We start from the raw sequence: 225,872 nt of genomic DNA, 5'->3' as shown, positions 1-225,872 counted from the left end.
CTCTTCCAGGTGGGCTTGCGACTGTTCCAGCACGCGCGACTGCTCGCCCAGCTCCTCATTGGCCGTACGCAATTCTTCCTGCTGCACTTCCAGTTCTTCATTCAATTGCTGGGTTTCTTCCAGTACATTTTGCAGGCGCTGGCGGTACAGGGCCGCTTCCAGCGAGGTGCCGACATTCGCGGCAATCAGGCTCAGCCATTCCTTGGCGCGGGCACTGACGGGATGCGTGAAGCCCAGTTCGATGACGCCGTTGACGACGCCTTCGTTATTGACGGGCGTCAAGACCAGTTCCAGCGGCGTGCCGTGGCCCAGGCTCGACGTCACGGTCAGGTAATTCTCGGGTACTTGCTGCACATGCTTGAGGCGCTTTTCGCGCGCCGTCTCGCCCACCAGGCCTTCGCCCAGCTTGAAGACGGGCTTGTCCTTGACGCCCTGGTCGCTGAAGCCGTACACGGCCGTGCGGCGCAGGCTGCCATCCTCGTCGACGACGTACAGGGTGGCGACGGCCACGTCGAGGCGGTGGGCCAGGAAGTCCAGCACGTGCCGTCCCAGTTGCGGCAGGCCCAGCTGGCCGCTCGTGTGGGCCGCCAATTCCGTCTGCCCAGTGCGCAGCCACGCCTGCTCTTGCAGCACGTCGTTATCCTTGCCGCGCTGCTCGAGCGCATCGTTGTAGATGTCGGACAGGCGCAGCAGTTCGCGCCGTCCCAGGTAGGCGAGCAAGCCCGACAATCCCAGGCTGAGGATGAGGAAGACCACCACGGCCAGCATGGTGCGGCTTTCGGCCGTATCGGCCCGTTCCTGGCGCAAGCGCTGCTCCATGGACAGGAAGGCGAGGAATTCGCGGCGGATTTCGTCAAATTCCAGCTTGCCTTCGCCCTGGCGCACGCGCGCGAGGAATTCCTGGTTGCTGCGGCGCTGGGCGATCACGCCTTCGGCATAATCGAGCCACTGGCCTTGCAGCGCGCGGATGCGGCGCAGCCGGTCGACCTGGATGGGACTGTCGGACACCAGTTCCAGCAGCGTGTTCATTTCGACGGCGATCTTTGCCTTGCCTGATTTATACGGCGCCAAAAACGTTTCGTCGCCCGTCAGCAAGTAGCCGCGCATGCCCGTTTCCAGGTCGACGGACAATTTCATGACTTCGTTCGCATTGCCGATCACCCGTTCGGAATGCTCGACCGAGCGCAGGGCCGACAGCAGGTAGGCGATCAGGGCGACAAACACGAGGGCCGTGATGACCCCGATGACCAGCGGCAAGGTGACGTTGCGGGCGAGGATGCGGCGAAAGCTGAAGGAATCGATCGGTGTCTTGGTATTCATCATGTCCGTGTAAGGCTGTCGCGAAAGAATCAATTTTAATTGAAATGCAAGTTTTCTGGTGGTCAAGTATGGCGTGCGCTAGCATAACAGTCTTGCGCCCAATTGCCGACTCGCACGCCTGTGCAAGGCGAGGCAACGCACAGATCAAAGTGGCGGGAAAATCAAGCTGGCCACGATTGAGGCAGATCAAAGAGATTGGCTGTTGTCATCCTAAGATGCAGGAGGTGGCGGCGTCCTTGCAGGCGGCCGCCGTGTGCAAGCCAGCCCATGCAGGAGGACATCATGGCCAATCATTTGATCCACCGCGATCCGCAGCACCCGCTGGGACGTTTCGACCCCTTCAGCGACATGGAAGAATTCATGCGCGACTTTTTCGCGCCCGCCTTGCATGTGCGCGACGTGGGCAATGGGCGCATGCGTGTCGACATTGCCGAAACCGAACAAGCCTATCTGTTGCAGGCGGACATTCCAGGCGTGAATAAAGACGATATCCAGGTGTCCATCGATGGCAACCGCGTCTCCATCAGCGCCGAACTCAAGAATGAAAGGGTGACGCGCGACGGCGGCGGCAAGGTCGTGCGCAGCGAACGCGAGTATGGCCAGCAATACCGCAGCTTCGTGCTGCAGCATGAGGTGGACGAGGTCGGTGCGCAGGCCCGCTATGAAAATGGCGTGCTGCTGCTGGACTTGCCGAAGAAGGAAGGCACGGGCGGGCGGCAGCTGGCGATACAGTGAGCGTGACCAGGAAGCGTGGCGTCAAGCTGGCGCGGGGATGAAAAAAACGCCGGACGGAGCCGGCGTTTTTCAGTGCTGTGCGTACTGCACACTATATATATGTCAGTCGCGGATTTCCAGTGCCCGGTTCAGGCTCAGGGCGGCCAGCGAGGCGACGGCGCCCGACAGCAGGTAGAAGCTGACGTAGGCAAGGCCGAAGTTGGCTGACAGGCCCAGCGCCACCAGCGGAGCGAAGCCGGCGCCGACCAGCCAGGCCAGGTCGGACGTCAGGGCCGCGCCCGTATAGCGGAAGCGGGCAGGGAAGTTGGCCGTCACGGCGCCGGCTGCCTGGCCATAGGACAAGCCCAGCAGGCTGAAGCCAACGAGGATGAACACGTCCTGGCCCGTATTGCCGCCACCCATCAGGGTCGGCACGAAGGCGCTGAAGATGGCGATCAGCACGGCCAGCACGCCCAGGGTGGTGCGGCGGCCCACTTTATCGGCCAGCAAGCCGGAAATCACCACGCCGACGGCGGCCAGCACGGCGCCCAGCATCTGGATTTGCAGGAAGTCCGGCGCGGAACGCGTCTGGTAGACGGAAATCCACGACAGCGGGAACACGGTCACCAGGTGGAACAGCGCGTAGCTGGCCAGCGCGGCGAGGGCGCCGATCAGCACGTTGCGGCCCTGGCCGCGGCTCATTTCAAATACGCTCACGGGCTGCAGTTCGCGTTCGTCGAGCAGGCGCGCATATTCATTCGTCGACACCAGGCGCAGACGGGCAAACAGGGCGACCACGTTGATGGCGAAGGCCACATAGAAAGGATAACGCCAGCCCCAGTCGAGGAAATCTTCATCCGTCAGGGTGGTCAGCATGAACCAGAACAGGCCGGCGGCGATCAGGAAGCCGGCGGGCGCGCCCAGCTGGCCCAGCATGGCGTACCATCCCCGCTTGTTTTCCGGCGCGTTCAGGGCCAGCAGCGACGGCAAGCCATCCCACGAACCGCCCAGCGCCACGCCCTGGCCGATGCGCAGCACGGACAGCCAGATGATGGCGGCAAAACCCAGGTGGGAATACGTGGGCAGGAAAGCGATGCCGGCCGTCGACACGCCCAGCAGGAAGAGAGCGAAGGTCAGCTTGGCGCTGCGCCCCATGCGGCGCTGGATCTCCATGAAGATCACGGTGCCGAACGGGCGGGCGATGAAGGCGAACGAGAAAATCAGGAACGCATATAAAGTCCCTTCCAGGCGCTCTTCAAACGGGAAGAAGACGCGCGGAAACACCAGCACCGAAGCGATGGCGTAGACAAAGAAGTCAAAGTATTCGGAAGCGCGGCCGATGATCACGCCGACGGCGATCTCACCGGGGTCGATATGCGATTCGACCGTGCCGGCCCCGCTTGCGTCGCGCAGGGAGTGAGGGGAAAAGTCGGCGGGTACATCCCCGCTGTGTATGCGCGTGCTGGACATGATGATCGTCTCCAATATAGTTTCGAGTTCGGCCAACGCGTAACATACCCCGGGTGTCTCACGCCCGGAGTAGGACTATTCAATAGATAGCTGTAGGAAAACTCCGCAACTACCGAGTGAAAATCCGAGCAAGGGGTAGGACAAAACGTCCAATTGCCAACGCGCTCCAGTGAGAATACAGTACCATATCTTCATCCCCTGTACTGGACTTTCCTGTATGTTTTCATTAAAAGTTCGTCGCGGACTGCTTCTTTTACCTCTCGCATTGTTGGCTGGTTGCAATACGGTGGTACTGAATCCGTCCGGAGACATCGCAGTTCAGCAAGGCAATCTGATTGTCATCTCGACATTGCTGATGCTGTTGATTATCGTTCCGGTAATCGCCCTGACCCTGCTTTTCGCATGGCGCTATAGAAAAAACAACACCGCGGCCAAATACGAGCCGGACTGGGACCACTCGACTCGCCTCGAGCTGATCATCTGGGGCGCGCCCCTGCTGATCATCATCGTGCTGGGCCTGCTGACCTGGATCAGCACCCACACCCTCGATCCTTATCGTCCGCTGAGCCGTATCGACGCCAACCGTCCGATTCCTGCCAGCCACAAGCCGATGATCGTCGAAGTCGTGGCGCTGGACTGGAAATGGCTGTTCATCTACCCGGAACAAGGCATCGCTTCCGTGAATGAACTGTACGCGCCAGTCGATCGTCCGATCCGCTTCAAGATCACCGCGTCGTCCGTCATGAACTCGTTCTTCATCCCCGCACTGGCAGGTCAGATCTACGCCATGCCTGGCATGGAAACGCAGTTGAATGCCGTCATCAACAAGCCTGGCGTCTACAAGGGCTTTTCCGCCAACTACAGCGGTGCCGGTTTCTCGGGCATGCGCTTCAAGTTCCACGGCGTGAATGATGCGGACTTCGACAAATGGGTGGAATCGGCACGTGCCGGTGGCGGCGCGCTGAACCGCGACGACTACCTGTCGCTGGCCCAGCCTAGCGAACGCGACCCGGTCCGCCGCTACAGCGCCGTACCTAGCGATCTGTACAAGGCAATTCTGAACCGCACCATCGTTTCCGACGCTCTGTGCGTGACGCCGGTCGAGCCATACAAATTGACGATGGCAAATAGCCCGGTAGCGGCCGTAACGGCAGTAGTCGCTAGCGATGCAGTAGTTGAAAAGGGCGTTCAAGCCAAGTAACGACTGCATGAATCCCGCAGCGCATTGCGCTGCAGATACTGGCGCCGCTTGCCTGGCGCCTCCCTTTTTTCTCTGAGAGTAACAATGCTAGACCATATTGATCTGACGAAGCTTATATTCGGCCGTCTGACTTGGGATGCAATTCCATTTCACGAACCTATCCTGCTGGCGACCTTTGCAATGGTCGCCCTGGGCGGTATCGCACTCGTTGCGGCACTGACGTATTTCCGCGTCTGGGGTACCCTGTGGCGCGACTGGATTACCAGTATCGACCATAAAAAAATCGGTATCATGTACATGATCCTGGGCCTGGTCATGCTGCTGCGCGGCTTTGCCGACGCGCTCATGATGCGCACCCAGCAGGCGATCGCCTTTGGCGACAATGCCGGCTTCCTGCCACCGCATCACTACGACCAGATCTTCACCGCCCACGGCGTGATCATGATCTTCTTCGTCGCGATGCCTTTCGTGACGGGTCTGATGAACTACGTGGTGCCGCTGCAAATCGGCGCGCGCGACGTGGCTTTCCCTTTCCTTAACAACTTCAGCTTCTGGATGACCACCATGGGCGCCGCCCTGGTCATGGCTTCGCTGTTCGTCGGCGAATTCGCCCGCACGGGCTGGCTGGCGTATCCACCGCTGTCGGGCATCGTCGGCAGTCCGGACGTGGGGGTAGACTATTACATATGGTCCTTGCAGATTGCCGGGGTCGGGACGCTATTGTCCGGCGTCAACCTGATCGCCACCATCGTCAAGATGCGCGCACCAGGCATGACCTGGATGAAAATGCCGGTCTTCACCTGGACCGCACTGTGCACCAACATCCTGATCGTCGCCGCCTTCCCGGTGCTGACGGCTGTATTGGCCATGCTGTCGCTGGACCGCGTTGCAGGCTTTAACTTCTTCACGACGGAACTGGGCGGCAACGCCATGATGTACGTCAACCTGATCTGGATCTGGGGTCACCCAGAGGTCTACATCCTGATCCTGCCGCTGTTCGGCGTGTTCTCGGAAGTCGTTGCCACCTTCAGCAGCAAGCGCCTGTTCGGCTACGCTTCGATGGTGTACGCCACCTGCGTCATCATGATCCTGTCGTACCTGGTATGGCTGCATCACTTCTTCACCATGGGTTCGGGCGCCAGCGTCAACTCCTTCTTCGGCATCACGACGATGATCATCTCGATCCCGACGGGCGCGAAGATCTTCAACTGGCTGTTTACCATGTACCGCGGCCGTATCCGCTTCGAACTGCCTATGCTGTGGACGATCGGCTTCATGGTCACCTTCACCATCGGCGGCATGACCGGCGTATTGCTGGCCGTACCTCCAGCGGACTTCGTGCTGCACAACAGCCTGTTCCTGATCGCCCACTTCCATAACGTGATTATCGGCGGCGTGGTCTTCGGTGTATTCGCTGCGATTAACTACTGGTATCCGAAAGCCTTCGGTTACAAGCTCGACGCGTTCTGGGGCAAGTGCTCGTTCTGGTTCTGGTTCGTCGGCTTCTACCTGGCCTTCATGCCGCTGTACGTGCTGGGCCTGATGGGCGTGACCCGTCGTGTCAACCACTTTGAAGATCCATCGCTGCAAATCTGGACCATCATCGCCTGGTTTGGCGCCGTCTCGATCGCACTGGGCATCGCGTCCATGCTGATCCAGTTCTTCGTCAGCTACCGCAACCGTCACGCCCTGCGCGACGTGACCGGCGACCCATGGGGCGGCCGTACGCTGGAATGGTCGACGTCGTCGCCACCGCCAGACTATAATTTCGCCTTCACACCACAAGTGCATGAACTCGATGCATGGACTGACATGAAGAAACACGGTTACCAGCGTCCGACGTCCGGTTTCACGAAGATCCACATGCCGAAGAACACCTGGGCTGGTTTCGTGATCGCCGCACTGTCCGCACTGGTCGGTTTTGGCCTGATCTGGCAAATGTGGCTCGTCGCCAGCGTTGGCTTCGTGATCATGATGGTCACCATCATCGTCCATACCTTTAACTACAAGCGCGATTACTACATTCCTGCGGAAGAAGTGGTCCGTACCGAAGACGCTTATACTAAATTGCTGAGCAGCCATGTCTGATACCATCGCCCATAACACCGGCGCCGCTGGCGCCGCACCAAGCACGCGCAGCTACTTTGTGCGCGAGCACCACCCGGAAAACGGCAGCTTGCTGGGTTTCTGGCTCTACCTGATGAGCGATTGCCTGATCTTCGCCTGTCTGTTCGCCACGTACGCCGTGGTCGGCCGCAGCTACGCGGACGGCCCGACGGGCGCCGCGCTGTTCGACCTGCCGCTGGTGGCCGTCAACACGGCCATGCTGCTGTTGTCGTCGATCACCTACGGCTTCGCCATGCTGACCATGCAGCGCAAGCAATTGCGCAGCACCCTGGTCTGGCTGGGTATCACGGGCCTGTTCGGCCTGGCCTTCCTGTCGCTGGAAATGTATGAATTCATTCATCTGATCCACGAAGGCGCCGGTCCGCAACGCAGCGCGTTCCTGTCGTCGTTCTTCGCCCTGGTCGGTACCCACGGCTTGCACGTGACGTTCGGCGTGATCTGGCTCGTGACTTTGATGTTCCAGTTGAACAAGCATGGTCTGACCCCGGAAAACGGCCGTCGCATGATGTGCCTGTCGCTGTTCTGGCATTTCCTGGACGTCATCTGGATCGGCGTCTTCACCTTTGTCTACCTGATGGGAGTGCTGCCATGAGCGACCACCACACACACGGCGATAGCCACCACCATGACGATCACGATCATGGCAGCCTGAAAAGCTATACCATCGGCTTCATCCTGTCGGTGATCCTGACGGCCATTCCGTTCTGGCTGGTGATGACGAAAGCCATCACCAACTCGGGCACCATGGGCCTGGTCCTGCTGGCGTTCGCGGCCGTTCAAGTCGTGGTACACATGGTGTACTTCCTGCACATGAACACCAAGTCCGAAGGCGGCTGGAACATGATGGCGCTGATCTTCACGATCATGATCGTGGGCATTGCCATGGCCGGTTCCCTGTGGGTCATGTACCACATGAACCACAACATGATGCCGGATCTGATGCCTGAGTACATGCATACGAAAACGGCTCCATGATGAGTAATACGCGCCCAAGCAACACCGGGCGCGCCCCTGGCGCCGCATCGCAAGATGCCGCGCCAGGCCCACGCGGCATGGCTGTGCATTATTCAAAAATTGCACTGGCCTTGCTGGCGGGGATCTTATTTGCCGGTTTCTGTGCCCTGGGCACCTGGCAAGTCAAGCGCCTGTTCTGGAAGCTTGACCTGATCGAGCGCGTCGAACAACGCGTACATGCGCCCGCAACGGACGCACCTGGACCCGCAGCCTGGGCCAGTGTCACGCAGCAAACGGATGAATACCGCCATGTGCGACTCTCCGGTACGTATCTCCCCATTTTCAATACCCTGGTGCAAGCAACGACGGCACTGGGCAGCGGTTACTGGCTGGTGACGCCCTTGCGCCTGGCCGATGGCAGCACCGTGCTGATCAACCGCGGCTTCGTGCCGAAACGCGAAGGCATCGCCGCCAGCACGCCGGCCGGCATTGTCGAGGTCGAGGGCTTGCTGCGCGTCAGCGAGACGGGCGGCGGTTTCCTGCGCGAAAACAGTCCTGCCACGCAGCACTGGTATTCGCGCGACGTGGCCGCCATCGGCGCCTCGCACATGCTGAGCAACGTGGCGCCATACTTCGTCGATGCGAAGGCAAAGTCGGAAACGGCTGCGGACGCCCCCGTCGGCGGGCTGACCGTGATTTCCTTCCACAACAGCCACCTCGTGTACGCCTTGACGTGGTTCACCCTGGCCTTGATGGTAGCCGGTATCAGCTGGTGGATCGTGCGCGAAGACAAACGTCGCCGCGCGCGCAAAGCAGGTCTTGATCTATCACAAGAAAGCGACCATGCCGGGCAGGATTGAGATCCTGCCCAACCGCGAGGTGCTAGAACGCGGTGCGGTGGCGGCCGAGATGGAACATCCGGCCGGCCACCAGAACATGAAGCTGCTGATCCAGCTGCGCTGGCTGGCCGTGATCGGCCAGATCAGCACGATCTTCGGCGTGGGCGTGGGACTGGGCATCGCCTTGCCCGTGCCCTACATGCTCGAAGTGCTGTCCTGCCTCATCGCTTTTAATTTAGCCAGCCTGCTGCGCTGGCACGAACGCCAGCCCGTGTCCAACACGGCCCTGTTCCTCGCTCTGCTGGTCGACGTCACCGTGCTGACGGCCCAGCTTTACCTGAGCGGCGGCATCAGCAACCCGTTTGCCTTCCTGTACTTGTTGCAAGTCATCCTCAGCGCCGTCCTGCTGGAAGTGTGGTCGACCTGGATCATGGTGGCCATCACCAGCTTGTGCCTGGCGGGCCTGGCCTTGCTGCCCGGCCCCTTGATCCTGCCGATCGACCCGGAGCGGGGCTTTTCCAGCCTGTATGTGCAAGGCTTGCTGATCTGTTTCATCCTGAACGCCGCCTTGCTGGTGGTGTTTATTACGCGCATCAACCGCAATCAGCGCGCCGGCGACGCCAAGGTGGCGGATTTGCGCCAGCGCGCGGCGGAAGAAGAGCACATCATCCGCATGGGCTTGCTGGCTTCGGGCGCCGCGCACGAGCTGGGCACGCCGCTGGCAACCCTGTCCGTGATCCTCGGCGACTGGCGCCGCATGCCGGAATTGAGCAAGAACAGCGAATTGCTGGAAGAAATCACGGAAATGCAGGCGCAGTTGCAGCGCTGCAAGAGCATCGTCAGCGGCATCTTGCTGTCTGCGGGCGAGGCGCGCGGCGAATCGTCCGTGAAAACGACGATCAACACCTTCCTCAACGACCTGGTCGACGAGTGGCGCACCAGCCGCCCGATCCAGGATTTCGAGTACGATAACCGCATCGAGCACGACGTACCCGTCGTCTTCGATTCGACCCTGAAACAAACCATCTGCAATGTGCTCGACAATGCACTGGAAGCGTCGCCCGACTGGCTGCGCTTCGAAGCGACGCGCGAAGCGGATGCCTTGCATCTGGTCATCACCGATGCGGGCCCCGGCTTCGAGCCGTCGATGCTGACGCACCTGGGCAAACCGTATCAAAGCAGCAAGGGCAAGCCCGGCGGCGGCCTCGGCCTGTTCCTGGTGGTGAATGTCGCGCGTACTTTAGGCGGTACGGTGACGGCGCGCAACAGGGTGCAGGGCGGGGCGGTGGTGCACCTGGCCTTGCCGCTGGCGGCCATCAAACTGGAAAGAGAAAGCGACCACCATGCAGGATGACCGTCTGTTACTGATCGTGGAAGACGACGCCGCGTTTGCCCGCACCCTGGGCCGCTCGTTCGAACGGCGCGGCTACCAGGTCATCCTGGCCACCAATTTCGATGAAGCGAGCGCCTTGCTGGAACAGCATTGCCCCGACTACGCCGTCGTCGATTTAAAACTCAATGGCAATACCTCCGGCCTGGCTTGCGTGCAGATGCTGCACCAGCACGACCCGGAGATGCTGATCGTCGTGCTCACCGGTTACGCCAGCATCGGCACGGCCGTGGAAGCCATCAAGCTGGGCGCCTGCCAGTACCTGGCGAAACCGTCGAACACGGACGACATCGAAGCGGCCTTCGGCCACGTGGCCGGCAACGCGGACATCGAACTGACGAACCGCGCCACCAACATCAAGACCCTGGAATGGGAACGCATCCACGAAATGCTGGCCGAGACGGATTTCAATATCTCGGAAACGGCGAGAAGGCTGGGCATGCACCGGCGTACCCTGGCGCGCAAGCTGGAAAAGCAGCGGGTGAAATAAGGGCTTTCCCGGCTGGCCGCGCCTGCCACAACGTTCAGCCTATTTCAGGCGCTTGCCCCGATACGGGAGCGCATGGATGACCAGGGCGCTGGGAATGACAGCGTCGACGTTGCCAAAAATGCGAGTACCGTTTTCTTCTTTGATCACCATGCCGGAATCGACGTCTCCGTCAAGATTGAGGGCGGCAGTCAGGCCAGTGTCCAGGGCGCCGCCGGGGCGAAGTATTTCCGCCAGGTCAAACAGTGAAGCGCTCGTCGTCTGTATCAGGTACACCCATCCCTTTTGATCGATGCCAACCAGCGAGCGCATGGCCTTGACCGATTGCTGCGACTTGCGAATGCCGTTCTCGCCATTTTTTTCAATGACTATTGGACCGGACTGAATGGCAGACAGGCAGTCGGCCGTATCGATGGCGCTGATTTCATCGATGGTGACGCGTCCATCGCGGCCAATACAGATAACGCCCCTGATTTTTGTTGAATTGTTGATGATGGTCGACGTGTGTTTGCCTTCGGACAAAATCAGGCCCGTCGGTATCGGCTTGATGAGGGAGCGCGTGTAGCCGCCGTTAATTGCCGCAACAGGGGCAATGAGGCGCATTACCTCGCGCAGGCTGAAGGCGATTTGCATGGAATTCCTGTCATGCGGATTGGACAAGAAGCGCACGTCAACGACCGATATGCGCACCAGCGCGGGATTGATGCGGATAATGTGAAGAGCCACGGAATTGACGATGTCCTTGTTTGCCGCAAAGGTGGCATCGCTGGTCTCTATGCCGGGGATAACTTTTTTGTACTGTAATGGGCTGCCTGCATTCGCCGATGGCATTGCAATGCTCGCCAGTAGCGAGATGCACAGGTAAACGAGTTGGGTTTTGAAATGGGACATTTATTGTTGCCTCATTTTTTTATTTCTCACGATAATGACGCACGTAATGATGACATCCTTTTTTTGCACATCGGTCGGGCTGATCGATAGAAGGTGCAGGTTGGGTAATCTTTTATTTTTGGAAAACTGGTCGAAATTGAGCTTTTGGGCTAGCGAGATATTCAGGACGGGGCGACTCATAGGAATGGAATGGTCAGAACCTCCATCGTCATCGATTGGTTTCTGGTCCACGGTCGCCACATAACGGAAGTCGAGTTGTTCCGTATCGACGTAGATGGTCAGTTCAACTTCCTGTTCAGGAGTCGAATAGAAAGGAATATTGTTGTCATTGAATTTTCCCCGCGCCGGCAGAATCATTACCTTGGTATAGCCGGAGTCCACATGGTCATGCAGGAAATCCAGCACATTGGTTTTCAACGCTGTCGATTCTTTGCTATTTGCATCGGCACTTAATTTCAGCAATTCTTCACGTATCACGGATGGTGGATAGATATATTTTATGAGCGGCGTGAAAATGATGTCCTTGTACCCAATACCCATGACGCCCAGCGTTCCAAGGAAAAAAGTCAATATGCCAATTTGCGCAGCAAGGAGTCTTAATTTCCGCTTGATGTACAGTTCCATCTGGACATTAAAATCCACTTCCCTCTGGCTGGAATCACGTTCGTTGCTGGATGCTTCCATGGGAGTGCTCCAGAAGTAAAATAACGACAGCAGTAAAGAAGTACGATTAATCCTTGTCAAGAAAGCCAGTTGTAGCCTTGGATGGCGCTGCGCCGAATGTTAATTCTTGCAGTTGCTGCAGCCTTGATGTTGACAAATATCTAACCAGATTCCGTTAACTGCCTGTTATTTCCGATTCCCATGCGCGGCATGCGCCGGTGTCGCATCCACTGGTGTTTGTCAGCATGTCACAAGGATTTCCGTGGAATTCTTTATCGCGGCAAGCTTGCGCCGTGCCCGGGATGGGGACACGGGCAGGCTGTGCAGAAGTGCTGCCGCGCTTTGCCTCAAGGACTCCAGCGGCAGGATCAGTGAAATACGCGGCAGGCAATGCGTCGTACCGCGGATGTCGTGCAGGCTAATTGTTTTCGAATGTTAATTCGATCATACTGTCGTCGCTCCAGTCCTGTTCCCGCAGCGGCGGCGTGAACGACGTTCCGCTGAAGGGCACGGGTGCACTCTTTCCATTAAAACTGATCGTTGCCGCCGCGATGCGCCGTGGTTCGGAAAAGCTGTAGGTGCCCTTTTGCGACACGAAATTGCAGGGCCCGCCCAATGCGCTCATCGTGGTACGCATCGCAAACGGCAAGGTTTCCTTGTCGATGGCCCAATGGACTTCGCACGCCAGCCGCAGGTCGCCCAGGCGGCGCAGCGTGTCGCTGGTGGTCGCGCTCCTGACGTAGGGTATCCACCTGACCGACCCCGCCTTGCGGTTCACGGTCAGCTCGGCCTTCTCATACAGCGGACCCTGTTCGACGGGCAGGCTGAAGATATTGCGCTCACCCAGCGGTATCGCCATACCCGCCTCGTCGCTTTCCAGCCGCAGCGCGATGGCGTGCATGTCGACATCGGCATGGCGCGGCTCCAGGATGAAGCGCAATTCGGCGCCAGGCGCCAGACCGTGTTTTTCCTCGAAGCGTTTCACCCCCTTGAGCATGGCGCTGTAGGGTTTCCAATCCGGATCCCGGATGCCTTTGACATTGACGGACGCCGCCGCAGCGGGTTCAGTTTGTTCCACGACCTGTTCCACGGCCGTCGCCACGGCTTGTTCCACATCGGCCTGGGCGTGGACGGCGGCGCCGCATGCACACAGCAGAAGTCCGGCGATTGCACGCATATTCATCCTGTTCATTTGCCTCTCACGTCATTGTTTATCAAGTCAGAGCAGTCTGTTTTTCCTGCCCATTCAAGGAAACATGAGTGTAGAAAAGAATGGCGATGAATGGGGATTTTTAGGACAGAGTGTCAATCTGGAGCAATGGAATGCTTGAATCAGCTGTTTTTTTAGCGGCATTGGGGAAAGAAAGCAACGTTGTGCCGATGCCGCGTCGATGCGCGTATCTGCCATGAATGATTTACTCGCTAAAACACTGTATTTACGTCAATGCCATCAACAGGCCGGAAGCGATGACTACCGCAGCAAACAGGGCGACGGCAAAGCGATTATGCGGCAACGCTCTCGCCGGCGGGTAGTGGCCCAGCGTGAGTAGCCGTAGTATTGCCCAGCCCGGCCAATAGAACAGCTTTTCAATGACCGTTCCTAACAGGTTATAGATCAGCAGACGAACGATCCAGACGATGCCGTCAAAAATCCAGTCAAACACGATTCATCCTCGTGGGGACGCAAGAATGGCAGCTACGCGCAGTGATCGAACTCATGCCACCGCCAGCCATTCCATTTTCTGCACGCGGATATGGGGATGGCTTTCCAGCGCTTCCCATTCCGGTAAAAAGACAAAGCCCTGTTTCCGGTAAAACGCGGCCGCGCGCGCATTTTCCGGCGCGACGTCGAGTACCAGCCGCGCGTGGCCATTGCCGACGGCGCATCGTTTCACGGCCTCGACCAGGTCTTGCGCCACGGTCAGGCCGCGATATTCGGAATGTACCCACATGGCGATCAGATGGCATTCGCCATTGCCGGCCACCACTTGCGCGGCCAGGCCGACGGGTTGTTCTGCGTCAAAGGCAAGGAAAAACGTGCGCTGCGGCGTGCTGACGGCGCGCTGTTGCCAGTCGGCGTCCGAAAAAGCGGCCGCGCTGGCGTGGCTGGCGCCAAAGGCCGTGGGGGCGTCGAGCAGGGCGGCCAGGCGCGTGGACTTCAGCGCCGGCCAATCGGCGGCGCTGGTGGGGCGGATGACGATGTGGTTCAAATCTGTGACATTTCTTCACTGGTGGGCACGGCCGTGGACGAGGAAATCTTCTTGTACGCTTCCGCCAGCATCGTGACGGTAGCCACGTCGTTCACGCTGCGCGCCTGGATGACTGTCTCGCCCGCAGCGATGGTGATGTCGCCGTTCGCATAGCTGGCGGGAAAGCGCCGTTCGACGATCTTGTTGGTGAGGACATTGCGCGCATAGCGCAGCGCCACGAGCCGCTCGCCTTCCTGCTTGATGACGACATAGTTCGGGACGGTGGTGCGTTCCAGTTTCCAGGTGCCGATAAAGTCTTCGACAGGCGCGGCGCTGGCGTTGGTGAACAGCGCGCAGCAGGCGGTGGTAATACCAAAAAATATTTTTTTCATGGTGCCGGCAATTCCATTCAAAGGTGGCCCGCATAGGCGGGAAAGACGTCCGTCATGCTTGAATGGCGTGGCGCGCATCCATGGATGGCGCCAGTCATTTAAGTATTTGGCAATATTAACAGCATCAATGCCTTGCCGGTGCCCGTGCATGCTGCAGTGTTGTATGCGCGTAAGACTTTGCCTAGCTGTTGGCCTCAAACGCGCGGTGGTAGGTCACGTTGCCTGTTGGTAAGGACCCCGCCAGATGCAGTGTCTGGAAATACTCCGCCGGCACGCCCGGCAGGGTCAAGGCAGCGTCCGCGCGGAAGCCGAAACGCCCGTAATACCGTGGATCGCCCAGCACCACGCAGCCAGCCGCGCCCAATTGGCGCAAGTCGTCCAGCAATTGCCTGATGAGCTGGGTGCCCACTCCCTGTTGCTGATGGCCAGGGGCAACGGAAACGGGACCCAGCCCATACCAGCGCGGCGTGCCGTCGCTGATACTGACGGGGGAGGCGGCCACGTGGCCGATGATGGCGCCTTCCAGTTCGGCCACCAGCGACACGCTCAGGGCGCTCGCGGCACGCAAGGCATTGACGATGAACTGTTCCGTATGGTCCGTGTGTTCCGCATGCAGAAAGGCGTCGCGCGTGAGGTGGTCGATGGCGTCGACGTCGGCCGCGGTTTCCTTGCGAATGATCAATGCTTGTGTCATGACTGGTCCCACACTTCGATGGTCAGCAGTTGCCCGGCCTGGCAGGCGGCGATGCGCTCCGGATGCACGGTGATGCTGCCGGGCCAGCCCGTCAGCGTATCTTGCGGAAATTCCCCATGCTGCGCCTCGGCAATGCCCGCCTGCAGCAGGGGCGCGATGACGTCCGCCGAAGCCGTGTAGCGGTTGGGAAAACCGTTCGACGACAGCTGGGTCGCCTTGCCTTGTGTGCACAGCTGCGCGATCCAGTCGGCGCCGAACAGGCCTGCTTCCCAGGTGGCGAGAAACGCGTCCTTGTTGATTTTCGTCATGTCGGCCAGCTGTTCCGGCGTTTCTGTCGAGATAATGGTCCACCAGCCTGACATGGGCGATCCTTGCGAAAAGTGACAATTAACGGGTCATGGCGCGGCGCAGCAGGTAGCTGAGGCCATCGACGGCGGCCACCATCAGCAGCATGGCGACGATGACGGTGGCGGCGTTCTGCATCTGGAACAGCGACAGATGGTATTTCAGCATCTGTCCCAGGCCACCCGCACCGACGACGCCGAGGATGGCGGCGGCGCGGATATTGTTTTCCCAGCGGTACAGGGTATAGGACATCATTTGCGGGCTGCATTGCGGCAAGGTCGCGTACAGGAAGGCCACGGCGGGGCGCGCGCCGTTGATGCGCAAGGTCGCCGCCGGCAAGGGCGGGCAATTCTCGAAGGCGTCGGCAAACAAGCGGCCCAGCACGCCCACCGTGTGCAGCGCCAGCGCCAGGGTGCCCGCGAACGGGCCCAGGCCGGCGGCGATCAGCAAGATCGACGCCCAGACCAGTTCCGGGATCGAGCGCAGCACATTCAACACGCCGCGCGTCGCGTTGCGCGCCACGGTGCCAAAACGCCCGCTGGCGGGGAGGGCCAGCAGCGCGCCAAATACGGCCGCGATGACCGTGCCGATGGCCGACATGGCCAGGGTCTCGAACGTGGCCACGCCGACTTTCATCAGGAAGGGGCTGGCCAGCTCGGGCGGGGCGAAGCCGTGCAGGAAGTCGGCGCTCGTGCGCACGGCGTCCGCGCTGAAGAACTCGCCCCATTTCAGGGGCAAGGTGGCGAAGCTGGCGATGACCAGCAGCAACAAACCGGCCAGCAAGGCCCAGGTGGACCAGCGCACAGGCGCAGGAGGAGGCAATGCAGGCAGCATGGACGTGTCGTTCTTCATGCCAGCCTCCGGCGCAGCATGGCGGAGACGGCGTCGGCGCCCGCCACCAGCAGCACGAAAACCATCAACATGGTGGCCAGTTCGCTGCCCGCCATCATCTTCATCGATTCATCCATGCGCTGGCCCAGGCCGCCCGCGCCGACAAAGCCCATGACGACGGAGCCGCGGATCGCGCATTCCCAGCGGTAAATCGTGTACGACACCAGTTCGGCGGCCGATTCGGGCAGGGCGCCGTACAGCAAGGCTTTCAGGCGGCCGCTGCCGTTGTGCAATAGCGCGTTGCAGGCGGACGCATCCGACGATTCGAGGATTTCCGCGTAGACCTTGCCCAGCATGCCGCAATAGGTGAGCGCGATGGCGATCACGCCCGCCGTCGGCCCCAGTCCCACGATACGCACCAACAACAAGGCCCAGACCAGTTCCGGCACGCTGCGCAGCAGCACCAGCAAGGCGCGGACCGCGTGGCGCAGGGCGGTGGCCAGGGGCGCCACCCGGCCGGAGCCGAGGCGCGAAATCGACAGGCGCTCCGTCACCAGCAAGGTCAGGGGGATGGCGCCCAGCATGGCCAGCGCCATGCCGGCCGTGGCCATGGCGATGGTTTCCCAGCTGGAAATGGCCACCAGTTGCAGGAATTCCAGCGAGTGGGCGGGCGGCACGAAGCTGGCAAGGAATTGCCAGGTGGCCGCCAGGCTTTGCGCATCCCATAAAATCCACGGCTTGAACTCGGCCTGCACCAGCATCGGCCACAGCACGAGCAGCACGATGGCGGCGCCGGTCAGGCGGCCGCGCCAGGCGGGGTCGCGCGGCATCGCGGCGTTGGCGGATTTCAGCAAAGGGGCCTCGCGGCGTCCAGCTGCGTTTCCACGGCCTCGAACTGCGGCGCCGTATCGGCCTTGTTGCGGTACAGTTCGGCGATCATGGCGTCGTTGACCTGGGCGCCGGGCAAGTCGAAGACGATCTTGCCGTCGCGCAAGGCGACGATGCGCGTAAAGCAGGCGCGGGCGATTTCCACCTGGTGCAGGCTGCAGATCAGGGTGGCGTTGCGCGCCGTCGCTTCCGCTTGCAGCACGTGGATCGTTTGCAAGGCGAGCGTGGGGTCGAGCGCGGACAGCGGTTCGTCGACGAGGAACACTTGCGCATCCGACACGAGCGCGCGGGCCATGCCGCAGCGCTGGCGTTCGCCGCCGGACAGGCGGTCGACGCGTGCATACAGCTTATCCTGCAGGTTGAATTTACCTAAAGCTTCCCACGCGGCGCGCGGGTCGACGGGCGCCAGCAGCGAACGGATGGCCGTCCACAAGCTCCATTGGGGCAAGCGGCCCGCCAGCACGGCGTTGACGACGCGCTGGCGCGGTGGCAAGGGCGGCGTTTGCGGCGCCAGGAACAGGCGCGCGCGCAAGGCGTGGCGCTCGGCGCTGCCGATTTGCCAGGGAGAAATGCCCAGGATGTCCAAGGTGCCGGATTCGGGACGCAGCGCGCACGCCAGTGTGTGCAGCAGGCTGGTCTTGCCGGCGCCGGACGGGCCGATCAGGGCGATCTGCTCACCCTGGGCCACGTCCAGGTCCAGGTCGCGCAGGGCCAGCGCATTGCCGGCGGCGCCCGCGTGGTGGACGCTGACCTTGTGAAGTTGGAATGTCATGCGAGATTTCGGTGTGGGGGAGTGCGCCGGATGCGTCCGCAGGACGCCATCCGGCAAGTTTCAGCAGTTACTTCAACAACTTCGCATCGCGCGCAGCCGCTTCGATATCCTTGTAATTCTCGGCCTTGGTCGGGATGAACTTGGTGGCGCGCTGCAGGTCGAGGATTTCCTTGCCTTCGGCCGTCGATGGGTCCAGCGCCAGGAAGGCGTCCGTCAGCTTCTTGCGCACGACGGGGTTCATGTCGGCGCGCACGCTCCAGTTGTAATCGTAGTAGCCTGGCGTCGTGTAGAACACGCGCACCTTGCTTGGATCGACCTTTTTCGCTTCGACGAGCTTTTCCCACACGGAAATGTTCAAGGTGCCAGCATCGACCTTGCCGCCGGCCACAGCCGCCACGGTGGCGTCATGCGCGCCGGAAAACGCGATGCGCTTCATGTCCGTGTCCGGGTTGATCTTGGCGGCCAGCAAGTAGTAGCGCGGCATCAAGTGACCCGAGGTCGACGATTCCGAGCCGAACGTGAAATTCTTGCCCTTCAGGTCGGACAATTGATTGATGTCCTTGCTGGTGGTAACAAATACCGAGCGGAACTTCGTGTCTTCCTCGCGCTGCACCAGGGGCACGATCTTGCCGCCGCTGCGCACGTTCGCTTGCACGAAGGTAAAACCGCCGAACCAGACCATGTCCAGCTTGTTATTGATCAAGCCTTCGACGGACGCCGCGTAATCGGTGACGGGCGTAAATTCCACCTTCATGCCCAGCTTTTTCTCCAGGTAGCTGCCCAGCGGCTTGAACTTGCGCTGCAATTCCGTCGGCGCTTCGTCGGGGATGGCGGAGACGCGCAGTACTTGCTGCGCTTGCGCCAGGCCGCTGTGGATGGCCAGGGTGGCGGCGACGGTGGCCAGGATGGCGGGGAACTTGCTAAATGAGTTCGAGAATGTGGTCATGGGACTGCCTTTGCAAAAAATATTCATTAGATTACGGAAACCCCGGTACTGCCTTCCTGCATCTCGCCGATGACGACGGCGTCGCCAAAGCCTTCGGCGCGGAAAATCGCCAGCACTTGCTCGACGGCTTCCGGCGCGCAAGCCACCAGCAGGGGGCCGGCCGTTTGCGGGTCCGTCAAAATCGCCTTGTCGATGGCGCTCAGGCTGTCGTCCAGCGCCACTTGCGCGCCATAGCCCTGCCAGTTGCGGTTCGAGGCGCCCGTGATGTTGCCGTTTTGCGCCAGTTGCTGCACTTGCGGCAGCAGCGGCACGTCGTCCATGGCGATGCGCGCCTGCAACTTGGCGCCGCGCGCCAGTTCCAGGGTGTGGCCCAGCAAGCCGAAGCCCGTCACATCCGTCAGCGCATGCACGCCGTCCAGCAGAGCCAGTTTCTTGCCCGGGGTATTCAATTTGGTGGTGTTGTCGATTAAAGAAGCGTAGCCATCCGCGTCCAGCGCGTTCTTTTTCAGCGCGGCCGACAGGATGCCCACGCCGATCGGCTTGCCCAATACCAGCTTGTCGCCGGCGCGCGCGCCCGCGTTGCGCTTCACTTGCGACGGGTGGACCAGGCCCAGCACGACCAGGCCATAGATCGGTTCGACGGAATCGATGGTGTGGCCGCCCGCGATGGGGATGCCGGCCTGGGCGCAGATGGTTTCGCCGCCTTTCAAGATGAGACCGATGGTTTCCACGGGCAGCTTGTTGATCGGCATGCCGACCAGGGCCAGCGCCATGATGGGCGTGCCGCCCATGGCGTACACGTCGGAAATGGCGTTGGTGGCGGCGATGCGGCCGAAGTCGAACGGATCGTCGACGATGGGCATGAAGAAATCCGTCGTGGCGATCAGCGCCTGTTCGTCGTTGAGCTGGTAGACGGCCGCGTCATCCGAGGTTTCTATGCCGACCAGCAATTCCTTCGGCAGGGGAAAGCCGCCGCTGCCCTTTAAAATATCGGCCAGCACGCCCGGCGCGATTTTGCAGCCGCAGCCGCCGCCATGGGCAAATTCGGTCAATCGGATGGGGGTATTGGGTGTTGCTGCGCTATTGGACATGGTCGTCATTCTGCTCAAAAAGGTCATCAAAAGCTGCGCCGGCGCTTACGCGGCGCTGGCGGCACGGTGTTCGCCGACGATAGCACATAATGCGCGCGCGGCTTGCTCAAAGGCATGTTCTGAAATGTCGGGCAAGACCAGCGGCGTCGCCTGGGCGTAGCGGCTGAAGTTGCGGGCGATCGATTGCCGGTAGACGGGGTCGTAATGCTGCACCAGCAACTCTTCCACGAGCTCGGCCATGCGGCCGGAAGTGGCCAGCTGCTGCCAGTGGGCAATTTTCTCCTTGCCATGCAGCTGCGTCAACAGGGCCAGCTGCACGTTCAGGCGCGCCGCATCGCCGACGAAATGCTCATAGTCCTGCATCAGCAATTGCACGCGCTGCTCCGTGGCCAGGCGCACGTCCGTGCAGGCGGCCGCGCGCATCTTGTCCATCAGCGCATCGGGCACGCGCAAACGGCCCACTTTCTTGCTTTCCGATTCGATGAAGACGGGGAGTTGCGGGTCGAAATGGCGCAGTTGCTGCCACAGCGCGCTTTCAAACGCTTTTTGCGCCGGCTGGTCCGCCTCGGGCAAGCCGCCCAGCACGGAGCCGCGGTGGGCCGCCAGGTCTTCCAGGTCGATCACTTGCGCGCCTTGCTTGTCGAGCACTTGCAGCAAACGGCTCTTGCCGCTGCCCGTGGGGCCGCACAGCACGTTGATGAAGTCGAAGCGTTCGGGCAGGGTGGCCAGTTCCGCATTCACGTGGCGGCGGTAATCCTTGTAGCCGCCCTCGAGCTGCGTGACGGGCCAGCCGATGCGCGCGAGGATGTGCGCCATGGCGCCGCTGCGGTTGCCGCCGCGCCAGCAGTACACGAGCGGTTTCCAGTGCTGCGGATGGCCGAGGAAACCGTCTTCGATATGCCGCGCGATATTTTTCGCCACCAGCGCCGCGCCCAGCTTCTTCGCTTCGAAGGCGCTGGTCTGCTTGTATAAAGTGCCGACGCGCACGCGTTGCTCGTCGTCCAGCACGGGCAGGTTGATGGCGCCGGGCAAGTGGTCTTCCGCGAACTCGGACGGGCTGCGCACGTCGATGATGGCATCGAATTCATTCAGGCGCGGCAGGATGTCGCTGAAGGGAAGCACTGCAGGGTATTTCATCGTGGCGCGACTGCTTGGAATGGGGAAAGACGTATTATCCCCGATAAACGCCCGTGCGGTGGTGGCTTAATACGCCTAACAAAACCGTAGCGAGCGGAAGGAAGTTGTGGCCGAGAAGCGCAACTGTACGAATGTACAGTGAGCATCGCAGACCGCAAATTACGACGCGCAGTAGGTTTTGATAGGTGTTTTTAGCCCAACAATCTGCCCAGCAGCGGCGCCAGCAATACGGTCACGACGCCCGAGAAAATCATCGTCAGGCTGGCCACGGCGCCTTCTTCCGTGCCGACCCGGCGCGCCACGGATAATCCAAAACCGTGCGCGGCCGCGCCATACGGGGCGCCACGGGCGATGCGCATGCGCAAGGGCAGCAGTTTTAAGAGCGGTTTGCCCAGCATCAAGCCGAACAAGCCCGTCATCACGACGAAGATGCCCGTCAGCTGGGCCGAGCCGCCCATGTGGCGCGACGCTTCCAGCGCGAACGGCGTGGACACGGAACGGGCCAGCAGGCTGCGCGCCATGTCGCCATGCACGCCCAGCAGCCGGTCCAGCAGCAGGGTGGCGGCCACCGAGGCAACGATGCCGGCGCAGCTGCCCAGCGACAGGGCCAGCCAGTGTTTGCGGATCAGCTTGCGTTCCTGGAAGATGGGCAGCGCAAAGGCGATGGTGGCCGGGCCCAGCAGCCACGGCAGCCAGCGCGTTTCGCCGAAATACGTGGCGAACGGCGTCGACGTCGCCTGCACGATGGCGATCAATATCGCCGAGGTGCAGATGGCGGGCGTGAGCAGGAAGTGCGGATGGCGGCGGTGCAGCGCCTTGTTGGCGTAGAACAGCACCAGGGTCAGCAGCAAAAACAGCAGCGACAACAGCAGGGTATTCATGCCGCTGTCCTCGCGGCGCGGCGGCGCAGCAGTTTCTGCAGGCGCAACTTGCGCTCATAGCGGCACACCCATTCCACCGTCAACGCCGTGGCCAGCATCACGCTGGCAAAGCCCAGGCCGATATTCACGAACAGCATCAGGCCTTGCGACTTCAATAGTTGCGTAAATTGCACCACGGACACGACCAGCGGAATGAAGAACAGCAGCATGTTGGCCAGCAGCCAGTTCGCGCCCAGTTCGATGGCGGCTGGCCGCACCCAGCCTACCAGCAGCAGGGCCACCAGCACGAACAGACCGACGACGCCGCCGGAAAATGGCAGGTGCAGCGCGGAGGCGGCCTCATCAGCCAGCCACCAGGCGGCGATCAGCACGCCCACTTGCCACACGGTCTGTGCGGGCTGGCGCCAGGCAGGGATGGCGGGCAGGGCGGCGGTGGAACAGTGCAAGGCTTTCACGGCAGGCTTTCAAACGGCAGGGGGAAGTTTTCATTGTAGAGACCCCACATCAAAAGATAAAATGACTTAAACTCATGAAAATCATTCGATATTGGAATGCATCATGGATATCCGCTCCCTGCGCTACTTCGTCGAAGTGGTGGAACAGAACAGTTTTACGCGCGCGGCCGCCAGGCTGCACGTGACGCAACCGACAGTGAGCAAGATGGTCCAACAGCTGGAACAGTCGCTGGACCTGGCCTTGCTGGACCGCGCCGGCAAGCGTTTTACCTTGACGGACGCGGGCAAGGTGGTGCTGTCGCGCGCGCATACATTGCTGGCCCTGCACGCGGAACTGAAGGTGGAGTTGCGCGACCTGCAACATCTGGAGCGGGGAGAATTACGGGTCGGCGTGTCGCCGCAAACCCATTCCACCCTGGCGCCGTGGCTGGCCGAGTACCACCAGCGCTATCCGGGCATCGAGCTGAAAATGTACGAAAGCGGCACGCAAGCGATCGAGCGCGACTTGCGCACGGGCACGGTGGAGCTGGGTACCATGCTCGACTATCCGGGCAATGCGGCCACCTGGCAGGATTTTGAAGCCTTGCCCCTCGTGCGCTCGCCGCTGTGCCTGCTGGCCGCGCCCGGCTCGCCGTGGCAGGGACGTGCTTCCGTCGCCCTGGCCGAACTGGCCGACAGCCCCTTCATTTTCTATGGCGCCGCGTTTGCCCTGAACGACATCGTGCTGGACGCCTGCCAGCGCGCAGGTTTCGCCCCGCGCATCACGGGCCGCAGCGGGCAGTGGGACTTTATTGCCTCGCTGGTCAGGCTGGGCGTGGGCATCTGCCTGCTGCCGAAGATGTATTGCGACACCCTGGAACCGTCGCAGTTTGCCGTCATTCCCTTGGACGGCCCGCCCGTAGAATGGAATCTGATGCTGGCCTGGCGCCGCGGCGGGCGGCTGTCGTTTGCCGCCCGCGCCTGGCTGGAGCTCGTCAGGGCGCGCATGACGGACGCGGCACGTTTACAATAGGCGCTCGCCAACTTCCGTCCGACCAGATGAACATCAACGCCAAGGTTACAGCCAAAATCAAACGCACGGCAGGCTCGCTGCTGCTGGGATTGCTATGCACCGTGGGCCTGATGAGCGAAATGGGCTACGCCCAGGCCGCCATTCCCGTGTATGGCTATTTCGTCAAGAATACCTATCCGCACGACCCCCAGGCGTTTACCCAGGGCTTGCTGTTCAAGGATGGCCATCTGTATGAAAGCACGGGCCAGAACGGCCAGTCGTCCTTGCGCAAGGTGGAATTGACGACGGGCAAGGTGCTGCAGAAAAGCATGCTGGACAAGAATGTGTTTGGCGAAGGCATCACGGACGTGGGCGATGAAATCCTGGGACTGACGTGGATTTCGCAAACGGGCTATGTGTTCGACCAGAAAACGTTCAAGCTGAAGCGCAAATTCAGCTACCAGGGCGAAGGCTGGGGCTTGGCCAGCGATGGTCATTTCGTCTACATGAGCGACGGCACGGCCGCCATCCGCGTGCTCAATCCGAAAACCCTGGCCGAGGTGCGCCGCTTCGAAGTGAAGGCCGAGGGCCGCCCCATCGAACGCCTGAATGAACTGGAAATGGTCGACGGGCAATTGTTTGCCAATGTGTGGGGCGCGGACGTGATCGCCCGCATCGACCCGGCCAGCGGCAAGGTCGTCGGCTGGATCGACCTGACGGGCTTGCTGCCGCCCGAGCAGCGGGGCACGGCCAATCCCGACGCCGTGCTCAACGGCATCGCCTGGGATGCGCGCGGCAAGCGTTTGTTTGTCACGGGGAAACTGTGGCCCAAGCTGTTCGAGATCGAGCTGATCGAAATCCAGCGCCACTGATGTTTCCTATCGGACAGTGTTGCTAGCGAAGAATCGTCTATGATGCTGTTCCTTCGCCCCGTGCGACTCTTGCAGGATGCCATGCTGTCCCTTCCTTTATGCCGCCTGGCGGCCGCCGCCAGCTTGCTGGCCACCGTCTTGCCCGCCGCGCAGGCGCAAACGCCATACGTGCCGGTGATGCAGCAATACGGCGACTTTGTCGTCACGCGCGACCGCCACGACCCGCTCGTCAACTTGTCTTTCCGTAAGCACGGCTATTGGCCCGGCGGCGCGCGCGAAGTGGTGGAAGTGCGGCCCCTGAAGGCCAGGCGCGAAGGCCAGCCCATGCTGCTGGCCTTTACCAAGGGCTATACGGGCCAGGGCACGATATTGATCGGCGTGCAGAACGGCGAACCGCTGATGCGCCCCGTCAGTCCTTTGCGGCGCGACGACATGGTGCGCACGGAGCGCGACCCCGAATGGGGCGTGCCGCAGCCGGGCCGCAGCGAAATACTGCTGTTTGCCCGCGACGGCCGCGCGCTCGATACGGACACGGGCGAGCTGCTGTGGTTTGACATGCCGGGCATCGTCACGGGCGATTACGCGCCCGCCATGCTGGTCTCCGTCTCGCCCGACAGCCGGCGCGGCGCCTATCTGGCCCGCAGGGCGACCAGCGTGGAGGTCGTCGTCGCCACACGCGACGACGGCGTGGCCGGCGTCCTGGCCTTGCCGCCCGACACCTATCAACGGTGGCTGAAGCCCTTGTCGCAGGCCGCTTCCGAACAGGCGGGCGCCGCCATCAAGGCACGCCAGGGCCGCACGGATTCGAACCGCATCCGGCGCGAGCTGGAACTGGCCTGGTTTGGCCAGCAATTTCAATGGAAACAGGGCAAGAACGGCTTGCAGGTGACGGGGCTGGGCCTCATTTCCGCGCCGCCCGAGGGGGAACAGCCATGAGCATACCTGGACTGATCGCCGGCTGCTTCGCCGCCACCTTGCTGGCCGGCTGCGTGCACGGGGAAATATTCGCCCAGGATTATCTGGCGCAAGACATCGACAAGCAACAAGCCTTGCTGGAACTGGACGTGGTCTTCGGGCAAGCACCCGATGACAAGCTGACGTCGCGCGTAACGGCCCGCAATACCGTGGAATACACGGGCGCGCCGCATATCGTCGTACCGTTTTACCAGAAGGGCCTCGGCTTCGACCAGGGTTTTGCCGGCACCTACATGTTTGCCGTGCCCTATCCGATCGCCAAGGTCGAAACGGCCACGGCCAGCAGCCGCGTCTTCGGCCAGAAACTTGACGGCCAGCAGCAGGGCAGCCCGCGCTACCGCTTCCGCGTGCCGGGCAAGGCGCAGTGGAACAGCAATGAAACCTTCATGCTGGGCTTTGAGCGCAAGGGCCGCCGCGAAGAAATCACTTTCCGTTTCAGCAACGAGCAAAGCTGCCCGTCCGCCTTCCTGGCCACCACGCCAAAATATGGTTTCCACATCAAGGTGGTCGCCAGTTTCAAGGATGACAAAGGCTGCCTGAAAGTGTGCGACAGCCGCGACCAGTGGCCCGGCTTTTGCGCCTTCCAGCCGCCGCCCGGCGCCTGACTATTACCATGCAAGCCACGCGCCGGCGTTTGCCGGCGCGGCGCTTATACACGCGTGCGTTTTGCCGATTCTATTCAATTGTCATCGAATGACCGCCTGAAACGCCTATTTTCACGGCGTAAGGGCGGCGATATTGACGTAGGTCAATGTCTGGATCGGCGCATAAATCTTGCCGCAAAAGTATCTTTCTCAGGCGTATGATTTCTGTGCCGTGATCGGCGCACGCAGATGGCGCGGCGCGGCCCGATATCCGAAACGCATCCTTCCTGTGGAGATACAGAATGAAAATGCCCGTTTTAGGAAGCACCCAGCCCGCCATCACCGGGCGTCCGCTCGACATGCTGGACACCGACAAGGCCGCCGTGCGCGCCATCGCCCAGGCGGCCGTCAGCGTCGAACTGTTCACCATTCCCCTGTACATGGCCACCATGTATTCGATCCAGGGCACGCACCAGATCAACTCGAAAGGCATCACGTATTACGAAGGCCGCCAGTGGCCGGGCATGGGCACCACGGCCCGCCCCGAGCTGGCGGAGCAAAAGGCCTTCAATATCATCTTCAGCGTTTTCATCCAGGAAATGTTGCACCTGCAGATGGCGGCCAACCTGGCCACGGCCATCGGCACGGCGCCATGCTTCACGGGTTCGGAGCTGCAATCGCAGGACCACGGCTGGACTTGCTATGGCAAGAGCTGCACGGTGATCCCCCACATCGTCGACTTGCAGGACACGTCCGGCTACCGTCACGTGCGCGTCAACCTGGAAGAGCTGAACGCCAACCAGTGCGACCTGTTCCTCGCCATCGAGCAGCCGGAAGAGCAGGCACGGGCCCAGCTGGCCGAGTTCGACAAGCACAACCACACCAAATATTTCCCCGAGGTACCGTTCGTGGGCTGGACGCCGGGCAAGCACGTGCAGGATCTGCCCCTGTTCGGCACCATCGGCTACATGTACGAATGCTATGCGCGCTACATCGGCATCGAATACGCGGATGGCCAGACCTTGTGGCAAAAGCTGTTCGTCAACGGCTCGGTGCAGCAAGACATGTTCAACAGCCAGGTGCAGGGCCATGCGCGGGCGGAATTTCCCAAGTTCGACACCTGTTTCGGCCCGCAAGACCAGGATGGCGGCCAGACGGGCTCGTTCAACAAGGCCATCGACATGATGGCGGCCATCACGGACCAGGGCGAGGGCAGCGCAACGGCCATCCAGCGCTACCGCCGCGACGCGGCGCAGCGCCTGATGGCCGTGCAGCCCGATTACCGCGAAGACCTGGCCGCCCTGAAGTGCGATTATCCGTCCTATGCGAACAATGGCAAGGATGCGGAATCGCGCGACGCGCAGGCGCGCCACGACAGCGCCCCGTTCGACCACTACGAGCGTTTCGGCCAGGTGAAGGCCATGCTGCCCGTAAAAACCTGGGCCGGCTGGCACCAGGACGGGGGGCGCTGGAGCGAGGCCATGCTGACCAACGAGCGCTACAACCCGGCCACCGCGCCCAGGAATATCCCGGCGCCGGCGGCCGTGGCGGGCGCCCTGAACCGCCTGAAGGATAGCAGCGGCACCTTGGGGATGCTGAGCACGGTCGCCACGGGCGCCATCTATGGCATCACTTCCGTGCTGGACAAGTACTGGCTGAACCAGGACCTGGACTTCCCGTATCCGTCGATGGTGGGCGCGGGCGACCGCATGGCCATCTGCTGGGCCGTGCTGGGCCAGGCGCCGAACCTGGCAACGGGCGTGCCGCTGGCCGAGAAAAGCGTGCTGTACCACGCCTGCCAGGGCATGCACCTGGAGGGCGAAGCGTCGTCCACCTGCGCCGCACTGGCCGTCTACCATACCTGCCGCGGTTCCAACGGCTGCCACGCCCAGGGCGGCTGCGGCTTTGCCCAGGCCGACACGGGCGGCTCGTCCTGCGGCCACTCGGTCAAGCTGGCCGCGTCGCCGGGCACGCCGTGCTACGTGCCGCCGCCTCCGCCGCAGCCCGACAAGGTCTACAGCGCGCCCAGCGACAACAAATGCGGCGGCTTCGGCGGCTGCGCCGTGCCGATTTCGGCCTCGCAACTGTATCCGAACACCTCGGGCAAGGAACCGCCCGAGCCCGCCACCATGACCCTGTACGATTTCGGTCCCGCACCCGACCACCGCAGCATTCCGCTGGGCCAGACCATGAGTTTCGCGCTGGGCGACAATGTCTACGACAAGGCCTGGGAAGCCTACGGCAAGGTGATGGCGGCGCGCGGCACGCCGGTGGGGGCGCCGCCGCCGCCCACCGACCTGCGCCTGGCCTTGCCGCCGTCGACCTGATGCGGGCCACGCACGGGGTGCCGCCACGCCTGGGCTTGCCGAACCTGGGCCTGGGCGTGGGGCTGCGCCCGCCGCATTATGAACACATCCTGCGCCACGGGCCGCAGGTGGACTGGTTCGAGATCATCAGCGAGAATTTCATCGACAACCACGGCTATGCGCGCCATGTGCTGGAGCAGGTGGCGGCGCAGGTGCCCATCGTCATGCATGGCGTGTCGCTGTCGATCGGCAGCAGCGATCCGCTCAATCTCGGCTACCTGCGCAAGCTGCGCCAGCTGGCCGGCGAGCTCCGGCCCGCGTGGATTTCCGACCACCTGTGCTGGACGGGTGCCGCCTCGCTCAACAGCCACGACTTGCTGCCGCTGCCGCTGGACGAGGCCAGCCTGCGCCACGTGGCGGGACGCGTGCGGCAAGTGCAGGAATTCCTGGGCCGTCCCCTGGTCCTGGAAAACCCCAGCACCTACGTGGAGTTTGCCCAGTCCAGCATGCCGGAATGGGAATTCCTGGGCCGCCTGGCCGAGGATACGGGGTGCGGGCTCTTGCTTGACGTCAACAATGTCCACGTCAGCGCGCATAACCACGGCTATGACGCGGCCGCCTACATCCGCCAGTTGCCGCACGCGCACATCGTGCAGATCCACCTGGCCGGGCCGACCGTGTGCGGCGCCGTGCTGATCGACACCCACGACGCACCCGTGCCGGCCGCCGTGTGGCGTCTGTACGCGCTGGCGCAGCGGCTGACGGGCGGCGTATCGGCCCTGCTGGAATGGGATGCCGGCATTCCCCCGTACCCGCAGTTGCTGGCCGAGCTCGACAAGGCGCGCGCGGCCGAACGGGGAGAATTCGCGGATGCGGCGCCCGCCACGGCTGCCGCCGCTGTCTCCGCGCCGCTGGGCTTTCACCTGGAGGCGGCCCATGCCCCGTAGCACCGCCGCAGGCGAATCTGGCGACGCCCGCGCACCGCTGGCGCAATTGCAGGCGTGGTTCCTGACGGCGATGACGGCGCCGGGCGGCGCGGCGCGCGGCGTCCAGCTGGCCAGCGAGCGCCATGGCTTGACGCAGGAGCAAGTATTGAAACGGGCCAGGGGCGGGCCGGCGCCGCTGCACATCCATGCGGACGGCTACGTGCTGCGCCTGCTCGAATGCCTGCAAGCCGACTATCCCGTCTTGCGCAAGGTCATGGGCGACGAGCTGTTCGCCTTCTTTGCGCGCGCCTATGTCTGGCGCCACCCGTCCGCCTCCGCGACCTTGTATGACCTGGGCGGCGGCTTTGCCGATTTTCTCGCCGCCACCCAGCGCGCCGCCGGCGCGCAAGGGGCGGCCTTGCGCTTTCCCGTGGAACTGGCGCAGCTGGAACGGGCACGCAGCGAGGCGGGCAGGGCGCCGGGCCTGGAAAAGCTGGCGCCGCCCATGCTGCCTTCCGGATTGGACTTGCTATTAGGAAATACACCTGCCTGGCGCCTGGCGCCGTGCACGCGGCTGCTGGCCCTGTCGTTCCCCCTGTGCGACTACTGGCAACGGGCGCAGGCCGCACCCGGCGACGCCGTGCCGGCCCAGCCGGAGGCAAGTCCCGCCTTTGTCGCCATTACGCGCATGCATTACCGGCTCGTCATGCAAGAGTTGCAGCCTTGGCAATTTTATTGGCTGCAAGCGCTGGCCGGCGGCGCGCCGCTGGCGCAGTGCGCGCGGCAGGCGGCGCAGTCCAGCGGCAGGGCGGCGGACGAGGTGCTGGCCGACGCCATGCTGTGGCTGCCCATGGCGGCCGCGGCCGGGCTGGTCGCCTGCGATGCCTGAGAGGAAAGCAGCGGACGCAAAAAAGGCCGATGAAAATCGGCCTCGATGACAGCTGAATGCGTTGCTTAGCGGTAAAACGCTTCGACTTTGCCCTTCAGTTTGATCTGCAGCGGACGGCCGCGGCGGTCCAGCGACTTGGTGGAAGCGACCTTGATCCAGCGTTCGCTGATGCAATATTCTTCCACGTCAAGACGTTCCTTGTCGTTGAAGCGGATGCCGACGTCGTTCTCGAACACGGCTGCAACGTGGTAAGGGCTGCTGGGGTCGATCGACAGGCGATCGGGCAATGGGGGTAAGGTGGTGGTATCGTTCATGGGCGTAATTATCGCCCAGAATGCCGATCCAGACAACGGGGTGCGCGTGCTTATCTGGCCGGCCGCGGCGCGGCGCTCCCGCATTTCCCTTCCCAGCGATGCCTACGCCCTACAGATGCCGTGTTTCCTGCGGCGGCACATTCCACTCGTCATGCAAGCCATCGACAAAGGTGACGGGCACCCGGGCCAGTTCGGCCGCCGAGGCATCGTCGAGGCAGTTGACGCCGATGCCGACAAACGCACCGCTGCGGGCGGAATCGCCACGGCCGAACAGGCGCACGCCGCAGTGGCGGCAAAAGTAATGGCGTTCGCGGCCGGCGCCGAAGCGGTATTCGCTCAAGTCCGCCTCGCCGGCCAGCAGGCGGAAGGCCGTGGGCGGCACTAGGCTGGCCCAGCAGCGGATTTTCAGGCAATAGGAACAGTTGCAGCGCAGGCTGGGCGCCGCCAGGTCGATCTCGGCCGCGAAGCGCACGGCGCCGCAGTGGCAACTGCCATGACAGGTTTTTTTCATCGTGACTTACTTTACAGTGTTGCCGTGCTGTCATGCAACTGCTGGAATTGCGACAGCTGCTGCTGCATCAGCCGCGCATACTGGCCGCCCGCGCGCAGCAGCTCGGCATGCGTGCCTTGCTGGCATATCCGGCCCTTGTCCATGACGATGATGCGGTCCGCTTTGACGATGGTGGAAAAGCGGTGGGCGATGATGATGGTGGTGCGTCCTTGCATCAGGGTATCGAGGGCGAGCTGCACCTGCTGTTCGCTGGCGGCGTCGAGCGCGCTGGTGGCTTCGTCCAGGATGAGGATTTTCGGCGCGCGCAGGATGGCGCGGGCGATCGCGATGCGCTGCTTCTGTCCGCCGGACAATTGCACGCCCCGTTCGCCCACCAGGGTTTCGTAGCCGTCCGGAAAGGCCGCAATGAAATCGTGGGCGTGCGCCAGGCGCGCCGCCGCCAGCATCTCGTCGCGCGTCACCTGGCGGTCCGGCACGGCAAAGCCGATATTGTCGGCGATGCTGCCGGAAAACAGGGCCGGTTCCTGCTCCACCACGGCCATCTGGCGGCGCAGCTGCGTCACGCCCAGCACGTGCGCATCGATGCCGTCGAATTGCAGGCTGCCCCCGTCAAGCCGGTAATGGCCAAGCACCAGGCTGGCGATGGTGGACTTGCCCGCGCCCGAGGCGCCCACCAGGGCGATCTTTTCGCCCGCGCGGATGGACAGGCTGACGCCGTCGAGGGCCATGACTTGCGCGCGCTCGGGATACGAAAAACGCACGTCGCGCAGCGCGATATGGCCGGCCAGCGGCGGCTGCGGCGGCGCCTCGGGCACGGCGCGGTGGCTGCGCAGGATGTCGAAGATGCGGTCGGTCGACCCCATGGTGCGCATCCACGTGTTCCAGAACTCGCTGATGGAGCCGGCCGTGTCCGTCACCATGCTGGCATAGATGACGAAGGCCGTCAGTTCGCCCACGCTCAAGCGGCCCTGGCCGATCAGGTGGGCGCCGAAGCACAAGGTAGTCAGCAGGGCCACGAAGGCCAGCAAGCCTTGCGCGCCCTGGAACACGGCCAGCAGCCGCGTGCCGGCCAGGGACACGTCCAGCAATTGCCGCATGGCTTGCGCATAGCGGGCCATGGCGCCGCCTTGCTGGTTGAACGCCTGCACCAGCCGCGCATGGGCAAAATACTCTTGCGCCACCTTGCCGCTGGCGGCCAGGCTGGTGGAAATGGCGCGCGCACGCTGGCGGTAATTACTGCCGGTTAATTTGCCAAAGTACAGGCTGATGGGAATGAACAGGGCCAGGGGCAGGCTCAGCATGGGCGACAGGTGCAGCAGCATGGCGATGCCGCCGATGAACACGGCAACCGAGCGCAAGGCATTGGCCGCGCCGATGGTCAGGCTTTCATGCAGGGCCGACACGTCGGACGTGAGCCGGCTGTTCAGCTCGCCACCATGGTGCTTGTCGAAGAAGGCGATGGGCTGGTTGATCACCACGTCGAACAGGCGCCGGCGCACGCCCATGACGATCATGTGGCCGCCCGACTGCAGCAGATAGAAGCGCGCGGTCGTGATCAGCGCATACAGCAGGCTGAAGGCCAGCATGGCGGCCACCATGCCCGGCGTGACGCCGCGCCGGGTCAGTTCCGCCACGTTGTCGATGAAATACGCGATGGCTTGCGGAAACGCCAGCTGCGCACCCACGGTGAGGGCCATGCACAGCAAGCCGGCGGCGATGCGCCAGCGCACGGGATACAGCAGGCGCAGCCGTTCGAGATGGGGACCGACATTCAGATGGCTCATGCGGCGCGCTCCTGCGACGGTTCGGCGTGCAATTGCCCGACGAGGGCCAGCCAGTCTTCGTCGCCGATCAGGCCGGCCGCTTCCACTTGTCCCTGGTAATTGACAAAGACATAAGACGGCGAGCTCATCTGGGGATTCACGCGCCGGTAGTCGCGCAGGGCAAGCCGCGCCGTGGCCGAGCGCAGGCTGTCGCCGGGCAAGAAGGCGCGCAGCCGGCGGGCCGGTTCTTCGCTGAGCAGCCACAGGGCGAGGCCCGCTTCCTGCGCCAGCGGCAGCAGCCGCTCGATGCCGGCCAGCTTTTCCCCGCATTTCGGACAGCGGCTGGCCAGGAACAGCAGCACGGCCGCCTGGCCGGCCGCGCCCGGCTGGAAACGCGGGCCGCCAGCCAGCGGACGGGCTTGCACGGCGGGCAGGGGCTGGCCCGGCTCCAGCGCCAAGGGCGCGAGGCGTTCGCGGCGGCTGGCGCGCAGCACGGCCAGGCTCAGCCAGATATTGCCCGCAACGGCAAACGCCAGGGCCGCCAGCACCCATTGCAAGGTGGTGGCATCCATCAGTCGGCCTTTGCCAGGGTGGCGATGTCGTGCAGGGAAATCGTGGCCACGCAGACGATGGCAGCCAGTCCGGCTGCCAATGCCGTGGTGGCTACGGGCAAGGTCGCTTCTTGCGCGAGCGCAAAGTAGGCGCCGTTGATGCCCACCGCCAGCACGTTGCGCAGCAAGTCGTACCGCGACACGGGCCGCGCCGCTTCGCCGAAGCAGCTGCAGCGCACCACGCTGTGCGTGAAATAGCGCCAGGCCAGGACGGCCGTGAGGGTAGTCAGCAGCAAGAGCGACAGCAGCATCGGTATGTGGGTACCGCCGGCCAGCAGCCAGCCGGCGAGCGACAATTCCGCCATCACCAGGGCCGGCGCGGCCAGGCTGGCGGCGGCGGGCGGCACGCCGAACGAGGTGGCCAGATTGCCGCGAAAGTCGCCGTAGCTGCGCAGCTTGCCCACGCTGGCCGCCAGCAGCAGCAAGGCGATGCAGTAGCGCGTCGTATCGGCCAGTAACGTGGCCAGCACGGACGTCAGCATTGTGTGCTCCACACGGGCGCAAAGCCGCCCGGACGCTGGCGCCGCAGCTGCACGCCGTCGCGCGTGGCCAGCAGGGCATCGGTCCACGGCTCGTCCGGCGCGCTGCGCAGGGCGCCGCCTATGCTGGCCTGTAATTGCGTCGAAATGGCCCAGCCCAGCCGTTCGGCATGCGCATCGCGCTCCATGCGCAAGCCCAGCCGGGCCAGCTCTTCGCGCGTCAACGCATAGTTGTGCGAGTGATAACCCGTCACCAGTTGCGCGACGATGGCGCGCCGCGCCTCGGGTGTGGCATCGGGCAATTGCCAGGCGAGCAATTCCTCGCCGATCTGCCCCAGTTCCAGCGTGGTGCGGTAAAAGGCCGTCAGGGAAGGGGGGAAGATGCTGCCGCACAGCAAAGACAGCGATTGCTGGCGCGCTTCGGCCGCATCCACGCCGAACCATTGCTGCGCCATGTCGCCGAAGACCTTGATGTCGAGGCTGGAAAAGGCGCCGCCATCCGCGCCTTCGAGCTGCGGGTCGATGGGCGAGAACAGGGCCAGGTCGCCCGCGATGATGTCATCCGCGCCCAGGGCCAGCAGGGTGGCGGCCGATTCGCAGTGGAAGGGCACGATAAAACTCAGGTGGCGCGCATGCTGGCGCAGCAGGAGGGCGATGCGGCGCGCCGCGTTGACGATGCCGCCGCGTCCGTGCAGCACGACGTCGAGGCGCGCCACGGGGCCGATACCCTGGCACAGCTCGTACAAGGCGGGCAGCAATTCCATGTCCAGGTGCGAGGCGGCCAGGACGATGGCCCGGCTGTCGCGCACTTGTTCCAGCTCGCGCAGCTGGACGGGGATCCGGTTCAGGTCGGGCTGCGGCATACGGCTCCTTCGATCAGGGTATCGGCCACGCTTTCCAGCAGGGGCAGGGCGGGCACCAGTTGTTGTACGTACAAGAATTGACCCACAGGATTGTTTTCCAGGAAAACATACTCGCCCTCGGGCGTGACGATCAGGTCCAGGGCGCCATATTCGAGGCCGTAGCTGTGCACGAAAGCGAGACAGCGCTGCTGTATTTCCGCCGGCAAGGTGCAGGCCTCATAGCGGATGGGGGCCGACATGTCGCGCGAATCGATGGCCGTGCGGGCATCGTCCTGCGAATACAGGCGCGCGGCAAACAATTGCTTGCCGATCACGGTGATCCGCAGTTCGTATTGCTTGGCGATATATTCCTGGAACTGGCAGCTCAGTTCGCCGACGGCGTCCAGGCTGTCGAGCATGGCGTCGTCGACGATGGTGGTGCCGATGCCGGCGCTGACCCTGTCAACCTCCTCGACCGTTTCGGCGGCCAGGCTGGGCGTGGACATGGACTTGAAAATGATGGGTCCCTTGACGGCTGCGCGGAAGGCGCGCACGTCGTCGGGCACGTTGGTGATGACGGTGGCGGGCACGCGAAAGCCCATGCGCGCGGCGCGCGCAAGCTGTTCGCCTTTCCATTGGGCGCCGCGCAGGGCCAGCGGATGGCTGAGCCAGTAGCAATCGAGACCGTACAGCACGCTGAAGACGGCTTGCTCCGTTTCCAGCTGCGCATAGGCGCGCTCCTGCGGCGTCAGGTCGGCGCTGGCATAGGCATAGTCGGCCGCCTTGCGCAGCCAGACGGCGCCCACGTCCTGCAAGTCGAGCCAGTCGCCGTCGGGCAGGCGGCGCAGGCGCGCGCTGGCGCGGCCGTCCTGCACGCGCTGGCACAGCTGGTACTCGCGGGGAAAGGCGTCGAGGTCGATACGGAAAGGGGCATGGCTGCGGGCGGCGAGGAGCGATCCGACCAGGTCGGCGTGCAGATCGCCGCTATGGCTGATGATCAAGACCTTTTTGTGCATGGAGGGGGCCTGCGTAAGGGAAGGAAAAAAGCCTTGCCGTGGCAAGGCTTTCAGCTGGAACGTATCAGCAGAACTCGCCGCCATCGCTGGAACCGATGCGCGAATAGCGGTATTGCTCTTCGCTGTCGACCGCCGTGCAGCCGGCCACGGCGACGCCGTCGCGCACCTTCCAGGGCGCGGGAAGGGCCGGTTTTTCCTGTTCCTTCTTTTCCGCCAGTTTGAATGCGAACAGTTTGGTTTCTTTATGCATGGGAATATCCTCTATGAATGGTTATGTTCCGGTTTTTACCGATAAATACATATTTAAAAAATGGAATCGCCAATTGAAAGGCGATCATATGGCTTTATGCATTGCGCGCAGAAAAGCCGCGCCGGAATTGGCGCCGGCGCCAGTTTGAATATGGAAGATTGAATAAAACCCCCACGCCTGGCAGGGGTTATGGCGTGCCGGGGATCAGCAATACTGGCCGCGGTCGTTCGGCTGGAAGCGCGAAGAGTCGCGGTATTGCTCAGCTTGCACCGCGGTGCAGCCGGCCACGGCGACGCCGTCGCGCACTTTCCAGGCGGTGGCGGGCACCGCCGGTTTTTGTTCCTGTTTCTCTGCCAGTTTGAATGCGAACAATTTGGTTTGATTTTGCATTGTACTATCCTCTTGTGATGGTTAAGTACTGCTTGCGTTGTATGCCATGGTATATGGCCATTCGATCTTAGCGCTGGAATAAATAAGCGTCAACTTGAATTGAATCGTATTCGCTATTATCTTTCTGAAATACTCACCAAATATCACGCAGGCCATTTATATTATTGCAGTGCGATAAATAATATCGGCCCATTTTAAATGGGTGGCAATATGCCTGATTATCGATGGAAAACGGATCGACCATGCGCGCGGGCACGCACTATAATGGCGCCTGTTGAATGGATAAGGCAGGAATCGCTCTATGGACATGGCCATCACAGACAGCTTGCGGCAGCTGGCATATGCGCAGGCCGCCGCGTTCGTGCAGACGCTCGACCGGCGCGATCCTGTTGCGCTGCAACGCGACTGGGGCCTGTCGCCCGGCGTGGCCGACGAGATCATCGAGATGCTCGACAGTTATTTTGCGGCAAACCAGGCGCTGTCCCTGGCGCCGCTGGCGCAAGCCTTTGTGCCGGGCAAGGGGGGCCGCGTGGCCGTCGATGTGTATGCCACCGATGCCGGGCCGCTGGGCCTGGAATGCCTGTTGCTGGCCGATGGCCAGCCGGGCGAGGCGACCTTGCACCTGGAAATGTCCAGCCACGACGGCGCGCTGCGCCTCCATTACCACTACATCGGATCCTGAGAACACCATGACCGCACCGATCAGCGACACACAGCAGCGCATCTGCGACAAATTCGGCTTGCCCGCGCAAGCGCCCGAGCCCATGGTGGCCCTCGCCATCGGCAGCCTGGACCAGTCGCCCATCTACGGCACGCGCATCGTGCTGCCGGAGAACGGCACCGTCAGCTGGTTCATCCACTGCGGCGAGCACGACGATGCCAGTGGCTTTTACCAGCCCCTGCATGCGGACCACCTGCACGAGCTGCTGCCGCAGGTGGTCGATTACCTGGCCTTGCCCAGCGGCGCCAAGTTCATCCTCGACCGGGAAGGGTATGAGGATGTGTGGCTGGAAGAGTAACTTTCCGACCGGCAAGATTGTCGTTGACGTTGATAAATAGGTATGGGATGCTGCTGTTCCGTTTTCAACTGTCGAAAGCCTTATCTTGAAGCCACGCCTCCCGTCTTTCCTGCTCGTCATGGCGCTCGCTGCCGTGGCGGCTCCCGTCACCGCGGCTGCCGCTGCCACCAGCCAGCCGCAAGCCTTGCGCGCGGAACAGGATATCGCCGCCTTTGTGCGCAGCGAAATGCAGGAGCGTCAGATTCCTGGCTTGCAACTGGCAGTGATTCAGCATGGCAAGGTTGTGCTGTCGCGCAATTTCGGCCTGGCCAGCCTGCAATACCAGGTGCCGGTGACGGACGCCAGCCTGTTTTCTATCAATTCGGCAACGAAAGCGTTTGCGGGCGTGGCCGTGATGCAACTGGTGCAAGAGGGCAAGATCGACCTGGCGGCACCCATCGGCCAGTACCTTACGGGCTTGCCTGCCGCCTGGCAAGCCGTGACGGTGACCCAATTGCTCAACCATACCTCGGGCTTGCCCGACGTGCTGGACCAGCGCAGCGGCAAGCTGGTGGGGCCGCAGCCGGACGATGCCAATGCGGCGTGGACTGCCGTGCAGGCGCTGCCCGTGGAAGCCCAGCCAGGCGAGCGCTACCGCTATAACCAGACCAATTACGTGTTGCTGGCGCAATTGATCGAGCTGCAAGGCGGCCAGCCGTTTACCGCTTTCATCCAGCGCCGGCAATTCGACGTGGCCGGCATGCCGCACAGCGGCTTTGGCGATGCGAAGGACGTGGTCGCCAACAAGGCCAGTTCCTACGTGCTGGACCGGGGAGGCAAGGGCTACCGCAACGTGATCGAGGATTTCCCCGTGTTCATGCGGGCCGGGGCCGGCATCAACAGCAATGCGGGCGAACTGGCCAACTGGCTCATCGCGCTGCAGTCGGGCCGCTTGCTGGCGCCCGCCAGCGTGGAACGGCTGTGGCAACCGACCAGCCTGAAGGATGGCAAGCCGGGGGCGTGGGCGCTGGGCTGGCCCGCCATCGGCCGCGATGCGCACCGCGCCGTGGCCGGCATCGGCGGCGCCCGCTCGGCTTTCTATGTGTATCCGGACGATGACCTGGCCGTCATTATCCTCAGCAACCTGGCCGGCGGCCAGCCGGAACAGCTGATCGATACCGTCGCCGGCTTCTACCTTCCCGCCCTGCGCCAGCAGCGGGGCGGCGCGTATGCTGCGCACTTGCTGCGCAAGCAGGCGGCCAGCAGCGGTTTCGACGGGCTGGAGCAGAAGCTGGTGGCCATCCGGCGCCAGCACGGCTTGTCCGCGCCCACGGAAGACGATTTGAATGCCTGGGGCTACCGCCTGCTGGGCCGGCAGCAGCCGAAACAGGCGGCCGCCGTCTTCGAGCTGGGCGTGCAACTGTACCCGCAAGGGGCGAATGGCCACGACAGCCTGGCCGAAGCGTACGAGGCGGACGGCGCGAAGGCGCAAGCCATCACGCATTACCGCCGTTCGCTGGAACTGGACCCGGGCAATACGCACGCCACCGAGCGCCTGCGCGTGCTGGGCGCCAACTAAGGTGCCGTCTTGCCGTGCTCGGCGCCGTGCATGGCCAGGTAGGCGGCCAGGTTGTCATCGGCGATGCCCAGGGCGCGCAAGACTTCCCGCGTGAAAGTGACAGGCGCCGTGCCGGGCGCCGTGATGATGCGCTGGTCGGCCACGGCCCACGGCACGTCCTGGTACAGGGCAGCGCCCGCATAGCCGGTACCGGCCAGGTTGTCGGCGGAATTGGAGGTGTGGCGCACGGTGTCGAGCACGCCGGCTTGCGCCAGCACGCGCGTGCCGTCGCAAATGCCTGCCAGCACGACATTCTTGTCGCGCGCGGCGCGCAGCAACGGGCCCAGGTCGGGCGCCTTGCCGCTTTGCCAGTGGCTGCCGCCACACACCATCAGCAAGTCGAGTTCCTCGAGATGGATTTCTTCCAGCGCCAGTTGCGGCGTGACGAGCATGCCGCCGGACGAAGTGACGGGCAAGCCGCCCGGCGTGGCGAACTGCGTGTAGAAGCCGTAGTACAGGCGCGCCGTGGAATTGATCAGGGCGGTTTCCCAATCGGCAAAGTTCTCGGTCAGAATGGTAATGGCACGTGTCATGAAAAGTCCTGTCGCAGGTGGAGATATCAATATGAATACAGGCTGGCTTGCCTGCTGGTGCCGAAAGCATAATAAAAAGCACTGACAATTTCTGTCAGGAGCCCACGCAAAATGATGGCACGAGTTGCAACAGCCTGCGCTACAATCGCAGGCCCGTTACCGCGGGCATGACTCTGTTCCATGTACGCCTGTTGATTACCTCCTACTTGCCGCCGCCATGCTGATTCTGTTTTGCCGTGTCCTGTTCAGCATTGCTGGCCTGCTGCTGTTCTTCCTCTTCGATCAGTTAAGCGCGAACGAATGCCTGAAATTGAGCGTCTTGCTGGCGGCCTTCCTGCTGGGCGTAGGCGGCGTGCTGTATGCGTGGCGCGGCAATGCCAGCGCCAGCGCGATTACCGTGCTGGTGCGCGTCGTCGTGCCCGTGTTTTACCTCGATGTCGCCATCAAGGGCTTCTTGCGTGGCTATTTTGGCATGCGGCCGAATCCCAATGCGGTTTTACAGGCGATGTTTGCGACAGATCAAGCCGAGACAGGAGAGTTTTTCCTGCACAACAGCGTCGCCCTGGCGCAAGCGGCCGGCTGGTTCGTGCTCGTGACGGCGGCAGTGCTGCTGGCTGACCGCCAGTTGCAGCGCTGGCAGGCCGGGCGCGACAGTACGCCGCCGGGCTTGCCGCAAAAGGGCTTTGCCGTCTTCATGGCCGCATTGCTCGTGTCCTTGCACGTCAATACCACCATGCGGCGCGAAAATCCTGCCCTGTTCTGGCCGCTGCGCTACCAGCAATACAGCGCGCAACTGGCGGTGATGAAGTCCATGCAGCACGCGCTGACGGCGGCCATGGCCGCGCCGCGCGACTGGAACGTGCGCTATGCGGGCGAGGATGCCCGCACCGTCATCCTGGTGATCGGCGAGAGCACCAACCGCGCCTCGATGTCGCTGTATGGCTATCCGCGCGCCACCACGCCCCAGCTCGACGCTCTGCGGTCGAAACTGCTGGTATTTAACGATGTGATTTCGCCGGCCGCCAGCACGGTGGAATCGATGATGACGATGCTCACGCCGGCCGATATCGGCAACCCCGATGCGTGGATGGCCAAGCCGAACTTGCTGATGCTGGCCGAGGCGGCCGGCTACAAGACGTTCTGGGTGTCGAACCAGACGCGCAACGATGGCTGGATCGGGCTGCTGGCGGGCGAGGCCGATGAAAGCGACTTCATCAACTACGGCACCGGTCGTGGCGAAAACAATTTTGATGGCAACCTGTTCCAGCCATTCGCCCATGCGCTGCGCGACGAGGCGCCGAAAAAGCTCATCGTCGTGCATTTGCTGGGCGCGCATCCCAGTTATGACATGCGCTACCCCAGCCGCTTTGCGCACTTCGACCGGGCGCACGACGCCGTCAGCGCGCAGATGGAACACCAGGGCAGGTCAAGCTGGATACGCAGCCAGCGCGACGAGTACGACAACGCCATCCGCTATGGCGATTATGTGCTCGGTACGCTGATCGGCATGACGGAAAAGGCCAAGACGGACCGCGCCGCGTCGCTGCTGTTCGTTTCCGACCACGGGCAGGAAGTGGGCTACAGCCGCAATCACGCGGGCCATTCGGCCTCGGACAAGAGCGGCTATGAAATTCCCATGTTGATCTGGAATAACCGGCAGGCGCCGCAATCGGCGGCCGCGCGCGCCGCGCTGGAAAGCCGGCCCTACCAGACGGACAAGCTCGATGCGACCGTGCTGGGCTTGCTGAAGATCGAGACGCGCTATTACGCGGCGCAGGACGATATCCTCAGCAGCGCCTTCTTGCCCGTACAGCGCTTCATGAATGGCTTGCGCTACCAGCGCGCCGCTGGCCCGCTGACGCGGCAATGAAAAAGGCCCCGCGCCGCCGCAGTGTGCGGCGGGACCGGGCCTCGGGTCTTGCGGATACCTTGCGGATTACTTCTCGGCGAACGCGCGCTCGACAACGAAGTCGCCAGGCGTCGAGGTATTGCCTTCCTTGAAGCCACGCGCTTCCAGCATTTCTTTCAGGTCGCGCAGCATGTCCGAGCTGCCGCAGATCATGACGCGGTCTTCGGCAGGATTGAGTGCCGGCACGCCCAGATCTTCGGCCAGCTTGCCGTTTTCGATCAGTTCGGTGATGCGGCCCATGTTGCGGAAGTCTTCGCGCGTCACGGTCGGGTAGTAGCGCAGCTTGTCGCTGACCATTTCGCCCAGGAACTCATGCTTCGGCAGGTGCTCTTCCAGCAAATCGTGGTAAGCCAGTTCATCGACCTGGCGCACGCCGTGCACGAGGATCAATTCGTCGAAGCGCTCGTAGATGTCCGGATCGCGCACGATGCTGAGGAAAGGCGCCAGGCCGGTGCCCGTCGACAGCATGTACAGGCGCTTGCCTGGCAGCAGGTAGTCGGACACCAGGGTGCCCGTCGGCTTGCGGCCGACGATGACGGTGTCGCCCACTTGCAAGTGTTGCAGACGCGACGTCAACGGACCGCCCGGTACCTTGATGCTGAAAAATTCCAGGTGGTCTTCGTAATTGGCGCTGGCGATACTGTAGGCGCGCAGCAATGGCTTGCCGTCGACGCGCAGGCCGATCATGGTGAAGTGGCCATTCGAGAAACGCAGCGACGGGTCGCGCGTGGTGGTAAAGGAGAACAGGGTATCCGTCCAGTGGTGCACGCTTAAAACGCGCTCTTCATTCATCGAACTCATAGTATTTGTTGGCTGGTCAAAAAAATGGTTAGTTGCTGGCAACTGCTGGCAAAAGTGAAACCCTGTGTAGGCCCAGACGCTATTGTACCGGCCTCCACACGAAATTGTTACCGTCTATCGCCGCCAATGCTGCCGCACACGGTGCCAACATTATAGTGCGGCTGGCAAGATCGGGCTGGAATTCGCCCGTAAACGGGCTGCGGGCATGCGGACTCTTGACCTGGCTCAGTTTTTCAGGGCGCCGCGCCAGGGCTGCCGCCAGCGCACGCCGGCGCGGCCGTGGCGGCGCCCCGGAAGCGCCGGCGCAGGGCGGCATTGGCCGGGTCGGACACGTAGCGGGCCACGAGGGCGGCCGCCAGCGCCGTCGCTGCCAGGAACAGCGCCAGCCAAGGCAGCCGTTCCGCGTAGCCCAGGCCCGCCTTGTCGACCAGATTGCGCATGCCGGCCAGCACGATGATATGGAACAAATACAGCTCATAGCTGTGCCGTCCCAGCCATTGCAGCGGGCCGGGGAGGCCCCGGCCGGCCGCCTGGCCCGCCGTGGCGCCCGCGATGAAGGCGGCGCCGGCCACGGCGACCCACGTAAAACCGAACACCTCATGGCCGCCGATGCCGCGCACATACAGGGCCGCCAGGGCCAGGCCCGCCGTCCAGCGCAAGAATCGCCCGGCCCGCGCGCCCGGTTGCCAGTGTTGCGTCAGCAGGGCCGTCAGGCAACCGATGGCGATGGCGTCGAAACAGGCAAGGTAGCCGTACATGAAGTAAATCTCGTTGCCCACATGCAGGCTGCGGTACACGGGGCCGGCGACGATGGCGGCGCCGCACAGCAGCATGATCCAGTGCCGCTGGCGCAGCACGCGGCACGACAGGGGCAGCAGCAGATAGAACATTTCTTCAACGGATAGCGACCAGTACACGTTCAGGCAGTAATTGAAATAGCCGGCGCTTTGCATCAGCACGTTGTGCCAGAAGGTCAGGACGGAAGCGATGGCGATGACGAAGTAACTGGCGGGCAAGTCCTTGCCGCCATCGGAATTGGCAAAGAAGGGCACGTCGAGCACGCCCAGCAGTACGATGATAGACAGGGCCAGCAGCAGCGCGGGCAGCAGGCGCGCGATGCGGTAGGCATAAAACGCCGCCAGGTCGATGCGCGCCAGGTCGCCCCAGCGGCGCAGCGAGGTCGAGGTGATCAGGTAGCCGGAAATGACGAAAAACACGGTCACGCCGTAATTGCCCTGGTAGGCGGCGCGCAGCAGCCAGGATGGCAGGATTTCGAGCGGACTGTTCTTCAAACCATAGGCGAGCGCAAAGTGCAGCACCAGCACGCACAGGATGGCGGCGCCGCGCAGCGCGTCGATATGGCTGTTCCGGATATTCAATATGAGTCCTTCGCAAGATGGTTGGCGACGCAAGGGGCAATTATGTGACAGGTGTCGCTTGCCGGTCAATGATTTTGAAGATAAGGACGCGCGCTGCCGTAACGGAGCAGGGGGCGGGGAAGTCTTGCGTGTATGATATTGCCGAACAGAATTGTTGGGCATCTGTCATCTCGCGGGGGCGTTTTTTGGCCTTCCAGCCCCATGAATCTGCGTGCACGATTGCGTGTTGCCACGATGCCCGGCCCACAGCGAAAGGTAATAAAGATGTATAAAACAGTGCGCGACATGTTCCTGCATTTCAAGGAAGCCGTCCCATTCCGCCTCGTCCCCGCCCTGATTTGCACGGTCTTGCTGGTGAGCATGCTATTGCTGCCGGCGCCGGATGGCTTGACGCCCAAGGCCTGGGGCCTGGTGGCGATCTTCCTCACCACGATTTTGGCGATCATCCTGAAAGTCATGCCGATCGGCGTGATGGCGATGATGGCCATCGTCATCGTGTCCTTGTCGCAAGTGACGTCGACCTCGTCCAAGGGCGCCATCACGGATGCGCTCAGCAGTTTTTCGAATCCCCTGATCTGGCTGATCGTCGTGGCGATCCTGATTTCGCGCGGCTTGAAAAAGACGGGATTGGGCAGCCGCATCGGCCTGCTGTTCATCTCGCTGCTGGGCAAGCGCACCATGGGCATCGGCTATGGCCTGGCGATTTGCGAACTGGTGCTGGCACCGTTTACGCCAAGTAATACGGCGCGTGGCGGCGGCATCGTCCACCCCGTCATGAAGTCGATCGCCAACGCCTTCGATTCGGACCCGGCCAAGGGCACGGAAAAGAAAGTCGGCACCTATCTGGCCCTCGTCAACTATCACGCCAACCCGATCACGTCGGCCATGTTCCTGACGGCCACGGCGCCGAACCCGCTGGTGGTCGACTTCGTGGCCAAGGCCAGCGGCCAGGCTTTCCACCTGACGTGGACCACCTGGGCCCTGTGCATGCTGCTGCCGGGCCTGGTCTGCCTGCTGGCGATGCCGTTGATCATCTACTGGCTGTCGCCGCCGGAACTGAAAGCCACACCGGACGCCGTCACCTATGCCAAGGCGGAACTGAAAAGCATGGGCCCGCTGTCACCGTCGGAAAAAGTCATGCTGGGCACCTTTGCCTTGCTGCTCTTGCTGTGGGCCAACGTCCCAGCCATGCTGTTCGGTCCCGCGTTTTCGCTCGATGCGACGGTCGTCGCCTTTGTCGGCTTGTTCGTGCTGATCATTACCGGCACCATCGACTGGGATGACGTGCTGTCGGAAAAGAGCGCCTGGGACACCCTCGTGTGGTTTGGCGCGCTCGTCATGATGGCCGAGCAATTGAACAAGACGGGCGTGATCGCCTGGTTCTCGGCCGGCATGAAGGCGGCGATTATCGCCAGCGGCATGGACTGGCTGCCGATCGCCGGCGTCCTCGTGCTGGTGTTTGTCTTCTCGCATTACTTCTTCGCCAGCACGACGGCCCACATCAGCGCCATGCTGCTGGCCTTCCTGACGGTGGGCCTGCACCTGATCCCGGCCGAATACCACGTGCCGTTCATGCTGATGATGACGGCCGGCTCGGCCATCATGATGACACTGACCCACTATGCGACGGGTACGTCGCCCATCATCTTCGGCAGCGGCTTCGTGACGATGGGCAACTGGTGGCGCGTCGGCTTCATCATGTGCGTGGTGGAACTGCTGATCTTTGCCGTCGTGGGCACCACCTGGTGGAAAGTGCTCGGCTACTGGTAATGCAGGCTATCACCGCCGCTACAGCTGGCGCGCCAGGCTCTGCACCGTCGCCAGGCAGTGCTTGAGCTCGCCGCCCGCGGCGCGTTTCCACAGGACGGCCGCCTGCGACCACGCCTTTTGCGCCAGCAAGTCCTTGATTTCGCTCTGCAATTCGCCCGGCAAGCCGCCGAACTGGCGCAGTTCCAGTGTGCGGGGCTGGCCGTGGCGGCCCGCCGGGTCGTTTTCTTCCAGCGCATCATGCAGGCTGCCGTAACGGTGCGTGATGCCGGCGTCGTCCACGGCCGCCAGCGCCAGATCCGGCGTTTCCTCCAGATCGTAGCCGAGGTCGCGGCAAGGTTCGTCGATCAGCTGGGCGATGTTATAGATCGTCAATACCTGCGCGGAACGCACGACGTCCGTCAGGTCGTGCACGTCAACGCCGGCGTCCAGCAGGCGCTGCAGGGCAGGGGAGTTGATGAAGGGAAAGCCTGATTCTCCCAGTTCGCGCCAGCGTTCCAGCCATTGCGGCTGCGGCATGGACTCGTCGATGACGTCGGACCACAGGCCGCGCAGCAGCAACTGCTGCAGCAAGGGACCATATTTCTTGTGTTGAATATCATGCGCGAGGGCGTCTGCCTGCGCCGCATCGATGCCGCATTCCTGCAATCGCCCGGTGATCGTTGTCATTCTCCGCCGCCAGCCTTTCCATTTCATCTTGTCCAGGCGGCATCATATACGCAAGCGGGCGGTTCCCGCATGCACGCTTGATGAGTTGTTGCAGATCAAAGCCTGTTTTGCGGCCCTGCGCTAATATCCATTAAATGGGCGCAGTCAGCACAGTTGAATATCAAACCTGATATGCGGGTATTTCAAGCGGCACCAGGAATTTACCTGAGCCGCTTGAATAATGCTGGAAATTAATAAAGAACGATTAATTCTTCAGGCTGCAAAAGGAAGCATAGTGGTCTTGCGTGTAATAGCGCTCCACCAGCTTGCGTTTGCCCGCCGGAGTCTGCACTAGCAATACCGCGCGATGCGAACCTGCTCCGCCATCGCCGCCGATACCCAGATAATATTCATAATAAATCTCGTCCTTGCCGGCGGCAGGGAGACGCTTTTCATTATTATTGAACACGGTATTGCCCGGACCGCCCGCCACCGCGCTCGTTTTCGCGTTGCGGTATGCGTCGTATTCGCTATTTTGCGGGGTGGGCAGGGTTTTGCTCGGCTCCCTTTTGCCGCAATCGGGGATTTTCGCCGCATAGGCTTGGGAAGAGAACAGGGCGCCTGCCACGATAAGACCAAGCGACCAGGTTGTTGCGCGTTGAATTTTCATCGGTAAGCTTTCGTTGGTGCTGCGTTCAATGGATGGGCTATTGCGGATGCGGCCGGAATCCGGGCGGCCGGTGTCATCACTGCAATGCTGAATATAGTAGTATTTTTTTAAAAATTACTATTCAATTGTCACTCTTCGATAAATAACCATATATTTACTTCAGGGAAACTATATGGGAGACATTGCAGAAAATAAAAGCAGGACAAGGAATGGAAAGCAGCCGCGCCGCCATTTGCATTGACGTGACAATGTTTGAGTTTTTTTGATCGGCAATTCGTTATGCTTCGAAGAAGTTACTGGCAACAAGCAAGCCAGTCCAGGCGTCGCGTTTCCCCGATATTCTGTTGTTGGGTATATTCGAGCCGGAATAAAGGATGACTTCATTGATTTAAATCATTAACCTCTGATAGGAATCTGCATGAGCCATGACCACCTCGGTTGCGCCTGCTGCAACCTGCCACACCTGCCTACGCTGACAAGCGGCCTGTTGACGGGAACCGCACTCAGCGGTGAACTGGACGCGGCGTTCCAGCAGGCATATCCCCAGCACGCCCAGAAACTGACGCCGCAAGCGATGATTTTCCATAACGGTAACATTCATACCATGGCCGCGGATGGCAGCGACCAGGTGGCGGCGCTGGGTATCGCCGGCGGCACCATCATTGCCACCGGCACGCTGCACGAAGTGCGCCAGGCCATGCAGCCGCACCAGGCAAGCGAGGTGGACCTGGGCGGCCGCACCTTGCTGCCGGGCTTTGTCGAACCCCATATGCACATCCTGCCCAGCGCGCTGTACAAGAGCTGGCTGTCGCTCACGCCGTTCCTGAGCGCACCCCGGCAGCAGGAACTGGATCCGGAATACAGTTTCAAGAGCATCAGTTGGCGAATTAGCGCGGCGCTGGGGCAGCCGGACCAGCTGCCGAAAGACAAGAAAGGCAACCCTTGGGTGCTGGGCTTCGGCGTCGATCCTTCACTGATGCAGTCGTGGGAAGACATCACCGCCAGCGAGCTCGATACGCTGAGTAGTACGGTGCCCATCCTGCTGATGAACTCGTCCGGCCACCTGGCCTATCTCAATACCGCGGCACTGAAGGCGGCGAACATCGAGGACAGCCCTTCCGGCGTGCTGACCGAAATCAGGATCGCCAAGGCGCTGCTGGTTGCGCCGCTGCCCAAGCTGCCGGAGTTTATCGCTTGCCTGAAGCAGGTGCTGGACAACGCCTCGGCCATGGGCTTTACCAGCGTCTTCGACGCTGGCCTGGGCGCCACCGATGCGCCGCTGGTGGAAATCGGCTTGCTCAAGCTGGCGGCCCATCTCGGTCCCGTGCGCATCGGCGCGGCGCTGTTCACCAAACCCGACGAAAAGGCACTGGACAATTGGCTCGATCATTACAAGCCGGACCTGGACAATCACGGCGACCAGCGTTTCAGCATCAAGGCGATCAAGCTGATCGCTGACGGCTCCAACCAGGGCTTGACCGGTTACCAGAGCCAGCCCTATGCCTGCTCGCATGACCATTCGATACCTGAGGTGCCGCCCACCGGTTTGAGCAATTACCCCGACACGTCCGTGTTTTCCCGCATGCTGGACAAGGCAGTGGGGCGCGGCTGGCCCGTGCTGGTGCACGCCAACGGCGACAAGGCGGTGGAATATGTGCTGCACAGCTACGACAAGGTATTGACGCCACGGCCAGGCGGCATCAGCGAAGAGGAAGCGAAAAAGCGGCGCCAGCTGCGCCTGCGCGTCGAGCACGCCTCGCTGCTGAATGACGAGGCCATCACGAAAATGGCGACGCTGCAGCTGAACCCCAGTTTCCTCATCGGCCACGTCGGCTATTGGGGACACACCTTCCAGCAGACCATTTTTGGCCAGGAGCGGGCCCAGTTGCTGGACCGTTGCCACTCGGCATTGAATGCGGGCATGCACATCAGCTTGCACTCGGACCATTTCGTCTCGCCGCTGGGTCCCTTGCGCATGATGGAGCAGGCGGTGTTCCGCACCATGGAAGGTGCGCCAGGGAAAGAGGTGCTGAATCCGGACGAGCGCATCAGCCGCATGGCGGGATTGCGCGCCGTCACGCTCGATGCCGCCTGGCATTGCCACATGGATCATCTGGTGGGCTCGCTGGAAGCCGGCAAGCGGGCCGACCTGGTGATCCTGGCGCAAGACCCGCTGGACGAGAACGTGCGCAAGCTGCGCGACATCGTGGTGGAGGAAACCTGGCTGGCAGGGGTGCAAGTGCACAGCGCCGCCACATCCGCAGGGGCAGTGACGCGATAAGCAGCCGTAATGTAAAAGCCCCCGATAGCTGCAGGCAGCTACCGGGGGCTTTCAGTTACTGCAGGGCGTCACAGGGTCAGGCCAGCTTGTGCTTGCCTGCCGAGAAACGGTTCCAGCCATAGCCGGCGACGATGATGGCCAGGATGGCAGCCTGCGCCAGCAAGGTTTCCAGGGTCGGCAGGATGCCCAGCAAGTCGATACGCATGAAATCGACGGGGGTGACGCCGACCCAGCCCGCTTCCTGCAGCGCGGCCACGCCTTTGCCCATCAAAATCACGGCCAGCACGGCCACGAAGGCGGACGTCCACGAGAAGAATTTGCCGATCGGCATGCGGGCGCTCGTGCGCAGCAAGGCCCAGGCGATCACCACCAGCAGCACGATGGCCACGAGGAAGCCGCCCAGCAGGGCGCCGCCATTGCCGTCCGCCGCCAGGGCGGAATAGAACAGCACGGTTTCAAAGACTTCGCGGTAGACCGCGATGAAGGCCAGCGCGAACAGGCCCCAGGCAGAGCGCCGCGACATCGCCGCCGTGAGTTTTTCGTGCAGGTATTCCTGCCAGCGGCCGGCGCTGCTCTTCTGGTGCATCCACAAACCCACGCTGAGCAAGACCAGGGCCGCAAACACGGAACCGAGGCCTTCGCTCACTTCACGGCTGGCGCCGCTGATGGTCACCAGATACGTTGCCGCCACCCACGTCAGGCCGCCTGCCACCAGTGCGCTGGCCCAGCCCGCATGCACGTAGGGCAGCACATCGTTGCGCTTGGCCTTGCGCAGGAAGGCGATGATGCCGATCACGATCAGCAGCGCTTCCACGCCTTCGCGCAGCAGGATCGTCAGGGCGCCGACAAAGGTCGTCATCGGCTCGGCCTTGGCGTCGCCCAGCTCCGCTTCCACATGGGTAAACAATTGCTGCAGCTTTTCTCCCGCCGCCTCGGCCTCGGCCACCGTGCCCTTGGCCACGGCGGAACGGTACGCCAGCATGGCGTTTTCCACGGCCAGCAGCAAGGATTTGTTGCGCGCGCCGACCATCGGCTCGATCGGCTCGAAGCCGTCCAGGTAGGCGGACAGGCCCAGGCGCGTGGCGCCCGCGCGGTCGCCCGCATGCATGGCGGCCAGGCTTTCCGCCAGGCGCAGGCGGGACAGGGCCAGGCCGGCCGGCTTGTGCGCCTCGGCCTTGTCCGGGTGGTTGCGCAGGTAGGCCGTCAGCGCCTGCGCTTCGTCCGCGCCCAGCTTGGCGGCCACGGCTTCCTGTGTCAGCGTCGTCACGGCAGCCAGGTCCGCGTACAGCTTTTTGCTGCGCGGATCGTCCTGCCACAGCTTTTCGCCGCGCGCGCTTGCCGCCGCGTCGTGCGACATGCCGCCAATATAGAACGCCAGGTCCCAGCGCTCGTTGTCGGACAACTGGCCGAAACTGGCCATCGAGGTGCCGGCCACGCCTTGCGAAATGACCTGGTACAGCGCCATCAGGCTGCGCGACTGCGCCCGCTCGGCATCCGTGAAGGCGATCGGTTTCGGTTCCAGGCTGGCCGCCAGGGGGCCGTCGCCGCCGCCGGCCACGCCGTGGCAAGATGCGCACTGGGCCGCATACAGGGCCGCGCCGCGCGCCAGGTTGGGCAGCACTTTCGGCGCCACGGGAATCGGGTAGGCGGCAATCAGCAAGCCGTTCGCGTGGTGCGCCAGGCGCTTGACTTCCACGCCGTCCGCCTTGGCGACGACAGCCGCGCGCAGGTCGGCGATGGCGGCGGCAATGGCCGCCTGCGAGGCGTGGGCGGGCAGGGCGGCGATCTGCGTCGTCGCATTGTCCGTGAAATCGAGCATTTCCGCGTATTCCGCCTCGCTGACCACTTTGCCGTACTCGACGGCGCCGCTGTAATCGACGGCAACATAATCGATCAATTGCCACAACTGCTTGGCGCCGGCGCCCTGGTCGGCCACTTGCGCTTGCGCGCCGCCTGCCAGTAAGAGGCTGAGGCTGGCGGCCACGAGCGGATAGCACACGAGCCATTTCTTGATAGAGCTGAACATGATTCTCATTCTCATTTGTCGTTAACCCGGCGACTATAGGACAGACAGTGCGGGGTGTCAACGGCGCACGGGCGTGCGCGGGCGCAAACAGCGTCGTCCTGGTCAATATGCTTGACCCGGACAAGCCGAGAGGAGAATGAAACGAGGGGGGAAGGTTATTGCTTCGATGCCGCTTTCGCGTACAGGCCCCCGGCCAGTCCGTTGTCCGCATCGTCGACCTTCAGGCCGCCCTTGACGACGCGCAAGGCCAGCTTCTGGAAGGCCTGGCCCCGCAACCACTGGGGATCGGTGACGGCGAACGCGGCGATGCGTTCCTGCGCGCGCGCGGCCGGCACGGCCAGCCATTGATAGTCGGCCTTCGATCCCTGGCGGCGCAAGCCGGTGCGCACCCAGCGTTCCGACGCCGGCATGCGGACGATGGCGTCGCCGTTCGCCACGCTGACGGCCGTGGCCGTCTTGCCGCTTTGCGCTTCGAACTTCACTTCCACGCCGGGCATCGGCCCTACTTGGGGGTAGCCGACGATGGCCACCCACAGGCCTGCTTCTGCGGGTTTCTGGATGCGCATTTCCGCTTCCTCGAACACGCGAAACTGCGGCTCCTTGCCGCCGTTGCCCGCCTCCAGGGTCACCACGTCGCCGGCAACGCGCCACTCGCCGCTGGCTTGCTCGTCGGTATTGCCATAGCTGAGCATCCATTCGAAGGTGCCGTCCTTTTTCAGCAGCAGTTCGGAGCCCGTTTCCATGACGCCTTGCAGGTAATAGTGTCCGGGCAGCGTAGCCGGGGCCGAGTCTGCCGCACTGGCCGAAAACGACCAGGCGAGGGCGGCGCAGGCCAGCAGGCGGGAGAGGGATTTCTTCATCGGTGTATCCTCGGTGTGTCTTTTAGGAAATGCCATCATAGCAACATCAATCTCATTGCCGTCGCACGACACACCGCGCAGCCTGCCGGCGGCGTGCCGCTCAGCTGCCGCTGAAATCGAGCACCACGCGCGAGGCAACCTGGCCATGTTCCAGCCGGCTGAAGATATCGTTGATGGCCGACAGCGGCAGCAATTCCACGCCGGCCTTGACCTTGCCCGTGGCGGCGAAGGCGAGCGCCTCGGCCATGTCCTGGCGCGTGCCCACAAAGGAGCCGCGTATCGTCACGCAATTGGCGACCACGTCGAACAGCGGCGTCGGGAAGTCGCCCGGCGGCAAGCCGACCAATACGCAGGTGCCGCGCTTGCGCGTCATCGCCACGCCTTGCTGGAAGGCATCGATCGACGGCGCCGTGATCAGCACGCCGTGGGCGCCGCCCCCGGTCGCTTCGCGCAAGGCCGCGACCGGATCGCCCTGGCGCGCATTGATGGTCACTTCGGCGCCCAGGGCGCGCGCGTGCTCCAGTTTGCCTTCATCGATGTCGACGGCCGCCACGCGCAAGCCCATGGCCACGGCATATTCGATGGCCAGGTGGCCCAGTCCGCCGATACCGGACACGGCCAGCCACTGGCCCGGCCGCGCGCCCGTTTCCTTGATGCCCTTGTAACTGGTCACGCCGGCGCAGATGATGGGCGCCGCCTGCACGGCGGACAAGCCGGCCGGAATGTGCGCGACGTAGCGCGGGTCGGCCAGGATGTATTCGGCGAAGCCACCATTCTTCGTATAGCCGCCGAACTGCGCCTCGGCGCACACGGTTTCCCAGGCTGCCAGGCAATGTTCGCAATGGCCGCAGGCCGAGTACAGCCAGGGCACGCCGACCCGGTCGCCCAGCTGCACTTCCGTCACGCCCGTGCCCACGGCCACCACGAGGCCGATGCCTTCGTGGCCGGGAATGAACGGCGGCGTCGGCTTGACGGGCCAGTCGCCGCGCGCCGCATGCAAGTCCGTGTGGCACACGCCGCACGCTTCCGTCTTGACGAGGATCTGGCCGGGGCCGGGCACCGGCACGGCGACGTCGCGCAGCACCAGCGGTTGACCCAGCTGTTCGACAACGGCGGCTTTCATGGTGGTGGGGATCATGTTATTCCTTATGTAGTGGCAAATGCAGGACGCAGGCGCTCTGCCATGGTCTGTTCAACAGAGGCTTGCGAATGATCATATTCTGCTGCACACAATAGGAAAATTGATTGATCTACATCAACATATACCGGGAGGGGAGGCGATAAAAAAAGCACCTGAAACGGTGCTTTTTCGCTGCTTGCTGTTTAGCCAATCACTTGCCGGCACCGAGGGTTGCCAGCGGCTGCGGGGCATACAGTGCATTCTGGAAGGCTGGCACGTATTCATAGCTCATCATCTTCCCCAGCTTCAATGATTTGATATACGTGGAAAAACTGCCGTCGCCCAGCTTCAGGTCGACCGATTTCGCGCGCGTGCTCGATGCATGGCTCAGCAGGCGAGAAACGGCATAGCCATACGTCAGCTTGCCGGCGCCATCCTTGTTGGTGAAGCTGTTGCTCACCACCTCGGCCTCGTGCGACAGGTCGCCCAGCTTTTTGCCTTCGAAAACAAAATCCAGCTTGCCCGTTGCGCTGTCCGTGACGGCAAAGGAAACGCTTGCTTCAGTTTCCTGTATGTCGATACCGGTCAGCCACTTGGGCAGGTTGTAGCCAACTACGCCACGCACCCTGGCCAGTTCCGTGTTGACGGGAAGCTTGAGCACATAGCCCCAGAAATCATGGGACAGCGATTGGCCCAGCAAGGTCAAGGGGCCAAAACTGGTGGAGCCGGGCTTGTTGGTCACAATCGCCAATGAAATTTCATTGTAGCTGTCGTTGTCGCAGTATTCGTAGGCGTAGGCCGTCAACGCCACGGCCCCCCGGCCTGGCCACACTTGCAGCGGCTGGACTGCTTTCAATATGTCTTCCGGCATCAATTCCTTCAAGCGGGCAAGGTCGGCCGTAAATACCGCCGTGATCTTGCGGTTCTTGTAATAGAAATTCGGCGAATACGAGGCAAAGCCGATGTCGACCTTTTCTTTCTGAATGCCCTTGAACCAGCTCAGGTCAAGGTCCGGCGCTTCCGACGCAATGACCGATAAGGGCGGATTCGAGCGGAAGCGCTCGTACAGGCCGCCAGCGGCCACGGGGACGGCATGGCCGGCGATATCGATGATGACGGGCGTGTTTTCGGCAGGAGTTTCGGCCCGCGCCGGGCTTGCGGCTAGACTCAGCATCAATGTCGATACTGAGGCGGCTGCTGCCGCGGCAATTTTCATATTCATGGCTTGCACCTTCAATGTTGGATGTGGAAAAATTCAGTTCAAATCCCGCTATTCATCCTGCGGCGATACTGCCGGCTCCTGATGGCGGTTTCCCATTGCTGCATCAGCAGCGCAAGGGCGGGCGCCACCTGCGGCCTGGTATGCTTGCCCTGGCTCAGGCGCCGCAGCTGATACTTGACCATCGCCATGTAGGCGATGGACGACAGCACCTTGTTTTTCCACGTGATGGCCCTGAGCAGGGGGCTCGCCGACGGATCGGCGCGCCATGCCTTGGGCAACTGCGGATCGATCGCCAGCGCCGTTCCCATGCCGGCCATGGCGATGCCGCTGTCGAGCACTTGCTCCACCACCTGGTAGCGGCGTATGCCGCCCGTCACCATGAGGGGCATGCTGGCCACCGTGGCGATCTCCTTGGCGAACTCCAGGAAATAGGCTTCGCGGGCCAGCGTGCGGCCATCGCGGGTCTGGCCATGCATGGCAGGCGCTTCATAACTGCCGCCGGACAACTCAATCAAGTCCACGCCCAAGGTGTTGAGCATGGATACGACTTCCTTCGCATCTTCCGAACTGAAGCCGCCTTTCTGGAAATCCGCCGAATTGAGCTTCACCGCGACGGCAAAGCCCTTGCCGACGACTTGCCGCACCCCGTTGACGACGTCGACCAGCAAGCGCGCCCGGTTTTCCAGCGATCCGCCCCAGCGGTCCGTGCGTTGATTGGTCAGCGGGGAGAGAAATTGGCTGATCAGGTAACCGTGCGCCGCATGGATTTGCACGCCCGTAAAACCAAACCGCTCAGCCAGCCGGGCGCTGTTGACAAAGCGCTGCTTCACGTCGGCAATATCGGCCTCCGTCATCTCGCGCGGCGCCGAAAATTGCCTGGAAAAGTTGCCCATATCCATAGGCACAGGAGAAGGCGCGATGGTTTCCTGTCCCAGGGCGGCGGGCATCTGGCGCCCTGGATGGTTGATCTGCATCCAGATCTGCGCCCCGCGTGACCGTGCGGTGCGGGACCACTGCTCGAAGCGGGCGCCAAATTGCTCGGACTCAAGCACCACGCCTCCGGGGCCCGTCATGGCGCGGCGGTCGATCATCACGTTTCCGGTGATCATCAGGCCAACGCCGCCGTCCGCCCACGACTGGTACAGGCGGATCAGTTCCATTGACGGCGCGTGGTCCTTGTCGGCCATGTTTTCTTCCATGGCTGCTTTGGCAAGGCGGTTCGGAATGACTGAGCCATTGGGCAATGTCAGTGCGGTAAAGGGTTTCATGCTGATCTCCAAGGTTGCGATAGCCTCACGATAAGCTTTAAGCTAACTTGAAGGTCAAGCCCAGAAACGAAAAAAAATCGCACTGTCGCGTTCGGGACACTGGTTTGAAGAAGGGCCGCTCCCCTTGAACCACAAAAATCCCGTGGCAGCCGATCTGCCGCTTGACATTCAAGTTGGCTTTAAGCTTATAGTTGATCACGCTGTGTTCGGCGGACATGGCCCAGACTATTCAACTATTCGGAGGACGATCCCATGTCTGTTTTCAAGAAACTGCTCCTGGCTGCCATGCCCTTGCTGTTCCTGCAGATGGTTGCTGCTGAACCGGTGTCCTCCATGCGCGATCCGGCCATGGAAAAAGTGCTGATAGTCATGACCAATCATTCCCGATATCCGAGCAGAAACGACCATACGGGGCTGTGGCTCACGGAATTGACGCATGTGTATGATGTGCTGAAGGAAGCCGGGTATGGCATCGACTTCGTCAGTCCCAGCGGCGGTGTGGTGCCGCTGGATGAACGCAGCCAGGGATGGCTGTACATGGATGAGGCAGCAAAAAGTCACCTGAGTGATCCTGCTTTCATGGCATTGCTGCAATCGACAAAAGCTGCGGCCGACATCGATCCCGCTGCCTATGGGGCTGTTTTCTACACGGGCGGCCATGGAACGATGTGGGATTTCAAGGGCAACAAGGACCTCAAACGCATTGCCGAGGCCATCTACCGCAACGGCGGCGTCGTTTCCTCCGTGTGCCATGGCGCCGCTGGCTTGCTGGATCTGGAGGACGAGAAGGGCGAGCCACTGATAAAAGGGCGCAGCGTGACAGGATTTTCCAACTTGGAAGAATCGCTTGCCGGCATTAAGGACCAGGTTCCCTACCTTTTGCAAAGCGAGGTAGAGAGCAAAGGGGCGCTGTATGCCAAAGGCTTTTTCCCGTTTGGCAGCTTCGTGCTGACGGACGGCCGCCTCGTCACCGGCCAGAACCCTGGTTCCAGCAAGGAAGTGGCGCAAGCTCTGCTCAAGGCTTTACGGAATAACAAACTACAACTTCAGCGGGGAAAATAATGAAAATTGGCGAATTGGCCAAGCGCAGCGGCTTGGCGGCGTCCACGATACGCTTCTACGAATCCAAGGGCTTGTTGAAAGCCGTGAGCCGCCAATCGAACGGCTACCGCGACTATCCGCTGGAAGCGGTGGCGGTACTGTCGATTATCAGCGACGCGCAGCAGGCGGGCTTTTCCCTGGACGAAATCAAGCAAGTCTTGCCGGAAGATAGTTCATCATGGAAACATGATGAACTGATGGCTGCGCTCAAAAAGAAGATAGCCGATATCGAATCGCTGGAAGTGCGCCTGGCGCAGAACAAGGCCCATCTTTTGTCGTTGATTCAATTGATCGATGCAAAACCGGAGGATGTGGACTGCAAGGACAATGCCGCCAGGGTCATGGAAAGCTTGGGTATTGCCAGTAAAAATTAATACAAGGCGGCTGCCTGCAAGGGCGCGTCGCCCAGGAAGTGTCCCAGTTGCTCGCCGGTCAGCTCCCCCTGTAGCTGAAATCAACATTTTTCCGCTATCCACAAACTGCACTTCTTTCTGCGCGGTCCGAACGGCGAACAGATGGGCCAAGTCCACGTGCGCGATCCGCACCGTTTCGGCTTCGGCGTGGCCGGGGCGCACAAGATCGCCAGTTACATAGCGAAATACTGCGGCAAAGAAATGCAGTGCAGGGTGCTTGACCAGAAACGCTACTTCCGCTCCAGAGGCATCGTGGTGCCGGAAGTCGATGTATGGCGGGTGCCGTTTTGTACAAACATGCTGCGCGCTGCGCAGGTCGCATTCCAGGCGCTTTCTGGCCATTGCATAGACGGCTTGCAGAGCTGGTGCAACAACAATCTCGGCGTTGTGTACCTGGCGACCGCACCGGGACTGCCACAGGTGGTGGACGATTGTGCATTCTGACAGTTACTCCACCTTATTTGATGTGGAGGAGGGACGTGATATGGCAAAATTTGACGACAATTCACTGCGGATACTTGAGCAAATTGAGGATGAGTTCCGCAATCAGTACTGGATCATCCGCAATTCCAGGCGGACCAATTGGCGGGCAGTGAACCGAACGAGGATGCTTGGCGATTTTATGTACATGCTTGGGGTGCCGAAATGGGCGGTGCAACAGGCGCGGTACTGCCTAAAACTACGGGTCTGCGAGCGCTGTTTTAAGGATGAATTTCGTTATCATGGGCTATGCGAGCGGGCAAGGCGTGGAGACTTTGATGTGTGAACATGGTATTGTGCATATGGTTCTCCTGTTAATCTAATTTTCTATTTAACCTTCCGAAATATCATATGCAATCATATTATCTTAGAAGAGTAGTTATCGATGATGCGCGAGTTGTAATTAATATTGCAGAAAAGGATTTCATTGCTTTAAGATTATCAATGGATTGTCTTGTTAATATATTATATATTGAGGAGAAATATGATTTTATTGTTAAAAATAAAATTGCTCTTGACTCAGCATTAGAGTATCCAAATGAAATTGATCGGAATATGCAATCGCACAGGTATGCAAAGAGTGAAATTAATCGACATTTTGCAAACGTCTTAACTACTACGCGTTTATATGTCGATCAGGGACTGCGGTATGGGAAAAAGCTTGATCGGCTATTCGGTGAGCCGTTAGTCAGCTTCGGGGCGTGGTTCGCTCAGGAATACGACGCTAGATTGGGGTATCGAGTAATGGAAGCCTTACGCAATTATGTACAGCATCGTGGCGATGCAATCCATCATGCATCATTTGGCACATACAAAGAGTACATTGAAGACCGAATGGTAATTGTAAGACGTATTGACACGTATCTCGATCCATCGGAGCTACGCAAGGAGAAAAAATTTAAGGCATCAGTTCTTGATGAGTTAGATGCTCAGGAAATTCGCATAACTGCTCAAAGTTTTTTGAGTGACTATCTCGAAGGGCTTCAGGAGGTTCATGAAAAGTTTCGTGCTGCGACTAAAGCAAAGTATATCGAGGCTACGGACTGTATATCCGACGCATTCATTCGCTATAGTGGAAGTGCTGAAGATGTAATTGGTTTGCAGGCTGTTGAGGAGTATGGTTCCGGACAAGTGAAACGCTCGTTCTCGGTTCTTAGAGACCCGATTTACATGCGAGATTTTTATGAGTCAAAAAATCCTACTCGGATGGCAATCGGATAGAAGAGATGATTCAGTGGGGGAAATTGGTGTTTTCTTCACTTTTTAAGATAGAGACGCCTGCCCATGTGGCGATACTAAAAGTATCGCTATCCCCCGTTCTTCATTTGACATAATATAAATACAACTAAGTCATTGGCTAAAAAATAAGCTGTTGCTACCGGGGGAGTGCAAGACTCCGAACCGATTTAGCGTGTGGCAACAGTGTTAGAAAACCCTCAAAAATCTCCTGCCAGATAGATTGCTCTGCTGGCGTCTTGGCGCGTGCGCGATGCATGTCCAGCATAACGATGCCAGGATGAATGCCAGCAGCAACAGCAACTTTTGATGCAATCTCATCATCCATTTGACCGCGACCGGCGCGATAGTTGCTGATGGTGGATGCGCGCATGCCCAGCTTCTTTGCCAGGGCGTAATCGCTCTCAATTCCCAGACGCGCTTTCGCGGCGTCAAGATATTCAATGGTATTCATGATTTAGCTTCCCAGGGCTTGGCCCGCCGGACGGCGGGTATGAGGCGAATATACGTCACAGACCGAAATAGTTCAACACCCACAACACGAAATCGTTCACGAAGCTTGACGTAGTTCACGGAACGAAATATATTGCATCGGTCGAGCGGTATTCCATCACGCTCCCCAGGCAATGCCGCTTCGCGGGCCGCTTGACTCCTTTGCCGGGGACGTAAAACAGCCTGGGGAGGCCACCATGAGCGTTACAGAATCTTACAAAACAATCACTATTTCCACTGGCGCATTCGTAGAAATCGAAATGGCCATACGCCTGGAAATCGCCGCGCAAGAGCGCCACATTGAGCGCACCCACATTGACACCATCGGCCACACTGCCGCTGTTCGCCGCCTGGCCGAACTGCGCGCCGCCCTGGTGGAATTCTCGGCATGAGAGGCGCCGACGACACGCAAACGCTGGAACTGCCCGGCATCAAACCGCCAGTGGTGACGAAAAAGCGGGGGCGTCCGGCCCTCCATGCCGACCCTGCCGCCCGCCAGCGCGCCTACATGGCGCGTAATGGCATTGTGCCCATGACTGTCCAGTTACCGGAAGCGCTTCACGCTGAGTTCATGACCTGGCTCACGTCGAAGGGCAAAAAACAAAGCACCGTCATCGCGCACCTGATCCGCACGCAATTGCTGAGGAAACGATAATGCCAGCCGCCGCCACGTCGTCAAAAAACAGCCGGAAAGAGGCGCGCATCACTATCTGGCTGCTCCTGCCGCATCCTGTCCGCCGCCTGGTGCTGGCCTTCGCTGATATGCCAGACGCCCGCGCCAATGACGAATTGACGGCCTTCACCCGCAACGAGCGCGCCAGAATCACTGCCGCGTTGCGCTCGATGATGACGCACCTGTCCGTGGCAGAGTCATGCATGAACGACAGCGACGTGACGACGCGCACCACGACGGTCTTGCACTGATGCCGACCATTCAGCAAGAAAACGGTATCCGTAGCGTCAAGGGCTTGCCCCTGCGTTGGGGTATTCCTGCCTACCGCGAATTGCATGCGGCGCAGGCGGGCACGATTGGCGCCATGCCTGAGGGCTATAAGCGCCTGTCGGCCATGCTGGATGAGGTGACGGCTTGCCCGTTGCCGCTGGACAGCACCGAGGCCCAGCTCACGATGCTGGCCGAGCGGTGCGCGAATGAGTGCATGAATGTCGCGCTGGATGCCCATGACGCGGAAACCCTGCGCGTGTGCGTCGAACTGATCGTGCGTATGTACGATATGGACGTATCCACCATCAAGGATGACCGCCAGGCCGTCAAGCGCTACACAGACCCGGCATGGTGGCTTCGCAACCTGCGCACCGTCCATGGGCGCGCCCGTGAGCATGCCGCGATGCGCCTGGGCTTCGTGTCGAGCCGCAAGGGCAAGTATTGCAGCGACGAGGCAGCGAAAAGCCGTGTCGGCCAGCGCCGCCGCAACAAGAAAGTGCTGCAAAACACCGTGCTGCGCAACATGGAAACCGGGCAAGAGTTCGCACTCGATGAACTGGCCGACAAGAGCACTGCAAACCCGAAAATACGTCATGACGAACTGATGATGCGCATGGACGGCGTGGACGAGATAGCCATTGAAAACGGTCACGTGGGCCTGTTCGTCACGCTGACCGCGCCAGCCGCCTACCATGCCGTACTGGAATCGAGCAGCATGCCGAATCCGAAGTACAACGGCGCCACGCCACGCGAAACGCAGTTGCACTTGCGCGGCCTGTGGGGCCGCACCCGCGCACAGAACGACCGCGACGGCATCGCCCCTTACGGTTTCCGCGTCGCTGAGCCGCACCACGACGGCTGCACGCACTGGCACATGATGGTTTTCATGCCTGCTGACGATATCGAGATATTCAAGCGCAACCTGCGCAAGTTCGCCCTGCAAGAGGGCGCGAACGATCCCGGCGCTGACAAGCACCGTGTGAAGTTTGAGGCGCTCGACCCAGCGAAGGGCAGTGCCGCCGCCTACATGATGAAGTACACGGCAAAGAACATTGATGCCGAAGACATCAAGGAAGACGCGAACGGGCGCGACATTATCACCAAAGAAATGCGCGTCAACGCCTGGGCGGGCGTGTGGGGCATCCGGCAGTTTCAGGCGTTCGGACAGCCGCCCGTGACGCCGTACCGCGAGGGCCGCCGCGTCGCTGAGGCCGTCGTGGAGCAGGCGCCTGAATGTGTCAAGGATATATGGCTTGCTGGCAACCGCCTTGACTTGGTGGACGAGGAAACCGGCGAGATAGCCGGGCAGAAGAAATGCTCCTGGGCGGCCTACATCAGGGCGCAGGGCGGTATCAACATGGGCAGGGGCTACCGGGTGCGCGTGGCGCAGGCGGCACGCACCGAGGCAGGGCGCTATGGCCTGTTCGGGCGCGGCCCTGTGGGCCTGTTCGTCAAGCCTGATCCTGAATTCGTCGGCCCGCCACAGATGTACGCCTCTACCCGCTTCACGTGGCGCCGCGTCGGGGTTGCCGTTGACGTGCGGGTTTGCCGTCCTTGGAGTCCTGTCAATAACTGTACGCCCGCCAGGAACGTGAAGTGGGAGAAGGACGCACCGATGCCTGACCCGGTAGAGCCGCCAGATGATTCCGCATGGTGGGGTAATGCAGATTTTGACGTATTCGACCACCCGGATTATCAGGAATTCATGACCAGCACGGAGGGGAGGGCAGCAGGTATTGAGTCTCAGGCGCGGGCGCTGAGCGCTTGCGACCGGCATGAGGTCGCATATCCACGCTTTTACATCAAAAAACCAAAGAAAAAGGATCACCAGTGACGAATATCGAACAGGGCCAGGCGCTTGAGCGCGAGGCCGTCGCGTTGTACCGGCAGTACGGGTTCATCTTGCCAGGCCCGGCGAAGTCGTTTTTTCGCAAACTGGCAATTCACCTGCAATGGCAAGAACTGATGAAAGCGACAACATGAACCGCAATCCATACGTGCCGCCCGAAGACCGGGCGGACTATCTGAAAAGCACGATCGTGAACGAGGCTCCCAAGCCTGCGACGGTCGCCCGCAAACCAGCAGCCAAACCGGCCCATAAGGCGCCGGCCAAACGCCGCAAATAACTGGGCGCGGCCTAGCGGGCCGCGTACATCATGGCAAAAAAACCAACAATCGGGCATGTGGAATGCACCGTGTGCGGATTTCCTGACGCGCACGTCAAGGAAGACAAGAACGGCCACGCGTACATCCATTGTGCCGACAACTGCCAGGCGCAGACATTCACCCGGAACGACTTCCGCAACAGCAAGTTGCGGGAGCGCATGCGGGCTGTAACGGTAACGGTAACGGACGATACCGTTACCGTTACAGCGCCTGAGCCTGCGCCAGCGACGGCGCCGCCGCCCGCCATCGACAAGGTGCCGCCCGTCAAAAAGCCGGGCGGCTGGCTTCAACCACTTTTAGCGAAAGGATAGGCCATGGCCGACTTAAACGAGAGCCAGGCCGAACCGGCCAAGCTCGACCCGAGTGACCCGCTCGACCGCATCGCCATGGAGGCCCTGGGCGAGGAGCGGGCGCAGGAACAGGCTGACGCCGACTTTATCGACCCGCCGCAACCGCCTGGCATCGACCCGGCGCAGACCTGGGGGCAAATTCCCTTCATGTTCGGCAAGGTGCTGAGCATGGCCATGCCGGAGCTGGCGGGCGTCTACACGGAAGAGAAATGCTATCAATGGGGCGTTGGCATGGCTGCTGTGTCCGAGAAGTACGGATGGGATGCCGGTGAGGTAATCGGGCGCTTCGGCCCTGAAATCGCCTTGGCGGTGGCATCGGTGCCGCTGGTGGTGCCGACTTATCAGGCGATCAAGGCGCGCCGCGAGGAAAAGGAGCGCGAGAAGGCGCCGCCACGCCAGGAAAAGGACATTACGCCGTCCACCGATCATCCAATGAGCCAGGCGCCAGGAGGCTTCGTTGACCCGGAATAAGGCGACGGCCGCCACAGCCGGCACGAAGAACAAGGCCGACATCATCGCCGTGATTGGCGCCAGCGGCACGGGCAAGTCCTCGTACATCAAGGGCGAGTTGCTGCGCAAGTATCTGCGCCTGCTGGTCTGGTCGCCGCTGGAAAAGACGGACGATTACGCTGGTTTCTGCAAGGGCGTCGTGGTCACGGGCAAGATTTCGGAGCTGGTGGCCCAGGTCAAGAGCGGCGCGCGCGCAATCGTCTACGTGCCCACCGGCAGCGATGCCGAGGTAAAAACGCAGTTCGATCGCTTCTGCCGCATCGTGTGGGAATTGAACGGCGCAACGGTGCTGGTGGAAGAGTTGAGCCGCGTCACCATGGCAAGCTGGTCGCCGCCCGCCTGGAAAAACCTGTCGACAGCAGGCCGCCATCAGGGCTTGACGATCATCGGCACGAGCCAGCGCCCGGCCACCATCGACAAGGATTTTCTGGGCAACTGCACGGAAATCCGTTGCTACCGCGTCAATTACGACAACGACGCCAAGGTGATGGCCGACTCGCTGGGCCTGCAAACGCAGTATGAGCCAGGCGCGGGCGGTAAAGCTGTGGCGGTAAAACCACTGCAACAGATACGCACGCTGCCCAATTTCCACTTTATTCACAAAAATCCTGACCTTTCGACACGGCGCGGGGTGAATAAATCGCTGTAACGGTAACGGATACCGTAACCGTTACAGCTTATTGCCGGTTTCCAGTGGGGCGGGCAGCATCGGGGCTTGTTAGTACCGAACAAATAACCCCATAGGAAACCGAATATGAACAAGGCCACCATCCATACCGCGCTGATCGCCCTGGCTGCTTTCGCCGGTGTGTATTTCATCCAAAAATCGTTCGTGAAAATCCCCGTCGTCGGCGTCTACCTGCCGGGCGGCCAGTAACCCCGGCCAGGCGGCCAGCGGTAACTTTCACCAACACCACCATCAGGACAAGAGAATATGAGTTCCAATATTGATCGCATGATCGATCTGCAAAACGTCAAGCCAGGCGCTACGGCGGTGCTGAAACTGTCGTACAACGCCACCTTCGACAAGCTGCATTTCATGCTGTCGGGCGGTCTGACGAAGGCCAACGTGGGCCGTATCGAAGGCAAGGCCAACGGCGTGACCTTCTTCGTGGACGATGGCGCCTTGCTGGGCGTGCGCGATGCCTATCAAGGCCTGTTCGTTGACGAGAACGTCATCACGCTCGACTTCACGGAGCCAAACACCCGTGGCGGCGCCGCTGCACAGTACCTGTCGGCACTGCCGCGCAACATGCTGGCCAGCCTGACGTTCGAAATCGAAATCAAGCAGGCGGCGGCAGCGGGCAGCGACATCAAGGCGGTGGCGGAATACCGCGACGGCACGCAAAACCCGTTCGTCCTGCAACGCAAGGACTTCAATGTTCCGCTGACCCTGATTGGCGAAAACGACGTGATGCTGCCGGTGATGGCCAATGGTGGCTTGATCAAGCGTATCTGGCTGCACCACACGGGCCACATCACGGTCGCGGAACTGCGCACCGATGGTACGCCGCGCATTCGCGCCAAGGTGGGCGAACTGAACTACCAACAAAAGCGCAATCGCCTGGTGCCACAAGCAAACCTGCTGGTGCTCGACTTCATCGGCGACGGCAACCTGATGAACATGCTGGACACGTCGCGTATCACCGAAGCGCTGTTGCGCATCACGACCGACGCACCGGACAGCCTGAAAGCGTACATCGACTACGTTTCCGACATCAAGCTCCTGAAATAAGGCGGCGTCATGAGCCAATTCGATAACTTCCTGGGCTTCGGATCGAGTGACTACGATTCCGACCCATATAACACGCTGGGCACGGGCGCTACCGTCCTGCCGGACGTGTCGTGGAGTTCCCCGGCGATGGAAACGAGCACGTCAACCGGCAACGGCTTTGGCGACTTCTTCGACTCCAAGGCGGGTAATTTCGTGCTGGGTAGCCTGAATACGGCGCTCAATTACGCCATGTACCGCGATCAGCGGCAATTTACGGCCGTGGCCAATGCGCCGCAACAGGCCGTGCAGCAACAAGTCGCCGTGCAGCAAGTGCGCAACAACAACCTGCTGCTGTGGGCGGCCATCGCTGCCGGCCTGATCTTCCTGGTGAAGAAATGAACCCGGCATTGCCTCCGCTGCCGCCGCTGCAAATGGCGTCCACCTCGGGCGCCAAGGGCGGCAACCAGGGCGGATTCGGCGGCGCCAGCAGTGGCGACTGGATCGTGAACAGTGGTGCCGGTGCGAGTAGTGGCATGTCCACGAAAACGTGGCTGTTGCTGGCGGTTGCGGGCGGCGCATGGTTCCTCTTGAAACGGTAGGCGTCATCCGTGCCGGCGTGCTGGATGACGCGGCGCGGGCGGCCTACGCTGCAGCGTACCGGCCAGACCGGGAAACCGGGGGCGGGCTGGGTTCGATGGATGCGGCCATGCGTGGCGCCGAACTGTTCGAAGTCGTTGTTGCTGGCGCCGTGGTGGCACGCTACGCCCTGCGGATGGATCAGCACGACAACGGGCGCGAAATCGTCGTCGTGGCGGCTTCTGGCGGCCTTCCTGGCGTCGATCTGGTCGCCTCCGTGCTGCCAAGCATTGAACGGCAGGGCGCGGGCGCGGATCGCATGACACTGCGCACGCGGCGCCCTGGCCTGGTCAGGAAATTGAAAAAACAGGGGTGGGTGCTGGACGCCTACTGCATGGGGAAGAAAATAAAATGAGTTCAAGCAAAAGTACGGCCTCGCAGTCGCAGTCCCAAGAAACAGCAGACAACCGCATTACCGGCTCGGGCGAGTCGGTCAATTTGGTGGCCAGCCGCTCCAATATCGGTGATGTATCGATCAGCCAAACCGACCACGGCGCGGTTGATGGCGCCTTCAAGTTCGGCAACGCCTTGACGGACGGCGCCCTGAAATTTGCCGATTCCACCGTCACGGGCGCGCTTAGCACGATCAAAGCCAGCGTGAAAGACAGCCTGGACACGACGCGGGCCGCGCAGGACAGTTCCTTCAAATTCGCCAACGCCGTATCCGACAGTGCATTCAAGTCGAATGATGCCGCCCTGGGCGGCGCCTTCAAATTCGCCGCGGATATTACGGCCGGCGCCGCGAACGAATTGGCCGCCGCTGGTGCGCGCTCGGACGCGGTGGCAAAAAACGCGCTGCAGTCGGTCAAAGATGCCTACGGCGACGTAAGTAGCAAAATGGAAACAGCCTACACCAACAGCAAAGCCGGTGAGCAAAAAGTACTCGTCGGCGTGGGCCTGGCCCTGGTCGCCGTCGTGGCCTTCAAAGCGATGGGGAAAGCATGAGTTACCAGTTAATCCGCCTGTCGGCGGGCTTTGAAATGCGCGTCGACATTCCGGGGCGCTTGATCTTGGTCGATTCCGTATCGACAGGGCAGGGCGTCGATATTGCCCTGGTGCGCAACGGCACGCCAGCACCATACATTCCAGGCCGCCAGGCGGGTTTCCGCCTGGTGGAAGACTTCGGCGGCGTGCTGCTGCGCTCGGCGCTCGATTGCGAGGTGGGCATCTTCCTGTCCATCAACGATGTGCAGCTCGGCGGCACGGCCGGCGGCGAGGTGGTCATTCCGACCGGCGTCGCCGTGACAAATGACCTGGCGCACTCGATCCCCGTCACGCTAACGTCAAGCAGCAACACCACGCCGATTCCCGTCTCGCTGGCCAGCATCCGCGTCAACAATACGCCGGCCCAGCCGATCCCGGTCAGCTTCGCCGGGACGGTATCGCCTGTGCTGGGCGTCGTGACGGTGGACAACACCAACGCCGAAGCCATACCCATGCTGCAAAAGCCGGGCGAGGTATTCGAGGTACACGTAAACAATGCGGTGCCGCTGCCCGTGTCAGTCAACAACACGGATGCGCAAGCTGTTTTTGTCCAGCCGAAGGCGACCGCTGTTTTCATGGTGGATGACAAAAAAAGAACGCTGATCGTTGATGCTGCTCCTGTGGCAGTGGGCCTTGCTGCGACGGCCATTTCAAGCGATGCAGCATACAAGCGCCTCGTTATTCGCAATGACAGTGCGCTTGCGGTAATCGCGCTGGGTGGCGCCGGGGTGACGATGGCCAACGCCGTCTTCGTCCTTGAGCCGGGTGATGTATTTATCGAAAACGATGCGCCAGGCGCGGCATGGTTCGGCCTGGCTGATGTGGCGGGCGGGATCGTACAAATTCAAGGGTTGAAATAATGGGCATTATCAAGAGTGGTTTCGTGCAATGGCGCGCCGCCCTGGCCGCCGGCGGTGCAGTCCTGATCGGCTTCAAAAATACCACCGTGGCCGCCAAGCTGGCCCGCATTCTTTCGCCGCTCGATGTTGGCGGCGCTGGTGATGGTGTTGCCGATGACACGGCGGCTGTTGCCGAAACGGTTGGCGCTGTCGACAAGCTGCGAAATTACAAGGTGAGTTCGTTTTCAAACCCGATGGGGGCTGAAACGCCGGATGGCGTCGCAGTGCATGCGGTAACTCATCGCGTGTTCAATCCGTCCCAGCACAAATTTATGCAGGTATTCGGCGCCGAAACGCTGCAACACTGGTTTGGCCTGTTTGCCAGGAACTCCAACACGGTGGCGTCCGGCGACGGCGCTGTGAAGCGCATGGTGTTGTCGGGCGATTCGGTCACGTACGGTTCAGGCAACACAGTAGGCGTGCCGGCAAACGTGCTGGATATTCTGGCCGGCCAGCGCGGGTATAAAAACGTTTCGGTAATCAATCACGGACAGCCAGGTGCCGCCGCCTTCCAGTGGATCGATATGTTTCTACAGGGCGATCTGGATGCAAACCCTGATTTGCTCGTCATTGGATGGGGAGATAACGATTTCGGCCTGGGGCGTACCGCTGAGCAGCTCTTGGCAGTTATGCGCACAGCCCTTACACGACTGCGTGCAGCGCGCCCGCCTGAGCAAATGTCGATCATCTTGCGCACGCCAACGACGATGACTGACCCGGCCAACAACCGGACAGGCTGGCGAATCGAGCAGGTGATCGAAGGCTATAAGCAGTTAGCCCGCGATTTCCAGTGCGCCTTTGTCGACGTCTACTCGATGTTGCAAAACTCGCATGACGCCTTGGGCGTTTGGATGGACAACAGCGCGGGCGGTGCCGTGCATCCGCTTGACGTAATGCAAGAGCATATTTGTGCTGCCGTAGCAGACCTGGCGTTGCCGCGTCACGGGGCTGATTGGGTGGGTAACGCCGTCTACAACTGGTCAGCTGGGACAAAATCGCGCACCTATGCGCAGTTGCCAAACGCCTATTTTGACGGAATTACAATGGTCACTGTCGCGCCTCCGGGTGGCAAAAACGGAGACCCGTATAACGGCACTTTCTACACATTGAAGCAAGCGGACTCGAGCGTGCTGCAATTAAATACGCCACTCTACGGTGCGACGCAAGGATATGGCATTTCGGCGCGCCTCGGATTTAACAACGCCTGGGGGCCATCACTGGGCGCATTGCGCGACTTGGTGCCGTTCCTGGTGAGCGGATGGACGGCGGCCCCTTCGGCGCTCAATGCAAGTTTCTGGCTGTCACTCGATGGCGCGGTAAATTTGCAGGGCACGATTAGCGCCGGAACACTGGTTGATGGGACGGTACTCTTCACCTTGCCGGCTGGTTTCACGCCGTCCGCCGCATGCGTCTGTATCGTCGCCACCTCTTCGGGTTTTGCCCGCCTCGCCATTGAGCCGAACGGAAGCGCAAAAATTTATGGCGCGGCCGGCGTGACTTACATCGCGCTGAACAGCGTCAAATTCAAGGGATGACAAAGCTCGTCATTGTCGGCGCCGTTGTTGCCGCTGCCCTGCTGATCCTGATGCGAAGCGTGCAGGGCGGGGCGGATGACGGCGACACGGCATATGAGGAGCCAGGTCTGCTTGACCAGGCCGATGCACTTTTTCAGGAATTTACCGATATGAATTCAAGCGTTTCACCAGAGCAGCAGGGCCGCAACCTGGCCGCGTTCATGAAAATGATCCGCGTCAGCGAGGGAACGGCAGGGCCGGACGGATACCGCACCATCGTGGGCGGTTCGCTGTTTGACGACTATTCCGACCATCCGCGCCAGAAAATCTGGATCCCAAGTATCAACGACTATTCCAGTGCGGCGGGCGCCTTCCAGATCATCCGTCGCACCTGGGATGGTGTGCAGGGCAAGCTCGGCCTGCCCGATTTCAGCCCGGCCAGCCAGGATCAAGCATGCGTCGAACTGATCCGCCAGCGCGGAGGCCTCCGCCTGGCCATGAACGGCGAGTTTGCCGCCGCCGTCGAAAAGTGCCGGAAAGAATGGGCCAGTCTGCCGGGCGCCGGCTACGGCCAGCGCGAGAACAGCCTGGCGAAGCTGCAAACCGCATATCTCAACGCAGGGGGCCAACTGGCATGAACAAGAGCGACATTCAAGATTTGGTCATGGGCGCGGCTGTCGTTGCGCTGGGCTATGTGCTGTACACACAATTCAAGCCGGGCAAGGTAGCCAGCGGCGCCGCTGGCGCGCTGGCGCCCATCCTCAACGGCCAGATCGGCGGCAGCTATGACCCGACGTACGGCGCGCCGTATGACCAGAATACAGCCCTTGGCTCGTTCGGACTGGCCGGGCTGCTGAGCGGCACAACGAACGACTGGACGTATGGCGGCAAGGATTACTTGTCCACGATCACGAGCCCGCGCCTGGGCGGCACGCAGCCGGACAGCATCGTGGTGAAAGGCTGGTGGAACTGATGTTGGGACAAGGCAAATTCATGCTGATCGGCGTGGCGGTAGCGGCCCTGGCGCTTCTGGTGCTGGTAAAAAAAAAGGGTGCGGCTGCGGATGTGGGGATCGCTGTCGGTGAGGCGGCTGCTGATCTGGCTGGCGGTGTTGTCGGTGGCGTTGCACTCGGCATTGGCGATCAAATAGGCCTGCCGCGTACCAACATGACGGAATGCGAGAAGGCACTTGCCGAGGGTCGCACCTGGGACGCCAGCTTTGCATGTCCAGCTGGAAAATTCATCGGGAGTTTCTTTTGAACCTGAAAAGCATTATCCCTACGGGGCCGCAAGTGGCGCGTGAGGCGCTGATCGTCCTGGGCGGGCTGCTGGTGGCGGCCTTCATCCTGTCCCGGTTTCCAAAGCTGCAAAAGTTCGTCACACAAAACAGCCTGACCATCAAAGATGACAAGGGCAACACCATTTATTAAGGGATGAGAATGAAACGATTTTTCGAAAGTTTTAAAGAGGCGTCCACCTGGGCGGGCGTGGCGGGCGTGGCGTTGTCCGTGTCGCCGTTCCTGCCGCCGCCGTTCCATATCTGCGCGCAGTGCCTGGCGGGCGTGGCTGGTGCGCTGGCCGGCGCCATCCGTGAAGGCGCCAAGGCATGAGCGGGCTGAGCCAGAAGCACATGCTGATCCTGGCCGCCGCCGTGGCCGCGTACTTCATGTACAAGCAGCACAAGGCGGCAAACGTGCTGAACGATCGCTATCCGATGGCGTACAGGAGCTAGGCCGTATCGGGAATTCTTGATACCATTGAATCTCATTTCTTGGGAGAAACAATGAGCGGCGCAGCAGAAACCACGTATTACACGAACGACAGGGTAACCGTCACAAATGCCCGTTTCATGGTCGATGGCGAAACGCATGCAATAAGTGGCATTACATCGGTCAAGCTTGAAGTGAAAAAGCCGAATAGGATACTGCCCGCGGCGCTCATAATTTTTGAATTATTGGCGCTCACAAGTGGCAAGAACTTAGCAACTCTGTCTATCTGGCATTGGGCCATTATCTTGCTTCCAGGGCTAATCTGGATGTGCTTTCAACGAACGCACTATACGGTAACGCTTGCCAGCGCGTCCGGGGAGCATCGGGCCTTGAAAAGCAAAGTAAAGCCGTTCGTCAGCGAGGTGGTCGAAGCAATAAATCAGGCGATTGTCCGTCGAGCATAGAAAAAGGCCCGCAGATCGCGGGCCTTTTCACATGATGGCGTGCATGGCCAGGCGGGCATGCCATGGGCGGGACGGGCGATCTTTGATGGCGTCGAACAGGTCGTGCAGTTTCGCATGGCGAACCTTGGCGGCCACATCGTAGCCGCGCACGTAGTTGGCGAAGGCCCTGGGGCTGAGGTGTAGTGGCGCGACGGAGGCCACCCAATCGTATAAATCTTCCTCAATGACGGCAATCTCTCCGAACAGGTCGATTGCTGGCTGGCGTAGCTGATAGGAAAAATAGGCTGCTGGCGGCTTCGGCTTGCGGCGTGTGGTTGTCTTTTTCATTAGGATATAATGCCCGGCGCCTTCGGGCGGCAAAACGGGGAATAGAGGGGGATTTGGCGTTTTACATAATTTCGTAAAAAGCTAGACTTTTTCGAGGAACTGAATGTACTGCTTTGATTCTGCACTCTTTTAGCCATTTGACATAATATAAATTATGCGAAGTTATGGATGAATTTGAGAAAACCTCCATTTTGCCATCTCCCCAATCGCAAATGCGATTTTCCCCCTCTGCGCGCTGCTGTCGCTGATGCTGCGCCGCCGCGCTTGAACGAGCTGCATGAAATACACGGCTTGTCCCCGTCCATGTGCGGTTTGTTCACGCCCAGATTCGCGTGCAGGTGCAAGTCTGGCGCTGCGATGATGTTGGCGATCAGGTCTGCCACGCTCCTGCGCGAGACCACGGTGCCGTTGAATGGCGCGCGGCGCATCGTCCGTTCGTCGCCGACTTCGTCTTCGTTCGTCATCCAGGCTGGACGCACGATCATGTATGCGAAGCCCGGTCCTTCGATGGCGTTGGCGGCGCGGTGGAATGGTTTTGGGTGTTGCGCCAGCGGCAGATTGGCGTGAACCAGGACATGGAATCCGGTGAGGCGTGCCGGCCAGGCGCCTTGTCTCGTGGTAAATTGCCGTCCGTGAGAAGTATCTCCAATACCTACAATATCAATGAAATCAGGCGTTTGCCGACTATTTTGCATGAGAAGTCTCAAGATCCGCATGACCCGGCAGCCTGCACGCACGGCGTTGCTTTTACCGCCTGGCCGGCACTTCCTGTCCTTTGCCGGCGCGCTGGCCATCGCGGCCGCCTTGTGCGGCTGTGCCAGCAAGCCTGGGCCCTGGCCTGTGCGCGCCCTGCCGGCGTCGGCTGCCGTGACGGTCGATGCCACGCAATTCCTGTCCAGAAAACAACTGGTGGACTGGCAAGTGGACCTGGACGAGCGCCGCCTGCGCGCCACGGGTTCGCCCCGGCATGAAGCATATATCGACGTCCTGCATGAACGCCTGGCGCGCGCCGGTGTCAAACAACTGCGCTTTGAACCGGTCAGTTTCCGGCAATGGTCGGTGCAGCCGGAAGACTGGGGCCTGGAAGTTGTCCACGACGACAGGTCTGGCGTGCTGCCCACGGCTGGCTACATTCCGTATTCGGGCGTGACGCCGCCGTCCGGCATTACGGGGCGCATCGCCTATCTGGCGCCAGAGGCCAGTCCCGATGCCAGCCTGGCCGGCAAGCTGGTGCTCGTCGACATGCCCGCCGTGGCGTGGACGGGCAAGGTTTTCCATCGGTCCGCCGTGCATGTCCACGATCCGGACCACGCCATGGGGCCGGACACGCCGTATGCGCGCCAATTTCAGATGCTGGGGCCGTTCATCACCCTGCTGGACAGCCTGCAGGCGGCCGGTGCGGCGGGCGTGATCGTCATTCTCGATACGCCGCCCATGTCGATGAACGGCTTGTATGCGCCTTACGACGGCAAAGTGCGCCAACTGCCCGGCATGTTTATCGACCGTGACCGGGGTCGGCGCCTGCGCGAGAGCGTGCTAGCGGGCGCGGCGCCTGTCTTGCGGCTGACCATGGCTGCCACTGTGCGCCAGGTGCAGACGCGCAACCTGGTCGGCATCATCTCCGGCAAGTCCGCGGAATTGATGGTGCTGGGCAGCCACACGGATGGCACGAACGCGCTGGAAGACAATGGACCGAACGCCATCGTCGACATGGCCCAGTACCTGGCGCGCCTGCCGCAGGACAGCTTGCCGCGAAGCGTCATGCTGCTGTTGACGAGCGGCCATTTCGCGGGTGGCGTGGGCATGAAGCAGTTTATGGATCGCCACCAGGACGATGGCTTGATGCAAGGTATCGCCACGATGCTCACCATCGGGAACTTGGGCGCGCTGGAAGTGCTGCCTGACAGCAATGGTTACTTGCGCCTCACGGGCAGGTTCGAGCCGGCCGCCGTGTTTTCACCGCGCACGCCTGCCCTGATGGACGCTTCCTACGCCATGCTGAAGCAGGCCGATGCGGCGCCCGCGTTCGTGCTGCCAGCCTCCAGTCCTGCGGGCGATGGCGGTCCGAAGACTGCCGCCTGGCCTGGCGCTGGCCGGTATTTATGGGAGGCGCAGCGCATTCCCACGGTGCATTACATCACGCAACCGACCTATTTGCTCTACTATGGCATCGACAGCGTGACCCGGGTGGATTACCGGCTGATGCAGCGCCAGACCGTGGCCTTGACGCAAATGCTGCTGGACCTGTCGCGCGTGCCGTATGCCGATTTGCGCAAGGAAACGGTGCCATAGACCTTGCCGGGCGTTCACCTCCCTTCCCCGCCCTGCTCCCGGCGCCATTCCGGACACCATACCAGCGCACTGGAAAACAGGCGCTGGTATGGCCCGCATCGCCCATCTCCTGGGGTAATGCCGTAACTGGTATTGTGATCTTGCGCAAAGAATAAAACCAGTTGACTACCACCTGCAATGCTTGCACTCTGAAAAATCGGACGGTGTCCAGCCGCCCGGCCATGCTAAAAAATACACAAGGAGATGCAATGAACCGGACAGTCATGAATACCCTCATCCTTACCCTCTTCGGCGGCACCCTGGCGGCCTGCGGCGGCGGCAGCGGCGACGGATCCAGCGGGGGCGCGAGCCAGCTGCTGGCCGGCGCGACCGCAGCAGTGGTCTGCTATACGCCGTGGAATAGCGGCACTGCCTACAACGGCGGCGGTCAGGCCAGTTACAACAACGTCAATTACACGGCCAACTGGTGGACACAAGGCAATAACCCATCGACCAGCAGCGGCGGCGCCGGCAGCGGCCAGCCCTGGACGGCGGTGGGAGACTGCGGCACGCCGACGCCGACTCCTACCCCAACGCCGACTCCCACCCCAACTCCGACGCCAACCCCAACGCCGACACCTACCCCGACTCCAACACCGACTCCAACACCGACGCCGACGCCCACCGGCCTGGCCAAGCACGCGCTGATCGGCTACTGGCACAACTTCACCAACCCCAGCGGCGCCACGTATCCGATCAGCCAGGTCAGCGATGACTGGGACGTGATCGTCGTCTCGTTCGGCGACAACGCGGGCGGCGGCAATGTCAGCCTGACCATCGATCCGGGTGCGGGCACGGAAGCGCAATTCATTGCCGACGTGGCGGCCAAGCGGGCCAAGGGCAAGAAAGTCATCCTGTCGCTGGGCGGACAGAACGGTTCCGTTTCCGTCGGCAACACGGCCGAAGCGACGAATTTCACCAACAGCCTGTACGCCATCATCACCAAGTATGGTTTCGACGGCATCGACCTGGACCTGGAAAACGGCGTGGCGCAAGGCGCGGCCATCCAGACCTATCTGCCGATCGCCGTGAAAAACCTGAAAACCAAGGTCGGCAGCAGCTTTTATCTGTCGATGGCGCCCGAATGGGTGTATGTGGAAGGGGGATACACGAGCTATGGCAGCATCTGGGGCGCCTATATTCCCATCATCAACGCCTTGCGCAGCGAGCTGACGGTGCTGCACCCGCAGTACTACAACAATGGCGACATTTACACGCCGTACGCGACGGGCGCCATCAAGGCGGGTTCGGCCGACCAGCTGGTGGCCACGGCGCGCATGCTGATCGAGGGGTTCAATTATGGCGGCAATACCTTCGCCGGCCTGCGTCCGGACCAGGTGGGCTTTGGCGTGCCGTCGGGGCGCAGCTCGGCCGGTTCGGGCTTCACGACGAATGCCGACGTCAGCAATGCCCTGAATTGCCTGACGCGCCTGCTCAATTGCGGCACCATCAAGCCGCTGCAGGCGTATCCGGACTTCCGCGGCGTGATGACGTGGTCGATCAACTGGGACCGCCACGACAACTATAATTTCTCCGTGCCGACGAAGAATGTGCTGAAGACCTTGCCGTAAGGGCCCCGGTCCGACTGCGCATGCGAGCTTCGCCGCTCACATGCGCAGCAGCGCCGCGCCCAGCAAGCGCATGTGCAGCGCCACGCCGTGGCGCAACGCCTCCCCTCCCCCTTGCGCATGCTTGATGCCATCCATGGTGGCCACCAGCAAGCCGGCCACCTGCGCGGCGGTCGCGTCCACCCGGCGCAGCGCAATATCGCCCGCCGCCTCGGCCTGTTCCAGCGCGCCGGCCAGCGACGCCACCAGTGTTGCCCGCGCCGTCAAGGTGATGTCGGCGGCCAGGGTCATATTGGCGTCGAACAATTCCTGTCCATGGGCGCTGGCGGAAATTTCCGCCATCAAGCCTTGCTGGAATGCCAGCAGCGCCGTTTCGATGCGCGTGAAGACGGGGCCGGGTTCGGCCAGCGCCGCTGCCACTTGCGCCATGACCGTGGCATGGGCCCGTTCGGAACCGGCGCGGAACACGTCTTCCTTGTTCTTGAAGTGCAGGTACAGCGCGGCGCGCGACATATCGGCCGCCTGTGCGATGTCGAGCATGGATGTCTTGCGGTAGCCATAGCGGCAAAACACGGCCAGGGCCGCGTCGAGTATGCGCTGGGTCTTGAGGGTGTGGGGTGACATGCTGGCATATTGACATTTTATATATATAGTGTCAACATGGCTTTTGGACAAATTACGTCAAAGTGTCAATCTCCACAGCGAAGGATGGAATCATGCAAGAACAGCACCCTGGCTCCGAGGCGGCTATGCAGGAACAATTGCGCGACATCGAACGCGGCCGCCTGCGGGCGCTGGTCGACGGCGACGTGGCGCTGGCGCGCACCCTGCACGCTGACGATTTTCAGCTGGTCACGCCTATCGGCAGCCTGCTGTCGCGGGAAGAATACCTGGGCGCCATCGCGGCGGGCCACATGCGCTATCTGAGCTGGGAACCGGGCGAGATCGCCGTGCGCGTGCATGGCGATGCTGCCGTGCTGCGCTACCAGGCCCAGCTTGAAATCCATTTCGCCGGCCAGGCCGTGCCCCGCGCGCGCTACTGGCATATCGATAGCTATGAGCGGCGCGCTGGGCGCTGGCAAGCCGTGTGGTCGCAGGCGACGGCGATACGCTGACGGCCAGGGCGGCTGCGGGAAGTGTGCGCAGCAGGGGCAATTGATATTTCTCAAACCATAGCCTCAATCTATGGGTTCGGTTGAAATATTTTACTTCCTTTTGTAAATGAGAATCGTTACTATCTAAATCAAGGATAAGCGAATTCAACAGAAAGGAGCATCCCTTGTTCACAGCCATCAAAACATTCAGCCAGGTCTGCACGCACATGTCGATCGCCTTCGGCCTCGCCTACTTGCTGACGGGGTCCCTGGCGCTCGGTGGCTTGGCCGCGATCATCGAACCGATCATCAACGTAGCCCTGTTGCCGTGGCATGAAAAAGCCTGGCACGCGATCCGCCGCCGCTACGCCGCCAGCCGCCTGGGCATTGCCGCCCTGGCCGGCGAAAAGCTCAGCCAGACGACCTTGCACATGGGCGTGGCCTTCGGCGTCATGTACTGGGCCACGGGTTCCATGGCCTTCGGCGGTTTGCTGGCCGTGGTCGAGCCGATCTGCAATGTGATCGTCCTGCCCTTCCACGACCGGCTGTGGGAAAAAGCCCGCTTTCGCCTGGAAAGCCGCGGCGCGGCCCGCCTCGCCGCCCTGTAGTCTTCCTCTTCTCCCCCTTACTAACTTCCTGCCCACACGGGCGGCCGCCGTTGCACCCACGGCGCCGCCCGCTCCAGCTGGCCCGCCAGGCGCAGCAGCACGCCATCCTTGGCGTAGCCGGCCATGAACTGCATGCCGATCGGCACGCCCTCATTTGACATACCCAGCGGCACGGACATGGCCGGCAAGCCCGCCACGTTCGCCAGCGGCGTGTACGGCGAATGCTCGAACAGGCGCGCCGTCCAACCAACACCGTCAAGCTGTTCCTCCTTTTCGCCATAGCGGCCCAGTTGCCACGGCATATCCGGCAAGGTGGGCGTCAGCAGCACGTCGTACTGGCCGAACAAGGCGCCCGCGTGGCGCGTGACCGTGTTGCGCACGTCGAGGGCCGCCACGAAATCCACCGCCGAGACCGTTTTGCCATGGCGGTAACAGGCCAGGGTCGCCGCTTCCAGGGTGTCCAGCGACACGCCGCGCCCGCTCTCCTGCGCCAGGCCATCGATCCACGGCACCAGGTTGGCGCACCAGATGCCGGCATTCGCGTGCACGAATGCTTCCCACGATACGCCCAGCGCGGGCGCCACTTCTTCCACGTGGTGGCCCAGGCTTTCCAGCAGGCGCACGGTGGCGTCCAGCGCGGCTTCGACGGCGGGCGCGGGATGGGCGCCATTGCAGGCGGCGCGCTGCACGCCGATGCGCAGCTTGCCCGGCGCCACGCCCACCTGCGACAGCCAGCTGTAGCCGGGCGGACTCGTCACATACGGTTCGCCTGCCATCACGCCCTGCACGGCGTCGAGCAAGGCGGCGCTGTCGCGCACCGTGCGGCTCACGCCCAGCTGCACGCCCAGGCCGCTGAAGATCTCGTCCATGGTGGGGCCGTTCGAGACCCGGCCACGGCTCGGTTTCAGGCCGAACAGGCCCGTCGAGGCGGCCGGCACGCGGATGGAACCGGCCGCATCCGTCGCATGGGCCAGGGGCACGATGCCGGCCGCCACGGCCGCCGCCGCGCCGCCGCTGGAGCCGCCCGCGCTCAAGGCCAGGTTCCAGGGATTGCGCGTGGCGCCGTAGAGCACGGGTTCCGTGGTGGTGGCAAACGCCATTTCCGGCGTGCTCGTGCGGCCGAACGTCGCCAGGCCGGCTGCGCGGAACTGCGTCATCAGGTGGGAGTCAAATGCGGCGACATGGCCGGCGCCCAGGCGGCTGCCCGCTTCGCTGCGGCGGCCCGCCATCGTGACGGCCACGTCCTTGATCAGGAAGGGCACGCCGGCGAACGGCGCAGTGCTGACTGTACTGTCGATGGCAGTCAAATCCGCCGGCCACAGCTCGACCACGGCATTGATCAGCGGGTTGACGGCGGCGCAGGCGCGCACGGCCGCGTCCTGCAATTCGGCGGCCGAGACGCTGCCGTCGCGCAGCAGCTGGGCCAATCCCAGGCCATCAAAGCTTGTATATTCATGGAGTTGCATCAGTTTATTCCTGTAATGGATGAAGAGTGGATGTCACAGGAACTACTCTAGGGCTTGCGCTATCATAGTGGAAATGAATAGTTGATATACGAGGTATAGTCATGAGCAATTTGCACAAGCTGGACTTGAACCTGCTGCTGACCCTGAACGCCCTGTTGATTGAACGCAACGTCACGCGGGCGGCGGCGCGGCTGCATCTGAGCCAGCCGTCCGTCAGCGTGCAGCTGGGCAAGCTGCGCGCCGCCTTCGATGATCCGCTGCTGTTGCCCGGCCCGCGCGGCATGCTGCCCACGGCGCGCGCGCTGGCCCTGTTCGCGCCGCTGCAAGCCGTGCTGGTCCAGCTGGAGCAAGTCTTGCAGCCGGAACAGGCGTTCGACCCGGCCACGGCCGAGGTACGCTGGAACCTGGCGGCGGCCGACGCCACCGAGTATGCGATTCTGCTGCCCATGCTGCCGTCCCTGCGCGCGCAGGCGCCCCTGTCGCGCATGGCCGTGTTCGAAGCCGTGCCGGCGCGCATGGCGCATGCGCTGGAAAACGGCCAGGTCGACCTGGGCTTTTTGGCGCAGGAAGAAGCGCCGCCCGGCTTGCGCCACCGCACCCTGTTCAGCGAACATTATGTGCTGGCGGGCCGCCGCGACCACCCGCTGCTGCAGGCGCCGCCCGACCTCGAGCGGTTCTGTGCGCTGGAATTCATCGTCGTCTCGCCCAACGGCGGCGGTTTCCGCAGCAACGTCGATACGGCGCTGGAAACGCTGGGCCGGACGCGCAAGGTGGTGCTGTCCGTGCCGCATTTCCTCATCGTCCCTCCCCTGCTGGCTGCGTCCGACATGGTGGCCCTGCTGCCGTCGCGCCTGCTGAAAAACGCCCTGGGCGACCTGCGCACGTGGGAGCCGCCCGTCACCCTGCCCGATTACGAGATGGCGATGGTATGGCACGAGCGCATGCACCTGGACCCGGCGCACCGCTGGCTGCGCGAACGCATCATGGCGTGGAACGAAAAGCCCGCTTGAGCCATTGACAAAGAGGGCCAGGCCGTATACTGTCTCGTTTTATTACTAACTAAGTTAGCTATTAATTAGAATGAAGATTGCTGCACTGCCTCGCTGGCCCATTTTACTGGTCATGATCGTTTCCGAAATCATGGACCTTGCCGCATCCACCATCGTCAACGTCGGCGGACCTGCCCTGATCGAGTCGCTGGGCGCCAGTTCCGCCCAGATGCAATGGGTCATCGGCGGCTATGCGCTGGCCCTGGGCGCCGGCCTGGTGCTCGGCGGCAGGCTGGGCGACCGCTACGGGCGGCGCGCCATGTTTCTATACGGCTTGGCCGCCTTTACCATCGCCTCGCTGTTGTGCGCCGTGGCGCCGACCATCGCATTGTTGATCGTCTTTCGCCTGCTGCAAGGGCTGGCCGGCGCGATGCTGTTGCCGCAAGGCTTGGGCTTGCTGCGTGAAAACTACCAGGGACCGGCCCTGGCCAAGGTGTTTGGCATCTTCGGCCCCATCCTGGGCCTGGCGGGCATACTCGGTCCCGTGCTGGGCGGGATGCTGCTCGAAGCGAACGTGTTCGGCCTGGGCTGGAGAGCCATGTTCCTGATCAATATTCCGATCGGCATCGCCTGCTTCCTGGTGGCGTACCGTTACCTGCCCCACCGTCCGGGAGACCGCTCCGTCCACATCGACGTTCCCGGCGCTAGCCTGCTGGTGCTGTCGTCCGTGTTCCTCGTCTTGCCGCTGGGCGAGGCGGGAGCGTGGCCGGCGTGGGGATGGCCGATGCTGGCGATGGCCGTGCTGGGTTTCGGCCTGTTCGGCCTGCGCCAGTCCGCGATGGTGCGCGCCGGGCAGACGCCGCTCATCATGACGTCGATCTTCCAGCGCTCCGCCTACACGGCCGGGCTGGCCGGCATTGCCCTGTTCTTTTGTTCGCTCGTCGGCATGCAGCTGGTGCTGACGCTGTTCTTGCAGATTGGACATGGATTGACGGCGGGCGAAGCAAGTATTGCCAATCTGCCATTCGCTGTGGGCACGGCGTGCGGCGCCACCCTGAGCGGCGCCGTCCTGGCGGCCCGTTTCGGGCGCAAGGTGCTGCAACTGGGCGCCGGTGTCCAGCTTGCCGGCGTGGCGCTGCTGCAATTTGAACTGGGCAATACGGCGGTATTTTCTGCGTGGCATGTCGTGCCCGGCATGCTGGTCTGCGGCATCGGGGCAGGCCTCGTGATCGCAGCCTTGTTCAGCATCATTCTGGCGTCGCTGGACAACAAGCAGATCGGCTCCGGTTCCGGCGTGCTGTCTGCCGTGCAATCGATCGCCGCATCGATCGGCGTGGCCCTATTCAGCGGCGCATTTTTTGCCGCGCATCCCGCCCTGACGCCGGACCGGGCGCTCAGCGCCGCATTGACGATCCAAACCGGCATACTCATCGCTTTCATGGGCGTGACGTTCTTCTTTCCCACTGCTGCAAAATCTGAACTTGAGGTAAATCATGCATGACCAGCCAACACACAATCAAGCATTCGCGGCCGACGATCCCCGTGGCATGCACATCGCCGGCGATGTCATCGGCCGCCAGTTGCAGGATATCGCGATCCTGACGCGCGAAACGGCGTTGCACCTGAGCAACGCGATGGGCATCAACCAGACCGATTTGGCCCTGATGGAGCAATTGATCACGCACGGTCCGCTGTCTCCGAATGAGCTGGCTGCGCGCCTTGCCGTCACGACGGCGGGCGTGACGCTCGTCATCGACCGCCTGGAACGGGCCGGCCACGTGACGCGCGTACGCCAGCAGGACGACAAGCGCCGCGTGCTCGTCCATCCCGTGCCAGCCTCGGTGGCGCAAACCTACACGCATATCGCGCCGATGCTCAACGGACTGGACGCGGTGCTGAGCGGCTTGTCCGCCGGCGAACGGACGACGATAGAACATTTTCTCCAGCAAGTGATCACGGTTTACCAGACCACTTTGCCAACCACAGCAGAAAAGAAAATCAAATGACGATCAAACGAAAAATCCTGATTACGGGGGCCAGCGTTGCCGGCCCGACCCTGGCTTACTGGCTGTCGCGCCTGGGCATGGACGTTACCGTTGTCGAGCGGGCGCCCGAGTTTCGCGATGGCGGACAAACGATCGACGTGCGCGGCGCAGGCAAGCTGGTGGCGCAGCGCATGGGGCTCGAGAGCGCCATCCGCGCCAAGACCACGCATGAGGATGGGCTCCGGTTTGTCGACGCGCAAGACCGCACGCAGGCGGAATTCGGCATCGGCGCCTTTGGCGGCAACGGCCCCGTGGCCGAGCTGGAAATTTTGCGGGGGGAACTGGCCAAGCTGCTGATCGGGCATGGCCGCGACGCGGTCGACTACCGCTTTGGCGACAGCATCGCCGCGCTGGAAGAATTGCCCCATGGCGTCAAGGTGCGCTTCGAACAGGGCGGCGAAGCAGTGTTCGATCTCGTCATCGGCGCCGAAGGCGTCGGTTCGCATACGCGCAAACTCGTGTTCGGCGATGAAGTCCGACGCCGCTCGTTCAAGCTCTACACGGCCTATTTCACCATCCCGCGCGCGCCGGGCGACGAACGCCAGATGCGCTGGTTCAACGCCCCTGGCGGCTTGAGCGTGTGCCTGCGTCCCGATAACCTGGGCACCACGCGCGCCCTGCTGTCGTTCCAGGAAGCGCCCAGCGCCTATGAAAAACTGCCGATTGCCGAGCAAAAGGCCCTGCTGAAGCAGAAATTCGGCGCCCTGAAGTGGGAAACGCCGCGCATCCTGGCGGCCCTGGATGACGCCACCGACCTGTATTTCGACCAGATTTCCCAGGTCAAAATGCCGCGCTGGTCAAAGGGACGGATTGCCCTCGTCGGCGACGCCGCCTATTGCGCCTCGCCCATCAGCGGCATGGGCACGAGCCTGGGCATGTGCGGCGCCTACGTGCTGGCGGGGGAACTGGGACGCCATGACGATCACGCGCAAGCCTTTGCCGCATATGAAGCGATCATGCGCCCGTATGTTGACCAGGCGCAAAGCGTGCCCACCTTCGCGCCGCGCCTGGCCTCGCCGCACTCGCGCGTGGGGATCGCCATCGGCCATGCGATGTTGCGCATGTCAAACGTGCCAATTATCAAGACGATACTGGCCAGGTTCCTGACGCCCAAGGCGGATGCCATCGCGCTGCCCGAGTATGCATACATGGCCTGAGGCAGGCAGGCGGCGGGCGTTGGCATACACGAATTGTTGCCGCAATGCACTAGGCAAAATTACCTAGTCGATCGAAAGAAACTCCCTAAACTGTGGTCTTTAGTCCACGGTCAAGAGGAAACGATGCGCATCGGTGAAATCACCCGCCTGACGGGCGTCAGCAAGGATACGGTGCGCTTTTACGAGCGCCAGGGCTTGCTGGAGGAAGCGCCGCAGCCGGGCGTGACGAATAACTACAAGGAATACTCGGCGCAAGCGTTGCGGCGCATCGAGCTGATCGGCCACGCCAAGGCGCTGGGCTTTACCTTGAAGGAAATCGCCGAAGTCATTGCCGTCTGGCAGGAAAACGCGCTCGATGCGCAGACCAAACGGGCCATGCTGGAAACGAAAATTGCCCAGATCGATGACAAGGCCCGTTCGATGGCCGTGCTGCGCGCCGGCCTCGTCGATGCACTGGCCAAGGTGGAGACGGGTTGCGACGATGCGGCGCCAGTGCATATGAACAAGAATAACGACAAGGAGACTCAATGAGCAACCATTACACGCAGTACCGCCACCTGGCGCTCGAGGGCGCCAAGCCTGCCCCCACGGCGCAGCAGATCGCCGCCATCGAAACCTTGCTGGAAGCGCCCTTGCCGCCCGCCTTCCTGGCGTTCTTGCGGGTCGCCAACGGCGCCTGGTTCGATTACACGTGCGATGTGCCGGACGGCAATGGCGGCGTGGAAAAAATGGGCTTCAATACCTTTTTCAGCGCCGACGAAGGCGATTTCTGCGATGAAACCCTGGTCGGCGAAATCCGCGCCGCGCGCCAGCATGCGGACATGCCGGTGCGCATCCTGCCGTTCGCCCGCGATGGCGGCAATTCCATGCTCTACCTGGACTTGACGGAAGAAGGCGGCGGCCGGGTACTGGCCTATGTGCAGGAATTGCCGGAGTGGACGGGCAAGCGCGCCCATGGCCTGATGGAGCTGGCGCCCTCGTTCGACGCCTGGCTGGACAGCCTGTATATCGACCGCGACACGGTGCTGGAGGAACTCGAACACAGCGTTTCGGAACCCTCGCACCTGGAAGCGATGGCGCAGTGGCTCGATATCGGCATGCCCGCCTGGCGCCGCGATGCGGGCATCGCCGCATTATTTGCTATTAAACAAGTCGAACTGTGCGCTAACGAACAGGACTAGTCCTACGGGCATGGCCGTGCCTGTCCTATGGGTGTGCGCAGGCTGAGGGCTTAACATTGTCATCAGCTTGCATAAAACGCCATATTCGAAAGGATTCCCCATGCCTATCTCCACCACCAGTTCCCGTACCCCCTCCCTGAAAAGCGTGGCCATCGGCGCGGCCGTGGCGCTGTTGAGCGGCATCGCCATCAACAGCATCGCCGCCGCCGCACCGGGCGCGTACGACAAGCAATTCCTCAGCAAGGCCGCCGATGCGGGCAGCACGGAAATCGCCGCCAGCAAGGTAGCGCAAAGCAAGAGCAGCAATGCAGAAGTGAAGCAATTTGCCGACGCCATGGTTGCCGCCCACACGACAGTGGCCGACGCGCTGAAACAGTTGGCCAGCAGCAAGCAGATCGAGGTCAGCGACCAGCCCGGCGCGAAACACAAGGCGCAGATCGACCGGCTGGGCCGCCTGGAAGGCCAGGCCTTCGACAGGGAATATGCGGCCACCATCGGCGTGGCGGCGCACAAGGAAGCCGTGAAACTGTTCACGGATGCCAGCCAGAAGGCGAGCGATCCCGACATCAAGGCCTTTGCCGCCAAGACCTTGCCAGCGTTGCAACATCACCTGGAAATGGCGCATGCGCTGCACGCGGCATTGGCGAAATAGACGGCCATACGCGGGGAAATACTTGCAGTACGTGCTGTACAGCAAGTATTTCTGCTCTTGACATACAATGCGGCAACTTCGTTTTCGGCCATGCCATGACCTCATGCAGCTACTCAAGAAAACCGGCTTGATCGCCGCCGCCTTCCTGCTCCTCATCCTGCTGGCAGGCTGGCTCTTCATCAAGGTGAGCGCGGCGCGCAATGCCACCGTGTATGCCCAGCAGTGGAATGACCAGGGCACGTGCGTGATCAAGACCTATGTGCCGCACTACGGCAACGGCGTGCCGAACAACATCGTGCGCGCGTTCAGCACGTCCACCTTCTTCCGCGTGTACCACAAGGATGGCACCATGCTGGAAAGCACGGAATGGGTGCTGGACATGCATGAAGACGGCATCCTCGACCACGCCCACTGGGGCCAGAACCGCGCCATCTACCCGACCGACCTGGGGTATGAAGGCTGGACCTTGCCTGAGTGCGCGTGAACGGAAAATCATCATGCAAGAACTGAAACAAAAGGGGTTGCGCGGCCCCTGGAGCGACGCCCCCTACCTTCCCACCTTGCACCATTTCCTCGGTCCCTTCGACGTGTATGACCGCGAAGAAACCCTGGGCGTGGAGCTGGATGCCTGGAACATGAACGATCCAGCCCAGCGCGCAGCGCTGATACGGCGCGACATCACGTCCCAATACAAGGAACTCAGCTATCGCCACCGCCATGCGCTGGTGGCCGTGCTGGCGCAGGCCTTGCAAGACCCTGATTACGATTTCCAGGCCATCCTCGAACATGACCCCGAAAGCACGCACGCGCTGCCGGCCCTGTGGGACGAAATGCACGACCCGCGCGCCTTCTTTGCCGATATCTACCGCCTGGTGCGGCAAGACTGGCGCGACGACCTGGCGCGCGCGGCGGCGGAAGACCCGGCCAGCTGGTAGCGCGGCGCACGCGCCACACTATCGACACGATAGGCTGCGCCCTCCTTTCCCCTATGAAATATCCATTGCGGCAATGTGCACGCGCTGTTGCAAAAACGCCCGTCTGAAAAAATATCTGTTGCACCAGCGCATGCCCACTGGCATCGCGCTACCATGAGCCGTCGGCACTTCGATAGGCGCCGCCTTACCGCGCCGGTTCCCCCGCCGGCTTCCCCCAGCCGCAATGTGAAGGAGATTCTCATGCCCAAGTTCGCCCCTGCCATGTGCTTGTCGCTCATGCTTGTCGCCGCTACCTTGCCCGGTATCGCCAGCGCTGCCGAGGGCGGCGCCACGCGCGCCGACGCCGAAGCCATGGTCAAGAAAGGCGTGGCCTACATCAAGAGCGCCGGCGACGCCAAGGCGTATGGCGAGATCACGGCCAAGTCGCCGCAATTCATCCTGCACGACCTGTACCTGGTCGTGTATAAGCTCGACGGCACGGTCGCCGCGCATGGCGCCAACCCGAAAATGGTGGGCAAGAACTTGATCGAGTTGAAAGATATCGATGGCAAGGCCTTCGTCAAGGAGCGCGTCGACCTGGCCAAGAGCAAGGGCACGTTCTGGCAGGAATACAAATTCACGAATCCGGAAACCAAGAAGATCGAGCCGAAGGTGATGTACTGCGAAAAGCTGGCCGAGACCGTCGTCTGCGGCGGCATCTACCTGTAGCCAGCCGCCGCGCCGCCGGCGCCGGGATGGTTGTCCGCTCTCTTGACGATAGGGGCTGCATGTGAAAATCGCACAGAAGATGTTGATCGTCCCGGTGGTCGCGCTGGCTTGCCTGCTGGCCATGGGGGCCTTGTCCTACTTCGCCATGCAGCAGAACGAGCAGCGCATGCGCGAACTGAAAGACGTCACCCTGACGGCCGAGCGGCTTGCGAACCAGCAAGCTATTGCCCTGGGCCAGGTGCACGCCGACGTGTATGCGAAGATCGCCATCGCGGCCAGCCTGTCGGATGAGCAGTTCAAGCAATTCGGCGCGCAAACGGATGGCCAGCTGAACGCCATTGCGCAAGGCTTGCAGCAATTGCAGACATTCTCGGGCGCCGCCACGGAAGCGGGCCAGGCGCTGCCGGGTATCGAACGCTACCGTGCCAGCGTGGCGCAGGCGCTGGACCTGGCGTCCATGGACCCGAATACGGGCGTGGCGGCGATGCAAAATGCCGCCACGCATTACCAGCAAGTGCGCGGACAGTTGCGCCAGGTGTTGCTCAATCTCGACCACCGCACTGTCGATGCCTTGCAGGATACCAAGAATGCAGGCCAGCGCGCCGGCTGGCTGTCGCTCGGTACCATGGCCATCGGCTTTGCCCTGCTGGCCCTGATCGCCACCTGGGTGGCGCGCTCCGTGGTGGGCCCCATCGACGAAGCTTGCCGCGCCGCCGAATCGCTGGCCGCCGGCGACTTGACCACGCGCATCGACGCCCGGGGCGACGACGAGGTGGGCAAGCTGGCGCGGGCCCTGGCCACCGTGCTGAAAAACTGGAACACTTTATTGGGCGACATCCGCCAGGCAGGCTCCACCATCACGGTGGAAGCGAGTGAAATCGCGCTGGGCAACGCGGACTTGTCGGCCCGCACGGAATCGCAAGCCCATTCCTTGCAGGAAACGGCGTCATCGATGCATGCCTTGACGGATACCGTGCGCGAAAACGCCAGCCATGCGCACCAGGCCAACCAGATGGTGCTGTCGACATCGAACGTGGCGCTGGAAGGCGGCCGCGTGGTGGGACAGGTGGTCGAGACGATGGGCTCGATCAAGGCCAGTTCCGGGCGCATCGTCGACATCATCGCCGTCATCGATGGCATTGCCTTCCAGACCAATATCCTCGCCTTGAACGCAGCCGTGGAAGCGGCGCGCGCGGGCGAACAGGGACGCGGCTTTGCCGTCGTCGCCACGGAAGTGCGTGGCCTGGCGCAGCGCTCGGCCACGGCGGCGCGCGAAATCAAGCAATTGATCGAGGATTCCGTGGCCAGGATAGAAACGGGCAGCGAGCTGGCCGACAGCGCCGGGCGCACCATGGGCGATATCGTCGCTTCCGTTCAGCAAGTGACGGAAATCATGAACGACATCACGGCGGCCAGCCAGCGCCAGAGCAAGGGCATCGAGGAAGTCAACAACGCCATCACGGAAATGGACGAATTGACCCAGCGCAATGCCGCCCTCGTTGAACAGTCGGCCGCCGCCGCGCAAAGCATGCAGGACCAGGCGCATGATCTATTGCGCGTGGTCGACGCCTTCCGCCTGGGCGAAGGCGGCGCGCCGTTGCTGGCGCCTTAGCGCCGGTGCGGCATGGCGGCCCGGGCGCAGGCTTGCATGGCCTTGCCTGTTCCGACCAGCGCGGGGTCCGCGTCCCGCAGCAAGACATTGCCCATGCGGTATTGCTGATGATAATCACCCAGCAGGGCTGAATACAGGAAAACCTGGTCTTGCCTGCGCCAAGCGGCATGGTAGTTGCTGCCTGGCGTAGCCGGAATGGCGGCGCTGAAGTAGCTGTACAGGCCGCCCACCTTCTTCTTGTGCAGCCATTCCATCAATTGCACGATGCGGTACTGTTCCAGCAAGCTCAATTCGCTGACATTGACGCCGGACAAGGCGTAATACAGTTCCAGGCGGGCCATCCAGTTGCCCTTCCCGCCTGCCGCCGCCAGCGCATCCCAGGGCGGGCCGGCACGCACCTTGCGCGCGTCGTCCGGCAATGCCATCCACGCTTCCACAAAGGCCTGGTCCGGCACGGGGCCGTAGTCGGCCGGTGCGCGGCAGACGAACTGGCGCGCATCGGGCCCGTCCTGCGGGACTTCGTCGGCGATGTATCTGGCGATCTTGTCGCCGATGCCCAGCAGGCGCTTGCCATACCCTTCCAGGGTCCAGCTCGCAGGCAAACGCCCCAGCCAGGCCAGCGCATCGTCGTTGGCACGGGCCTCCACCGCGTAGGCGGCGATCCTGGCCTGCATCCTGGCTTCCTTCTGCTGCTCCGCCAGCTTGAGCGCCTCTTGCTCTTCGTCATAGCGGCTCGTGGTCTTGGCCAGTTGCACGCAATCCAGGAAGGCCTCCGGCGCGCCCTGCCAGCACTTGGCCGGCACCTTCAGCTGCCAGCGCATGCTGACGGTTTTCAGCACATAGTTTTCTTCGCCCTCCTCGCCCTTGAGATAGGCGCGGCCATCGGCCTTCGTCACGCCTTTCGCCAGCTGCTTGCCGCCGACCGTGCTCCAGGTGTACGGGTCATCGTCTTGCGGCACGCCCGGCACGGCGTACAGGGTCAGGTAGTGTCCGGCTGCGGGCGGCGCATCGGCGGCATGGCTCAGCGGCGACAGCAGGGATAAGGTCAATAAAGTTTTTTTAGGCAATAGTTTCAGCATGCAGCAATCGTCAATGAAGTTCGGTGTGGCAGGCGCAGTCGTGGCCGCTGGCCGCCTCGGACAGGTTTTGCAGGATGGCGCAGTCTTGCGACGGCTGCGGTTGGTCGCACTGGTGGCGCAGAGTCACCAGTTGCTGCTGCAAGGTTTGCAGGTTCGCCATTTGTTCGGCAATGCGCAGGATATGGTGGTCGAGCAATTCATTGACGCTTTGACAGCCTTCTGCCGGGTTGTTCTTAAATTCCAGCAAGGCGCGGATATCCGTCAAGCCGATCTGCAGCGAACGGCAATGGCGGATGAATTGCAGCCGTTCCTGGTGTTCTTCCCGGTACTCGCGGTAGCCGGCGCTGTTGCGCCCTGGTTCCTGCAGCAAGCCCGCCTTTTCATAGTAACGTACGGTTTCCACGTCACAATCTGTCCGTTTGGCCAATTCTCCGATACGCATGGCATCCCCTTTTTCATTCCAACATGCAAATTCCGCTTGACCCTGTAGCCGCTACAGGGTTTCTAATGGAAGCATACACGAAACCGGAAGGACGATGCGATGCCGCACGATAGCCATAACCATACCCATGCGCACGACCACAAGCATGCGCACGAACCCAGCCCTGCGCCCAAGGCGGCCAGCTGCTGTTCCAGCCAGCATGCGTGCTCGTCCACGCCTGCCGCCGCATCCGGCCCAGCGCTGCCCAGCGCCGCCATCGCCGGCGCCAACACGGCCAAATACCGCATCGCCAACATGGATTGCCCCACGGAAGAGCGCTTGATCCGCAACAAGCTGGCCACCATGGCCGGCGTCGTGGGCCTCGATTTCAACCTGATGAACCGCGTACTCGACGTGCACCACACCCTGCCTACACTGGCCACGGTGGAAGCGGCCCTGCACGGCATCGGCATGCAAGCCATTCCCATGGAGGCGGACGCCGCCGTTTCGCATAACCCGGATGAAGGCAGCCTCAGCGGCATGCAAAAGGGCTTGCTGGTCGTCTCCGGCCTGGCGGCGGCGGGCGCCGAAGCGCTGGCGTGGACCACGCATGCGGACAGTTCGCCCCTCGTCATCGCCCTGGCCTTGCTGTCGATCGCCACGGGCGGCTGGCCGACCCTGAAAAAGGGTTGGATCGCCCTGAAAACGTTCACCCTGAACATCAATTTCCTGATGAGCCTAGCGGTTTTCGGCGCCATCGCCATCGGCCAGTGGCCGGAAGCGGCCATGGTCATCTTCCTGTTCGCCATTGCCGAGCTGATCGAAGGCTTGTCCTTGAACCGCGCGCGCAACGCCGTGCAAAGCCTGATGCAGCTGGCGCCCGATACGGCGACCGTTGCCGACGCCAGCGGCGCCTGGAGCCAGGTGAACGTTGCCACGGTAGCCATCGGCACGCTGATGCGCGTCAAGCCGGGCGAGCGCATCGCGCTGGACGGCATCGTGCAAAGCGGCGAATCGTCCGTCAACCAGGCGCCGATCACGGGTGAAAGCATGCCGGTGGATAAGGCCGTGGGCGACGTCGTGTATGCGGGCACCATCAATGAACGGGGCTTGCTCGACGTCACCGTCACGGCCAACAGCGGCAACAGCACCCTGGCGAAAATCGTCAAGGTGATCGAGGAAACCCAGGGAAAACAGGCGCCCACGCAGCGCTTTGTCGATAACTTCGCCCGCTATTACACGCCGGCCGTCGTCGTCTTCGCCATCCTCGTGGCCGTGCTGCCGCCGCTGCTTTTCGGCGCGCCCTTCATGGCCTGGATCTACAAGGCGCTGGTGATGCTGGTGATCGCCTGCCCGTGCGCGCTCGTCATTTCCACGCCCGTCACCGTGGTCAGCGGCCTGACGGCGGCCGCGCGGCGCGGCATACTGGTGAAAGGCGGCCAATTCCTGGAAACGGGTTACCGCATCAAGGCCATCGCCGTCGACAAGACGGGCACCTTGACCATGGGCAAACCGGCCGTCACGGACGTGGTGGCCCTGGAAGGCAGCGACCGCGACGCCATCCTGCTGCTGGCCGCCAGCCTGGACGCCAATTCCGCCCACCCACTGGCCGCCGCCATCGTCAAGGCGGGCCCGCCCGCGAGCAGCCACTTGTCCGTTACCCAGTTTGCCGCCCTGCATGGGCGAGGCGTGCGCGGCAGCATCGATGGACAAACGTATTACCTGGGCAATGCGCGCCTGATGACGGAATTGAACGCCCTGACGCCGGAGCTGCAAGCGATCCTGGCGCGGCTGGAACAGCAAGCCTACACGGCCATGGTGCTGGCCACCTCGGCCGGCGCGCTGGGCGTCATCGCCGTGGCCGACGTGCTGCGCCCGACGGCGGCGTCCGCCATTGCCCGCCTGAATGCGCTGGGCGTGACCACCGTGATGCTGACGGGCGACAACTTGCTGACGGCCCAGCGCATCGGCGATGAAGTCGGTGTCAGCCTGGTCAAGGCGGAATTGCTGCCAGAGAATAAACTGCATGAAATCAAGGCCTTGCAGCAGCAATTCGGCGTGGTTGCCATGCTGGGCGACGGCGTGAACGACGCTCCTGCCCTGGCGCAGGCGGACATCGGCTTTGCCATGGGCGCGGCCGGCAGCGACACGGCCATCGAAACGGCGGACGTGGCCCTGATGGACGATGAACTGGGCAAATTGCCCGAATTCATCAGCCTGAGCCAGCGCACGCGCAGCATCCTCGTGCAAAACATCAGCTTTGCCATCGGCATCAAGGCCGTGTTCTTCGGCCTGGCCCTGGCCGGCATGGCGACCCTGTGGATGGCCGTGTTCGCCGACGTGGGCGCCAGCCTGCTGGTGGTGGCGAACGGACTCAGGTTGCTGCGTGGCAGCAAGCCTAATTAAGTTCCTATAGAAATATTTCCATCTGGACAATTGCTGTAAAAAACGCTACTTTGGCGCTTGATCTCCACCTTCGCCAAAGTAGCCGATGACCGTTCTGCCCCGCCTCCCCCTGCTGGCCACCTTGCTGGCCGCTGCCTCCCTGCATGCCGAACCGATGTACTTCACCCCCTGCTCCGATACGGCCGTGCCCGGCAGTCTGTGCTCGGGTTTGAACGTGCCCGGCAGCTACGATGCCCAGGGCCGTGCCGTGGGCGAGCCGGACGCCATGCACGTCTTCGTGCGCAAGATTGCCGCCGACGTGCCTGCCGGCAAGCCCGCCAAGGGCACCCTGTGGCTGGTGGCGGGCGGCCCCGGCGAATCGGGCGCTTCGTTCTACAGCTTGCTGCCCACCTTGCGCCGCGGCTTTCCCGGCTTTGAATTCCTCATCCCCGACCACCGCGGCACGGGGCATTCGTCGCGCCTGTGCAAGGTGGAAGAGTCGGAACGGAGTCCCGGCGGCCGCGCCCTGGCGGGTGCCGAATGGGGCAGCTGCTTTGCCGGCATCAACTTGATGCCGGAATACGCGGGCCAGTTTTCCATCACCATGGCGGCGCGCGACTTGCAAGCCTTGATCGCAGGCGAACGCCAGGCCAAAGGCAAACAGCCGCCCGTATATGTATACAGTGTGTCGTACGGCACGCAACTGGTCTTGCGCACCTTGCAACTGGGACCGCTGCCCGTCAAGGGCGTCATCCTCGACTCGCTGGTGCCGCCGCAGACGGATGCGCGCTGGGACTTGAGCCAGCGCTCGCACGTGGTCAACACGGTCGGCATGCAGGTGCTCGCCCGGTGCGATGCGGATGCCGCTTGCCACGCGGCACTGGGCGAGCCGGCCGCAACCCTGTACCGCCGCGTGCTGGACAAGGCGCAAGCCGATCCCGCGCTGCTGGCGAAAATCCCCGGCAAGAACCTGAAGCACTTCCTGGGCGGCATGCTCGACGTTCCCGCCGCCCGCGCCCGCATCCCCTACCTGCTGCGCGAGCTGGACCAGGGCAAGGATGGGGAACTGGCGTCCGTGCGCGCCACGTTGACGCAGGCGGCAGCTGGCCTGGGCAGCTATCCCCAGTCGCCGCTGTCGATACCGCTGGTTAATATCATCAGCAATTCGGAAAACAATCTGCAACCGTCGCTGCGCCCCGGCTGGGCCGCCGCCGACATCGACCGCGACGAGGCGGACTTGCTGTTTACCAGTCCCCTGCCCCGCATCCTGCTGGGCGGCGGCTTGCCCACCTACCCGCGCGATGCCTATTTCGGCGCCTTGCCGGCGAAAGTGCCGCCCACTCTGGTACTGCAGGGTACCCTGGACCCGAAGACGCCCTACGCTGGTGCGCAGGCGCAAGTGCAGGCTTTGACGCAGAACAAGGCCGGCACGGTAGCCCTGTCCACCGTGCACAACGCCCCGCATTTCCTCCTGTGGACGGCGCCCGCCTGTTTTGAACAGGCCAGCACCCGCTTTATCGCCGGCAAGCCGGCGCAGGATTGCACGCTGCAGTTCCCACCAACTAACTAAGAGGACGATATGCGCATCACAGGACTGGCATTGCTGCTGTTATCTTGTTTCGGCGCGGCACAAGCGGCGCCGCCCGCTTCGCCGTCCATCTGCGCTTCGCCCGCACAGTCCGTTCGCGAACAGGGCTACGTGCCCATCAACGGCATCGAGCAATGGATCACGGTCACGGGCGCCGCTTGCGGCAATCCCGTGATCCTGTTCATCCACGGCGGCCCCGGCAATGCGCTGAGTCCCTACGCGGATGCCATCTATGCGGGCTGGGAACGCCACTACACCCTGGTGCAGTGGGACCAGCGCGGCGCGGGCATGACGTATGGCAAACAGCGCCCATCGGAAGAGCTGCCCTTGACGCTGGAACAGATGCGCGACGACGGCATCGCCGTGGCCCGCTATATCGGGCAGCATCTGGGCCAGCGGAAAGTCATTTTGATGGGCAGTTCCTGGGGCTCGATCCTCGGTGTGCACATGGCCAAGGCGCAGCCAGAGCTGTTCCACGCGTATATCGGCACGGCGCAGGTGGTCAATGCGCGGGCCAACGAAACCGGCATGTACCGGGAAGTGCTTGCGCTGGCGCAAGCGGCCGGCGATACCGCCACGGTGGAGAAGCTGACGGCGCTCGGCGCACCGCCCTGGCGCGATCCGCGCAACTTCGGCATCCTGCGCCGCTTCGACCGCAAATATGAGGGATTGGCAACGGATGCGCCGCCCAAGCACTGGTGGCAGCCGGCGCCGTTCTATGCCACGCCGCAAGCGCTGGCCGATGCCGAGGCGGCCGATGACTACTCGTACATCCAGTTCATCGGCCTGCACGGCGACGGCATGTTCGCCAAGGTCGACCTGCCCGCGATGGGCACGCGCTTCGACTTGCCCGTGTTTTTCATCATGGGCGAAGCGGACTTGCTGACCTCGCCCGCCATCGCGCGCAGCTACTTCGACAGCATCACGGCGCCGGCCAAGGATTTTACCGTAGTGAAACGGGCCGGACACGACCCCAACCAGGCCGTGCACGACGCCCAATGGACGGTCTTGCGCGACAAGGTGGCGCCGCTGCTGAAGTAAAGCGCGCGGCGCGGCGCATTCACGGCACACTTTCCTTGTCGATTTGCACCGTGAGCTGGCGCTCGAAGTCCATCAGTTCCGCCACATTCAGGTCCGAGATGAGCTGATAATGCATGCCGGAGCGGCTCCAGCGTAGCAAATGATAGCCTTGCCTGACAGCCAGGCGCGGCGGCGCATCGCGCTGTGCCCCATCGGGCCAGACATACAGGTTCAGCACATGCTGATGCCGACGGTACGCGAGAGCGGCGACGGGACGCGCGTTGATATAGTCGAGGCGCCCGCCGATCAAGGGAAAACCTTCTTGCGCCAGATCAACCACGGGTGGAGAAAAGTCGAGCTTGCCGCTGAACCATGGCTTGACCGTGTGCTGGTCGGATGACGCCACGTCGGCCAGATGATTGGGCATCAGCGAACGGAAATGACTGGCGACGATCTCCTGGTCGAGCCGTTCCGCGTCCGAGGGCACGGACAGGTACAGCGCCAGGGTGACGGCCAGGGCCGTCGTGCTGACGCTGGCCACGCCAAAATTGATCCATGCCCACGGCAATTGCGCCCATTTCCTGCCGCGCGGGGCTTTCCTTGCCTGCTTGCCCTCTTCCTGCAGCGCCTGGCGCAGGCGCTGTTGCAGGAAAGCGGGCGCAGCATGGCCGGCGGCATGCTGTTTCACCGCCGCGCGCAGGGCAAACAGCTGCTCGCAAGCCCTGGCGCAGTCCGGGCACTGGGCCAGATGCTGCGCCAGTTGCGCCATGGCCGGGGCATCGAGCTCGCCATCGGCATAGGCGGACAGCCTGTCTTGTGATTCCTTGCACTCCATGTCAGCTCTCACCATCAGATTGTTTCAGGCGCGCCAGCAGCAGCTTGCGTCCGCGCGCCAGGCGCGACATCACCGTGCCGATCGGGATGCCGACGATGTCCGCGATCTCCTTGTAGGATAAATCGTCGATCTCTTTCAGCACCAGCACTTCCCTGAATGGCTGCGGCAGCGTATCCAGGGCATGGTTGACCGCCTCCTTCGCATCGGCGCGGGCCAGGATGTCTTCCGGGTTGCCGCATCCCTCCTCATCGTGGCCATGGAGTTCCTCGTCAAAGCCGATGTCAGCGTGTTCTGCGCGACCATCGCGCAGGGCCGTGTAATACGTATTGCGCACGATCGTCAGCAGCCAGGCGCGCGCGCCGTCGCCATGGTAGCCGTCCATGTAGCGGTAAGCGCGCAGGAAAGCCGTCTGCACCAGGTCCTGGGCATTCTGGTCATTGCGCGTGAGCCAGCGCGCCAGCTTGTAGGCGGCGTCCAGGTGAGGCAAGGCCATTTTTTCAAAGAACCGGGTTTTATCGATGTCGTTCAAATCAACACCCATCCGCCTGTCTGGCGTCTCAACTCCCAAGACTCGCTTTGCCTGCCGTTTATTCCCGATATGGCGGTTTTTTTACGGCAGAAAATAAACCGGCACAGGCGGGAATATTTGCCGCGCCTTCGCAGTTATAGCATGTGCAGGCCCCGATTGCATCGGGGCTTGGCAACCGCAAAGCGAAAGGAGCTCGACATGCAACACCCCTGCTTCCTCCCTGGCCTGGCCGCGGCCACGCTGATGGCGTTCAGCGGCGTCGCCACCGCCGGCGACGCCATGCACGGCCAGGTACTGTACAAGAGCATGTGCATATCCTGCCACTCGATCGACTACAACGGCGTGGGACCCGCGCACAAGGGCGTGTTCGGCAGGAAAGCCGGCAGTGTCGCCGACTACAACTATTCGCCCGCCGTGAAGGCGTCCGCCATCGTGTGGGGCGAGAAAACGCTGGACCAATGGCTGTCGGGTCCGGAAAAACTGATTCCCGGCCAAAAAATGGGCTACCTGGTGCCGTCCGCGCAGGACCGCGCCGACCTGATCGCTTATCTGAAGCAGGAATCCGCACGGGCCAGCCCTGCCCAGGCCACCAAATAGAGACAGTTGTGCCACCGCCTGCCAGCCATTGCCAGGCATTTCAAGGAGAAACATCATGATGGACCGCAGAAGCTTCATGAAACTGGCCGCCGTCGGCGGCGGCGCAGTGTTCATGTCCGGACTCTATGGGCGTGCGCCGGCGGCGGCCGGAAAGACGGCAGCCGCTCCCTACGAGGATTTCTATTTCGTCCAGTTGTCCGACGTGCACTGGGGTTTCACGGGCGCCGCCAACCCCGATGCCCTCCACACCTTCAGGAAGGCCGTCGCCACCGTCAACGCGCTCGAGGTGCAGCCCGATTTCATCATCTTTACGGGCGACCTCACGCATACCACGGACGACCCGAAGGAGCGCCGCCAGCGCATGGCCGAATTCAAGGACATCGCGGCCGGTCTGACGGTGAAAAACGTGCGCTTCATCCCCGGCGAGCACGACGCGTCGCTCGACAACGGCGCCGCCTACAAGGAAAACTTCGGCCCGTCCAACTACGCGTTCGAGCACAAGGGCGTGCATTTCATTGCTCTCGATAACGTCTCCGACCCCGGCGCGCGCATCGGCGACACGCAGCTGGAGTGGCTGAAGAACGACCTGGACAAGCAGGCCAAGGATGCGCGCATCGTCGTCTTCACCCACCGCCCCCTGTTCGACCTCGTGCCCAAATGGGACTGGGCCACGCGCGACGGCGACAAGGCGATGGCGCTATTGATGCCGTACAGCAATGTGACCGTGTTCTATGGCCATATCCACCAGGAACATCACCACATGACGGAGCACATCGCGCACCACGCCGCCAAATCCCTGATTTTTCCCTTGCCGGCGCCAGGATCGCAGGAAAAGCGCACGCCCCTGCCCTGGGACCCGGCCGCGCCGAACAAGGGCCTGGGCTTGCGCGAGGTGGAGGCGGAAGCAAACAAGGATTACAAGCTTACGGAATTTCCCGTCACAAGGAGCTGAGCCATGGACCGTGCAAGAAGACAGCTATGTGCAAGGTTGGCCTGCGGTATCGGCGCGCTGCTGACGGTAGCCGCCATCGACGCTCAGGGCGTGAAAAAAATTACCGGAAAGGAAAGAGTCATCGCCATCCAGGCGAAGAAATTCGTCTACACGCCGAACGAAATCACCTTGAAGAAGGATGAAGCGGTCGTGCTGGCGTTCACGGCCATCGATTTCATCCATGGTTTTTTCATCCCGGACATGCGCATCCGCGCCGACCTGCTGCCGGGCCAGGTCACCGAAGTGAGGCTGACGCCCGGCAAGGCCGGTGAATACGCCTTTTTATGCGACAACTTTTGCGGCAGCGGCCACGAGGAGATGAATGGGAAGATCATTGTCACGGAGTAAGGTGGACGAACCATACAGTTTGACGCAAGCCCGCCATGAGGCGAGCGACTTCGACGCGCCGCGCGTGCAAACACTTTCGCCCTGCAACTACCGGCCGCCAAGGCTTGCTCTGCATGGCGCAGCGCTCAGCCGATGGTGGTGACGATATTGCCGTCGGCGTCGCGGATGGAAGTCTGTTGCACGATCCACGACACGGTCGGCAGCAGGTCCAACTGGTAGCGGCCGGCCTGCGGACGCATGGTGCGGGCGAAGTCCTGCGCGCATGCGGGCGTCATGGTGATCGCAACGCTACCGTCGCGCATGGTGACGCTGCACGCTTCGCCGGGCTCGAATTGCAGCTGCCAGTCGCGCCCGGCCAGCGTGAAGGGCCGCCCGAATGGAATCCGCAGCGGCAGCAGGGAGCACAGTTCGTCTACCTGGCGCGCGCCAAGCGTCACTTCGGTCAGCGGCGCGCGTAGCAGGCGCTTGTGCTGCTCAACGCGCAACACCTCCGTGTACATGAAGCCGTTCCCGGAGCCGTCTCGCTCCATCCCGGCCTTCACTTGTGCGGCCAGGGCCGGGTCGTCCATCAGCGAACCGCGCTCCAGGTCGGTAATCCACAGCGGCATGCGGGGCAGGAAGGTATCCAGCACATGCTGCGGCGACCACAGCTTCGCCGCAGACTCTTCTTCCAAAGTGAGGCCAACCACCTGGATGAACTCGAGGTGTCCGTTCGGCGTTTCCAGGGCCGGTAGCTCCGGGTCGCGCGTCATCGCTATGGAGCAAATCCTGGTGGCAGTGCCGAGAGCGATCGGGCCGTTGGCCGTCATCCATTCGCCCGGCCTGAAGACGTTTCCGGTCTTGAAGACATAGCGCGCAAGATTTTGCAGCATTGAGAACACCCACTTTGGCGCCTCGGCGGCACCCTCTATCGCCCGCAAGCGGAAAGTCAGTTCGAAACCATAGCCGCTCACCTGTTCGTCTTCCTGCACTTTTTCATACAGTTCCGACAAGCCGAATGTCACGTAATGCCAATGCGGCACCGGATGCGCGCGGTAATAGGCGCTGATACCGTCCAGCGGGTCCGGCCCGCCCAGGCGGTAGTTAATAAGCGGGCCCATATGCTGGGGCTTCTGTTCGCCATACAGCGACGCGAGGCTGGCGTCGATGGCGGACCAGCCAGCTGAGTCGTCATCGTCCAGGGAGTTAAGCGGATATTCGTTCACAGCCGCGCCACGTGGTAGCCGGAATGAAAAACAACCCTTGAACGGTCCTGGGTCGACCTCATTTCCTCATCGCCTGGTGGGCGAAAGGGAGCGTTTTCTGTAGGCATATGCTTGTTTTCTTTGTGGATTTGGGCTGTGCAACGACGAAGGATCGCTTCTCGCCGCCGGCGGCCCGTGAGCATAACGAATTACCCAGCGTGAAAAGTCACACATTGTCACGTCAACGCGAATGACTGCTTCTGACTACGGATTCAATCGGTCAACGCAACACACTGTACACATCGTTGGGCCGGTGTTTGGTAATGATGCGTCTGACTATTCTTCCAGAACCGAATCCTGCTGGCGCCGCCGCTCATGGCGACGCCAGCACCCAAGGGGCGGTCGATCAGACCGCGCGGCGCGCCCGCAGATGCAGGTGGCGGATGGTGGCTGCGGCCGCCATCAGGATGGCGGAAGCCGTGGCCAGCACGACAATGAATGCCTTGTCGAAGGCCGAACGGGCCAGTTCCGACACTTGCAAGCCCAGTTCGGCCGGCAATTGCTCGGCGGCCAGCAGCGCCGCGTCGAGCGTGTCATGGGCATTTGGCAGCAGGCCCGCGCTTTCCGGGATCACCAGGGTGGCGCTGTAGACGGCCGACAAGATGGTGCCCAGCACCGTCACGCCGATCACGGCGCCCAGTTCGTACGACACTTCCTCGATCGAGGCGGCCATGCCGGCCTGTTGCGGGGCCACGTTCAGCATCACGGCGCTGGACGCGGCCGTCATGACGGCGCCCAGGCCCAGGCCCAGGATCACCAGACTGGCCACTTGGGCCGAGACGGCGGCGTCATGCAGCAGCAGATACGACGCCATGCCGATGCCGGACACCAGCAAGGAACCCCACAAGACCTTGGCCTTGTCGGCGCGCGGCAGCATGAAACCCGTCAACGGGCCGGCAAACACGGATGCCAGCGGCAACGGCAACAGCAGCAAGCCCGCTTCCAGCGGCGACAGTTCCCGCACCAGCTGCATGTGCTGGCTTAGTGCCAGTTCCATGCCGATCAGGGCGGCGGAAGCCACCATGGCGGCGGCCACGGCGCTGGAAAACGGCAGTTCGCGGAACAGGGCGAAGTCGATCAGCGGCCTGGCTTGCCGCTTCTGGCGGCGCACGAACTTCAGCATGAAGAAGGCGCCCACGGCGAACGAGGCGGCGGCCAGCGCATACGACGGCTGCGACTTGCCCAGCTCCTTGATCGCATACACGCCACCAAGCAGGCCCATCATGACTTGCAGCGAACCCTTCAAGTCCCACGGCTTGTCGCGGTTACCGGCCCGCTTCGGCAGGACGACGGCGGCCAGCACCAGGGTCAGCAGGACGATGGGCACGTTGATCAGGAAGACTGAACCCCACCAGTAATGTTCCATCAGGAAACCACCCAGCACGGGGCCGAATGCGGCGCCGCCCGAGGCGATGGCCGCCCACACGCCGATGGCGAACGAGCGCTCGCGGTTATCCGTAAAGGTCAGGCGGATGATGGACAAGGTGGCCGGCATCATCAGCGCGGCGCCGATGGCCAGCAGCACGCGGGCAAAGATCAGCCACTCCGGCGCGGGCGAAAACGCGGCGCACAGCGAGGCGACGCCGAACACGGCCAGGCCGGCGAGGAAAACGGGTTTGTGGCTCAAGCGGTCACCGAGGGTGCCGAGGCCGGGCAATAAGCCGGAGACGACCAGCGCGTACACGTTGATGATCCACAGTTTTTGCGAGGAAGTAGCCTGCAAGTCGCGCGTCAGCGCGGGCAAGGCGGTGTAGAGCACGGTCATGTCGACCACGATGAGGAACAAGGCGCTGGAGACGATGGCCAGCGTCAGCCATTTTTTCATTGGATGCATAAACAACTCATGGATTTTAGTGTAGCTTTTAACAACTGTCGGTATGGATGAATTTGGTGCTGCGCAAATATTTACGTTCCAGGCTGCCACGGGCCTGGGCTGGTCGGGGGCGGCGGGCGTCAGCCACGATCGCCATCCTTGTCATCCACGGCGGCCGTCACTTCCGGCGCGTCGAGTTCGCGCAGCATGACGACGGACACTTGCTTGAAGCCGCGTCCCTGGAAGAAGGTCTGCGCCGTCAGGTTGTGCGCGCCGCATTCGAGGAACAAACGGGCGATGCCGTGGCTGCGCAATTCGCTCGCTACCCACTCCACCAGCTGGCTGCCGATGCCGCTGCCGCGCACGGAAGGCAGCAAGACCAGGTCGTCCAGCGCGGCGAACGATTTCGAAGCGCGCTGGCGCGTGTCGATGGAAACCAAGGCCATGCCGACGATAGCCTCGCCAGACGTGGCGACGGCCAGCAGGGTCGAATCGCCATGCGCCCAGTCGTGCGACAGGGCGGCGCGGATTTCGCCGCGTATGACCTCAGGCAAGTCCGCGCGCCAGTTGCCCGGCGCATCGGCACGCTCGCCCTGCAGCTCCGAATGGGAGATGTAGTCGGCGCTGACGTTGTCGAGGTAGAGCTGGCACAGCGCGTCTTCGGCGGTGGCGTCGTGACACCAGCTGAAGCTGATGGCGGGGGTATGGGCTTGAGCGTTTTTCATGGCGGATCTCGTGTTGTTGAAAATGTAAATGCATTTTATGTCGCCCCTGAATGGCATTCAAGTTAAAATCCATCTGTAAAACAGATAGGTGGATGCCATGCAATGGACTTTGGAACAAATGCGCTACTTCGAGGCGGCCGTCGCGGCCGGCTCTTTCTCGGGCGCGGCGCGCCGGCTGGGCCGCGCGCAATCGGTGGTCAGTACCTCGATCGGCTTGCTGGAAGCGGAATTCGGCGTGGAACTGTTCGACCGTTCGCGCCGCAGCGCCGTGCTGACGGAAGCGGGCAAGGTGATGCACCTGGAAGCGTGCGAACTGCTGCGCCAGGCCGAGCGGCTGCAGCTGCGCGCCCAGTTGCTGAGCGAGGCGCCGGAAGCGCAGCTGACCCTGGCCCTGGACGAAGCCCTGCCCTACCTGGCCATCAGCACCCTGGTGAAGGAACTGGCGGCGCGCTACCCGGCGCTGGAACTGGTGATGCTCAACGCCACGGCGTCGGAAGTGGCGCAATACGTGGAGCAGCAGCAAGCGGACGTGGCCTTCCACTTCGACCGCGGCCCCATCTCCCCCGTGCTGGAGCAGCAGCACATCGGCAGCGTGGCGCAAGGCGTGTTCGTGGCCAAAGGCCACGCGATGGCCCACGGCCAGGAAGTGAGCCGCAACGAGCTGACCCGCTACCGCCAGCTGATCATGGATTCAGAACTGAACCGCGAACACGCGTTCAGCCCCGCCGTCTGGTTTTCCGACAGTTTTTACAGCATCGCGGAAATGGTCGCGGACGAGCTGGGCTGGGCAATTCTGCCCCTGAACATCGCCAATTATGACAACTACAAGGGTTATTTGCAGGAAGTGCCCTGCCCTGCGCTGGCCCTGTCGCGCTTGCCCGTGCGGCGCTTATCGATCCACGGCAAGAAGCTCAGCGAGACGAGTTTGTGGCTGACGACCAGATTGGCGGAGTTGTTGCTGGATGGGCCGCGGGGGTGAGGTCATGTAGTTAATACAGAACATTGGAAGCGTAAGCACTCGATAGACTTGCGTCCACATCGCCACTCGCCCCAAAACATCAAAGATGCTTTGGCTGGAAAGTTGCTACGAAGTTTTTAAGCAGTCACTGAGTTTATTTGTGCAACAAAGTCACTATTGATCGACAAATTCACTGGCCTTGGTCATGACAATATAATTTGAATTTATCCCGTTTATTGAAAGAACAGTGCGCATTACAATCATTGTTAATCACGATTATAATCCGCCATGATCTTTTTATCTTTCAATTAAAAATTCCATGAATCTACTCGATTTTTTCCGAACGCGTCCCTCACCAGATTCTTTTGCCTCCCTAGTCATGCGCCAAGCGCGCGCCGACGGCCAGGTACAGAAATTGATTTACGATGCGGAGCAGTTTCGCATTCTAATGGGTGAAAACAGTCAGCATATCTTCAATCTGGATAATGCCTATCACGATTATTGCGCCGCGCCGCGCAAGATGCGTGCGCAAGTGCTGCAAAACTATCTGGCCAGCATGGTCGTGCCCGGCCTGCCTGCCAGCTTTGCCGAAGCCAAACCCTGCCTGATGCCGGTGGTACGCAGCCGGGCACAAGGCGACTACTTGCGCCTGGTGGCGCTGACCCAGCCAGAGCGCCAGCAAGTGAACGATGCCTACCGCTCACTGGACGACGATACGATCATCATGCTGGCCTACAACACAGACTCGCACATGGCAATCGTCGGCCAGGCCGTCTTGGCGCAATGGGGCGTGACGTTCGATGCAGCGCTGACGGCGGCCATGGACAATCTGCGCGAATGCACGCCGTACAGCTTTACGGATCTGGGCGATGGATTGCTGATGGGCGAATGGCAGGACGACTATGATTCATCGCGCCTGCTGCTGCCTGACTTGCTGAGTCGCGTCTGCAAAGACGCCGAACCGCTGGCGATGATTCCCTCGCGTGGACGTTTCCTGCTGGCATCGTCACATAATGTAGCGGGGCAATTGCGCATGATCTCCCTGGCCGACCAGCTGGTGCAGGACGAGGGACGCCTGGTCTCGGCCACCATGTATCGCATTGAACAGGGAAAAATCGTCGTGTTCCAGCCATCGGACGCGGCCGTGGCCGGAGCCTTGGCGCACTTTCAACAGTTAATGCGCGCACATCACTACGAGCTGCAGAAAGAGCAGTGGGATCGGGTCAACGACAGCATTGGAGAGGATATTTTCGTGGCCACTTGCATGTTGATAAAGTCAAAAGATGGCCAGCGCGTTACATCTGCGGCAAGCTGGACCCGCGGTGTCAACACGCTGCTGCCGCGCACTGATGTAGTGGCCATGGTGGAGCTTGACGATGCCGGCGGCGAAAGCACCACCAAGATGCTGGCATGGAATGATGCATTGGCCATCTGCGGTGAACTGATGCAGGAAGTCGATTGCTATCCAGTGCGCTATCGGGTACAGGCATTCCCTGCCGCGCAGCATCTTGAGTCGGCGCCAGCCTTTGAGTTGTAGCATTTTATTCAAGCCATTGATATTAGCCAAAGTTATTTAAAATTAAATTTCCAGCAGGACATGAAATAATGAAAATAGACTGCGACCATGCAAGAAAAGTTGAAATAGCGGTGGAATTTCCAATTTCAATACTATGCAAATATAATGGTCCTGACAATTTGGATGTGACGCTGGACGATAATATAACATACCTGATTAATGAAGCATTGAGAAAAGCCGGAGCATATGTAAAAAACAAGGCAATGAAAACGTATTACTCCGCGGAGAATGAGGAAATCCTAAGTTATCAACTGACATTGATCGTTCAACCACCTGGTGTTAACTTGCACTGCATTGTGGATGATCTGACTCAGGAGAATTTCCATCAAGGATTATGCATTAAAATGCAATCTCAGCATCATGGTTTTAGAATGGTCTATCCGCAATCCGCAGTCGGGTGAAGCTGAGCTGAGCATTGATGTACTTCCCAGGCCTGAATTCAAGAATTACTTTTCGACGGAGTACGCTTTGCAGTCGCAGTCATCGCAAGCCCGATTCAGCCGAGAATTTTGCTGTGAATCAGCGGGAAGCCACAACTCAGGAAGTCCCCTGGCCTTGTCGCGCTTGCCCGTGCGGCGCTTATCGATCCACGGCAAGAAGCTCAGCGAGACGAGTTTGTGGCTGACGACCAGGTTGGCAGAGTTGCTATTGGATGGGCCGAGGGGGTGAGTGCATGCAAGTCAGTGCAGGAATGTTGAGGCTTTTATGATAAATAGAAGCCAGTTCCTGAGTGCTGATCCGGCACGGCAAGGAGGCGGAGCTTCAAGGTCGAGGTGTGGCACAATCCTGAATGGTCTGAACTTGAATGATCAAAGATGGCAGCATGAAATGACGGGCGCTGGCATCTTTATTAACACTAGCGACATTTGCTAGCCAAGGGAAATGATGAGTATTGAAATAGTTGATGTGGAAAATGTATTGAAGGATTTTATTCTGGCCATGAATGGTTGGGAACTTCATTACTACCCCGAGGTGCGAGAGAAAGGGCTGATTACTCTCAAAGAAAAAATGAAGCAGGATCTTGATGCTATTTTTGATTGCTTTTGCACCAAAAAAGAAAGAAAACAAGGTCGCCAGATGTCATTGCTCTGCAGCGATCCTCCTGAATACTCACCCACCGAAATATTTTTAAATTCATGCATCTCAGGAAGTAAAGCTGTCATTTCCACGCAGCAGACTTCGGGATTCAAGAATAGATACAGATATACATTTGGTCTTAAAAACCAGCAATGGTTTATTGATAAAAAAGAATGGCTTGATGACGAGGAAGGCATGGAGCGTTGGCGACCGGCGTATCTTTAGTCGCGTTCGCTCAAGCTTGCGCCAATGCGGGCCACGCGACGACGATCAACGCAGTCCCCGCTTCCGAGAGACGCCAGCAATCACAACGAGCGCGGTATCGTCCGCACCAGGAAAAGAATGAGTATTAACACCAAACTGAAAAAACTCGAAGATAAGGCCATGGCCAAAGGCGAGTATGCAGTCGCCGCAGCTGCAGCCCATCTGTTGCACGATATTGGCTGCGTGGACAAGCAGATTAACCTGGTCGGGGCGCTGCACGAAGTCGGCTACCTGCAGAATTCATTTTCTCCATACTGGAAAGAATTCAGAACTGATGAATCGGCATGGATAGAACGCTGTTTGGCCAGGCTTGTCACTGCTGACCATGATTATTGGGCGCTTGCCGCGCTTCTGGGCTGCAATGGTCCAACGACCATCAGCATCGCCATTGGCCAGGGTTTTAAATCCGCTGCAACAAGGCTTTACGAACGTTTTGACAAACCCAAGGTCCATGTCGATACTTTATATTTGACAGCTAATGGAGAGGTGCTGCATCCCGTATTGGAAGTCGGCTATGACATCAAAGACATGAAAACTGTCGACATGGGAAGAGCACGGGCACTTAATCTGAAGAATAAACAATGGAAGCCAGGCGATCGTATGGGCGACGGCGGACTGTCACTTTCCATGCAGGCCAAACTTCCGCATGGCGCATGGCGCTCGGTATGGACGGCTTTTAAAACATGGGATGCATGACGACATGATGAATTGCAGGACAGTCAATGCATGGCTGGAAATGGCGCAAGACGATGAGGTGTTCATTGATGCCGACGACATCAACCGCGAAGCGATGGAGAACATGTGGAGCTTTTCGCCCACGGACGAGGAAACGCCGCAGATAGAAGCGGCGGATATCGTTGCATTCATCCGCCAGGTGATCGCAGCACGCCGCAGCGCGCTCGCTGGCGAGGAAATGCTGTTCTATTGCTGGCACGATGCGCAGTGCCGCCAATTGCGCTTCAGCCTTGTGTCGCGCTCGCATGGCCGGCTGCCGTTTCGCTGCGAGGTGCGCGAAACGCAGGATCTGGCGCTGATCGCCGACCAAGTGGTGAACGGGGACTGGCGCAACGAGCATTTCATGCAGGCCCCGTCGGAGGAAGGCGATGCGCAAGAGGCGCCGCCGTTCATCCTGCCCGTATTTGTCGTGCCCGTGCCGTAGGAATCGGCGCGGCACGGGGTCTTCACGTCATTTACGCCTGAAAACGCGCGGGCCGGCAAGCTTCCAGGGCTGACGCTGGCTGTCCATCGACGATTTCCCCGCTGGCTAGCTGACCCACGATGCCTGCCAGCACGACGCCCGGATGCATGGCGCACACGTACGCGCCTTCGACCTGCGGCAAGTAGCCGATGATGGGCACGCCATCGACGGGCATGGGGCGCAGGCCGATGCAGGCGAATTCCGGCGTGATGGCCTCGGCGCCCTCAAGTTCACTGCGGATCGCGCTGGCCGTGCGTTGCGCCATAGCGGCCGGCTGGTTTTCAGGCGCGTCGTCCACATAATCTTCCGCCGCCAGCATGGCGCCGTCTTCGTCTTGCCGCACTTCCATGGCATGGCTGGAAATAATGCCGCGCACCACGCCGGGCGGCGCCTGGTAGCGCAGGAAGATGGCGGGCGAGGCGTGGATGGGCAGGCTGGCGCCCAGCTGCTTCGCCAGCGCGGCGGTGGCGGTGCCGGCCGCCAGAACGATCACGTCCGCATCGATGACGCCAGCGGCCGTTTCTACGCCCCTCACCTTCCCATCCTGGACGGCAAAACCCAGCACGGGCGTGTGCGTGCGGACCGTCGCACCGAGCGCCCGGGCCGCTGCCAGCAAGGCGTGGGTCGCGGCGACGGCGTCGAGGGCGCCCTGCTCCGGTTCGTACAGCGCCTGCTCCGGCGGTTGCCGCAGCTGCGGTTCCAGCTGGGCGATGCGGGACCGGTCGATCACCATGCACGAGGGAGAAACGCGCCCATCCTGCGTGCCATACGACAAGGCGCCATGCCAGCGCACCGCCAAGCCGGGCACCTGCGTTTCCAGCCGGCGCCAGGCGGCGATGGCGCCGCCGCGCAGGGCCGCGATGGGGTCCATCCCCGCGCAGGACGCGTTAAGCCAGGCAAACGAGGTGCCCGTCACGCCGGAAGCGATGCCGCCCGCCTCGACGACGGTGACTTGCGCCCCCTTGCTGGCCAGGTGGTAGGCGAGCGATGCGCCGACGATGCCGGCGCCGATGACGACGATGCGTTTTGAGGTTTCTTGATTCATATCTGACAACTTTTCATATTTATCATAGGGCAGAGTCTACCCCAGCCGCCCGCAATTCCAGCGCAAACCGGTGGCCATCGACGACGTTGCCTTCCACGATGGCAATATCGGGCACGGCAACGCCCTGCGCGAAACCGCAGCGTTCCAGCACGCGGATCGACGCCGCATTGCCATCGATGGCGTAGGCGCACAGGCTGGCCAGCCGCCATTCGTCTTGCGCCAGGCCAATCAGGTACTGCAGCGCTGCCGTGGCCAGGCCCTTGCCCGCCTGCTGTTCCCCGATGCGGTAGCCGACTTCGGCTACGCCTTGCTCCCGGTCAATGTCCTTGAGGTTGGCGCGCCCGATCAATTGCCCGTATTCGTCCACGATGACGCAGGGGTGCATGCGCCCCTGTGCATGCTCGTCCAGGAATTGCGCGACGTGCGCGTGGATGCCGTCGATGCTGTAAAAAGCGTCCGGACGCCGGTCGATATGGCGCTCGAACCACGCCCGGTTGGCTTGTTCGAAGGCCAACAAGGGCGCGGCGTCGTCCGGGCGCAGGGTGCGTATGGCAAAGGTGCTCATGGAAACTCCTGGAAAGGCATGAGTCTAGTGACGCGTGGCCCGGCCCGTCAATCTTGATTCCATGAATCAATATAAAGTGACAAACGCTACAATGGCCGCCATGAACAACGATCTGTCCGCTCCTGACGCGGCGCGCCTGCTGGGCGTCAGCCTGCCCACCCTGTATTCCTATGTGAGCCGGGGCTTGCTCGCTTCCGTCAGCAACGGTGCGTCGCGCCGCAAGCGCTATCCGCAGGAAGACGTGCTGCGCCTGGCGGCCCGTAAAAATGACGCCAAGCGCGGCGGCCAGACGGCCGTGGCCGCCATGCACTGGGGCTTGCCCGTGCTGGAGACGCGCATTTCCCACATCCTCGATGGCCGCTTGCTGTATCGCGGCTGCGATGCGGCGGCGCTGGCGCGACACGCGACGCTGGAAATGACCGCCAGCCTGCTGTGGGACGATGGTGCGAGTGACTATTTTCAGCAAGACGCGCCTGCCCAGCCGACAGGATTGACCCGCGCGCCGGACGCGCCGCCGCTGGCGCGCGCCATGCTGGCCATGACCATGCTGACGACAGCGGACATGCCGCACTCGCTGCAATCCGGCCCCGCCGCGATGCGCATCCTGGCCGCCGCCCTGCTGCAAACGGCGCCGTCCGCCATGCCGCTGCACCAGCAACTGGCCCAGGCGTGGCAAGCGGACGCGCAGCAGTCTGAATTGCTGCGCGCCGCCCTCGTGCTGCTGGCCGATCATGAATTGAATGCGTCGACGTTTGCCGTGCGCTGCGTCGCCTCGACGGGCGCCAGCCTGCCGGCCGCGCTGGGCGCGGGCTTGGCGGCCTTGTCCGGAGACAAGCACGGCGGCGGCAGCGCGGCGGCCAGGTGCATGTTGACGCAGGCGCTGGCCGCGCCTGACGCCGGTGCTGCCATCGCTACCTTTTACACAGCCATCGCGCCGGAATTCGCCGGTTTCGGCCACCCGCTGTACCCGCACGGCGACCCGCGCGCCGCATATTTGCTGGGAAGCCTGTCCGCGATGTCGCGCGAATACCCGCAGCTGCACGCCATCCTGGCCGCGTGCGCCACGGCGGCCGAGTTGCTCGAAGTAAAACCGAACGCCGACCTGGCGCTGGCGGCCATGGAACTGGCGCTCGGCTGGCCCGAGGGCGCGGGCATGAGCGTATTTGCGCTGGCCCGCTCGGCCGGCTGGATCGCCCATGCGGCCGAGCAGGCGGCCAGTGGGGCCCTGATACGGCCCCGCGCCCGCTATGTCGGGCGCCACCAGCGCGGCTGACACGCGGCTGACAATAGACGCTTGATTTATTACGCATACGTAGTAGTATACTTCGCATGCGTACCAATACCTCCCCCACCCCAGACGTACCCGATGCCGCCGCCTGCCCGCTGGGCGAGCGTTCGCCGCGCCTGTTCAATCTGCTCAATCTGGCGCGCCAGAACCTGTTTCGCTCGGCCGATGCGGTCTTCACCAGCGAACTGGGATTTTCCGGCACGCAGGTTGTCGCCCTGTTTGCCCTGAAGGGCGAGGAAGGCTGCCAACTGAAGGATCTGGGGCGGGCGCTGCAGCTGAAAAACTCGGCCGTCACGGGCCTCGTGACGCGCATGGAAGAAAACGGCCTCATCGTGCGCGGCCAGTCGGCGCTCGACGCGCGCGCCGGCACCCTGCACATGTCGCCCAAAGGCGGCGAGGTGCTGGCCGCCGCCCTGCCCCTGCTCGACAGCCTGAATGAACAACTGAAGCAAGGTTTCAGCGAGGAAGAACTGGCCGTCGTCGCCCGCTTCCTGCTGCATGCCTCGCGCCTGCGTTTCCAGCAAGACATTTAATCGGCAAGACGTTTAACCCAACCCTCACCCCACAGGAGTTACCATGCACCCCAACGACATGACCGGCTTGCAACTGATGCAAGCTTTCGCGCAAGGCCTGTTTCCCCGGCCCGGCATTTCCAAGACCATGCCGATGGACGCCCACACGATCGAGCACGGCAGGGTCATCTTCACGGCGACGGCGAATGAAAACCACACCAATCCCATGGGCGGCGTGCACGGCGGTTTTGCCGCCACCGTGCTCGACACGGTCACGGGTTGCGCCACGCACACGGTCTTGCCGGCCGGCGAAAGCTACGGCACGACGGACCTGAACATCAAGATGTGCCGCCCCCTGCCCTTCAACGTGACGGTCTACGCGGAAGGCAAAGTCATCAATGCGGGACGCAACCTGGTCATTTCCGAAGGCACGATCCGCGACGAAGCCGGTAAAGTGTATGCGCACGCGACGGCCACCTGCATGATCATCCGCCCGGCCCAGCGGGAACAAGCGGCCGCATGATACGCACAGGCACCATTGCGGAAGCCTGGCAGGTGCTGCAGGCGATACCCGAATTCGACCAGCGGCGCAGCCTGGCGCAATTGCAGGAGCGCCTGCCCGCCGGCGCGCTGGTGCTGATCGCAGAAGCTGACGGCCAGCCCGTCGGCTGCAAGCTGGGCTATGCCGCCGAGGATGGCTCCTTGTATAGCTGGCTCGGCGGCGTGCTGCCCGCGCACCGCAAGACGGGCCTGGCGCAGCGCCTGCTGGAAGCCCAGGAAGCCTGGGCCAGCGAGCACGGCTTTGCGGCCATCACCGTAAAATCGATGAACCGCTATCCCGCCATGCTGCGCTTGCTGATCCTCAATGGCTATCAGATCCGACTGGTGGAGCACTTTGGCGATCCCGTCAGCGAGCGCATTCATTTCATCAAAGCATTGTCCAAGAACGCTTCGTAAAATCACTTTCCTGTCTTCCACTTTTCAAAAGAGCAACAATGCCATACACTGCGCCATTTTGGCTGTCCGCTATCGGCCATAAGGAGGCTTTCGATGAGCGCCAAAACTACGATACCAAGCCGTCACCAGTCTGTTTTGAAAGCTTGCTCGGTCCCCTTAGACTGGCGGGAAAAACGTGATGACTCTCTCAAGGCCTATCGGAGTGGTGAAGTTATTTTCGGTGCACATTTACTCCAAGACTTCGAAGAGTTGGCGTTTGACACGAATTAGGGTTGTCCGCAATGGAGCGGAACCTGCCGACAACGGCAACCGGCCAGCAGCGGACGTTCGCCTTCGACTCTGCCGACTCCTCTGACATATTCCAATAGGTCCTGCTAACTTTGCAGAATCTAACTTTTTAGGATTTCGAATTTCGCATGGATATCGGTGACATAGCGCGACACTGCTGGAATCAACGCCTTCGTTTGCCGTTTCACAACAAGGAAGGTTGGGTTCATGATACTTTTAAGAAAGATTGGTTCGATGCGATTCGGGCCGATCATTGGGTGAAAGGACGTGAGTGTTCGGGGTGGTATTGGTTTGAACTGGACTTAGCGCTCGACGATATACGGAGCCTTAAACGGCCGATAGACCTGCCCGGCGGGGGATGTGATTTCGGGAAGGTAGCTACAACGAATATTGAGATTTTCAGTGACTATTTGTGTCAACATAAATCTCAACTCAATGTAGTATACAACGGACATGAGAAAAACGTGTTAGCTCGAATTCGCTCCCACTTTGCGGTCGATAACCCACTTACAGGGGCCCTCGGGATTACCCGGTATCCCTTGAGCGCGAGCCAATGGCATGTCTCCGTATATGTCATGAAGCATCTGGAAAATGATTAGACCCTGAGCGCTGATGATAAAGACAAGATTCTTCGACTAAGCAGAAGCAAGACGGGCCGATCTGCGGTTGAGCAGATGTGGCGTACAATTTATGGTTGGCCTGTACTTTGCAAGGAGTAATTAGCACAGAGAGTACATTGACGTACCTTCGAATTCAGCCAAGAACAGTTTTCAGAAATGGATGGGCTCTCGAAACCGATATCGACAGGATATGGGGGATGTGACATTAATTACGGAACTGAGCAATTAGTAGGTATTGTTAGATCGAAATAATAATCGATAAAACTCACTCGAATAATCGGAAAGCTTGTATATGAATACAGACGAGTTGCTGAATGAGGTCGATACCTTGCGCGGACAAGGGATGACGGTTGTCGTGTTGATAGGGGAAAACGGGGTAGGAAAGAGTTCGTTCTTGGCAAGGTATGCGGAACATATCGCCGTTGTGGATCACAATATTAACGTAATGGCGATATCCAATACACCGCATGATAAATTTAACGTGAATCCCACGTCGGCCCAGCGTCTCGGACAACGGAATGGAAGCAGGTACGCAATGGATGCGATAAAAGATTCTTTGAAAAGGCCACGTAATGAAGTCGCGACAAGCTTGCGAAGAGTCGGAGATGTGTTGCAGGGCTTGGGATACGAGCGTACGGTTGGCTTGGCAATTTCTGGAATTAATATTGCTGAAGGATTGGAGGAATCACGGCTTTCCGAAGAAGTGCAAAGCCTGGTAAAAAAAATCAGGAATACGGTCAAGGAAGAGTTGGATGATCAATCGAAGGTCATTTGGATTGATCTCGATGACAATAACGAGTCGAGGACCGGCGCGTCGATAGTCCCTCGCCTGTTGCAGAACGAGGCAACTATCACCGCAGCAGGGGTATGTAGGCCGGTTCGTATCGTTCTACGTAAATGCATAACCCTGAATGGTGTCAAGAAAATTATCAACTTTGATCTTGATGCTGCAAGTTCAGGCGAGATCGGCTATCTTGCGTCCATGGCCTGGGCGAGTGCCAAGATCAAGGAAAATTCGGTCGTATTAATCGACGAGCCGGAAAATAGCCTTCATCCAAGGTGGCAGGTTCAATATATCGAAAACTTGTACCATTTCTTCAAGTATGAAAAGCCGTTCTTTGTAGTTGCGACTCATAGTCCAGTGTTGCTATCTGGTGACCAGAATTATCCATTCGATGTAATCACCTACAGACTTGACCCAGATGGCCAGGTACATCAAATTGACACAGCGGACGAAGGCTTGGAAGGCATATCTTGGTCGGCATTTCAAGTCATTCCCAAGAATAATCAGTACGTGGCAGGTATGTTGATCGACGCGGTCAATGCTGTTTGTGCTAGAAAAATGACTATTGAAGACGCGGGACAGTTCATGGATGAAATTGAGAAGGCTTGCATTGACCCGGAGCAGCGCAATGTGGTAAAAATCTACAAGCAAACATTAATGGGGATAATTAATGAAAAATAAGGAGAATGTCTCGTTTAAAAAACTCATTACAGAAATAAATTCTTTTGCCAATAAAATTGAATATGATGAAAAATTCTGGGATTCGGACGAATTCAAGCCGCTAAAGGAAAAAATAAAAGGTTACCTGAAAGAAAAATCTGGATATTGTTGCTCATATTGTCGAAGAGACATCAAGGGAGAGCACAATATGGTACTCGATATAGAACATGTACTCGAAAAAGATAAATTTCCTCGATTAACCTTCAACATGGAAAATCTTCTTATTTCCTGTCGTCGCTGCAATTTTAAAAAATGCAATTTCCGTGACGCATATACAACACAAACGCCAGACGAAGAGTTTTTAACTTCCTACACTTATAAATTTGTGAATCCAAATTTAGATAAATATTACGACTACATAAGCTATATAAATATTTCTATCAACGAAAAAAGAATAATAAAATATCTTCCTTGGCCACGACCTGGTGTCCCGAATTCAGAAAAAGCATGGTACACATATGAGAATTTTGATCTGCGCGAACTGGAACGTTTTGAGTTGATGAAGCAAATGAGAATAAAAAAACCGAATACAGTGCTGGCGCTTCAAAATCCTGTACTGCAGGAACGCGTGGCTGCAAGCCTCGAGGCAAGCCATGCGCTAAGCAAGGTGGCCAAGCAGGAAGCAAAAGAACAACGCCGGGCCGAGAAGGCTGCGAAAAACGCACCAGTCCCAGACTAACGACTTCGGACCTTTATAGCTGATGTCTCCTTTGGGGCGATAATCGCCGCCGACCGCAACCGACCAGAAGCGGCCCCGATGTGAGCCCCGAGCAATCGCTGAAACTTAATGCAAATGTTGAATAAGAGACTTTTTGATGCTATCGCATCTGCGGTGGACTTGGATGACCCTGCGGAACAATTTTTAGCTCAGCGATTCATGATTGAGGCGATAGGAAGAGTGACTTCACAATTGCCTGAGGCTGCTAAATCAGCCGCAGCTGTGGCGAATCGATACGTCACCGGCGCGGCAATGGCTGAGGAAGTCATTGCTGAGCGTGTACGCCTCTGGCGGGCAATTGAAGGGCGCGATCAATCGGACGAGCCCGACGTTTTGAAAATAAGAGCTGCCATCTGCGTCTTGCATCCTATGGATATTGGCGCTTCCGCCGAAACATTGGAGTATTTTTTGAGTTTTGGCGGCGAGGAGGCTTGCCGCAGGCTGAGCTTAAGGCCGCTGTTCACAACAAGTATGGCATTTGAAGTGGCTTCAGCCGGCCAGGAGCGGGCGTCCATACGTGACATGACAATAGATCATCTATTTTAAATTTATACCAGAGGTTGCATGCGCAATTGTCAAAGTGGAAGCTATTTTACGGCTTGTCTGAACATTCGGCCAACGCTGTTCTTCGAAGCAACTGTTGTCGTTCTGGCTGAGGCACTGGGTATTAGGTTCTCGCCTGACGAGGAAGGGAAATACGAGGAATATCCGGCGTATCGCGCCTTCGCGCTTGGACTGGAAATCGCGCTATTGGCGCCTCCACCGCCGGATATGGACACGCGGGAGATGCGCGACAACTGTTTTCAGCTAATTATCGATACCTGCGCGGACGTATCCGATGGCGGTGCGGACGTGGATATGAGCTCTCTCATTGCGGCGCAATTAAGCTCCGCCACCGAGCTGGAAATTGAGCGTGTCGACGTAGCCCCTGCGTAATCCCCCAGGGCGCTGCGCCCGCATGGGCATCCGCTGACCGGCCGCTGCAAGGTCTTGCCGGGCACCCTCACCCCGCCGGTTTCTTCTTCGCCTTCAATAAACTGCCCGCCGCATTTTCCTCGAAGCGGCCCGCCTCTTCTATATAGCCATGCACGGTGCCGTCGTGGCGCCAGCCGCCTTGGCGCTTGATGGCCTGGAAATCGGCGCCCGCCCGGTGCGCGCTGGTAGCCATGCCGCGGCGCAGGCTGTGGCTCGACAGTTCGGGCACGTAATCGAGTTCGGCCAGCCTGGCGCAGCCTGCCAGGATCGTGTTGATGCTGCTCGCGTGCAGCGCTTTCGCGCTGACATGGCCCCATTGATTGACGGGGCGCAACAGCGGCCCCGTGCGGATGTGCGCTGCGGCCAGCCAGGCGCGCAAGGCCGTGGCCGGGCAGCAGACGCCGTCGCCGAACGGGATCGCCTTGACGATGCCCTCCCCCAGTTGATCCGTTTTCGAGCGGGGCAAGGTGATCACCATGCCCTGCGGCTCCCAGCTCACGTCTTCCAACATCAACCCCGCCAGTTCGCTGCGCCGGAAACCGCCAAAAAATCCCAGCTGCAGCAAGGCGCTGTCGCGCAAGGCCTTGACGCTGCCCAGCGCGGCCAGTCTGGCGACGATCAGCTCCAGGTCTTCCAGCGGCAAGGCCTTGGCCTTTTTCTTCGGTTTGCCATGCAGGCGGGCGATGCCTGCCAGGGTCTTGCGCACGGTGGGCGTGGCTGCCGGGTCGGTAAAGCCCTGGTACACATGCCATTGCGACAGGGCTGTCAGGCGCAGGGCCAGGGTGCGGGCGTTCAGCCTGTCCGCATACGCCAGCAGGTAGCGGATGACGGTGGACTCGTCGGCGGGCAGCGCCCCGCCCCAGACCTGGAAGTGGCGGATGGCGGAACGGTAGGTGCGGCGCGTGTTGTCGGACGTGGCGGCGGCGAGAAACGCCTGGTGGCGCGCGGCCAGCTCGGCATCGATCAGGGCGCCGTGTAACGGCACAGGAGCCAAGGCGGCGCTTTTGGGCGCGGCGGCGCGGCGTTTGGAAAGGGGCAAATCGGGCATGGAATCGCTGAAATCGGGCTGGTGTACTGGGACATACGCAGAATACCATGCAAACCACCCCCATAACCCGCGATAAGCGACCTTATCGCGATATATATTTTTCAAAAACGATCAAAATTTATATCGTAATATTATGCGATATTACGTATCATGTAATACGTTACTAAATTTCGCTCATAGGTGATTTCATGGCCCGCACCGGCATTCTGTACTCTGATGTTATGAAAGCAGCCCAAATCGTCGCTGCCGACGGGCGCAATCCCACGGTCGACAGCGTGCGCGAAGCGCTGGGCAGCACTGGCAGCAAGAGCACCATCGCTCCCCTGCTGAAACGCTGGAAGGAAGAGTTCCAGGGCGTGGGCGCCGTGAAAACGGAATCAGGCTTGCCGGCCGAACTGATGGAAGCGATGCGCGGCGTGTACGACAAGCAGCAGCGCGACGTGGCGCAGCAGCTGGAAACGGGCATGCGGGAAAACCGCGCCGAACTCGATGCGGCTTTGGCGCAGCTGAAGAAGACGGAAACGGAACGCTTGAAACTGACGGAGGCGCGCGCCGCCCTCACCCAGGAATTGCGCGCCACCCAGCACGCGCTGGCGCAATTGAAGGAAGAACACCATTTCCGCGCCGTCACCCTGGCCACCTTGCACAGCGATAACGCGGGCTTGACGCAGCGCCTGGCCGACCGGGGCGAGGAAATCGCCGCCCTGAACCGCCAGCTGGCGCAGGTGCGTTCGCAGTTCGACCATTACCAGGAAGCGGCGGCCGCCCAGCGCAGCGAGGAACGGGCCCAGGCGCAGCAACGGATCAGTCGCCTGGAACAGGACAACGCCCAGCTGCAGCAGCGCCTGCAAGGCCAGCAAGCGACGCTGGTGCATCAAGACATGCGCCTGGCGCAGCTGCAGGCGGAGCAAACAACGCTGGCGGCCCAGGCCGCGGCAGACCGCGAAGCCCTGGCGACCGTGCGTCCCGAGCGCGACCAATTCGAATTTCAGTATCTGCAGGCGGCGGCGTCCGCCGACGCCCTGCTGGCCAAGCTCGACACGGCCCTGCTGGCGCTGAACGACGCCAAGGTGGCGCTGGCCGCGCAAGACCGCCAGCTCGACATGCTGGCGGAAAACGGGCAACTATCGCAACAGAAAATGGAAGCCTTGGCGCAGGAGCGCGACGGTTTGCTGCGCGACAATGCCGGCATGGCGGCCAGGCTGGGACTGCTAAGCGACAACAAGGAGCAACGCCGGGTTTGAGTGCTGATGGCCTGGGATAGCTACGACAGCCCCAGGACGGGCATCGCCCGCCATCAGGGCTTGCCCCGCTATTTCGTCTGCCCGATGACGGCCGACGGGGGCGAATATGCACCGCATTTCACGTTGACGCAGATCGGCGCGCCGCCCGAGCAAAACTATGACCGCGCGGCCATGGATGCCACGTTTGGCAAAGCGGACCCGGCTGGCGGCGCCCGCTTGCGCGCTTCCGACATGCCCAGCACGAACAGGACGACCCACAGCACGACGCCAAAATAATCGAGGAAATCGAGGCCGGCGAGGAACACGGCGGTATCGTTCGGGTCGCGCGGCCGGTAATGCACGCGGATGTGCGCACCGGGCGCCATGCTGGTCAGGCGCCAGGCCGTGACGGCCTGATCTCGGTGGCAGCCGGCGTTGCCTATCCGCGAGACGCCGATGCGCGAGCTGCGGTAGGCCTTGCCATCCACGCTGTAGCGGTAGCTGAGCTTGACGCACCAGTCCTGCGATTTACCCGTGCGCTGATACATGCTGCTGCGCACGATCTCGGCGCTGGTCACGGGCCAGGCTGGCGAGGCGAGCTTGTCATACGCGCGCCAGAAGGAAAAATACGCGGTGGGAAGGGCGAGCAGGATCAGGAACCAGCCCATCATTCTTGCCAGGGCGGGGTCGATGGCGCCAGGGTCTTTCATCGCCCGGGCGGTGCGGCGCGGTAGCGCACCCGTATCCACGCGCCGAGGATGTCCACGCCGCCATCGCCGGCGTCTTCGACCCAGCCCGCGCGCGCATACAAGCGCCGCGCGCCCGTATTGGCCAGCTGCGTCTTGAGGCTCAGCCGGGGACCGAAGCGCGCCGCCACGGCGGCCAGCAGCTGTGTGCCGATGCCCAGTCCGCTATGCGCCGGGTGCACATATAAATGGTGCAGGAAATGCTCGGGCGCGTCGCCCGTGTACACGGCCGCAAAGCCGGCGACGATGCCGTCACGCTCGGCAACGAGGATTTCTTCGCCCTGCGTCGCTGCCGTGAAAGCGGCGGCGCTGGCGACAGGGCCGAAGGTGTCGCGCCCCGCCAGCGCCAGGATGGCGGCGCAGGAAGGCGTGTCCGCCAGCGCGAATGGCCGAAGCGTGGCTGGCGTCATGCGGCGGCGCGCAAGCGAGGCGATGCTGTGGCGAAATGAGGACGAAGCATGGGCGCGCGTATCAGTTATCGGAATGCCATTATACGGTCACAAACGGCGGTTCAGCACGCTGTCGATATCGTGGGTTTTCAATTCCACTTCGAGCCTGCCGTCTTGCAGCCAGTAACCGTCGCCCCCCTGGCGTAGCGCATCCAGATCGAGCGTGCCCAGCGCTGGCGGGATGGCGCCGGCGAGCACAGCGGCTGCATCGTCCCAGGCCGCATACAACAGTTTCAGGTACCAGCCGTCGTCGTGGGCAAAGGCGAGGAAGCGGTTTTGCAGGGCGGCGAGCCCCGTGCGCCGCGACGCGGCGGCGTGATAGGCCAGCGCCGCGGCCACGTCCGCATCCTGGGGCGGCGGCGCCGCGCCCCGCCAGTCGGCCCAGGCATGGCTGCCGCAGGCGTGCAGGTCTTCCCGGGCCAGGGCCGGCAACTGCTGCCGCGCCAGGGTCTGGTAGCCGGCCGGCTTCCTGGCCGTCCCGGCGCTGCCCTTGCGCAGCACGATGCCGCCAGCTTCGCCGAGGCTGGGGAGAAAATCCTTGAATTCGATGCCGGAAGCGACCAGCATGCGCTCGGCCGGGTCGTGCCACAGATACAGATAATGTCTCAAGTCGGAGTCCGTTTGGGTTTCGGTGTCGTATTCAACGCCACGGCGGCGCGTATCAGCGCCTTGAACGCCGCCGTATCGAGGTGCGCGCCTTCGTGCAGGTCGATGGCCCGGCGCGTGTTGCCGTCCAGGCTGGCGTTGAACAGGCCGGCCGGATCGGGCAAGGCGGCGCCCTTGGCGAAGGTGAGTTTCACGGCCAGTTTATAGGTTTCGCCCGTGCAAATCATGCCCGCGTGCGACCAGACGGGCACGCCGCGCCATTTGACTTCCTCGACCACGTCCGGGTCCGCCTGGCGTATCAGTGCGCGCACCGTGGCCAGCGTCTTGCCGCGCCAGTCGGCCAGCGCGGCGATTTTCGCGTCGATCAGGCGAGCAGCGGACTCGGCGCTCACCGCCCCATCCTGGGACTGCGTGTCTGGTTCTGTTTTTTTCATGGCGGTGATCTCCTTTCCTGGCTTGCCTGTGCCTGTGTGCGCCTGCCTTACGGCGCGGGATCGGCCATGCAAGCGGCCAGCGAGCTGATGAACTGGTCGCGCAAGGCCCGGTACTGCGCATCCGTCGCGAATTCCCGTTTGTCCGCCGGCTGGTTGAGCAGATAGGCGGTGGCGACCGTCCCGCTGGCGGCATGCAGCAAGGTGTATAGACTGATGATGCCCGCCGATTGCGTGACATTGGGATTGTTTAATCCTAGCACTTCCACGCCCTGGCGCGTGTCCGTTTCCAGCGACACTAATTGCGGCGCCTTGCTGTTGGCGGCCATCTGCTGCATCTGCGCCACGATGGTGTCGCGGTCGGCGGCAAACCTGCCTTCGGCGCTGCGTTCGATTTTCAGGTTCACCAGGGGCAAGCTACCCTTGCGGAACAGCATCAGCCGATAGCCATCGGCCACCGATACCCGCCCCTCTCCCGTCGCCAGCTTGACGCTGCGCGTCGTCACGTGCGCGGGCAGGCGGTCCTGCTGCCGGAACTGGAACTCGCTGCGGTTGATGCATTGCGCCAACGGCCCCAGGGGATCGGCCGTGCGGTCTTGCGCCTGGGCGGCCAGGGCGGCAACGAGCATGGGAATGGCAAGCAATGGGCGGTGATTCATGAGCGGCATCAGTCCAGGAGTGAAGGTGCCGCGAGCATAACTGTCCATATTGCCAGAAGGCAAATGTTTAGTTGCCATCCTCTAAAGCCCGTGTGCATGGCATCTTAATAGGAAATTCACCTGGCCCGCGTAGCATTCAGATTGGCAAGGCTCTCATTGTGCAGCGCCTGCCCTTTTCCGGCTGAATCATGAATGACATCGCTTTACCCCTGCACCACGGCGCCGCCGTGCCGCACCCGGCCAGCGGCCACCGCCTCAAAGCGGCGCTGGGCGCCCTCTTCTTTCCCCGCCAGCGCACGCGCTGGCAAGCTTTCCTGGGCAGCATGCCCGGCCTGAACTCGCTGGCGCAGCTGCATCCTTGCTTGCGCTTCAAGATTTACCGCCCTTACGCCTCACGCCGGCTCGGTTGCACGGACAGGCTGGCCTTGCTGGAAGGCCATTACCGTTTCCTGTGGCAAGCCGGGGCGCGCGCCCTGGTCGAGCGGGCCGCGCGCCAGCCCGTGGTGCTGGCCGCGTTCGAAGGCAAGGATGGGGCGCTGTACCGCTTGCAGCTGACGGCCATCCACGACAGCTACCGCGAAGGCGAACTGTGCCTGCGCCTGACGCGCGACGGCCAGCCGTTCTACCTGGCCAGCTTCCTGTTCCTGCCGCGCGCCGATGGCGTGTCCCTGCAACTGGGCGCGCTGCAAGGCTTGCGCTCGGAAGCGGGCGCGCAAGCCGTGAAGGCGGCCACGCGGGCGCTGCACGGTTGCCGCCCGAAAAACCTGATGGTGACGGCGCTGCGCGATTTCGGCGATTTTTTTGCCTGCAATAACCTGTTTTTGATCAGCAATGACAACCGCATCGCCCTGAATGCGCGGCGCCGGCGCCATATCGCCGCCGATTACGACCTGGCATGGCAGGAATTGCATGCCTTGCGCATGCGCGACGGTAATTATCACCTGCCCTGCGCGCCCTACCGGGCGCCCGACCTGGCCGACGTGCCATCGAAGAAACGGGCCGATGCGCGCCGACGCGGTGAATTGCTGCAATGCATGTCTGCCGACATGCGCGCGCAGTTGGCGTGCCTGCTGGAAGCGCCGATGGCTGAACATTGAGCAAACGCAAGCCTTGCCATACCGGCAAGCATAAAACTCAGGCAACCTTCATGTTGGGCCCGTATCCTTCACCAGGCATGCCAGCCACCTTCCCCATGCGCCGGCGTGCCTTCGATCCACTCTGGACAAGGTTACCCATGACACCCACTTTCGCCCTCCTCCCCCTTTGCCTCGCCGGCAGCGCCGCACTGGCCGCCCCCGCGCTGGACGACGCCGTGCGCCAGCGCGCGGAAGAACTCACGCGCACGGGCTTGCACGCCAGCATCGTCATCGCCGTGATCGAAGGCAAAGACAGCGTCGTGTATGGTTTTGGCAGCAGCCAGACAGGCAAGAGCGCCAAGCCTGGCGCCGACACCGTTTACCAGATCGGTTCCGTCACCAAGACCATGACGGCCTTGCTGCTGGCCAACGCCGTCGTCGAAGGCAAGGTCAAGCTCGACGAGCCCGTGGCGGCCTTGTTGCCGGGCTATACCGTGCCTGCCTTCGATGGAAAAACGATCAGCCTGCTCGACCTGGCCACGCATTATTCCTCGCTGCCGCGCCTGCCCGACAACTTCGCGCCCAAGGACCCGGCCAACCCGTATGCCGACTACACGGAAGCGAAGCAGCGGCAGTTTCTCGTCGCCTACCACCTGCCGCGCGCGCCAGGCACGGCCTTTGACTACTCGAACATCGGCTACGCCGTGCTGGGCACGGCCCTGGCGGCACAGGCCGGCACCAGCTATGAAGCGCTGCTGCAAAAGCGTATCGCCGTGCCGCTCGGCATGCGTTCCACCTCGAACAAGCCCACGCACGGCATGCTGGCGCGCCTGGCGCCCGGCCATCTGCTGTCGGGCGAAGCCACGCCCGCCTGGGATTTGAATGTGGTGGCGCCGGCCGGCGGCGTGTATTCCAGCGCGCGCGACATGGTCGCCTACCTGCAGGCGTATATGTTCAAGCCGCTGCGCCCGTATGCGCTGGCGATCCAGCCGCAGCGTCCGGTGGCGTCCGGCGACGACACGAAAATCGGCCTGTCCTGGCTGCTGGAACAGCGGCAGGGCCAGGCCTACGCGTGGCACAGCGGCCAAACGGGCGGCTACAGCAGCTATGCAGCGTTCACGACGGACGGCAAGCGGGGCGTGGTGGTGCTGACGAATACGGCGCGCGATGTCGATGCCCTGGGCTTGTCCACCTTGCTGCCCGGCACGCCCCTGCCGCCGCTGAAAAAGCCGCAAGCGGCCATCGACGTGCCGCGCGCCGCGCTCGCCGAGTACGTTGGCGAGTATCCACTGGACAAGGATTTCACCTTGACGGTGAGCCTGGGCAAGCAAGGCCTTGAAGCGGCCGGCACGGGCATGGGCTCCGCCCCCTTGTTTGCCAGCGCGAAAGATCAATTCTTCTTCCGCGCCATCGACGCGGAACTGGCGTTTACGCGCGATGCGGCGGGCAAGATCGCCAGTGCCGTGCTCAAGCAAAGCGGGCAGGACACGGTCTTGCCGCGCAAACCGTAGCGATCAAGCTGCCAGGTCTTGCATGAATTGCTCGACCCGCGCGACAAACGCCGCCTTGCTGCGCGTGCGAAACTCGCCCAGGAAGGCGTCGCTGCCCTGCACGATCTTGCCGTCGCGGTCGTATGCCACCTTGCCCATCTCCAGCACGAATTCGCCCTGCGGGTCGTCCTCCGGCTCGAAGTGCGAATTGAAGCAGTAACCGCTGTCGCGGCAGCTGCCCCACAGCAGCAATGCGCTGCTGAACCATTCCATGGTGTCCGGCCCCGGTTCCACCTCGAACAGGGTGTTGACGGTGATGTGCCAGCCGCCCGGTACGCGCAGCGGTTGCAAGGGATAGGGAAAGCGTGGCGGTTTCATGGGGATGCTGGCGCGCGGCGCGTTTGATAAAAGGCAAGGAATTGCGCTGCCGGCAGCGCTTTGGCGAACAGCCAGCCCTGGCCGAATTCGACTTTGCGTTCCAGCAAATAATCGGCTTGCTGCTGCGTTTCGATGCCTTCGGCCACGATCAGCATGTTCAGGGTGCGGGCCATGGCGATGATGTGCGGCGTGACGCTGCTGGTGGCGGCGTCCGTGCCGATGGTGTCGACGAAGGATTTGTCGATCTTCAAGGCGTCGAGCGGCAGGTTTTGCAGGCTCGACAGGCTGGAATAGCCGGTGCCGAAGTCGTCGATGGCCACGGCATGGCCGCGCGCCCTGGCCTTTTCGATGGTGGCGCGCGCCGCTTCCACGTTGATGAAGCCCCGTTCCGTCGCTTCCAGCCAGATCTGCTGCGCCTCGATGCCCGTGCCGGCCAGCGCGCGTTCGAGCACGTCGAGCACGCGGCCCGTTTCGATATCGCTGGCGCACAGGTTGATGGCGATGTGCAGCTCGCGGTCGGCCAGCAGCGCGGCGCGCATGTCGGCGATCACGCAATCGATCACCTGGTCGGTGATGGGTAGAATCAGATCGCCTTCCTCGGCCACGGGGATGAACAGGTCGGGCCGTATCATGCTGCCATCGGGACGGCGCCAGCGTATCAGCGCCTCGGCGCCCACGCACACGCCCGTATCGAGCGCGATGATCGGTTGATAATGGACAAAGAATTCGCGCCGGTCGATGGCGATGCGCAACTCTCCCATCAGCGACAAACGACGGCGCGACAGCCACACGACGATGCCAACGAGGAAGGCAGCCATAAGCAGGCCCAGCGGCAAGAGCAGCAGCTGCTCGCGCCGCAGCCTGTCGTTCAGCTTGCTGCGCGGTTCGATCATGACGGCCGTCAAGCCATCGCGGTACAGCATGGCATGGATGCTGCCGTCCGGCACGGCGCCGGCCGCCGCCGGCTGGCCGGCCAGCAAGGCTTGCACCAGCGCCGGGTCCGGATGGTGCAAGGTGTCGAGCACGCCCCGCTTGCCGATGGCCACGGCCATCTGGATGTCGCTGTCGACGATGACGTCGGAAAAGCGCACGGGATCGATCAGCACCTTGTAGGCGCGATACGACAGCCCCACCATGCGCTTGCCGCCGCTGACGACGGGGCGCAGGTCGAAATCGAGGCCCATGCCATTGTCCAGGGTAAAGTCGGCGGGCGTGACGGCGATGCGCTCTTCCTCGATGCCCGTGGACGTGCATTTGAGCAAGCCGTTTTCCACATAGCCGATATCGTCGATGCTGCGCGTGGTGATGGTGATGCGGCGCAATTGCTGGACATGGGCTTCCGAACACGGCGCCAGCTCCAGCGCATCGGCGCTGCGCAGGGCCATGCTGGCCGAGGCGATCGAACGGTGGGCGCGCTCGAGCGCGTAACCGGCCAGCAGGCGCAGGCGTTCCTGCTCGCCCTGCTCGGCCCGCACGGACGACAGGTAAAAGGCCAGGCTCAGGGGAGCGGCCACGCCGATGACGGCCACCAGCACGCTGGTGATGATAATGCGTTTCCTGCGCATGCGATTCTCCGCACCGAACATAAGCTACTGCGCGTCGCGATTTGCGGCTTCCGATGCTCACTGTGCATTCGCACAGCTCCGCTTCTCAGCCACAACTCACTGCCGCTCGCTACGCTTCTGTTCGGCGCTCTTGATTGGTCGTGTTATATGATTGCCATGTATTTCCTGATGGCATCATATTACAAGCAGAGGCCGCGCACGCAGAACTTGCTGAACAGTTACACTTTTTCCAGCGGCCTTGCCAGCACGAAGACCAGCGCCGCCACCACGGCCGCCAGTCCGCCAGCCAGGTACAGCACGCTGGCAAAGCCGTCGATGAAGGCGTGCCGCGCCGCTTCCTGCGCCACGGATTGCAGGGCGGGCGGCAGCTGGCCGAAGGCGTCGGACGCGTTGCCGGCGACGATGCGCCCGATCATTTCCGGCGAAGCCTTCAAGCCGTGCAGCCACGCCAGTTGCTCGAACGAGGCGGCCGTGCGCATAGCCAGCACGGCGCCCAGCGCGCCCACGGCCAGCACGATGCCGACGAAGCGCGTGGTGGTGCTGATGCCGGAGCCCATGCCCGTGCGTTCGCGGGGGATGCAGGCGAGGATGGCCTTTTGCGTGGTGCCGTTGAGCAATCCCGCCCCCGCCCCCGTGACGACCATGCCCGCCGCCACCCAGCCGTACTGCAGGCTGGCGGCGGCCAGCGCCGTGGCCACGTTGCCCGCGGCGACGATCAGCAGCCCCGTCACGAGGATGCCGCGGTCGTCCAGATAATGCATGGCGCGCGGCGCCAGGCGCGACAGCACGACCATGGCGACGGCAAACGGCAGCATGGCGCAGCCGGCCAGCACGGCGGAAAAGCCGAAGGCGTTCTGCAGATACAGCGGTAAAAAGGTCATCATCACTTGCGCGGCGATGGCATAGCCGAACATGCCCAGCACGGCGCCGACGAACACGCGCCGGCCAAACAGGGATAAATCGACCATGGGCGCGCGCTGGCGCCGCTCTACCAGCACGAATACCAGCAGCAGCGCCGCGCCCGCCAGGAAGCGCAGCAGGGTGGCGCGGCTGGACCAGCCCGCCACGCTGGCGTCGATCAAGCCCCAGATGATGCAAAACAGGCCGGCGGAAAACAGCAGCGCGCCCGCCGGGTCGAAGCTGGCGTTGGACGCATCCTTCGATTCATCCACGTGCCTGCTAACCAGCCACATCAAGATGGCCACGACGGGCAGGTTCAGGTAGAAAATCCAGCGCCAGTTGATGGCGCTCGTGATCAGGCCGCCCAAGAGGGGCGCCACCGTCATGGCCACGCCCATGGCCGCGCCCCACACGGACCAGGCGCGCGCCCGCTCCTTTTCCGCATGAAACGTGTGGCCGATGACGGCCAGCGCGGATGTCAGCAGCAGCGCGGCGCCGAGTCCCTTGACGGCGCGCGCCACGTTGAGCACGAACGGCGTCCACGCCAGGCCGCACAGCAGGGACGCCAGCGCGAACACGGCCAGGCCAAACAGCATCACCCTGCGCCGTCCCAGGCGGTCGGCGATGCTGCCGGCTGGCAACAGGAACGAGGCGAACGCCAGCATGTAGGCGCTGACCACCCATTCCACGTCGACGAAGCTGGCGTTGAGCGAGCGGGCGATCGACGGCAGCGAGACGGCCACCACGTTGGTGTCGAGCATGATCAGCGCGCACACGCCCGAGCACGTATATAAGGTCCAGTTGGTATTCTTCATGCCCCGATTGTAAGCATGCTTGTATTATTTCCTGTTATAAGATGATCGCCTTATAATTCACTGATGGTGAATACAGACAAAGACATGGAATTGCGGCATTTCCGCTGCATACTGGCCGTCGCGCACAGCCTGCACTTCGCGCGGGCCGCTGCCGAGCTGGGAATTTCGCCGCCCGCGCTGACCAAGCAGGTGCAGGAAACGGAAAGCCTGCTCGGCACGCGCCTGTTCCAGCGCAGCAAGCGCGCCGTGGCCCTGACGGCGGCCGGCGAATTGTTCGTCATCGAAGCCACCCGCGCGCTGGGGCAGCTGGCGCAGGCGCAGGAAGTGGCGCGGCGCGCGGGACGGGGCGAGCTGGGACGGCTGGAAATCGGCTATGTGGCCTCGGCCGCCTACTCAGGCGTGCTGCAAGACCAGTTCGTCCGCTTTCGCGCCAGCCACCCCGGCATCCACATCGGTGCGCGCGAATACGCGATGGATGCCCTGCCCGGCTTGCTGGACCAGGGCCGGGTGGACCTGGCGTTCGTGCGTCCGCCCCTGCACTTGCCGGACGGACTCGACAGCGTGGTCTTGCTGCGCGACCGCTTCGTGCTGGCCGTGCAAGCGGACAGCCCGCTGGCCCGCCTCGGCGTGGCGGGGCCGGCCGCACTGGCGCAGCAGGCGTTCATCGTGCCGGAACAGGAATTGGGGACACTGGAAGCGAGCCGGCGCGGCGGCTTTGCGGCCCAGGTGGTGTCGCGCCCGGGCAGCCTGGTGGCCGTGCTGACGGAAGTGTCGCTGGGCGTGGGCTGCGCCATCGTGCCCCACTCGGTGATGGCCAGCGTGCAATTGCCCGGTGTGGTATTCCGCGAGCTGGAAGGGCCGCAGATCAGCTCGGAAATCGCCGTGGCCTTCCGCCGCCACGAACAGGCGCCCGCCGCGCGCGCCTTAATCGCCCAGCTGCGCGCGGCGGCGCTGACTTAAGGTCAAACGCCTTTCAATACGGCCACGGCGTAGGTGCAGGCCGTGGCCGTTTCATTCCTGAACACGCAGTCGGCCGGCGGGCCCAGTTCCAGGCAGTCGCCCTCGTCCAGCACGTGGCGGCTCTCCCCTTCGATGAAGACGAGGCTGCCGCTGAGCGACCAGATGAGTTGCCGCCGCGACGCATAGGCGGCGGCCGGCATGGCCACCACGGCGCCGGGCGGCAAGGTAATATGCACGAGGTCGAGCGGCATGTCGGACGCGGGCGACACGTGGCGCCGCACATAGCCGCTCTGCGGGTCGATCCACACGGGCTGCTCAGCCTGGCGCAGCAAGCGCCCTGCGCGCATTTCGGCGCGGGCGATCAATTCGGACATGCTCAGGTCGAAGGCGCCCGACAGGCGCGCCAGCAAGGTGGCCGTGGGGCTGCAATCGCCCCGCTCCACCTTGTGCACCATCGCGCGCGATACGCCCGAGCGGGCCGCCAGCTGCGTCAGCGACCAGCCCAGGCTTTCCCGCTCGAGGCGTACCCTGGCGCCGATGCGCTGGTTCAATTCGTCTGGTTTAGTGGACATGATCAGGATTTATTGGACAAAAGCGTGGGCGGCAATCTATGATTTGTCCATTATAGTAGACGCCTAGCAAGGAGAGCAACATGCAGATACGCGATGCCCATGCGGGCGACATCGAGGCCATCACGGCCATCTACAACGATGCCGTCAGCAATACCCTGGCCATCTGGAATGAACGGACGGTCGATGCGGCCAACCGCGCCGCCTGGCTGGCCGACCGCGAAAAGGCCGGCTATCCCGTGCTCGTCGCCATCGATGCGGAAGGAACTGTCGCTGGCTACGCCTCGTTCGGAGACTGGCGCCCGTTCGAAGGCTTTCGCCATACGGTCGAGCATTCCGTGTACGTGCGCGCCGATCGCCGCGGCGCCGGGGTCGGCAAGGCCTTGATGGGGGAATTGATCGCGCGGGCGCGCGGCCTGGGCAAGCACGTGATGGTGGCGGGCATCGAAGCGGGCAATGCCGGCTCGATCGCCCTGCACAGGCAGCTGGGTTTCGAAGAGGTGGGATTGATGCGCCAGGTGGGCACCAAGTTCGGCGCCTGGCTGGACCTGGCGTTCCTGCAGCTGCAGCTCGATACGCGCAGCGATCCGGACGGCATTGCGCCGCCCGGTTGAGGTCAAACAAATATCAAGGAGCGCGCATCAGAGATCGATCTCCGGTGGCGGACGGCGCAACGCCATATGTTCCCACACGGCCACCAATACCAGCACGCAGCTGGTGATGCAGGCCAGGGTCAGGGGCGAATACAGCCGGCCATACGCCATCGGGATCAGCGCCAGGATGATCAAGATGCCCAGCAGGTGCGACAGCGGCGGCGTGGCGCGGTCGTTGCTGACCCATTTAAACAAGGCATTACCCAGCAGATACAGGATCGGGCCGCCCAGCAAGGCGCTGATGCCAGCGAAGCTCGCCTCGTCCGGATGCACGAGGGCCAGCTCGTCGGCTACGGCGGAAACGATCACGCCGCCCACGATCAGCACGTGGATATACGTGTAAGCCTTGCGGGCGATGCGGCCCGGATCCTTCGAGTGGGCGATGCGGTGGTGGCCCGCCTCGGCGCCCGTGTCGAAATAGATCCACCACATGGCGATGCTGCCGACCAGGGCCGACAAAAAGCCCAGCCAGTTGGCGGCCGTCCATTCCAGGCCGGCGAAGGTGGCGCCCGTCACCAGCAGCGATTCGCCCAGGGCGATGATGACGAACAGCGCGCAGCGCTCGGCCATGTGGCCGCCGTCGACATCCCAGTCGGCCGTCGAGGAACGGCCCAGGCCCGGCATGCCGAACTGCATCCATGGACCGGCCAGGTCGATCAGCAGGGCCGCGCCCCACCAGAAGATGCGCTGCTCGGGCGACGCGATGCCGCCGGCGATCCAGAAGATGCCGGACAGCACGGCCCACAGGGCGATGCGCTGGAAATTGCGGCGGCGCGACAGTTCCTCATGGCGCACGGCCCACCAGGCGAACAGGGGCCGGCCCACCTGCATGGCGACGTAGGCGCCCGCAAAGCCCAGGCCCCGCGTGCCGAACGCTTCGGGAATCGAGGCCGACATGAGCAAGCCGCCCAGCATCATGGCGAACAGGCTGATGCGCACGGGGATGCGTTCGGGATCGAGCCAGTTGGTGATCCACGAGGTAAAGATCCACACCCACCAGACGGCCATCAACAGCAGGCCCGTCTGCAGCCAGCCCATGGCGCTCAAGTGCGCCAGCAAGCCGTGCGACAGTTGCGTGACGGCAAATACGAACACGAGGTCGAAGAACAGCTCGATCATGCCCACCTTGCCGCTGTCCTGCACGCCGCGCTGGCGCAGCAGGGAAATGCGATTATTCATTTTTTTCCTTGCATAAATACCGGACCGGCGCCCGCGGCGCTGGCCAAAACGGCACGATGATAGCAGATGGGGATGGCGGCCATGGCGACGCCCTGCGGTCGGCATGCGTTTGCTCTTCCGTCCGAATTTCGTTACGATGGGCCGCATGCGCGGGACACCACCTCCACCATGTATCAGCTGAATTGGCGCGGCCCCTGGCTGGCTGCCGTGCTGCTGCTATCGCTCGGTGGCGACGCCCCGGCGCTGGCGCGCCAGCTGGCCGAACCGGCCCCCGCATGCCGGGCGCCGCAAACCATGGCGCTGACGGTCAACAGCGACGCCATCGCCACGGCCACCAACGATATCAATGACAACACCCAGGTGGCGCTGCGCGCCAACGGCACCGCGTACTGGACGGTTTTATTGTCGACAGCGAATATCCTGCTGCAGCTGGGCGCCGACCGCGGCGATACCATCGTGACGTTCCAGAAAGGACTGACCCTGCGTTTCCAGGCGCTCGGTCCGCAGCAATATCAAATCCTCATCGATGGCCCCATCCTCGATGACGGCACGCAATACACGCTGACTGGCAAGGTGGTAGCCGTTTTTGAACGCTGTCCGGCCCCGCCCGCGCCGGCCGCGCAATAAAGCCGCGCAGGCCATCTATTTAAATCAATAAACCGTTTATATTCAATTGCATTTCCTATTCCGCTTGCCTGCCGCCGCGCAAAATGGCCGGCGGCGCATTCCCGCGCCGCGCCCGGAAGCCGCATTATTCTTGCCTTCGCGACAATTCGAGAGAATCGCGCAAAAAAATAGGCATAGAATCGCTACTCGTCATGCGCAAGAGCCGGCATGGTTATATTACGAATAGCCGGAAACTACTTTTTTGAATAAGCAAATACGAAATATATTAATCAATCCCGGATTGATTAATATCAAATGTCTTGTCTTTATTTGAAATTGCGTATTGTCCCGCCATATTTTTATGGCATGGTCGCAAAGCCGTCGCAATACCGTTTCCACCGACTTACCCAACTGCCCCGAACCTGTCGGCCACGGGGCGCCCACCGCAAGTGCAGGCCGATATCACCTCATGGAGAATGTCATGTCTAACTTACCTCGCGTCGAAGTCACCAACCATACGCTGGCCTCCGGCCAAAGCGTCACCACCAACACCACGCCGAACAGCATCGCGCTGTCCATCGCCAGCGGCGACAGCAACAACCAGACCGGCATCGCCTTCCAGTTCCAGGGCCGCACCACGTACTGGAATCCCAGCGTCACCACGGGTTTTACCACGGCCAAGCTGGCCAGCGACACGGGCAACGGCGTCGTCACGTGGAAAGCCGGCCTGACGGTCACCTACTCGCCGCAAAGCACGGGCCTGTATAACGTGCTGCTCTCCGGCGACATCGTCGACAGCGGCACCTTGTATAGCTACACGGGCTTCGTGCTGGCCACCTTTACCTCCAACTCGCAGTAAGCGGCGGTTCCGCGCCCGCCTGCGGGCGGGCGCTCCGGATGGCCGCCCGCCACCGCATCCAGGCAAGCCGCCTGGCCATCCGACGCCCTTCCGGGCCCACCCGTTGTAAACGATTGCGTTGCCGCGCGGCAGCCATGCCGCCGCATCGCAGCCCGAGTCGCGTCTTGAGTGGAGGTTGTCATGGGTTTCAGTTTCGTCGCCACCGATCCCGCCAGCAAGGTCAGCCTGTATGAATCGCCGCCGCAGGCGGAGCATGCCTGGGCCGGCTACCTGCTGCCGCCCGTCGCGCCGCCGGCCACGCCCCCGGACAGCATCAGCTATGCCGACAGCCTGTCGCCGCAGCGCATGGGCAGCTACGTGTTTGCCAGCGCCCGTCCGGCGGCGCTGGACGCGGCGCCCGGCCCCTTCATCGCCGCCCTCGCCGCGTATATCGACCTGCAGTCATCGGCGCCGGGACTGAACCTGAACGCACTGCTGTGGCTGCGCGACACCGATGCAGCGCCGACTGATTCCTTCAAGAACTACGGCTGCAGCTACACCTATAACCAGCTGACAAAAGGCTTTGCCACCAGCAGCAACGTCAATTTCCGGCTGGGACAGGACCTGCTGTTCAACGTGCTGTCCGGCGTCGGCCTGTCCATCGACGCGGCCAGCGGCAGTCTGCGGCTGGCCGCGCCGCTGGCTACGCCGCCGGCGCTGGCCTTCCAGCGCAATGCCAGCGATATCGGCATACGCGTCACGGGCAGCGGCAGCACGATCCGCACGTTCGTGCCTTTGGCGGGCGCGAATGCGGGCTGCCTGACGTTTACGGCCACCGTCAACCCTCCCGTCACCTTCGGCCCAAGCGGCCTGGCCGTCGGCTTCCCCATGACCGCGCGCGACACGGCCAGCGGCCAGCTGCAGCAGCTGTTCTACCCGGCGCTGAGCGCGCCCGCCAAGCTGTCGGCCAGCCTGGCCTGGGTCGGCACCGTCGACCCGCTCGATCCCTACAATCAGAAGCTGTCCGCCAAGGCGCGGCTGGAAGGCGTATTGCGCTGCGGCTTGCTGCCGGCCGACCGGCCCGCCTTGCCGTCCACCTACCGCACGGCGCTGGGCCATGCGACGACCTTGCGGCCGCTGGGCGCCGCCAGCGGGCAGCCGCCCGTGATCGGCCTGCAGTCGGGCGCCCTGGCCTTCGGCTGCGCCGCGCAGTCGCCTTCCCAGCCCGCCACCAGCAAGGCGCTGCTGACGCCGGCCGGGCGCTTTGGCCTGAGCGCCATCGGCCAGGCTGACGGGGCGCAGACAAACTTGTTATGCGGCATCTTCGGCTCGGAACAGCTGAGCATGACCACCTATGATGGCGCCGCGCCGGAGAATGACAGCCTGCTGTTCGTGCCCGCCTCGCCCGCCTACGCGTCCGTCTTCCCGTTCCAGGCCGCGACCCTGGACTTGCCCGATTCCGGTAACGTGGCCACGCCGCTGACGGCCGATTACCTCGGTTGCTGGGCCAGCGTGCTCAAGGGCGGCGCGGCCATGCCGCAATACCATGCGGAGCCGGCGGGCAGTCCCATGTACGGCCTGCCGCCGGCCGCCCGGGCCGCCGCCTTGCTGCGCACCGTGGCCGCCGATACCGTGCTCGCCTCGACCCCGCCCTCGCTGCCCGTGCCGCAGGGCGCCGCGCACGCCTTTCCCCTGCTGCCGTATGGCGGCGCCGTCAGCGGCGGCCCGCTGGATGTCAGCGCCGCCCTGCTGTCGAGCTTTGAAAGCAGCATCGTGGCCGCCACCCGCAAGGCCGTCATTTCCAGCGGCGCCAGCGCCACCTGGCAGGCGCGCGCGGCCGCCAGCCGCCGCGTGCGCGGACTGGCCGCCGGCGACGCGGTGGCGGAAGCGCCGCACTACCGCACCACGCCGCAGGGAGCGGTCGCCACCGTGTCCAGCCAGGCGCAGGACCAGGACGCCTTCCTGTCAGTGACCCTGGGTCAGACCCTGGGCGGCGGCGGCCAGGTCTTGCCGTTCGGCTTCCGCTTCCCGGACGCGACCTTGCAGGATGCCTTGCAGACCAACCAGCTGTTCCTCGTGGCCGTCAACGCGGCCCACCTGTCGGACGGCGCCGCGCACTTCGACAATACCGTGGGCATCGCGGGCTGGACCATGCAAGCGCAGGTGGGCGTCGGCGTGACGCCCACGTCCTACCGCAACGTGATGCTGCTCAAGTATTGCAGCGGCAGCGTCAGGGAACGCGTCGCCAATCCGAACGCCTGGTCGGGCGCGCCCGATTTTTCGCTGGCCGCCGACGCCGGCCCCGACGTCCAGGGCATCGCCTACACGGGGCTGTCGCAGTGGCTGCAGGATGTCATCGAAGCGGCCGAGGTGCTGGCGGCGGACAAGCCCGAATCGCCGTACCGGCATTTCCTGGAACTGGTCAGCGATCCCGCCTGGACGGGCGTGCTGGTGCTGCAGGCGGACCTGGATCCGTCCAGTCTGCCGCCCGGCCTGCAGGGCATCGCGGCCGGCCTCGACCTGACGCGCTTCGTCGCCCACCATTTCGGCTTCACGGCCAGCCGCGTGACGGTGCATGGCGACGGCAGCATCACCCTCGACGGCAATTCCAGCACCTTCGGCCTGGTCGACTACCAGGATCCGGCCTTCGCCGCCGGCCAGCGCAACGGCTTGCCGCCCGATACCCCCATCGCCCTGCCCGACACCGACAACTATGCATTCCGCGTGCTGCAATTGCAGGTGCTGTTCGACAATGCCGTCATCAAGACCTTCAAGAGCTACGTGCAGCTGGCCGTCAACGGGCTGCTCGGCTCGCGCGTGACGGCCACCACCTTCGGCGGCAATGCGATGCCGAACAACGGCGTGGTACTCGACGGCAGCTATATCGACCAGAATGGCACCGGCATCTACATCTTCGAGCAAGCCACGCCGTCGATATTCAGCCTCGACAGCAACCTGCTGCGCCACGTGGCGTTCCTGCGCATCCAGTTCAACTGCCTGGGCACCACCGACGCGGGCGCGACCGTGCTGAACCGTTTTTCCGTCTGGGGCACGCTGGACTTCGCCAGCCTGGACGACCGCACGGGCGCCGTGCTGGACCTGCTGTCGTTCGGCGCGCTGGCGCCGGACCTGCCGCCGGACGGCGCCGGACTGGCCTTTTCCAACCTGGTGATCGACATGCGCTATCCGCAGACGACGCCGTCGGCCGTGCGCTTCGACGAGGTGACGGCCAACCTGGCCTACGACCTCGACGCCAGCCAGGCCAGGCCGGACAGCCTGTTCAAGGGCTTCGGCCTGGAACTGTCGGGCTTTATCGCCGCCGCCGACGGGCAAAAGCCGGCCGATTTCGGCTTCCTGCCCGTCAGCACGGCGCTGAACCTGGGCACGCTCGACGGGCCATGGCACGGCATCGTGTACGACGTCACCATGGGCGGGCCGGGCGCGCTCGTCTCGGCCGCCGGCTTCCATTCGACCCTGCTGCTGGCCTGGTCGCCCGCCAGCACGGCCGACGACGACGAGCAAGCCGTCTTCGTCGGCCTGTCGCTGCCCGGCGCGGCGCCGGGCGCCAGGCTGATCAGCCTGCAAGGCATCTTCAAGCTGGCCATCGACAATATCGGGCTGATGCGGCAAAAAGTGCCCGACGGCGACTCCTACTATTACTGCCTGCGGCTCGACAATATCGCCATCAAGTTCCTCGGCATTGCCAAGCTGCCGCCCGACGCGAACATCCAGTTCTTCCTGTTTGGCGACCCGAAGAATACGGGCAGCCTGGGCTGGTATGCCGCGTACACCGCCGATGCGGCCGCCCGCCAGGAGCAGGCACTGGCCGCGCTGCCATTGCCGGCCATTTCATTGGGGAGCGCAGCATGACCAACGTCGTGTACTGGAATATCGAGAACTTCGGCATCAACAAGGTCAACAATCCCAGCCGCAAGCGGCCCCGCTATGGCGAAGGCGGCCGCTGCGGCGGCAACCTGCCGGCCGTGGCCGCGCTGCAGCGCCGCAACCACATCCTGACCATCCTGCGCGCCACGCAGCCCGACATCTTCGTCCTGATCGAGGTGTCGGCCAGCGCGGCCGGCGCCGGCGACCTGGCGCCCGACACGGGCGGCCTGCAGGGCGCGATCTTCCTGCTGCAACAGCTGCGCACGGACCCCGCCGACCCCAACCGCGCTGCCTGGCGCATGGTGCCGCCGCTGAAAGTGGGCACGGGCGGGCGCACGGAATCGGTCGCCGTGCTGTACCGCGGCATATCGGGTACGGTTGGCACGCCCACGGAAGTGCGGCGCTATTTCACGGGGCCGAACGTGTGGACGGGCGGCGGCGTATCGGCCGTGGCGGCCGGCGCCGTGCCCGCCGCCTACCCGGCCGGGGGCGCCGGCGCGCCCGACATCCAGGATTTGCTCAACCCGCAAGGCCAGCCGGCGCGCACCATCCCCGCCGACGCGCAATACAACGGCGGCCTGGCCGAGGGCATGGCGGCGGCGCGCATCGCCTTCGCCCCCGCGCCGGCGCCGGCCGTGCCGCCCGTCGTTGGCGGTCTGGTCAATTTCAACGGCTTGCGCCAGCCCTTCATGGTCACTTTCGTGGAAACCAACCGGACCGACGTCATCACGCGCAACCTGACCCTGTTTGCCGTGCATGCGCCGCCCAACCACGGCGGCGCCACCAATTTCATCAACATCCTGCTGCGCGGCGTGCTCGACGTGGCGGCGCCGCCCGCCGGCGCGCCGCACAATGAAGTCAAGCTGATCTGCGGCGACTTCAACCTGAACGCCATCTACGCGCAGCCGCCCGGCGCGGGCGGGCGGACGACGGCCTACGACCAGTTGCGCGCGATCAACTACATACCGCTGCTGGACCCGCCGCCCGCCATGCCGGTGGCGCCGAACCTGACGCTGGATGCGTACCAGGGTTACCTGGCCACGCATATCCGCCCCAAGCGCACCAAGCAGCAGCTGACGCAGCAATCGCGCTTCCTGTGGTCCGACAATACGGCCGGCGGCGCGCTGGTGGCGGCGCCGTATCCCGGCTACAACTATATCGGCAGCGATATGGTGAGCAACTTTTTCTCGATCGACAATATGCTCGTCAACCCGCTGGTGCCGGCGAATAACTACCAGTTCACGGTGATGAACCCCGTGTCGGGCACGCCGTTCACGGTGGCGGGCGGCATGCCCGCAGGCGTACCCATCGGCACGCGCCCGCTGCCCGCGCAATTTCCGAACGTGCCTGCCGGCATGGCCTGGCCGCAATCGCCGGCGGCCGTGTATGCCGTAGGCCAGGCGCGCACCCTGAACGGCTGGGCCAATTACGGCTACCTGCGCAGCACCAGCGACCACCTGGCGCTGTTTGCCGTGCTGTAGACAGAGCGTCCGGGCGGGTGCGAGCGTCCGCCCCGGACATCATGACTGATTCAAGGAGCAAGTTCGTATGGCCACCACCGATACCGCGCTGGAAAACCTGCAGCAAGCCATCGTCAACGCCGCCAGTAGTGGCCCGTTCGCCCTCGATGCCGCCTTCCTGGAAGCGGGCCTGGCCGACCCGGACGTCGCGCCGCCCGAAAAATTCGACGCTATCATCGGCCAGGCATTCCAGATCGACGCGGCGCAGTTCCTGATCAGCTGCGCGGCAGCCGACGTGGGCGCCGTGAGCGACGGCGTGTTTACGGTCAGCAAGGCGAGCCTGCCCTTCATCGGCGGCCTGCTGCAAACCCCGGCCACGCTGGTGTTTTCCACGCAGCCTGCCGCCGCGCGCTCGTCGGCCGAGGACGGGGATGACGGCGGGGATGACGCGGCCGTGCTGGTGGTGCAGGTGGCCGCCAGTCCCGCCGACTGGAACTGGGACAGCAGCTTTCCCTTCATGGGCGGCTGGCCGTTCAGCGAGTTGCCGCTGTCGGGCGCGCTGCTGGTGTTTTCCAGCGCCGACGGCGTCTATCCATGGGGCGGCGACAGCGCGCTGTCCGTCACGGGCGGCGCCAAGCAGAACCTCAGCGCCAGTGTGGCCATGCCCGCCTTCGTGACGCCGTTTCTGGAACTGTTTTCCGACCTGGCGGCGCCGCCGGGCAAGCTGCAGATCGGCGGCTACCTGGACATGGCGCTGTACGACGGCAAGACGTTCGAACTGGGCGGCCTGATGCCCAGCGGCGTGCTGTCGGCCACGCTCAGCGAGCTCGACTGCACGTTCGCCGGCTATTTGCGCGTGGCGGCGCCCAGCCTGACCGTGACGATCCCGCCGCCCGTCGATGCGCCGCCGCCCGACGCCCTGCTGCTCGACGGCGGCATGCAGCTGCTGCTGCGCGGCGCCGGCGAAGCGGACGACGAGGAAGCGGCCGACGGCGACCAGGCCGCCACGCTTGCCTTGACGGCCACGCTCAGCGTGGAAGGCGCCGGCGCCGCCGATTACACGCTGTCGCTGCTGCTGCAGCCATCGAACGCCGACGGCGACGGCAACTACGCGGTCAGCCTGGAAGCGGGCAGCGACGGGCCGCCCCTCAGTCCCGCCGCCGCCATCGGCCTGATCGGCGGGGGCGCCAGCTATTTCCGCGCCACCCCGGCCGTACTGCAGGAGTTCCTGACGTCGTTCGGCCTCGGCGGCATGACCATCAGCGGCAGCATCCCGCCCAAGGCGGCGCCCACGGTGGACCAGGTCACGCTGCAGCTGCGCAGCGTGCGCGATCTCAGCTGGCAGCCCATCCCGGCGCCCACGCCCGCGCTGAGCTTTACCATCACCTCGTTCTTCCTCGACTGGACGGCTTACCAGCCGCTGGCGAGCAAGGCCAGCGGAAAGTCGCGCTATGAATACCTGTTCGGCACCACCTTCACCCTGTTGCCCACGGTATTTCGCAACCTCGACGGCACGCCGGGCGGCGAATTCGACGTGCAATTCAACTCGGCGCAGCTGTTCCAGGCCAGCTTTCCCGGCAAGGCCACGCTGTCGGACTTCCTGTCCGTCGTCTCGAACGGCCTCGTCAGCCTGCCCGACACCATCCAGGCCGAGGTGTCGAATATCGCGCTGAGCATAGACGGCGCGGCCCAGTCCTTCGCGTTTTCCAGCGACTACGCCATCAGCCTGTCCTTCCTGACGGTGGGCGGCGCGCCCATCCTGAGCATTTCGGATGGCCAGATCAGCCTGTCGGGCATCAGCGCCACGGTGGCCGCGGACAAGCAGGAAGGCGCGCTGGCACTTGTCGAGGCCGGCAAGGCGGGCGCCGGCACGGCCTGGGCCGGTTCCATTTCCGGCTTGCTGGGCGTGGGCGCCAGCCTGCAGGCGGCCGTCAGCGTGGCCTACACCAGCCAGGAAACGCCGCCCCGCTGGACCCTCTCCGCCTCGCTCGCGCAGGAACTCGACGTGGGCGAGATGATCAAGCAATTCTTTGCCGCCGGCGGCATCTATGATTTCCCGGTCTTCTTGCCGGGCAACCTGAAGATTTCCGCGTTCGCCATCGACGCAGTCATTCCCAGCGGCAAGCCCAGCACGGACCTGGCCACCAGCTATACGGTCGACACCACCTTTACCTGGCTGTTCATGCTTGGCCAGCAACAGATCGGCTTGCAGAAAGCCACGCTCTCGGTGCAGTATGACGGCGCCAAGCCGGCCGCGCAGCAATTCTCGGGCAAGGCCGATGCCGTATGGATCTATACCGCCATCAATCTGAAGCTGGGCTTCGGCTATGCGTTCCAGCCGACGGACAAGGGGCCGAACCACACGCTGTACGTGAGCTGGGAAGGCTTCACGGCAACCTATACCAGCGGCAACGAGATGCTCAGCTTCACCCTGGCGGGCTGGTCCCTGGGCAGCCTGATCCAGGCGCTCGTGCGCACGCTGGGCGATCCGTATTTCGTGCTGCCGTCGCCGTGGGACTTGCTGAACCAGGTCACGCTGGACGGCCTGTCCGTCAACGTGTCGCTGAAAACCGGCGAAAAGAACCGCCTCAGCGCAACCTACACGCTCAGTTCACCCCTCAACCTGGGCTTCATCGTCATCCGCAGCATCGTCTTCAAGCGCAATACGGACGGCAAGGTGACCCTGGCGCTGGACGCCACCGTGCCGCCATTGCTCAAAGGCAGCATGGGCGACTTGCTGGACCCGGACAAGGGACAGGACGTGGAAGAGATGCCCAGCGTGCCGGGCGCCGGTTCCAGCTATTTCAAGGTCTTCCTGCTGATGCTGGGCCAGCGCGTGGCCATCAATGGCGCGTCCGACTTCAGCTCGACCAAGGCCGTCATCGACGCGCTGGCGGGCGTGCCGCCCACCACAGGCAAGAACAATCCCGTCAACCCGGGCAGCGGCGTGCACGGCCAGCCGTATTACCAGCCGGACAGCAACTGGCTGATCGCCGCGCATTTCGGCGTGCTGCAGACGGCCGGCGTGTGGGCCGTCGACGTCCAGATCGTCTTCAACGATCCCAACCTGTACGGCTTGCGCCTGACCCTGGGCAGCCCCAAGATGGGCGGCCTGGCTGGCCTGGTGGTCGATATCCTGTACAAGAAAATCAGCGACGACGTGGGCCTGTTCCAGATCGACTTCACCTTCCCCGACAGCATCCGCAACCTGAACTTCGGCGCCGTCAGCGTGGTGCTGCCGATGATAGGCATCAAGATCTATACGAATGGCGATTTCCTGATCGACATCGGTTTTCCCTACAATATGGACTTTACGCGCTCGTTCAGCTTCAGCGCCATCGTCTACGGCGTGCCGGTGCTGGGCTCGGGCGGCGTGTATTTCGGCAAGCTGTCGGGCGCGACGGCGACGCAGGTGCCGAAAACGGATCTCGGGTATTTCAATCCCGTCATCGTCTTCGGCCTGGGCCTGCAGCTGGGCCTGGGTTACAACTTCGTCAAGGGGCCGCTGAAAGCCGGCTTCGCGTTGACCGTGTTCGGCATCATCGAAGGCGTGATCGCCACCTACCATCCGTACGACCGCAGCAACGCCGTCGCGCTGGCCAACGCCGGCGCGTCCGGCAGCGTCCAGGAAAGCAGCTACTTCAAGCTGACGGGCACGTTCGGCGTGATCGGCATGCTGTACGGCGAAGTGGACTTGAAGATCATCAGCGCTTCGCTGCTCGTCAATATCACCGTGTCGGTGCAGATCGGCTACGAATCCTACCGCGCCATCCCCCTGTCCGTGACGGCCTCGGTGCGCATCAGCCTGCGCGTCAAGATCGACCTGGGCATCTTCAGCTTCACCATTTCCGTGGGCTTTTCCGCCACCGTCAGCGCGCAATTCCGCATCGGCGACGACAGCCGCGCGCCGTGGGATGGCGGCGGCGCGCTGCGCCTGGACAGCCTGGCGCGCGGCCGCGCGCGCACCTTGCCGATGGAATTGCAGGCCGCCATGCTGCGTGCCGGACCGCGCCGCCAGCCGCGACGCGTGCTGCGCACCGATGCCAAGCCGGTGCTGCAACTGGTGACGGCACCGCAATTCACGGTGCTGGCGCCGCAGGGCGCCACGGCCAGCAGCGTGCAGCAAGGCGCGTTCGTCTGCCTGTTCGCCATGGATGCGCCGGACCCGGCCGCCGGCGGCGCGGGCACCGGCACGACCTCGTTCGACCTGCTGTGCAAGGCGTATTTCCCGTGGCTGCTCGACGCCCTGCAGCCGGCGGTGCGGGCCGACGGCGCGGCGCTGGACCTGGCTGCCGCCGCAACTGCCAGCGTCACGCTGGCGCAGCTGGTGGCGGGCATCCAGGTGCTGGCCGACCCCGCCATGCAGCCATTCGGCATGGGCGACCTGCTGCACTTCCTCGCCGACAGCTTCATCGTGAACATCAGCGCGCCGGGAGCCAATATGGACGGCGCCACGCTCTTCCCGCTGTTCGACGGGCTGCGGCTGGACGTCCCCGACCCGCAAGGCGGCTCCGGCACGCAAGCGATCGACCTCGAGACCTACGCGACGGCGACGGAACAGTACCGCAGCACGGTGGCCGGCGTGCTGCGCCAGGTGGCCGCCAAGGTGGGCAAGGCGCCCGCCAAGCCCGCGCTGCTGGCGCAGGACGACACCGAGCCCGAATCGATGGCGGCCTTCATCTTCGTCGACGTCTTCAGCCTGATCGGCCGCGCGCTGCTGCAATCGGCCATCGATGCCTTCGACAATTACAGCTATGCGCTGCAGCCGGGCGACAGCATCGCCGGCATCGTCGCCGCCTTCAACCTGGCCGGCAACGCCATCGACGCGGACGACGTGTCGCTGCCGAATGCCACGTATCCGCTGAACGGCGCGCTGCCGCTGCAGGTCGGCGGCCTGTCCGCCGTGATCCAGGCCGGCGATACGCTGGCGGCCATCGCCGCCCGCTACACGGATCCGGCCGGCGCCGGCGGGCGCTGGCACACCACCGCGGCCCAGCTCATCGGCGCGAATGCCGAGCCGCGCGCGCTGCGCACGGGCGTGACGCTGGTCTTCGACTTCGGCGCCGGCGCCGTCAGCCACGTCACAGCGCCCGGCGACAGCTTCGGCGCCATCGCCGCCGCGCTGGGCGTGCCGCTGGCCACCCTGGCGCAGCAGGCATCGCTGTATGCGCGCGCCGACCTGCTGCTGCCGACGGCCATCCTCGCCGTGCCGCCGCTGGCCTATGCATCCGTCGCCGGCGATACCCTGTCCGGCATCGCCAGCCGCTTCGCCGCCACGACGGCCGCGCTGGGGCGCGACAATGCCGGCGTCGCCAATCTGTTCGCCGCGGCCCCGGGCCAGCTGGCCATCGCCCACCTCGACGCCTTGCCGCTGGAGCAGCTGTGGAGCGGCGTGCAGGCGAGCGGCGCCGTGGCCCAGGCCGCCGGTCAGGTCGCGCGCTTCATCACCTATGGCTTGCGCCTGCCGGTGGCGGCGGGCCTGAGTCTGTCGCCATCCTTCCTGTATAGCAAGACGCAGACCGACTACGCGCTGTACCAGCTGACGGGCCAGCAATTCCCCACGCCCGCCAGCGCCGCCGGCGGCTACCGCATCGGCCTGGGACGCAATGCCGTTTCGCATGGCGTCGCCCTCGATTTCATCACCTTCGCCGGCGCGCCCGGCACCAGCCTGCCCATCGACCTGGGCGCCGCGTACGGCTTGCTGTCGGGCGTGCTGGCGTACGCGCAGGCGGGCCACTTCGTGCCGTCGCCTGCGCTGCACATCCTGCCGCTGGCGTCCTTGCAGCCGCGGCAGTTCCCTGCGGCAGGCTATGCCGCCTGGATCACCGCCGACCTGGCGCGCCTGACGGCCGTGACGTCCGGCGCCGCGCCAGACGCGCGCGCCGCCGCCAGCCAGGCCGCGCCCGCGCCGTATCTGTGGCAATTGCCCGACGCCATGCTGGCCAGCATCACCCAGCGCCAGGATACGCTGCAGACGCTGTACCCCCAGGCGCCATACGCGGACATACTGGCCCTGATGCCCGCCTATCGTCCCCGCATCGGCAACACGCCGCCCAACAGCAGCAGCACGGTGTTCCAGGACTTGAGCGGCTATGCCTATGCCACGCGCGTGGATTTCCAGATCACGCGCATGCCGGCCGCCACCGTGGCCACCAACGACGCCAGCGGCACCGCGCTGGCCAGCGCCGCCACCCTGGCCCACGTATACGAGCTGGTGGGGCCGTCGGCCGCCGATGCCCAGCGCCTGGAATACTTGCTGAGCGGCATGGCCGCCGTGGGCGAAACCCTGGTGGCAGGCCTGTTCCTGCTGTACAGCGAAGGCGGAAGCGACCAGGTGGCGCTGACGGGCCAGGCCGATGCCGACTACCTGTGCTTCCTGACGCAAACCAATCTGTCCACGGAAAGCCATCCACCGGCCAGCCGCATGCTGCTGGACGCGGCGGGGACGGTCTTGCCGCGCGGCATAGCCAACAGCCCTTCGCAATTCATCAAGCTGCTGTGGGAGCAATCGGTGGTGCGCGGCGGCGGCTACTATCTGTATTTCGAGGACATGGTGTCGGGCGCCGGCTTGCCCCCATCCGTCTTCGACGCCACGGGCACGGCCACGCTGACCCTGGTGGTGCCGCTGGCGCGCCAGGCGGCGGGCGCCGCCGACACCGTGCCGAACTTCGTCAACGCCCTGCTGACGACGCAAGCGATCGATCCGCAGCAGGACGTGCTGGTGTTCGAATCGCTGAGCAAGCCGGCCAAGAGCCAGCCTTTGGCCCTGGCCGCCACGCGCACCTTGAGCGCCGTGGCCGCCACGTACGGCATGGGCGTGGGACAGCTGGCGCGGCAAAACGCCGCGCGGCCGCTGCGCGCCGGCGCCAGCGTGCCCGTGGCAGGCATCCTGCACCAGCTGAACCTGCAAGACATGGCCGCGCCCGCGCAAGCGCTGGAGCAGCTGGCCGCGTACTACTCGGCCGGCGCCACCCCGCTGAGCGCGGCGCAGATCGCTGCCTACAATCCCGGCGTGACGGTGGCGCTGGGCGCGACCATGCGCATTCCGCCGCTCGTCTACCGCGTGCCCGCCGCCTCTGGCGGTCCCGGCAATACCTTCGCCGCCCTGGCCGCCTACTACGGCTTGTCGGTGGACGCCCTGGCCTTGGGCGCGGCCGACACCGAAGGCCTGTACGCCGATGGCGCCGTGCTCGACGTCGACAGCCTGGCCCTCGATGCGCAAGCGACCTTGGCGCCGGGCAACCTGTCGTTCCAGCTCAAGCGCACCAATGACGGCGTGCCCGTGCTGCCGCCCAATCCCACGCCGCAGCAACAGCAGCAATATGCGCAAGCGACCCTGTCCGCGCTGTACAACACGCTGTCGGCCGGCCTGGGCCGCAACCCGTTCTTCCTGCCCAGTCCCTACAGCCTGCCCTTCGGACCGCAAGACCATGCGAACGACAGCGATGGCGGCGACGATGGCGAAACTCACCGCCGGCGCTATGCGGCCGCGGCCCTGGCCGATTACGACTACCGCCAGGCGCTGGGCTACCTGGGCAACAACAGCCAGGGACGGCCGTTCGCCACGCTCAATGCGGCGCCGGCCAATCCGCCGGCCGGCCTGCCGCCCGCCGCCGACAATCCCTACCTGGGCGTGGGCGGCCATGCGTCGCTGGCCCTGCGCTGGCAAGACCTGTTCGGCAACACCACCGTCACGCCGTTCGAGGCGCCGCCGGCCGGCTACACGGGTGCGCTGGACCAGGCCCCCGCCCCGCTGCGCTACACGGATCGCCTGCTGGGCCTGTCCGCCTGGCCGAAAGTCCAGGCCAGCTACCTGTATGGCACGGATGGGGGCGGCGCGCCCGCGCTGCTGCTGACCTTGCGCATGGATGGCCTGGCCTACGCCACGCCAGCCGACGCGGCACAAGACTTGCCTTTTTATCAACGTCTGTACTTCCAGCTGCACCAGGACTATACGGGCCTGGGCGTGCCTGGACTGAGCGGAAATGCGGTGAGCATTTCCCTCAGCAACTCCCTGCTGGCCACGCCGCTGCAGCCGCTGGACGAGGCCCGGTCTCGGCAGGTGCGCGACTTCGCCGCCGCCTGCGTCATCTACCTGCAAGCCCTGGCCAACGGCGGCAGCGCCACGGCGCCCGCCGCCACGCTGTCGGTGCCGGTACCGCTGGCGCAACTGGCCAGCGCCAACCGCATCGCGCTCGACGTGGCGCTGGTGCTGACGCGCCAGGCCATCCTGCTCGATCCCGCGCTGGCGGCCCTGCCGGACGGCGCCAGCGTGGTCAGCGCCGTGCTGCCGCAGGCCGACACGAACGGCGGCGCGTCCAGCTTCACCACGTTTGCCAAGGCGCTCGAAGCGTGCCTGAAGACGCCGCAATGGTCGATGCGCGCGGGCGCGGGGCTGACGCGCGTGGGCAGCGCCGGCCAGCAGACGCAGCAGTTGTTCGCCGTGCGTTTCAGCGACACGCCCGGCCAGGGCATCCATTTCCGCCTGGGCCAGCAAGCCAGCTACTACGCGCCGTTGCCCGTCGCCAATTCGCTGGAAAGCCGCACGGTCAGCATCGACGCCTATCCGACCAATACGCCGCATGCGCTGACGCTCAATAGCGTCGACCTGAACCTGTGGCTGCAAAGCTGTCTCGACGCCATCGACAAGTTCCTCTCGGCCACCTATGCGCCGCCCGCCTACATCCTCGATCGCCTCAACGGCGTCGCCGATCCGCTGCAGAGCGGCCAGCTGGGCCTCGTACTCAAGGCGAAACAGACGCTGGCCGACGTCATCAGCGCCACGGTCAGCCCCGTGCTCAGCAGCAGCGCCGCGGACGAAGCCACGCGCGTCAGCGCGGCCGCCACCATGCGGCAGCAGCTGCTGACCACCCTGGGGCCGGCCTTTGCCGCCGGCGCCGTGGTGGTGTACGGCGTGGACCAGGTCACGGGGGCGGACGACGAAGACGAGGGCGCGCCGCCAGCGCTGTACGGCCAGCCCGCCGCCGCAGGCACAGCCGACGGCGCGGTCGGCGACGGCAACCAGAACTACACCTTGTTCCCGACCCGGCTGCCTTTGCCAGGCACGGCCGCGCTGGACCAGAGCCGGCTGTCATTCAACTTCATCTCGAAGAACGTCGAAGGCCAGGCCTATGTGCCGCTGGACTTGCGCTATCAGATCACGCACATGGAATTCGACCAGCGCCCCGTGCCCGGCATCGAAAACTACCTGCAAAGCCAGTGGCTGCTGTTCATCACCGGTCCGTTCGAGGTACCGCTGGGCAATGGCACGCAATATATCCCCGTGCTGAACCGTGCCCTGCCCGTGCCGCCCACGGTCAACCGGCAGACCGCCACCGCGTCCGCCGCGCCGCAGGGCGGCCGCATGCGCCTGGCCGCCGGTGGCTTGCAGCCGGCCCAGCTGGCCCAGTGGGATTACGGCTTCAGCTACACCTATCGCCAGGCGGCGCAGGATGCCGTGCACGTCAGCGTCGTGCTCAACGTGCCGTCGCAGGTTGCCAGGCTGTCCGCGGCGACCGGTCCCGACCTGTTCACGGCGCTGGCCGCCTTCGTCAGCAACTATCCGCTGATCTCGGCTGACCTCGACGCCTTCCTCGCCCCCCTCGACGGCAAGCAGGACACGCCCGATAGTGTCGCCAAGGCAACACTGGCCACCACCGCCTTCCAGCAGCTGGTGACCCAGGTGGCGGCCAGCTATGGCCAGCATTTCGGCACGGCGCGGCTGGCGGCGGCGCAAGGCGAGACCAGCGTGGCCGTGGAATTCGACGCGCGCCTGGAAGACCATGGCGGCGACGCCTGGTATGCGCTGCTCAATGTCACCGTCGGCGGCGCGCCCGCCACCTACGACCCGCTGTCCGGCACCCTGAGCAACGGCACCGTCAGCGTGCCCGTGCCCGTGCTCGACATCGATGCGCAGCAGTACCGGGCCACGCCGGCCACGCCCACGCCGCCCGATGCGCTGCTGGCCTACCGCTACGCGGCCATCGCCGCCGACGCGCCCGACCTGTCGTTTGCCGCCGCGCTGGCCAATACCGGCCGCGAGGTGCGCATGCCGGGGCTGAATGTGATGGTGTACAAGAACGCCCAGGCTTCGCTGTACGTGCAGCGCAACCGCTACCTGTGCCCGCCCAGCCAGACGCAGGTGTCGACCATGCACGCCTTCCTGTACCAGACGCCGGTCGTCAAGTTCAGCGACCCCATCCTGCCACGCCTGAGCTGGCAAGGCTATGATTTGCGGCAAGTCGCACCGGTGGGCGGCAGCGATGTGGCGGCCTATATGCGAGGCTTCTTCAACGCCCTCTTCACGGGCGCCTCCGGCAGCGTGCGCATCGCCATGGATGGCAGCTATTCCTACAGCGTGATGCCGGCCGTGGCGGGCTTTCCCCGCACTTCGCTGCCGGTCAGCCTGCTGCCGGCCGTGCTCGCGCCCATCGATGCGGCCCAGCCTCCCGCCGCGCCCATGGCGTTGGTGGCCCAGGTGCAGCAATGGTATGACGCGCAGCAGCCGACCACGGATGGCGGCGCCGCCATGGATTTCCGCCTGAACTTCTTTACGGACGGCGCGCCCGAGCAACTGCTGCTGTCGCTCGAAGACGTGCGCTGGGTGGTGCGGCCCTGACGCGGCGGCGCGGCGTCAGGGCACGGGCGTGAGCAGCGGCAAGCCGGCAAAGTGGGCTTGCAGATTGTCCAGCACCAGCTGGCCCATGGCGTGCCGCGTTTCCACGGTCAGGCTGCCCACGTGCGGCGTGAGCACCACGTTCGGCAAGGCGCGCAAGGCGGCTGGCACGCGCGGTTCGTCCGCGAACACGTCGAGGCCGGCCGCGCCCAGGCGGCCATCCTGCAAGGCGGCGATCAGCGCATCTTCGTCGATCAGCGCGCCGCGGGCGATATTGATCAGCGTGCCTTGCGGGCCGAGCGCGTCGAGCACGCTGCGCTCGACGATCTTGCGCGTGGCCGGGGTGCCCGGCGCGCAGACGATCAGATAGTCGCTTTCCTGCGCCAGGGCCAGCAGCGATGCGGCGCGCGGCACGCTCGTGCCGGGAATGGCGCGCGGCTGGAAGTAGCGCACCTTGACGCCAAACGCGGCCAGGCGCAGGGCGATGGCTTGCCCGATCTGGCCGAAACCGAAGATGCCGGCCGTCTTGCCGCGCAGGCTGGATGCGGGGGCGATGGCCTCGCGGCGCTCCCAGCCGCCGTCGCGCACGAAACGGTCGAGCGCCACGATATGCCGCGCGCTGGCCAGCAGCAAGGCCAGCGCCACGTCGGCCACGTCATCGGTCAGCACGTTCGGCGTGGTGGTGACGGCGATGCCCCGTTCGCGCGCCACGTCCAGCGCCACGCCGTCGAGCCCCACGCCATTGACGGCGACGATTTCCAGCTTCGGCAGCAAGGCCATGTCGGCGGCATTCAAGCCCAGCGCGCCCGTCGTGACGACCCCGCGGATGGCCGAAGCGCGCTGGGCCAGCCAGGCGTGGCGCTCGTTCGCAGGCACTTGCCAGGCGTGGTGGCAGGTGTAGTGTTGCTCCAGCTGCGCGTTGACGGCGGCCGAAGGGCTGGGAGCGAGGATGAGGAGTTCGGGGAGCATGGGCGTCCAGGTTGGTGTCGACAGGATTAGCAGACGCAACTTAGCATATTTGGGAACCGGCCGGGGCTGAGCGCCCCGTATGCCGTGAAAACCGTGTACCAACCGTGTACCGCTTGGAAACTTTAGCCCGGGCAAGGCACGCGTTTGACCTTGCCGCCCGTCCTGGCCGGGTCGGCGCCCGAGCCCGGATTCTCGGCCATGCCAAAGCACGTGGCGCCGCCGGCGCTGACGACGCGCGTGGCGGGCCGGCCGTCGGCCGTCAGGTAGTCCTCCACGCGGATGACGGGGCCGCCGCGCCAGGCGGAGGCGACCAGTTTCTGGAAGGTGCTTTCGCTTTTGAGGTCGGCAGCGGCCAGCCACGGCTGGTCTTGCCTGCGTTCGCCGCGCAGGGCCTTGTCGGCGGCGCCCGCCGCCAGCCGGGCGCGCGTGAGCAAGTCGGCCGTGGCAGGCGCCGTGGCCGGCGCGGCGGGAAATTCCTCGGCCGGTACGGTGATCGCTTCGGCCGCCACGGGCGGCGGCGCGAAGAAGACGGGCGGCGCGGCGGGCGGCGCGACAGCCCGCGCGCGCGGCGCAGGAGCCGGCATGGGCATCGGCAAGGCCATCGGCGGCGTCTGCGGCAGCGCACGGGGCGGCAGCAAGGTCATGAATGCCACTTCCGTGTATTGCTTGAGTTGCCGCGCCGGCAGGAGCAGGAAATACAGGCCCAGCACGTGCATGGCCAGGATCAGCGCGACGGCCGCGCCTTTCAGGCTCAAGCCGTCCCGTATGCGCATGCGCATGGAAGCGGACGGTAAATGGCGAAGCAATGGCATGCGGTGTCCTGTGGGCGCGGGGCGCGATGGCCTATTTTAGCGAAACTTGAATATGTGCATTAATAAATCCACAAGGTATCGCCTGGCGCGCCTTTTTCCGCCAGATTCCAGCACCCTGGCCTGCCCGGTGTTGTACGAATGGCGACATTTTTGCCCGCTTTCTCACACTTTCCCACGTGCTGCGCCACGCTGGAATATAATGATAATCATTCTCATTAATATCCAGATAACTCCATGCGCACCTTCCACCTCGTCCCTACCCCGTTCGCCCTGGCCGCCTTCCTGCTGGCCAGCGCCGCCGCCCACGCCCAAGCCACCACCACCGCGCCGGCCGGCGACGCGCAAACCATGCCCACGGTAGTCGTCAATGCCTCGGCCGATGCGTCGGCGGAAGGGTTGTCGAAGGCGTATGCGGGTGGCCAGGTGGCGCGCGGCGGGCGCATGGGCATCCTCGGTGCCGTGGACATGATGGATTCGCCATTCGGCAGCACCAGTTACACGCAGCAATTCATTGCCGATCAGCAAGCGCGCAGCGTGGGCGACTTGCTGCAGAGCGATCCGGCCGTGCGCATGTCGCGCGGCTATGGCAATTTCCAGGAAGTGTATGTGATCCGCGGCTTCGCCCTCGATTCCGACGACGTGGCGTATAACGGCCTGTACGGCGTGTTGCCCCGTCAATATGTATCGCCGGAATTGCTCGAGCGCGTGGAAGTGTTCCGTGGCGCCAGCGCCTTCCTGAATGGCGCGGCGCCGGGCGGCAGCGGCATCGGCGGCGCCATCAACCTGATGCCCAAGCGCGCCGGCAATGCGCCGCTGACGGAATTGACGGTGGGCGTGGAATCGGGCGGCCACGCCTATGCAGCCATCGACGTGGCGCGCCGCTTTGGCGAGCGCCAGGAATTCGGCGTGCGCGTCAACGCCGCCAAGCGCCAGGGCGAGACCGGCATCAAGCGCGAAGACCACGACGTGGGCATGTTCTCGGTCGGCCTCGACTACCGCGGCAGCGGCTACCGCCTGTCGGCCGACGCCGGCTACCAGAATTTCGACCTGGCATCGCCGCGCCCGTCCGTCGGCATTGGCAGCGTGGCCGTGCTGCCCTCCGCACCCGATGCGTCAAAGAACTTTGCCCAGCCGTGGAGCTATTCCAAGGAACACGATGTGTTCGGCACGGCGCGCGCCGAAGTGGATCTGGCCAAGGATGTCGTGGCCTGGGCCGCATTTGGCTCCCGCTCGACCAAGGAAGCCAACAGCCTGGCCGAGCCGACGTTGACTTCGATCAATGGCGACGCCACGGTGTCACGCTTCGACAATGCCCGCAAGCAAGAAATCCGCACGGGCGAACTGGGCATTCGCGGCAAGCTCGTTACGGGCGCCGTCAAGCACACCCTGGTGGCCAGCTGGTCCGGGCACTGGAATGAAGCGAAGAACGCGTTTGCGATCGGCGACAAGTTTGCCACCAACATTTACGCCCCGGTCGACGTGACGGCGCCGCCGGCGCCCTACACGGGCGGCATCATGAGCGACCCGCGCATCACCCAGAAAACCATCCTCAACAGCTACGCCCTGGCCGACACCATGGCCTTCCTCGACGACAAGCTGCTGCTGACCGTGGGTGCGCGCCGCCAGCAGATCAAGGATGCCGCTTACGACTACAACACCTCGGCGCCGCAAGGCAAGGCCTATGACGAGAGCGCCACGACGCCCGTGGCGGGCATCGTCTTCAAGGCCAGCAAGGACGTGTCGCTGTACGCCAACTACATCGAGGCGCTGGTCAAGGGACCGACGGCCACGGGAACGTATCTGGAAAACGGCCAGCAGGTCAATGTTGAGAACATGGGCGAGGTGTTTGCGCCGTATAAATCGAAGCAGAAGGAAATCGGCGTCAAGTATGACGGCGGCAAGCTGGGCATGAGCGCGGCCCTGTTCACGACAAGCAAGCCTTTGCTGGCCGTGCTCGGCAAGCGGGCCGAACTTGATGGCGAGCAACGCAACCGCGGCCTGGAATTGTCGATTTTCGGCACGCCGATGCAGGGCGTGCGCCTGCTGGGTGGCTTGACCTGGCTCGATGCAAAGCTCAGCAATACCGGCGTGGCCGCCAACAATGGCAAGAAACCCATCGGCGCACCGGAAACGCAGATGAGTGTGGGCGGCGAATGGGACGTGCCCGGCGCGCCAGGCCTGACCCTGAACGCCCGCACCATCTACACCTCGACGCAATACGCTGACCTGGCCAACACCCGGCAACTGCCATCGTGGACCCGCCTCGACATCGGCGCGCGCTACCTGACGCAAGTGGCAGGCCGTGACGTGACCTTGCGCGCCCGCGTGGACAACGTGACGGACCGCAATTACTGGTCGTCGGCCGTGTCGTCCTTCAATATCGGCTCGCTGGTGCTGGCCGCGCCGCGCACCGTGGTCGTGTCGGCCAGCGTGGCGTTTTAAAGACCGCGCGCCTGTCGCACGATGAAAAGCTGCCTTCGGGCAGCTTTTTTTCATGTGTGCGCCTGTGCCGCAAGGCGCGCTTCGGCGACAATGCCGACATGAAACGACTCCCTGCCCTGCTGCTGTTGCTTTGCCTGTCCCTGCCGGCCGCTGCCCAAAAACAAGCCGCCTGCCCGTACGCCGCCTGGAAAAGCGGCTTCAAGGGCGATGCGCTGGCGCAAGCCACGTGCCTGCTGCGTCCCGTCAAGCTGTATGCGCGCCTGGGCGACAGCGCGCCGCTGCCGGACTTTCTGGCCGCCCGCATCGGCCAGCGCGCGGGCATCGCCCCGGCCCGCCTGCGCGCCTGGCTGGCGGAACAGGGCATCGCCGAGGCGGACGTGGGCGGCGCCGTCGATGCGCCCCTGTCGCGCGCCGTGGGCCGGCTGGCCGCGCCGATGGCGCGCTATTTCGTCATCCACGACACCAGCTACCCGAATTTCTTGTTAGAAACCATTCCCGACCACATCAACGACGCGAGCTGGGATTTCAACGACTTCAGCTTGCGCAATCCGGCGCTGGGCGGCGGTCCGAAAGGCCATGTCTACGTGAACCGCCTGGGCGGTTCCTTGCAGGTGCGCGATTTCGGCACGGCCAGCTTTGCCAGCAAGCTGGAAAAGGACAAGCCGTCGCTGACGGGCCTGTTCCTGCACGTGGAACTGGTGCAACCGCGCAACTCCGTGCCCGGCGGCGGCAAGGGCAACGATGGCCTGGCGCCCGATCCCGGCTTTACGCCTGCGCAATACGACCGCCTGGCCCTGCTGTATATCGCCGCCAGCGTGCGCAAGGGAACGTGGCTGATTCCCGCCTTCCACGCCGTGCTCGATACAGGGTTTGCGAATGGTCATGATGACCCACAGAACTTTTCGCTGACCGAGTGGTCAGCCTCGCTTTCCCGCCTGTATGCGGCCTTGCGCCAGGCCGATACTGGACAATAAAGCGTTTCCCCGCCGGCTGATTAGGCGCATACTATTGCAAGCATAGTCACTGCGGTCAGGGAGGCCAGGTGAGCATCAGCACGGATCAGCACGTGGGTCGCCAGGCCGGCGCGCACCAGCCATTGCAGCGCGCGCAGCGCATCTTCGCCATGCGCGACGCCGTCCTCGAGGCTTGGGAACAGCGCGTGCGCGCCAGCGTGCGCGGCGCAGACCAGCTGCTCACGCCCATACTCATCAATACCTTGCCGGCCTTTTTCGACAACCTGGCCGAAGCCCTCACCCCCGGCCACCCGCGCGACAACGCCGCCAGCAACAGCAACGTGCCCGCCGTGCATGGCAACGAACGGGCGCGCATGACCAATTACGGCCCGGAACAGGTGATCCAGGAGTACCAGATCTTCCGCGACTGCTTCGCCGCCACTGCGCATGAGTCCGGCATCACCCTGCGCAGCAAGGATTGGCAAGTGATCAACAAGTCGATCGACGTGGGCATCCGCGAATCGATACGCGAATTTACCAGCATGCATGAAAGCTTCCGGCGCCGCGTCGCGGCCGGCCTGTCGCACGACATGCGCAATCCCTTGGCCGTCATCAGCACGAGCGCCCAGCTGTTGTTCAGGCCAACCGACCCGGAGCGGGTAGTATTGCTGGCGCACAAGATTGTCGAGCACAGCAAGCGGCTCGACAGCATGATCGAGGAATTGCTCGATGGCCTCAGCTACCACCAGGGCCAGCAACTGCCGCTGGTGCTGAGCCAATTCGACGTGCTGCCGCTGGTACACGCCGTGGCCGGCCAGGTCAACTTGCAGCGGCCGGACAAATGCCGGGTCAGCGGGCAAGCGGTCACCGGCTGGTGGTGCGAGAACTCGCTGCGGCGGGCGCTGGAAAACCTGCTCGGCAATGCCCTCAAGTATGGCGACGACACGCCCATCAGCGTGCACGTGGAAGCGGTCCACGAACGCCTGATCGTCACCGTCCACAATGGCGGCCAGGCCATCGCGCCGGAACAGGCCGCCCGCATCTTCGACTACTTGCGCCGCGAAAACGACAACCCCGCGCCAGGCTGGGGCATCGGCCTGCCCTTCGTGCAAAGCGTGGCCGAAAGCCACGGCGGCAGCATCGCCGTCGACAGCGCGTCCGAAACGGGCACCAGCTTCATCTTCGACGTGCCCGTCGATTGCCGCCCCTTCGTCCCGTCCGCCGACGTCCCCAAGAGTGGCGCCTAGCGCACCGAGTTGGTGCAAGGAATGGCGTGACGCCACAAAAGTGGTCATATTTACACCTGTTCACGTCCGCCCTGTTGGCACGCTTCCTGCTGAGCTATACCCAGACACGGCTCAAGGGAAATCACAACATGGCAAATTTTTTCAATGAAATGACTGCAAATGAAGTGGGTACGGACAGCAAGGTACGTGAACACTATCGTGAATTCAGCAATTGGCTGGAACAGCAATCGCCCGAGACCATCGCCCGCAAGCGGGCCGAAGCCGACCTCACGTTCCGCCGGGTCGGCATCACGTTCGCCGTGTATGGCGACGATGCCGGCACGGAACGCCTGATTCCGTTCGACACCATCCCCCGCATCATCCCCGCCGCCGAATGGGCGCAGATGCAGACGGGCCTGGTGCAGCGCGTGCAAGCCTTGAACATGTTCATCCATGATATTTATCATGAACAAAACATCATCAAGGCGGGCATTATTCCCGCCGAGCAAATCTACAAGAATGCCCAGTACCGCCCGGAAATGCAGGGTATATCCGTCGCTTCCGACATCTACGCCCACATCGCGGGCGTCGATATCGTGCGCGCCGGCCAGGGCGAATTCTATGTACTGGAAGACAATTTGCGCGTGCCCTCCGGCGTGTCCTACATGCTGGAAGACCGCAAGATGATGATGCGGCTGTTCCCGGAACTGTTCGCCCGCAACCGCATCGCCCCCGTCGACCATTATCCGGACATGCTGCTCGACAACCTGCGTTCCGTCGCGCCCATGGGCGTGGACGACCCGACCGTCGTCGTCATGACGCCCGGCATGTACAACTCCGCCTACTTCGAACACGCCTTCCTGGCCCAACAAATGGGCGTGGAACTGGTCGAAGGCAAGGATTTGTTTGTCAACGATAATTCCGTGTACATGCGCACGACGCGGGGCCCGAAGAGGGTCGACGTCATCTACCGCCGCGTGGACGACGACTTCCTCGACCCGCTGGCCTTCCGCTCGGACTCGTCGCTGGGCGTGCCGGGCCTGCTGTCCGTGTACCGCGCGGGACGCGTGACCCTGGCGAACGCCATCGGCACGGGCGTGGCCGACGACAAGTCCATCTATCCTTTTGTGCCCGACATGATCAAGTTTTACTTGTCGCAGGAACCGATATTGAACAACGTGCCCACGTACCAATGCCGCAAACCGGCCGATTTGTCCTACGTGCTGGCGAATTTGCCCAAACTCGTGGTGAAGGAAGTGCATGGCGCGGGCGGCTACGGCATGCTGGTGGGGCCGGCGTCCAGCCTGGCGCAACTCGAGGATTTCCGCCAGCGCCTGCTGGCCAATCCGGGCGGCTACATTGCCCAGCCGACACTTGCCCTGTCCGCCTGCCCCACGTATGTCGAGGCCGGCATTGCGCCGCGCCACATCGATTTGCGCCCGTTCGTGCTGTCCGGCAAGACAATTTCCATGGTGCCGGGCGGCCTGACCCGCGTGGCCCTCGGCGAAGGCTCGCTGGTGGTCAATTCCTCGCAAGGGGGCGGCACCAAGGATACCTGGGTATTGGAAGCCACATCCGCTTTTGCAGGAGAAAAAACATGCTGAGCCGCACCGCCGATCATTTGTTCTGGATGGCCCGCTACACGGAGCGGGCGGAAAACACGGCGCGCATGCTGGACGTCAACATGCAGACGTCGATGCTGCCCCAGTCCGAGCAGGACGCGGAACAGGGCTGGCGCGCCACCCTGGGTATTTCCGAGCTGCAAAGCGCGTACGACCACAAATATGGCCGCTTCCACACGCGCGACGTGCTCGACTTCATGGTGCGCGACCCGAACAACCCGTCTTCCATCCTCGCCTGCCTGACGGGCGCGCGCGAAAACGCCCGCGCCGTGCGTGGCACCTTGACGACGGAAGTGTGGGAAATCCAGAACGCCACCTGGCTCGACATGCAAAAGCGCCTGAAGAGCAATCTGCTGGAAACGGACCCCAGCCAGTTCTTCGAATGGGTGAAATACCGCTCGCACCTGTCGCGCGGCGTGACCCTGGGCACCATGCTCAAGGATGAAGCCATCCACTTCATCCGCCTGGGCACCTTCCTGGAGCGGGCCGACAACACGGCGCGCATCCTCGACGTGAAGTTCCACGGCGCGCGCGACACGTCGAAAGACATCACCCAGCGCGATTTCTACTACTGGGCGGCCCTGCTGCGCTCCGTTTCCGGCTTCGAGATATACCGCAAGGTCTACCGCGACGTGATCACGCCGGCACGGGTGGCGGAATTGCTGATGCTGCGCGGCGACATGCCCAGGTCGCTCTTGGCCTGCATGGATGACGTGGTGGAAAACCTGAAACATATCCGCAACGACGTGTCCGCCGATACGGAGCGTTTCGCCGGCAAATTGCATGCGGAGCTGAAATTCGGCCATATCGACGACATCATGAAGGCGGGCTTGCACCATACATTGACGGAATTTCTGGAAAACATCTATGACCTGGGCAACCGGGTCAGCCGCGACTTCCTCGTTCCCTTGGCGGCCTGATGCAGCTCACCATCCGCCACGAAACCCATTACGCCTATAGTGCGCCGCTGGCCTACACCATCCAGCAGCTGCACCTGACGCCGCGTATCGAGCCGCAGCAGCGCGCCCTGTCCTGGCATATCTCCACGCCGGGCCAGTGCCACGCCTACACGGATGCCTACGGCAATCTGTCGCACATGCTGACGATTAACGGCAGCCATCAGTCGCTGAGCCTGGTGGCGCACGGCGTGGTGGAAACCATCTACCCGCACAAGGGACGGCTGAACCTGGTCGATACCCTGTCGCCGCTATTGTTTACCATGCCGACGCCGCTGACCCAGGCCAACCCCGCCATCCTCGAGCTGACGGCCGCCAGCCTGCCGGACCGGCGCGTGACGGCCGGCACGGGCCATCTGCTGCGCCTGGCCGAGCACATCGTCGGCAAGGTCGCGTATGAAAGCGGCGCCACCATGGTCACCACCACGGCCGGCGACGCCCTGGCCCTGGGGCGCGGCGTGTGCCAGGACCACGCCCATCTGTTCCTGGCGTGCTGCCACGCCTGGGGCATCCCGGCCCGTTACGTGTCCGGCTATATCGATCCGGGCACGACGGGCCACGCGGCCAGCCATGCCTGGGTCGACGCCTGGGCGGAAGACACGGATTTCGCGGGCTGGGTCAGCATCGACGTCACGCATGCGCGGCTGATGACGGATGCGTATTGCCGCCTGGCCATCGGACGCGACTACGATTCGGCCGCGCCCGTGCGGGGCGTGCGCCAGGGTGGCGGCACGGAAACATTACGAGTCGATGTGCAGATCGTGCCCGTGTAAACGGGCAGGAATGAGGCTGGCCGGGCCTTGCAGGCGGTAGGCCGGGCCCGGCTGGTGTAAAATGCTTCCCCTTTTGATTTGATTTACGACGATGACTTATTGCATAGGCATGCGCCTGAACGAAGGCCTGGTCTTCCTGTCCGACTCCCGCACCAACGCCGGCGTGGACCAGGTGGGCACCTTCCGCAAGATGAGCGTGTTCGAAAACCCGGGCGACCGCATGCTGGTCTTGATGACGGCCGGCAACTTGTCGATCTCGCAGGCGATCCGCCAGATCGTGTCCGAACACGTGGATGCGGACGGGCGCAGCATCTGGAACGTGGCCAGCATGTACGACGCGGCCCGCATCGTGGGTGAAGCCGTGCGCACCGTGCACCTGCGCGAAGCGAAGGCGCTGGCCGACTGCGGCATCGATTTCAATGTCAGCATCATTCTCGGGGGCCAGATAGGCGCCGAGCGCTGCCGCTTGTTCCAGGTGTATTCGGCCGGCAATTTCATCGAATCGCACGATGAAAACACGTATTTCCAGATCGGCGAAGCGAAATACGGCAAGCCCATCATCGACCGGGTCATCAACCCGTTCACGCGCCTGGACGAGGCGGCCAAGTGCGCGCTCATTTCCATGGATTCCACTTTGCGCTCGAACATTTCCGTCGGCTTGCCGCTGGACTTGCTCGTCTACGAGACGGGCAGCCTGGCCGTCACGCGCTTCGTCACCATCGATGAAAAGAACCAGTATTTCCGCATGATCCGCGATACGTGGGGCGAACAATTGAAACATGTGTTCGAAGGCATCGTCGACCCCGTGTGGAATGCGGCGCCGGAGACCACCACGAATGTGCTGTCGTCCACCAACATGCAAAGCAAGCCCGTGCGCGTGGCCATCCCCGAGCACGTGAGCCGCGGCGGCCTGACCGTGGCGCCCCTGCAATCCCTGGCGCAGCAGTTCAACGACGACAAGCAGCATTGACCGTTGACAGGCCCGCTGCGCGGGGCGCTGGACAAGTCGCTTTCCGCGTGCTTTTATGGCAATATGGGTTGACATTCAATCCAGATTGACCTGAAAGGCAGGTGGCGCATGGACTTGATCACTTCCGCCGTCGTGGCAGCCATCGGGCATGGCGCGCCCGGCCATGCTCCCGAAGCCGTCGCCAGTCACTATGGACGCCTCAAGCAAGCCATCGCCAAGTTCGACGGCGCCGCCGCCATCCTGGCCGCCATCGCCGCGCTGGAAACCGAACCTGCCGATACCCGGCTGCAACTGGCCCTGGCGGCCGCCCTGTCCGCCGCGAAAGTGCCGGACGACATGGAAACCCTGTTTGCCGCGCAAGGCTTGCTCGATGCGGTGCGGCCCCCGCTGCGTCCATTCCCCCCGTCGCCCGCCCCTGCCGACCAGGGCGCCGTCGTGTCGAACTATGCGGTGGTGAAAGTGTATTTCGCCACGGACCGCCAGCGCGACGTGGGCAAGCCGCCGGCCCAGCGCTTCAGCGGCGAACGCAACATCATGGGCGGCAATGGCCCCCTCAGCTATGGCAGCTGCGACATCAGCATCCCCCGCGACCATCGCATGGGGCAGCTGGAATCGCCGTCGCTGTGGCGCCTGGAATTTCGCGACGACCCGGCCAAGCACGTGGTGGTGCTGTCGGCCGACGTGCAAGACCGCGGCAACTTCTTTGCCGCCTTGAAGACCCAGATCCGCGCCTCGGCCGGCAGGAGCGCCTTTATCTTCGTGCATGGCTATAACGTGAGTTTCGAGGATGCGGCGCGGCGCACGGGACAGATGGCCTACGACCTGGGCTTTGACGGCGCGCCCGTGTTCTACAGCTGGCCGTCGCGCGGCGAGGTGGCAGGCTACACCATCGATGAAAACAATATCGAGTGGAGCACGCCCCACCTCGCCAGCTTCCTGACCGACTTTCTCGCCAGCACGGAAGCGGCGCAAGTGTATCTGGTCGGACACAGCATGGGTAACCGCGGCCTGGCGCGCGCCGTGGCCGACTTGCTGGCCGCGCAGCCGCAGCTGGCGCAAAAGATCACGGAAATCATCCTGTCTGCGCCCGATATCGACGCCGCCATCTTCAAGCACGATATCGCGCCGAAACTGGCTGGCGCGCGCAATCCCGTCACCCTGTATGCCTCGTCGCAAGACCTGGCCCTGGCCGCCTCGAAAGCCGTGCACGGCTACCCGCGCGCGGGCGACAGCGGCGCCGGCATGCTGATCGTGGCGGGCGTGGAAACCATCGACGCCACCGGGGTCGACACCAGCTTCATGAAGCACTCTTACTTTGCGGAAAAGCGCTCGGCCCTGTCCGACATGTTTTATCTGATACGCAACCAGGCGCGCGCCGACCAGCGCTTTCTCGACCCCGTCGATACGGTGGCCGGGCGCTATTGGACGTTCAAACCGTGACGCCGTTCCATCGAGTGCGGCACGCATGCTAAGATACGGCCCAGAGGGTGGCAAAGGCACGGCGATGACGCCGCCAGCCGATCCCCCGCAAGCAGGCCTATCATGTTGACATCATCTTCTACACCGCAAGCCGAATCGCTGATCCGCAACACCAACGCCCGCGTCACCAAGACGCGCGTGAAGGTGCTCGACTTTTTAATGGCGCAAAGCCGTTCGCTGACCCACCATGAAATCCAGCAAGCGCTGTCGCAGGACAGCGACATCGATTCCGTCACCCTGTACCGGGTGCTGGAATGGCTGACGGAAAATGAACTGGTGCACCGCATCGCGGGCGCCGACCAGGTGTGGCGCTTCAGCGCGGGCGCCGGCCACCAGGCGCACGAACACGCGCACTTCCAGTGCACGAAATGCGCGAACGTCACCTGCTTCAATGAAGTCAAGCTGCCCCCGCCCGTGCTGTTGCCGGAAGGTTTCAGCGGCGGCGAAGTCGATTACCTGATCAAGGGCCTGTGCCCGCGCTGCAAGTAAACGGTACCGGCAGCGGTACCGGCGGCATTACCTGATCAATAAAGCCAGGTGATGCTCGTCATAGAATAGCTCGCCCACGCGCATCGAACGCGGTTCCGTGCCGTACGCGATAAATCCCAGCGATTCATACAGACCCAGGGCGGCATTGTTTTCCGCATTCACGCTCAAATGCACTTGCATGACGGCAGGGTCCGCTTCGGCCTGGGCGATGCAAGCGTTCACGAGACGCCGCGCCACGCCCTTGCCCCGCTGCGCCACATCGACGAACACGCCCCACAGCAAGGCCTTGTGCGATAGTTGCCGCATGGATTCGCGCCGCAAGCCGGCAAAGCCGACCAGGCGTTCGCCATCGAAGGCGCCGAACGCCCGGTGCAGCGGGCCGCCGGCGATGCGCTGCACGTGTTCTTCGGGCGTGCGCGCCAGCTCGTCCTCGCGCGACGAGGAAAACGAGCTGGGCGAATCGAGGATGGCGCGCAGGCGCAGCGCGCAAAAGGCGGCGGTGTCGGCCGGCGTCAGCAGGCGAATGACGATTTCAGGTGCGGGCATGGTGGAATCCGGCAGTTTTTTTCCATTATACCCACGCCCCCGCCTCAGGCACGCACGCGGCGCAAACCCAGCAAGGTCCAGCCGTACAGGGCCGCCATCAGCAGCACCATGGCCGCACCGAGTGCCGCCGTCCAGCTTTCCGGCAGCGACCAGGCCGGGTCGAGCTTGCCGGCCGCCATGCAAGCGGCCATGGCCACGCAGATGGCGACGATGGGCCAGCCCAGGCGGCGCCGGAAGGCGCGCACGAGGTCAATCTGGCCGGTGCGCATGACTTTTGCCGTAACCCAGCCATCGAAGGTATCCGTCACGCCCATGCCGACGGCAAACACCAGGCCCGTGAGCAAGGCCGGCTGCATGCCGCCCAGCGCGACGGCCGCATAGCCCCAGGCGGCCGCCTGAAGGGCCGTGTCGAAGACCAGCGCGAACAGCATGCCGACGAGAATGGCGGCGAGCGGCCCGGATGCGCCCCGCAGCCAGCGCGGCAGCAGCCGGCCGCGCACCTCGGCCAGCTGGGCGCCGGCCAGCAAGCTGCGCGCATTCAGGGCCGCAATCAGCAGCAGCAAGCCGATGGGCAGCCATTCCAGCCAGCCGAACACGGTTTCCGACGGTGAAAATTGCTGTGACGCCACGGCGGCCACGGCCACGATGGCCAGCACGGTGACGCCATGGCCCAGCGCAAACAGCGCGCCCATCCACGGCGTCCAGCGGGGCGCCGCGGCCTGGCTGCGCAGGGTCAGGCCGTCGACGGCGGCCAGGTGGTCCGGTTCCAGCCCATGCCGCATGCCCAGCAAAAAGATCAGTGCCAGGGCGGGCAAGCCCGCTTCCACGCTCACGCCGCCACCTCGGCGGGGCTGTCCGCCTTGGCCATGCAGCGGTCCAGGCCACGGGTCAGCATATCCTGCGGCAAGTCGCGGCCGATGAAGATCATCTTGCTGGCGCGCGTTTCCCCGTCGTTCCACGGTGCGCCCAGTTCCGAACCCATCAGCATGTGCACGCCCTGGAAGACGGCACGGCACGGCACGTCGGCCACGTACAGGATGCCCTTGTAACGCATCAGCTGGCTGCCAAACAGCTGCACCACGGCATCGAGAAAATTTTCCACCTGCAACAGATCGAGGGGCCGGGACTGGTGATAGACGAACGATTGCACGCCGTCGCCATGGCGGTGCCCCAATTCTCCCAGGAAATCCGGCTCCAGCTCGACGATGGCGTTCAAATTGAAACCGCGGATGTTCAGGATATCGCGCAAGGGCACATTGCCAAAGCGCACTTTCTGGATGCTGGCGCGGCCATTGATGGCGACCAGGCGCTGGCGCAGCGCGGCCAGCTCGTCCTTGCCGACCAGATCCGTCTTCGACAGCAGGATGCGGTCGGCAAAGCCCACTTGCTCCTGCGCTTCCTTGTGCGCCGTCAATTGCTGCTGCGCATGACGCGCATCGACCACCGTCAAAATGGCGTCGAGCATGTAGTACTCGCTGACGGACGGTTCCGCAAAGAAGGTTTGCGCCACGGGACCGGGCGCGGCCAGCCCCGTCGTTTCGATGATCACGTGGTCGAAAACGATGGTGCCGGATTCGCGTTTGGCGTGCAGCTCGCCCAGGATGCGGATCAAGTCGCCGCGCACGCTGCAGCAGATGCAGCCATTGTTCATTTCCACGATCTGCTCGTCGCTGTCCTGCACCAGCAAGCCATGGTCGATGCTTTCGGCGGCGAATTCGTTTTCGATCACGGCGATGCGCACGCCGTGATCGCCCTGCAATATGCGCTTGAGCAAGGTGGTTTTCCCGCTGCCGAGAAAACCTGTGATGATGGTGACGGGGATCAATTCTGTCATATTTGTTTCCTATCGATGGTTAATCTTCCAGTTCTTCCATGCGCTGCCACTGCGGAAACGGATCGGGCAGCTTGCGCCAGGCGGCCATGCCCTGGCGCGTTTCCGTGTAGTTGAGTTGGCATTTCTTCAAGTCCGCCTCGATGGCGGCCTGGTCCATGTTCTGGCCGATGAAGACGAGCTCCTGGTAGCGGTCGCCATACGTTTCGCTCCAGCCCGCCTTGACTTCCGCCAGCGAGGCCGCATCCGTGGGCCAGCGCTCCTTCGGCACGGACGCCCACCACAAGCCCACGGGTTCGATATTCATCAGCTTGCCCGCGCCGGACAGGCTGGCCACCCATTCGGGCCGGCTGGCCAGCCAGAAATATCCCTTGCTGCGCACCACGCCCTTGATCGGCTGGGCGATGTAATCGTGCAGGCGCTGCGCGTGGAACGGCTCCTTCGCGCGGTAGACAAAGCTGCTGATGCCATACGTTTCCGTCTCCGGCGTGTGCACGCCGGCCAGCTCCTGGGCCCAGCCCGGCATGCCGGCCGCCTGTTCCAGGTCGAACAAGTTCGTGCCCAGGATGGCGTCCAGCGGCACGACGGACTGGTTCGTTTCGATGATGCGCGCGCCGGGATTGAGGGCTTTTAAAATGGCCAGCACGCGCAGGCGCTCGTCCGCCGCCACCATGTCGACCTTGTTGAGGACGATGACATTGGCAAATTCGATCTGTTCCGTCAGCAAATTGGCCAGCTGGCGGTCGTCGCCCTCGCCCGCGATTTCGCCCCGCTGCTCCAGGCTGTCTTCGCTGTGGAAATCGGCCAGCAAATTGGCGCAGTCGACGACGGTGACCATGCAGTCGATGCGCGCCACGTCGTTCAAGCTGTCGCCGTGCTCATCCTCGAAGTCGAAGGTGGCGGCCACGGGCATCGGCTCGCCCACGCCCGTCGATTCGATTAACAGGTAATCGAAGCGGTCTTCCGCGGCCAGGCGCCGCACTTCCAGCAACAAATCGTCGCGCAAGGTGCAGCAGATACAGCCGTTGGACATTTCCACGAGTTTTTCTTCCGTGCGCGACAGGGCCGCGCCGGCCGCCTCGGCGCCATCCCTGACGAGCGAAGCGTCGATATTGACTTCGCTCATGTCGTTGACGATGACGGCCACGCGCTTGCCTTCGCGGTTGCGCAGTATGTGGTTGAGCAAGGTGGTCTTGCCGGCGCCGAGAAAGCCGGACAGGACGGTGACGGGGAGTTTGCGCTGTGGCATGGGGATTCCTTAGGCTGGCTGAGTTGGCGAAGGTCGCACTAATGCAAATGAATTGCGTTTTCGAATTATAATGCAACTAACCTGCATTTACCTGGCGATCTTTGCCTGCCACCGTGAAAAAGAGGAATCCATGCGCTACCAGCAGGATCAGTATCCCGGCCCTCGACGTGCTAGAGTGCGAACTCGTCGGCGATGCCATCGAAGTAAGCGCATGGCGGCTGAACTGTTGTCAACAGCCCCTGGATGATGCGATGAAGACTGATTCTGCCCCCCGTGCAGACATACAGCCGTGCTTCTCAGCCGTGCGGCCGCGCGAGCATCACATCGGCTGGCTTCGATTTTATTAGCCCTTAGCAAGCCGCTCTTAAATATTTTATTCTCGCCTAGCCAATGAAAAAAATACTGATAATAAGCCTGCTCGCTCTCATCTCCATATATTCTTTTAAGAAAATGATTTACAACCCGTATATATGGAAACAAACCATTAACAGCCCTGAGCATAAATTGCAAATTGGAAGTTTTATTTTCAACAAAACAACAGGGGTTAATGGTGGAAGCCAAAGCATTCAAACGGATTATTACATTTTCAAAGTAATAGAGATCAATGGCGATCATGTTCGGCTTTCTGTGGTCAGGCAATTGTCGAAAAATAACACAATTTTACAATCCGACTTCTCGACCACAAAAGAGAATTTTGAATATTTAAAAAAACATATCAATAAAATTACAATTACAGGAATTTTGACAAAAGACTTATTCGTGGGAAATTATGAGCCATATACCGTGAATGATTATTTGCTAAAGAAGTATCCTTCATTGGAAAAATCAAGGTATTACTTCGAAGATATCCCTGAAGAGATGAAAAATTTGCCGTTACCGACAGACAATAACAAACTACAGGATTATTTTAGTACAATATATTCCAAAAAAGAAATTATTGAAAATGGCAAGCTTGCTCTCTGGGTTTTAAATAATAGCAATAATCCTGAATTGGCCAAAAGATCCGCAGAAGATATAGATTTAATACAAAATTAGATTTTGTCGCGCTTGATCAATTGTGCTTGCATGGCGCGTGAAGATACTCCATCTTGCCACAGTTCAATTTTCACAATCACCAAGGAATCGATGTTCTTGCGCAACTCCATAAGGCTTCTTGCCGTACTTGTTTTGATGATGGGCAGCGCCATTGCCGCAGACATAAAAAAGCCGATCCAGCACTATCTTTACTTTAGTCACCGTGAACTGAACGGGGAAAACATCCGCTCGGATAAAGCGTTAAACGATGCCCGCTTCCGTGGCGCGCAAATCGTCTACACCTGGCGCAGCCTGGAGCCGCAACAGGACCGGTATGATTTTTCGGCGATCTGCCACGACATCGCCTTTCTCGATTCAATCGGCAAAAAACTGTGGATACAACTGCAGGAAAAATCCTTCACGCCGCGCCATAATGTGCCGGCCTATCTGCTCAGCGATCCTCGCTACCAGGGCGGCATCATCAAGCAAAGCATGCTCTCGGCGCCGGAGCGCGACCCGCACAAACCGGTGACGGATGATGAATACGGCTGGTCGCCAAAGATGTGGGAACAACCGGTGCGCGACCGTTACCAGCGCTTGATCCGGGCGCTGGGCCAGGAATTCGACGGAAAAATCGAGGGCATTAATTTCAGCGAAAGCTCGATCGACATCGGCGTCGAAGACGGTAAAGGAAATACGATTTTTCCCGATGATTTCAAGCCGCAACAGTATGTCGATGCCATCAAGGAAAACATGCGGGTGCTGGCCGGCGCCTTTCCTCACACCAATACCATGGTGTATTTGAATTTTTTGCCAGGTGAATGGCTTCCGTGGAGCGACAAGGGTTGTATGCGCAGCGTGTTTGCGCAAGCGCAAACGCTGCAAATGGGCGTGGGCGGCCCCGACCTGATGCCGTATCGAAAAAGCCATATGGGCCAAAGCTACGGCTTCATCAAGGACTACCCGGCCGATCTGGTCAAAGGCATGGCCGTGCAAGACGGCAATCTGCGCCAGATCAATCCCCGCACCGGGAAAAAAAACTCGGTCGAGGATGTCCTCGACTTTGCCCGCAACTACCTGGGCCTGGACTATATTTTCTGGGTGGAGGATGAACCATACTTCAGCAATGAGGTGTTGATAAAGCTGCCGGCGCATTGATGCGCCGGCACGACGCCATGCGCCCTGCCACACTGTCATGGTGGCGTCATATGCCGGCGTTACAGTCGCGTCCTTTGAATCTTTCCGAGGGCGGTAATGAAAACAAATTGGGTCATGCTGGCGGCGCTGGCAAGTGCAGGTCTCGTTGCTTGCAACGGCAGTTCGAACACGGCGCCGGCCATTCCCGAAGGCACGACGGTCACCGTCGCCTTGCTGGAAACCACGGATATCCACTCGAATGTCCTCAGCTATAACTATTACGCGCTGGCCGAAGACACGAGCCTGGGCCTGGAACGTACGTCGACCCTGATCCAGGCAGCGCGCGCGGAAAATCCGAACAACGTCTTGCTCGACGATGGCGACGTCATCCAGGGCACCTTGCTGGCCGACCTGCAAGCCGTGGCCGCGCCCGTGCCTTGCAGCGGCACCCTGGCCGTGCACAAGGCCATGAACGCGCTGAAATACGATGCGGGCGGCATGGGCAACCACGAATTCAACTACGGCTTGCCTTACCTGAGCCAGATCACCAACACGGATTTTGGCATTCCCGGCGTGGCCAAGCCGACGGGCACGTGCGGCGCGCCCGCCTTCCCTTCCGTGCTGAGCAATGTCGTCGGCGTGTCCAGCGGCAAGCCGATTTTCCAGCCCTACACCCTGCTGCCCCGCGATTTCGCCGCCACGGCGCCCGATGGCAGCAAGCTGACCGTGAAAATCAATGTGGGCGTGCTGAGCTTTGTGCCGCCGCAAATCCTCGAATGGGATCAGAAAGTGCTTGCTGGCAAAGTCAGCGTGACGGGCGTGCAGGAAGCGGCGAAACAATACGTGCCGGAATTGCGCAGCAAGGGCGCCGACCTCGTCGTGGCCCTGTCGCATGGCGGTCTGGATACCAGTCCCTACAGCCCGAAGATGGAAAACGGCAGCTACCACTTGACCAGCACGGGCATCGACGCGCTGATGATCGGCCACTCGCACTTGATCTTCCCGAAAGGCAAGGAAACGGGCGCGGCCGCCCTGGATGCCTCGTTTGCCGCCTTCCCCGCCAGCGCCAAGATCGACGCCGTCAACGGCTTCGTCAATGGCGTGCCCACCGTCATGGCGCAAAGCTGGGGCCGCCGCCTGGGCATCATCAAGCTGACCATGGCCTACCAGGGCGGCAAGTGGGTGGTGCAGCCGGCCAAGACGACGGTGGAATCGCGCGGCTTCAAATACACCGATGGCAAGACCCTCGTGAACGCCGACCCGGCCATCGCCCCGCTGGTCGCCACGGAGCACGCGGCCACCATCGCCTACGCCAAGCAACCGCTGGGCATCAGCACGGATTTCGAGATGTCCGCCTACTTCGCGCTGGTGGGCGACGTGAGCGCCATCCAGCTGGTGAACCAGGCGCAGCTCGATTACGTGAAAAATTTCATCGCCACCAGCACGGATGCCACCTTGTCCAGCTACAAGAACATCCCCGTCATTTCCTGCAGCGCGCCATTCAAGGCGGGCCGCAACGGGCCGTCAGACTTCACGGACGTGGCGGCTGGCGCTTCCCCTGCCGCGCCGGTCGGCTTGCAAGTGCGCAATCCGGGCGACCTGTATTTATATAGCAACAACAACCTGCAAGCCGTGAAGATCAAGGGTGCGGACTTGAAAGCCTGGCTGGAAACGTCGGCCAAACAATTCAACCAGATCGACCCGGCCAGCGGCGCCGAGCAAGACCTGGTGCCGTCGTATGGCACGATCTATAACTATGACGTGTTCTACGCGGAAAACAATGCGCTGACGTACCAGATCGACGTGACGAAAAAGCCGGGCAGCCGCATCGTCAACCTCACCTACAAGGGTGCGGCCGTCGCCGATGGCGATGATTTCATCGTCGCCACCAACGATTACCGCGCCGGCGGCGGCGGCGCCGTGCCTGGCATCGATGGCAGCAAGACCATCATCAAGTCGCCCGATGCGAACCAGGCCGTGGTCAGCAACTACCTGGCGTCGCTGAGCACCAAGGGCGGCAAGGTGACCCTGGCCAATAATGGCAGCGCGCGCAGCTGGAGCTTTGTCAAGACGGCCACGGCAGGTCCCGTGATCCTGCGCTCGGCGCCCGGCCATCTGGCGCTGGCGCAAGGCAGTGGCATCACCAACGTGGCAGCTGAAGGCGGACTCGACGCCAGCGGCTTTGCCAAGTACCGCATCGACCTGAGCAAATAAGGTCCGAGGGCCGGAACAAGCGCAGTTCCGGCCCGTTTTGATGAAAGCTGATCACAATGAAACACGCACTCTCCCTGCCCGCCGTCGTGCTGGCCGCCGTCCTGGCCGCTTGCCAGGCGTCGCCACCGCCCACGGCGGCGGAAATCGAAGCCGTCGCCATGCATGCGCGCCAGGCGGGCGACCACCAGGCCGAGCGCAAGGTGCGCAGCTGGGCCGGCAAGGACATGCCCGTCGCCGAGCGCGAACTGGCGCTGATTTACCAGCCCCGCGCCGAACGCCGTGCCGAGGCCTTGAGCCTGTTCGAACAGGCGGCCCGCGCGGGCGACACGGAAGCGGCCTTCGAGCTGGGCCAGATGCTGCGCGCAGCCACGCCGGCCCAGGCCTGGCTGTGGTACCGCCAGGCGGCGCAGCAAGGCCACGCGAAGGCGGCCCTGATGCTGGGTTTGCTTGCCGCGAATGGCGAAGGCGTACCGAAAGACCCCGTGACCGCCGCGCACTGGCTGGACAAGTCCAGCGAGCTGGGCAATCCGCACGCCATGTTCCTGCTGTACAACGCCTACCGCGAAGGCCGCGGCGTGCCGCGCGACCTGGCGAAAGGCCGCGAATTGCTGGAAGAAGCGGCCCACCACGAATACCCGCCCGCCATCCAGGAACTGGCCATGACGGTGCAAGCGGACGACGCTCTGCGCGCCGGCCACCTGATGAAGGAAGCGACGGAGCACCGGCACAATAACTGGAACAAGTTTTAAGCCAGGTCAAGGCCGGCCCATATTGCCAAATGGAATGCTTGCCGGTGGCATAAGCTTACCTGGCACGGACAGCTGTTCGCGCACAATTTTATCGCGAGGCAGGCATGGCAGATCACCGGTTGGGCCCCATGACAAAGAGCGACTTGCAGTTCAGCTATCCGGATGGCCCGGCGGCGGGCGACGACCCGGCGCAGCGCGGCATCCCCGACAGCACCCTGCTGAACCGCCACGAATGGTATGAGGTGCTGTACAGCTGCAACAGCTGGTCCGGCGGCAGCCTGGCGACGGCGCTCAAATGCGAACGGCTGATCCAGCGCCACTTGCCCGCCGACATACGCGGCCATGCCGCCGTGCTGACGTGGCTGCGGGCGAACTGGGCCCAATATCGCTGATACCGCCAATACCTATCGCCAATACGTCGGAAATCACGCTGCGCTTTGCGCCAGGTCAATCGTGTTGGGCTGGACAAGGCCGAGAGGCTATGATGGGCAAGCCGCTTCCCCGGACGCGGCGGGGCTGTTGCCGGCTCCGAAATGGATTACACTGAATTTGCTTTTTAGAAATTTGTTACTCTGGACCAGCCTCGGTGAGCACGTCGTACACGCTCAGCCCAGCCAGTGTTTGGGTAGGCCCTGGCTCGTCCGTTGACCTCCCCTATAAAGAAAGAGTCCAATGAAAAAGCTGACCACCGCCTTTGGCGCGCCCGTAGTCGACAACCAGAACATCCAGACGGCCGGCCCGCGCGGCCCCGCCCTGCTGCAAGATGTGTGGTTCCTGGAAAAGCTGGCCCACTTCGACCGCGAAGTCATCCCCGAGCGCCGCATGCATGCCAAGGGTTCCGGCGCGCACGGCACATTTACCGTCACGCACGACATCACGCGCTACACGCGGGCGAAAATCTTTGGCGAAGTGGGCAAGCAAACGCCGATGTTCGCGCGCTTTTCCACGGTGGCGGGCGAACGGGGGGCGGCGGACGCGGAACGCGATATCCGCGGCTTCGCCCTGAAGTTTTATACGGAAGAAGGCAACTGGGACCTGGTCGGCAACAACACGCCCGTGTTTTTCATGCGCGATCCCTTGAAATTTCCCGATTTGAATCACGCCATCAAGCGCGACCCGCGCACGGGCTTGCGCAGCGCCAACAGCAACTGGGACTTCTGGACCTCGCTGCCGGAAGCCCTGCACCAGGTGACGGTGGTGATGAGCGACCGGGGCTTGCCGCGCAGCTTCCGCCACATGCACGGCTTCGGCAGCCATACCTTCAGCTTCCTGAATGCGCAAAACGAGCGTTTCTGGGTCAAGTTCACCTTTAAAACCCAGCAAGGCATCCAGAACCTGACGGATGCGGAAGCGGAGGCGCTGGTGGGCAAGGACCGCGAAAGCTCGCACCGCGACCTGTATGAAAGCATCGAAAACAAGGATTTCCCCCGCTGGACCCTGTACGTACAGATCATGCCGGAAAAAGAGGCAGGCACGTATCACCTCAACCCCTTCGACCTGTCGAAAGTGTGGCCGCACGGCGACTATCCGCTGATCGAGGTGGGCGTGCTGGAACTGAACCGCAATGCCGACAACCATTTTGCGGAAGTGGAGCAGGCGGCCTTCAATCCGGCCAACGTGGTGCCCGGCATCAGCTTTTCGCCGGACAAGATGCTGCAAGGCCGGCTGTTCTCGTATGGCGACGCGCAGCGCTACCGCCTCGGCGTCAACCACAGCCATATTCCCGTCAACGCGCCGAAATGCCCGTTCCACAGCTATCACCGCGACGGCCAGATGCGGGTCGACGGCAACCAGGGCGGAACCTTGGGCTATGAACCGAACAGCGAACAGGAATGGGCCGAGCAGCCCGATTTCCGCGAGCCGCCGCTCAGCATCGAAGGCGCGGCCGACCACTGGAACCACCGCGTCGACGAAGATTACTATTCGCAGCCGCGCGCCCTGTTCCGCTTGATGACCGCGGCGCAGCAGCAAGCCTTGTTCGACAACACGGCGCGCGCCATCTCGGGCGCCTCGGAGCAAGTCAAGCAACGCCACATCGGCAACTGCACGCTGTGCGACCCTGCCTATGGCGCGGGCGTGGCCGCAGCGATCGGTCGCCTGAGCCCAGGCTGACAGTAAACACGGAAGGCCTGGCGACAGGCCTTCCGCCACCATCCGCGGCCGGAGGCCCCCGCCGCCAGGCCCGCTTGCCTAGCGGCGCTGGATATCAATCTGGCCAGTGATGCTCGTTTCCACCGGATAACCCTCGACCTGCAACGGCACGCGCCGCTTGACGGACGAGTCGCGCAGGTACACGACGAGCGCTTCCGTGCCCACGGCCGTCTGCCCCAGGCTGACGCCTTCCACGCCGTCGATGGCCATCAGCGCCCGCTCGTTGCGCCGCCGGGCCGCTTCCAGGCGGCCGTGCGGCGCGGCCTGGGCATGCTGCCCCAGGCCCTGTCCAGGGGGGGCATCCGGCAAATACGGCATGGCGGCGTCCTCGAAGACGGCATATGGCGATTGTGCGAACTTACTGTTTGACATGACACACCCTCCTGATATGACAAACCCTCCCGATGCCTTGCATGATACACCCGGCCAACCGGCACTGCAGCACGCTTCGCCGGCCAAGACCATGCGCGGCCGCCGCCCTTGAGCAAGACTTGAGCAATACTTGACCAAGATACTCATCGTGCAAAAAACAGCGTCAGGCAAGGCGGTGCGGGGCCGCCCCGCCGGCTCTTGAAGGCGCGCTCAAGTGTACAAATTGATGTCGAGCGCCACCACCACGCGCCGCATCTGGTTGGCAAACGTGATGTTGCCGCCGCCGGCAAACAGCAGGCCGACGGGATTGCGCTGCTGGTTCCAGGTCCAGATGGACGAGCCGGAATCGCCGCCCGCGCTGAACGCCCCGCTGACGCCCGTGATGGCGATCTGGTCCTGGAACAGCGCGATCCTGCCGCCGCCGTAATTGACGTTGATGGTGGCACCCAGGCCCGTGATGCGGCCCTGCGTCAATTGCGTCGTGCGGCCGGACTTGCCGACCATCATGCCCAGTGCGGGTGCCACGAGCGCATTGCTGATGCGGAAGTACGCGGGCACGCCGCCGCTCAGGTAGACCAGTTCGGGACGCACCCTGTCTGGCCAGGCCCAGCCGGTGGCGCAATCGACAAAGTTGACGCCGCCGCTGAAATTGATGGGCACGAAACGCTCGAGCACGGCGACCTGGTCTTGCGGGCAGCGGCCGCCGTCGATGGGGCCAGGCTGCACGATGCAATCGTTGAACACGCCGCCGTTGGAATTGGCCAGCACGTGATTATTGCTAAGAATCATCAGGCGGCTGTTGCGCGGCGCGCTGCGCCCCACGGCCAGGCAGCCGATGGTGCCGGCCGTGATGCGGAAATGCCCGACCGACACGCCGCCCGGCGCGGGGCGCAGGCGGAAACGGTGGGGCTGCGCATCGATCACGCCCGTGACGACGATGTTGACGGGCACCTTGTCGCTGGCCACGGCGCGCACGCCCATGGCCCCCACGATGGCAGCCTTGGCCCGGTCGACGGAAGTGGGCTCGGCCACGTACAGGGTCAGTGCCGGCAAGCCCGGCTCGCCGGACGAGCTGTCGCTGGCGCCCTCGCCCAGGCCGATGGACACGCCCTGGATATTGCCGCTGTCGCTGAAGGCGTCGGCCGCGCGCGCGCCGCCCGCTTGCGCGATGCTTTGCCGCATGCCATCCTCGATGCTGCGCTTGATTTCCAGCAATTCCATGCTGACACCGCTCAGGGCGTCGGGCACATCCGCGACGGACGCGCTCTCGATCGTATTGTCGTCTTCGCCGGGGATGGAAAACTGGCCGACGGCCTCTTCATCATCCGCGCTCTGTCCCCTGCCGCTGCTGCCGGGCGGGGCGCTGAAACCATTCTCGTTGCCTATCATCGTGTTCTCCTCGTGGGTCGCCGCAAGCTTCCAGTGTGGACGCGCTGCGCGGGCCGGTATTGATCTGGATTGAACCGCGCGGATGCCAGGCTGCCCTGCCCCAATGGGGGCCAGCGAGTACAAAAATAGTTCCCTCGTCAAGGTTGAGCGGGATCAGGCGTGCGGGCAGAGGCGCCGCCGTATACTTGGCCGACAGGCTGGAACCGGGCCTGCTCCACGGCAGCAACGCCAGCAACAGCAAGGATGGGGAAACAATGACGAGCCCTGCAATAACGAGCCCTGGTATGACACGCCAATCCGACGACGCCCCTGCGGTAGCGGCCTCAGCCGGCGCCAATACAGCCGCCGACAATACGACGGACGCCGGTGGCGCGGCCCAGCATGCGGGTTTCGTGCACGGCATGGCGGCCTGGGCGGAAAAACACCGCATCACGCCCTGGCGCGGCAGTTTTGCCGACTTCCTCGAGCAAATCCTGCCCGGCCGCGCCGCACTGCTGACGCGCAGCGCGCACCGGTACCTGTGGGACATGATGCGCTGGAATGGCCAGACCGACGGCAACGGACGCTTCCGCTGCCGCCTGTTCGACGACGAGCTGTTCGGCATCGACGAGGCGATCGACCGGGTCGCCGCCTACTTCAAGGCGGCCGCCGCCGGCTCCGAAGTGGGCCGCCGCATGTTGCTGTTGCTTGGCCCGCCATCGGGCGGCAAGTCGACCATGGTGATCCTGCTCAAGCGGGGCCTGGAAGAGTACAGCCACAGCAGCGAAGGCGCGCTGTACGGCATCGCCGGCTGTCCCGTGCACGAATCGCCGCTGCACCTGGTGCCGCACAGCATGCGCGCCGACTTTCGCGCCAGCTATGATGCCGAGCTGCAGGGCGAACTGTGCCCACATTGCCGCGCCCGCCTGGAAGAGCAGTATGCGGGCGACTTCCTGCGCATGCCCGTCGAGCGCATCCATTTGTCCGAGGCGGGCCGCTGCGGCATCGGCACGTATGCGCCGCACGATCCCACGACGGCCGACCTGGCCGACCTGGTCGGTTCCGTCGACCTGTCGAAAGTGGCGCAATACGGCGACGAAGGCGATCCGCGCGCCTGGTCGTGGTCCGGCGCCGTGTATGCGGCCAGCCGCGGCATGCTGGAAATGATCGAAATCCTCAAGGTCAAGCGGGAATTCCTCTACTTGCTGCTGACCTTGACGCAGGAAAAGAATGTCAAGGTGTCGCGCTTCCCCCTGATCTACCTCGACGAAACCATCCTCGCGCACACGAATCTGGCCGAATTCCGCAAATTCCTGCAAGAAAGCGAAAACGAGGCGCTGCTCGACCGCATGGTCATCGTGCAAGTGCCCTATACGCTCAATTACCGCGAAGAAGCGCGCATTTACCGCAAGCTAATCCTGGCGGCCGCGCCCGCCTTCCGCGACGTTCACCTCGATCCGCACGTGCTGCATGCGGCGGCCGTGTTTGCCATCCTCAGCCGCATGCCCGAGGGCGAGGACAAGGAGGCCGAGCTGGTCAAGAAACTGCGCATCTACGCGAACGAAGATGTCGACGACTTGCAGCCGGCCGACCTGCGCCGCATGCGCGAGCGCGACAAGTCGCCCGACGAGGGCCTGTCGGGCGTGTCGCCCCGCTTCGTCATCAATGCCCTGTCGCACGCCATCATTTCCGCCCAGCGCAACAGCCTGTCCACCATGGACGTGCTGCTGGCCCTGAAAGACGGCATCGAAAACGATGCGCGCATCGAACCGCGGCGCAAGCGCAAATGGGTCGATTACCTGGTGCTCACGCGCAAGGATTTCTATAACCGCTGGGTCAAGGCCGACGTGCACAAGGCCTTGTTCGTATCATTCGAGCAAGAAGCGCAAGACTTGCTGAACAAATATCTCGATGAAGTCGAAGCCATGCTCGACAACCGCCAGATCCGCGATCCCATCACCAGCGAAGAGCGCCGTCCCGACGAGCGCTTCCTGCGCGCCGTGGAAGAGAAAATCCACATCAGCGACTCGGGCAAGCAATCTTTCCGGCAAGAAGTGGTGCGCAAGGCCATGAGCGCCTTCAAGCGGGGCGAAGCGTTTGGCCTGGCCAGCCATGCGCCATTGCACGACGCCATCCAGCAATACCTGTTCGAGCAGCGGCGCGACGTGCTGCGCCTCGTCGGCTCGGCCAAGCGGCCCGACGACGACGTGCGGGCCAGGATATCCGCCGTCGAGCAGCGCCTGGTCGACGAATACGGCTATGACGCCCATAGCGCGCGCGAAGCGCTCAACTACGTGACCACCTTGCTGGCGCAGGAATAGCCATGGCCGCCACCACGACGCCAGGCAGCGGCACACAGGATGGCCATCCGGCCTGGGGGGATTCCACGGAACCCGCAGGCACCGCGGACCCCGCCGCCACGGCCGGCTCCGCCGGTTCCTCCGGCGCGGCGGCGGCGGGTGGCGCGCCAGCCCTGGCCCGGCCCTGGTACGCGCTGTTCTCGCGCGGCGCGCGCGACTGGCTGCGCCACAACCAGAAAGTGCGCGAAGCCGTGCAGGCGCACTTGCCCGAGCTGGTCGCCACGCCCGACCTGATCGACGGACCGCAGCAGCGCACGGTGCAAGTGCCCATGCGCCTGCTCGAACATGCGCGTTTCCGCCTGGCGCCCGCGCGCAGCAGCTTGGGCGCGGGCCAGGGTGACGGCCAGCCCGGCGATATCCTGCGCCCGGCCCGGCCCGCCGCCACTGGCGGGGCCGGCACGCAAGGTGACGGCGGCGATGGCGAGGGGGCCGTGCGCCTGCTGCTGGAGTTTCCCATCGACGACATACTCGACTGGCTGTGGGACGCCTTCGAATTGCCGCACCTGACGCCACGCCACCTGGGCGCCATCGACGACGTGCGGCTCGTGCGTAGCGGCCTGGACCGGCATGGCGCCCGTTCGCGGCTGGACCGGCGGCGCACCGTCAAGGAAGCCATCAAGCGGCGCGCCCTGCAAGCGCAGCCAGTGCCCTTCACCAATGAGGACTTGCGCTACCGCCAGGTGCTGCCGCAACCCCGGCCCAGCACGAACGCCGTCGTGTTTTTCGTGCTGGATGTGTCGGCCAGCATGGCGCAGCCCGAACGCAAGCTGGCCAAATCGTTCTTTTTCTTTGCCTTGCAAGGCTTGCGCCGCAGGTATGCGCGCGTGGAGACGCGCTTTATCGCCCATACGACGCGGGCCTGGGAATTTTCCGAAGCCGAGTTCTTCCAGGTCAATGGCATGGGCGGCACCATGGCGTCCACCGCCTTTCGCCTGAGCCGCGAATTGCTGCAGGAACACTACGCGCCGGGCCGCTACAACGCCTATCTGTTCTATGCCTCCGATGGCGAAAATTTCAGCGAAGACCGGGGGCCAGCCAGCGCGGCCCTGGGCGAACTGGCCGTCTTGCTTAACTATATGGGCTATGTGGAAACCGTGCCCGGCGTGCCGCGCAGCCTGGAAACTGAAATGCACAGCTTGTTCGCCGAGCAGGAACGGCGCGGCTTACCCTTGCACAGCAGCATCCTCGGCAAGAACGACGACGTGTGGGAAGCCATCCGCACCTTTTTCCGGCACGAGGCGGCCGATACGGAGGACGCGGCATGACGCGGCATGACGCCCCGCGCCACGCCAATATGGCCAGTATGGCCGATACGGCGAACATGGCGAACACAACTGGCCTGGACGGCTACGCGGCGCGCATCGAAGCGCTGGCGCGGCAACTGGGGCTGGCGTTCGCCCCCGTCGAGTTCGAGCTGGTGCCGGACAGTTTCATGGCCGAGATCGCCATCTATGGCTTGCCCGTGCGCATGCGCCACTGGTCGTTCGGCGTGCGCTACATCCACCAGCTCGTGCATCAAAAGATGGGCAACTCGCATATGTTCGAAGTCATGTTTCCCGGCGACCCTTGCCATGCCTACATGGCCGAACACAATTCCGTGGCGGAAAACACCCTCGTCACGGCCCACGTGCTGGGCCACGCCGATTTCGCCAGCCGCAACGCCCTGTTCCTGCGTTTCGGCGTCATGGCGGGCCAGCATATCCTGGAACAGAGCGCGGCGCGGGCGCAACGTCTGGAAATGGCGCTGCAACGGCACGGGCAGGAACAGGTGGAAACCGTGCTCGACGCGGCACTGGCGCTGGAGCAGCACGTGGACATCCACGCCGAGCTGCACCGCCCGCCCTATGCCGCGCTGTCCGGACCGGCCGGTGTCGCTGGCAGGCGTGGCGGCGCCGGGGGAGACGACCCGTTTGCACGACGCTACCGGCGCCTGCCCGGCGAAGCGACCGCGCTGGCGGCGCGCGAGGCGGCACGGGCGCGCGTGACGCAGCGCCCGCTCCTGCCGCCGCAGCCCGAATACGATTTACTCTGGTTCATCGCGCAACATGGGCCGGACCTGGCCGACTGGGAACGCGATATTTTCCTGGCCGTGCGCGAAGAGTCGTTTTACTTCTATCCCGTGTACGCCTGCCAGATCATGAACGAAGGCTGGGCCTCGTACTGGCATGCGCGGCTGCTGCGCGAAGCGGATTTCCTGCCGCCGGCCCTGTACCTGGCGGCCCTCAAGTCGCACTCCGACGTGGTGCGTCCTTACGCGGGCGAGCACCAGCAGGCGCTGGCCGTCAACCCCTATCACCTGGGCTTTTGCATGTGGGAACACATCATCGAGCGCGAAGGACTGGCGCGGGCGCGCCAGATTTGCCGCGACGACGATGACTGCAGTTTTATTCGCAACTATCTGGATGCCGAACTGGCTGACCGCCTGGGCCTGTTCGTGCATGAAAGCCGCCGCGACGGCGAAACGCGGCTGGCCAGCCGCGACTTGCGGGTCATCCGCGAAGCCATCCTGGCGCCCAAATACAACTATGGCGCACCGTGCATCGCCGTCACCCTGCTCAACGACGACGGCAGCCTGGTGCTGCGCCATGACCACCTGCGCGATGGGCGCGGCCTCGACCTGGAGCGGGCGGAACAGGTGCTGGCGTATATCGCCCGCGTCTGGCGCCGTCCCGTCACCCTGCATACGGCCGACTTCCGGGGCTCGCCCCGGGTGCTGCGCAGCAAGAGCGACGGCGTACCCGAGCCGCCCTCACCGACAGCGTCAGCAACAACGTCAACAGTAACGTCAGCAACGCCGACAGCGCCGCCCACGCAACGCTGAACGCCAGGCACCAGGCACCAATCGGTCTGGCGGTCTCGCGGCCGGGCAGGCGGCCGGACGGATGGCGAGCCTGCGCATCTGGCATGGGCATCTGGTAGACATATCTGGTATGGGTATCGGGTATGTATATCTGTATCTGATATGTATGTCAGCATGCATATCTGGCAATGAAAACATGCGAATGGCCAGTGCCGGACACGGACTCCGCCGACCGCCTGCGCGCGCGCCGCAAGCGCGGCCGGCACGTGCCGGCCTGGCCGGCGTGTTTTTCAAGCCCCGTCCGCCTGCGCCACATACCAGGCGATGGTGTGCCGCAGACCTTGCGCCAGGTCGTGCGTGGGCGCATAGCCGAGCAAGCGGGCCGCCTTGGCGATGTCCGCCTGCGAATGGCGCACGTCGCCGGCGCGAAACTCGCCGTACTGCGGCGCCTGCGGCACGTGCAGCGGGCAGGCGGCAAGCAGCATCTGCTGCATGGTGGCGTGCAGCTGCGTCAGGCTGGTGCGGGCGTTGACGGCCACGTTGTAGACCTGGTTGACGGCCGCCGGGTCCGTGCCTGTGGCGGCGAGAATATTGGCTTGCACGGCATTGTGCACGAAGCAAAAGTCGCGGCTGGTGGCGCCGTCGCCGTGGATGAGCACGGCCTCGTTGTCCAGCATGGCGGCGATCCAGCGGGGAATGACGGCCGCGTAGGCGCCCAGCGGGTCCTGGCGCGGACCGAAGACATTGAAGTAGCGCAGCCCCACCGTCTGCATGGCGTAGCAGCGCGCGTACACTTGTGCATACAGTTCATTGACATATTTGCTCAGGGCGTACGGCGACAGGGGCGCGCCGATGTGTTGTTCCACTTTCGGCAAGTCCGGATGGTCGCCGTACGTGGCGCTGGAAGCGGCATACACGAAGCGCCGCACGCCCGCCTCGCGCGCGGCGGCCAGCATGTTCAGGAAGCCGCTGACATTGACGGCGTGGCAAAGCAGCGGGTCTTCCAGCGAACGGGAGACGGAACCGAGCGCCGCCTGGTGCAGCACATAATCGACGGCAACGCCGTCACCGGAACTGTCCGGACCTGCACGGCCGTCCGGAGGTTCGCTGCCGCCGCCGCTTGCACCGGCGGCATGACCCGCATGGCGCCCGGCATGAGGGGCGCCGATGCTGGCGATGGCGGCACCTGCACCGGCGACGCCGCCTGCGCCTGCCATGCCGGCCATGCTGGCAATACCTGCCATGCCGTCGCCTGCCCCGCACGCGCGCGCGCACGCTTGCGGGTCGCGGATGTCGCCTTCGATGAAGGTGAAGCGCCGCCACGCCTGCTCCCCCACGCTGGCGCGCACCTGCTCCAGGTTGTGGCGGTGGCCCGTCATGAAATTATCGAGGCCGCGCACTTCCTGCCCCAGGTTCAGCAGGGTTTCCAGCAAGTGCGAACCGATGAAGCCGGCCACGCCCGTCACCAGCCAGCGGCGCGGCGCCTGCGCCAGCTGTGCGCAGGCCAGCGCATACGCGCCGGCAGCCGGGCCGCCAGCGATAATGCCTGTGGGAGCGCCAGCGGGGGCGCCTTGCGCCGCGCCCGCCGCCCGATCGAAGGCACCGGCCGCCATCACAGCCGCCACACGTGCAAGCCGCCGTCTTCCAACGGACGGGGGTCGAAATGCGATTTGATGTCGATGAAGCAACCGTTTTCCAACACCTTGGCCTGGAAATCCGCCAGCGGCCGCGCCAACAGGGCCTGGTGCGAGACGGCGCTGATGATGGCCTCGGCCCGCGGCAGCTGTTCCCAGCTTTCCAGGGTCAGGCCGTATTCTTCCAGCGCTTCGCGGCCATCGGCCACGGGGTCGTGCACGTGCACCTGCACGCCGTACGATTGCAGTTCGTGGATCATGTCGACCACTTTCGAGTTGCGCAAGTCCGGGCAATTTTCCTTGAAGGTCAGGCCCAGCACGTTCACGTGCGCTCCCTTCAGCTTGAAACCTGCCCGCACCATTTCCTTGATGGTCTTTTCCGCAACGAACTTGGCCATGCCGTCGTTGATGCGGCGCCCGGCCAGAATCACGTGCGGGTGGTAGCCCAGCATTTCCGCCTTGTGCGTCAGATAATAGGGGTCGACGCCGATGCAGTGGCCGCCCACCAGGCCGGGACGGAACGGCAGGAAATTCCATTTCGTGCCCGCCGCCTGCAGCACTTCCAGCGTGTCGATGCCGATGCGGTCGAAGATGATGGCCAGCTCGTTCATCAGCGCGATATTCAGGTCGCGCTGCGTGTTTTCGATCACCTTGGCCGCCTCGGCCACGCGGATGCTGGAAGCCCGGTGCACGCCCGCCTCGACCACGCCTTCGTACAGGGCGGCCACCTTGTCGAGCGTGGCGGCGTCGTCGCCCGAGACCACCTTGCGGATGCTGTGCAGGGTATGGTCGCGGTCGCCGGGGTTGATGCGCTCGGGCGAAAAGCCCACATGAAAGTCTTCCTTCCAGCGCAGGCCCGAGTGCTGTTCCAGGAGGGGGATGCAGATTTCCTCGGTGGCGCCCGGATACACGGTGGACTCGTAGATGACGATGGTACCGCGCCGCATGTGCCGGCCGACGGCCGCGCTGGCGCCGGCCAGGGCCGAGAAATCGGGATTGTGCGCGCTGTCGACGGGCGTGGGCACGGCCACGACGATGAAATCGGCCAGTTGCAGCTCGGCCGGATCGCAGCCGACGCTCAGCCCTTGCGCCGCCAGCAACTGTTCATGGCTGACTTCGCCCGTCGGGTCGATGTGGCGCCGGTAGCTTTCCACCTTGCGTGCCGACAAGTCGAAGCCTATCGTGCGCTGGCGCATGCCGAATGCCACGGCCAGTTGCAAGCCCACATAACCGAGCCCCACCACCGCCACCACGCCCGCCTTGCCATCCACCTTGCTATCCGCCTTGCTGTCCATATGCATGTGCTCCGTAGGGTTGCGGCCTGAGCATCGCCGTCCGGGAAATTCTACGGTCGCCGGTCCGGCCATTCTTGAGCGGGAACAAGGAACGCGGGGCGGCGGCCGGTGGGCGCGCGGAGAATCGGCGGCTTGTTGAGCGCAATCAAGGAGAGCGGCGGCCATCTTTTTAAGCTAGGCCATGCCGATCACTCATGCACGCCGCTACCGGAGACTTCCATGGCCCGTTCCCTGCCCCGCCCTTTCCCCGGCCTGCCGGCCGCCGCGCTGTGCTGCACCCTGCTGCTGCCCCTGCTGACGGCTTGCCACGGCACGCAGAGCAGCGAGACCCTGCTGGCCGACGCGCAGCAGTACCGCCAGAAAGGCGAAGCGCGCGCCGCCATCATCCAGTTGAAGAACTTGCTGCAAAAGGAGCCGGACAACAAGGCCGCGCGCTTGCTGCTGGGCAGCATCTACATCGACACGGGCGAAGCGCTGTCGGCCGAGAAAGAATTGCGCAAGGCAAAATCACTGGGCCTGGCGACGCAGCAAGTGATGCCATTGCTGGGCAAGGCCTGGCTGATGCTGGGCCAGTTCGACAAGGTGCTGGCCGAGATTCCCGACGATGCGGCGCAGCCCGCCAGCGTGCTGGCCCTGCGCGGCGACGCCTTGCTGGCCCTGGGCCGCCAGGATGAGGCGCGCGCCGTGTACGCGCGCCTGCTGGAAGCCCATCCGGACCAGCTCGAAGCCTTGCTGGGCCTGGCGCGCCTGGCGGCGCTGCAGCAGCAGGTGCCGGCGGCCGAGCTGCTGCTGGCGCAAGCGTTGAAAGGCGCGCCCGCCAACCTCGACGCCTTGCGCCTGCAGGGCGACCTGCTGCGCCTGCAAGGCAAGAATGGCGCGGCGCGGCTCGCCTACATGCAGATCCTCAAGATAAAACCGGACAATACCCAGGCGCACATCGACCTGGCCAACCTCGACATCCTGGAAAACCGCTACCTGGAAGCGGCGGCCCAGCTGGCCACGGCGCGCAAGACGGCGCCCAACAGCCTGGGCTTGCTGCAAACCCAGGCGCTGCTCGATTTCCGCGAAGGCAAGCACAAGGCGGCCTTGCAAGGCTTGCAACTGGTGCTCAAGGCGGCGCCCGACCACATGCCGTCCATCCTGCTGGCCGGCGCCGTGCAACTGGCGCTCGGCTCGCCGCCCCAGGCGGAAAGCTACCTGCGGCGCTTCCTGGCCGTGTATCCGCGGCACCTGTATGCCGTCAAGATGATGGCGTCGATCGAATTGATGCGCAACAAGACCGACGCGGCGATCGACTTGCTGCAGCCGATGCTGGCCGCCTTCCCCGAAGACGTGGAATTGCTGTCGCTGGCCGGCGAAGCCCACTTGCGCGCGCGCCAGTACGACAAGGCGACAGCGTATTTCGAACAGGCCAGCATCCTGGCGCCGGACACGGCCAGGCTGCACGCGGCGCTGGGCATCAGCCGCCTGGGCCAGGGCGAGAACGGCCGCGCCATCAGTGAACTGGAACGGGCCAGCATGCTCGACAAGAGCACGCCGCAAGCGGGCACCATGCTGGTGATGACCTTGCTGCGCAACAAGCAGAACGACAAGGCCCTGGCCAGCGTCAAGATGATGGAGCAACAGCAGAAAGGCACGAATCCCTTGCTGCTGAACCTGAAAGGCGGCGTCTACCTGGCCTTGCACGACTTGCCGGCCGCGCGCGCCAGCTTCGAGCAAGCGCTGGGCATGGACCCGGTCTACCTGCCCGCGCTGAATAATCTGGCGCAGATCGACCTGGTCGAGAAAAAGCCGGAGCAAGCCAGGCAGCGCTTCGAGCGGGCGCTGGCGAAGGCGCCGAAAAATGCCGACCTGTGCGCGGCGCTGGCCAAGCTGGCCGCGTCGCAGGGCAAGACGGACGAGGCGCGGCGCTGGCTCGAGCGGGCCCACCGCGACAATCCCGACGCCGTCGCGCCGGCCCTGCTGCTAAGTAACTTTTACCTGAAGACGGGCGCGCCCGACAAGGCGCTGGAACTGGCGCGCACCCTGCAGACGGGCCATCCGGGCGACGCCGATGCGCTGGCCCTGCGCGCCCAGGTGGAATACAGCGCCGGCCTGGCGCCGGCCGCGCTCGACAGCTACATCAAGCTGGCCAGCATACAGAGCACGTCGGCGCCCTTGCAGATGCGCATCGCCAGCCTGCACATGGCGCTGGGCGACCATCACAATGCGCTGCAAGCCGTCAAGCGGGCGCAGGCGCTCGATCCGGCCCTGCTGGAAGCGCGCGTGGTGGAAGTGGCCATGCTGCTGACCCTGAACCGCCAGCGCGAGGCGCTGGCCGTGGCGCGCCAAGTGCAGGAACAGCAGCCGAAGCTGGCGGCCGGCTACAAGCTTGAAGGCGACGTGCTGATGGAACAAAAGCTGCCGCAGCAAGCCGTCAAGCTGTACCAGCACGCCTTCGGCATCAGTCCCATCGGCCCCTTGCAAGTGCAGCTGTACCGCGCCTTGCAGGCGTCAGGACAGGAGCGCGAAGCCGATGCGCGCATGGCCGCGTGGCTGAAAGAGCATCCGGAAGACTTGCCGACGCGCACCTACCTGGCAGGCACCCGGCTGGCAGCCAAGCAATACCGCGCCGCCATCGAACAGTTCCAGTATGTCGTCGCCAAGGATGCGGGCAACGTGGTGGCCTTGAACGACCTGGCCTGGGCGTATCAGCAGGAAAAGGATCCGCGCGCGCTGGCCACGGCCGAGCAGGCGCTGAAGCTGGCGCCCGAGAATGCCGCCGTGCTCGACACCCTGGGCTGGATCGCGCTGGAGCAAGGCGACGTCAAGCGCGCCACGACGCTGCTGCGCAAGGCGGCGGGCCTGGCGCCCGCATCGCCCGAAGTGCAGTATCACCTGGGCGCGGCCCTGGCGAAATCGGGCGACAAGGGCGGTGCACGCAAGCAACTGGAACAATTGCTGGCCGCCAACAAGGACTTTCCGCAGCGGGCCGCGGCGCAGGCCTTGCTGACCCAGTTGTAGGCCATGGCTGTGCAAGCGGCCATGCCCGGCGTGGCGGCGCGGCCGCTGGCCCTGCTGGCGGGTGCGGCCTGCGTGCTGGCCCTGCGCCATTATCCGCTGGGCCATGGCTGGCCCGGCTTGCTGTTTGCCATCCTGCTGCCCGCGTATTTCCTGCTGCTGTGCTGGCGTCCCGCCTGCTGGCTGTTCTGCGTGCCCGCCCTGCTGCCCGTGCTGGACCTGGCGCCGTGGACGGGCTGGTTCTTCCTCGAAGAGATCGACGTGCTGCTGTTGCTGACGGTGGCCTGCGGCTATTGGCGCCTGGGCGGACCCAGCCAGCCGGCAGCGGCGCGGTTGTCGCCCGCCGCCCGCCTATGTTTGCTGCTGTGCAGCCTGGCCTGGCTGGCGGCGCTGCTGCGCGGCGTCCTGCCGCTGGCGCCGCTCGAGCTGAATGCCTGGGACAATTATCTGAGCCCCTACAACAGTTTGCGGCTGGGCAAGGCCTGGGCCTGGAGCATGCTGCTGCTGCCGCTGCTGCTGCGCGACGCGCATCCGCACGCCCTGCGCCGCTACGCGCTGCCGGGCATGCTGGCCGGGCTGGCCATGGTGTCCCTGTTCGCCCTGTGGGAACGGGCCGTGTTTCCCGGACTGCTGAACCTGTCGAGCGACTACCGCATCACGGCGCCGTTTTCCGCCATGCACACGGGCGGCGCCGCGCTGGACGGCTACCTGGCCCTGAGCTTGCCCTTTGCGGGCCTGTGGCTGGCGCGCGCGCGCAGCCGCTGGCAGGCGGCGCTGGCCTTGCTGCTGCTGGCCCTGGCCCTGCACGCGGCGTTCACCACCTTTTCACGGGGCTTGTACGCGGCCCTGGCGGCGGCCATGCTGCTGGCCTTGTGGCAAGCCCTGCGGACGGCGCCCGGCGCGGGGCGGCAAGCGCGCGGCCGGCCGCCCGTGCGGGGCATCTTGCTCAAGCTGCTGCTGGCAGGCCTGGGCACCGTCCTGCTGCTGTACATGTTCAGCCTGGCCGGCTACCGGGGCTTGCTGGCCGCCGCCGTCCTGCTCGCGGCCAGCTTCGTGCTGGCGGCGCGGCCCTTGCCGTGGCGTCTGGCGCCGGCCAGCCTGCTGTGTGCGCTGTGCCTGCAGGGCTTGCTGGCCGCCTGGTGGCCGGAACCGGCCTTTCAACCAACGGCCGGCTGGCTGAAAGGCCCGTATTTCCTGTTCCTGCTGGCCGCCATGCTGCTGACGGGCACCTTGTGGCCGGGCGGCGCCGGCGCCAAGGGTCCAGCCCGGCTGGGTCTGGCGATGATGGCGTGGACCATGCTGGCATGCAATCTCGCCTGGATAGGCTGGCACTGGGCCGGCCCGCCGGCCCTGCTGCCGGCCGGCTTGGTGGTGCTGCTGGCCATGCTAATGCTGTGCAACGGACGCCTGCACCCGCCGCTGTGGCGGCTGGACCGGGCCAGCCTGAGCATCGCGGGCGCGGCCGGCATCCTGCTGTTGCTGGCCATCCCCGTGTCGGCCAGCTATTACGCCACCGAACGTTTCGCCACCACGGCCTTCGACATGCAGGGCCGCTTGCGCCACTGGCGGCAAGTGCTGGCCATGCAGCCGCCCGACTGGGGCAACCGCCTGTTCGGCATGGGCAGCGGCAGCTTTCCCGCCACCTATTATTGGCACAATCCGGGGCGCGAGGTGCCGGCCAGCATCGCGTATGCCGAGGACAGGGACGCGCCCGGCAATTATTATGTGCGCCTGGCCAGTCCCGGCTACAGCGCCGGCTATGGCGAACTGCTGCGGCTGCTGCAACGCCTGCGCGTGCAGCCGGCCACGCGCTACACCCTGGCGCTCGACGTGCGCAGAAGCGGCCCCATGCCCGTGCTGCAGGTGCGCCTGTGCCAGCGGCAATTGCTGTATGCACAAAATTGCGTGGAAATCCCCCTGCGCCTGCGCCCGCCCCCGCCCGGCAATCCACCAGCGGCCTGGCAACACTATGACGTGCCGTTCGACAGCGCCTGGCTGGGCACGGGCGCCTGGCTGCTGCGCCCGCCCGTGCAGCTGGAACTGGCGGTCAGCGGCACGGCCGCCTCGTCCGTGCTCGACGTCGACAACCTGAGCTTGCGCGCGCCCGGCGGCGAGGAACTGATCGCCAACGGCCGTTTTACGCAGGCCAACAATTACTGGTTTTTCAGCAGCGACCACCATCACTTGCCGTGGCATATCAAGAGCATGGCGCTGCATCTGCTGGTGGAAACGGGCTGGTGCGGCGCACTGACCATGCTGGCCCTGCTGGCCGTGGCCGGCCAGCGCCTGCTGCGCCGCGCCGCGCGGGGCGAGCCGGGCGCGCTGGCCTGCGCCGCCGCCCTGCTGGGTTTTCTCGTCGTCGGCCTGTTCGACAGCCTGCTCGACGTGCCGCGCCTCGCCCTGCTGTGCCATCTGATGCTGCTGTGCGCGCTGCTGCAGCCCGCGCCCTCCCCGCCACCTCCCCACCTTGAAAGCGCGCCGCCATGACACCCCTGTTTTCCGCCCTCCTATTCTGCCTGGCCCTGGCCAGCGCGCCGTGCCGCGCCGATGCGCCGCTGGCGCAAACCATCGCGCGCATCAAACCGTCCATCGTCGGCGTGGGCAGCCTGCAAAAGACGCGCACGCCGCCGATGAATTTCATCGGCACGGGTTTCGTGACGGGCGACGGCTTGAGCGTGCTGACCTGCGCCCACGTGATCCAGAAACTGCTCGACGCCAATCCGAACGAAGTCATCGGCATCCTCACGGGCCAGGGCGAGGCGGCGCAATTTCGCCCCGCCAGGGTCCAGGCGGTGGACACGGAACATGACCTGGCCTTGCTGCGCCTGGCGGGCGCGCCCCTGCCCGCCCTGGCGCTGGGCGACGCGGCCACGGTGCGCGAAGGCCAGGCCATGGCGTTTACGGGGTTTCCGCTGGGCACCTTGCTCGGGCTGCACCACGTGACGCACCGGGCCACCGTGTCATCGCTGACGCCGGTGGTCATGCCCAGCGAAAACGCGCAGCGCCTCGACATCCGGCGCCTGGCGCAGCTGCAAAAAGCGCCGTACACCGTGTTCCAGCTGGACGCGACGGCGTATCCGGGCAGCAGCGGCAGCCCCCTGTTCGATCCCGAGACCGGTCTCGTCTACGGCATCGTCAACATGGTGTACGTCAAGGGCCTCAAGGAAGCGGCCATCAGCGCCCCGAGCGGCATCACCTACGCGATTCCGGGCAGCTACATGCAGACGCTCTTGCTGAAAAACAAATGAGTGATCAGTTGCGCCCCTGCCTCAGCCGGTCCGTAATGCCAGGCTCATCCCATGTCGGAAAAAAAAAGGGGTAAAACGACCGTTCACCCCCATGCTGTTCCATCAGGCCACCGTATTTACGGATCTGGGCCCCCATGTAATCGAGGTCCAGCCGTAGCAGCACGGCCGGCGCCCCCACGCGCGTGCACTCGCGCTCGCCGCCGAAGTCCTGGAAACCCAGCATGCGCTTGTAAAACACCACGTGGCGCGGGTTGACTTCGATCACGTAATCCGTAAAGCCGTGAATATTGTGGGCATAGATATAAGAGATATGAATCAGCGCCGCGAACACGCGCTTGCTCACCCCCTTGTCGATGGCCAGGCGCGACGGTTCGCACAGGCGCCGGCCTTCTTCGCGCAGCACGTCGAGCTTGTCGCGGAAGTTTTCATCGGCGGGCAAGCCGGTCTCGTCATTGTCGAGGCACAGGGTCATGGTGCCGACGGTGGTGCCGGCCGTTTCCGCAAACAGCGTGATTTTATTCAGGGCATGCGCGATGCCGGGATCGACGGCATAGCCGCGCCAGCCGTACATCTTGCGGATCAGCAAACTGGCCGCCTCGCGCCGGCCGCGCGAATTGGCCATGCGGATATGAAAGCGCTGCAGGTCGAGCTCATGCTCCATGGCAGGGTCGATCTGCCCCTCGCCCACCACCAGGTCATTGAAAGTACCGGGCGTGTCGAAGGAAATAATGGGTTCATCTTCAAAGCTCATCTTGTCCTCACGTTCATCGGCCGCCGTCGAGACGGACTGAAGCCAATGCCTTGTGACAAGAGAAAAACTGGAGAAGTTCCCGCGCCAGGCAAAAAAAACAGAAGAAATATGCTATTTAATAGCAAAATTGCATGCTGAAATTTGCCTGCAAGTACAAAATGACAAATATAAGTGCTGTTTTGATATTGCCGAGTCCGCTATTAAAAGAAGCTCTCCGGTATCAGCAGCACGTCGCCAGGGCGCATCATGACGTTGGCGGAAATATCGCCACGCTTCAGGAGGTCGTCGAGGCGCACGCCCAGCTGCTGCTGGTTGCCTTCCCGCATGCGGATGATGCTGGCCTTGTTGCCGGCCGCAAAATCGGTGATGCCGCCCACGGCGATGAGCACGTCCATCAGCGACATGCCCAGCCGGTACGGCAGCGCCTGCGGCTTGGCCGCTTCGCCGATGACGCGGATCTGCTCGCCATACGGGCCCGAGAAATTGGTGACGATGACCGTCACGACGGGCTGCTGGATGAACTTGCCCAACGCTTGCTCGATGTCGCGCGCCAGCTGGGTCGACGTCTTGCCGCTGGCGGGCAAATCCTCGACCAGCGGCGTGGTGATCTTGCCGTCCGGCCGCACGGCCACCGTCAGCGACACTTCCGGATTGCGCCAGACGATGATGTTGACGGAGTCTCCCGGTCCGATCAGGTAGTCGTGCATGGGCGCGCTGTCGTCGGAGGGCGCCAGCGGATGGGACGTGCGGCAGGCGCCCAGCAAGCCGGCGGCCAAGCCCAGGCCCAGCGTGTTGCAGACAAATGCACGGCGAAACGGATTCATGCGGAGCCTCTTCGAGTCGATGGCGCGTCCATGGCCGGCCCCGCAGAACCAGCCTGGGCCGCGAACTTCCTATGATTATTAAAACCCGGCAAGTCAACCTTGAGGCGTATCAAGAAGCAATCATCTTGGGAAATTTTGCCTCTCAGCCGCCCTATACTTTGCTTACTCAACAGGCAAGCATTTCTTGCAAGACGCCGTCGCCAGCCCATCGACCGTGCAGCACCGTCACCTGAAGGAAGCGACATGGAAGAATTGATACAGCAATTGCTTTCCAGCCTGAAAGGCATCTGGAAGTACCGCTGGCATGCGGTGCTGGTGGCGTGGCTGGTGGCCGTCGTCGGCTTCATCAAGGTGATCACCCTGCCCGACGACTTCCAGACGTCGGCGCGCGTGTTTGTCGATACGCAAACCATCCTCAAGCCGCTGATGGCCGGCATGACCAGCGTGCCGAACACGGAGCAGCAGGTGGCCATCATGAGCCGCACCCTGCTCAGCCGCCCGAACGTGGAGCGCGTCATGCGCATGGTCGACCTCGACCTCGATTCGAAGACCGTGCGCGAACACGAGGCCCAGCTCGACGATTTGATGAGCCGCATCAAGATCACGGGCACCAACGCGTATGACATCTACACGATCAGCTACAGCGGGCGCGACCCGAAGCTGGTGCGCGATGTGGTGCAAAGCCTGCTCACCATCTTTGTCGAAGGCAGTTTCCAGGGAAAAAAGGGCGATTCGCAAAAGGCGGTGCAATTCATCGACGAGCAGATCAAGAATTACGAGGACAAGCTGAGCGCGGCGGAAAACCTCGTGAAGGAATTCAAGATCCGCAACAACCTGCTGCTGCCGCGCCAGGGCATCGACTATGGAAGCCAGCTGCTGATGTCGTCCGATAGCCTGAACAATGCCAAGCTGGAACTGGTCGAGGCGGAACAGGCCCGCAAGGCCATCCAGAGCCAGATCGAGGGCGACGAGCCCGTGCTCGACCTGGAACCGAACGCATCGGCCATCGCGAATCCCGAACTCGACGAGCGCATCGCCACGCTCAACAAGAACCTCGACAGCCTGCGCATGCAATTTACGGAACTGCACCCCGACATCATCTCTTCGAAGCGCCTCATTGCCCAGCTGGAAGAACGCAAGATCGAGGAAAGCAAGCTGAAGACGGCGGCCGGCGACCCGGGCAAGAACTACAGCCCCATGCTGCAGCAGCTGAAGGTGGCGCTGACGGATGCGGACGCCAAGGTGGCCGCCATCCGCGCCCGCGTGCAGGAATACAACGCGCGCAATGAACGCCTGCTGGCGCAGAGCAATGCCGTGCCCGAGGTGGAATCGCAGCTGGCGCAGCTGAACCGCGATTACATCATCAACAAGGAAAACTATGAAAAGCTGATCGGCCGGCGCGAGGCGGCCAAGCTGTCGGGTGAGCTCAGTTCCACCACGGAAATGATGGCCTTCAAGATCATCGACCCGCCCACGGTGCAATATGCGCCCGTCGGCCCGAACCGCCCGCTGCTGTTCAGCGCGGCGCTGGGCGCGGCCCTGGTGGCCGGCGTCGCCACGGCCTTGCTCATCAGCCAGGTGCGTCCCACCTTCCTCAGCCCCGCCGAACTGCGCGACGCCACGGGCTTGAACGTGCTGGGCACGGTATCGATGAACTGGACGGCGCTGCAGCAAGTGCGCCGCCGTCGCGCCCGCTACGGCTTTGGCGCCTGCCTGGGCAGCCTGTTCGTGCTGTACGGCGGGGTCATGACGGCCGCGCTGCTGAAATTCTAGATCCCGGGGAGCGACGATGAGCAGCAAGGACAGCGGCAAGCAGGAGCCCACCATCCTGGGCGTGGCCGAGGCCGGCGTGCCGTATGGCGCAGCGGGCGCGGCGGGGGCGGATGGCGCGGACGCGGCCAGGTCGCCCCAGTACCGCCCCCTGAACCTGGCCCGGCTGGCGGAGCAAGGCATGCTCACGCAGGAAGGCGGACGCAGCTCGGTGGCCGAGGATTTCCGCATCATCAAGCGCCCGCTGCTGCGCCAGGCGCGCGCCAGCGGCGCAGAGGCCATCCGCCACGGCAACCTGATCGTCGTCACCAGCGCCATGCCCGGCGAAGGCAAGACCTACTGCGCCGTGAACCTGGCCATGAGCATCGCCATGGAAATGGATATCACGGTGCTGCTGGTCGATGCCGATGTGGCGCGCCCGTCCGTGCTGAAAGTGCTGGGCCTGCCGCCGGAGCCGGGGCTGATGGACGTGCTGCTCGACCCGCAACTGGCGATGGGCGACGTGATCCTGAAAACCAATGTGGCCAACCTGAGCATCCTGCCCGCCGGGCGCAGCAACAAGCATGCGACGGAATTGCTGGCCAGCCGCGCCATGAGCCGCCTGCTGGCGGAAATTGCCAGCCGCTACAGCGACCGCGTCGTCATCTTCGATTCACCGCCCCTCTTGATCACCAGCGAGGCGCACGCGCTGGTCGGGCAGATGGGGCAAGTGGTGATGGTGGTCGAGGCGGAAACGACGACGCAGCACGCCGTCAAGGAAGCGCTGCGGCAGATCGAGTCGTGCGAACACATTCATTTGATCTACAACAAGACCAAATCGTTCCCCGGCAACGACTACTACGGCTATGGCTATTACGACTAGCGGCCGGGTTCCGCTGCCGCTGCTGCCGTTCCTGTCCCTGCTGCTGCCGCTGCCGGCCGGCGCCGTCGACTGGCTGGTGAAACCGTCGCTGCGCCTGCGCGAAAGCTATACGGACAATGCCTTGCGCGCGCCGTCCGGCCAGGCGCAATCGGACTTCATCACGGAAATCGCGCCCGCCATCGCCCTCATCGGCACGGGTCCCCGCCTGCGCGTGCACCTCGATTACAGCTGGCGCAAATACCTGTCGGGGCAGCGCGCCGATACGGATACCCACGAACTGCGCGCCTCGGCCGACGCCGAGCTGGTGCAGGACTGGTTCTTCATCGATGCGGACGCCAGCGTGAGCCGGCGCAACATCTCGCCATTCGGCCCGCAACTGATCGACGGCCTGCCCGACACGGACAATGCCAGCACCGTGCGCACGACGGGCATCAGCCCCTACCTGCGCCACCGTTTCCGCGGCCTGGCCTCGGCCGAGCTGCGCTACATGCGCAACACGGTCGACAGCGGCGGCGACCTGCTCTCCGTGCACAGCGATGAACTGGAGTTGCTGCTCAATGGCGAGCCGCGCGGCAACGGCTGGACCTGGAACGCCAGCCACGACGTGCGCCGCACGCAGGACAGCAAGCTGGCGCCCGTGCGCATGCAGCGCAGCAGCGCGGGCTTGCGCTATCCCATCAACAGCAAGTGGGCGGCCACGGCCAGCGGCGGCATGGAAAAGGAAGGCTATCTGTCGACCAGCGGCAAGGCGCCGGCGGGCCGCTTCTGGTCGCTGGGCGGCGTGTGGACGCCGTCGCCGCGCACCAGCGTGGCCTTCAGCACGGGCAAGCGCTTCTTTGGCACCACCTACAGCCTGGACGCCACCTTCCTGCAGCGCCATACCAACTGGCAATTGAGCTACGGCGAAAACATCACCACCATGCCGACGCAGTTTTCGCGCCTGGGCGACCGCGATGCGGGCCGGCTGCTCGATCAATTGTGGCGCGGCATCTTTCCCAATGCGCGCGACCGGCGCTTGCGCATCGACGCCTTCCTGCGCTACGCCAACAGCCTGGGGCCGGAACGGGGCGCCATCAATTACTTCAGCCACCGCTATTTCCTGCAAAAGCAACTGAAGCTGACGATGGCGCGCGCCACGGCGAAAAGCACGATGATCGTCGGCGTCACGGCCGTCGACCGCACGGCGCAAACGGCCAGCGGCATCGACAGCGGCTTGCTGCCCGGCGTGGAGTTCGGCAGCGAAGACCGCACGCGCCAGGTCGGCGGCAACCTGGGCTGGGGCTGGCAAGCCAATTCGCGCACCACCGTCAATGTCAATGCCGGCTACGCCGGCGTGCGTTCGCTGAGCGCGCCCCGGCGCGACAACAACATCACCTTGACGGCCGGCTACACGCGCATCCTGCAGCCGGACATGACGGCCAGCATCGACGTGCGGCACACGCGGCACGCCAGCAACCGCGGCGGAGACTACCGCGAAAACGGCGTCAGCGCCACGCTCACCATGCAATTCTAAGGAGGCTGCAGCATGTCCGACCCTTCGCTGTCATCCGCCGCGCCGGCGCACCTGCTGTGCGTGGTGGCCGCGCGCCCCAACCTGATGAAGATGGCGCCCATCCTGGCCGCCCTGGCGCGCCATGCGCCCGCCGTGCGCGTGACCTTGCTGCATACGGGCCAGCATTACGACACGGCCATGAACGAACAGCTGTTCATCGACCTGGACATGCGCCCGCCCGACATCGCCCTCGACGTCGGCTCCGGCAACCACGCGCAGCAGACGGCCGAGATCATGCGCCGCTTCGACGCCGTGCTCGACGCCCATCCGCCGCTGGCGCCCGATGCCGTGCTGGTGGTGGGCGACGTCAATTCCACGCTGGCGTGCGCGCTGGTGGCGGCCAAGCGCGGCACGCCCGTGATCCACGTTGAGGCGGGCTTGCGCAGCGGCGACCGGCGCATGCCCGAGGAAATCAACCGCGTGCTGACGGATCAATTGTCCGACCTGCTGCTGACCAGCGAGGAAGGCGCGCGCGCCAACCTGCTGCGCGAAGGCATCGCCGCCGAACGCATCCACTTCACGGGCAACGTCATGATCGACAGCCTGCGGCAGCAGTTGCCGCGCGCCGTAGCGCCCGCCGCCACCCTGCGCGCCCACGGCCACGCCTGCCCGCCCGCGTATGGCCTGTTGACCCTGCACCGGCCGTCGAACGTGGATGACCCGGCGCAACTCGAAGCGCTGCTGCAGGCGCTGGGACAACTGTCCCGCCGGCTGCCGCTGCTGTTTCCCATCCACCCGCGCACCCTGGCCGGCCTGCGCCTGGCGGGCCTGGAAGGGCAGCTGGCGCGGCATGCCATCGTCAGTCTGCCGCCGCTGGGCTACCTGGAAATGCTGGGCCTGATGCAAGAGGCGCACCTGGTGCTGACGGATTCGGGCGGCGTGCAGGAAGAAAGCACGGCCCTGGGCGTGCCCTGCCTGACCCTGCGCGACACGACGGAGCGCCCCGTCACCGTCAGCGACGGCACGAATACCCTGGCCGGCAAGCAGCCGGCCGCCATATTGGCGCTGGCGCGCGGCATCCTGGACACGGGCGGCAAGCGCGGTCGCCTACCGCCCCTGTGGGATGGCCATGCGGCCGAGCGCATCGCCGCCGTCATCGCGCCCTGGCTGGCGGCGCGCCGGGGGCCGCCATGACGCCGCCGGCCATGCTGCGCAATGCGCTGACCATCGACGTGGAAGACTATTTCCAGGTGTCCGCCTTCGCGCCGCACATCGCGCGCGCCGACTGGCCCCGCCTGGAATGCCGGGTCGAGGCGAATATCGAGCGCATCCTGCTGCTGCTGGAAGGCCGGCGCATCCACGCCACCTTTTTTACCCTGGGCTGGATCGCCGAGCGCTACCCGGCCATGCTGCGCCGCGTGGCGGACGCCGGGCACGAAGTGGCCAGCCACGGCTATGCGCACCTGCGCGCCTGCGACCAGTCGGCCGCGCAATTCGCCGACGACGTGCGCCACAGCAAGACCATCCTCGAGCAGATAACGGGGCTGGCCGTGCACGGCTACCGGGCGCCCAGCTTTTCCATCGGCGCGGCCAACCTGTGGGCCTTCGACGTGCTGCAGGAAGCGGGCTACCGCTACAGTTCCAGCATTTACCCGATCCGCCACGACCACTACGGCATGCCGGACGCACCCCGCTTCGCCTGGCGCCCGCGGGGACCGCAGGGCGTGCTGGAATTGCCCGTCAGCACCGTGCGCCTGCGCGGGCGCAACGTGCCGGCCGGCGGCGGCGGTTATTTCAGGCTGATGCCGTATGCACTGTCGCGCTGGCTTTTGCGACGCATCAATTCGCGCGACGGGCAAGCTGGCATATTCTATTTTCATCCTTGGGAACTCGATCCCGGCCAGCCGCGCCCGACGGGCCTCGACGCCAGGACGCGCTTTCGCCACTACCTGAACCTGGGGCGCATGGAAGCGCGGCTGGCGCGCCTGACGGGCGATTTCTCCTGGGACCGCATGGACCGTATTTTTCTGGAAAGCACATGATGCACGAGGCCAGCCTTCCTCCCGACCCGCTGCATGGCAGCGCCGCCATCGCCGTGCGCTCGCTGCAGGGGCACGACCATGCGCGCTGGGACGCCTTCGTCGACACGTGTCCGGACGCGACCTTCTTCCACCGCGCCGGCTGGCACACCGTCATGCAGCAGGGTTTCCGGCACGACAGCCATTTCCTGTACGCGGAACAGCATGGGCGCATCGCCGGCGTGCTGCCGCTGGCCCATTTGCGCAGCCGCCTGTTCGGTTCGTCCCTCGTTTCGCTGCCCTTTTGCGTGTACGGCGGCATCGCCGGCGGCAACGCGGCCGTGCGCCAGGCCCTCGACAGCGCGGCGCTGGCGCTGGCCCGGCGCCTCGGCGTGGGCCACTTGGAATACCGCTGGCGCGAGGTGGAACAACAGCCGGACGCGGCCTGGCTGCACAAACCCCTGTACGCGACCTTCCGCCGGGCATTACACCCCGAGGCGGAACAAAATCTGCTGGCGATCCCCCGCAAGCAGCGCGCCGTCGTGCGCAAGGCCATGGCGGGCGGCCTGCACAGCGCCATCGACTATGACCTCGAGCGTTTCTACCCGCTCTACGCATCCAGCGTGCACCGGCTGGGCACGCCCGTCTTCGCGCGCCGCCACTTTGCCCTGCTGCGCACGGTGTTTGGCGGCGATTGCGAGATCCTCACCGTGTATCACGGCCAGCAGGCGCAAGCGAGCGTGCTGCTGTTCTATTTCCGCGACGAAGTGCTGCCGTACTATGGCGGCGGCAGCGTGCTGGCGCGCCGCACGGGCGCCAACGATTTCATGTACTGGGAAGCGATGCGCCGCGCCAGCGCGCGCGGCTGCCGCCTGTTCGATTTCGGCCGCAGCAAGCTCGGCACCGGGGCATACGATTTCAAGAAGAACTGGGGTTTTACGCCGCAGCCGCTGCCGTATGCCTGCCGGCTCGTGCACGCCAAGGCGTTGCCGGAAGTCAATCCCCTGAATCCGAAATACGCGCTGTTCATCCGCGCCTGGCGCCGCCTGCCGCTGCCGCTGGCCAACCTGCTGGGGCCGCACATCGTGCGGCAACTGGGCTAAGCAAGGAAATACACCATGCGCGAACTGCTCTTCCTCGCCCACCGCCTGCCGTATCCGCCCAACAAGGGCGACAAGATACGTTCGTGGCACATGCTGCAATACCTGAGCCGGCATTTCCGCGTGCACCTGGGCTGCTTCATCGACGATGACGACGACTGGCGGCACGCGAAAAGCGTGGCCGCCCTGTGCGCCAGCACGCGCTTCATCGGCTTGCAGCGCGGCACGGCCCGCTGGCGCGCCATGCAGGCGCTGCTGTCGCGGCAAGCCATGAGCGTGCACTATTACCGCGATGCGCGGCTGCTGCAATGGGTCGACGGCTTGCTGTCCGGCGGCAAGGTGCGCCACGCGCTGGCCTTTTCCGGACCGATGGCGCAATACATCGACGGCAGCGCGGGCCGCGCCCTGCACCGCGTGATCGATTTCGTCGACGTCGATTCCGACAAGTGGCGCCAGTACGGCGACAGCAAACCCTGGCCCATGTCGCTGCTGTACCGGCGCGAAGCGCAGCTGCTGCTGCAGTACGAGCGCCACATCGCCCAGCAATTCACGGCCGCCAGCTTCGTCTCGCCGGCCGAGGCAGCCCTGTTCCGCCAGTGCGCGCCGATGGCGCGACGCAAGACGGGATACTTCAACAACGGCGTCGACACGGCGTATTTCACGCCCCAGCCGGGCCGGGCCAGCGTGTATCCGGCCGGCGTGCAGGCGCTGGTATTTACGGGCGCCATGGATTACTGGCCGAATATCGACGCCGTGCAATGGTTCGTGCGCCACGTCTGGCCCGCCCTGCGGCGCGAGTTTCCCCGGTTGCAGTTCTATATCGTCGGCAGCGCGCCCGTGCCCGCCGTGACGGCGCTGGCCAGGATTCCTGGCGTGGTGGTGACGGGCAAGGTGCCCGACATCCGCCCCTACCTGGCGGGCGCGGCCCTGGCCGTGGCGCCCCTGCGCATCGCCCGCGGCGTGCAAAACAAGGTGCTGGAAGCGATGGCGATGGGCAAGATCGTGCTGGCCACGCCGCAGGCGCTGGAAGGCATCGCCGCCCAGCCGGGCCTGGAACTGCTGCTGGCGCGCGACGAGGCCGAATTCATCCACCATGCCGCGCGCGTGCTGCGCCATGCCCAGGACGGCGCGGCCGAAGCGAGCGGCGCGGCCATGGGCGCGGCGGCGCGCCAGCTGGTCTTGCAGGATTACGACTGGGAGCGCAACCTGCGCGGCCTGGGCGCCATGCTGGGCCTGCCTGCCGAGGCCGAGGCCGAGGCTGAGTCGAATACGCCTGCCGGCGGCGCCGCCGCGCCGGTGCTGCCCGTGCGGGAACCCTCCACATGAGCGTGCAACTCGACCCGGTGGCCTGCTTGCCCGATGCGGCCGTCCAGCCGGACGGGCATGGCCAGCGGCATGCCCTGCCGCTCCTGCTGCTGGCCCTGGCCGCCGTCGTGCTGCTGTACCACGCCACCTTCTGGTCGATGCTGGAATTGTGGTCGCGCTCGCAGACCTTCGCGCACGGCTTCTTGATCGTGCCCATCAGTTGCTGGCTGGCCTGGCGCCGGCGCGCGCGCCTGGCCGCGCTGGCGCCCCAGCCGTCGCGGCCGGGCTTGCTGCTGCTGGGCGCGCTGGGCCTGGCCTGGCTGCTGGCCGACGCCGCCAACGTGCCCGTGGTGGAACAATATGCGGCCACGGCCATGCTGCCCGCCTGCGTGCTGGCCATCCTCGGCTGGCCGGCCGTGCGCCTGCTGGCCTTTCCCCTCGCGTACCTGTTCCTCGCCGTGCCGTTTGGCGAAGTCTTCCTCGAACCGCTGATCGACTTCACGGCCGCCTTCACCGTCACCGCGCTGCAATGGACGGGCGTGCCCGTATTCCGCGATGGCAGCAATTTTTCCCTGCCCACGGGCAACTGGTCGGTGGTGGAAGCGTGCAGCGGCTTGCGCTACCTGATCGCCGCGCTGGCCCTGGGCGCCCTGTTCGCCCACGTCAACTTCCACAGCACGCGCCGGCGCCTGGCCGTCATGGCCGCCGCGTTGCTCGTGCCCATCCTCGCCAATGGCGTGCGCGCCTATATGATCGTGATGCTGGGCCACCTGAGCAACATGCGCCTGGCCGTGGGCGTCGACCACCTGATCTACGGCTGGCTGTTCTTCGGCCTGGTGGCGCTGCTGCTGTTCTGGCTGGCCGCGCGCTGGCGCGAACTGCCGCTGGCGCGCGCCGTGCCGCCAGCTCAACCCGTACGCCTAGGCACCGGCGCGGCCAGCCTGCGCGCCGTCGTACGCGCCAGCGCCGCCTGCCTGCTGCTGGCGGCCCTGTGGCCCGCATTGGCGCTGGCCAGCCACCGCGACGACGGCGCCGCGCTGCCCGCCATCGTGCTGGCCTTGCCCGATCCGCCCGCCTGGCGCCGCCTGCACGATGCGGCAGCGGGGAATATCGACTGGCAAGCGCCGTATGCGGGCAAGCCCGCGCTGTTTGCCGCCACGTATGCGCGCCAGGATGGCGACGGCGCGCCGGTCGGGCTGCAACTGCGCTGGTATGCGCGCCAGGTGCGCGATGCCGAATTGCTGACGCATCTATCGTCGCCCTACGGCGCGCGCTGGACGGCCCTGGCGCAGCGCGTGCGGCAGGTCGGCTTGCCCGGCGGCGCCCTGGACGTGCGCGAAAGCGTGCTTGCCCACGGCGGCGAGCGCCTGCTGGTGTGGCGCGTCTACCGCCAGGGCGGCGTCGTCACGGCCCGGCCCCTGCTGGTGAAACTGCTGCTGGCGCAAGCCAAGCTGCTGGGCAGGCGCCAGGATGGCGCCGACCTCATCGTCTTTGCCGCCTACGACGAGCTGGCGCCGCCGCCGCGCGCGCACCTGCAAGCCTTCCTGCGGGCGGCGCTGCCCGTCATCGAACAACGCTTGCAGGAGTTGCCGCATGGCCCTTGACACCGAGACGGGCCGCGCGCCGGCGGCCAGCACGGCCCCGCTGATCGTGCACGTGATCCACCAGCTCGACGTGGGCGGGCTGGAAAACGGCCTGGTGAACCTGATCAACCATTTGCCGCCGGAACGCTACCGGCACGCCATCATCTGCCTGAAGAACGCCACCGCGTTTCGCCAGCGCCTGACCACGCCCGGTGTCGACATCATCAGCCTGGACAAGCGCGAGGGCAAGGATTGGCGCCACTATCTGCACCTGTACCGCGTGCTGAAACAGCTGCGCCCGACGCTGGTGCACACGCGCAACCTGGGCTGCCTCGAAGCGCAATTGCTGGCCTGCCTGGCCGGCGTGCGCCTGCGCGTGCATGGCGAACACGGGCGCGACATGAGCGACTTGCACGGCACCCGCCGCAAGTACCGGCTGCTGCGCAAATGCATGCTGCCGCTGGTGCAGCACTTCATCGCCGTCAGCGCCGACCTGGGGCAATGGCTGGTGGACGCCATCGGCGCCGCGCCCGCGCAGGTGTCGCACATCGGCAATGGCGTCGACAGCGTGCAATTCCATCCGCGCCTGGGCCCGCCGGCCGCCGTGGGCCCGCCCGGCTTCCTGTGCAATGGCGCCTTCGTCATCGGCAGCGTGGGCCGCATGGCGGCCGTCAAGGACCACGCCTCGCTGGTGCACGCCTTTTTGCTGTTGCTGGCGCAGCCGGGCGCCCGCGCGCGCCTGCGCCTGATCATCGTCGGCGACGGGCCGTGCCGCCAGGCGTGCCTGGACTTGCTGCGCCAGTCCGGCGTGGCGCACCTGGCCTGGCTGCCCGGCGCGCGCGACGACGTGGCGCAGCTGCTGCGCGCCATGGATCTGTTCGTGCTGCCGTCGCTGGCCGAAGGCAGCTCGAACACCATCCTCGAAGCGATGGCGACGGGGCTGCCCATCGTCGCCACGCAGGTGGGCGGCAATGCGGAACTGGTGCAGTCGGGCTGGAGCGGCACCCTGGTGCCGCCCGGATCGCCCGAAATGCTGGCCGACGCCATGCTCGACTATTACAGCATGCCCGAACTGGGGCCGCGCCACGGCGCGCGCGGGCGGCGCCAGGTGCTGGCCGAGCACAGCCTGCCCGCCATGGCCGGCGCCTACCTGGCCGTGTACGACCGCCTGACGGGCGCGCGCCAGCCCTCCCCCCTGTCCACCACTCCCTGAAAGGCCTCCCATGTGCGGCATCAGCGGCATCTTTGATTTGCAGGGCCAGCGCGACATCGACGTGCTGCTGCTGGCGCGCATGAACCACAGCCTGCGCCACCGGGGGCCGGACGAAGGGGGATTGCACCGCGAGCCGGGACTGGGCCTGGCGCACCGGCGCCTGTCCGTGATCGACCTGGCCAGCGGCCAGCAGCCGCTGTTCAACGCCGACCGCAGCATCGCCATCGTCTTCAATGGCGAAATCTATAACTATCGCAGCCTGATGGCGGAACTGCGCCAGTTCGGCCACCCGTTCCGCACCAGCAGCGACACGGAAGTCATCGTCCACGCCTGGGAACAATGGGGAGAGCAATGCGTGCAGCGCCTGCGCGGCATGTTCGCCTTCGCCCTGTGGGACCGCCGGCGCCACCTGCTGTTCCTGGCGCGCGACCGCCTGGGCGTGAAACCCCTGTACTACGGCGAGGCGGACGACGGCACCCTGCTGTTCGGCTCCGAACTCAAGGCCCTGCTCGCGCATCCGGCCATGCCGCGCGCGCTCGACCCGCTGGCCGTGGAAGAGTATTTCGCCTACGGCTACGTGCCCGAGCCGCGCAGCATCTTCCAGCACGCGCGCAAGCTGCCGCCCGGGCATACCCTGTCGATTCGCGCCGGCCAGCCGCTGCCCGCGTCGCAGCCGTACTGGGACGTCCCGTTCACGCCGAACCCGCCCGCCAGCGAAGCGCAGGCGGCCGACGAATTGCTGGCGCGCCTGCGCGAAGCCGTGCGCATCCGCATGGTGGCCGAAGTGCCGCTGGGCGCCTTCCTGTCGGGCGGCGTCGATTCGAGCGCCGTCGTGGCGCTGATGGCGGGGGCCAGCAGCACGCCCGTCAACACCTGCTCCATCTCGTTCGGCGACCCGGCGTACAACGAGGCGCGCTACGCCGACCTGGTGGCGCGCCGCTACGCCACGGCGCACCACGCGCGCCAGGTCGAGCAAGACGACTTCGAACTGATCGACCTGCTGGCCAACCTGTACGACGAACCGTTCGCCGACAGTTCCGCCATGCCCACCTACCGCGTCTGCCAGCTGGCGCGCCAGCGCGTCACGGTGGCCCTGTCGGGCGACGGCGGCGATGAAAGCCTGGCCGGCTACCGGCGCTACCGCCTGCACACGCGCGAGGAAAAGGTGCGCAAGGCCATGGACCCGCTGCTGCCGGCCGGCTTGCGCCAGTCGCTGTTCGGCACCCTGGGGCGGTGGTACCCGAAGGCCGACTGGGCGCCCCGCTTCCTGCGCGCCAAGACCACGTTCGAAGGCCTGGCGCGCGACACGACGGACGCGTATTTTCACGGCGTCAGCCTGCTGGGCGACGCCATGCGCGCGCGCCTGTTCAGTCCCGAGCTGCGGCGCAGCCTGCACGGCTACCGCGCCGTGGAAGTGCTGCGCCGCCACGCGCTGGCCAGTCCCGCGCAAGACCCGCTGTCACAGGTGCAGTACCTGGACTTGAAGACCTACCTGCCCGGCGACATCCTGACCAAAGTCGACCGGGCCAGCATGGCGCATGCGCTGGAAGTGCGCTCGCCCCTGCTCGACCATGAACTGGTGGCGTGGATGTCCGGCCTGCCGCCGCAATTGAAGCTGCGGCGCGGCGTAGGCAAGTACCTGCTGAAAAAAGCCTTGCGCCCGCTGCTGCCCGACGCCCTGCTGTACCGCCAGAAGATGGGTTTTTCCGTGCCGCTGGCCGACTGGCTGCGCGGCCCGTTGCGCCAGCGCCTGCAACAGCGGCTGCTGGGTCCCACCCTGGCGCAGTGCGGCCTGTTCGACATGGATTACGTGCGCCTGCTGCTGGAACAGCATGCGAGCGGCCGGCGCGACTACAGCGCGCCCCTGTGGGCGCTGCTGATGTTCGAGGCCTTCCTGCGCCAGGTGCTGCCGGCAGGTGCACCCAAGACGCCGGCGCCCGCGCCGGCCATGGCAATGGAGTAGATCCATGCGCATCCTGCACATCCTCGACCACTCGCTGCCCCTGCACAGCGGCTACACCTTCCGCACCCTGGCCATCCTGCGGCAGCAGCGCGCGCTGGGCTGGCACACGATGCAGCTCACCAGTGCCAAGCAGGGGCCGACGGATGGCGCGCAACAGCTGGTCGACGGCTGGCATTTTTACCGCACGGCGCCCGATGCGCGCTGGTGGGCGCGCCTGCCCGTGCTGCGGCAGGTGGCCGTCATCACCGGCCTGGCCGTGCGCCTGCGCCGGCTGGCGCGGCGGCTCAAGCCCGACATCCTGCACGCGCATTCGCCCGCCCTGAACGCCATCGCCGCCCTCAACGCGGGCCGCGCGCTGGGCATCCCCGTCGTATATGAAGTGCGCGCCTTCTGGGAAGACGCGGCCGCCGACCATGGCAGCAGCCGGCCCGGCGGCCTGCGCTACCGCCTCACGCGGGCACTGGAAACCTACGCGCTGCGCCGCGCCGACGCCGTCACCACCATCTGCGACGGCTTGCGGCGCGAACTGTGCGCGCGCGGCGTGCCCGCGCATAAAATCACCGTCATCCCGAACGCCGTCGATGCGGCCGCCTTCAGCGCCACCGCCGCCGAAGACCACTGGCTGGCGCACAAGCTGGGCCTGCATGGCCACCTGACGATCGGCTTCATCGGCTCGTTTTACGCCTACGAGGGACTGGACCTGCTGCTGCGCGCCATGCCGCGCCTGCTGGCGGCGCAGCCGGCATTGCGGCTGCTGCTGGCCGGCGGCGGCCCGCAGGAAGCGGCGCTGCACGCACTGGCGGCCCAGCTGGGCATCGCCCACGCCGTGGTCTTCGCCGGCAGGGTGCCGCATGCGCAGGTGGCCACGTATTATCAGTTGATCGACATCTGCGTGTACCCGCGCCTGCCGATGCGCCTGACGGAGCTGGTGACGCCCTTGAAACCGCTCGAGGCGATGGCCCAGGGCCGCCTCGTGGTGGCGTCCGACGTGGGCGGCCACCGCGAACTGCTCCAGCATGGCAAGACGGGCATGCTGTTTCGCGCCGGCGACGCCGACGCGCTGGCGCACGCCATACTGGCCCTGCTGCTGGCGCCTGCCAGCTGGCCGGCGCTGCGGCGCCAGGCGCGCGCCTTCGTCGAGACGGAGCGAAGCTGGGACGCCAGCGTGGGCCGCTATGCGCCCGTGTATGCGCGCGCGGCCGCGGCACGCGTGGCGGCGGGAGCGATGCCATGATCTTCACGGGCCTGCGCATCGCGCTGGTCGGCCCGCTGCCGCCGCCGGCCGGCGGCATGGCGAATCAGACGGCGCAACTGGCGCGCATGCTGCGCGACGATGGCGCGCAAGTGCAGCTGCTGGCCGTCAACGGCCCCCTGCTGCCGCCCTGGCTGGCGCGCATCCGCTACCTGCGCGCCGCGCTGCGCCTGCCCGTGCACCTGTGGCGCCTGTGGCGCGCCGCCAATACGGTCGACCTGTTCCACATCATGGCCAATTCCGGCTGGTCCTGGCATTTGCAGGCCGCGCCCGCGTTGTGGATCGCCAGCCTGAAAGGCAAGCCGGCCCTGCTCAATTACCGGGGGGGTGAAGCGGCCGCTTTTTTCGCCCGCTCGCCGCGCCTGGTGGCCTTCAGCCTGCGCCGCGCCAGCGCCATCGTCGTGCCTTCGGCCTACCTGGCCGGCGTCTTCGAGCGCCATGGCCATACGGCCCACATCGTGCCGAACGTGGTGGACTTGCAGCGTTTTACCCACGCCGCACGTGGCGCGCCGGCATCGGCCGATGGCCCATGCATCCTCGTGGCGCGCCACCTGGAAGGCCTGTACGACAACGCCAGCGCCGTGCGCGCCTTCGCCCTCGTGCGACGGCGCTATCCCACGGCGCGCCTGGTGCTGGCAGGCGGCGGGCCGCAGCGCGCGGCGCTGGCGCGCCTGGCCAGGTCGCTCGGCGTCCAGGATGCCGTGCGCTTCGCCGGCCCCGTCGACAACGCCGCCATGCCGGCCCTGTACCAGGCCAGCGACATCGTCCTCAATCCCAGCCTGGCCGACAACATGCCCAATTCCGTGCTCGAAGCGCTGGCTTGCGGCGTGCCGGTCGTCAGCACCAACGTGGGCGGCATCCCCGCCCTGCTGCACGATGGCGTGACGGCGCTGCTGGTGCCGCCCGGCGATCCGGCCGCCATGGCGCACGCCATCGTGGCGCTGCTGCGCGACCCGCCCCGCGCGCGGGCCATGGCAGACGCGGGCCTGGCGCACGCCGCCACCTTCGGCTGGCCCGGCGTCGCGCCCCGGCTGGCCGCCCATTACCGCCGTATCCGCGCCGCGCCGCGCCCCGGCGCCTACACGCGCTGCGTCGCCCGCTGGCTGTTTCCCCTGCACGAATGGTTGAAGGGCCACCACAGCGCGCGCCTGCTGCGCCGCCTGGAACGCTCGCAGTGGTGGAGCGCGCAGCAGCTGGAAGCGTGGCAGCTGGCGCGCCTGCGCGCGCTGCTGCGCCACGCGGGCGCGCACGTGCCGCATTACCGCGCCCTGTTCGCCCGCAGCGGCTTCGACCCGGAACAGGTGCGGCAGCTGGCCGATCTGGCGCGCCTGCCGCTGCTGCGCAAGCGCGACATCGCGGCTGCGCGCGACAGTTTCAAGTCCGCCCGCGCCGTGGGCTTGCGCCCGTTCGCCACGGGCGGATCCAGCGGCGAGCCGCTGCAGTTTTTCCTGGGACGGCGCAGGGTCAGCCACGACATCGCCGCCAAGTGGCGCGCCACGCGCTGGTGGGGCGTCGACATCGGCGACCGCGAAGCCGTGTTGTGGGGTTCGCCCATCGAGCTGCATGCGCAAGACCGCGTGCGCCGCCTGCGCGACGCGCTGCTGCGCACCACCCTGCTGCCCGCGTTTGCCATGTCGTCCGACCGCCTCGACGGCTACGTGCGGCAGCTGCGCCGCTGGCGTCCGCGCATGCTGTTCGGCTACCCGTCGGCCCTGTGCCGCATCGCCAGCCACGCCGGCGCGCGCGACCTGCCGCTCGACGGCCTGGGCGTGAAAGTGGCTTTCGTCACGGCCGAACGCCTGTACGACGAGCAGCGCGCGCAGATCGCCGCCGCCTTCGGCTGCCCCGTGGCCAACGGCTACGGCGGGCGCGACGCGGGCTTCATCGCCCACGAATGCCCGGACGGCGGCATGCACATCACGGCCGAAGACCTGATCGTGGAAATCCTTGATGGCCAGGGCCAGCCGCTGCCGCCGGGAGTGACGGGCGAAATCGTCGTCACCCACCTGGCCACGCAAGACTACCCGTTCATCCGCTACGCCACGGGCGACATGGGCGCGCTGGGCACGCAGCCGTGCGCCTGCGGCCGCGGCCTGCCCCTGCTGCAGAAAATCGAAGGGCGCAGCACGGATTTCCTCACCGCCATGGACGGCACCGTCATGCACGGCCTGGCCCTCGTCTACATCGTGCGCGAACTGCCGCAGGTGCGCAGCTTCAAGATCATCCAGGAAACCCTGCTGCGCACGCGCGTGCTGCTGGTCTGCCAGCCGCGCCTGGACGACGCCACCCGCGCCGTCATCGTCACCGGTTTCCAGGCCAGACTGGGCGCGCAAGTGGACGTCGTTATCGAGGAAGTCGACGAAATCGCGGCGGAGGCGTCGGGCAAGTACCGCTATGTGCTCAGCAAAGTCGCCTAGCCAGGCGGCCTACGACGACATCAGATAATTCTTCCCCACCACGCGACCATGCCGGTCCAGTTCTAAGGACCACACCTCCAGTTCCGTGTTCAGGCGGTTCTCGAACCACAGCCGCTCGACGCAAGGCGCGGCGCATGGCGTGGTGGAATACTGTTTGAAAGAGACTCCCGCACGCTCCACATGCGTCGGCGCGCCGAAGCGGTCAAGCACCGCTTGCCGCGTATCGCCCGTCTGGATTTGATAGAACGCCGCCTTGCGGCTGTTGGAAAACACGCAGCATGCGGCGACATACCAGGCCGGGCTGAGGATGAGCAGGCACAGCAGGATTTTTTTAGGCGATATCTTGATTGGCATGCCATATTGTCGATGACTTCATCCGGCGCGACAAGCGGGCCATGCTGGCGAAAGCGAGGCCACAGCTGGCGCAAACAGTGGCGCTGGACGAACCACATAAACTGCAAATCGCGCAGATGCGGTGTTCTTCCATATATTCCTGAAGCAAATCGGGCCTTCTATCTTAAAAGATTGCTATTCATTACTATTTCCCTTATTTTTATTTCAAAATAGTAATGAAGGCCGCTATCCTCGCTATATTGATTTTCCAACACGACCACATCGACATCTTTTTCAGGAAAATACACTTTAATCGATGCAAAGCCCAGGCCTTTTCCCGCGTGGCCTATATATTTGATGGGCGTCGTATCGCTCACATAAACGCCGTAGCCATAACCGTTCTTCCCATCGCCAAAAGCGACATGCTGGCTGGATATGTCGTAACTCGTCATCCGCTGATAGGTTTCTGGTTTTAACATTCTTCCCCGATGCAGATTTTCATCCCAGATCGTCAAATCTTTTGCATTTGAAACAATACCGCCGGCCGGGATGAAGCCAATCCAGTCTTTTCCCTGCACGGGATGCGCCTTCAGCGCGAAGACATTTTCCGTGTTCACATAGCCATTGATGACCTTATTATTCTTATCTTCCTCATAGCAAAAACTGTTTTTCATTCCCAGTTCCTTGAACAAGTCATTTGCTGCCTCGATATACGTTTTGCCGCTGACTTTTTCAAAAATTTGACCCAGCATGGTATACGTTGTCACGCCATACAGAAAATCCGTTCCCGGCTTGAAGCTCAGCGGCCGGTCGATTTCAGTGATTCCCGCCGAAAAGTTGAGCAATTGATGCACCGTCACTTGATCGGCCCAGGCTTGCGGCAAATCGGGCAAGTATCGTCTCACGGGACTGTGCAAGTCTATCTTGCCTTTTTCAACTTCCCTTAAAATCAGCACGGCCGTCATTTGCTTGCTGTTCGACATGATCCTGAAATTATCGTCCAGCCTTAACGGTATCCTGTTTTCAAAATCCGCATAGCCATGGGCTTTTGAGTATTTTGTTTGCCCATTTTTCGTGATGAGAATGACGCCATTAAAACTTCTTGGACTGGTCGCCTGTATCAGCTTGTCAATCCTGGCGGAGTAATCATCGGCCTTTTCCGCATGGGCATGATCGCCAGCCTGGGCATGCACGAAGGCGGATGCCATCAGCAAGAAAGAAAACGCCGCTGTTTTTAGCGGCAGCAGCGTCTTGTTGTCCGTATCGGAATTTTTCATGGGAAATTGTCGGTCAGTTGTTTATTTCCAGGGAAACGCCGTGCTCCACCGCAGCGTTCAGTCGTCCACCAGATCGAAGTCGGCAAACAAGCCGTCCGCCGTCAGGTAAGCCAGCAGCGTGCGCTCCGGCTGGATGCCGCTGACGTGGTAGGCAAGGACGCTGTCCACCTTGCTGCCATGCCGTTCGATCGCGCGGCCAGCGACAGCTTGCTCATGCAAAAAAGTCAGCGACTTCACATTGGCGAGTTCGCCAATCGCCTGCGTGCCAAAGTTGCTCTTGATGCCAGATGTCGCAAAGTCCGAATTGGCCAGGGCGCTGCCGCCACGCGCAATGTCGGCCAGCAATGCCTGCACACTCCGGGTACGCGCAGGCTTGGGGTCGGGGCGCGCTTTCAAGGTGTGCATCAGCGGGCCGATGCGCGGCGCCGTGCTGGCTTTGTCCTTGGTCGTCACGACGACGCCTGTCACCTCGCCTTGTGCATCGACGGCGAACGCCAGTTCGCAATTGCGCGACGTCGAATGGAATCGGTGCGCGCCGGCAGGCACGAAAGTTTCGTCCGGCAAGCCATCGTAAATGCTGCGCAGCCGGCCCCCCTGCATATCGAAGGTGCCTATCGTGTTGTTCGCCAACTCGTAGCGGCCCGTGTAGCGGCTGAGCGCCCTGGCATCGATCTTGATGACTCGGTGTTTGCGCAAGACGGCGTAATCGGCATCCGGCCAGCGATAGGCGCGGCCGATGGCGTCGGTCAGGCGGTCCATCATGCGGGAATTGTCATTCGCGTTAATCATGATCACGGCGCCCTGGCCCGTGCGGGAAAATGCCGTCAGCAAGGTATCGAAGCCTTCGTCACGCCCGCCGTGCGAGAAGCGTTGCGCGCTGCCGCTGCCGTGCAGGAAGACGCCCAGGCCCGCGTTCTCTATCTGCGGGGTCAGCATCTGTTGCGTCAAGGCTGCCGAGATGACCGGATTCGACGTGCCCGCCAGCGATTGCTGCACGCCGATGGCGAAGCGCGCCAGGTCCGACGCGTTGGTCCATAAACCGGCCGCCGCCATTTCCGGATACACATGCCAGCGTCCCGCCACCAGGCTGCGGTCGGCAAGGTGGCCGCTGGCATTCAGGCGCGCGCGCTCGGCTGGCGGCGGTTGCACATAGGAGCTCTCCTGCATGCCCAAGGGCGTGAGGACCGCGTCGCGCATGTAGTCGGGATACGCCTGGCCGCTCACGTCGGCCACCATTTGTTGCATGACGGTATAGCCGCCACCGGAGTAACGCACCTTGCTGCCTGGAACCATATCAACGCGGATGGGCGCCGTATTCGCCGGTTGCTCGCCGTTCAGCACCTGGACCACGGTGGGTAGCGGCGCATTGCTGGCGTAGCCGGGGAAGCCGTGCACGGTCAGCCCCGCGTTATGGCTGAGCAGCCTGCGCAAGGTCACCTTCTGTTCAGCCGTCAGGGCGCTGTCCGGCAGCTTCCACGTGAGCAGCCGGGGATTGACGTCTTCGTCAAGGCCAAGCTTGCCCTGCTCTACCAGGTGCAGCGCCCCCAGCGCGGCTACCGGCTTGCTGACCGAACCGGCCTGGAACAGCGTGTGCGGGCCGACCGGCGTCTTGCCGCCCTTCTCCGTGACACCGTACCCTTGCGCCCTGACAATCTTGCCGTTCTCGATGATGGCCAGCGACAGTCCGGGGATTTGCCGCATCGTCATTTCGGCCTTGACGATGTCGTCCAATGCGTCCGCCCGGGCGCCACTTGCAAACAACAGGGGAAGGACCAGTGCCAGGGGATGAGCTCGCATAAACGATTCTTTCAACGGTGATGGACGGATGCCAGGAAGGAAACGTTGACGATACGTCAGCGCACCCTGCCGCCATGCGGGATTGCGACAGGCCGTCAAATATCAGTCATGGACGGTCATTTTCCCGGATGAGTTGCGGCCCGCGTTTGCTGGCGTGCCGAATTCCGGCTGCTTGCCGCCGTTGGCAGGTTCTGTGCCGTTGTGGGCCTTCACGAATCGCCGGTACTTGAAATACTCTGCACCATACTTAGCTCCCAGTGCTTTTGCCATTTTTCTGAATCGTCCTGATCGAACCAGCCAGCTACGTAAGAGGATATTTCATCCGCATCCTGCAAGTTCGATTCTGCCAAATATGAAACTGTCGCTTGAAATCCCGCCCCAATAAAAAATTCCACGCCCATTGATGTTCCGACATCCATATTGATATGCTTTGCTACCCAAAGGCTATGGATATCGCTTGTGCTGCCTAGACGATAAAGCAAGAAGGCACAACGATAAATTCCTTCGTAAGAATCACCATCATCCTTAATTGTCCCATCCCAAAGCGCAATTCTATACTGCACTTCCTTCTCGAAGACTTGTCGAATTAGCGTGGAGTATGGCGCGAGTGGCCGCTCCAGCAGAATTTTGTAGAGTTGTTGGCGTACCCGCGGCGAGTCGAGTTCACTCTCGCTGTCAGGTGTCAGAAGTCCCTGGGAATGTTCAAAACACGCAAGAATTTTTTCAGCGCACAAGAAGGATATTTTATTTTTTTCTGCAGACCTGTTTTGACCTGTCTCACCTTCAACCTGCGCCACAATCTGAGGCGGGATAGGCAATTCTGGCGTATTTTTACGCTTAAAAAAATTCCACATTCAACTTGGCCTTTTCCGTGTGAAAGCCGCCCACGCAAGCAGCACAATGCCGGCAACGACACATCCGGCCAGACTCACGGCGGCACCAAACATGTACCACGCCACATCGAATCCGTGACTGTAGAATGTTCCGACAAATGGGCCGCTCACCAGCCAGATCAACGCCGCCAATTTCAGCAGAAAGTACGTCGCTTTACGGAGCGGGCGAGCAAGGCGCATCTGTTGAATAGCAGCCATGCCCATGACTGAACAAGCCAAGCCAGCCGCAATGATCAAGCGTAAAAACGAATACTCCATGTCGCAACCTGACTTGTAGCTGATCCAGCTGGCCCAGAAATTGAAAGACCGCGTAAAAGACCGTGGGGCTGCCGGTCATCGATCCTTGTCTACTTCTCGTAGATGGCTGGTCGGTTAATCTGCAAGAATAATTTGGGATTTTCCGGCGTTGAGAAGCCAAGCTTCTCATACAACCAATCGGCAGTCGTAGTCGCTAGAAGCAGTCGCCGGTAGCGGTCGACGCCAGGATAGCTGAGCATGCACTCGACAAGCCAGCGACCAAGTCCCTTGCCACGATATTCTTCAATCACGAAAACGTCCGCCATGTAGGCAAAAGTAGCGTAATCGGTAATTAACCGGGCATATCCGATCTGCCGGCCTCTATGGTACAGACCAAAATTGAGACTATTCTTGACCGCGTTAGCCACGGTCTCCTCGTCAATTCCACGAGCCCAAGTGCTGCGGCTGAGATTCTCATATATCACGTCGAGCTGTAACAATCCGTCGTCAGTAGAAACTTGGTAGTCCTCTTTCATCCAATTCATAAGCATCGTGATCCAGCATATCTAGTAAGTTGTGATGTGGGCATGTAGGAGCAATGATGGCAAAGGTCTCTTTATAGGAGGGAACAAACGCACACAACTGCCCGCTCCTGGCCGCCAGCGGACGATTACCATACCTCAGCAAAGATTTTATTACCACCCTGATAAAAAGAGATTTCTCAATCCCTTATATCACAGCGGCAAGGCGCAGATAAATTCTAAGGTGAATGGAAACAATCACGGCCCGAGCAGCTGTTCCAGCCTTTGCTGCTCCCCCGCCGTCACAAACCACGCCGCCTGCCAGCGCTGCGTGCGCTGCGCCTGGATGGACTCCGGCGCGCACCACGGCGGATACACGCGCAGCGCGCGCTTGCCGCCCTGGGCGGCGCGCGACATCACGCCGCGCTCGATCAGCTCGCTGCGCGGGAAGATGAAAAAGCCGTGCCGCGCGCCAACGTCGTCAGCCACGGCGATGATGACGATGTCGACGGGGTCCGCTTCATCCAGCGGGGCGATGTCGGCGTCGGGATGGAGGCGCTTCCAGACGGTGACGAACTGGCCGATCTTCGTCGGCGTGGTTTTGGCCACACGCAAGACCAGGCGCTTGCCATGCAGCTCGGCGCGGCAGGCGCCGTAGTCCGCGCTTTCCGCTTCCGGCACGGGCGCTTGCGTCAAGCCCAGGAAAGCCCAGGGACTGGCCTTCATTGCGCGCTGAACTCGGCTGCGGCCTTGGCCGCCCACAGCGCTTCGGCGTGGCTGGCGAACGGGCTGTCATAACCGTCGACCTTGCCATCCTCGTCGACAAAGTACAGCCACCAGCCGTCGCCCTGCTCGCGGATGGCCGTCTGGCCCGGTGCGCAATGGGATTCGATGGCATCGCCGGCGGCCAGGGTGGCGATGCGGATGCCGCGGTGAACAAGATGCTGGGGTGTCATGGCAAAATAGCTAATGCAAAATAAATAATGGCGACAGTGTAGCCGCCGCGGCCCATCCTGGCCAGTGCGCTACACTGTTCTTTCACACGGAGGACGACATGGCATCACAGCAAGGCACGGTGGATTTTTTGCTCGACCAGCTGGCGGGCGCGGGCAGCATCAGCGCGAAAAAAATGTTTGGCGAGTATGGTCTGTATTGCGACGGCAAGATGTTCGCCATCGTCGCCGACGACCAGCTGTTCATCAAGCCGACGGACGCGGGCCGCGCCTGGATCGGCGCGCAAGGCACGCTGCAGGAAGCGTCGCCCTATCCGCAAGCCAAGCCGTATTTCCTCATCGATGGCGGGCTGTGGGACGAGCGCGACTGGCTGAGCCAGCTGGCGCGGCGCACGGCGGACGCCTTGCCGCTGCCGAAACCCAAGCCGCCGCCCAAGCCTAAAAAACAGGTGTCAGCTGGCTAATACGCTGTTTTCGCACGCCTTGCCCTGGCGGAAGCACGCCAGGTTGTGATACGTGATGGCGGCGATCTCGCGCAGCGCTTCCATGGTGAAGAAGCCCTGGTGGCCCGTCACCAGCACGTTCGGGAAGGTCATCAATCGCTGGAAGATGTCGTCGTCGATGATGTCGGACGAGCGGTCCTGGAAGAACAGATTGCTTTCCTGCTCGTACACGTCGATGGCCAGGGAGCCCAGCTGGCGCGACTTGAGCGCCTCGATGACGGCGCCCGTGTCGATCAGGCCGCCACGCGACGTATTCACCAGCATGGCGCCCTTCTTCATCAGCGGCAAGGTTGCTTCGCTGATCATGTGGCGCGTGCTCTCCATCAGCGGGCAATGCAGCGAGACGATGTCGGACTCGGCCAGCAGCCGCGGCAGTTCCACCATCGTGCCCAGGTCCGCGAACGCGGGCGCCGGATACGGGTCGTGGCCCAGCACCGTGCAGCCGAAACCCTTGAAAATGCGCGCCGTGGCCAGCCCGATTTTGCCCGTGCCGACGATGCCGACCGTTTTACCGTGCAGGGTGGAGCCCAGCAAGCCGTCCAGCGAGAAATTGCCTTCGCGCACGCGGGCGTAGGCGCGGTGCGTGTGGCGGTTCAGGGTTTGCACGAGGGCCAGGGTGTATTCGGCCACGGCTTCCGGCGAATACGCGGGCACGCGCGCGACGAACAGGCCCAGGCGCCTGGCCGCTTCCAGGTCGAGATTGTTGTAGCCGGCGCAGCGCAGCAGGATGGCGCGCACGCCGTAGCCGTGCAAGGCTTCCAGCACGGGTGCATCGAGCACATCGTTGACGAAGACGCACACGGCGTCGGCCCCTTGCGCCAGGACCACGGTTTCCTGGCTCAGCAAGGCGCTGTGGTAGACCAGTTCGATGCCGGCGGAATCGGGCTGGGCCGGCAAGGCTTCGTCGAAGAAACGGCGGTCGTAGGGCTGGCTGGCAAAGAAGGCGATTTTCATGGGGAGTCCTGGAACTTGCTGGATGGCAAAACATTATCATAGCGCAAGCGCCCTGCCCCACGCCGTACGGCTGGCGCCGTCGGCCGCCTATTTGGGTTCGCGGGGCAAGGTCAGCGCGTGGCGCAGGTAGGCCGTTTCCTCGGCGTGCTGCGCGTGGTAGCGCTCGCGCGCGGTGCGCATGGCCGCCTGGTGGGCGTCGATGCTGGCCTGCGTCAGTTCCACGCCGAAGTCCGCCGGCGGCGGCGCCGGGCCGCCGAACAGGCGCGCCAGGATGAAGCGGCCCACATTGTCGCGGTAGTGCGACGCTTCCCAGTAATAGCGCATCTCGCGCGCGCCCGTCACTTGGGGGATCGGCTCGCTGGTGATGCTGTTAAAGCCGGAAAAATCCAGCAGGCGCACGTCGCAGCCCTGGCGCCGGTAGCGTCCGGCCATGTTCGTCAGGTCGCGCTGCCACGCTTCCATGGCAGCCCACTTGCCGCGCCAGTACAGGGCGTCGAGCGTGAGCGCATGCGTGGGATTGATGTACAGGCGCAAGCGCGTGCCGCCGCGGCACAGTTTCCCCACGCTTGCATCGAAGGCGTGCAGCGCGGGCGCCGTGGGTCCCAGGCCGTCGCTGAATTCCTGCAGGCGCGGCGTGAAAGCGCGCGCCGTGCCGGTCCAGGTACGGTTGCGGCTGGTGAGGCAGGATTCGTCGCGCTGGCCGTGCAAGGCCAGGCTGGACAGGCACACGCCGTCATAGCTGCCGCTGAGGATGCGCCAGGTGTCGCGCGTCATGTCGACAGTCAGGCCGCGCTTGATGTTGAGCAAGGCGCGCCGCGCGAAAAACGCGGGGCCGGGGTCCGTCAGGCCCGGTTCCACGCCGGCCGACCCCAGTTCCAGCGAGAACGAGGGAGCGTCGATGCCCCACACCATGGTGTCGACATGGCTGACCCTGGCCGCATGCTCGGCCAGGCGCATGGCTTCGCCGATGGAGGCGCCCGACACGGCGCTGTTGAAGACGCTCTTGCCTGCGAACAAGGTGCGCACGCGATGCGTCGGCAAGCCCATTTCCGTGCGCGAATTGCCGATGTAGACGACGGCCGGCCGGTAGCGCGCCACGGCATACGTCTTGCCCCACACGCTGAGCTTTTCGGTCGTCGGCCGCAATCGCTGCAGCAGCGGGCTGTCCCACTGGTGCAACAGATATGGATCGACGTGGTAATTGACGGCGGACACGAGGGCCAGCGCGGCCAGCACGCAGGCGAAGAAGATGGCGAGGTAGCGGCGGGCGGTGGTATCCATGGTCGGCACGGGAAGTAGCAACATGAGTAGAGAAATGGCGTTCAGCGCCGGATCAGCGGCCCGTCCAGCACCCGCCGCGCATAGGCCGCCTCGCGCGCGTGTTCCATGCCATAGCGGTCGCGCGCCGCGCGCATGGCCTCCTGGTGGTCGTCGACGTTGGCCTGCGTCAGCTCCACGCCGAAATCGGCCGGCGGCGGCGTGTCGCCGCCGAACAGGCGCGCCAGGATCAAACGGCCCACGTTGTCCCGGTAGTGCGACACTTCCCAGTAATAATGCATGTCGGGCTTGCCGCTGACGAGCGGGGTCGCTTCCGTCGTGATGCTGTTAAAGCCGGAAAAATCATGCAGGCGCACGTCGCAGCCGTGCAGGCGGCGGCGCTCGACGAGCTGCACCAGTCCCCGCTGCCAGGCTTGCATGGCATCCCACTTGCCGCGCCAGTGCAGCGCGTACAAGGTCAGCGCGTGCGTGGGGTTGATGTACAGGCGCAAGCGCAGGCCACTGCGGCACAGCTTGCCGATGCTGGCGTCGAGCGCCAGTGTCGAGGGCGGCGTCGGCCCCAGTCCGTCGCCGAATTCCTGCAGCCGCACGGGAATGGCGTCCTTCGTTCCCAGCCAGTGCCGCATGCCCTTGCGGGTGCACGTCTCGTCGCGCTGCCCGTACAGGGCCAGGTTGGAGCGGCAGACGTCGCCGGCCTTGCCCGTGAGGATGCGCACGCTGTCTTCCGTCATGTCCAGGGTCAGGCCCCGCTTCAGGTTGACCAGGGCGCGCCGGGCGAAAAAGCCGTGCTCGGCGCCCGTCAGGCTGTCTTCCACCCGCGCCGCGCCCATGTCCAGGGAAAAAGTGGGCGCGTCGACGCCCCACACCATGGTCTCGACGCGGCTGACCCTGGCCGCATGCTCGGCCAGGCGGATGGCGTCGCCGATCGAGGCGCCGGACACGGCGCTGTTGAAGACGCTCTTGCCGTCGAACAAGGCGCGCACGCCCGTCGGCAAGCCCAGTTCCGTGCGCGAATTGCCGATGTAGATGACGGCGGGACGGTAGCGCGCCACGGCGTAGGTCTTGGCCCAGGCGCCGAGCTTTTCATTGAGCTGGCGCGGGCGCTGCAGCAAGGGACTGTCCCACTGGTGCAGCAGATAGGGATCGACCTGGTAATTGAGCAAGGAGACGGCGCCCAGCACCAGGCCGACGCAGGCGAAAAAGCCGGTGAGGTAGCGGCGGGCGGCGGTGTCCATGCTCAGAACTGGAAGTAGAGAAATTCGGTGACCCGGTTCATGCCGAAGATGCAGGCGATGAACAGCGCGGCAAAGCCCACGCTCCAGCGGCGCGTGGGGCGCCAGCTGAAGGCCCAGCGCCCTGCCGGCTGAAAGATTCCTTCAATGGCGGGCTCGTAGAGAAAGAATATTTCTTGCGTATTCGGCGCCTTGAAGGCCAGCAGCATCGCCGCCAGCAGCACGGGCAAGCCCGGCCCCGCCAGTTCGATCCAGCGGATGCCGTCGAACGCGGGATGCAGCCCCCACTGCGCCAGGCTGACCCCATGGCTGGCCAGGCCGCGCGGCAGGCTCACGCCGTTCGCGCCCACCAGCGCGCCCGCGATATCCCAGGCCGTGGCCACGTCGGGCGCGCGGAAAAAGATCCAGGCCAGCATGACGGCAAGAAAGGTCAACAGACTTGACCACCACATCGGCCACCAGCGCAGCCAGCGGTACGCCCGCGCCGCGCCGAACACGCGCTGCCACGCCTGCTGCAGCACCAGGTACAGGCCGTGCAAGCCGCCCCAGATGACGAAAGTCCAGCCGGCGCCGTGCCACAGGCCGCCCAGCAGCATGGTCAGCATCAGGTTGCGGTAGCGCATGACCTCGCCGCGCCGGCTGCCGCCCAGGGGAATATACAGATAGTCGCGCAAGAAACGCGACAAGGTCATGTGCCAGCGGCGCCAAAAGTCGGCGATATTGGCCGCCTTGTACGGCGAATTGAAGTTCAGCGGCAATTTCACGCCGAACAGGCGCGACAGGCCGATGGCCATGTCGGAATAGCCGGAAAAGTCGAAGTACAGCTGGAAAGTGTAGGCCAGCACGCCGATCCACGCTTCGATCAGGGTGGGCGTGGCGCCGGCCGCGAAGACGGGGATGGCCAGCGGCGACAGGTTGTCGGCGATCAGCACTTTTTTTGCCAGGCCAATCGTAAAAATCGACAGGCCGATGGCGAAATTGGCCGCGCGCGGGTGGGCGTTGGCCGGGTCGGCGAATTGCGGCATCATGTCGCGGTGGTGCAGCACGGGCCCGGCGATCAGGTGCGGAAAGTAGCTGACGAACAGCACGTAATGGATGAAGCGGTATTCGCGCACCTCGCCCCGGTGGCAATCGACGAGGAAGGCGATCTGCGTGAAGGTAAAGAACGAGATGCCGATCGGCAGGATGATGTCGAGGCCGGACCACGGCAGGCTGCCAGCGCCAGCACCGGCAAGCCCGGCGACGGCATTCACGCTGTCGATGAAGAAGTTCGCATATTTATAGTAGGCGAGCAAGCCCAGGTTCAGGGCCAGCGCCGCCAGCAGCACGCGCTTGCGGGCCGCGCCTGCGCGCGCGCCGATCAGGCGCCCGGCGCCATAATTGACGCAGATGGATGCCAGCAGCAGCGGCAAATAGCGCACGTCCCACCAGGCATAGAAGAACAGCGATGCGCCGGCCAGCCAAGCGGCCGGTGCCAGGCGGCGCCAGCTGGCGGAGGCGCCGGCGGTGGCCCAGCGGTCCAGCAGGAAATAGCCGGCCAGCACGATGGGCAGATAGCCGAACAGGAAGGCGAAGGAATTAAACAGCATGTTGCCTCCTGGCCGGCAGCGACTGCGCCTGGTAATAACACTCGGCGATCTGCGCCGCCACCCGTTCCCACGTAAAACGTTCCACCAGCGCTTGCACGCGGGCGCGTCCGGGGGGCAGCGCCAGCAATGCGAGGATGGCCTGGCGCTGCGCGGCGCCATCGTCCCAGCGCACCTTGCGCAGCGCAAACGCGGAATCGGGCAAGTCCAGCGCGCTTTGCGCCGTCATGACGACGGGCGTGCCGGCCGCCAGCGCTTCGAGCACGCTCAAGGGAAACACTTCGCCCTGGCTGGGCAAGGCCGCCACGGCCGCCGCATGGTAGGCGCTGGCCAGCAGCGGGTCGGCGTGGTCGAGTGCGCCCAGCCAGCTGACGTGCGGCAAGTCCAGCAATTGCTGCAGATACGCTTGCTGTTCGCGCGGCGCGGCGCCGATCAGCACCAGGGGCAAGCCGGCGCCCGCCAGCGCCTGGGCTAGCCCCAGCTGGTTTTTATACGGCGAAATGCTGCCCACCATCAGCACGAACGGCCCCGCGATGCCCGTCTCGCGCAAGAACAGGTCGCCATTGGCCGTGAAGAAATGCGGGTTGATCCCGTTCGGCAATACGCGGATGGCTTGCGCCGGCATGCCGAAACCGTGCACGATGGCGTCGCGCTCGGCCTCGCCCAGGGCGATCACCACGTCGGCCAGCTGCAGGGCGCGCCGCGTCTGCGCATAGCTCGTCTGCACCATCCATTCCGTCAGGCGCCCCGCCAGCCGGTCGGCCAGCCGCGCGCGCCAGGCGCTGGCCCGGCCCCAGCCCGGTGACAGCAGCGGCGACAGCACCACGGGCACGCCTTGCTCGCTGGCCATTTCCATGATGCGGTAGGTACCATTGCTCGCCGAAAACACGTGCAGCACGTCGAAATCGGCCAGCCGCTGATGGTTGGCGTCGACCAGCTGCACGGCCAGGGGACGGGCCGGCAGCTGGGGCAGCCGGTTCAGCGCGGCAATGGTTTCGCGTACCTGGATCTGCAAGCCGCCGTCGCGCTGGAACAGCATCGGGTAGGACAAGATACCGACACGCATGGTCATCCTTTCGTCCATTTGACTGCCAGCCAGCGTCCCGCCAGCTTGCGTTGCAATAACAAAAATTCTCCGGCCAGCTCATGCTGCAACAGGAAAATCCCCGCCAGCCAGCACAGCAAGGTGACGAGCGCCGTGCCCGCCAGCGCCAGCAGGGCCGGCGTTTCCACGGGCAGCCACAGCAGCGCAGCGACGGGCGCGACGCCACTGACGCCGCAGAGCAGCAGGCTCTTGCGCAAGGCCCGCGCCAGGATGCGCCAGTCCAGGGCGCTCAAGCGCCGCAGACAGCCGTAGTTCAGCCAGCTGCGCAGCACGTTGCTGAGCACCACGGCCCAGGCCACGGCCAGCAGGCCGAACGGCGCCGCGGCCAGCAGCAGCGCCACCTTGATGCCGCCGGCGCAGGCATCGAGCCGCACTTGCGCCTGCAGCTGGCCCGTCGCCACGAACAGGTAGCGGGCCATGCTGAACATGCTATACACGGCCGAGGACAGGCACATGATGCGGATCAAGGGCACACAGCCTAGCCATTGCGTGCCATACAACACCTTGACCAAGGGCAAAGCCATGCAGGCGAGAAAGAGAAAAAACGGCCAGGCCAGCGCCGTCATGTAACTGATCGTGCGCAAATACACGAGTTCCGCCCCGCCCTGCCCCCCTTCCCCGCGGGCACGCGCCGCGAACAGGGGAAACACGACGGGAGAAATGGCGCTGGTGATGGCCTGGTTAAAGATATTGAGCACGCTTTGCGCCTTGCCGAACAGGGCCAGGCTTTCAATGCCGATCAGCTTGCCGATGATCAGGTCCGGTGCCGCCACGCCCGCCTCGTCGACGAGGCCGCCCCCCGTCGCATACGCGCCGAAACGGCCGATGGCGCCCATGCCCCGTCGTCCCGGCAGCCACGGCAGCTCCTTGGGACGCACCAGCAGGCTCACCAGCAGCGAGGCGCAGGAACCGGCCAGCGCCGCCCACACCATGCTCATGTAACTGCAGCCCTGCAGCGCCAGCAGCACGGCCACCAGCAGGTTGACGGCGCTATTGGCCGCGTTGATGGCGTAGATGGCGCGAAAGCGCAGTTGCCGGCGCAACATCGGCAAGGTCAGCGCGCTGAACGGAATCAACAGGAAATTGATTGCCAGCAGGCGCAGCACGAGGGTCAGCCGGGGTTCGCCATAGAATTGCGCGAGCGGCGCGCTGGCCAGCAGCACCACACCGGCCAGCAGCCAGGCGACGAGCAGGCTGGTGGCCAGCGCGGCCCGCAATTTCACCGTATCGAGCTGCTTTTCCTGGATCAGGTATTGCCCCACGCCAAAGTCGCGCACCACTTGCGCCAGCGCCACCAGCACGGCGCCCAGCGAATACACGCCCACTTCGGCCGGCGTCAGCAGGCGGGACAGCACCATGGTGGCGATGATGCCCAGCAGCAGCACCGTGTATTTTTCGGCGAAGGAAAAGAAAAACGAATGGCGGGTGGCGTTCATCCCCGTGACCGGCGCCTACACGAGGCCGGCATAGAATTGGCGCAGCTGGCGCTCCAGGCGCGGCATCGAATAGCGCTGCACGGTTTCTTCGCGGGCCAGCCGTCCCATGCGGGCGCGCCGTGGCGCATCCATCAGCAGTTGCGCCACGGCCGCGCAGGCGGCGTGCTCATCGTCCAGCGGCAGCAGCAAGCCGCCGGCGCTGTCGTGCAGGATATCGTGGGTGCCCGGCACATCCGTCCCCACGGCCGGCACGCCGCACGCCATCGCTTCGATGGTGGCGATGCCGAAACCCTCATTTTTACTCAGCAACACATGCAGGTCGAAGGCGGGCATCAGCCATTCGACGCGCTGCTGGAAACCGGCAAACACGACTCTGTCCTGCAAGCCCGTCTGTTGCGCCTGCAGCCGCAGCATGGCGTCCAGCGGCCCCGTGCCCACGAGTACTAAATATAAATTGGGAAACTGCGGTGCCAGGCGGGTGAACAGGGCCAGCAGCGCTTGCGGGCGCTTCTGTGCGGAAAGCCGCGCCACGCAGCCGAGCACGAGCGCGTCCGGCGGCAGCCCCAGCTGCTGGCGCGCCAGTACTCTCCGTTCCGGCGAGACGATGAACGTTTCCGTATCGACGCCGTTGGGAATCACGGCCAGCCGCGTGTCCGGCGCCAGCATGTCGCGGTACAGGTCGAGGAAATGCTGCATGGACGAGGCCGACACGGCATACACGCCCTTGACGGCGCGAAACGCTTCCTGCAGCCGGGGCCGCTGCCAGTCGCTGAACGGTTCCAAAGGAAACGCATTGTGCACGCTGATCACGGCCGGCAAGCGGCATTGCCGGGCCAGCCACAGGATGGAAGCGCCATAGCTGGTCCAGCAAAACGCCACGTGGACGATGTCGGGCCGCAGCCGCCGCAGCCGCCACGCGCCCGTGACCCTGGCGCGCAGCCAGTTCCAGCGCCGCCAGGCCCAGTGTTCGAGAAACAAGGGCGGCTCATACACGCGCACCTGCAGCTGCTGCGCGCGCAAGCCTTGCGCCCACTGGCTGAAACCGGGAAAGCGCCGCAGGGCCAGCACGCTGTCATAACCGTTCGCGCCCAGCATCTTCGCCTCTTGCGCCATGCGCAGTTCCATGCCGCCCAGCTCGCCCGAATAACTGCTGATGACGATGCGCGGCAAGCGTTTGCGCCGTCCCCGCCACGCTTCGTGGAAGAAACCGCGCAGCCAGGCCCGTTCCCACTGGCGCAGGAACAGGTCGGCGTGGTCGCGCCGCAGCCAGGCCCGCACGGCGCCAAGGGTATCGCGCACGTATCTGCCCAGCATCCAGCGCGGCACGCCGAGCAACTCCACGCTGGGGGCGAAGGTCGCCAGCCGGCATTGGCCCCGGCCGAACAGCATGGCGCGGCGCAGTATCCAGGCGCGCCGCACTTGCGGGGCACGGATGATGTGCGCCACTTGCGCCCGCGGACAGAACCAGGAAGGGTTGCCGGCCGCATGCATCTCCAGGTTGAGCCGGGTTTCGCTGCCCATGGCGTAATTGGCGCCCTGCGGGCCGATGCTTTCGTCATAACGGGCGCCCGCCTCGAAGATGCGGCGGCGTATCGCCATGTTGGCGCCCCAGACGAGGCCAGGATAGATGGGGGCGTCGCGCAAGTCGGCGCTGGTGATGCCCCACGTCAAGCCGACGGGCGTCAGGCGCAGCAGCCACGCCTCCGGTTGCTCGCGCCAGGCGGGCACGATGGCGCCGCCGAACAGGGCGTAGCCGGGGTGGGCGCGCGCGCTGTCGTGCAGGCGGCACAGCCAGTCGGATGCGGGCATGGCGTCGTCGTCGCCAAACACGAACAGCTCGCCGCCATCCCCCCCTTGGCGCAGGGCGTGTTCGACGGCGCCGTTCAGAGCGGGACTGCGTCCCCGCCGCGCCACGTAGATATAGCTCAAGGGCAAGCGGCCGCGAAAGTCGGCGATCACCCGGGCCGTGGCGTCGGTGCTGCCATTGTCGGCGATGACCAGGCGCCAGCCGCCCCTGGGCGACTGCAAGCCCATGTAGGCGCGCAATACCTGGGGCAAGGTGCCGGCGCCATTGTAGGTCGCCATGAGAACGGTCAACAAGGACATGCCTCCTTGGTCTTACCATGACAAAACTGATTGGCAGTTTCAACAACGCCGGGCGGTATTGAACCAGTGTACTGAGCCTGCCAGACAGCCCGTTGACAGGCATCAAGACCTTGACAAGCCGGGCAACACCAGGAGCGTCCCCCTTCATGCGCGACATATTGATCACCGTCATCATCCTGGGTTCGCTGCCCTTCATCCTGAAGGCGCCGGCCATCGGCGGCCTGATGTGGGTCTGGGTCAGCGTCATGAACCCGCACACGCAGGGCTGGGGTTTCGCCACCCACATGCCGTTCGCCTTCATCATCGCCATCGCCACCCTGCTGGGTCTGCTCATGACGCGCGAACCGAAGAACCTGCCGCTGACCCCCGTCAGCGTGCTGCTGCTGCTGTTCGTCGCGTGGATGAACGTGACGGCGCCGTTCGCCCTGCTGCCCCAGTCGTCGTGGGTGCAGTGGAACAAGGTCATGAAGATCATGCTGATGAGCTTTGTCGTGATGATGGTGATACGCTCGCGGCGCGACATCGTGCGCCTGGTCTGGGTGCTGGTGGGCTCGATCGGCTATTACGGCGTGAAAGGCGGCGTCTTTACCATCCGCAGCGGCGGCACGGAACGGGTGTGGGGGCCGGAAGACACGTTTATCGGCGACAACAACGCGCTGGCCCTGGCCCTGATCATCACCATCCCCCTCATGTATTACTTGCAGCAAAACACGGACCGGCGCTGGCTGCGCCACGGCTTGTCCGGGGCCATGCTGCTGTCGGCCCTCGCCGCGCTGGGCTCGTATTCGCGCGGCGGCTTGCTGGCCATTGCCGCCATGGGCCTGTTCATGTGGCTGAAAAGCGACCGCAAGCTGGTGCTGGGCGCGCTGCTCGCCGCGGTCACGCCGCTGTTGCTGGCCTTCATGCCCGAGCGCTGGGCCGAACGCATGGACACCATCAATACCTACCAGGACGACGAATCCGCCATGGGCCGCCTGAATGCGTGGCGCATGGCCTGGAACCTGGCGCGCGACCGCTTTTCCGGCGGCGGCTTCGACGTCTCCGACGCCGCCGTCTTCGCCCGCTATGCGCCGAACCCCATGGATGTGCACGCGGCGCACAGCATCTACTTCCAGGCGCTTGGCGAACACGGCTTTATCGGCTTGCTGATTTACTTGGCGCTGGGCATCGCCACCTGGCGCACGGCGGCCGCCATCATCCGCCGCACGCGGGGCAAGCCGGAATTGCGCTGGGCGCACGGCCTGGCCACCATGAGCCAGGCCAGCCTGATCGGCTTTGCCGTGGGCGGCGCCTTCCTCAGCCTGCTGTATTTCGACATGCCCTACTACCTGATGGCCGCCCTGATCGCCACGCGCATCGTCGTCGAACAGCAGGCGCCGGCCCCGACATTGCGCCAGGCCAAGCGCCGCACCGCCATCGCGGAGCAGCCATGACGGCCGCCTTGTCCATCCTGATCTACCACCGCGTGCTGGCGCGGCCCGACCCGCTGTTTCCCGGCGAAGTCGATGCGGCCCTGTTCCAGCGTCAGTTGCGCCTGATAAAGCGTTTCTATACGCCGCTGCCGCTGGGCGACGCCGTGCGGCGCCTGCAGGATGGCAGCCTGCCGCCGCGCGCCGCCTGCATCACCTTCGACGACGGCTATGCGGACAATGCGCAAATCGCCCTGCCGCTGCTGCTGCGCCACGGCTTGCATGCCACGTTCTTTATCGCCACGGGCTACCTGGACGGGGGACAGATGTGGAACGACACGGTGATCGACGCCGTGCGCCAGGCGCCAGGCGCCGTGCTGGACTTGCGCGCACAGGAATTGGGGACTTTCCCCGTCGCCACCCTGGCGCAGCGGCAGGCGGCCGTCGCCACCTTGCTGGGCCGGCTCAAATACCTGCCCTTTGCGCAGCGCCAGCGGCTGGCCATGCAGATCCGCCGCCAGGCGGGCGCCCAGGCAAGCGCGCCAGCCATGCTGAGCACGGCGCAACTGCGCCAGCTGCACGGGGCCGGCATGACGCTGGGCGGGCACACGGCCAGCCATCCGATTCTATCGACCCTGGCGGAGCGGGCAGCGCAGCTGGACATCGCGAATGGCAAGCAGCAGCTGGAAAGCCTGGTCCAGGCGCCCGTCACCCTGTTTGCCTATCCGAACGGCAAGGCCGGGCGCGATTATGGCGCGCCGCACGTGGCGATGGTCAAGCGCCTCGGTTTCCAGGCGGCCGTCGCGACGGACTGGGGCGTTGCGCGCCCCGGCGCGGATCTGGACCTGCTGCAGCTGCCCCGCTTTACGCCGTGGGATCGAGGACGGCTGGCGTTTCTGTGGCGCATGCGGCAAAACCGCCGGCAAGCGCACCCAGCGCGCCCGGATGCTGGCTGAGCCACTGTTCCAGCATCAGCAGCAGCCACACCATGGTGCCGTGATAGGCCGGGTGTTCCGCCAGCAAGCGCCCTTGCAGATCGTCGATGAAGGCGGGCCGCACGATGCCGCGCCCGCGCAGCTGGGTCAGGTTGTCGAAGGCAAACTCGCGCAGCGGCACGTGGCTGTGCAGCCACTGGCCGAACGGCAGGCCGAAGCCGTGCTTTTTCTTGCGCACGATGGCCGGCGGCAAGATCTCGGCCAGCGCCCGCTTGAAGAACGGCCGCAAATTTTGTCCGTCGAGCTTGTCCCGCGGCGCCAGGCGCGCGGCAAACGCCACCATCGCATCGTGCAGGAAGGGAAACGCCGCTTCCACGCCGGCCAGTTCGCACGCCTTGCGCACCTTGAACAAGTCGTTGTCGGCCAGGGTGAAGCGCATGTCCAGGGCCAGCAGCTCATTGATCTGGCTCAAGCCCTGGCCTTGCCGCTCCCAATACGCGCCATTCACGCAGCCAGGCGCCATGCCGGGGTCGATGGTGTCGATGAAGCCCGCTTCCAGCACCGTGCGGTAACCATGGCGCAGCAGCAAGTTGTAGCCGTCGAGGCGGGCCGGCAACGGCAAGCTGGCTTGCTCGATGTAGCGGCGCGCCTTGTCGCCCAGCCTCCACGGTTTGCCTGTCTGTTCACGGAACAGCAGCGGTTCGATGATGGCCTGGCGCAAGATGACGGGCAAGCGCTCGTACTGCGACAGCAGGGCCTGGTGCGCATAGCGCGCATTGCCGCCAAACAGTTCATCGCCGCCGTCGCCGCCCAGCAAGCGCGTCACGCCATCCTCGCGCGCCATCTGCGCGCAATAGTAAGCTGGAATGGCCGAGGCATTGCCGAAAGGCTGGTCGAAAATGGCCGCCATGGCGGGGATGGCGGCCAGCACGTCGCCTGGCGTCACATAGCGTTCGTGGTGCAGGCTGCCCGCATGGCTGGCCGCCAGGCGCGCATACGCCATTTCGTCATAGCCGGGAAAGTCGAAACCGATGGAATACGTGCGCGCAGGCCGGCCCGTCACCTGCCCCATGATGGCGGCCAGGGTGGAACTGTCCGTGCCCCCGCTGAGAAACGCCCCCGTGTCCGCCCCATCCGCCCCCAGGCTGCTTTCCACGGCCAGTCGCAGCAGGCGCAGGAATTCCTGCTTGTTGCTGGCGAAGGTGGCCCGCGTGCGCGCCGCCGGCTCCTGGAAGGCCAGCTGCCAATAGCTGCCCTTGCATTGCTTGCCGCCCCGCATATGCAGGTATTCGCCGGGCAGCAGGCGCTGCTGGCCCAGGTAAGCCGTGGCCGGGCCCGGCACCATGTGGAAGTACAGGTAGTGATACAGGGCCTGCGGATCGAGCGCGCCCCGCACGGACGGATGGGCCAGCAAAGCGTCCGCCGAGGAGGCAAAGAACAGGCCTTGCGCATTGCTCGCATAGCTGAGCGGATGCATGCCGGCGCGGTCCACGGCCAGCAAAGCCGAGCCGGAAAAGGCGTCGAGGATGGCCAGCGCGAAGGGTCCGGACAGGCTGGCGCAAGCCGCCACGCCCCGGCTCAGCCACAGGGAAGCGAGGCGGCACGCCACGTCGTCGGCCGAACCGTCGAGCTCGGGCCGGCCCCACAGGGCCACTTGCAAGCCATCTTGCTGATACACATGGCGGCTGCCGTCGATGGCGGCCACGGCCACGCCGCCCACTTCGCTCAAGCTGCTGGCCAGCGGCGCGCCATCGAAACGCGACAGGGGCGCCGCCATGCTTGCCAGCGCCGTGGCCGCGCTGGGCGCGTTGGGTGCGGCGCCATCGGACGCCGTGCCGTGCGCCACCGCGCCAGGCGCGGCCAGCCAACCGCACAGGCCGCTCATACGAGCACCTCGGCCGGCAGCGGATGGCCGAGAAAGGCCGTCGGGCTGGCCGTCAAGCCGTACGCGCCCGACTGGAACACCACCACCAGGTCGCCTTCCTCGGCGCGCGCCATCTCCATTTGATCGGCCAGCAAGTCCAGCGGCGTGCACAGCGGCCCCACGACGGACGCCA

222 protein-coding genes and 1 pseudogene (2 of these 223 cut by a window edge) are annotated in these 225,872 nt (G+C 63.5%); 132 read left to right on the top strand and 91 right to left on the bottom strand.

Going from position 1 to position 225,872, the window contains the following annotated elements:
• Positions 1 to 1,320: the beginning of a response regulator gene (locus tag O3299_RS07450; protein ID WP_305052026.1), read on the bottom strand. 2,163 nt of this gene lie to the left of the window's left edge; only the first 1,320 of its 3,483 coding nucleotides appear in the window; its start codon is at positions 1,318 to 1,320; its stop codon lies off the left edge, out of view.
• 282 nt (positions 1,321 to 1,602) lie between these two features.
• Here O3299_RS07450 and O3299_RS07445 point away from each other — a divergent pair, with 282 nt between their 5' ends.
• Positions 1,603 to 2,055 (top strand): Hsp20/alpha crystallin family protein, encoded by a 453-nt coding sequence (locus O3299_RS07445; RefSeq protein ID WP_305061946.1) that lies wholly within the window; start codon positions 1,603 to 1,605, stop codon positions 2,053 to 2,055.
• Between the two features lie 102 nt (positions 2,056 to 2,157).
• Here O3299_RS07445 and O3299_RS07440 read toward each other — a convergent pair whose 3' ends face one another.
• Positions 2,158 to 3,504, bottom strand: coding sequence for an MFS transporter (locus O3299_RS07440; protein WP_099667920.1), 1,347 nt, complete (start codon positions 3,502 to 3,504; stop codon positions 2,158 to 2,160).
• A 217-nt stretch (positions 3,505 to 3,721) separates the two neighbouring features.
• Here O3299_RS07440 and cyoA point away from each other — a divergent pair, with 217 nt between their 5' ends.
• The 7 genes from cyoA to O3299_RS07405 all read left to right on the top strand — a co-directional run bounded on the left by cyoA (position 3,722) and on the right by O3299_RS07405 (position 10,505).
• Positions 3,722 to 4,705, top strand: coding sequence for a ubiquinol oxidase subunit II (cyoA, locus tag O3299_RS07435; RefSeq protein WP_251348654.1), 984 nt, complete (start codon positions 3,722 to 3,724; stop codon positions 4,703 to 4,705).
• A gap of 84 nt (positions 4,706 to 4,789) precedes the next feature.
• Positions 4,790 to 6,793: a cytochrome o ubiquinol oxidase subunit I gene (cyoB, locus tag O3299_RS07430; protein ID WP_289897856.1), complete on the top strand. Its 2,004-nt coding sequence runs from the start codon at positions 4,790 to 4,792 to the stop codon at positions 6,791 to 6,793.
• Positions 6,786 to 7,424 carry a cytochrome o ubiquinol oxidase subunit III gene (gene cyoC / locus O3299_RS07425; protein ID WP_086144570.1) on the top strand — a complete coding sequence of 213 codons (639 nt, stop codon included), beginning with the start codon at positions 6,786 to 6,788 and terminating at the stop codon, positions 7,422 to 7,424. The genes cyoB and cyoC overlap by 8 nt, the downstream gene beginning before the upstream one ends.
• Positions 7,421 to 7,807 carry a cytochrome o ubiquinol oxidase subunit IV gene (gene cyoD, locus O3299_RS07420; protein WP_099667923.1) on the top strand — a complete coding sequence of 129 codons (387 nt, stop codon included), beginning with the start codon at positions 7,421 to 7,423 and terminating at the stop codon, positions 7,805 to 7,807. The genes cyoC and cyoD overlap by 4 nt, the downstream gene beginning before the upstream one ends.
• Positions 7,804 to 8,646: an SURF1 family protein gene (locus O3299_RS07415; protein WP_305061945.1), complete on the top strand. Its 843-nt coding sequence runs from the start codon at positions 7,804 to 7,806 to the stop codon at positions 8,644 to 8,646. The genes cyoD and O3299_RS07415 overlap by 4 nt, the downstream gene beginning before the upstream one ends.
• Positions 8,630 to 9,979 carry an ATP-binding protein gene (locus O3299_RS07410; RefSeq protein WP_099667925.1) on the top strand — a complete coding sequence of 450 codons (1,350 nt, stop codon included), beginning with the start codon at positions 8,630 to 8,632 and terminating at the stop codon, positions 9,977 to 9,979. Before O3299_RS07415 ends, O3299_RS07410 begins: the two co-directional genes overlap by 17 nt.
• Positions 9,969 to 10,505: a response regulator transcription factor gene (locus tag O3299_RS07405; RefSeq protein WP_034788474.1), complete on the top strand. Its 537-nt coding sequence runs from the start codon at positions 9,969 to 9,971 to the stop codon at positions 10,503 to 10,505. Before O3299_RS07410 ends, O3299_RS07405 begins: the two co-directional genes overlap by 11 nt.
• Positions 10,506 to 10,544: 39 nt before the next feature.
• On the opposite strand, the gene O3299_RS07400 is transcribed toward O3299_RS07405, so the two are convergent.
• From O3299_RS07400 to O3299_RS07325, 16 genes are all read right to left on the bottom strand, one after another.
• Positions 10,545 to 11,393 carry a phosphodiester glycosidase family protein gene (locus O3299_RS07400; protein ID WP_305061944.1) on the bottom strand — a complete coding sequence of 283 codons (849 nt, stop codon included), beginning with the start codon at positions 11,391 to 11,393 and terminating at the stop codon, positions 10,545 to 10,547.
• Positions 11,394 to 12,077, bottom strand: coding sequence for a hypothetical protein (locus tag O3299_RS07395; protein WP_305061943.1), 684 nt, complete (start codon positions 12,075 to 12,077; stop codon positions 11,394 to 11,396).
• Between the two features lie 397 nt (positions 12,078 to 12,474).
• Positions 12,475 to 13,248 (bottom strand): hypothetical protein, encoded by a 774-nt coding sequence (locus O3299_RS07390; protein ID WP_305061942.1) that lies wholly within the window; start codon positions 13,246 to 13,248, stop codon positions 12,475 to 12,477.
• Between the two features lie 244 nt (positions 13,249 to 13,492).
• Positions 13,493 to 13,720, bottom strand: a complete 228-nt coding sequence (locus O3299_RS07385; RefSeq protein WP_289904924.1) for a hypothetical protein — start codon at positions 13,718 to 13,720, stop codon at positions 13,493 to 13,495.
• Positions 13,721 to 13,771: 51 nt separating this feature from the next.
• Positions 13,772 to 14,266, bottom strand: coding sequence for an N-acetyltransferase (locus O3299_RS07380; protein WP_305061941.1), 495 nt, complete (start codon positions 14,264 to 14,266; stop codon positions 13,772 to 13,774).
• Entirely contained in the window at positions 14,263 to 14,637 is a 375-nt protein-coding gene (locus tag O3299_RS07375; protein ID WP_305061940.1) for a hypothetical protein, read from the bottom strand. Before O3299_RS07375 ends, O3299_RS07380 begins: the two co-directional genes overlap by 4 nt.
• Before the next feature lie 181 nt (positions 14,638 to 14,818).
• A complete protein-coding gene (locus tag O3299_RS07370) occupies positions 14,819 to 15,331 on the bottom strand; it encodes a GNAT family N-acetyltransferase (protein ID WP_305061939.1) in 513 nt (170 codons plus the stop codon).
• Positions 15,328 to 15,693 carry a hypothetical protein gene (locus tag O3299_RS07365; RefSeq protein WP_305061938.1) on the bottom strand — a complete coding sequence of 122 codons (366 nt, stop codon included), beginning with the start codon at positions 15,691 to 15,693 and terminating at the stop codon, positions 15,328 to 15,330. Before O3299_RS07365 ends, O3299_RS07370 begins: the two co-directional genes overlap by 4 nt.
• Positions 15,694 to 15,718: 25 nt before the next feature.
• A complete protein-coding gene (gene phnE, locus O3299_RS07360; RefSeq protein ID WP_305061937.1) occupies positions 15,719 to 16,528 on the bottom strand; it encodes a phosphonate ABC transporter, permease protein PhnE in 810 nt (269 codons plus the stop codon).
• Positions 16,525 to 17,337 (bottom strand): ABC transporter permease, encoded by an 813-nt coding sequence (locus O3299_RS07355; protein WP_305062956.1) that lies wholly within the window; start codon positions 17,335 to 17,337, stop codon positions 16,525 to 16,527. Before O3299_RS07355 ends, phnE begins: the two co-directional genes overlap by 4 nt.
• Before the next feature lie 17 nt (positions 17,338 to 17,354).
• Entirely contained in the window at positions 17,355 to 18,167 is an 813-nt protein-coding gene (locus tag O3299_RS07350) for a phosphonate ABC transporter ATP-binding protein (protein ID WP_305061936.1), read from the bottom strand.
• A gap of 67 nt (positions 18,168 to 18,234) precedes the next feature.
• Positions 18,235 to 19,113, bottom strand: a complete 879-nt coding sequence (locus O3299_RS07345; protein WP_305061935.1) for a putative selenate ABC transporter substrate-binding protein — start codon at positions 19,111 to 19,113, stop codon at positions 18,235 to 18,237.
• Between the two features lie 26 nt (positions 19,114 to 19,139).
• Positions 19,140 to 20,204: a selenide, water dikinase SelD gene (gene selD, locus O3299_RS07340; RefSeq protein WP_305052017.1), complete on the bottom strand. Its 1,065-nt coding sequence runs from the start codon at positions 20,202 to 20,204 to the stop codon at positions 19,140 to 19,142.
• A gap of 45 nt (positions 20,205 to 20,249) precedes the next feature.
• A complete protein-coding gene (gene mnmH / locus O3299_RS07335) occupies positions 20,250 to 21,341 on the bottom strand; it encodes a tRNA 2-selenouridine(34) synthase MnmH (protein WP_305052016.1) in 1,092 nt (363 codons plus the stop codon).
• A 191-nt stretch (positions 21,342 to 21,532) separates the two neighbouring features.
• Entirely contained in the window at positions 21,533 to 22,222 is a 690-nt protein-coding gene (locus tag O3299_RS07330) for an LrgB family protein (protein ID WP_305061934.1), read from the bottom strand.
• Positions 22,219 to 22,677, bottom strand: a complete 459-nt coding sequence (locus tag O3299_RS07325) for a CidA/LrgA family protein (protein WP_305061933.1) — start codon at positions 22,675 to 22,677, stop codon at positions 22,219 to 22,221. The genes O3299_RS07330 and O3299_RS07325 overlap by 4 nt, the downstream gene beginning before the upstream one ends.
• Positions 22,678 to 22,780: 103 nt before the next feature.
• Here O3299_RS07325 and O3299_RS07320 point away from each other — a divergent pair, with 103 nt between their 5' ends.
• The 7 genes from O3299_RS07320 to O3299_RS07290 all read left to right on the top strand — a co-directional run bounded on the left by O3299_RS07320 (position 22,781) and on the right by O3299_RS07290 (position 30,220).
• Positions 22,781 to 23,689, top strand: a complete 909-nt coding sequence (locus tag O3299_RS07320; protein WP_289910006.1) for a LysR family transcriptional regulator — start codon at positions 22,781 to 22,783, stop codon at positions 23,687 to 23,689.
• Between the two features lie 26 nt (positions 23,690 to 23,715).
• On the top strand, positions 23,716 to 24,540 hold the full coding sequence (locus tag O3299_RS07315; protein ID WP_289910004.1) for a glutaminyl-peptide cyclotransferase: 825 nt from the start codon (positions 23,716 to 23,718) through the stop codon (positions 24,538 to 24,540).
• A gap of 39 nt (positions 24,541 to 24,579) precedes the next feature.
• On the top strand, positions 24,580 to 25,476 hold the full coding sequence (locus O3299_RS07310; protein WP_305061932.1) for a hypothetical protein: 897 nt from the start codon (positions 24,580 to 24,582) through the stop codon (positions 25,474 to 25,476).
• Positions 25,473 to 26,120 (top strand): hypothetical protein, encoded by a 648-nt coding sequence (locus tag O3299_RS07305; protein ID WP_305061931.1) that lies wholly within the window; start codon positions 25,473 to 25,475, stop codon positions 26,118 to 26,120. Before O3299_RS07310 ends, O3299_RS07305 begins: the two co-directional genes overlap by 4 nt.
• A 281-nt stretch (positions 26,121 to 26,401) precedes the next feature.
• Positions 26,402 to 28,426, top strand: a complete 2,025-nt coding sequence (locus O3299_RS07300) for a ferritin-like domain-containing protein (RefSeq protein WP_305061930.1) — start codon at positions 26,402 to 26,404, stop codon at positions 28,424 to 28,426.
• Positions 28,426 to 29,352 (top strand): DUF692 domain-containing protein, encoded by a 927-nt coding sequence (locus O3299_RS07295; RefSeq protein WP_305061929.1) that lies wholly within the window; start codon positions 28,426 to 28,428, stop codon positions 29,350 to 29,352. Before O3299_RS07300 ends, O3299_RS07295 begins: the two co-directional genes overlap by 1 nt.
• Positions 29,342 to 30,220: a DNA-binding domain-containing protein gene (locus O3299_RS07290; RefSeq protein ID WP_305061928.1), complete on the top strand. Its 879-nt coding sequence runs from the start codon at positions 29,342 to 29,344 to the stop codon at positions 30,218 to 30,220. The genes O3299_RS07295 and O3299_RS07290 overlap by 11 nt, the downstream gene beginning before the upstream one ends.
• A gap of 65 nt (positions 30,221 to 30,285) precedes the next feature.
• Here the strand turns inward: O3299_RS07290 and O3299_RS07285 are convergent, their stop codons facing one another.
• The 9 genes from O3299_RS07285 to O3299_RS07245 all read right to left on the bottom strand — a co-directional run bounded on the left by O3299_RS07285 (position 30,286) and on the right by O3299_RS07245 (position 36,396).
• The gene (locus tag O3299_RS07285) at positions 30,286 to 30,534 is read right to left on the bottom strand and encodes a DUF3297 family protein (protein ID WP_010398340.1); all 249 of its coding nucleotides are present in this window, start codon (positions 30,532 to 30,534) and stop codon (positions 30,286 to 30,288) included.
• 109 nt (positions 30,535 to 30,643) lie between these two features.
• Positions 30,644 to 31,045, bottom strand: coding sequence for a GFA family protein (locus O3299_RS07280; protein ID WP_305061927.1), 402 nt, complete (start codon positions 31,043 to 31,045; stop codon positions 30,644 to 30,646).
• An 11-nt stretch (positions 31,046 to 31,056) separates the two neighbouring features.
• Positions 31,057 to 32,829 carry an ABC transporter ATP-binding protein gene (locus tag O3299_RS07275; protein WP_305061926.1) on the bottom strand — a complete coding sequence of 591 codons (1,773 nt, stop codon included), beginning with the start codon at positions 32,827 to 32,829 and terminating at the stop codon, positions 31,057 to 31,059.
• Entirely contained in the window at positions 32,826 to 33,380 is a 555-nt protein-coding gene (locus O3299_RS07270) for a hypothetical protein (RefSeq protein WP_305061925.1), read from the bottom strand. The genes O3299_RS07275 and O3299_RS07270 overlap by 4 nt, the downstream gene beginning before the upstream one ends.
• On the bottom strand, positions 33,380 to 33,901 hold the full coding sequence (locus O3299_RS07265) for a MauE/DoxX family redox-associated membrane protein (RefSeq protein WP_305061924.1): 522 nt from the start codon (positions 33,899 to 33,901) through the stop codon (positions 33,380 to 33,382). The genes O3299_RS07270 and O3299_RS07265 overlap by 1 nt, the downstream gene beginning before the upstream one ends.
• Positions 33,895 to 34,761 (bottom strand): hypothetical protein, encoded by an 867-nt coding sequence (locus tag O3299_RS07260; RefSeq protein WP_305061923.1) that lies wholly within the window; start codon positions 34,759 to 34,761, stop codon positions 33,895 to 33,897. The genes O3299_RS07265 and O3299_RS07260 overlap by 7 nt, the downstream gene beginning before the upstream one ends.
• Entirely contained in the window at positions 34,743 to 35,756 is a 1,014-nt protein-coding gene (locus O3299_RS07255; RefSeq protein ID WP_305061922.1) for a RimK family alpha-L-glutamate ligase, read from the bottom strand. The genes O3299_RS07260 and O3299_RS07255 overlap by 19 nt, the downstream gene beginning before the upstream one ends.
• 64 nt (positions 35,757 to 35,820) lie before the next feature.
• On the bottom strand, positions 35,821 to 36,006 hold the full coding sequence (locus O3299_RS07250) for a hypothetical protein (protein ID WP_099376727.1): 186 nt from the start codon (positions 36,004 to 36,006) through the stop codon (positions 35,821 to 35,823).
• A gap of 204 nt (positions 36,007 to 36,210) precedes the next feature.
• Positions 36,211 to 36,396, bottom strand: coding sequence for a hypothetical protein (locus O3299_RS07245; protein WP_251348681.1), 186 nt, complete (start codon positions 36,394 to 36,396; stop codon positions 36,211 to 36,213).
• 307 nt (positions 36,397 to 36,703) lie between these two features.
• Between O3299_RS07245 and O3299_RS07240 the strand changes: the two genes are divergently transcribed.
• From O3299_RS07240 to O3299_RS07230, 3 genes are all read left to right on the top strand, one after another.
• Positions 36,704 to 37,078, top strand: a complete 375-nt coding sequence (locus tag O3299_RS07240; RefSeq protein WP_143451570.1) for a hypothetical protein — start codon at positions 36,704 to 36,706, stop codon at positions 37,076 to 37,078.
• Between the two features lie 7 nt (positions 37,079 to 37,085).
• A complete protein-coding gene (locus O3299_RS07235) occupies positions 37,086 to 37,415 on the top strand; it encodes a hypothetical protein (RefSeq protein ID WP_305061921.1) in 330 nt (109 codons plus the stop codon).
• Positions 37,416 to 37,500: 85 nt separating this feature from the next.
• The gene (locus tag O3299_RS07230) at positions 37,501 to 38,973 is read left to right on the top strand and encodes a serine hydrolase domain-containing protein (RefSeq protein WP_305061920.1); all 1,473 of its coding nucleotides are present in this window, start codon (positions 37,501 to 37,503) and stop codon (positions 38,971 to 38,973) included.
• On the opposite strand, the gene O3299_RS07225 is transcribed toward O3299_RS07230, so the two are convergent.
• Positions 38,970 to 39,545: a type 1 glutamine amidotransferase family protein gene (locus tag O3299_RS07225; protein ID WP_305061919.1), complete on the bottom strand. Its 576-nt coding sequence runs from the start codon at positions 39,543 to 39,545 to the stop codon at positions 38,970 to 38,972. The two genes, O3299_RS07230 and O3299_RS07225, sit on opposite strands and share 4 nt — an antisense overlap.
• A 217-nt stretch (positions 39,546 to 39,762) precedes the next feature.
• Between O3299_RS07225 and O3299_RS07220 the strand changes: the two genes are divergently transcribed.
• Positions 39,763 to 41,415 carry a phosphoethanolamine transferase gene (locus O3299_RS07220; protein ID WP_305061918.1) on the top strand — a complete coding sequence of 551 codons (1,653 nt, stop codon included), beginning with the start codon at positions 39,763 to 39,765 and terminating at the stop codon, positions 41,413 to 41,415.
• Between the two features lie 66 nt (positions 41,416 to 41,481).
• Here O3299_RS07220 and O3299_RS07215 read toward each other — a convergent pair whose 3' ends face one another.
• Positions 41,482 to 42,255, bottom strand: a complete 774-nt coding sequence (locus O3299_RS07215) for a ferredoxin--NADP reductase (protein ID WP_035818959.1) — start codon at positions 42,253 to 42,255, stop codon at positions 41,482 to 41,484.
• A gap of 233 nt (positions 42,256 to 42,488) precedes the next feature.
• Positions 42,489 to 43,634: an acyltransferase gene (locus O3299_RS07210; protein ID WP_305061917.1), complete on the bottom strand. Its 1,146-nt coding sequence runs from the start codon at positions 43,632 to 43,634 to the stop codon at positions 42,489 to 42,491.
• A 264-nt stretch (positions 43,635 to 43,898) separates the two neighbouring features.
• Between O3299_RS07210 and O3299_RS07205 the strand changes: the two genes are divergently transcribed.
• Positions 43,899 to 45,404, top strand: coding sequence for an anion permease (locus O3299_RS07205; RefSeq protein WP_289897881.1), 1,506 nt, complete (start codon positions 43,899 to 43,901; stop codon positions 45,402 to 45,404).
• Between the two features lie 18 nt (positions 45,405 to 45,422).
• On the opposite strand, the gene O3299_RS07200 is transcribed toward O3299_RS07205, so the two are convergent.
• Together O3299_RS07200 and O3299_RS07195 are read right to left on the bottom strand one after the other, a co-directional pair.
• Positions 45,423 to 46,070, bottom strand: a complete 648-nt coding sequence (locus O3299_RS07200; RefSeq protein WP_305061916.1) for a hypothetical protein — start codon at positions 46,068 to 46,070, stop codon at positions 45,423 to 45,425.
• A gap of 244 nt (positions 46,071 to 46,314) precedes the next feature.
• Positions 46,315 to 46,719, bottom strand: coding sequence for a ribonuclease domain-containing protein (locus O3299_RS07195; RefSeq protein ID WP_099667959.1), 405 nt, complete (start codon positions 46,717 to 46,719; stop codon positions 46,315 to 46,317).
• Positions 46,720 to 47,137: 418 nt separating this feature from the next.
• Between O3299_RS07195 and O3299_RS07190 the strand changes: the two genes are divergently transcribed.
• Entirely contained in the window at positions 47,138 to 49,000 is a 1,863-nt protein-coding gene (locus O3299_RS07190) for an amidohydrolase (RefSeq protein WP_305061915.1), read from the top strand.
• A 76-nt stretch (positions 49,001 to 49,076) separates the two neighbouring features.
• On the opposite strand, the gene O3299_RS07185 is transcribed toward O3299_RS07190, so the two are convergent.
• The 5 genes from O3299_RS07185 to O3299_RS07165 form a co-directional block, all read right to left on the bottom strand.
• On the bottom strand, positions 49,077 to 51,026 hold the full coding sequence (locus tag O3299_RS07185) for a cytochrome c/FTR1 family iron permease (RefSeq protein ID WP_305061914.1): 1,950 nt from the start codon (positions 51,024 to 51,026) through the stop codon (positions 49,077 to 49,079).
• Between the two features lie 155 nt (positions 51,027 to 51,181).
• Positions 51,182 to 51,886: a hypothetical protein gene (locus O3299_RS07180; RefSeq protein ID WP_305061913.1), complete on the bottom strand. Its 705-nt coding sequence runs from the start codon at positions 51,884 to 51,886 to the stop codon at positions 51,182 to 51,184.
• A gap of 100 nt (positions 51,887 to 51,986) precedes the next feature.
• Positions 51,987 to 53,024: a zinc-dependent alcohol dehydrogenase gene (locus tag O3299_RS07175; RefSeq protein WP_370385268.1), complete on the bottom strand. Its 1,038-nt coding sequence runs from the start codon at positions 53,022 to 53,024 to the stop codon at positions 51,987 to 51,989.
• A 193-nt stretch (positions 53,025 to 53,217) separates the two neighbouring features.
• On the bottom strand, positions 53,218 to 54,228 hold the full coding sequence (locus O3299_RS07170) for an acetoacetate decarboxylase (ADC) (protein ID WP_305061912.1): 1,011 nt from the start codon (positions 54,226 to 54,228) through the stop codon (positions 53,218 to 53,220).
• Between the two features lie 38 nt (positions 54,229 to 54,266).
• Positions 54,267 to 55,496 carry an NADH:flavin oxidoreductase/NADH oxidase family protein gene (locus O3299_RS07165; protein WP_305062954.1) on the bottom strand — a complete coding sequence of 410 codons (1,230 nt, stop codon included), beginning with the start codon at positions 55,494 to 55,496 and terminating at the stop codon, positions 54,267 to 54,269.
• A 252-nt stretch (positions 55,497 to 55,748) separates the two neighbouring features.
• Between O3299_RS07165 and O3299_RS07160 the strand changes: the two genes are divergently transcribed.
• The 5 genes from O3299_RS07160 to O3299_RS07140 all read left to right on the top strand — a co-directional run bounded on the left by O3299_RS07160 (position 55,749) and on the right by O3299_RS07140 (position 58,711).
• Positions 55,749 to 56,558, top strand: a complete 810-nt coding sequence (locus O3299_RS07160) for a type 1 glutamine amidotransferase domain-containing protein (RefSeq protein ID WP_305061911.1) — start codon at positions 55,749 to 55,751, stop codon at positions 56,556 to 56,558.
• On the top strand, positions 56,558 to 56,971 hold the full coding sequence (locus O3299_RS07155) for a MerR family transcriptional regulator (protein ID WP_289897896.1): 414 nt from the start codon (positions 56,558 to 56,560) through the stop codon (positions 56,969 to 56,971). Before O3299_RS07160 ends, O3299_RS07155 begins: the two co-directional genes overlap by 1 nt.
• A 141-nt stretch (positions 56,972 to 57,112) precedes the next feature.
• Entirely contained in the window at positions 57,113 to 57,454 is a 342-nt protein-coding gene (locus O3299_RS07150) for a hypothetical protein (RefSeq protein WP_305061910.1), read from the top strand.
• Positions 57,455 to 57,494: 40 nt separating this feature from the next.
• Entirely contained in the window at positions 57,495 to 57,776 is a 282-nt protein-coding gene (locus tag O3299_RS07145; protein ID WP_289897898.1) for a hypothetical protein, read from the top strand.
• A 65-nt stretch (positions 57,777 to 57,841) separates the two neighbouring features.
• Positions 57,842 to 58,711 (top strand): hypothetical protein, encoded by an 870-nt coding sequence (locus O3299_RS07140; protein ID WP_305061909.1) that lies wholly within the window; start codon positions 57,842 to 57,844, stop codon positions 58,709 to 58,711.
• 154 nt (positions 58,712 to 58,865) lie between these two features.
• Here the strand turns inward: O3299_RS07140 and O3299_RS07135 are convergent, their stop codons facing one another.
• The gene (locus O3299_RS07135; RefSeq protein ID WP_305061908.1) at positions 58,866 to 59,180 is read right to left on the bottom strand and encodes a hypothetical protein; all 315 of its coding nucleotides are present in this window, start codon (positions 59,178 to 59,180) and stop codon (positions 58,866 to 58,868) included.
• Positions 59,181 to 59,415: 235 nt separating this feature from the next.
• Between O3299_RS07135 and O3299_RS07130 the strand changes: the two genes are divergently transcribed.
• From O3299_RS07130 to O3299_RS07015, 24 genes are all read left to right on the top strand, one after another.
• On the top strand, positions 59,416 to 59,610 hold the full coding sequence (locus O3299_RS07130) for a hypothetical protein (RefSeq protein ID WP_305061907.1): 195 nt from the start codon (positions 59,416 to 59,418) through the stop codon (positions 59,608 to 59,610).
• Entirely contained in the window at positions 59,607 to 59,873 is a 267-nt protein-coding gene (locus O3299_RS07125; protein WP_305061906.1) for a hypothetical protein, read from the top strand. The genes O3299_RS07130 and O3299_RS07125 overlap by 4 nt, the downstream gene beginning before the upstream one ends.
• Positions 59,873 to 60,142 carry a hypothetical protein gene (locus tag O3299_RS07120; protein WP_305061905.1) on the top strand — a complete coding sequence of 90 codons (270 nt, stop codon included), beginning with the start codon at positions 59,873 to 59,875 and terminating at the stop codon, positions 60,140 to 60,142. The genes O3299_RS07125 and O3299_RS07120 overlap by 1 nt, the downstream gene beginning before the upstream one ends.
• Positions 60,091 to 61,995, top strand: a complete 1,905-nt coding sequence (locus O3299_RS07115) for a replication endonuclease (RefSeq protein WP_305061904.1) — start codon at positions 60,091 to 60,093, stop codon at positions 61,993 to 61,995. The genes O3299_RS07120 and O3299_RS07115 overlap by 52 nt, the downstream gene beginning before the upstream one ends.
• Positions 61,992 to 62,144, top strand: a complete 153-nt coding sequence (locus O3299_RS07110; RefSeq protein ID WP_305061903.1) for a hypothetical protein — start codon at positions 61,992 to 61,994, stop codon at positions 62,142 to 62,144. Before O3299_RS07115 ends, O3299_RS07110 begins: the two co-directional genes overlap by 4 nt.
• Entirely contained in the window at positions 62,141 to 62,287 is a 147-nt protein-coding gene (locus O3299_RS07105) for a hypothetical protein (RefSeq protein WP_305061902.1), read from the top strand. Before O3299_RS07110 ends, O3299_RS07105 begins: the two co-directional genes overlap by 4 nt.
• 30 nt (positions 62,288 to 62,317) lie before the next feature.
• Positions 62,318 to 62,638 (top strand): hypothetical protein, encoded by a 321-nt coding sequence (locus O3299_RS07100; RefSeq protein ID WP_305061901.1) that lies wholly within the window; start codon positions 62,318 to 62,320, stop codon positions 62,636 to 62,638.
• A gap of 3 nt (positions 62,639 to 62,641) precedes the next feature.
• Positions 62,642 to 63,148: a hypothetical protein gene (locus O3299_RS07095; protein WP_305061900.1), complete on the top strand. Its 507-nt coding sequence runs from the start codon at positions 62,642 to 62,644 to the stop codon at positions 63,146 to 63,148.
• Positions 63,135 to 63,836 carry a hypothetical protein gene (locus tag O3299_RS07090; protein WP_305061899.1) on the top strand — a complete coding sequence of 234 codons (702 nt, stop codon included), beginning with the start codon at positions 63,135 to 63,137 and terminating at the stop codon, positions 63,834 to 63,836. The genes O3299_RS07095 and O3299_RS07090 overlap by 14 nt, the downstream gene beginning before the upstream one ends.
• Positions 63,837 to 63,941: 105 nt before the next feature.
• Positions 63,942 to 64,064, top strand: a complete 123-nt coding sequence (locus tag O3299_RS07085; RefSeq protein ID WP_268766380.1) for a hypothetical protein — start codon at positions 63,942 to 63,944, stop codon at positions 64,062 to 64,064.
• 57 nt (positions 64,065 to 64,121) lie between these two features.
• Positions 64,122 to 64,922: a major capsid protein P2 gene (locus O3299_RS07080; protein ID WP_251348720.1), complete on the top strand. Its 801-nt coding sequence runs from the start codon at positions 64,122 to 64,124 to the stop codon at positions 64,920 to 64,922.
• Between the two features lie 9 nt (positions 64,923 to 64,931).
• A complete protein-coding gene (locus O3299_RS07075; protein WP_251348721.1) occupies positions 64,932 to 65,300 on the top strand; it encodes a hypothetical protein in 369 nt (122 codons plus the stop codon).
• Positions 65,297 to 65,500: a hypothetical protein gene (locus tag O3299_RS07070; protein ID WP_251348722.1), complete on the top strand. Its 204-nt coding sequence runs from the start codon at positions 65,297 to 65,299 to the stop codon at positions 65,498 to 65,500. The genes O3299_RS07075 and O3299_RS07070 overlap by 4 nt, the downstream gene beginning before the upstream one ends.
• Positions 65,479 to 65,892 (top strand): hypothetical protein, encoded by a 414-nt coding sequence (locus O3299_RS07065; protein WP_251348723.1) that lies wholly within the window; start codon positions 65,479 to 65,481, stop codon positions 65,890 to 65,892. Before O3299_RS07070 ends, O3299_RS07065 begins: the two co-directional genes overlap by 22 nt.
• A complete protein-coding gene (locus tag O3299_RS07060; protein ID WP_251348724.1) occupies positions 65,889 to 66,482 on the top strand; it encodes a hypothetical protein in 594 nt (197 codons plus the stop codon). The genes O3299_RS07065 and O3299_RS07060 overlap by 4 nt, the downstream gene beginning before the upstream one ends.
• A complete protein-coding gene (locus O3299_RS07055; RefSeq protein ID WP_305061898.1) occupies positions 66,479 to 67,381 on the top strand; it encodes a hypothetical protein in 903 nt (300 codons plus the stop codon). Before O3299_RS07060 ends, O3299_RS07055 begins: the two co-directional genes overlap by 4 nt.
• Positions 67,381 to 68,955 (top strand): SGNH/GDSL hydrolase family protein, encoded by a 1,575-nt coding sequence (locus O3299_RS07050; RefSeq protein WP_305061897.1) that lies wholly within the window; start codon positions 67,381 to 67,383, stop codon positions 68,953 to 68,955. Before O3299_RS07055 ends, O3299_RS07050 begins: the two co-directional genes overlap by 1 nt.
• Positions 68,952 to 69,572, top strand: coding sequence for a glycoside hydrolase family 104 protein (locus O3299_RS07045; RefSeq protein ID WP_305061896.1), 621 nt, complete (start codon positions 68,952 to 68,954; stop codon positions 69,570 to 69,572). The genes O3299_RS07050 and O3299_RS07045 overlap by 4 nt, the downstream gene beginning before the upstream one ends.
• 26 nt (positions 69,573 to 69,598) lie before the next feature.
• Positions 69,599 to 69,907, top strand: a complete 309-nt coding sequence (locus O3299_RS07040) for a hypothetical protein (protein ID WP_305061895.1) — start codon at positions 69,599 to 69,601, stop codon at positions 69,905 to 69,907.
• Entirely contained in the window at positions 69,898 to 70,194 is a 297-nt protein-coding gene (locus tag O3299_RS07035; RefSeq protein ID WP_305061894.1) for a hypothetical protein, read from the top strand. The genes O3299_RS07040 and O3299_RS07035 overlap by 10 nt, the downstream gene beginning before the upstream one ends.
• Positions 70,191 to 70,364 (top strand): hypothetical protein, encoded by a 174-nt coding sequence (locus tag O3299_RS07030; protein ID WP_219137056.1) that lies wholly within the window; start codon positions 70,191 to 70,193, stop codon positions 70,362 to 70,364. The genes O3299_RS07035 and O3299_RS07030 overlap by 4 nt, the downstream gene beginning before the upstream one ends.
• A 9-nt stretch (positions 70,365 to 70,373) precedes the next feature.
• Entirely contained in the window at positions 70,374 to 70,544 is a 171-nt protein-coding gene (locus tag O3299_RS07025) for a hypothetical protein (RefSeq protein ID WP_305061893.1), read from the top strand.
• Entirely contained in the window at positions 70,541 to 70,666 is a 126-nt protein-coding gene (locus O3299_RS07020) for a hypothetical protein (RefSeq protein WP_285817012.1), read from the top strand. The genes O3299_RS07025 and O3299_RS07020 overlap by 4 nt, the downstream gene beginning before the upstream one ends.
• A 51-nt stretch (positions 70,667 to 70,717) precedes the next feature.
• On the top strand, positions 70,718 to 71,107 hold the full coding sequence (locus O3299_RS07015; protein ID WP_251348731.1) for a DUF6232 family protein: 390 nt from the start codon (positions 70,718 to 70,720) through the stop codon (positions 71,105 to 71,107).
• Positions 71,108 to 71,134: 27 nt separating this feature from the next.
• Here the strand turns inward: O3299_RS07015 and O3299_RS07010 are convergent, their stop codons facing one another.
• Together O3299_RS07010 and O3299_RS07005 are read right to left on the bottom strand one after the other, a co-directional pair.
• Entirely contained in the window at positions 71,135 to 71,434 is a 300-nt protein-coding gene (locus O3299_RS07010; RefSeq protein ID WP_251348732.1) for a hypothetical protein, read from the bottom strand.
• Positions 71,435 to 71,586: 152 nt separating this feature from the next.
• Entirely contained in the window at positions 71,587 to 72,129 is a 543-nt protein-coding gene (locus O3299_RS07005) for an NAD(P)H-binding protein (RefSeq protein WP_305061892.1), read from the bottom strand.
• Between O3299_RS07005 and O3299_RS07000 the strand changes: the two genes are divergently transcribed.
• Both O3299_RS07000 and O3299_RS06995 read left to right on the top strand, forming a co-directional pair.
• Positions 72,128 to 73,726, top strand: coding sequence for a PA domain protein (locus O3299_RS07000; protein WP_305061891.1), 1,599 nt, complete (start codon positions 72,128 to 72,130; stop codon positions 73,724 to 73,726). The two genes, O3299_RS07005 and O3299_RS07000, sit on opposite strands and share 2 nt — an antisense overlap.
• Before the next feature lie 248 nt (positions 73,727 to 73,974).
• The gene (locus tag O3299_RS06995) at positions 73,975 to 75,336 is read left to right on the top strand and encodes a chitinase (protein ID WP_305061890.1); all 1,362 of its coding nucleotides are present in this window, start codon (positions 73,975 to 73,977) and stop codon (positions 75,334 to 75,336) included.
• A 36-nt stretch (positions 75,337 to 75,372) separates the two neighbouring features.
• On the opposite strand, the gene O3299_RS06990 is transcribed toward O3299_RS06995, so the two are convergent.
• Positions 75,373 to 75,957: a TetR family transcriptional regulator gene (locus O3299_RS06990; RefSeq protein ID WP_305061889.1), complete on the bottom strand. Its 585-nt coding sequence runs from the start codon at positions 75,955 to 75,957 to the stop codon at positions 75,373 to 75,375.
• Between the two features lie 92 nt (positions 75,958 to 76,049).
• Here O3299_RS06990 and O3299_RS06985 point away from each other — a divergent pair, with 92 nt between their 5' ends.
• Complete coding sequence (locus tag O3299_RS06985) at positions 76,050 to 76,448, top strand: nuclear transport factor 2 family protein (RefSeq protein ID WP_305055492.1); 399 nt, start codon at positions 76,050 to 76,052, stop codon at positions 76,446 to 76,448.
• A 164-nt stretch (positions 76,449 to 76,612) separates the two neighbouring features.
• Complete coding sequence (locus tag O3299_RS06980) at positions 76,613 to 77,035, top strand: DUF2061 domain-containing protein (RefSeq protein ID WP_305061888.1); 423 nt, start codon at positions 76,613 to 76,615, stop codon at positions 77,033 to 77,035.
• A gap of 20 nt (positions 77,036 to 77,055) precedes the next feature.
• Here O3299_RS06980 and O3299_RS06975 read toward each other — a convergent pair whose 3' ends face one another.
• Entirely contained in the window at positions 77,056 to 78,501 is a 1,446-nt protein-coding gene (locus O3299_RS06975; protein ID WP_305061887.1) for an amidase, read from the bottom strand.
• A gap of 101 nt (positions 78,502 to 78,602) precedes the next feature.
• Between O3299_RS06975 and O3299_RS06970 the strand changes: the two genes are divergently transcribed.
• The 11 genes from O3299_RS06970 (at position 78,603) to O3299_RS06920 (ending at position 87,780) form a co-directional block, all read left to right on the top strand.
• Positions 78,603 to 79,511 carry a LysR family transcriptional regulator gene (locus O3299_RS06970; protein ID WP_251348740.1) on the top strand — a complete coding sequence of 303 codons (909 nt, stop codon included), beginning with the start codon at positions 78,603 to 78,605 and terminating at the stop codon, positions 79,509 to 79,511.
• Positions 79,512 to 79,641: 130 nt separating this feature from the next.
• Positions 79,642 to 80,991, top strand: coding sequence for an MFS transporter (locus tag O3299_RS06965; RefSeq protein ID WP_305061886.1), 1,350 nt, complete (start codon positions 79,642 to 79,644; stop codon positions 80,989 to 80,991).
• Positions 80,984 to 81,496, top strand: coding sequence for a MarR family winged helix-turn-helix transcriptional regulator (locus O3299_RS06960; protein WP_099667977.1), 513 nt, complete (start codon positions 80,984 to 80,986; stop codon positions 81,494 to 81,496). Before O3299_RS06965 ends, O3299_RS06960 begins: the two co-directional genes overlap by 8 nt.
• Positions 81,493 to 82,692 carry an FAD-dependent monooxygenase gene (locus O3299_RS06955; RefSeq protein ID WP_305061885.1) on the top strand — a complete coding sequence of 400 codons (1,200 nt, stop codon included), beginning with the start codon at positions 81,493 to 81,495 and terminating at the stop codon, positions 82,690 to 82,692. The genes O3299_RS06960 and O3299_RS06955 overlap by 4 nt, the downstream gene beginning before the upstream one ends.
• Before the next feature lie 123 nt (positions 82,693 to 82,815).
• Positions 82,816 to 83,223 carry a MerR family transcriptional regulator gene (locus O3299_RS06950; RefSeq protein WP_099667981.1) on the top strand — a complete coding sequence of 136 codons (408 nt, stop codon included), beginning with the start codon at positions 82,816 to 82,818 and terminating at the stop codon, positions 83,221 to 83,223.
• On the top strand, positions 83,220 to 83,873 hold the full coding sequence (locus O3299_RS06945; RefSeq protein WP_099667982.1) for an SMI1/KNR4 family protein: 654 nt from the start codon (positions 83,220 to 83,222) through the stop codon (positions 83,871 to 83,873). The genes O3299_RS06950 and O3299_RS06945 overlap by 4 nt, the downstream gene beginning before the upstream one ends.
• Positions 83,874 to 83,973: 100 nt before the next feature.
• Positions 83,974 to 84,525, top strand: coding sequence for a DUF4142 domain-containing protein (locus O3299_RS06940; RefSeq protein ID WP_305061884.1), 552 nt, complete (start codon positions 83,974 to 83,976; stop codon positions 84,523 to 84,525).
• Positions 84,526 to 84,628: 103 nt separating this feature from the next.
• Positions 84,629 to 85,009 (top strand): hypothetical protein, encoded by a 381-nt coding sequence (locus O3299_RS06935; protein ID WP_305051963.1) that lies wholly within the window; start codon positions 84,629 to 84,631, stop codon positions 85,007 to 85,009.
• A 13-nt stretch (positions 85,010 to 85,022) separates the two neighbouring features.
• A complete protein-coding gene (locus tag O3299_RS06930; protein WP_305061883.1) occupies positions 85,023 to 85,460 on the top strand; it encodes a hypothetical protein in 438 nt (145 codons plus the stop codon).
• Positions 85,461 to 85,700: 240 nt separating this feature from the next.
• A complete protein-coding gene (locus O3299_RS06925) occupies positions 85,701 to 86,168 on the top strand; it encodes a cache domain-containing protein (protein ID WP_370385267.1) in 468 nt (155 codons plus the stop codon).
• 61 nt (positions 86,169 to 86,229) lie between these two features.
• Positions 86,230 to 87,780 (top strand): methyl-accepting chemotaxis protein, encoded by a 1,551-nt coding sequence (locus tag O3299_RS06920; protein WP_289904982.1) that lies wholly within the window; start codon positions 86,230 to 86,232, stop codon positions 87,778 to 87,780.
• Here the strand turns inward: O3299_RS06920 and O3299_RS06915 are convergent.
• Both O3299_RS06915 and cadR read right to left on the bottom strand, forming a co-directional pair.
• Complete coding sequence (locus O3299_RS06915; RefSeq protein WP_305061882.1) at positions 87,777 to 88,859, bottom strand: hypothetical protein; 1,083 nt, start codon at positions 88,857 to 88,859, stop codon at positions 87,777 to 87,779. The two genes, O3299_RS06920 and O3299_RS06915, sit on opposite strands and share 4 nt — an antisense overlap.
• A 10-nt stretch (positions 88,860 to 88,869) precedes the next feature.
• A complete protein-coding gene (gene cadR, locus O3299_RS06910) occupies positions 88,870 to 89,301 on the bottom strand; it encodes a Cd(II)/Pb(II)-responsive transcriptional regulator (protein ID WP_034787498.1) in 432 nt (143 codons plus the stop codon).
• A 99-nt stretch (positions 89,302 to 89,400) separates the two neighbouring features.
• Between cadR and O3299_RS06905 the strand changes: the two genes are divergently transcribed.
• From O3299_RS06905 to O3299_RS06895, 3 genes are all read left to right on the top strand, one after another.
• Complete coding sequence (locus tag O3299_RS06905; RefSeq protein WP_305061881.1) at positions 89,401 to 91,686, top strand: heavy metal translocating P-type ATPase; 2,286 nt, start codon at positions 89,401 to 89,403, stop codon at positions 91,684 to 91,686.
• 85 nt (positions 91,687 to 91,771) lie between these two features.
• A complete protein-coding gene (locus O3299_RS06900; protein WP_305061880.1) occupies positions 91,772 to 93,235 on the top strand; it encodes an alpha/beta fold hydrolase in 1,464 nt (487 codons plus the stop codon).
• A 9-nt stretch (positions 93,236 to 93,244) separates the two neighbouring features.
• The gene (locus O3299_RS06895) at positions 93,245 to 94,294 is read left to right on the top strand and encodes an alpha/beta fold hydrolase (protein WP_305061879.1); all 1,050 of its coding nucleotides are present in this window, start codon (positions 93,245 to 93,247) and stop codon (positions 94,292 to 94,294) included.
• A gap of 19 nt (positions 94,295 to 94,313) precedes the next feature.
• Here the strand turns inward: O3299_RS06895 and O3299_RS06890 are convergent, their stop codons facing one another.
• Together O3299_RS06890 and O3299_RS06885 are read right to left on the bottom strand one after the other, a co-directional pair.
• Positions 94,314 to 95,123, bottom strand: a complete 810-nt coding sequence (locus O3299_RS06890) for an anti-sigma factor (RefSeq protein ID WP_305061878.1) — start codon at positions 95,121 to 95,123, stop codon at positions 94,314 to 94,316.
• The gene (locus tag O3299_RS06885; protein ID WP_251348756.1) at positions 95,110 to 95,601 is read right to left on the bottom strand and encodes a sigma-70 family RNA polymerase sigma factor; all 492 of its coding nucleotides are present in this window, start codon (positions 95,599 to 95,601) and stop codon (positions 95,110 to 95,112) included. The genes O3299_RS06890 and O3299_RS06885 overlap by 14 nt, the downstream gene beginning before the upstream one ends.
• Before the next feature lie 234 nt (positions 95,602 to 95,835).
• On the opposite strand from O3299_RS06885, the gene O3299_RS06880 reads away from it, so the two are divergent.
• The 3 genes from O3299_RS06880 to O3299_RS06870 are packed head-to-tail and all read left to right on the top strand — an operon-like array spanning position 95,836 to position 97,573.
• Positions 95,836 to 96,234, top strand: coding sequence for a cytochrome c family protein (locus tag O3299_RS06880; RefSeq protein WP_251348757.1), 399 nt, complete (start codon positions 95,836 to 95,838; stop codon positions 96,232 to 96,234).
• A 58-nt stretch (positions 96,235 to 96,292) separates the two neighbouring features.
• The gene (locus tag O3299_RS06875; protein WP_305062951.1) at positions 96,293 to 97,186 is read left to right on the top strand and encodes a metallophosphoesterase; all 894 of its coding nucleotides are present in this window, start codon (positions 96,293 to 96,295) and stop codon (positions 97,184 to 97,186) included.
• 3 nt (positions 97,187 to 97,189) lie between these two features.
• Positions 97,190 to 97,573, top strand: coding sequence for a cupredoxin domain-containing protein (locus O3299_RS06870; protein ID WP_289897925.1), 384 nt, complete (start codon positions 97,190 to 97,192; stop codon positions 97,571 to 97,573).
• A 125-nt stretch (positions 97,574 to 97,698) separates the two neighbouring features.
• Here the strand turns inward: O3299_RS06870 and O3299_RS06865 are convergent, their stop codons facing one another.
• The 3 genes from O3299_RS06865 to O3299_RS06855 all read right to left on the bottom strand — a co-directional run bounded on the left by O3299_RS06865 (position 97,699) and on the right by O3299_RS06855 (position 101,355).
• Entirely contained in the window at positions 97,699 to 98,778 is a 1,080-nt protein-coding gene (locus O3299_RS06865; protein ID WP_305061877.1) for a suppressor of fused domain protein, read from the bottom strand.
• A gap of 385 nt (positions 98,779 to 99,163) precedes the next feature.
• Positions 99,164 to 100,642, bottom strand: a complete 1,479-nt coding sequence (locus tag O3299_RS06860) for an MFS transporter (protein ID WP_305062950.1) — start codon at positions 100,640 to 100,642, stop codon at positions 99,164 to 99,166.
• 128 nt (positions 100,643 to 100,770) lie between these two features.
• Complete coding sequence (locus O3299_RS06855) at positions 100,771 to 101,355, bottom strand: GNAT family N-acetyltransferase (RefSeq protein WP_305061876.1); 585 nt, start codon at positions 101,353 to 101,355, stop codon at positions 100,771 to 100,773.
• Positions 101,356 to 101,452: 97 nt separating this feature from the next.
• Here O3299_RS06855 and O3299_RS06850 point away from each other — a divergent pair, with 97 nt between their 5' ends.
• The 6 genes from O3299_RS06850 (at position 101,453) to O3299_RS06825 (ending at position 106,389) form a co-directional block, all read left to right on the top strand.
• Positions 101,453 to 102,334 carry a LysR family transcriptional regulator gene (locus O3299_RS06850; RefSeq protein ID WP_251348762.1) on the top strand — a complete coding sequence of 294 codons (882 nt, stop codon included), beginning with the start codon at positions 101,453 to 101,455 and terminating at the stop codon, positions 102,332 to 102,334.
• A gap of 298 nt (positions 102,335 to 102,632) precedes the next feature.
• A complete protein-coding gene (locus O3299_RS06845; RefSeq protein ID WP_289897928.1) occupies positions 102,633 to 103,850 on the top strand; it encodes a hypothetical protein in 1,218 nt (405 codons plus the stop codon).
• A 68-nt stretch (positions 103,851 to 103,918) separates the two neighbouring features.
• Entirely contained in the window at positions 103,919 to 104,290 is a 372-nt protein-coding gene (locus O3299_RS06840; protein WP_289897929.1) for a hypothetical protein, read from the top strand.
• 481 nt (positions 104,291 to 104,771) lie between these two features.
• On the top strand, positions 104,772 to 105,191 hold the full coding sequence (locus tag O3299_RS06835; RefSeq protein WP_305051948.1) for an NTF2 fold immunity protein: 420 nt from the start codon (positions 104,772 to 104,774) through the stop codon (positions 105,189 to 105,191).
• Between the two features lie 117 nt (positions 105,192 to 105,308).
• On the top strand, positions 105,309 to 105,926 hold the full coding sequence (locus O3299_RS06830; RefSeq protein ID WP_305051947.1) for a hypothetical protein: 618 nt from the start codon (positions 105,309 to 105,311) through the stop codon (positions 105,924 to 105,926).
• 4 nt (positions 105,927 to 105,930) lie between these two features.
• Positions 105,931 to 106,389, top strand: a complete 459-nt coding sequence (locus O3299_RS06825; RefSeq protein ID WP_305061875.1) for a hypothetical protein — start codon at positions 105,931 to 105,933, stop codon at positions 106,387 to 106,389.
• A 31-nt stretch (positions 106,390 to 106,420) separates the two neighbouring features.
• Here O3299_RS06825 and O3299_RS06820 read toward each other — a convergent pair whose 3' ends face one another.
• Positions 106,421 to 107,473 carry an NAD(P)/FAD-dependent oxidoreductase gene (locus O3299_RS06820; RefSeq protein ID WP_370385266.1) on the bottom strand — a complete coding sequence of 351 codons (1,053 nt, stop codon included), beginning with the start codon at positions 107,471 to 107,473 and terminating at the stop codon, positions 106,421 to 106,423.
• A gap of 22 nt (positions 107,474 to 107,495) precedes the next feature.
• Complete coding sequence (locus O3299_RS06815) at positions 107,496 to 108,038, bottom strand: GNAT family N-acetyltransferase (protein ID WP_305061874.1); 543 nt, start codon at positions 108,036 to 108,038, stop codon at positions 107,496 to 107,498.
• A 76-nt stretch (positions 108,039 to 108,114) separates the two neighbouring features.
• Between O3299_RS06815 and O3299_RS06810 the strand changes: the two genes are divergently transcribed.
• The 9 genes from O3299_RS06810 to O3299_RS06770 all read left to right on the top strand — a co-directional run bounded on the left by O3299_RS06810 (position 108,115) and on the right by O3299_RS06770 (position 114,861).
• On the top strand, positions 108,115 to 109,311 hold the full coding sequence (locus tag O3299_RS06810; RefSeq protein ID WP_305061873.1) for a citrate synthase: 1,197 nt from the start codon (positions 108,115 to 108,117) through the stop codon (positions 109,309 to 109,311).
• Between the two features lie 56 nt (positions 109,312 to 109,367).
• Positions 109,368 to 109,859, top strand: a complete 492-nt coding sequence (locus tag O3299_RS06805; protein WP_305059564.1) for a MarR family winged helix-turn-helix transcriptional regulator — start codon at positions 109,368 to 109,370, stop codon at positions 109,857 to 109,859.
• Between the two features lie 43 nt (positions 109,860 to 109,902).
• Positions 109,903 to 110,361: a PaaI family thioesterase gene (locus O3299_RS06800; protein ID WP_099668007.1), complete on the top strand. Its 459-nt coding sequence runs from the start codon at positions 109,903 to 109,905 to the stop codon at positions 110,359 to 110,361.
• Positions 110,358 to 110,795, top strand: coding sequence for a GNAT family N-acetyltransferase (locus tag O3299_RS06795; protein WP_305061872.1), 438 nt, complete (start codon positions 110,358 to 110,360; stop codon positions 110,793 to 110,795). The genes O3299_RS06800 and O3299_RS06795 overlap by 4 nt, the downstream gene beginning before the upstream one ends.
• A 416-nt stretch (positions 110,796 to 111,211) precedes the next feature.
• The gene (locus tag O3299_RS06790) at positions 111,212 to 111,682 is read left to right on the top strand and encodes a hypothetical protein (protein WP_305061871.1); all 471 of its coding nucleotides are present in this window, start codon (positions 111,212 to 111,214) and stop codon (positions 111,680 to 111,682) included.
• A 313-nt stretch (positions 111,683 to 111,995) separates the two neighbouring features.
• Positions 111,996 to 113,168 (top strand): ATP-binding protein, encoded by a 1,173-nt coding sequence (locus tag O3299_RS06785; protein ID WP_305051939.1) that lies wholly within the window; start codon positions 111,996 to 111,998, stop codon positions 113,166 to 113,168.
• Positions 113,158 to 113,886, top strand: a complete 729-nt coding sequence (locus tag O3299_RS06780; RefSeq protein WP_305051938.1) for an HNH endonuclease — start codon at positions 113,158 to 113,160, stop codon at positions 113,884 to 113,886. Before O3299_RS06785 ends, O3299_RS06780 begins: the two co-directional genes overlap by 11 nt.
• 108 nt (positions 113,887 to 113,994) lie before the next feature.
• Positions 113,995 to 114,471, top strand: a complete 477-nt coding sequence (locus tag O3299_RS06775; protein WP_305061870.1) for a hypothetical protein — start codon at positions 113,995 to 113,997, stop codon at positions 114,469 to 114,471.
• 18 nt (positions 114,472 to 114,489) lie between these two features.
• Positions 114,490 to 114,861 carry a hypothetical protein gene (locus O3299_RS06770; protein ID WP_305061869.1) on the top strand — a complete coding sequence of 124 codons (372 nt, stop codon included), beginning with the start codon at positions 114,490 to 114,492 and terminating at the stop codon, positions 114,859 to 114,861.
• A gap of 67 nt (positions 114,862 to 114,928) precedes the next feature.
• Here the strand turns inward: O3299_RS06770 and O3299_RS06765 are convergent, their stop codons facing one another.
• On the bottom strand, positions 114,929 to 115,948 hold the full coding sequence (locus tag O3299_RS06765) for a site-specific integrase (protein ID WP_305061868.1): 1,020 nt from the start codon (positions 115,946 to 115,948) through the stop codon (positions 114,929 to 114,931).
• Between the two features lie 221 nt (positions 115,949 to 116,169).
• On the opposite strand from O3299_RS06765, the gene O3299_RS06760 reads away from it, so the two are divergent.
• Positions 116,170 to 117,192, top strand: a complete 1,023-nt coding sequence (locus O3299_RS06760) for a DNA-binding protein (protein WP_305061867.1) — start codon at positions 116,170 to 116,172, stop codon at positions 117,190 to 117,192.
• Positions 117,193 to 117,347: 155 nt separating this feature from the next.
• On the opposite strand, the gene O3299_RS06755 is transcribed toward O3299_RS06760, so the two are convergent.
• From O3299_RS06755 to O3299_RS06735, 5 genes are all read right to left on the bottom strand, one after another.
• Positions 117,348 to 117,881 (bottom strand): DUF3592 domain-containing protein, encoded by a 534-nt coding sequence (locus tag O3299_RS06755; protein WP_305051933.1) that lies wholly within the window; start codon positions 117,879 to 117,881, stop codon positions 117,348 to 117,350.
• On the bottom strand, positions 117,878 to 118,327 hold the full coding sequence (locus O3299_RS06750; protein WP_305051932.1) for a GNAT family N-acetyltransferase: 450 nt from the start codon (positions 118,325 to 118,327) through the stop codon (positions 117,878 to 117,880). Before O3299_RS06750 ends, O3299_RS06755 begins: the two co-directional genes overlap by 4 nt.
• An 87-nt stretch (positions 118,328 to 118,414) precedes the next feature.
• Positions 118,415 to 118,975: a hypothetical protein gene (locus tag O3299_RS06745; protein WP_305061866.1), complete on the bottom strand. Its 561-nt coding sequence runs from the start codon at positions 118,973 to 118,975 to the stop codon at positions 118,415 to 118,417.
• Entirely contained in the window at positions 118,972 to 119,406 is a 435-nt protein-coding gene (locus O3299_RS06740; RefSeq protein WP_305051930.1) for a DUF1801 domain-containing protein, read from the bottom strand. Before O3299_RS06740 ends, O3299_RS06745 begins: the two co-directional genes overlap by 4 nt.
• 47 nt (positions 119,407 to 119,453) lie before the next feature.
• The gene (locus O3299_RS06735; protein WP_305051929.1) at positions 119,454 to 120,062 is read right to left on the bottom strand and encodes a hypothetical protein; all 609 of its coding nucleotides are present in this window, start codon (positions 120,060 to 120,062) and stop codon (positions 119,454 to 119,456) included.
• Between the two features lie 188 nt (positions 120,063 to 120,250).
• Here O3299_RS06735 and O3299_RS06730 point away from each other — a divergent pair, with 188 nt between their 5' ends.
• The gene (locus tag O3299_RS06730) at positions 120,251 to 121,159 is read left to right on the top strand and encodes a DUF535 family protein (protein ID WP_305061865.1); all 909 of its coding nucleotides are present in this window, start codon (positions 120,251 to 120,253) and stop codon (positions 121,157 to 121,159) included.
• Positions 121,160 to 121,296: 137 nt separating this feature from the next.
• Entirely contained in the window at positions 121,297 to 122,649 is a 1,353-nt protein-coding gene (locus tag O3299_RS06725; RefSeq protein WP_305061864.1) for a serine hydrolase, read from the top strand.
• 3 nt (positions 122,650 to 122,652) lie between these two features.
• Here O3299_RS06725 and O3299_RS06720 read toward each other — a convergent pair whose 3' ends face one another.
• The 3 genes and pseudogenes from O3299_RS06720 to O3299_RS06710 form a co-directional block, all read right to left on the bottom strand.
• The gene (locus O3299_RS06720; protein WP_305051927.1) at positions 122,653 to 123,006 is read right to left on the bottom strand and encodes a hypothetical protein; all 354 of its coding nucleotides are present in this window, start codon (positions 123,004 to 123,006) and stop codon (positions 122,653 to 122,655) included.
• The gene (locus tag O3299_RS06715; RefSeq protein WP_305051926.1) at positions 123,003 to 124,571 is read right to left on the bottom strand and encodes an EAL domain-containing protein; all 1,569 of its coding nucleotides are present in this window, start codon (positions 124,569 to 124,571) and stop codon (positions 123,003 to 123,005) included. The genes O3299_RS06720 and O3299_RS06715 overlap by 4 nt, the downstream gene beginning before the upstream one ends.
• Positions 124,572 to 124,789: 218 nt before the next feature.
• Positions 124,790 to 126,289: pseudogene (locus tag O3299_RS06710) on the bottom strand (MFS transporter); the annotation flags it as partial.
• Between the two features lie 60 nt (positions 126,290 to 126,349).
• Between O3299_RS06710 and O3299_RS06705 the strand changes: the two are divergent.
• A complete protein-coding gene (locus O3299_RS06705; protein WP_305061863.1) occupies positions 126,350 to 127,246 on the top strand; it encodes a LysR family transcriptional regulator in 897 nt (298 codons plus the stop codon).
• Between the two features lie 2 nt (positions 127,247 to 127,248).
• Here the strand turns inward: O3299_RS06705 and O3299_RS06700 are convergent, their stop codons facing one another.
• Positions 127,249 to 127,818, bottom strand: a complete 570-nt coding sequence (locus tag O3299_RS06700; RefSeq protein ID WP_305061862.1) for an XRE family transcriptional regulator — start codon at positions 127,816 to 127,818, stop codon at positions 127,249 to 127,251.
• Positions 127,819 to 127,898: 80 nt separating this feature from the next.
• Between O3299_RS06700 and O3299_RS06695 the strand changes: the two genes are divergently transcribed.
• Positions 127,899 to 128,429 (top strand): GNAT family N-acetyltransferase, encoded by a 531-nt coding sequence (locus O3299_RS06695; protein ID WP_305061861.1) that lies wholly within the window; start codon positions 127,899 to 127,901, stop codon positions 128,427 to 128,429.
• Between the two features lie 27 nt (positions 128,430 to 128,456).
• On the opposite strand, the gene O3299_RS06690 is transcribed toward O3299_RS06695, so the two are convergent.
• Positions 128,457 to 129,647, bottom strand: a complete 1,191-nt coding sequence (locus O3299_RS06690; protein ID WP_099668027.1) for a low temperature requirement protein A — start codon at positions 129,645 to 129,647, stop codon at positions 128,457 to 128,459.
• 168 nt (positions 129,648 to 129,815) lie between these two features.
• Here O3299_RS06690 and O3299_RS06685 point away from each other — a divergent pair, with 168 nt between their 5' ends.
• The 5 genes from O3299_RS06685 (at position 129,816) to O3299_RS06665 (ending at position 147,054) form a co-directional block, all read left to right on the top strand.
• The gene (locus O3299_RS06685; RefSeq protein ID WP_305061860.1) at positions 129,816 to 130,274 is read left to right on the top strand and encodes a hypothetical protein; all 459 of its coding nucleotides are present in this window, start codon (positions 129,816 to 129,818) and stop codon (positions 130,272 to 130,274) included.
• 460 nt (positions 130,275 to 130,734) lie between these two features.
• On the top strand, positions 130,735 to 131,112 hold the full coding sequence (locus tag O3299_RS06680) for a hypothetical protein (protein ID WP_251348792.1): 378 nt from the start codon (positions 130,735 to 130,737) through the stop codon (positions 131,110 to 131,112).
• A gap of 180 nt (positions 131,113 to 131,292) precedes the next feature.
• Positions 131,293 to 134,961, top strand: coding sequence for a hypothetical protein (locus O3299_RS06675; RefSeq protein ID WP_305061859.1), 3,669 nt, complete (start codon positions 131,293 to 131,295; stop codon positions 134,959 to 134,961).
• Positions 134,958 to 136,457, top strand: coding sequence for a hypothetical protein (locus O3299_RS06670; protein ID WP_305061858.1), 1,500 nt, complete (start codon positions 134,958 to 134,960; stop codon positions 136,455 to 136,457). The genes O3299_RS06675 and O3299_RS06670 overlap by 4 nt, the downstream gene beginning before the upstream one ends.
• Before the next feature lie 67 nt (positions 136,458 to 136,524).
• Complete coding sequence (locus tag O3299_RS06665) at positions 136,525 to 147,054, top strand: LysM peptidoglycan-binding domain-containing protein (RefSeq protein ID WP_305061857.1); 10,530 nt, start codon at positions 136,525 to 136,527, stop codon at positions 147,052 to 147,054.
• Between the two features lie 15 nt (positions 147,055 to 147,069).
• Here the strand turns inward: O3299_RS06665 and O3299_RS06660 are convergent, their stop codons facing one another.
• Complete coding sequence (locus O3299_RS06660) at positions 147,070 to 148,020, bottom strand: 2-hydroxyacid dehydrogenase (RefSeq protein ID WP_305061856.1); 951 nt, start codon at positions 148,018 to 148,020, stop codon at positions 147,070 to 147,072.
• Between the two features lie 122 nt (positions 148,021 to 148,142).
• Positions 148,143 to 148,832: a hypothetical protein gene (locus tag O3299_RS06655; RefSeq protein WP_305061855.1), complete on the bottom strand. Its 690-nt coding sequence runs from the start codon at positions 148,830 to 148,832 to the stop codon at positions 148,143 to 148,145.
• A gap of 234 nt (positions 148,833 to 149,066) precedes the next feature.
• Between O3299_RS06655 and O3299_RS06650 the strand changes: the two genes are divergently transcribed.
• From O3299_RS06650 to O3299_RS06610, 9 genes are all read left to right on the top strand, one after another.
• Positions 149,067 to 151,274, top strand: a complete 2,208-nt coding sequence (locus O3299_RS06650) for a TonB-dependent siderophore receptor (RefSeq protein WP_305061854.1) — start codon at positions 149,067 to 149,069, stop codon at positions 151,272 to 151,274.
• Positions 151,275 to 151,372: 98 nt separating this feature from the next.
• Positions 151,373 to 152,248, top strand: coding sequence for a hypothetical protein (locus O3299_RS06645; RefSeq protein ID WP_305061852.1), 876 nt, complete (start codon positions 151,373 to 151,375; stop codon positions 152,246 to 152,248).
• A gap of 68 nt (positions 152,249 to 152,316) precedes the next feature.
• Entirely contained in the window at positions 152,317 to 153,474 is a 1,158-nt protein-coding gene (locus O3299_RS06640; protein WP_305051914.1) for a sensor histidine kinase KdpD, read from the top strand.
• 128 nt (positions 153,475 to 153,602) lie between these two features.
• Positions 153,603 to 155,057: a circularly permuted type 2 ATP-grasp protein gene (locus O3299_RS06635; RefSeq protein WP_305051913.1), complete on the top strand. Its 1,455-nt coding sequence runs from the start codon at positions 153,603 to 153,605 to the stop codon at positions 155,055 to 155,057.
• Positions 155,051 to 155,995, top strand: a complete 945-nt coding sequence (locus O3299_RS06630) for an alpha-E domain-containing protein (protein WP_034787425.1) — start codon at positions 155,051 to 155,053, stop codon at positions 155,993 to 155,995. Before O3299_RS06635 ends, O3299_RS06630 begins: the two co-directional genes overlap by 7 nt.
• Positions 155,995 to 156,804 carry a transglutaminase family protein gene (locus O3299_RS06625; protein ID WP_077404315.1) on the top strand — a complete coding sequence of 270 codons (810 nt, stop codon included), beginning with the start codon at positions 155,995 to 155,997 and terminating at the stop codon, positions 156,802 to 156,804. Before O3299_RS06630 ends, O3299_RS06625 begins: the two co-directional genes overlap by 1 nt.
• A gap of 91 nt (positions 156,805 to 156,895) precedes the next feature.
• A complete protein-coding gene (locus O3299_RS06620) occupies positions 156,896 to 157,774 on the top strand; it encodes a peptidase (protein ID WP_305061851.1) in 879 nt (292 codons plus the stop codon).
• 108 nt (positions 157,775 to 157,882) lie between these two features.
• On the top strand, positions 157,883 to 159,214 hold the full coding sequence (locus O3299_RS06615) for an alpha/beta hydrolase (protein ID WP_305061850.1): 1,332 nt from the start codon (positions 157,883 to 157,885) through the stop codon (positions 159,212 to 159,214).
• Between the two features lie 102 nt (positions 159,215 to 159,316).
• Positions 159,317 to 159,742 carry a Fur family transcriptional regulator gene (locus O3299_RS06610; RefSeq protein WP_034787417.1) on the top strand — a complete coding sequence of 142 codons (426 nt, stop codon included), beginning with the start codon at positions 159,317 to 159,319 and terminating at the stop codon, positions 159,740 to 159,742.
• A 27-nt stretch (positions 159,743 to 159,769) separates the two neighbouring features.
• On the opposite strand, the gene O3299_RS06605 is transcribed toward O3299_RS06610, so the two are convergent.
• The 4 genes from O3299_RS06605 to zigA are packed head-to-tail and all read right to left on the bottom strand — an operon-like array spanning position 159,770 to position 163,368.
• Positions 159,770 to 160,288: a GNAT family N-acetyltransferase gene (locus O3299_RS06605; protein ID WP_305061849.1), complete on the bottom strand. Its 519-nt coding sequence runs from the start codon at positions 160,286 to 160,288 to the stop codon at positions 159,770 to 159,772.
• 44 nt (positions 160,289 to 160,332) lie between these two features.
• On the bottom strand, positions 160,333 to 161,121 hold the full coding sequence (locus O3299_RS06600) for a hypothetical protein (RefSeq protein ID WP_305055437.1): 789 nt from the start codon (positions 161,119 to 161,121) through the stop codon (positions 160,333 to 160,335).
• Positions 161,118 to 162,122, bottom strand: a complete 1,005-nt coding sequence (locus O3299_RS06595) for a GTP-binding protein (protein WP_305061848.1) — start codon at positions 162,120 to 162,122, stop codon at positions 161,118 to 161,120. The genes O3299_RS06600 and O3299_RS06595 overlap by 4 nt, the downstream gene beginning before the upstream one ends.
• Positions 162,123 to 162,141: 19 nt before the next feature.
• Positions 162,142 to 163,368: a zinc metallochaperone GTPase ZigA gene (zigA, locus tag O3299_RS06590; RefSeq protein ID WP_305061847.1), complete on the bottom strand. Its 1,227-nt coding sequence runs from the start codon at positions 163,366 to 163,368 to the stop codon at positions 162,142 to 162,144.
• Positions 163,369 to 163,758: 390 nt separating this feature from the next.
• Between zigA and O3299_RS06585 the strand changes: the two genes are divergently transcribed.
• From O3299_RS06585 to O3299_RS06560, 6 genes are all read left to right on the top strand, one after another.
• A complete protein-coding gene (locus O3299_RS06585) occupies positions 163,759 to 164,403 on the top strand; it encodes a hypothetical protein (protein WP_251348807.1) in 645 nt (214 codons plus the stop codon).
• Positions 164,404 to 164,433: 30 nt separating this feature from the next.
• Positions 164,434 to 165,540, top strand: a complete 1,107-nt coding sequence (locus tag O3299_RS06580; RefSeq protein WP_305061846.1) for a hypothetical protein — start codon at positions 164,434 to 164,436, stop codon at positions 165,538 to 165,540.
• Between the two features lie 96 nt (positions 165,541 to 165,636).
• Positions 165,637 to 167,733, top strand: a complete 2,097-nt coding sequence (locus O3299_RS06575; RefSeq protein ID WP_305061845.1) for a bifunctional 2',3'-cyclic-nucleotide 2'-phosphodiesterase/3'-nucleotidase — start codon at positions 165,637 to 165,639, stop codon at positions 167,731 to 167,733.
• A gap of 56 nt (positions 167,734 to 167,789) precedes the next feature.
• Positions 167,790 to 168,482 carry a tetratricopeptide repeat protein gene (locus tag O3299_RS06570; protein WP_077404279.1) on the top strand — a complete coding sequence of 231 codons (693 nt, stop codon included), beginning with the start codon at positions 167,790 to 167,792 and terminating at the stop codon, positions 168,480 to 168,482.
• A gap of 128 nt (positions 168,483 to 168,610) precedes the next feature.
• Positions 168,611 to 168,874: a hypothetical protein gene (locus O3299_RS06565; protein WP_289905037.1), complete on the top strand. Its 264-nt coding sequence runs from the start codon at positions 168,611 to 168,613 to the stop codon at positions 168,872 to 168,874.
• A gap of 280 nt (positions 168,875 to 169,154) precedes the next feature.
• A complete protein-coding gene (locus O3299_RS06560; protein WP_289897978.1) occupies positions 169,155 to 170,594 on the top strand; it encodes a catalase in 1,440 nt (479 codons plus the stop codon).
• 78 nt (positions 170,595 to 170,672) lie between these two features.
• Here O3299_RS06560 and O3299_RS06555 read toward each other — a convergent pair whose 3' ends face one another.
• A complete protein-coding gene (locus tag O3299_RS06555; RefSeq protein WP_305061844.1) occupies positions 170,673 to 171,005 on the bottom strand; it encodes a hypothetical protein in 333 nt (110 codons plus the stop codon).
• Between the two features lie 210 nt (positions 171,006 to 171,215).
• Complete coding sequence (locus tag O3299_RS06550; RefSeq protein WP_305061843.1) at positions 171,216 to 172,394, bottom strand: hypothetical protein; 1,179 nt, start codon at positions 172,392 to 172,394, stop codon at positions 171,216 to 171,218.
• Between the two features lie 284 nt (positions 172,395 to 172,678).
• Between O3299_RS06550 and O3299_RS06545 the strand changes: the two genes are divergently transcribed.
• Genes O3299_RS06545 through O3299_RS06535 form a run of 3 tightly spaced genes read left to right on the top strand, consistent with a single transcriptional unit; the run spans position 172,679 to position 177,554 of the window.
• Entirely contained in the window at positions 172,679 to 174,694 is a 2,016-nt protein-coding gene (locus tag O3299_RS06545; RefSeq protein ID WP_305061842.1) for a serine protein kinase, read from the top strand.
• Positions 174,695 to 174,696: 2 nt separating this feature from the next.
• Positions 174,697 to 175,998, top strand: a complete 1,302-nt coding sequence (locus tag O3299_RS06540) for a DUF444 family protein (protein ID WP_305061840.1) — start codon at positions 174,697 to 174,699, stop codon at positions 175,996 to 175,998.
• A gap of 56 nt (positions 175,999 to 176,054) precedes the next feature.
• The gene (locus tag O3299_RS06535; protein ID WP_305061839.1) at positions 176,055 to 177,554 is read left to right on the top strand and encodes a SpoVR family protein; all 1,500 of its coding nucleotides are present in this window, start codon (positions 176,055 to 176,057) and stop codon (positions 177,552 to 177,554) included.
• A gap of 269 nt (positions 177,555 to 177,823) precedes the next feature.
• On the opposite strand, the gene O3299_RS06530 is transcribed toward O3299_RS06535, so the two are convergent.
• Complete coding sequence (locus O3299_RS06530; protein WP_305061838.1) at positions 177,824 to 179,146, bottom strand: SDR family oxidoreductase; 1,323 nt, start codon at positions 179,144 to 179,146, stop codon at positions 177,824 to 177,826.
• Positions 179,146 to 180,468, bottom strand: coding sequence for a nucleotide sugar dehydrogenase (locus O3299_RS06525; RefSeq protein WP_305061837.1), 1,323 nt, complete (start codon positions 180,466 to 180,468; stop codon positions 179,146 to 179,148). The genes O3299_RS06530 and O3299_RS06525 overlap by 1 nt, the downstream gene beginning before the upstream one ends.
• A 213-nt stretch (positions 180,469 to 180,681) precedes the next feature.
• On the opposite strand from O3299_RS06525, the gene prsT reads away from it, so the two are divergent.
• From prsT to O3299_RS06510, 3 genes are read left to right on the top strand one after another with little or no spacing between them, the layout of a single operon-like run.
• Positions 180,682 to 183,465: an XrtA/PEP-CTERM system TPR-repeat protein PrsT gene (gene prsT, locus O3299_RS06520; RefSeq protein ID WP_305061836.1), complete on the top strand. Its 2,784-nt coding sequence runs from the start codon at positions 180,682 to 180,684 to the stop codon at positions 183,463 to 183,465.
• A gap of 3 nt (positions 183,466 to 183,468) precedes the next feature.
• Positions 183,469 to 185,949: a hypothetical protein gene (locus tag O3299_RS06515; RefSeq protein WP_305061835.1), complete on the top strand. Its 2,481-nt coding sequence runs from the start codon at positions 183,469 to 183,471 to the stop codon at positions 185,947 to 185,949.
• Positions 185,946 to 186,710, top strand: coding sequence for a serine protease (locus O3299_RS06510; protein WP_305061834.1), 765 nt, complete (start codon positions 185,946 to 185,948; stop codon positions 186,708 to 186,710). The genes O3299_RS06515 and O3299_RS06510 overlap by 4 nt, the downstream gene beginning before the upstream one ends.
• Before the next feature lie 4 nt (positions 186,711 to 186,714).
• On the opposite strand, the gene O3299_RS06505 is transcribed toward O3299_RS06510, so the two are convergent.
• Positions 186,715 to 187,461 carry a long-chain N-acyl amino acid synthase gene (locus O3299_RS06505; RefSeq protein ID WP_305055421.1) on the bottom strand — a complete coding sequence of 249 codons (747 nt, stop codon included), beginning with the start codon at positions 187,459 to 187,461 and terminating at the stop codon, positions 186,715 to 186,717.
• Positions 187,462 to 187,661: 200 nt separating this feature from the next.
• Positions 187,662 to 188,285 (bottom strand): XrtA/PEP-CTERM system exopolysaccharide export protein, encoded by a 624-nt coding sequence (locus O3299_RS06500; protein WP_099668060.1) that lies wholly within the window; start codon positions 188,283 to 188,285, stop codon positions 187,662 to 187,664.
• A 243-nt stretch (positions 188,286 to 188,528) separates the two neighbouring features.
• On the opposite strand from O3299_RS06500, the gene O3299_RS06495 reads away from it, so the two are divergent.
• The 12 genes from O3299_RS06495 to O3299_RS06440 are packed head-to-tail and all read left to right on the top strand — an operon-like array spanning position 188,529 to position 205,260.
• Positions 188,529 to 190,058, top strand: coding sequence for an XrtA system polysaccharide chain length determinant (locus O3299_RS06495; protein ID WP_099668061.1), 1,530 nt, complete (start codon positions 188,529 to 188,531; stop codon positions 190,056 to 190,058).
• Positions 190,059 to 190,074: 16 nt separating this feature from the next.
• Positions 190,075 to 190,917, top strand: a complete 843-nt coding sequence (locus O3299_RS06490; protein ID WP_305061833.1) for an XrtA-associated tyrosine autokinase — start codon at positions 190,075 to 190,077, stop codon at positions 190,915 to 190,917.
• The gene (locus O3299_RS06485; protein ID WP_305061832.1) at positions 190,901 to 192,430 is read left to right on the top strand and encodes a TIGR03016 family PEP-CTERM system-associated outer membrane protein; all 1,530 of its coding nucleotides are present in this window, start codon (positions 190,901 to 190,903) and stop codon (positions 192,428 to 192,430) included. Before O3299_RS06490 ends, O3299_RS06485 begins: the two co-directional genes overlap by 17 nt.
• A 12-nt stretch (positions 192,431 to 192,442) precedes the next feature.
• Complete coding sequence (gene wecB, locus O3299_RS06480) at positions 192,443 to 193,603, top strand: non-hydrolyzing UDP-N-acetylglucosamine 2-epimerase (RefSeq protein ID WP_305061831.1); 1,161 nt, start codon at positions 192,443 to 192,445, stop codon at positions 193,601 to 193,603.
• The gene (locus tag O3299_RS06475) at positions 193,600 to 194,451 is read left to right on the top strand and encodes an XrtA system polysaccharide deacetylase (protein WP_305061830.1); all 852 of its coding nucleotides are present in this window, start codon (positions 193,600 to 193,602) and stop codon (positions 194,449 to 194,451) included. The genes wecB and O3299_RS06475 overlap by 4 nt, the downstream gene beginning before the upstream one ends.
• Positions 194,451 to 195,530 (top strand): FemAB family XrtA/PEP-CTERM system-associated protein, encoded by a 1,080-nt coding sequence (locus tag O3299_RS06470; protein ID WP_305062948.1) that lies wholly within the window; start codon positions 194,451 to 194,453, stop codon positions 195,528 to 195,530. The genes O3299_RS06475 and O3299_RS06470 overlap by 1 nt, the downstream gene beginning before the upstream one ends.
• Before the next feature lie 15 nt (positions 195,531 to 195,545).
• Positions 195,546 to 196,853: a TIGR03087 family PEP-CTERM/XrtA system glycosyltransferase gene (locus O3299_RS06465; RefSeq protein ID WP_305061829.1), complete on the top strand. Its 1,308-nt coding sequence runs from the start codon at positions 195,546 to 195,548 to the stop codon at positions 196,851 to 196,853.
• Complete coding sequence (gene xrtA, locus O3299_RS06460; protein ID WP_305061828.1) at positions 196,850 to 198,436, top strand: exosortase A; 1,587 nt, start codon at positions 196,850 to 196,852, stop codon at positions 198,434 to 198,436. The genes O3299_RS06465 and xrtA overlap by 4 nt, the downstream gene beginning before the upstream one ends.
• On the top strand, positions 198,426 to 199,628 hold the full coding sequence (locus O3299_RS06455) for a TIGR03088 family PEP-CTERM/XrtA system glycosyltransferase (RefSeq protein ID WP_305061827.1): 1,203 nt from the start codon (positions 198,426 to 198,428) through the stop codon (positions 199,626 to 199,628). The genes xrtA and O3299_RS06455 overlap by 11 nt, the downstream gene beginning before the upstream one ends.
• A 10-nt stretch (positions 199,629 to 199,638) precedes the next feature.
• Positions 199,639 to 201,591 carry an XrtA/PEP-CTERM system amidotransferase gene (locus O3299_RS06450; RefSeq protein WP_305061826.1) on the top strand — a complete coding sequence of 651 codons (1,953 nt, stop codon included), beginning with the start codon at positions 199,639 to 199,641 and terminating at the stop codon, positions 201,589 to 201,591.
• A gap of 4 nt (positions 201,592 to 201,595) precedes the next feature.
• Positions 201,596 to 202,825: a TIGR04063 family PEP-CTERM/XrtA system glycosyltransferase gene (locus O3299_RS06445; protein WP_251348832.1), complete on the top strand. Its 1,230-nt coding sequence runs from the start codon at positions 201,596 to 201,598 to the stop codon at positions 202,823 to 202,825.
• Entirely contained in the window at positions 202,822 to 205,260 is a 2,439-nt protein-coding gene (locus O3299_RS06440) for a glycosyltransferase (RefSeq protein ID WP_305061825.1), read from the top strand. The genes O3299_RS06445 and O3299_RS06440 overlap by 4 nt, the downstream gene beginning before the upstream one ends.
• A 9-nt stretch (positions 205,261 to 205,269) precedes the next feature.
• Here O3299_RS06440 and O3299_RS06435 read toward each other — a convergent pair whose 3' ends face one another.
• From O3299_RS06435 to O3299_RS06400, 8 genes are all read right to left on the bottom strand, one after another.
• A complete protein-coding gene (locus tag O3299_RS06435; RefSeq protein WP_099668072.1) occupies positions 205,270 to 205,614 on the bottom strand; it encodes a hypothetical protein in 345 nt (114 codons plus the stop codon).
• 158 nt (positions 205,615 to 205,772) lie between these two features.
• Positions 205,773 to 206,870, bottom strand: coding sequence for a serine hydrolase (locus tag O3299_RS06430; RefSeq protein WP_305061824.1), 1,098 nt, complete (start codon positions 206,868 to 206,870; stop codon positions 205,773 to 205,775).
• A gap of 57 nt (positions 206,871 to 206,927) precedes the next feature.
• The gene (locus O3299_RS06425; protein ID WP_305061823.1) at positions 206,928 to 208,601 is read right to left on the bottom strand and encodes a serine hydrolase; all 1,674 of its coding nucleotides are present in this window, start codon (positions 208,599 to 208,601) and stop codon (positions 206,928 to 206,930) included.
• A gap of 275 nt (positions 208,602 to 208,876) precedes the next feature.
• Entirely contained in the window at positions 208,877 to 209,521 is a 645-nt protein-coding gene (locus O3299_RS06420; RefSeq protein ID WP_305061822.1) for a hypothetical protein, read from the bottom strand.
• Complete coding sequence (locus tag O3299_RS06415; RefSeq protein WP_305061821.1) at positions 209,522 to 209,818, bottom strand: hypothetical protein; 297 nt, start codon at positions 209,816 to 209,818, stop codon at positions 209,522 to 209,524. It abuts the gene before it with no gap.
• Between the two features lie 89 nt (positions 209,819 to 209,907).
• The gene (locus O3299_RS06410; RefSeq protein ID WP_305061820.1) at positions 209,908 to 210,333 is read right to left on the bottom strand and encodes a GNAT family N-acetyltransferase; all 426 of its coding nucleotides are present in this window, start codon (positions 210,331 to 210,333) and stop codon (positions 209,908 to 209,910) included.
• A 243-nt stretch (positions 210,334 to 210,576) separates the two neighbouring features.
• Positions 210,577 to 211,044: a MepB family protein gene (locus tag O3299_RS06405; RefSeq protein ID WP_305061819.1), complete on the bottom strand. Its 468-nt coding sequence runs from the start codon at positions 211,042 to 211,044 to the stop codon at positions 210,577 to 210,579.
• Complete coding sequence (locus O3299_RS06400) at positions 211,041 to 211,274, bottom strand: hypothetical protein (protein WP_099668077.1); 234 nt, start codon at positions 211,272 to 211,274, stop codon at positions 211,041 to 211,043. Before O3299_RS06400 ends, O3299_RS06405 begins: the two co-directional genes overlap by 4 nt.
• Positions 211,275 to 211,372: 98 nt before the next feature.
• On the opposite strand from O3299_RS06400, the gene O3299_RS06395 reads away from it, so the two are divergent.
• Positions 211,373 to 211,735, top strand: a complete 363-nt coding sequence (locus tag O3299_RS06395) for a TfoX/Sxy family protein (protein WP_305061818.1) — start codon at positions 211,373 to 211,375, stop codon at positions 211,733 to 211,735.
• Here O3299_RS06395 and O3299_RS06390 read toward each other — a convergent pair.
• The 7 genes from O3299_RS06390 to O3299_RS06360 all read right to left on the bottom strand — a co-directional run bounded on the left by O3299_RS06390 (position 211,724) and on the right by O3299_RS06360 (position 221,465).
• On the bottom strand, positions 211,724 to 212,728 hold the full coding sequence (locus tag O3299_RS06390; RefSeq protein ID WP_305061817.1) for a 2-hydroxyacid dehydrogenase: 1,005 nt from the start codon (positions 212,726 to 212,728) through the stop codon (positions 211,724 to 211,726). The two genes, O3299_RS06395 and O3299_RS06390, sit on opposite strands and share 12 nt — an antisense overlap.
• Before the next feature lie 87 nt (positions 212,729 to 212,815).
• Complete coding sequence (locus tag O3299_RS06385; protein ID WP_305061816.1) at positions 212,816 to 214,009, bottom strand: hypothetical protein; 1,194 nt, start codon at positions 214,007 to 214,009, stop codon at positions 212,816 to 212,818.
• A gap of 41 nt (positions 214,010 to 214,050) precedes the next feature.
• Positions 214,051 to 215,241: a hypothetical protein gene (locus tag O3299_RS06380; protein WP_305061815.1), complete on the bottom strand. Its 1,191-nt coding sequence runs from the start codon at positions 215,239 to 215,241 to the stop codon at positions 214,051 to 214,053.
• Positions 215,242 to 215,243: 2 nt separating this feature from the next.
• Entirely contained in the window at positions 215,244 to 216,827 is a 1,584-nt protein-coding gene (locus tag O3299_RS06375; protein WP_305061814.1) for an MBOAT family protein, read from the bottom strand.
• On the bottom strand, positions 216,817 to 217,890 hold the full coding sequence (locus tag O3299_RS06370; protein WP_289898014.1) for a glycosyltransferase family 4 protein: 1,074 nt from the start codon (positions 217,888 to 217,890) through the stop codon (positions 216,817 to 216,819). The genes O3299_RS06375 and O3299_RS06370 overlap by 11 nt, the downstream gene beginning before the upstream one ends.
• A gap of 2 nt (positions 217,891 to 217,892) precedes the next feature.
• Positions 217,893 to 219,365, bottom strand: a complete 1,473-nt coding sequence (locus O3299_RS06365; RefSeq protein ID WP_305061813.1) for a lipopolysaccharide biosynthesis protein — start codon at positions 219,363 to 219,365, stop codon at positions 217,893 to 217,895.
• 15 nt (positions 219,366 to 219,380) lie between these two features.
• Positions 219,381 to 221,465 (bottom strand): glycosyltransferase, encoded by a 2,085-nt coding sequence (locus O3299_RS06360; protein ID WP_305061812.1) that lies wholly within the window; start codon positions 221,463 to 221,465, stop codon positions 219,381 to 219,383.
• Between the two features lie 152 nt (positions 221,466 to 221,617).
• On the opposite strand from O3299_RS06360, the gene O3299_RS06355 reads away from it, so the two are divergent.
• Entirely contained in the window at positions 221,618 to 222,904 is a 1,287-nt protein-coding gene (locus O3299_RS06355; protein ID WP_305061811.1) for a putative O-glycosylation ligase, exosortase A system-associated, read from the top strand.
• Positions 222,901 to 223,836: a polysaccharide deacetylase family protein gene (locus tag O3299_RS06350; RefSeq protein ID WP_305061810.1), complete on the top strand. Its 936-nt coding sequence runs from the start codon at positions 222,901 to 222,903 to the stop codon at positions 223,834 to 223,836. Before O3299_RS06355 ends, O3299_RS06350 begins: the two co-directional genes overlap by 4 nt.
• On the opposite strand, the gene O3299_RS06345 is transcribed toward O3299_RS06350, so the two are convergent.
• Both O3299_RS06345 and O3299_RS06340 read right to left on the bottom strand, forming a co-directional pair.
• Positions 223,745 to 225,700, bottom strand: a complete 1,956-nt coding sequence (locus O3299_RS06345) for an asparagine synthetase B (protein ID WP_305061809.1) — start codon at positions 225,698 to 225,700, stop codon at positions 223,745 to 223,747. The genes O3299_RS06350 and O3299_RS06345 overlap by 92 nt on opposite strands.
• Positions 225,697 to 225,872, bottom strand: the 3' portion of a protein-coding gene (locus O3299_RS06340; RefSeq protein WP_305061808.1) for a pyridoxal-dependent decarboxylase, exosortase A system-associated. It continues 1,081 nt past the right edge of the window; only the last 176 of its 1,257 coding nucleotides appear in the window; the start codon falls outside the window, past its right edge — the gene reads right to left on this strand; its stop codon occupies positions 225,697 to 225,699. Before O3299_RS06340 ends, O3299_RS06345 begins: the two co-directional genes overlap by 4 nt.

It is taken from the genome of Janthinobacterium sp. SUN176 (assembly GCF_030587335.1).
GTDB classification, from domain to species: domain Bacteria; phylum Pseudomonadota; class Gammaproteobacteria; order Burkholderiales; family Burkholderiaceae_D; genus Janthinobacterium; species Janthinobacterium kumbetense.
The sequence above is the reverse complement of the archived record's forward strand: the minus strand, read 5'-3'. Positions and strand labels throughout refer to the sequence as shown.

Bases quoted from the DNA above. Each gene is read 5' to 3' on its own strand.
- O3299_RS06965 (WP_305061886.1), top strand. From the start codon at position 79,642: ATGGACCTTGCCGCATCCACCATCGTCAACGTCGGCGGACCTGCCCTG.
- O3299_RS07040 (WP_305061895.1), top strand. From the start codon at position 69,599: ATGGGCGCGGCTGTCGTTGCGCTGGGCTATGTGCTGTACACACAATTC.
- O3299_RS06740 (WP_305051930.1), bottom strand. From the start codon at position 119,406: ATGAAAAAAACAGAACCAGACACGCAGTCCCAGGATGGGGCGGTGAGC.
- O3299_RS07195 (WP_099667959.1), bottom strand. From the start codon at position 46,719: ATGAAAATTCAACGCGCAACAACCTGGTCGCTTGGTCTTATCGTGGCA.
- O3299_RS06395 (WP_305061818.1), top strand. From the start codon at position 211,373: ATGGCATCACAGCAAGGCACGGTGGATTTTTTGCTCGACCAGCTGGCG.
- O3299_RS06755 (WP_305051933.1), bottom strand. From the start codon at position 117,881: ATGAAAGACCCTGGCGCCATCGACCCCGCCCTGGCAAGAATGATGGGC.
- phnE (WP_305061937.1), bottom strand. From the start codon at position 16,528: ATGAAGAACGACACGTCCATGCTGCCTGCATTGCCTCCTCCTGCGCCT.
- O3299_RS06855 (WP_305061876.1), bottom strand. From the start codon at position 101,355: ATGAAAAACGCTCAAGCCCATACCCCCGCCATCAGCTTCAGCTGGTGT.
- O3299_RS06455 (WP_305061827.1), top strand. From the start codon at position 198,426: ATGGCCCTTGACACCGAGACGGGCCGCGCGCCGGCGGCCAGCACGGCC.
- O3299_RS07055 (WP_305061898.1), top strand. From the start codon at position 66,479: ATGAGTTACCAGTTAATCCGCCTGTCGGCGGGCTTTGAAATGCGCGTC.
- O3299_RS07370 (WP_305061939.1), bottom strand. From the start codon at position 15,331: ATGACACAAGCATTGATCATTCGCAAGGAAACCGCGGCCGACGTCGAC.
- O3299_RS06765 (WP_305061868.1), bottom strand. From the start codon at position 115,948: ATGCCCGATTTGCCCCTTTCCAAACGCCGCGCCGCCGCGCCCAAAAGC.
- O3299_RS06525 (WP_305061837.1), bottom strand. From the start codon at position 180,468: ATGCATATGGACAGCAAGGCGGATAGCAAGGTGGATGGCAAGGCGGGC.
- O3299_RS07400 (WP_305061944.1), bottom strand. From the start codon at position 11,393: ATGTCCCATTTCAAAACCCAACTCGTTTACCTGTGCATCTCGCTACTG.
- O3299_RS06430 (WP_305061824.1), bottom strand. From the start codon at position 206,870: ATGAAAAATTCCGATACGGACAACAAGACGCTGCTGCCGCTAAAAACA.
- O3299_RS07295 (WP_305061929.1), top strand. From the start codon at position 28,426: ATGCGGGCCACGCACGGGGTGCCGCCACGCCTGGGCTTGCCGAACCTG.
- O3299_RS06575 (WP_305061845.1), top strand. From the start codon at position 165,637: ATGAAAACAAATTGGGTCATGCTGGCGGCGCTGGCAAGTGCAGGTCTC.
- O3299_RS06905 (WP_305061881.1), top strand. From the start codon at position 89,401: ATGCCGCACGATAGCCATAACCATACCCATGCGCACGACCACAAGCAT.
- O3299_RS06635 (WP_305051913.1), top strand. From the start codon at position 153,603: ATGGCAAATTTTTTCAATGAAATGACTGCAAATGAAGTGGGTACGGAC.
- O3299_RS06605 (WP_305061849.1), bottom strand. From the start codon at position 160,288: ATGCCCGCACCTGAAATCGTCATTCGCCTGCTGACGCCGGCCGACACC.
- O3299_RS07345 (WP_305061935.1), bottom strand. From the start codon at position 19,113: ATGACCACATTCTCGAACTCATTTAGCAAGTTCCCCGCCATCCTGGCC.
- O3299_RS07050 (WP_305061897.1), top strand. From the start codon at position 67,381: ATGGGCATTATCAAGAGTGGTTTCGTGCAATGGCGCGCCGCCCTGGCC.
- O3299_RS06475 (WP_305061830.1), top strand. From the start codon at position 193,600: ATGACGCCGCCGGCCATGCTGCGCAATGCGCTGACCATCGACGTGGAA.
- selD (WP_305052017.1), bottom strand. From the start codon at position 20,204: ATGTCCAATAGCGCAGCAACACCCAATACCCCCATCCGATTGACCGAA.
- O3299_RS07180 (WP_305061913.1), bottom strand. From the start codon at position 51,886: ATGAAGAAATCCCTCTCCCGCCTGCTGGCCTGCGCCGCCCTCGCCTGG.
- O3299_RS07350 (WP_305061936.1), bottom strand. From the start codon at position 18,167: ATGACATTCCAACTTCACAAGGTCAGCGTCCACCACGCGGGCGCCGCC.
- O3299_RS06370 (WP_289898014.1), bottom strand. From the start codon at position 217,890: ATGCGTGTCGGTATCTTGTCCTACCCGATGCTGTTCCAGCGCGACGGC.
- O3299_RS06495 (WP_099668061.1), top strand. From the start codon at position 188,529: ATGGAAGAATTGATACAGCAATTGCTTTCCAGCCTGAAAGGCATCTGG.
- O3299_RS06580 (WP_305061846.1), top strand. From the start codon at position 164,434: ATGGCGCGTGAAGATACTCCATCTTGCCACAGTTCAATTTTCACAATC.
- O3299_RS07260 (WP_305061923.1), bottom strand. From the start codon at position 34,761: ATGCCGCAGCCCGACCTGAACCGGATCCCCGTCCAGCTGCGCGAGCTG.
- O3299_RS06950 (WP_099667981.1), top strand. From the start codon at position 82,816: ATGCGCATCGGTGAAATCACCCGCCTGACGGGCGTCAGCAAGGATACG.
- O3299_RS07225 (WP_305061919.1), bottom strand. From the start codon at position 39,545: ATGACACGTGCCATTACCATTCTGACCGAGAACTTTGCCGATTGGGAA.
- O3299_RS06670 (WP_305061858.1), top strand. From the start codon at position 134,958: ATGACCAACGTCGTGTACTGGAATATCGAGAACTTCGGCATCAACAAG.
- O3299_RS06935 (WP_305051963.1), top strand. From the start codon at position 84,629: ATGCAGCTACTCAAGAAAACCGGCTTGATCGCCGCCGCCTTCCTGCTC.
- O3299_RS07235 (WP_305061921.1), top strand. From the start codon at position 37,086: ATGACCGCACCGATCAGCGACACACAGCAGCGCATCTGCGACAAATTC.
- O3299_RS07255 (WP_305061922.1), bottom strand. From the start codon at position 35,756: ATGCACAAAAAGGTCTTGATCATCAGCCATAGCGGCGATCTGCACGCC.
- O3299_RS06660 (WP_305061856.1), bottom strand. From the start codon at position 148,020: ATGCTCCCCGAACTCCTCATCCTCGCTCCCAGCCCTTCGGCCGCCGTC.
- O3299_RS06955 (WP_305061885.1), top strand. From the start codon at position 81,493: ATGACGATCAAACGAAAAATCCTGATTACGGGGGCCAGCGTTGCCGGC.
- O3299_RS06815 (WP_305061874.1), bottom strand. From the start codon at position 108,038: ATGAGCACCTTTGCCATACGCACCCTGCGCCCGGACGACGCCGCGCCC.
- O3299_RS06685 (WP_305061860.1), top strand. From the start codon at position 129,816: ATGTATCAGCTGAATTGGCGCGGCCCCTGGCTGGCTGCCGTGCTGCTG.
- O3299_RS06795 (WP_305061872.1), top strand. From the start codon at position 110,358: ATGATACGCACAGGCACCATTGCGGAAGCCTGGCAGGTGCTGCAGGCG.
- O3299_RS06715 (WP_305051926.1), bottom strand. From the start codon at position 124,571: ATGCGCAGGAAACGCATTATCATCACCAGCGTGCTGGTGGCCGTCATC.
- O3299_RS06985 (WP_305055492.1), top strand. From the start codon at position 76,050: ATGCAAGAACAGCACCCTGGCTCCGAGGCGGCTATGCAGGAACAATTG.
- O3299_RS07150 (WP_305061910.1), top strand. From the start codon at position 57,113: ATGGGCCAAGTCCACGTGCGCGATCCGCACCGTTTCGGCTTCGGCGTG.
- O3299_RS07005 (WP_305061892.1), bottom strand. From the start codon at position 72,129: ATGCAAAATAGTCGGCAAACGCCTGATTTCATTGATATTGTAGGTATT.
- O3299_RS06465 (WP_305061829.1), top strand. From the start codon at position 195,546: ATGCGCGAACTGCTCTTCCTCGCCCACCGCCTGCCGTATCCGCCCAAC.
- O3299_RS06350 (WP_305061810.1), top strand. From the start codon at position 222,901: ATGACGGCCGCCTTGTCCATCCTGATCTACCACCGCGTGCTGGCGCGG.
- O3299_RS07215 (WP_035818959.1), bottom strand. From the start codon at position 42,255: ATGAGTTCGATGAATGAAGAGCGCGTTTTAAGCGTGCACCACTGGACG.
- O3299_RS06805 (WP_305059564.1), top strand. From the start codon at position 109,368: ATGCGTACCAATACCTCCCCCACCCCAGACGTACCCGATGCCGCCGCC.
- O3299_RS07305 (WP_305061931.1), top strand. From the start codon at position 25,473: ATGAGCATACCTGGACTGATCGCCGGCTGCTTCGCCGCCACCTTGCTG.
- O3299_RS07080 (WP_251348720.1), top strand. From the start codon at position 64,122: ATGAGTTCCAATATTGATCGCATGATCGATCTGCAAAACGTCAAGCCA.
- O3299_RS06770 (WP_305061869.1), top strand. From the start codon at position 114,490: ATGCGCAATTGTCAAAGTGGAAGCTATTTTACGGCTTGTCTGAACATT.
- O3299_RS06505 (WP_305055421.1), bottom strand. From the start codon at position 187,461: ATGAGCTTTGAAGATGAACCCATTATTTCCTTCGACACGCCCGGTACT.
- O3299_RS06555 (WP_305061844.1), bottom strand. From the start codon at position 171,005: ATGTCAAACAGTAAGTTCGCACAATCGCCATATGCCGTCTTCGAGGAC.
- O3299_RS06365 (WP_305061813.1), bottom strand. From the start codon at position 219,365: ATGAACGCCACCCGCCATTCGTTTTTCTTTTCCTTCGCCGAAAAATAC.
- O3299_RS06895 (WP_305061879.1), top strand. From the start codon at position 93,245: ATGCGCATCACAGGACTGGCATTGCTGCTGTTATCTTGTTTCGGCGCG.
- O3299_RS06565 (WP_289905037.1), top strand. From the start codon at position 168,611: ATGACAAAGAGCGACTTGCAGTTCAGCTATCCGGATGGCCCGGCGGCG.
- O3299_RS07250 (WP_099376727.1), bottom strand. From the start codon at position 36,006: ATGCATAAAGAAACCAAACTGTTCGCATTCAAACTGGCGGAAAAGAAG.
- O3299_RS06615 (WP_305061850.1), top strand. From the start codon at position 157,883: ATGGACTTGATCACTTCCGCCGTCGTGGCAGCCATCGGGCATGGCGCG.
- O3299_RS07170 (WP_305061912.1), bottom strand. From the start codon at position 54,228: ATGAATATGAAAATTGCCGCGGCAGCAGCCGCCTCAGTATCGACATTG.
- O3299_RS07290 (WP_305061928.1), top strand. From the start codon at position 29,342: ATGCCCCGTAGCACCGCCGCAGGCGAATCTGGCGACGCCCGCGCACCG.
- O3299_RS06720 (WP_305051927.1), bottom strand. From the start codon at position 123,006: ATGAAACCGCCACGCTTTCCCTATCCCTTGCAACCGCTGCGCGTACCG.
- O3299_RS07220 (WP_305061918.1), top strand. From the start codon at position 39,763: ATGCTGATTCTGTTTTGCCGTGTCCTGTTCAGCATTGCTGGCCTGCTG.
- O3299_RS06880 (WP_251348757.1), top strand. From the start codon at position 95,836: ATGCAACACCCCTGCTTCCTCCCTGGCCTGGCCGCGGCCACGCTGATG.
- O3299_RS07140 (WP_305061909.1), top strand. From the start codon at position 57,842: ATGCAATCATATTATCTTAGAAGAGTAGTTATCGATGATGCGCGAGTT.
- O3299_RS06725 (WP_305061864.1), top strand. From the start codon at position 121,297: ATGACACCCACTTTCGCCCTCCTCCCCCTTTGCCTCGCCGGCAGCGCC.
- O3299_RS07160 (WP_305061911.1), top strand. From the start codon at position 55,749: ATGTCTGTTTTCAAGAAACTGCTCCTGGCTGCCATGCCCTTGCTGTTC.
- O3299_RS07000 (WP_305061891.1), top strand. From the start codon at position 72,128: ATGAGAAGTCTCAAGATCCGCATGACCCGGCAGCCTGCACGCACGGCG.
- O3299_RS06970 (WP_251348740.1), top strand. From the start codon at position 78,603: ATGAGCAATTTGCACAAGCTGGACTTGAACCTGCTGCTGACCCTGAAC.
- O3299_RS07280 (WP_305061927.1), bottom strand. From the start codon at position 31,045: ATGAAAAAAACCTGTCATGGCAGTTGCCACTGCGGCGCCGTGCGCTTC.
- O3299_RS06735 (WP_305051929.1), bottom strand. From the start codon at position 120,062: ATGAATCACCGCCCATTGCTTGCCATTCCCATGCTCGTTGCCGCCCTG.
- O3299_RS06940 (WP_305061884.1), top strand. From the start codon at position 83,974: ATGCCTATCTCCACCACCAGTTCCCGTACCCCCTCCCTGAAAAGCGTG.
- O3299_RS07010 (WP_251348732.1), bottom strand. From the start codon at position 71,434: ATGAAAAAGACAACCACACGCCGCAAGCCGAAGCCGCCAGCAGCCTAT.
- O3299_RS06345 (WP_305061809.1), bottom strand. From the start codon at position 225,700: ATGAGCGGCCTGTGCGGTTGGCTGGCCGCGCCTGGCGCGGTGGCGCAC.
- O3299_RS07415 (WP_305061945.1), top strand. From the start codon at position 7,804: ATGATGAGTAATACGCGCCCAAGCAACACCGGGCGCGCCCCTGGCGCC.
- O3299_RS07145 (WP_289897898.1), top strand. From the start codon at position 57,495: ATGGCAAAATTTGACGACAATTCACTGCGGATACTTGAGCAAATTGAG.
- O3299_RS06435 (WP_099668072.1), bottom strand. From the start codon at position 205,614: ATGCCAATCAAGATATCGCCTAAAAAAATCCTGCTGTGCCTGCTCATC.
- zigA (WP_305061847.1), bottom strand. From the start codon at position 163,368: ATGCCACAGCGCAAACTCCCCGTCACCGTCCTGTCCGGCTTTCTCGGC.
- O3299_RS07265 (WP_305061924.1), bottom strand. From the start codon at position 33,901: ATGCTGACGTCCGTGCTGGCCACGTTACTGGCCGATACGACGCGCTAC.
- O3299_RS06860 (WP_305062950.1), bottom strand. From the start codon at position 100,642: ATGAAAAAATGGCTGACGCTGGCCATCGTCTCCAGCGCCTTGTTCCTC.
- O3299_RS06665 (WP_305061857.1), top strand. From the start codon at position 136,525: ATGGCCACCACCGATACCGCGCTGGAAAACCTGCAGCAAGCCATCGTC.
- O3299_RS06900 (WP_305061880.1), top strand. From the start codon at position 91,772: ATGACCGTTCTGCCCCGCCTCCCCCTGCTGGCCACCTTGCTGGCCGCT.
- O3299_RS06800 (WP_099668007.1), top strand. From the start codon at position 109,903: ATGCACCCCAACGACATGACCGGCTTGCAACTGATGCAAGCTTTCGCG.
- O3299_RS06630 (WP_034787425.1), top strand. From the start codon at position 155,051: ATGCTGAGCCGCACCGCCGATCATTTGTTCTGGATGGCCCGCTACACG.
- O3299_RS06375 (WP_305061814.1), bottom strand. From the start codon at position 216,827: ATGCTGTTTAATTCCTTCGCCTTCCTGTTCGGCTATCTGCCCATCGTG.
- O3299_RS07020 (WP_285817012.1), top strand. From the start codon at position 70,541: ATGAGCGGGCTGAGCCAGAAGCACATGCTGATCCTGGCCGCCGCCGTG.
- O3299_RS06550 (WP_305061843.1), bottom strand. From the start codon at position 172,394: ATGATAGGCAACGAGAATGGTTTCAGCGCCCCGCCCGGCAGCAGCGGC.
- O3299_RS06490 (WP_305061833.1), top strand. From the start codon at position 190,075: ATGAGCAGCAAGGACAGCGGCAAGCAGGAGCCCACCATCCTGGGCGTG.
- O3299_RS06995 (WP_305061890.1), top strand. From the start codon at position 73,975: ATGAACCGGACAGTCATGAATACCCTCATCCTTACCCTCTTCGGCGGC.
- O3299_RS06825 (WP_305061875.1), top strand. From the start codon at position 105,931: ATGATGAATTGCAGGACAGTCAATGCATGGCTGGAAATGGCGCAAGAC.
- O3299_RS06405 (WP_305061819.1), bottom strand. From the start codon at position 211,044: ATGAAGGCCAGTCCCTGGGCTTTCCTGGGCTTGACGCAAGCGCCCGTG.
- O3299_RS06780 (WP_305051938.1), top strand. From the start codon at position 113,158: ATGAAAAATAAGGAGAATGTCTCGTTTAAAAAACTCATTACAGAAATA.
- O3299_RS07075 (WP_251348721.1), top strand. From the start codon at position 64,932: ATGAGCCAATTCGATAACTTCCTGGGCTTCGGATCGAGTGACTACGAT.
- cadR (WP_034787498.1), bottom strand. From the start codon at position 89,301: ATGCGTATCGGAGAATTGGCCAAACGGACAGATTGTGACGTGGAAACC.
- O3299_RS06410 (WP_305061820.1), bottom strand. From the start codon at position 210,333: ATGAAAGAGGACTACCAAGTTTCTACTGACGACGGATTGTTACAGCTC.
- O3299_RS06960 (WP_099667977.1), top strand. From the start codon at position 80,984: ATGCATGACCAGCCAACACACAATCAAGCATTCGCGGCCGACGATCCC.
- O3299_RS07275 (WP_305061926.1), bottom strand. From the start codon at position 32,829: ATGAGCCATCTGAATGTCGGTCCCCATCTCGAACGGCTGCGCCTGCTG.
- O3299_RS06875 (WP_305062951.1), top strand. From the start codon at position 96,293: ATGGACCGCAGAAGCTTCATGAAACTGGCCGCCGTCGGCGGCGGCGCA.
- O3299_RS07135 (WP_305061908.1), bottom strand. From the start codon at position 59,180: ATGAATACCATTGAATATCTTGACGCCGCGAAAGCGCGTCTGGGAATT.
- O3299_RS07240 (WP_143451570.1), top strand. From the start codon at position 36,704: ATGGCCATCACAGACAGCTTGCGGCAGCTGGCATATGCGCAGGCCGCC.
- O3299_RS06645 (WP_305061852.1), top strand. From the start codon at position 151,373: ATGAAACGACTCCCTGCCCTGCTGCTGTTGCTTTGCCTGTCCCTGCCG.
- O3299_RS07200 (WP_305061916.1), bottom strand. From the start codon at position 46,070: ATGACAACGATCACCGGGCGATTGCAGGAATGCGGCATCGATGCGGCG.
- O3299_RS07205 (WP_289897881.1), top strand. From the start codon at position 43,899: ATGTATAAAACAGTGCGCGACATGTTCCTGCATTTCAAGGAAGCCGTC.
- O3299_RS07190 (WP_305061915.1), top strand. From the start codon at position 47,138: ATGAGCCATGACCACCTCGGTTGCGCCTGCTGCAACCTGCCACACCTG.
- O3299_RS07115 (WP_305061904.1), top strand. From the start codon at position 60,091: ATGCATGAACGACAGCGACGTGACGACGCGCACCACGACGGTCTTGCA.
- O3299_RS06420 (WP_305061822.1), bottom strand. From the start codon at position 209,521: ATGTGGAATTTTTTTAAGCGTAAAAATACGCCAGAATTGCCTATCCCG.
- O3299_RS07365 (WP_305061938.1), bottom strand. From the start codon at position 15,693: ATGTCAGGCTGGTGGACCATTATCTCGACAGAAACGCCGGAACAGCTG.
- prsT (WP_305061836.1), top strand. From the start codon at position 180,682: ATGGCCCGTTCCCTGCCCCGCCCTTTCCCCGGCCTGCCGGCCGCCGCG.
- O3299_RS06975 (WP_305061887.1), bottom strand. From the start codon at position 78,501: ATGCAACTCCATGAATATACAAGCTTTGATGGCCTGGGATTGGCCCAG.
- O3299_RS06830 (WP_305051947.1), top strand. From the start codon at position 105,309: ATGAGTATTAACACCAAACTGAAAAAACTCGAAGATAAGGCCATGGCC.
- O3299_RS06945 (WP_099667982.1), top strand. From the start codon at position 83,220: ATGAGCAACCATTACACGCAGTACCGCCACCTGGCGCTCGAGGGCGCC.
- O3299_RS07095 (WP_305061900.1), top strand. From the start codon at position 62,642: ATGGCCGACTTAAACGAGAGCCAGGCCGAACCGGCCAAGCTCGACCCG.
- O3299_RS06560 (WP_289897978.1), top strand. From the start codon at position 169,155: ATGAAAAAGCTGACCACCGCCTTTGGCGCGCCCGTAGTCGACAACCAG.
- O3299_RS07320 (WP_289910006.1), top strand. From the start codon at position 22,781: ATGGATATCCGCTCCCTGCGCTACTTCGTCGAAGTGGTGGAACAGAAC.
- cyoD (WP_099667923.1), top strand. From the start codon at position 7,421: ATGAGCGACCACCACACACACGGCGATAGCCACCACCATGACGATCAC.
- O3299_RS06625 (WP_077404315.1), top strand. From the start codon at position 155,995: ATGCAGCTCACCATCCGCCACGAAACCCATTACGCCTATAGTGCGCCG.
- O3299_RS06700 (WP_305061862.1), bottom strand. From the start codon at position 127,818: ATGTCCACTAAACCAGACGAATTGAACCAGCGCATCGGCGCCAGGGTA.
- O3299_RS06820 (WP_370385266.1), bottom strand. From the start codon at position 107,473: ATGAATCAAGAAACCTCAAAACGCATCGTCGTCATCGGCGCCGGCATC.
- O3299_RS06570 (WP_077404279.1), top strand. From the start codon at position 167,790: ATGAAACACGCACTCTCCCTGCCCGCCGTCGTGCTGGCCGCCGTCCTG.
- O3299_RS06730 (WP_305061865.1), top strand. From the start codon at position 120,251: ATGAATGACATCGCTTTACCCCTGCACCACGGCGCCGCCGTGCCGCAC.
- O3299_RS06890 (WP_305061878.1), bottom strand. From the start codon at position 95,123: ATGGTGAGAGCTGACATGGAGTGCAAGGAATCACAAGACAGGCTGTCC.
- O3299_RS07060 (WP_251348724.1), top strand. From the start codon at position 65,889: ATGAGTTCAAGCAAAAGTACGGCCTCGCAGTCGCAGTCCCAAGAAACA.
- O3299_RS06450 (WP_305061826.1), top strand. From the start codon at position 199,639: ATGTGCGGCATCAGCGGCATCTTTGATTTGCAGGGCCAGCGCGACATC.
- O3299_RS07445 (WP_305061946.1), top strand. From the start codon at position 1,603: ATGGCCAATCATTTGATCCACCGCGATCCGCAGCACCCGCTGGGACGT.
- O3299_RS06775 (WP_305061870.1), top strand. From the start codon at position 113,995: ATGCAAATGTTGAATAAGAGACTTTTTGATGCTATCGCATCTGCGGTG.
- O3299_RS06415 (WP_305061821.1), bottom strand. From the start codon at position 209,818: ATGGAGTATTCGTTTTTACGCTTGATCATTGCGGCTGGCTTGGCTTGT.
- O3299_RS06650 (WP_305061854.1), top strand. From the start codon at position 149,067: ATGCGCACCTTCCACCTCGTCCCTACCCCGTTCGCCCTGGCCGCCTTC.
- O3299_RS07015 (WP_251348731.1), top strand. From the start codon at position 70,718: ATGAGCGGCGCAGCAGAAACCACGTATTACACGAACGACAGGGTAACC.
- O3299_RS07165 (WP_305062954.1), bottom strand. From the start codon at position 55,496: ATGAAACCCTTTACCGCACTGACATTGCCCAATGGCTCAGTCATTCCG.
- O3299_RS06500 (WP_099668060.1), bottom strand. From the start codon at position 188,285: ATGAATCCGTTTCGCCGTGCATTTGTCTGCAACACGCTGGGCCTGGGC.
- O3299_RS06785 (WP_305051939.1), top strand. From the start codon at position 111,996: ATGAATACAGACGAGTTGCTGAATGAGGTCGATACCTTGCGCGGACAA.
- O3299_RS06540 (WP_305061840.1), top strand. From the start codon at position 174,697: ATGGCCGCCACCACGACGCCAGGCAGCGGCACACAGGATGGCCATCCG.
- O3299_RS07410 (WP_099667925.1), top strand. From the start codon at position 8,630: ATGCCGGGCAGGATTGAGATCCTGCCCAACCGCGAGGTGCTAGAACGC.
- O3299_RS06510 (WP_305061834.1), top strand. From the start codon at position 185,946: ATGACACCCCTGTTTTCCGCCCTCCTATTCTGCCTGGCCCTGGCCAGC.
- O3299_RS06870 (WP_289897925.1), top strand. From the start codon at position 97,190: ATGGACCGTGCAAGAAGACAGCTATGTGCAAGGTTGGCCTGCGGTATC.
- xrtA (WP_305061828.1), top strand. From the start codon at position 196,850: ATGAGCGTGCAACTCGACCCGGTGGCCTGCTTGCCCGATGCGGCCGTC.
- O3299_RS07185 (WP_305061914.1), bottom strand. From the start codon at position 51,026: ATGTTCAGCTCTATCAAGAAATGGCTCGTGTGCTATCCGCTCGTGGCC.
- O3299_RS06760 (WP_305061867.1), top strand. From the start codon at position 116,170: ATGAAAGCAGCCCAAATCGTCGCTGCCGACGGGCGCAATCCCACGGTC.
- O3299_RS07045 (WP_305061896.1), top strand. From the start codon at position 68,952: ATGACAAAGCTCGTCATTGTCGGCGCCGTTGTTGCCGCTGCCCTGCTG.
- cyoB (WP_289897856.1), top strand. From the start codon at position 4,790: ATGCTAGACCATATTGATCTGACGAAGCTTATATTCGGCCGTCTGACT.
- O3299_RS06790 (WP_305061871.1), top strand. From the start codon at position 111,212: ATGGATATCGGTGACATAGCGCGACACTGCTGGAATCAACGCCTTCGT.
- O3299_RS06445 (WP_251348832.1), top strand. From the start codon at position 201,596: ATGCGCATCCTGCACATCCTCGACCACTCGCTGCCCCTGCACAGCGGC.
- O3299_RS06750 (WP_305051932.1), bottom strand. From the start codon at position 118,327: ATGACGCCAGCCACGCTTCGGCCATTCGCGCTGGCGGACACGCCTTCC.
- O3299_RS06915 (WP_305061882.1), bottom strand. From the start codon at position 88,859: ATGCTGAAACTATTGCCTAAAAAAACTTTATTGACCTTATCCCTGCTG.
- O3299_RS06400 (WP_099668077.1), bottom strand. From the start codon at position 211,274: ATGACACCCCAGCATCTTGTTCACCGCGGCATCCGCATCGCCACCCTG.
- O3299_RS06850 (WP_251348762.1), top strand. From the start codon at position 101,453: ATGCAATGGACTTTGGAACAAATGCGCTACTTCGAGGCGGCCGTCGCG.
- O3299_RS06690 (WP_099668027.1), bottom strand. From the start codon at position 129,647: ATGAATAATCGCATTTCCCTGCTGCGCCAGCGCGGCGTGCAGGACAGC.
- O3299_RS07065 (WP_251348723.1), top strand. From the start codon at position 65,479: ATGGTTCCTCTTGAAACGGTAGGCGTCATCCGTGCCGGCGTGCTGGAT.
- O3299_RS06620 (WP_305061851.1), top strand. From the start codon at position 156,896: ATGACTTATTGCATAGGCATGCGCCTGAACGAAGGCCTGGTCTTCCTG.
- O3299_RS07300 (WP_305061930.1), top strand. From the start codon at position 26,402: ATGAAAATGCCCGTTTTAGGAAGCACCCAGCCCGCCATCACCGGGCGT.
- O3299_RS07330 (WP_305061934.1), bottom strand. From the start codon at position 22,222: ATGAATACCCTGCTGTTGTCGCTGCTGTTTTTGCTGCTGACCCTGGTG.
- O3299_RS06530 (WP_305061838.1), bottom strand. From the start codon at position 179,146: ATGGCGGCCGGTGCCTTCGATCGGGCGGCGGGCGCGGCGCAAGGCGCC.
- O3299_RS06485 (WP_305061832.1), top strand. From the start codon at position 190,901: ATGGCTATTACGACTAGCGGCCGGGTTCCGCTGCCGCTGCTGCCGTTC.
- O3299_RS07355 (WP_305062956.1), bottom strand. From the start codon at position 17,337: ATGCCGCGCGACCCCGCCTGGCGCGGCCGCCTGACCGGCGCCGCCATC.
- O3299_RS07130 (WP_305061907.1), top strand. From the start codon at position 59,416: ATGAGCGTTACAGAATCTTACAAAACAATCACTATTTCCACTGGCGCA.
- O3299_RS06655 (WP_305061855.1), bottom strand. From the start codon at position 148,832: ATGCCATTGCTTCGCCATTTACCGTCCGCTTCCATGCGCATGCGCATA.
- O3299_RS07270 (WP_305061925.1), bottom strand. From the start codon at position 33,380: ATGGATGCCACCACCTTGCAATGGGTGCTGGCGGCCCTGGCGTTTGCC.
- O3299_RS07390 (WP_305061942.1), bottom strand. From the start codon at position 13,248: ATGAACAGGATGAATATGCGTGCAATCGCCGGACTTCTGCTGTGTGCA.
- O3299_RS06545 (WP_305061842.1), top strand. From the start codon at position 172,679: ATGACACGCCAATCCGACGACGCCCCTGCGGTAGCGGCCTCAGCCGGC.
- O3299_RS06380 (WP_305061815.1), bottom strand. From the start codon at position 215,241: ATGGACACCGCCGCCCGCCGCTACCTCACCGGCTTTTTCGCCTGCGTC.
- O3299_RS06610 (WP_034787417.1), top strand. From the start codon at position 159,317: ATGTTGACATCATCTTCTACACCGCAAGCCGAATCGCTGATCCGCAAC.
- O3299_RS06680 (WP_251348792.1), top strand. From the start codon at position 130,735: ATGTCTAACTTACCTCGCGTCGAAGTCACCAACCATACGCTGGCCTCC.
- O3299_RS06705 (WP_305061863.1), top strand. From the start codon at position 126,350: ATGGTGAATACAGACAAAGACATGGAATTGCGGCATTTCCGCTGCATA.
- O3299_RS07125 (WP_305061906.1), top strand. From the start codon at position 59,607: ATGAGAGGCGCCGACGACACGCAAACGCTGGAACTGCCCGGCATCAAA.
- O3299_RS06885 (WP_251348756.1), bottom strand. From the start codon at position 95,601: ATGGCCTTGCCTCACCTGGACGCCGCCTACAAGCTGGCGCGCTGGCTC.
- O3299_RS06990 (WP_305061889.1), bottom strand. From the start codon at position 75,957: ATGTCACCCCACACCCTCAAGACCCAGCGCATACTCGACGCGGCCCTG.
- O3299_RS07085 (WP_268766380.1), top strand. From the start codon at position 63,942: ATGAACAAGGCCACCATCCATACCGCGCTGATCGCCCTGGCTGCTTTC.
- O3299_RS06585 (WP_251348807.1), top strand. From the start codon at position 163,759: ATGAAAAAAATACTGATAATAAGCCTGCTCGCTCTCATCTCCATATAT.
- O3299_RS06355 (WP_305061811.1), top strand. From the start codon at position 221,618: ATGCGCGACATATTGATCACCGTCATCATCCTGGGTTCGCTGCCCTTC.
- O3299_RS07315 (WP_289910004.1), top strand. From the start codon at position 23,716: ATGAACATCAACGCCAAGGTTACAGCCAAAATCAAACGCACGGCAGGC.
- O3299_RS06440 (WP_305061825.1), top strand. From the start codon at position 202,822: ATGATCTTCACGGGCCTGCGCATCGCGCTGGTCGGCCCGCTGCCGCCG.
- O3299_RS06930 (WP_305061883.1), top strand. From the start codon at position 85,023: ATGCAAGAACTGAAACAAAAGGGGTTGCGCGGCCCCTGGAGCGACGCC.
- O3299_RS07105 (WP_305061902.1), top strand. From the start codon at position 62,141: ATGAACCGCAATCCATACGTGCCGCCCGAAGACCGGGCGGACTATCTG.
- O3299_RS06845 (WP_289897928.1), top strand. From the start codon at position 102,633: ATGAATCTACTCGATTTTTTCCGAACGCGTCCCTCACCAGATTCTTTT.
- O3299_RS07405 (WP_034788474.1), top strand. From the start codon at position 9,969: ATGCAGGATGACCGTCTGTTACTGATCGTGGAAGACGACGCCGCGTTT.
- O3299_RS07070 (WP_251348722.1), top strand. From the start codon at position 65,297: ATGAACCCGGCATTGCCTCCGCTGCCGCCGCTGCAAATGGCGTCCACC.
- O3299_RS07395 (WP_305061943.1), bottom strand. From the start codon at position 12,077: ATGGAAGCATCCAGCAACGAACGTGATTCCAGCCAGAGGGAAGTGGAT.
- O3299_RS06675 (WP_305061859.1), top strand. From the start codon at position 131,293: ATGGGTTTCAGTTTCGTCGCCACCGATCCCGCCAGCAAGGTCAGCCTG.
- cyoC (WP_086144570.1), top strand. From the start codon at position 6,786: ATGTCTGATACCATCGCCCATAACACCGGCGCCGCTGGCGCCGCACCA.
- O3299_RS07375 (WP_305061940.1), bottom strand. From the start codon at position 14,637: ATGAAAAAAATATTTTTTGGTATTACCACCGCCTGCTGCGCGCTGTTC.
- O3299_RS06695 (WP_305061861.1), top strand. From the start codon at position 127,899: ATGCAGATACGCGATGCCCATGCGGGCGACATCGAGGCCATCACGGCC.
- O3299_RS07100 (WP_305061901.1), top strand. From the start codon at position 62,318: ATGGCAAAAAAACCAACAATCGGGCATGTGGAATGCACCGTGTGCGGA.
- O3299_RS06595 (WP_305061848.1), bottom strand. From the start codon at position 162,122: ATGACAGAATTGATCCCCGTCACCATCATCACAGGTTTTCTCGGCAGC.
- cyoA (WP_251348654.1), top strand. From the start codon at position 3,722: ATGTTTTCATTAAAAGTTCGTCGCGGACTGCTTCTTTTACCTCTCGCA.
- O3299_RS07245 (WP_251348681.1), bottom strand. From the start codon at position 36,396: ATGCAAAATCAAACCAAATTGTTCGCATTCAAACTGGCAGAGAAACAG.
- O3299_RS06470 (WP_305062948.1), top strand. From the start codon at position 194,451: ATGCACGAGGCCAGCCTTCCTCCCGACCCGCTGCATGGCAGCGCCGCC.
- O3299_RS07120 (WP_305061905.1), top strand. From the start codon at position 59,873: ATGCCAGCCGCCGCCACGTCGTCAAAAAACAGCCGGAAAGAGGCGCGC.
- mnmH (WP_305052016.1), bottom strand. From the start codon at position 21,341: ATGAAATACCCTGCAGTGCTTCCCTTCAGCGACATCCTGCCGCGCCTG.
- O3299_RS07155 (WP_289897896.1), top strand. From the start codon at position 56,558: ATGAAAATTGGCGAATTGGCCAAGCGCAGCGGCTTGGCGGCGTCCACG.
- O3299_RS06925 (WP_370385267.1), top strand. From the start codon at position 85,701: ATGCCCAAGTTCGCCCCTGCCATGTGCTTGTCGCTCATGCTTGTCGCC.
- O3299_RS07025 (WP_305061893.1), top strand. From the start codon at position 70,374: ATGAAACGATTTTTCGAAAGTTTTAAAGAGGCGTCCACCTGGGCGGGC.
- O3299_RS06835 (WP_305051948.1), top strand. From the start codon at position 104,772: ATGATGAGTATTGAAATAGTTGATGTGGAAAATGTATTGAAGGATTTT.
- O3299_RS07175 (WP_370385268.1), bottom strand. From the start codon at position 53,024: ATGATCCCCACCACCATGAAAGCCGCCGTTGTCGAACAGCTGGGTCAA.
- O3299_RS06535 (WP_305061839.1), top strand. From the start codon at position 176,055: ATGGCGAACACAACTGGCCTGGACGGCTACGCGGCGCGCATCGAAGCG.
- O3299_RS06515 (WP_305061835.1), top strand. From the start codon at position 183,469: ATGGCTGTGCAAGCGGCCATGCCCGGCGTGGCGGCGCGGCCGCTGGCC.
- O3299_RS06390 (WP_305061817.1), bottom strand. From the start codon at position 212,728: ATGAAAATCGCCTTCTTTGCCAGCCAGCCCTACGACCGCCGTTTCTTC.
- O3299_RS06840 (WP_289897929.1), top strand. From the start codon at position 103,919: ATGAAAATAGACTGCGACCATGCAAGAAAAGTTGAAATAGCGGTGGAA.
- O3299_RS07440 (WP_099667920.1), bottom strand. From the start codon at position 3,504: ATGTCCAGCACGCGCATACACAGCGGGGATGTACCCGCCGACTTTTCC.
- O3299_RS07285 (WP_010398340.1), bottom strand. From the start codon at position 30,534: ATGAACGATACCACCACCTTACCCCCATTGCCCGATCGCCTGTCGATC.
- O3299_RS07310 (WP_305061932.1), top strand. From the start codon at position 24,580: ATGATGCTGTTCCTTCGCCCCGTGCGACTCTTGCAGGATGCCATGCTG.
- wecB (WP_305061831.1), top strand. From the start codon at position 192,443: ATGTCCGACCCTTCGCTGTCATCCGCCGCGCCGGCGCACCTGCTGTGC.
- O3299_RS06385 (WP_305061816.1), bottom strand. From the start codon at position 214,009: ATGGATACCACCGCCCGCCGCTACCTCGCCATCTTCTTCGCCTGCGTG.